Annotated in this window: 194 protein-coding genes, 1 tRNA gene and 2 pseudogenes (2 of these 197 only partly in view); 78 read left to right on the top strand and 119 right to left on the bottom strand. The window is 64.9% G+C overall.

Annotation, left to right across the window (positions count from 1 at the left end; translation table 11 throughout):
* Nucleotides 1-700, bottom strand: the 5' portion of a protein-coding gene (gluQRS, locus tag EJB06_RS11975; RefSeq protein WP_126074245.1) for a tRNA glutamyl-Q(34) synthetase GluQRS. It extends 305 nt beyond the left edge of the window; 700 of the gene's 1,005 nt are visible here — the first part of the coding sequence; its start codon is at nt 698-700; the stop codon falls past the left edge of the window.
* 23 nt (nt 701-723) lie between these two features.
* The gene (locus EJB06_RS11970) at nt 724-1,221 is read right to left on the bottom strand and encodes a nuclear transport factor 2 family protein (RefSeq protein WP_126074244.1); all 498 of its coding nucleotides are present in this window, start codon (nt 1,219-1,221) and stop codon (nt 724-726) included.
* A 468-nt stretch (nt 1,222-1,689) separates the two neighbouring features.
* Here EJB06_RS11970 and EJB06_RS11965 point away from each other — a divergent pair, with 468 nt between their 5' ends.
* Nucleotides 1,690-3,090, top strand: coding sequence for an Atrophin-1 multi-domain protein (locus EJB06_RS11965; protein ID WP_126074243.1), 1,401 nt, complete (start codon nt 1,690-1,692; stop codon nt 3,088-3,090).
* A 424-nt stretch (nt 3,091-3,514) separates the two neighbouring features.
* Here EJB06_RS11965 and gltA read toward each other — a convergent pair whose 3' ends face one another.
* From gltA to EJB06_RS11930, 7 genes are all read right to left on the bottom strand, one after another.
* On the bottom strand, nt 3,515-4,816 hold the full coding sequence (gene gltA, locus EJB06_RS11960; RefSeq protein WP_126074242.1) for a citrate synthase: 1,302 nt from the start codon (nt 4,814-4,816) through the stop codon (nt 3,515-3,517).
* A gap of 96 nt (nt 4,817-4,912) precedes the next feature.
* Nucleotides 4,913-5,179 (bottom strand): FAD assembly factor SdhE, encoded by a 267-nt coding sequence (locus EJB06_RS11955; RefSeq protein ID WP_126074241.1) that lies wholly within the window; start codon nt 5,177-5,179, stop codon nt 4,913-4,915.
* A 194-nt stretch (nt 5,180-5,373) separates the two neighbouring features.
* Nucleotides 5,374-6,084 carry a succinate dehydrogenase iron-sulfur subunit gene (locus tag EJB06_RS11950; RefSeq protein WP_126074240.1) on the bottom strand — a complete coding sequence of 237 codons (711 nt, stop codon included), beginning with the start codon at nt 6,082-6,084 and terminating at the stop codon, nt 5,374-5,376.
* Between the two features lie 9 nt (nt 6,085-6,093).
* Nucleotides 6,094-7,872 (bottom strand): succinate dehydrogenase flavoprotein subunit, encoded by a 1,779-nt coding sequence (gene sdhA / locus EJB06_RS11945; protein WP_126074239.1) that lies wholly within the window; start codon nt 7,870-7,872, stop codon nt 6,094-6,096.
* 2 nt (nt 7,873-7,874) lie between these two features.
* On the bottom strand, nt 7,875-8,240 hold the full coding sequence (gene sdhD / locus EJB06_RS11940) for a succinate dehydrogenase, hydrophobic membrane anchor protein (RefSeq protein WP_126074238.1): 366 nt from the start codon (nt 8,238-8,240) through the stop codon (nt 7,875-7,877).
* Entirely contained in the window at nt 8,240-8,662 is a 423-nt protein-coding gene (gene sdhC / locus EJB06_RS11935; protein WP_126074237.1) for a succinate dehydrogenase, cytochrome b556 subunit, read from the bottom strand. Before sdhC ends, sdhD begins: the two co-directional genes overlap by 1 nt.
* 261 nt (nt 8,663-8,923) lie before the next feature.
* Entirely contained in the window at nt 8,924-9,721 is a 798-nt protein-coding gene (locus EJB06_RS11930) for a GntR family transcriptional regulator (protein WP_126074236.1), read from the bottom strand.
* A 308-nt stretch (nt 9,722-10,029) separates the two neighbouring features.
* Between EJB06_RS11930 and EJB06_RS11925 the strand changes: the two genes are divergently transcribed.
* The 10 genes from EJB06_RS11925 (at nt 10,030) to EJB06_RS11880 (ending at nt 24,888) form a co-directional block, all read left to right on the top strand.
* Nucleotides 10,030-11,019, top strand: coding sequence for a malate dehydrogenase (locus EJB06_RS11925; RefSeq protein ID WP_126074235.1), 990 nt, complete (start codon nt 10,030-10,032; stop codon nt 11,017-11,019).
* 104 nt (nt 11,020-11,123) lie between these two features.
* Nucleotides 11,124-12,119, top strand: a complete 996-nt coding sequence (locus EJB06_RS11920) for an HpcH/HpaI aldolase/citrate lyase family protein (protein WP_126074234.1) — start codon at nt 11,124-11,126, stop codon at nt 12,117-12,119.
* Nucleotides 12,120-12,131: 12 nt separating this feature from the next.
* Nucleotides 12,132-12,725 carry a hypothetical protein gene (locus EJB06_RS11915; RefSeq protein WP_229427036.1) on the top strand — a complete coding sequence of 198 codons (594 nt, stop codon included), beginning with the start codon at nt 12,132-12,134 and terminating at the stop codon, nt 12,723-12,725.
* Nucleotides 12,726-12,813: 88 nt separating this feature from the next.
* Nucleotides 12,814-15,522, top strand: a complete 2,709-nt coding sequence (gene acnA / locus EJB06_RS11910) for an aconitate hydratase AcnA (protein WP_126074233.1) — start codon at nt 12,814-12,816, stop codon at nt 15,520-15,522.
* A 241-nt stretch (nt 15,523-15,763) separates the two neighbouring features.
* On the top strand, nt 15,764-17,029 hold the full coding sequence (locus tag EJB06_RS11905; RefSeq protein ID WP_126074232.1) for a DUF2863 family protein: 1,266 nt from the start codon (nt 15,764-15,766) through the stop codon (nt 17,027-17,029).
* 984 nt (nt 17,030-18,013) lie between these two features.
* The gene (locus EJB06_RS11900; RefSeq protein WP_126074231.1) at nt 18,014-20,257 is read left to right on the top strand and encodes a type VI secretion system Vgr family protein; all 2,244 of its coding nucleotides are present in this window, start codon (nt 18,014-18,016) and stop codon (nt 20,255-20,257) included.
* 11 nt (nt 20,258-20,268) lie between these two features.
* Nucleotides 20,269-21,753 (top strand): DUF2169 family type VI secretion system accessory protein, encoded by a 1,485-nt coding sequence (locus EJB06_RS11895; RefSeq protein ID WP_126074230.1) that lies wholly within the window; start codon nt 20,269-20,271, stop codon nt 21,751-21,753.
* Nucleotides 21,746-23,371, top strand: coding sequence for a DUF4150 domain-containing protein (locus EJB06_RS11890; protein ID WP_126074229.1), 1,626 nt, complete (start codon nt 21,746-21,748; stop codon nt 23,369-23,371). Before EJB06_RS11895 ends, EJB06_RS11890 begins: the two co-directional genes overlap by 8 nt.
* Before the next feature lie 13 nt (nt 23,372-23,384).
* The gene (locus EJB06_RS11885; RefSeq protein ID WP_126074228.1) at nt 23,385-24,347 is read left to right on the top strand and encodes a beta propeller repeat protein; all 963 of its coding nucleotides are present in this window, start codon (nt 23,385-23,387) and stop codon (nt 24,345-24,347) included.
* Between the two features lie 7 nt (nt 24,348-24,354).
* The gene (locus tag EJB06_RS11880) at nt 24,355-24,888 is read left to right on the top strand and encodes a hypothetical protein (RefSeq protein WP_126074227.1); all 534 of its coding nucleotides are present in this window, start codon (nt 24,355-24,357) and stop codon (nt 24,886-24,888) included.
* 160 nt (nt 24,889-25,048) lie between these two features.
* Here EJB06_RS11880 and EJB06_RS11875 read toward each other — a convergent pair.
* Nucleotides 25,049-25,856: pseudogene (locus tag EJB06_RS11875) on the bottom strand (IS5 family transposase); the annotation flags it as partial.
* On the opposite strand from EJB06_RS11875, the gene EJB06_RS32500 reads away from it, so the two are divergent.
* The 4 genes from EJB06_RS32500 to EJB06_RS11855 all read left to right on the top strand — a co-directional run bounded on the left by EJB06_RS32500 (nt 25,817) and on the right by EJB06_RS11855 (nt 29,238).
* A complete protein-coding gene (locus EJB06_RS32500) occupies nt 25,817-26,785 on the top strand; it encodes a hypothetical protein (protein ID WP_126074226.1) in 969 nt (322 codons plus the stop codon). The pseudogene EJB06_RS11875 and the gene EJB06_RS32500 sit on opposite strands and share 40 nt — an antisense overlap.
* Before the next feature lie 67 nt (nt 26,786-26,852).
* Nucleotides 26,853-28,277, top strand: coding sequence for a hypothetical protein (locus EJB06_RS11865; RefSeq protein WP_126074225.1), 1,425 nt, complete (start codon nt 26,853-26,855; stop codon nt 28,275-28,277).
* A complete protein-coding gene (locus tag EJB06_RS11860) occupies nt 28,274-28,678 on the top strand; it encodes a thioredoxin family protein (protein ID WP_126074224.1) in 405 nt (134 codons plus the stop codon). Before EJB06_RS11865 ends, EJB06_RS11860 begins: the two co-directional genes overlap by 4 nt.
* Nucleotides 28,679-28,758: 80 nt before the next feature.
* Nucleotides 28,759-29,238 carry a DUF2177 family protein gene (locus EJB06_RS11855; RefSeq protein WP_126074223.1) on the top strand — a complete coding sequence of 160 codons (480 nt, stop codon included), beginning with the start codon at nt 28,759-28,761 and terminating at the stop codon, nt 29,236-29,238.
* Here EJB06_RS11855 and EJB06_RS11850 read toward each other — a convergent pair.
* The 4 genes from EJB06_RS11850 to EJB06_RS11835 form a co-directional block, all read right to left on the bottom strand.
* Nucleotides 29,198-29,662: a CYTH domain-containing protein gene (locus EJB06_RS11850; protein ID WP_126074222.1), complete on the bottom strand. Its 465-nt coding sequence runs from the start codon at nt 29,660-29,662 to the stop codon at nt 29,198-29,200. The genes EJB06_RS11855 and EJB06_RS11850 overlap by 41 nt on opposite strands.
* Before the next feature lie 2 nt (nt 29,663-29,664).
* Entirely contained in the window at nt 29,665-30,786 is a 1,122-nt protein-coding gene (locus EJB06_RS11845; RefSeq protein ID WP_126074221.1) for a M14 family metallopeptidase, read from the bottom strand.
* Between the two features lie 82 nt (nt 30,787-30,868).
* Nucleotides 30,869-31,270: a hypothetical protein gene (locus EJB06_RS11840; protein WP_229427035.1), complete on the bottom strand. Its 402-nt coding sequence runs from the start codon at nt 31,268-31,270 to the stop codon at nt 30,869-30,871.
* 116 nt (nt 31,271-31,386) lie between these two features.
* The gene (locus EJB06_RS11835) at nt 31,387-31,704 is read right to left on the bottom strand and encodes a KGG domain-containing protein (protein WP_126074220.1); all 318 of its coding nucleotides are present in this window, start codon (nt 31,702-31,704) and stop codon (nt 31,387-31,389) included.
* Nucleotides 31,705-32,057: 353 nt separating this feature from the next.
* Between EJB06_RS11835 and EJB06_RS31845 the strand changes: the two genes are divergently transcribed.
* The gene (locus tag EJB06_RS31845) at nt 32,058-32,555 is read left to right on the top strand and encodes a hypothetical protein (RefSeq protein ID WP_164557900.1); all 498 of its coding nucleotides are present in this window, start codon (nt 32,058-32,060) and stop codon (nt 32,553-32,555) included.
* On the opposite strand, the gene EJB06_RS11820 is transcribed toward EJB06_RS31845, so the two are convergent.
* The 4 genes from EJB06_RS11820 to EJB06_RS11805 are packed head-to-tail and all read right to left on the bottom strand — an operon-like array spanning nt 32,552 to nt 36,145.
* Complete coding sequence (locus EJB06_RS11820; protein WP_126074217.1) at nt 32,552-33,859, bottom strand: NAD(P)/FAD-dependent oxidoreductase; 1,308 nt, start codon at nt 33,857-33,859, stop codon at nt 32,552-32,554. The two genes, EJB06_RS31845 and EJB06_RS11820, sit on opposite strands and share 4 nt — an antisense overlap.
* The gene (locus EJB06_RS11815; protein ID WP_126074216.1) at nt 33,856-34,119 is read right to left on the bottom strand and encodes a 2Fe-2S iron-sulfur cluster-binding protein; all 264 of its coding nucleotides are present in this window, start codon (nt 34,117-34,119) and stop codon (nt 33,856-33,858) included. The genes EJB06_RS11820 and EJB06_RS11815 overlap by 4 nt, the downstream gene beginning before the upstream one ends.
* The gene (locus EJB06_RS11810) at nt 34,109-35,245 is read right to left on the bottom strand and encodes an NAD(P)/FAD-dependent oxidoreductase (RefSeq protein ID WP_126074215.1); all 1,137 of its coding nucleotides are present in this window, start codon (nt 35,243-35,245) and stop codon (nt 34,109-34,111) included. Before EJB06_RS11810 ends, EJB06_RS11815 begins: the two co-directional genes overlap by 11 nt.
* 3 nt (nt 35,246-35,248) lie before the next feature.
* Nucleotides 35,249-36,145 carry a dihydrodipicolinate synthase family protein gene (locus EJB06_RS11805; RefSeq protein WP_126074214.1) on the bottom strand — a complete coding sequence of 299 codons (897 nt, stop codon included), beginning with the start codon at nt 36,143-36,145 and terminating at the stop codon, nt 35,249-35,251.
* Nucleotides 36,146-36,326: 181 nt separating this feature from the next.
* Here EJB06_RS11805 and EJB06_RS11800 point away from each other — a divergent pair, with 181 nt between their 5' ends.
* The 7 genes from EJB06_RS11800 to EJB06_RS11770 all read left to right on the top strand — a co-directional run bounded on the left by EJB06_RS11800 (nt 36,327) and on the right by EJB06_RS11770 (nt 43,056).
* Nucleotides 36,327-37,073, top strand: coding sequence for an AraC family transcriptional regulator (locus EJB06_RS11800; RefSeq protein WP_229427034.1), 747 nt, complete (start codon nt 36,327-36,329; stop codon nt 37,071-37,073).
* Between the two features lie 94 nt (nt 37,074-37,167).
* Nucleotides 37,168-38,061, top strand: coding sequence for an alpha/beta hydrolase (locus EJB06_RS11795; RefSeq protein ID WP_126074212.1), 894 nt, complete (start codon nt 37,168-37,170; stop codon nt 38,059-38,061).
* 208 nt (nt 38,062-38,269) lie between these two features.
* Nucleotides 38,270-39,238, top strand: coding sequence for a glycosyltransferase (locus tag EJB06_RS11790; RefSeq protein WP_126074211.1), 969 nt, complete (start codon nt 38,270-38,272; stop codon nt 39,236-39,238).
* Between the two features lie 54 nt (nt 39,239-39,292).
* Complete coding sequence (locus EJB06_RS11785) at nt 39,293-40,627, top strand: glycosyltransferase (RefSeq protein ID WP_126074210.1); 1,335 nt, start codon at nt 39,293-39,295, stop codon at nt 40,625-40,627.
* 12 nt (nt 40,628-40,639) lie between these two features.
* Entirely contained in the window at nt 40,640-41,389 is a 750-nt protein-coding gene (locus EJB06_RS11780) for an SDR family oxidoreductase (protein WP_126074209.1), read from the top strand.
* 3 nt (nt 41,390-41,392) lie between these two features.
* Nucleotides 41,393-41,959: a D-glycero-alpha-D-manno-heptose-1,7-bisphosphate 7-phosphatase gene (locus tag EJB06_RS11775; RefSeq protein WP_126074208.1), complete on the top strand. Its 567-nt coding sequence runs from the start codon at nt 41,393-41,395 to the stop codon at nt 41,957-41,959.
* Nucleotides 41,956-43,056 carry a glycosyltransferase family 9 protein gene (locus EJB06_RS11770; RefSeq protein ID WP_126074207.1) on the top strand — a complete coding sequence of 367 codons (1,101 nt, stop codon included), beginning with the start codon at nt 41,956-41,958 and terminating at the stop codon, nt 43,054-43,056. The genes EJB06_RS11775 and EJB06_RS11770 overlap by 4 nt, the downstream gene beginning before the upstream one ends.
* Nucleotides 43,057-43,088: 32 nt before the next feature.
* Here EJB06_RS11770 and EJB06_RS11765 read toward each other — a convergent pair whose 3' ends face one another.
* Nucleotides 43,089-43,307 carry a hypothetical protein gene (locus EJB06_RS11765; protein WP_126074206.1) on the bottom strand — a complete coding sequence of 73 codons (219 nt, stop codon included), beginning with the start codon at nt 43,305-43,307 and terminating at the stop codon, nt 43,089-43,091.
* A gap of 138 nt (nt 43,308-43,445) precedes the next feature.
* Between EJB06_RS11765 and EJB06_RS11760 the strand changes: the two genes are divergently transcribed.
* Nucleotides 43,446-43,895: a group I truncated hemoglobin gene (locus EJB06_RS11760; protein ID WP_126074205.1), complete on the top strand. Its 450-nt coding sequence runs from the start codon at nt 43,446-43,448 to the stop codon at nt 43,893-43,895.
* A gap of 63 nt (nt 43,896-43,958) precedes the next feature.
* Here EJB06_RS11760 and EJB06_RS11755 read toward each other — a convergent pair whose 3' ends face one another.
* The gene (locus EJB06_RS11755) at nt 43,959-44,165 is read right to left on the bottom strand and encodes a hypothetical protein (protein ID WP_126074204.1); all 207 of its coding nucleotides are present in this window, start codon (nt 44,163-44,165) and stop codon (nt 43,959-43,961) included.
* Nucleotides 44,166-44,229: 64 nt separating this feature from the next.
* The gene (locus tag EJB06_RS11750; protein ID WP_126074203.1) at nt 44,230-44,415 is read right to left on the bottom strand and encodes a YegP family protein; all 186 of its coding nucleotides are present in this window, start codon (nt 44,413-44,415) and stop codon (nt 44,230-44,232) included.
* A 188-nt stretch (nt 44,416-44,603) separates the two neighbouring features.
* Here EJB06_RS11750 and EJB06_RS11745 point away from each other — a divergent pair, with 188 nt between their 5' ends.
* Nucleotides 44,604-45,437: an SIR2 family NAD-dependent protein deacylase gene (locus EJB06_RS11745; protein WP_126074202.1), complete on the top strand. Its 834-nt coding sequence runs from the start codon at nt 44,604-44,606 to the stop codon at nt 45,435-45,437.
* A 218-nt stretch (nt 45,438-45,655) separates the two neighbouring features.
* Nucleotides 45,656-48,274: a hypothetical protein gene (locus tag EJB06_RS11740; RefSeq protein WP_126074201.1), complete on the top strand. Its 2,619-nt coding sequence runs from the start codon at nt 45,656-45,658 to the stop codon at nt 48,272-48,274.
* Between the two features lie 91 nt (nt 48,275-48,365).
* Here EJB06_RS11740 and EJB06_RS11735 read toward each other — a convergent pair whose 3' ends face one another.
* Nucleotides 48,366-49,142, bottom strand: a complete 777-nt coding sequence (locus EJB06_RS11735; protein WP_126074200.1) for an ADP-ribosylglycohydrolase family protein — start codon at nt 49,140-49,142, stop codon at nt 48,366-48,368.
* A gap of 146 nt (nt 49,143-49,288) precedes the next feature.
* Between EJB06_RS11735 and EJB06_RS11730 the strand changes: the two genes are divergently transcribed.
* Nucleotides 49,289-49,636: a cupin domain-containing protein gene (locus tag EJB06_RS11730; protein ID WP_198420815.1), complete on the top strand. Its 348-nt coding sequence runs from the start codon at nt 49,289-49,291 to the stop codon at nt 49,634-49,636.
* 60 nt (nt 49,637-49,696) lie between these two features.
* Here the strand turns inward: EJB06_RS11730 and EJB06_RS11725 are convergent, their stop codons facing one another.
* The gene (locus EJB06_RS11725; RefSeq protein WP_126074198.1) at nt 49,697-50,482 is read right to left on the bottom strand and encodes a hypothetical protein; all 786 of its coding nucleotides are present in this window, start codon (nt 50,480-50,482) and stop codon (nt 49,697-49,699) included.
* A 329-nt stretch (nt 50,483-50,811) separates the two neighbouring features.
* On the opposite strand from EJB06_RS11725, the gene EJB06_RS11720 reads away from it, so the two are divergent.
* A complete protein-coding gene (locus EJB06_RS11720) occupies nt 50,812-51,453 on the top strand; it encodes an ATP phosphoribosyltransferase regulatory subunit (RefSeq protein WP_126074197.1) in 642 nt (213 codons plus the stop codon).
* 123 nt (nt 51,454-51,576) lie between these two features.
* On the top strand, nt 51,577-51,957 hold the full coding sequence (locus EJB06_RS11715) for a hypothetical protein (RefSeq protein ID WP_126074196.1): 381 nt from the start codon (nt 51,577-51,579) through the stop codon (nt 51,955-51,957).
* Nucleotides 51,958-52,032: 75 nt separating this feature from the next.
* On the opposite strand, the gene EJB06_RS11710 is transcribed toward EJB06_RS11715, so the two are convergent.
* Together EJB06_RS11710 and EJB06_RS11705 are read right to left on the bottom strand one after the other, a co-directional pair.
* On the bottom strand, nt 52,033-52,503 hold the full coding sequence (locus EJB06_RS11710) for a hypothetical protein (protein ID WP_126074195.1): 471 nt from the start codon (nt 52,501-52,503) through the stop codon (nt 52,033-52,035).
* 137 nt (nt 52,504-52,640) lie between these two features.
* A tRNA-Pro gene (locus EJB06_RS11705) sits at nt 52,641-52,717 on the bottom strand.
* A gap of 241 nt (nt 52,718-52,958) precedes the next feature.
* On the opposite strand from EJB06_RS11705, the gene EJB06_RS11700 reads away from it, so the two are divergent.
* The gene (locus tag EJB06_RS11700; RefSeq protein ID WP_164557899.1) at nt 52,959-54,461 is read left to right on the top strand and encodes an ATPase domain-containing protein; all 1,503 of its coding nucleotides are present in this window, start codon (nt 52,959-52,961) and stop codon (nt 54,459-54,461) included.
* 10 nt (nt 54,462-54,471) lie between these two features.
* Entirely contained in the window at nt 54,472-56,004 is a 1,533-nt protein-coding gene (locus tag EJB06_RS11695) for a hybrid sensor histidine kinase/response regulator (RefSeq protein ID WP_126074193.1), read from the top strand.
* On the opposite strand, the gene EJB06_RS11690 is transcribed toward EJB06_RS11695, so the two are convergent.
* The 3 genes from EJB06_RS11690 to EJB06_RS11680 all read right to left on the bottom strand — a co-directional run bounded on the left by EJB06_RS11690 (nt 56,001) and on the right by EJB06_RS11680 (nt 61,055).
* A complete protein-coding gene (locus EJB06_RS11690) occupies nt 56,001-58,232 on the bottom strand; it encodes a hybrid sensor histidine kinase/response regulator (protein WP_229427033.1) in 2,232 nt (743 codons plus the stop codon). The genes EJB06_RS11695 and EJB06_RS11690 overlap by 4 nt on opposite strands.
* A gap of 126 nt (nt 58,233-58,358) precedes the next feature.
* The gene (locus EJB06_RS11685; RefSeq protein WP_126074192.1) at nt 58,359-60,245 is read right to left on the bottom strand and encodes an MFS transporter; all 1,887 of its coding nucleotides are present in this window, start codon (nt 60,243-60,245) and stop codon (nt 58,359-58,361) included.
* Nucleotides 60,246-60,320: 75 nt separating this feature from the next.
* Nucleotides 60,321-61,055 (bottom strand): helix-turn-helix domain-containing protein, encoded by a 735-nt coding sequence (locus EJB06_RS11680; RefSeq protein ID WP_229427032.1) that lies wholly within the window; start codon nt 61,053-61,055, stop codon nt 60,321-60,323.
* Between the two features lie 141 nt (nt 61,056-61,196).
* Here EJB06_RS11680 and EJB06_RS11675 point away from each other — a divergent pair, with 141 nt between their 5' ends.
* Both EJB06_RS11675 and EJB06_RS11670 read left to right on the top strand, forming a co-directional pair.
* Entirely contained in the window at nt 61,197-61,610 is a 414-nt protein-coding gene (locus EJB06_RS11675; RefSeq protein WP_126074191.1) for a hypothetical protein, read from the top strand.
* 2 nt (nt 61,611-61,612) lie between these two features.
* Entirely contained in the window at nt 61,613-62,401 is a 789-nt protein-coding gene (locus EJB06_RS11670) for a DUF2145 domain-containing protein (protein WP_126074190.1), read from the top strand.
* Nucleotides 62,402-62,409: 8 nt separating this feature from the next.
* On the opposite strand, the gene EJB06_RS11665 is transcribed toward EJB06_RS11670, so the two are convergent.
* The 5 genes from EJB06_RS11665 to EJB06_RS11645 form a co-directional block, all read right to left on the bottom strand.
* The gene (locus EJB06_RS11665; protein WP_126074189.1) at nt 62,410-63,474 is read right to left on the bottom strand and encodes an ABC transporter ATP-binding protein; all 1,065 of its coding nucleotides are present in this window, start codon (nt 63,472-63,474) and stop codon (nt 62,410-62,412) included.
* Between the two features lie 26 nt (nt 63,475-63,500).
* Complete coding sequence (locus EJB06_RS11660; RefSeq protein WP_126074188.1) at nt 63,501-65,267, bottom strand: ABC transporter permease; 1,767 nt, start codon at nt 65,265-65,267, stop codon at nt 63,501-63,503.
* 57 nt (nt 65,268-65,324) lie between these two features.
* Nucleotides 65,325-66,416, bottom strand: a complete 1,092-nt coding sequence (locus tag EJB06_RS11655; RefSeq protein ID WP_126074187.1) for an ABC transporter substrate-binding protein — start codon at nt 66,414-66,416, stop codon at nt 65,325-65,327.
* A gap of 25 nt (nt 66,417-66,441) precedes the next feature.
* Nucleotides 66,442-67,386: a tripartite tricarboxylate transporter substrate binding protein gene (locus tag EJB06_RS11650; protein ID WP_126074186.1), complete on the bottom strand. Its 945-nt coding sequence runs from the start codon at nt 67,384-67,386 to the stop codon at nt 66,442-66,444.
* A gap of 79 nt (nt 67,387-67,465) precedes the next feature.
* Nucleotides 67,466-68,542 carry a porin gene (locus tag EJB06_RS11645; protein ID WP_126074185.1) on the bottom strand — a complete coding sequence of 359 codons (1,077 nt, stop codon included), beginning with the start codon at nt 68,540-68,542 and terminating at the stop codon, nt 67,466-67,468.
* A gap of 178 nt (nt 68,543-68,720) precedes the next feature.
* Here EJB06_RS11645 and EJB06_RS11640 point away from each other — a divergent pair, with 178 nt between their 5' ends.
* On the top strand, nt 68,721-69,416 hold the full coding sequence (locus EJB06_RS11640; protein WP_126074184.1) for a response regulator: 696 nt from the start codon (nt 68,721-68,723) through the stop codon (nt 69,414-69,416).
* A 14-nt stretch (nt 69,417-69,430) separates the two neighbouring features.
* Nucleotides 69,431-70,873: a sensor histidine kinase gene (locus EJB06_RS11635; protein ID WP_126074183.1), complete on the top strand. Its 1,443-nt coding sequence runs from the start codon at nt 69,431-69,433 to the stop codon at nt 70,871-70,873.
* A 239-nt stretch (nt 70,874-71,112) separates the two neighbouring features.
* Here the strand turns inward: EJB06_RS11635 and EJB06_RS11630 are convergent, their stop codons facing one another.
* Both EJB06_RS11630 and EJB06_RS11625 read right to left on the bottom strand, forming a co-directional pair.
* Nucleotides 71,113-72,435 (bottom strand): homoserine dehydrogenase, encoded by a 1,323-nt coding sequence (locus tag EJB06_RS11630; protein WP_126074182.1) that lies wholly within the window; start codon nt 72,433-72,435, stop codon nt 71,113-71,115.
* Nucleotides 72,436-72,457: 22 nt separating this feature from the next.
* Nucleotides 72,458-73,687 (bottom strand): pyridoxal phosphate-dependent aminotransferase, encoded by a 1,230-nt coding sequence (locus tag EJB06_RS11625; protein WP_126074181.1) that lies wholly within the window; start codon nt 73,685-73,687, stop codon nt 72,458-72,460.
* Nucleotides 73,688-73,915: 228 nt separating this feature from the next.
* Here EJB06_RS11625 and EJB06_RS11620 point away from each other — a divergent pair, with 228 nt between their 5' ends.
* The 4 genes from EJB06_RS11620 (at nt 73,916) to EJB06_RS11605 (ending at nt 80,341) form a co-directional block, all read left to right on the top strand.
* Complete coding sequence (locus EJB06_RS11620) at nt 73,916-74,296, top strand: Mth938-like domain-containing protein (RefSeq protein ID WP_126074180.1); 381 nt, start codon at nt 73,916-73,918, stop codon at nt 74,294-74,296.
* Between the two features lie 148 nt (nt 74,297-74,444).
* Complete coding sequence (locus tag EJB06_RS11615) at nt 74,445-74,915, top strand: peroxiredoxin (protein ID WP_126074179.1); 471 nt, start codon at nt 74,445-74,447, stop codon at nt 74,913-74,915.
* Between the two features lie 237 nt (nt 74,916-75,152).
* Nucleotides 75,153-76,967, top strand: a complete 1,815-nt coding sequence (locus tag EJB06_RS11610) for a PhoH family protein (RefSeq protein ID WP_126074178.1) — start codon at nt 75,153-75,155, stop codon at nt 76,965-76,967.
* Nucleotides 76,968-77,062: 95 nt separating this feature from the next.
* A complete protein-coding gene (locus EJB06_RS11605; RefSeq protein WP_126074177.1) occupies nt 77,063-80,341 on the top strand; it encodes an ATP-binding protein in 3,279 nt (1,092 codons plus the stop codon).
* On the opposite strand, the gene EJB06_RS11600 is transcribed toward EJB06_RS11605, so the two are convergent.
* The gene (locus tag EJB06_RS11600) at nt 80,280-81,266 is read right to left on the bottom strand and encodes an AraC family transcriptional regulator (RefSeq protein ID WP_164557898.1); all 987 of its coding nucleotides are present in this window, start codon (nt 81,264-81,266) and stop codon (nt 80,280-80,282) included. The two genes, EJB06_RS11605 and EJB06_RS11600, sit on opposite strands and share 62 nt — an antisense overlap.
* Between EJB06_RS11600 and EJB06_RS31840 the strand changes: the two genes are divergently transcribed.
* The 4 genes from EJB06_RS31840 to EJB06_RS31830 are packed head-to-tail and all read left to right on the top strand — an operon-like array spanning nt 81,256 to nt 83,985.
* On the top strand, nt 81,256-81,570 hold the full coding sequence (locus EJB06_RS31840) for a hypothetical protein (RefSeq protein WP_164557897.1): 315 nt from the start codon (nt 81,256-81,258) through the stop codon (nt 81,568-81,570). The genes EJB06_RS11600 and EJB06_RS31840 overlap by 11 nt on opposite strands.
* Before the next feature lie 22 nt (nt 81,571-81,592).
* Nucleotides 81,593-82,240, top strand: a complete 648-nt coding sequence (locus EJB06_RS11595; RefSeq protein ID WP_126074175.1) for an esterase/lipase family protein — start codon at nt 81,593-81,595, stop codon at nt 82,238-82,240.
* A gap of 27 nt (nt 82,241-82,267) precedes the next feature.
* A complete protein-coding gene (locus tag EJB06_RS31835) occupies nt 82,268-83,101 on the top strand; it encodes a peptidylprolyl isomerase (protein WP_164557896.1) in 834 nt (277 codons plus the stop codon).
* A complete protein-coding gene (locus EJB06_RS31830) occupies nt 83,098-83,985 on the top strand; it encodes a lipase secretion chaperone (RefSeq protein ID WP_164557895.1) in 888 nt (295 codons plus the stop codon). The genes EJB06_RS31835 and EJB06_RS31830 overlap by 4 nt, the downstream gene beginning before the upstream one ends.
* Here EJB06_RS31830 and EJB06_RS11585 read toward each other — a convergent pair.
* Genes EJB06_RS11585 through EJB06_RS11575 form a run of 3 tightly spaced genes read right to left on the bottom strand, consistent with a single transcriptional unit; the run spans nt 83,982 to nt 90,308 of the window.
* Nucleotides 83,982-84,719, bottom strand: a complete 738-nt coding sequence (locus EJB06_RS11585; RefSeq protein WP_307720448.1) for a FecR family protein — start codon at nt 84,717-84,719, stop codon at nt 83,982-83,984. The genes EJB06_RS31830 and EJB06_RS11585 overlap by 4 nt on opposite strands.
* Nucleotides 84,688-88,824 carry a two-partner secretion domain-containing protein gene (locus EJB06_RS32210; protein ID WP_198420814.1) on the bottom strand — a complete coding sequence of 1,379 codons (4,137 nt, stop codon included), beginning with the start codon at nt 88,822-88,824 and terminating at the stop codon, nt 84,688-84,690. The genes EJB06_RS11585 and EJB06_RS32210 overlap by 32 nt, the downstream gene beginning before the upstream one ends.
* Nucleotides 88,825-88,835: 11 nt before the next feature.
* Entirely contained in the window at nt 88,836-90,308 is a 1,473-nt protein-coding gene (locus EJB06_RS11575) for a ShlB/FhaC/HecB family hemolysin secretion/activation protein (RefSeq protein ID WP_307720447.1), read from the bottom strand.
* Between EJB06_RS11575 and EJB06_RS32495 the strand changes: the two genes are divergently transcribed.
* Nucleotides 90,308-90,505 carry a hypothetical protein gene (locus EJB06_RS32495; RefSeq protein WP_229427048.1) on the top strand — a complete coding sequence of 66 codons (198 nt, stop codon included), beginning with the start codon at nt 90,308-90,310 and terminating at the stop codon, nt 90,503-90,505. The two genes, EJB06_RS11575 and EJB06_RS32495, sit on opposite strands and share 1 nt — an antisense overlap.
* 127 nt (nt 90,506-90,632) lie before the next feature.
* Here EJB06_RS32495 and EJB06_RS11570 read toward each other — a convergent pair whose 3' ends face one another.
* Nucleotides 90,633-92,894 carry a CHASE2 domain-containing protein gene (locus EJB06_RS11570; protein WP_126074174.1) on the bottom strand — a complete coding sequence of 754 codons (2,262 nt, stop codon included), beginning with the start codon at nt 92,892-92,894 and terminating at the stop codon, nt 90,633-90,635.
* Complete coding sequence (locus EJB06_RS11565) at nt 92,891-94,507, bottom strand: HD family phosphohydrolase (protein ID WP_126074173.1); 1,617 nt, start codon at nt 94,505-94,507, stop codon at nt 92,891-92,893. The genes EJB06_RS11570 and EJB06_RS11565 overlap by 4 nt, the downstream gene beginning before the upstream one ends.
* Nucleotides 94,508-94,749: 242 nt before the next feature.
* Here EJB06_RS11565 and EJB06_RS11560 point away from each other — a divergent pair, with 242 nt between their 5' ends.
* The 4 genes from EJB06_RS11560 to EJB06_RS11545 all read left to right on the top strand — a co-directional run bounded on the left by EJB06_RS11560 (nt 94,750) and on the right by EJB06_RS11545 (nt 98,528).
* Complete coding sequence (locus tag EJB06_RS11560; RefSeq protein WP_126074172.1) at nt 94,750-95,652, top strand: MBL fold metallo-hydrolase; 903 nt, start codon at nt 94,750-94,752, stop codon at nt 95,650-95,652.
* 149 nt (nt 95,653-95,801) lie between these two features.
* On the top strand, nt 95,802-96,146 hold the full coding sequence (locus EJB06_RS11555) for an antibiotic biosynthesis monooxygenase family protein (protein ID WP_126074171.1): 345 nt from the start codon (nt 95,802-95,804) through the stop codon (nt 96,144-96,146).
* Nucleotides 96,147-96,245: 99 nt separating this feature from the next.
* Nucleotides 96,246-96,653 (top strand): hypothetical protein, encoded by a 408-nt coding sequence (locus tag EJB06_RS11550; protein WP_126074170.1) that lies wholly within the window; start codon nt 96,246-96,248, stop codon nt 96,651-96,653.
* A gap of 108 nt (nt 96,654-96,761) precedes the next feature.
* Nucleotides 96,762-98,528 carry a GspE/PulE family protein gene (locus EJB06_RS11545; RefSeq protein WP_126074169.1) on the top strand — a complete coding sequence of 589 codons (1,767 nt, stop codon included), beginning with the start codon at nt 96,762-96,764 and terminating at the stop codon, nt 98,526-98,528.
* Nucleotides 98,529-98,583: 55 nt separating this feature from the next.
* Here the strand turns inward: EJB06_RS11545 and EJB06_RS11540 are convergent, their stop codons facing one another.
* The 10 genes and pseudogenes from EJB06_RS11540 to EJB06_RS11495 form a co-directional block, all read right to left on the bottom strand.
* Nucleotides 98,584-99,594, bottom strand: coding sequence for an inorganic phosphate transporter (locus EJB06_RS11540; protein WP_126074168.1), 1,011 nt, complete (start codon nt 99,592-99,594; stop codon nt 98,584-98,586).
* Between the two features lie 11 nt (nt 99,595-99,605).
* The gene (locus tag EJB06_RS11535; protein ID WP_126074167.1) at nt 99,606-100,232 is read right to left on the bottom strand and encodes a DUF47 domain-containing protein; all 627 of its coding nucleotides are present in this window, start codon (nt 100,230-100,232) and stop codon (nt 99,606-99,608) included.
* 86 nt (nt 100,233-100,318) lie between these two features.
* Nucleotides 100,319-101,704, bottom strand: a complete 1,386-nt coding sequence (locus EJB06_RS11530; RefSeq protein ID WP_126074166.1) for a replicative DNA helicase — start codon at nt 101,702-101,704, stop codon at nt 100,319-100,321.
* Between the two features lie 143 nt (nt 101,705-101,847).
* A complete protein-coding gene (gene rplI, locus EJB06_RS11525; RefSeq protein WP_126074165.1) occupies nt 101,848-102,300 on the bottom strand; it encodes a 50S ribosomal protein L9 in 453 nt (150 codons plus the stop codon).
* 26 nt (nt 102,301-102,326) lie between these two features.
* Nucleotides 102,327-102,617 (bottom strand): 30S ribosomal protein S18, encoded by a 291-nt coding sequence (gene rpsR, locus EJB06_RS11520; protein WP_008450941.1) that lies wholly within the window; start codon nt 102,615-102,617, stop codon nt 102,327-102,329.
* A gap of 34 nt (nt 102,618-102,651) precedes the next feature.
* The gene (gene priB / locus EJB06_RS11515) at nt 102,652-102,945 is read right to left on the bottom strand and encodes a primosomal replication protein N (protein ID WP_126074164.1); all 294 of its coding nucleotides are present in this window, start codon (nt 102,943-102,945) and stop codon (nt 102,652-102,654) included.
* A gap of 40 nt (nt 102,946-102,985) precedes the next feature.
* The gene (gene rpsF, locus EJB06_RS11510; RefSeq protein WP_126074163.1) at nt 102,986-103,381 is read right to left on the bottom strand and encodes a 30S ribosomal protein S6; all 396 of its coding nucleotides are present in this window, start codon (nt 103,379-103,381) and stop codon (nt 102,986-102,988) included.
* Nucleotides 103,382-103,518: 137 nt separating this feature from the next.
* A pseudogene (locus tag EJB06_RS32490) lies at nt 103,519-103,949 on the bottom strand (DUF29 domain-containing protein).
* A complete protein-coding gene (locus EJB06_RS11500) occupies nt 103,936-104,409 on the bottom strand; it encodes a DUF29 domain-containing protein (RefSeq protein WP_126074161.1) in 474 nt (157 codons plus the stop codon). The pseudogene EJB06_RS32490 and the gene EJB06_RS11500 overlap by 14 nt, the downstream one beginning before the upstream one ends.
* A gap of 25 nt (nt 104,410-104,434) precedes the next feature.
* Nucleotides 104,435-104,881 (bottom strand): DUF29 domain-containing protein, encoded by a 447-nt coding sequence (locus EJB06_RS11495; RefSeq protein WP_126074160.1) that lies wholly within the window; start codon nt 104,879-104,881, stop codon nt 104,435-104,437.
* A 132-nt stretch (nt 104,882-105,013) separates the two neighbouring features.
* On the opposite strand from EJB06_RS11495, the gene lexA reads away from it, so the two are divergent.
* A complete protein-coding gene (lexA, locus tag EJB06_RS11490; protein ID WP_126074159.1) occupies nt 105,014-105,649 on the top strand; it encodes a transcriptional repressor LexA in 636 nt (211 codons plus the stop codon).
* A 33-nt stretch (nt 105,650-105,682) separates the two neighbouring features.
* Here the strand turns inward: lexA and EJB06_RS11485 are convergent, their stop codons facing one another.
* Entirely contained in the window at nt 105,683-106,408 is a 726-nt protein-coding gene (locus tag EJB06_RS11485; RefSeq protein WP_126074158.1) for a tetratricopeptide repeat protein, read from the bottom strand.
* 111 nt (nt 106,409-106,519) lie between these two features.
* On the opposite strand from EJB06_RS11485, the gene EJB06_RS11480 reads away from it, so the two are divergent.
* The 7 genes from EJB06_RS11480 to EJB06_RS11455 are packed head-to-tail and all read left to right on the top strand — an operon-like array spanning nt 106,520 to nt 121,145.
* Nucleotides 106,520-107,143 (top strand): hypothetical protein, encoded by a 624-nt coding sequence (locus EJB06_RS11480; protein ID WP_126074157.1) that lies wholly within the window; start codon nt 106,520-106,522, stop codon nt 107,141-107,143.
* A complete protein-coding gene (locus EJB06_RS11475; RefSeq protein WP_126074156.1) occupies nt 107,130-110,798 on the top strand; it encodes a DUF4132 domain-containing protein in 3,669 nt (1,222 codons plus the stop codon). The genes EJB06_RS11480 and EJB06_RS11475 overlap by 14 nt, the downstream gene beginning before the upstream one ends.
* 35 nt (nt 110,799-110,833) lie before the next feature.
* Nucleotides 110,834-114,562 (top strand): DUF4132 domain-containing protein, encoded by a 3,729-nt coding sequence (locus EJB06_RS11470; protein ID WP_126074155.1) that lies wholly within the window; start codon nt 110,834-110,836, stop codon nt 114,560-114,562.
* Between the two features lie 52 nt (nt 114,563-114,614).
* Nucleotides 114,615-115,712 carry an ATP-binding protein gene (locus tag EJB06_RS11465; protein ID WP_126074154.1) on the top strand — a complete coding sequence of 366 codons (1,098 nt, stop codon included), beginning with the start codon at nt 114,615-114,617 and terminating at the stop codon, nt 115,710-115,712.
* An 8-nt stretch (nt 115,713-115,720) separates the two neighbouring features.
* Nucleotides 115,721-118,042: a DUF5682 family protein gene (locus tag EJB06_RS32205; RefSeq protein WP_198420813.1), complete on the top strand. Its 2,322-nt coding sequence runs from the start codon at nt 115,721-115,723 to the stop codon at nt 118,040-118,042.
* Entirely contained in the window at nt 118,039-119,190 is a 1,152-nt protein-coding gene (locus EJB06_RS32200) for a vWA domain-containing protein (RefSeq protein ID WP_198420812.1), read from the top strand. The genes EJB06_RS32205 and EJB06_RS32200 overlap by 4 nt, the downstream gene beginning before the upstream one ends.
* Entirely contained in the window at nt 119,187-121,145 is a 1,959-nt protein-coding gene (locus tag EJB06_RS11455; RefSeq protein WP_126074153.1) for a YehQ family protein, read from the top strand. The genes EJB06_RS32200 and EJB06_RS11455 overlap by 4 nt, the downstream gene beginning before the upstream one ends.
* Here the strand turns inward: EJB06_RS11455 and EJB06_RS11450 are convergent.
* The 6 genes from EJB06_RS11450 to accD form a co-directional block, all read right to left on the bottom strand.
* The gene (locus tag EJB06_RS11450) at nt 121,142-122,392 is read right to left on the bottom strand and encodes a cystathionine gamma-synthase family protein (protein WP_126074152.1); all 1,251 of its coding nucleotides are present in this window, start codon (nt 122,390-122,392) and stop codon (nt 121,142-121,144) included. The two genes, EJB06_RS11455 and EJB06_RS11450, sit on opposite strands and share 4 nt — an antisense overlap.
* A gap of 3 nt (nt 122,393-122,395) precedes the next feature.
* Nucleotides 122,396-123,916 (bottom strand): amidophosphoribosyltransferase, encoded by a 1,521-nt coding sequence (gene purF, locus EJB06_RS11445; RefSeq protein ID WP_126074151.1) that lies wholly within the window; start codon nt 123,914-123,916, stop codon nt 122,396-122,398.
* A gap of 41 nt (nt 123,917-123,957) precedes the next feature.
* On the bottom strand, nt 123,958-124,443 hold the full coding sequence (locus EJB06_RS11440; protein WP_126074150.1) for a CvpA family protein: 486 nt from the start codon (nt 124,441-124,443) through the stop codon (nt 123,958-123,960).
* A gap of 25 nt (nt 124,444-124,468) precedes the next feature.
* Nucleotides 124,469-125,491 carry an SPOR domain-containing protein gene (locus EJB06_RS11435; protein ID WP_126074149.1) on the bottom strand — a complete coding sequence of 341 codons (1,023 nt, stop codon included), beginning with the start codon at nt 125,489-125,491 and terminating at the stop codon, nt 124,469-124,471.
* A gap of 10 nt (nt 125,492-125,501) precedes the next feature.
* The gene (gene folC, locus EJB06_RS11430; protein WP_126074148.1) at nt 125,502-126,800 is read right to left on the bottom strand and encodes a bifunctional tetrahydrofolate synthase/dihydrofolate synthase; all 1,299 of its coding nucleotides are present in this window, start codon (nt 126,798-126,800) and stop codon (nt 125,502-125,504) included.
* Nucleotides 126,801-126,917: 117 nt separating this feature from the next.
* Nucleotides 126,918-127,790: an acetyl-CoA carboxylase, carboxyltransferase subunit beta gene (accD, locus tag EJB06_RS11425; RefSeq protein WP_126074147.1), complete on the bottom strand. Its 873-nt coding sequence runs from the start codon at nt 127,788-127,790 to the stop codon at nt 126,918-126,920.
* Nucleotides 127,791-127,900: 110 nt separating this feature from the next.
* Between accD and EJB06_RS11420 the strand changes: the two genes are divergently transcribed.
* Nucleotides 127,901-128,197: a TIGR02450 family Trp-rich protein gene (locus tag EJB06_RS11420; protein WP_307720446.1), complete on the top strand. Its 297-nt coding sequence runs from the start codon at nt 127,901-127,903 to the stop codon at nt 128,195-128,197.
* A gap of 95 nt (nt 128,198-128,292) precedes the next feature.
* Here EJB06_RS11420 and EJB06_RS11415 read toward each other — a convergent pair whose 3' ends face one another.
* Nucleotides 128,293-130,827 carry a cellulose binding domain-containing protein gene (locus EJB06_RS11415; RefSeq protein ID WP_164557893.1) on the bottom strand — a complete coding sequence of 845 codons (2,535 nt, stop codon included), beginning with the start codon at nt 130,825-130,827 and terminating at the stop codon, nt 128,293-128,295.
* Nucleotides 130,828-131,001: 174 nt separating this feature from the next.
* On the opposite strand from EJB06_RS11415, the gene EJB06_RS31825 reads away from it, so the two are divergent.
* Nucleotides 131,002-131,166, top strand: coding sequence for a hypothetical protein (locus EJB06_RS31825; protein WP_164557892.1), 165 nt, complete (start codon nt 131,002-131,004; stop codon nt 131,164-131,166).
* Nucleotides 131,167-131,293: 127 nt separating this feature from the next.
* Here the strand turns inward: EJB06_RS31825 and trpA are convergent, their stop codons facing one another.
* From trpA to EJB06_RS11340, 16 genes are all read right to left on the bottom strand, one after another.
* On the bottom strand, nt 131,294-132,100 hold the full coding sequence (trpA, locus tag EJB06_RS11410) for a tryptophan synthase subunit alpha (protein WP_126074146.1): 807 nt from the start codon (nt 132,098-132,100) through the stop codon (nt 131,294-131,296).
* Between the two features lie 84 nt (nt 132,101-132,184).
* Nucleotides 132,185-133,432 (bottom strand): tryptophan synthase subunit beta, encoded by a 1,248-nt coding sequence (trpB, locus tag EJB06_RS11405; protein WP_126074145.1) that lies wholly within the window; start codon nt 133,430-133,432, stop codon nt 132,185-132,187.
* A gap of 341 nt (nt 133,433-133,773) precedes the next feature.
* Nucleotides 133,774-134,688 carry a hypothetical protein gene (locus tag EJB06_RS11400; protein WP_126074144.1) on the bottom strand — a complete coding sequence of 305 codons (915 nt, stop codon included), beginning with the start codon at nt 134,686-134,688 and terminating at the stop codon, nt 133,774-133,776.
* Nucleotides 134,685-135,353, bottom strand: a complete 669-nt coding sequence (locus EJB06_RS11395; RefSeq protein ID WP_126074314.1) for a phosphoribosylanthranilate isomerase — start codon at nt 135,351-135,353, stop codon at nt 134,685-134,687. Before EJB06_RS11395 ends, EJB06_RS11400 begins: the two co-directional genes overlap by 4 nt.
* Before the next feature lie 17 nt (nt 135,354-135,370).
* A complete protein-coding gene (truA, locus tag EJB06_RS11390; protein WP_126074143.1) occupies nt 135,371-136,168 on the bottom strand; it encodes a tRNA pseudouridine(38-40) synthase TruA in 798 nt (265 codons plus the stop codon).
* Nucleotides 136,169-136,199: 31 nt separating this feature from the next.
* Nucleotides 136,200-139,025 (bottom strand): motility hub landmark protein FimV, encoded by a 2,826-nt coding sequence (locus EJB06_RS11385; RefSeq protein ID WP_307720445.1) that lies wholly within the window; start codon nt 139,023-139,025, stop codon nt 136,200-136,202.
* Nucleotides 139,026-139,401: 376 nt separating this feature from the next.
* The gene (gene asd, locus EJB06_RS11380) at nt 139,402-140,529 is read right to left on the bottom strand and encodes an aspartate-semialdehyde dehydrogenase (protein WP_126074141.1); all 1,128 of its coding nucleotides are present in this window, start codon (nt 140,527-140,529) and stop codon (nt 139,402-139,404) included.
* 43 nt (nt 140,530-140,572) lie between these two features.
* Nucleotides 140,573-141,643 (bottom strand): 3-isopropylmalate dehydrogenase, encoded by a 1,071-nt coding sequence (gene leuB, locus EJB06_RS11375; protein WP_126074140.1) that lies wholly within the window; start codon nt 141,641-141,643, stop codon nt 140,573-140,575.
* Between the two features lie 20 nt (nt 141,644-141,663).
* A complete protein-coding gene (leuD, locus tag EJB06_RS11370; protein WP_126074139.1) occupies nt 141,664-142,311 on the bottom strand; it encodes a 3-isopropylmalate dehydratase small subunit in 648 nt (215 codons plus the stop codon).
* 67 nt (nt 142,312-142,378) lie between these two features.
* The gene (locus tag EJB06_RS11365; protein ID WP_126074138.1) at nt 142,379-142,501 is read right to left on the bottom strand and encodes an entericidin A/B family lipoprotein; all 123 of its coding nucleotides are present in this window, start codon (nt 142,499-142,501) and stop codon (nt 142,379-142,381) included.
* A gap of 23 nt (nt 142,502-142,524) precedes the next feature.
* Nucleotides 142,525-143,928, bottom strand: coding sequence for a 3-isopropylmalate dehydratase large subunit (leuC, locus tag EJB06_RS11360; RefSeq protein WP_126074137.1), 1,404 nt, complete (start codon nt 143,926-143,928; stop codon nt 142,525-142,527).
* 175 nt (nt 143,929-144,103) lie between these two features.
* Nucleotides 144,104-145,300: an SseB family protein gene (locus tag EJB06_RS32195; RefSeq protein WP_198420811.1), complete on the bottom strand. Its 1,197-nt coding sequence runs from the start codon at nt 145,298-145,300 to the stop codon at nt 144,104-144,106.
* A 27-nt stretch (nt 145,301-145,327) separates the two neighbouring features.
* A complete protein-coding gene (locus EJB06_RS32880) occupies nt 145,328-145,453 on the bottom strand; it encodes a hypothetical protein (protein WP_267876899.1) in 126 nt (41 codons plus the stop codon).
* A 36-nt stretch (nt 145,454-145,489) separates the two neighbouring features.
* A complete protein-coding gene (locus EJB06_RS11350) occupies nt 145,490-147,163 on the bottom strand; it encodes a DUF805 domain-containing protein (RefSeq protein ID WP_126074136.1) in 1,674 nt (557 codons plus the stop codon).
* A gap of 159 nt (nt 147,164-147,322) precedes the next feature.
* Nucleotides 147,323-149,242, bottom strand: a complete 1,920-nt coding sequence (locus EJB06_RS11345) for a chemotaxis protein CheA (RefSeq protein WP_126074135.1) — start codon at nt 149,240-149,242, stop codon at nt 147,323-147,325.
* Nucleotides 149,242-150,090, bottom strand: a complete 849-nt coding sequence (locus tag EJB06_RS11340) for a protein phosphatase CheZ (RefSeq protein WP_126074134.1) — start codon at nt 150,088-150,090, stop codon at nt 149,242-149,244. The genes EJB06_RS11345 and EJB06_RS11340 overlap by 1 nt, the downstream gene beginning before the upstream one ends.
* Nucleotides 150,091-150,489: 399 nt before the next feature.
* On the opposite strand from EJB06_RS11340, the gene EJB06_RS11335 reads away from it, so the two are divergent.
* The 3 genes from EJB06_RS11335 (at nt 150,490) to EJB06_RS11325 (ending at nt 153,046) form a co-directional block, all read left to right on the top strand.
* Nucleotides 150,490-150,954, top strand: coding sequence for a universal stress protein (locus EJB06_RS11335; protein ID WP_126074133.1), 465 nt, complete (start codon nt 150,490-150,492; stop codon nt 150,952-150,954).
* Between the two features lie 154 nt (nt 150,955-151,108).
* Nucleotides 151,109-151,753, top strand: coding sequence for a response regulator (locus tag EJB06_RS11330; RefSeq protein ID WP_054263975.1), 645 nt, complete (start codon nt 151,109-151,111; stop codon nt 151,751-151,753).
* A gap of 477 nt (nt 151,754-152,230) precedes the next feature.
* A complete protein-coding gene (locus tag EJB06_RS11325; protein WP_126074313.1) occupies nt 152,231-153,046 on the top strand; it encodes a Crp/Fnr family transcriptional regulator in 816 nt (271 codons plus the stop codon).
* Between the two features lie 80 nt (nt 153,047-153,126).
* On the opposite strand, the gene EJB06_RS11320 is transcribed toward EJB06_RS11325, so the two are convergent.
* From EJB06_RS11320 to EJB06_RS11175, 30 genes are all read right to left on the bottom strand, one after another.
* Nucleotides 153,127-154,179 carry an outer membrane lipoprotein gene (locus EJB06_RS11320; protein ID WP_126074132.1) on the bottom strand — a complete coding sequence of 351 codons (1,053 nt, stop codon included), beginning with the start codon at nt 154,177-154,179 and terminating at the stop codon, nt 153,127-153,129.
* Between the two features lie 128 nt (nt 154,180-154,307).
* Nucleotides 154,308-154,973, bottom strand: a complete 666-nt coding sequence (gene pdeM, locus EJB06_RS11315; protein ID WP_229427028.1) for a ligase-associated DNA damage response endonuclease PdeM — start codon at nt 154,971-154,973, stop codon at nt 154,308-154,310.
* Entirely contained in the window at nt 154,970-157,444 is a 2,475-nt protein-coding gene (locus EJB06_RS11310; protein WP_126074131.1) for a ligase-associated DNA damage response DEXH box helicase, read from the bottom strand. The genes pdeM and EJB06_RS11310 overlap by 4 nt, the downstream gene beginning before the upstream one ends.
* A gap of 38 nt (nt 157,445-157,482) precedes the next feature.
* Nucleotides 157,483-159,114 carry an ATP-dependent DNA ligase gene (locus EJB06_RS11305; protein ID WP_126074130.1) on the bottom strand — a complete coding sequence of 544 codons (1,632 nt, stop codon included), beginning with the start codon at nt 159,112-159,114 and terminating at the stop codon, nt 157,483-157,485.
* Nucleotides 159,107-160,156: a ligase-associated DNA damage response exonuclease gene (locus EJB06_RS11300; protein ID WP_126074129.1), complete on the bottom strand. Its 1,050-nt coding sequence runs from the start codon at nt 160,154-160,156 to the stop codon at nt 159,107-159,109. Before EJB06_RS11300 ends, EJB06_RS11305 begins: the two co-directional genes overlap by 8 nt.
* 10 nt (nt 160,157-160,166) lie before the next feature.
* Nucleotides 160,167-161,867: a RecQ family ATP-dependent DNA helicase gene (locus EJB06_RS11295; protein ID WP_126074128.1), complete on the bottom strand. Its 1,701-nt coding sequence runs from the start codon at nt 161,865-161,867 to the stop codon at nt 160,167-160,169.
* A 483-nt stretch (nt 161,868-162,350) separates the two neighbouring features.
* Nucleotides 162,351-164,900: an excinuclease ABC subunit UvrA gene (locus EJB06_RS11290; RefSeq protein ID WP_126074127.1), complete on the bottom strand. Its 2,550-nt coding sequence runs from the start codon at nt 164,898-164,900 to the stop codon at nt 162,351-162,353.
* A gap of 1,177 nt (nt 164,901-166,077) precedes the next feature.
* Nucleotides 166,078-167,220, bottom strand: a complete 1,143-nt coding sequence (locus tag EJB06_RS11285) for an OmpA family protein (protein WP_126074126.1) — start codon at nt 167,218-167,220, stop codon at nt 166,078-166,080.
* A 22-nt stretch (nt 167,221-167,242) separates the two neighbouring features.
* A complete protein-coding gene (locus tag EJB06_RS11280; protein ID WP_126074125.1) occupies nt 167,243-168,646 on the bottom strand; it encodes an ice-binding family protein in 1,404 nt (467 codons plus the stop codon).
* Nucleotides 168,647-168,901: 255 nt separating this feature from the next.
* On the bottom strand, nt 168,902-169,993 hold the full coding sequence (locus tag EJB06_RS33090) for an OmpA family protein (protein ID WP_370660124.1): 1,092 nt from the start codon (nt 169,991-169,993) through the stop codon (nt 168,902-168,904).
* A gap of 247 nt (nt 169,994-170,240) precedes the next feature.
* The gene (locus EJB06_RS11270) at nt 170,241-170,744 is read right to left on the bottom strand and encodes an acyl-CoA thioesterase (RefSeq protein ID WP_126074123.1); all 504 of its coding nucleotides are present in this window, start codon (nt 170,742-170,744) and stop codon (nt 170,241-170,243) included.
* Nucleotides 170,745-170,772: 28 nt separating this feature from the next.
* The gene (locus EJB06_RS11265; protein WP_126074311.1) at nt 170,773-171,714 is read right to left on the bottom strand and encodes a LysR family transcriptional regulator; all 942 of its coding nucleotides are present in this window, start codon (nt 171,712-171,714) and stop codon (nt 170,773-170,775) included.
* Between the two features lie 58 nt (nt 171,715-171,772).
* Nucleotides 171,773-172,726 carry a glycoside hydrolase family 43 protein gene (locus EJB06_RS11260; RefSeq protein WP_229427027.1) on the bottom strand — a complete coding sequence of 318 codons (954 nt, stop codon included), beginning with the start codon at nt 172,724-172,726 and terminating at the stop codon, nt 171,773-171,775.
* 33 nt (nt 172,727-172,759) lie between these two features.
* Nucleotides 172,760-173,719 (bottom strand): galactofuranose ABC transporter, permease protein YjfF, encoded by a 960-nt coding sequence (gene yjfF, locus EJB06_RS11255; protein WP_126074122.1) that lies wholly within the window; start codon nt 173,717-173,719, stop codon nt 172,760-172,762.
* Nucleotides 173,716-174,759, bottom strand: coding sequence for an ABC transporter permease (locus tag EJB06_RS11250; protein ID WP_126074121.1), 1,044 nt, complete (start codon nt 174,757-174,759; stop codon nt 173,716-173,718). The genes yjfF and EJB06_RS11250 overlap by 4 nt, the downstream gene beginning before the upstream one ends.
* Nucleotides 174,756-176,282, bottom strand: a complete 1,527-nt coding sequence (locus EJB06_RS11245) for a sugar ABC transporter ATP-binding protein (RefSeq protein ID WP_126074120.1) — start codon at nt 176,280-176,282, stop codon at nt 174,756-174,758. Before EJB06_RS11245 ends, EJB06_RS11250 begins: the two co-directional genes overlap by 4 nt.
* 8 nt (nt 176,283-176,290) lie before the next feature.
* A complete protein-coding gene (locus tag EJB06_RS11240; RefSeq protein WP_126074119.1) occupies nt 176,291-177,250 on the bottom strand; it encodes an ABC transporter substrate-binding protein in 960 nt (319 codons plus the stop codon).
* A 339-nt stretch (nt 177,251-177,589) separates the two neighbouring features.
* The gene (locus tag EJB06_RS11235) at nt 177,590-178,603 is read right to left on the bottom strand and encodes an arabinan endo-1,5-alpha-L-arabinosidase (RefSeq protein ID WP_126074118.1); all 1,014 of its coding nucleotides are present in this window, start codon (nt 178,601-178,603) and stop codon (nt 177,590-177,592) included.
* Between the two features lie 83 nt (nt 178,604-178,686).
* On the bottom strand, nt 178,687-180,237 hold the full coding sequence (locus EJB06_RS11230) for an alpha-N-arabinofuranosidase (RefSeq protein WP_126074117.1): 1,551 nt from the start codon (nt 180,235-180,237) through the stop codon (nt 178,687-178,689).
* Between the two features lie 47 nt (nt 180,238-180,284).
* Complete coding sequence (locus EJB06_RS11225) at nt 180,285-181,052, bottom strand: SDR family NAD(P)-dependent oxidoreductase (protein WP_126074116.1); 768 nt, start codon at nt 181,050-181,052, stop codon at nt 180,285-180,287.
* A 100-nt stretch (nt 181,053-181,152) separates the two neighbouring features.
* Nucleotides 181,153-182,724, bottom strand: a complete 1,572-nt coding sequence (locus EJB06_RS11220; RefSeq protein ID WP_126074115.1) for an aldehyde dehydrogenase (NADP(+)) — start codon at nt 182,722-182,724, stop codon at nt 181,153-181,155.
* Nucleotides 182,721-183,713: an AraD1 family protein gene (gene araD1, locus EJB06_RS11215; protein WP_126074114.1), complete on the bottom strand. Its 993-nt coding sequence runs from the start codon at nt 183,711-183,713 to the stop codon at nt 182,721-182,723. Before araD1 ends, EJB06_RS11220 begins: the two co-directional genes overlap by 4 nt.
* Before the next feature lie 29 nt (nt 183,714-183,742).
* The gene (locus EJB06_RS11210) at nt 183,743-185,482 is read right to left on the bottom strand and encodes an IlvD/Edd family dehydratase (protein WP_126074113.1); all 1,740 of its coding nucleotides are present in this window, start codon (nt 185,480-185,482) and stop codon (nt 183,743-183,745) included.
* A 51-nt stretch (nt 185,483-185,533) separates the two neighbouring features.
* Nucleotides 185,534-185,872, bottom strand: coding sequence for a hypothetical protein (locus EJB06_RS11205; protein WP_126074112.1), 339 nt, complete (start codon nt 185,870-185,872; stop codon nt 185,534-185,536).
* On the bottom strand, nt 185,866-186,726 hold the full coding sequence (locus EJB06_RS11200) for an SMP-30/gluconolactonase/LRE family protein (protein WP_370660123.1): 861 nt from the start codon (nt 186,724-186,726) through the stop codon (nt 185,866-185,868). Before EJB06_RS11200 ends, EJB06_RS11205 begins: the two co-directional genes overlap by 7 nt.
* Nucleotides 186,726-187,787 carry an aldose epimerase family protein gene (locus tag EJB06_RS11195; protein WP_126074110.1) on the bottom strand — a complete coding sequence of 354 codons (1,062 nt, stop codon included), beginning with the start codon at nt 187,785-187,787 and terminating at the stop codon, nt 186,726-186,728. The genes EJB06_RS11200 and EJB06_RS11195 overlap by 1 nt, the downstream gene beginning before the upstream one ends.
* Before the next feature lie 30 nt (nt 187,788-187,817).
* A complete protein-coding gene (locus EJB06_RS11190; protein ID WP_126074109.1) occupies nt 187,818-188,762 on the bottom strand; it encodes a glycoside hydrolase family 43 protein in 945 nt (314 codons plus the stop codon).
* 18 nt (nt 188,763-188,780) lie between these two features.
* Nucleotides 188,781-190,148: an MFS transporter gene (locus EJB06_RS11185; protein ID WP_126074108.1), complete on the bottom strand. Its 1,368-nt coding sequence runs from the start codon at nt 190,146-190,148 to the stop codon at nt 188,781-188,783.
* Between the two features lie 87 nt (nt 190,149-190,235).
* A complete protein-coding gene (locus EJB06_RS11180) occupies nt 190,236-192,848 on the bottom strand; it encodes a TonB-dependent receptor (RefSeq protein ID WP_126074107.1) in 2,613 nt (870 codons plus the stop codon).
* Between the two features lie 89 nt (nt 192,849-192,937).
* Entirely contained in the window at nt 192,938-194,218 is a 1,281-nt protein-coding gene (locus EJB06_RS11175; protein ID WP_126074106.1) for a glycosyltransferase, read from the bottom strand.
* A 141-nt stretch (nt 194,219-194,359) separates the two neighbouring features.
* Between EJB06_RS11175 and EJB06_RS11170 the strand changes: the two genes are divergently transcribed.
* Complete coding sequence (locus tag EJB06_RS11170) at nt 194,360-196,186, top strand: DUF885 domain-containing protein (protein WP_126074105.1); 1,827 nt, start codon at nt 194,360-194,362, stop codon at nt 196,184-196,186.
* A gap of 128 nt (nt 196,187-196,314) precedes the next feature.
* On the opposite strand, the gene EJB06_RS11165 is transcribed toward EJB06_RS11170, so the two are convergent.
* The 4 genes from EJB06_RS11165 to EJB06_RS11150 form a co-directional block, all read right to left on the bottom strand.
* Nucleotides 196,315-198,507, bottom strand: coding sequence for a patatin-like phospholipase family protein (locus EJB06_RS11165; protein ID WP_164557891.1), 2,193 nt, complete (start codon nt 198,505-198,507; stop codon nt 196,315-196,317).
* Nucleotides 198,508-198,580: 73 nt separating this feature from the next.
* Nucleotides 198,581-198,883: a YciI-like protein gene (locus tag EJB06_RS11160; protein ID WP_126074103.1), complete on the bottom strand. Its 303-nt coding sequence runs from the start codon at nt 198,881-198,883 to the stop codon at nt 198,581-198,583.
* Between the two features lie 21 nt (nt 198,884-198,904).
* Nucleotides 198,905-199,387 (bottom strand): cyanophycin metabolism-associated DUF1854 family protein, encoded by a 483-nt coding sequence (locus EJB06_RS11155; RefSeq protein ID WP_126074102.1) that lies wholly within the window; start codon nt 199,385-199,387, stop codon nt 198,905-198,907.
* On the bottom strand, nt 199,387-201,636 hold the full coding sequence (locus EJB06_RS11150) for a cyanophycin metabolism-associated ABC transporter (protein WP_126074101.1): 2,250 nt from the start codon (nt 201,634-201,636) through the stop codon (nt 199,387-199,389). Before EJB06_RS11150 ends, EJB06_RS11155 begins: the two co-directional genes overlap by 1 nt.
* A gap of 290 nt (nt 201,637-201,926) precedes the next feature.
* Between EJB06_RS11150 and EJB06_RS11145 the strand changes: the two genes are divergently transcribed.
* The 8 genes from EJB06_RS11145 (at nt 201,927) to EJB06_RS11110 (ending at nt 214,627) form a co-directional block, all read left to right on the top strand.
* Nucleotides 201,927-204,113 carry a cyanophycin synthetase gene (locus tag EJB06_RS11145; protein ID WP_126074100.1) on the top strand — a complete coding sequence of 729 codons (2,187 nt, stop codon included), beginning with the start codon at nt 201,927-201,929 and terminating at the stop codon, nt 204,111-204,113.
* A gap of 95 nt (nt 204,114-204,208) precedes the next feature.
* Nucleotides 204,209-206,779, top strand: coding sequence for a cyanophycin synthetase (gene cphA, locus EJB06_RS11140; RefSeq protein WP_126074099.1), 2,571 nt, complete (start codon nt 204,209-204,211; stop codon nt 206,777-206,779).
* A 461-nt stretch (nt 206,780-207,240) separates the two neighbouring features.
* Nucleotides 207,241-207,852 (top strand): lysophospholipid acyltransferase family protein, encoded by a 612-nt coding sequence (locus EJB06_RS11135; protein ID WP_126074098.1) that lies wholly within the window; start codon nt 207,241-207,243, stop codon nt 207,850-207,852.
* A 10-nt stretch (nt 207,853-207,862) separates the two neighbouring features.
* Nucleotides 207,863-208,795, top strand: a complete 933-nt coding sequence (locus EJB06_RS11130) for a phosphatidate cytidylyltransferase (RefSeq protein WP_126074097.1) — start codon at nt 207,863-207,865, stop codon at nt 208,793-208,795.
* Between the two features lie 321 nt (nt 208,796-209,116).
* Nucleotides 209,117-212,197: a pullulanase-type alpha-1,6-glucosidase gene (gene pulA / locus EJB06_RS11125; RefSeq protein WP_229427026.1), complete on the top strand. Its 3,081-nt coding sequence runs from the start codon at nt 209,117-209,119 to the stop codon at nt 212,195-212,197.
* A gap of 239 nt (nt 212,198-212,436) precedes the next feature.
* Entirely contained in the window at nt 212,437-212,775 is a 339-nt protein-coding gene (locus EJB06_RS11120) for a hypothetical protein (RefSeq protein ID WP_126074095.1), read from the top strand.
* A gap of 74 nt (nt 212,776-212,849) precedes the next feature.
* Entirely contained in the window at nt 212,850-213,137 is a 288-nt protein-coding gene (locus tag EJB06_RS11115; protein ID WP_126074094.1) for a hypothetical protein, read from the top strand.
* A 59-nt stretch (nt 213,138-213,196) separates the two neighbouring features.
* The gene (locus EJB06_RS11110; RefSeq protein WP_126074093.1) at nt 213,197-214,627 is read left to right on the top strand and encodes an aldehyde dehydrogenase family protein; all 1,431 of its coding nucleotides are present in this window, start codon (nt 213,197-213,199) and stop codon (nt 214,625-214,627) included.
* Between the two features lie 62 nt (nt 214,628-214,689).
* Here the strand turns inward: EJB06_RS11110 and ahpF are convergent, their stop codons facing one another.
* The 5 genes from ahpF to EJB06_RS11085 form a co-directional block, all read right to left on the bottom strand.
* Nucleotides 214,690-216,291, bottom strand: a complete 1,602-nt coding sequence (gene ahpF / locus EJB06_RS11105; RefSeq protein ID WP_126074092.1) for an alkyl hydroperoxide reductase subunit F — start codon at nt 216,289-216,291, stop codon at nt 214,690-214,692.
* A 118-nt stretch (nt 216,292-216,409) separates the two neighbouring features.
* Nucleotides 216,410-216,973: an alkyl hydroperoxide reductase subunit C gene (gene ahpC / locus EJB06_RS11100; RefSeq protein ID WP_126074091.1), complete on the bottom strand. Its 564-nt coding sequence runs from the start codon at nt 216,971-216,973 to the stop codon at nt 216,410-216,412.
* A gap of 285 nt (nt 216,974-217,258) precedes the next feature.
* Nucleotides 217,259-217,900: a hypothetical protein gene (locus EJB06_RS11095; RefSeq protein ID WP_126074090.1), complete on the bottom strand. Its 642-nt coding sequence runs from the start codon at nt 217,898-217,900 to the stop codon at nt 217,259-217,261.
* 7 nt (nt 217,901-217,907) lie between these two features.
* Complete coding sequence (locus tag EJB06_RS11090) at nt 217,908-218,573, bottom strand: cupin domain-containing protein (RefSeq protein ID WP_126074089.1); 666 nt, start codon at nt 218,571-218,573, stop codon at nt 217,908-217,910.
* A gap of 198 nt (nt 218,574-218,771) precedes the next feature.
* A complete protein-coding gene (locus tag EJB06_RS11085; protein ID WP_126074088.1) occupies nt 218,772-219,356 on the bottom strand; it encodes a ferritin-like domain-containing protein in 585 nt (194 codons plus the stop codon).
* Nucleotides 219,357-219,463: 107 nt separating this feature from the next.
* Here EJB06_RS11085 and EJB06_RS11080 point away from each other — a divergent pair, with 107 nt between their 5' ends.
* Complete coding sequence (locus EJB06_RS11080) at nt 219,464-219,874, top strand: hypothetical protein (RefSeq protein ID WP_126074087.1); 411 nt, start codon at nt 219,464-219,466, stop codon at nt 219,872-219,874.
* Between the two features lie 166 nt (nt 219,875-220,040).
* Here the strand turns inward: EJB06_RS11080 and EJB06_RS11075 are convergent, their stop codons facing one another.
* The gene (locus EJB06_RS11075) at nt 220,041-221,687 is read right to left on the bottom strand and encodes a glutaminyl-peptide cyclotransferase (protein ID WP_126074086.1); all 1,647 of its coding nucleotides are present in this window, start codon (nt 221,685-221,687) and stop codon (nt 220,041-220,043) included.
* A gap of 318 nt (nt 221,688-222,005) precedes the next feature.
* Between EJB06_RS11075 and EJB06_RS11070 the strand changes: the two genes are divergently transcribed.
* From EJB06_RS11070 to EJB06_RS11045, 6 genes are all read left to right on the top strand, one after another.
* The gene (locus tag EJB06_RS11070) at nt 222,006-222,266 is read left to right on the top strand and encodes a hypothetical protein (RefSeq protein ID WP_126074085.1); all 261 of its coding nucleotides are present in this window, start codon (nt 222,006-222,008) and stop codon (nt 222,264-222,266) included.
* A gap of 529 nt (nt 222,267-222,795) precedes the next feature.
* Entirely contained in the window at nt 222,796-223,086 is a 291-nt protein-coding gene (locus EJB06_RS11065; protein ID WP_126074084.1) for a hypothetical protein, read from the top strand.
* A gap of 128 nt (nt 223,087-223,214) precedes the next feature.
* Complete coding sequence (locus EJB06_RS11060; protein ID WP_126074083.1) at nt 223,215-223,760, top strand: 2'-5' RNA ligase family protein; 546 nt, start codon at nt 223,215-223,217, stop codon at nt 223,758-223,760.
* Between the two features lie 89 nt (nt 223,761-223,849).
* Nucleotides 223,850-225,193, top strand: coding sequence for a sulfatase-like hydrolase/transferase (locus tag EJB06_RS11055; protein WP_164557890.1), 1,344 nt, complete (start codon nt 223,850-223,852; stop codon nt 225,191-225,193).
* 7 nt (nt 225,194-225,200) lie between these two features.
* The gene (locus EJB06_RS11050; protein ID WP_126074081.1) at nt 225,201-225,920 is read left to right on the top strand and encodes a hypothetical protein; all 720 of its coding nucleotides are present in this window, start codon (nt 225,201-225,203) and stop codon (nt 225,918-225,920) included.
* A 13-nt stretch (nt 225,921-225,933) separates the two neighbouring features.
* Nucleotides 225,934-226,479 carry a class I SAM-dependent methyltransferase gene (locus EJB06_RS11045; RefSeq protein ID WP_126074080.1) on the top strand — a complete coding sequence of 182 codons (546 nt, stop codon included), beginning with the start codon at nt 225,934-225,936 and terminating at the stop codon, nt 226,477-226,479.
* Here EJB06_RS11045 and EJB06_RS11040 read toward each other — a convergent pair.
* Genes EJB06_RS11040 through EJB06_RS11025 form a run of 4 tightly spaced genes read right to left on the bottom strand, consistent with a single transcriptional unit; the run spans nt 226,469 to nt 230,325 of the window.
* Complete coding sequence (locus EJB06_RS11040) at nt 226,469-227,233, bottom strand: ABC transporter ATP-binding protein (protein ID WP_126074079.1); 765 nt, start codon at nt 227,231-227,233, stop codon at nt 226,469-226,471. The two genes, EJB06_RS11045 and EJB06_RS11040, sit on opposite strands and share 11 nt — an antisense overlap.
* Nucleotides 227,230-228,033, bottom strand: coding sequence for an ABC transporter permease (locus EJB06_RS11035; protein WP_164557889.1), 804 nt, complete (start codon nt 228,031-228,033; stop codon nt 227,230-227,232). The genes EJB06_RS11040 and EJB06_RS11035 overlap by 4 nt, the downstream gene beginning before the upstream one ends.
* 11 nt (nt 228,034-228,044) lie before the next feature.
* Nucleotides 228,045-228,995, bottom strand: a complete 951-nt coding sequence (locus tag EJB06_RS11030) for an ABC transporter substrate-binding protein (protein WP_126074077.1) — start codon at nt 228,993-228,995, stop codon at nt 228,045-228,047.
* 16 nt (nt 228,996-229,011) lie between these two features.
* Nucleotides 229,012-230,325 (bottom strand): phenylacetate--CoA ligase family protein, encoded by a 1,314-nt coding sequence (locus EJB06_RS11025; protein WP_126074076.1) that lies wholly within the window; start codon nt 230,323-230,325, stop codon nt 229,012-229,014.
* Between the two features lie 312 nt (nt 230,326-230,637).
* On the opposite strand from EJB06_RS11025, the gene EJB06_RS11020 reads away from it, so the two are divergent.
* Nucleotides 230,638-230,686: the 5' end (the start) of a hypothetical protein gene (locus EJB06_RS11020; protein ID WP_126074075.1), read on the top strand. It continues 683 nt past the right edge of the window; the window shows 49 of its 732 coding nt (coding positions 1-49); it begins with the start codon at nt 230,638-230,640; its stop codon lies off the right edge, out of view.

Below are 230,686 nucleotides of genomic sequence, written 5' to 3'. Positions count from 1 at the left end.
CGCGCACGACGTCGCTCACGCCCTGCTGCGCGTCATCGACCACCACCGCAAGCTGGTAGGCCCAGAAGCCATCGGCGCGCTTGAGCACGAAGTCGCCCGACTCGGTCGCCAGATGTTGCGCCACATGGCCGGCGAAACGGTCGGTGAAGGCGATCAGGTCGGTGTTGCCAGCATCGTCGGTCTGGCCGGCGTTGTCGGCGTTGTCGGCCTTGCCCGCGTTACCGGCATTCCCGGCGTCGCCCGGCTCCTCGGCCGGGTGCGCAGGATCGGGCACGCGCACGCGCAGGCTGCGCATGGTCTTGCCGGGCCCCAGGCCGTGGCGGCAGGTGCCGGGGTAGATGGCGGACCCGTCGGGTGCGGTGCCGAGGCGGGAATCGGCTATTTCGCGGCGGTTGCAGCCGCAGGGGTAGAGGTGCGCGCCGAGCTTGTCGGCGGCAGCCTGGTACAGCGCCTTGCGGCGGCTCTGCCAGACCACCTCGCCATCCCAATCCATGCCGAGGGTGCGCAGCAGCGCCAGGATGTTGTCCGCCGCGCCAGGCACGCTGCGGCCTTCGTCGACATCCTCAATGCGCACCAGCCAGCTCCCCTGGTGCGCCCTGGCGTCCAGGAAACTCGCCATGGCCGCCACCAGCGATCCCTGGTGCAGCGGGCCGGTCGGCGACGGCGCGAAGCGGCCGGTGTAATTGCTGCGATGATGCACGGGCAGGTGTCCCTTCGGTCCGTCTATTTTGCAGCCGGAGCGGCTTCAAACTCCTTGATCGTTCTGGTGACCTTGTCGGCCACCGGATTCGGTACGGCGATCGACAGCTGATAATGCGCGATCTCGAATCCCTTTGCCGTCCTGCGCATCACCCCGCTGGCCTGGCACACGCCCATCCGGGTATCGAGCAGTTCATCGAACCAGATAAATTTCTTGTCGGCGGACATATACACATTGCGCCTGATGGCCTTGAACGACCAGGCGGCGCCCTTCGCGAAATACGGCTTGGCCCACTCCTTGAACGCATCGCGGTTCCACAACTCGGTCTTGTCGGTGCCGATGTAGACACCGTTTTTCGCCATCTTGTCGAAATAGGCCGGACGCGCGTGGGCGGCGTCGTCGTGCCATTCGTCGACAAACGCATTGATCAGTCTGACGTCGGGGGAAGCGGGGTCGGACGGCTGTGCCAACGCGCCCAGGCTGAATATGAACAGGATGCAAGCCAGCAGTGTCTTTTTCATTGGACTTCCTTGAACGCGGTGGACAGGAGGAGTCGGGATTGTACACGCCCCGCCCCGCCCTGCACCGGCAGCGGCAGCGGCAACACGGGACCCGGCTTGGGCGGCGCCGCTTCCAGGCATAGCAAGATCCAATGCCTTAACATTAAATACTATTAATAATATGCATCGACCGTTAGCATTTTCTAAGTGAATGAGATTTTCTAATGTAATAAGCGGAAAGCGCCAATCATTTTGAATCGGCGGCGGTCATCTATTTACCCGGCTCGAGGATAAAAAACAATCCCGGCACTTTATTTTGCAAACGATTGCAAGAACCGCCCAATCATGCCAGATCCTGTGCTAATGTCGGCACTGGCTAATCGCCCCCTATTAGCCGCAATCGACGACTTTCCCCGACTTTCACGATCGCGCGCCGCTGCGTCAAGGCGCGTCTTCTTGCCGGTTATTACTCATATCGAGGACTTGTAAATGAAACGATGCATCGCAGTTGGAACGCTGGCGCTGACGGTGGCGACACTGGCGCAGGCACAAACCGGTTCCACGCCGGCTTTCGGCACGTATCAAAAACCATTCGCGGCCGATTCGCTGTGGAATTCCTATCCGGTCAATCCGGTCCTGGGAACCTATCAAATACCGCCTACCAGCACCAACTGGGATCCGGTGATCGATGCCGGCATCTATTCGTCAGGGGTATTCGAGGCCAAGGAAAGCGACGCCCCGATGCTGATCTATCCTCATCCGAACCGGGCCGGCGTGATGGATACCGATGCCGAGGTGGAGCTGGCGACCTATACGATTCCCCACTGGCCGGCGTCCACCGTTCCCGCCTCCGGCGGTGACGGCCATGCCGACATTGTCGACGCCAAGCTCAACCGGCTGTACTCGTTCTCCAACCTGGTCAAGAACAGCGAAGGCAAGTGGATCGCCACCCGTGTTTCCTGGACGCCGCTGACCGGTACCGGCTGGGGCACGCCGTCCCACCATTACCAGGGTGGACGCGCGGCCGGTCCGGCGCCAGCCGGGGGACTGATCCGCAAAGGCGAGGTCGATGACGGCAAGCCCCTCTACGAGCATGCCCTGTCCATGTCGCTCGACTTCAGCGGCTTGAGCGCGGCGCCGAACCATTATGTGTACCCGGCAACGGCGGCCGACTCCACCATCGCGACCAGGCCGAACACCGGCCAGATTCCGGAAGGCGCGCTGATGATGCTGCCGCCAAACTTTGACCTGAGCAAGATCACCGATCCGAAGCTCTTGAAGGTTGCCCGCACGCTCATGAAATACGGCGCTTACGTCGTCGACCGTAACGACAACACCCCGTTCGCGATCTACGTCGAAATCGGCGCGCCATGGAGCGCCATGCCGCGGCCGCAGCTCAGGCTCATCCATCAAGCGCTGCGCCGGGTTGTCTCGCACAGCGGCCATATCGCTGGCAACGGCGTGGCACGGGTACCGGAAACCAACGTCAACATCCTTTCCCTGCGCGGCGACTGGCTGCGCATCCAGGGCGTCGGCCCGTCCGGCGTGTTCGACACCTTTACCCAGTCGCTGCGCTGGACTGCGCCGACGACGTCCTACACCATGATTCAGCGGAACTACTCGAATCGGGGACTGGGACGCACCACGTGGGCGGCGCCCAAGGCAGGCCAGCGTTACAAGTTTTCGGTCGAAGCCACCGGTGGCGTCAAGATGAACATGTCGATCCAGGTCGGCTCGACGGTCCAGAAGGCGACGAAATTCCTCGGCAATGGCGAGAGCGAAATCATTGTCTGGCCGGACAAGGCAACCGCCTTCTACGAAGCCCAGAAACCGCCTGGTGGCGTGGCCAGCGTCAAGGCCAGCCTGGTCGAGCTGCCGCCGGGGCAATAAGCCCGCGCGCGGCGATCGACAAGCGCGCCTGGCGCGCTTGTCCGAGGTTCACGCTGTGTCAGGCCGGCCGGCCAAGGTGACGGCCCCGTGTCCGAACAGGCGGCCCGACACGCGCAGCATCATTTCAGGGCGAGCGGCTCATACAGCCTATTCGCCATCGAGGCCAATTCCATCTCACGCTGTTTGCGCACTTATTCTATTAAGTAGCGGCGTAATCTGGCGCCCGCAATATATGCGGCGAGAATAAGGCATGCACATAAGCGGCATATATCATGAGCAGCCGGAGATATTGGCATGCTTCGGGTTATCTCCCGCGCTCCCCCTCTGCGCGAATTTAAAAAGAATATCCGCAAGGCGGACCGGATCGTCCAGGCGTAAAAAAAGCGAGCCCAGGGCTCGCTCTTTTATTGGCAAAGCGCTGCGATCAGCGCTTGTCCATTGCCGGTACGTCGCGCGTCTGCGAGCCGACGAACAGCTGGCGTGGACGGCCGATCTTCTGTTCTGGATCGGAAATCATTTCGTTCCACTGGGCGATCCAGCCGATGGTGCGCGCCATCGCGAAAATACCGGTGAACAGCGACACTGGAATGCCCAGCGCCGATTGCACGATGCCCGAGTAGAAGTCGACGTTCGGGTACAGCTTGCGCGATACGAAGTATTCGTCTTCCAGCGCGATCTTTTCCAGGGCCATCGCCAGCTTGAACAGCGGGTCGTCCTGCAGGCCGAGTTCCTGCAGCACTTCGTGGCAGGTTTCGCGCATCAGCTTGGCGCGCGGGTCGAAGTTCTTGTACACGCGGTGACCGAAGCCCATCAGCTTGACGCCGGAATTCTTGTCTTTCACTTTTTCGATGAAAGCAGGAATGTTCTCGACCGTGCCGATTTCTTTCAGCATGTTCAGGGCGGCTTCGTTCGCACCGCCGTGCGCGGGCCCCCACAGGCAGGCGATGCCGGCGGCGATACAGGCGAACGGGTTGGCGCCCGAGGAACCGGCCAGGCGAACGGTCGAGGTCGACGCGTTCTGCTCATGGTCGGCGTGCAGGATCAGGATGCGGTCGAGTGCGCGCACCAGCACTTCGTTGACCTTGTATTCTTCGCACGGATTGCCGAACATCATGCGCATGAAGTTGGCGCTGTACGACAGGTCGTTGCGTGGGTACACGAAGGGCTGGCCGATCGAGTATTTGTACGACATCGCGACCAGGGTCGGCATCTTGGCGATCAGGCGGATGGCCGAGACTTCGCGGTGATGCGGATCGTTGATGTCGAGCGAGTCGTGGTAGAACGAGGCCAGCGCGCCGACCGTGCCGACCAGCACCGACATCGGGTGCGCGTCACGGCGGAAGCCGCGGAAGAAGAATTGCATCTGCTCGTGCACCATCGTGTGCTTGGTGACGGTGTCGCTGAATTTCTGGTTTTCTTCTTTGGTCGGCAGTTCGCCGTTCAGCAGCAGGTAGCAGGTTTCCAGGAAGTCGCAATTGACGGCCAGTTGCTCGATCGGGTAACCGCGGTACAGCAGTTCGCCCTTGTCGCCATCGATGTAGGTGATGGTCGAGTTGCAGGCGGCGGTCGACATGAAGCCCGGGTCGTACGTGAATTTGCCGGTCTGGGCGTACAGCTTGCGGATGTCGATGACGTCCGGGCCGACAGTGCCCTTGTAGATCGGCATGTCGATGGGAGTACTGCCATCGGAAAACGACAGGGTGGCTTTGGTATCAGAGATATTCATGGCACTTCCTTCTTGGGAGGTGAGGTCTACAAAACAAAAAATTAATCTTCGGGAAACCCCGAACGCGGCAAGGCCCCCTTCGGCCTGGCCCCACGTTCAGGCTTGCCTCAGGCGCACCAGCAAGGCGCGTACATGCGGCAAGTCGACTTCACCTTCGGGCTCTTTGCGCGCCAGGATCAGGTCCATCAGCGGATTGTCCGCCAGATCGAGCAACCGCGACAGCGCGTCGACTTCGTCATCGGTCAACCCGTCTTCATGCGCATCGAGGAAGCGCGTAAGGATCAGGTCGTTTTCGAGCAAACCCCGGCGGCTGCGCCAGCGCAGTCGCGAGCGGTTGGCCGGGTCGGATTGGTGCGTATTCACTCTAGAGTCCGTCGTTGGGTCAACACTATACTCCGCCTGCCGGATTTCGGCAGTACGGTACTTTTACTGTATTGCTAACACGCAGTCACCATACCGGAAGGCATGCAAAAGCCTGCCGAATGGCAAGCGGGCGCGACGCCGGAAAACATGCCCGCGCCGCGCCCGCCCTGCTGTCCCGCCGTGCCGCCTTACACTTACACTGCGCGGCGAACCATCAATTCCTTGATCTTGCCGATCGCCTTGTTCGGGTTCAAGCCTTTCGGGCAGACGTCGACGCAGTTCATGATCGAATGGCAGCGGAACAGGCGGTACGGGTCTTCCAGGTTGTCCAGGCGCGCGCCGGTGGCTTCGTCGCGGCTGTCGGCGATGAAGCGGTAGGCTTGCAGCAGGCCGGCGGGACCGACGAACTTGTCCGGATTCCACCAGAACGACGGGCACGAGGTCGAGCAGCAGGCGCACAGGATGCACTCGTACAGGCCGTCGAGCTCTTCGCGCTCGGTCGGGGTCTGCAGGCGCTCTTTTTCAGGCGGGATCGAGTCGTTGACCAGGTAAGGCTTGATCGAATCGTACTGCTTGAAAAATTGCGTCATGTCGACGATCAGGTCGCGGATCACGGGCAGGCCGGCCAGCGGACGCAGCACGATCGGCTGGGTCAGCTCGTTCAGGTTGGTGGTGCAGGCCAGGCCGTTCTTGCCGTTGATGTTCATCGCGTCCGAACCGCACACGCCTTCGCGGCAGGAGCGGCGCAGCGCCAGCGAATCGTCGACGTCGGACTTGATGCGCTGCAGGGCGTCGAGCAGCATCTTGTCGGTGTCCTGCAGCTCGACTGTCACGTCTTGCATGTACGGCTTGGCATCCTGGTCGGGATCGTAGCGGTAGATTTTCAGTTTTACGGTGCGTGTCATGTTCTGACCTTAGAAAGTACGTGGTTTCGGCTTGAAGGTATCGACCGTCAGCGGCTTGGTGATCACAGGCTTGTATTCGAGGCGGTTTCCTTCCGAATAGAACAAGGTGTGCTTCATCCAGTTCTCGTCGTCGCGGTTCGGGAAGTCGCTGTGCGCGTGCGCGCCGCGCGATTCCTTGCGTGCCACTGCCGATGTGATGGTGGCCTTGGCCGTTTCAATCAGGTTGTCCAGTTCCAGCGCTTCGACGCGCGCGGTGTTGAACACCATCGACTTGTCCTTGAACGAGACATGCTTGCGGCGCTCGTCGAGGACCATGATTTCCTTGTAGCCCTGGTTGAGCAGCTCGTCGGTGCGGAACACGCCGCAGTATTTCTGCATGGTGGCGCGGATATCGTTGGCCACGCCCTGCACTTTTTCGCTGCCGGTCGAGGTTTCCAGGCGGTTCATGCGGTCCAGCGCGAAGTCGGCGGCATCCTTCGGCAAAGGCTTGTTTTCCTTTTGCTTCAGGTTGGAGGCGACCACGTGGTTGCCGGCCGCGCGCCCGAACACGATCAGGTCGAGCAGCGAGTTGGTGCCGAGGCGGTTGGCGCCGTGCACCGAGACGCAGGCGCATTCGCCGATCGCGTACAGGCCGCCCACCACCGCGACCGGGTTGCCGTCTTTCGGCGCGACCACCTGGCCGTGGATGTTGGTCGGAATGCCGCCCATCTGGTAGTGAATCGTCGGCACGACCGGGATCGGTTCCTTGGTGGCGTCGACGTTGGCGAACTTGTGGCCGATTTCGAGAATCGACGGCAGGCGCTTGGCGATGGTGTCGGCGCCGATGTGGCGCAGGTCGAGCAGCACGTGGTCCTTGTTCGGACCGCAGCCGCGGCCTTCCTTGATTTCCTGGTCCATCGAACGCGACACGAAGTCGCGCGGCGCCAGGTCTTTCAGGGTCGGCGCATAGCGCTCCATGAAGCGTTCGCCATTGCTGTTGATCAGGATGCCGCCTTCGCCGCGCACGCCTTCGGTGATCAGCACGCCCGCGCCGGACACGCCGGTCGGGTGGAACTGCCAGAATTCCATGTCCTGCAGCGGCAGGCCGGCGCGTGCCGCCATGCCCATGCCGTCGCCGGTGTTGATGAAGGCGTTGGTCGAGGCGGCGAAGATGCGCCCTGCCCCGCCGGTGGCGAAGATGGTGGTCTTCGCTTCCAGGATCATGCATTCGCCCGTTTCCATTTCGAGCGCGACGACGCCGACGCAATCGCCGTCGGCATCACGGATGATGTCGATCGCCATCCATTCGACGAAGAAGTGGGTGCGCGCGCGCACATTGCGCTGGTACAGGGTGTGCAGCAGGGCGTGGCCGGTACGGTCGGCCGCCGCGCAGGCGCGCTGGACCGGCTTTTCGCCGAAGTTGGCGGTGTGGCCGCCGAACGGACGCTGGTAAATCGTGCCGTCCGGATTGCGGTCGAAGGGCATGCCGAAGTGTTCCAGTTCGTACACGACCTTCGGTGCTTCGCGGCACATGAATTCGATCGCATCCTGGTCGCCCAGGTAGTCGCCACCCTTGACGGTGTCGAACATATGCCAGTACCAGTCGTCTTCCGACATATTGCCGAGCGAGGCGCCGATGCCGCCCTGGGCCGCCACCGTGTGCGAGCGGGTCGGGAAGACTTTCGACAGGACAGCCACGTTCAGGCCGGCTTCAGCCAGTTGCAGGGAAGCGCGCATGCCGGAACCGCCGGCGCCAACGATGACCGCGTCGAAACGACGGGTGGGAAGTGCTTTTTTGATTGCTGCCACGATTAAACGCTCCAGAGAATTTGTACGGTCCAGGCTGCGCAGCCGATCAGCCACAGGATGGTGAGCGCTTGCAGGGTCAGGCGCACGCCGACCGGCTTGATGTAGTCCATCCAGATGTCGCGCATGCCGACCCAGGCGTGGTAGTACAGGCCGGCGAAGGTCACCAGGGAAAACAGCTTGAACCACTGTTGCGAGAACAGGTGGGACCAGCCTTCGTAGCTGAAGTTATTGCCGGTCAGGAAGGAGATCAGCAGGGTGAAGGTGTACACCGCCATCACGACGGCGGTGAGGCGCTGGGCCATCCAGTCCTTCAGGCCGTAGTGGGCGCCGACGACGAGGCGGTTACGTCCGACATTATTCTTTGCCATCAAAACACTCCAAACAGTTTAAGACCAGCCAGTGCGGTCAGGATCAGGCTGACAACGAGCACGCTGACAGCGCTCTGGCGCGAGGAACCCTTCTCGATACCCATGTGCAGATCCATGAACAGGTGACGGAAGCCCGCGCAAAAGTGGTGCATATACGCCCAGATCAGGCCCAGCAGGACCAGCTTGGCCAGGGGATGCGCGAGGATGCCCTTGAAGTAGTCGAACGACATTTCCGACTGCACGCTGTGCTGGAACAGGTAAAGCAGGAACGGCAGCATCAGGAAGATCGCGGCGCCGCTGACGCGGTGCAGGATCGACACGTACGCGCCGGGCGTCATGTTGTAATTCATCAAATCGGTAACATGGATGTTACGGATCTCGGGCCGTTCTTTTTTTGGAACTTCCTTCACGGCTTCGGACATGGCAGTACCTCCCCTTTGACTAACTAAATTGTAATTAACCCGCAATTTTCGCCCATTTTGCCCAAATGCACCAATTTTCCTCTTGGGTTTAGCACGTTCAGCAACAATATGGGACGACGCCTGCTACTTTCTTATGATCAATGCATTTTAAACGGAACGGGCATTTTGTGCACCGCACCGTCGCAGTGCACGCCGGTAAACCGAGGGTCAATCGCGGTTCGGCAACACTCGTCTTGAAACTACGACAAGTCATTCCGGCGACTATGACAAATCGTTCTGGTAATGGTGATGCGCGGTCAGGTACAGCCCGCGGCGCAGCTCGACCGCCTTGTCGCCGTAGGTAAACGAGACCCGCTCGGCGCACAGCAGCGGCGTGCCCTCTTCCACCCCGAGGAAGCTGGCGGCGCCGGCGTCGGCCCCGAGCGCGCGGATCTTTTCGCTGGCGCGGATCATGCGGGTGCCGAACTCCGATTCGAACAGGCCATACATTGGACCCTTGTACTCGACCAGGCGTTCCGCGGTCAGTCCCTTGAACAGGAGGCCGGGAAGCCACATTTCTTCAAGAATTGTGGGCGTGCCGTCGAACGACATCACGCGCTTGATATACACTACGGAGTCGCCCGATTTCAGATCCAGCAGGCGCGCCACTTCGGCCGGCGCGCGCATGCGCTTGACTTCGATGATCTTGTTGTCGGGATGATGCGGCACGCCTTCGTCGGGCATCAGCCGCAAGAAGCGGAAGTGGGCGCGCGCTTCGTGGTGGGTGGCGACAAAGGTGCCCTTGCCCTGGCGCCGCAGGACCAGGTTTTCGGCGGCCAGCTCATCGATCGCCTTGCGCACCGTGCCCTGGCTGACCTTGAAGCGGCCGGCCAGCTCGACTTCGCTGGGGATCATTTCGCCGGGCTTCCACTCGCCGGCCTGCAAGCCCTGGGTGATCAGGGCCTTGATCTGCTGGTAGAGGGGGCTGAAGGTCGGCGAACTGCCCGCGGTGCTGGCGGGAGCGCCGGTCCCGCTGGCCGTTGTACCATGCAAGATCGGAGGGGTCGGGAGGGGATTCATAGACCGGGATTTCACCACAAACGGGCTTGCCAGTCCAGTCCAATCGCCGCTGGCAGCTGTTTTATATAAGGTGTCTTATATAAGATATATGATACGAATTGACAGATTGCCGACGCACGCCTACACTCGCGTTCGATCCGGCATACGCGCGTATCGCCCCGGGTTTTTTTCGACGGGGGCGGGAGGTTCCGGTTGTGGTGTCCGAGGTCGGTATCCGATTTTGGTATCATGACGGTTTTCCCGGACAAGCGTAGACCCAGCTTCGACCGTTGCTTCGACCGTTTTCTTTCCCACTTTGGAGATTCATCATGGCTAAAACCCCACTGCGCGTTGCTGTCACCGGCGCTGCCGGCCAGATCGGCTATTCCCTGCTGTTCCGCATCGCGAACGGTGACATGCTCGGCAAAGACCAGCCCGTCATCCTGCAATTGCTGGAAATCGCCGACGAAAAAGCCCAGAAAGCGCTCAAGGGCGTCATGATGGAAATCGACGATTGCGCCTTCCCGCTGCTGGCCGGCATGACCGCCCACGCCGACCCGATGACCGCATTCAAGGATGCCGATTTCGCCCTGCTGGTCGGCGCCCGTCCGCGCGGCCCTGGCATGGAGCGTAAAGACCTGCTCGAAGCCAACGCCCAGATCTTCACGGTGCAGGGCAAGGCGCTCGACGCCGTCGCCTCGCGCAACGTCAAGGTGCTGGTGGTCGGCAATCCAGCCAACACCAACGCCTACATCGCCATGAAATCGGCGCCGTCGCTGCCGGCCAAGAACTTCACCGCCATGCTGCGCCTGGACCACAACCGCGCCCTGTCGCAGATCGCCTCCAAGACCGGCAAACCGGTCGCCTCGATCGAAAAACTGTGCGTGTGGGGCAACCACTCGCCGACCATGTACGCCGACTACCGTTTCGCCCAGATCGACGGCGCGTCGGTCAAGGACGCCATCAACGACGACGCCTGGAACCGCGACACCTTCCTGCCGACCGTCGGCAAGCGCGGCGCGGCGATCATCGAAGCGCGCGGCCTGTCTTCGGCTGCCTCGGCCGCCAACGCCGCCATCGACCACATGCACGACTGGTACCTCGGCACCAACGGCAAGTGGACCACGATGGGCATTCCGTCGGACGGTTCGTACGGCATCCCTGAAGGCACCATGTTCGGCTTCCCGGTCACGACCGAGAATGGCGAATACACGATCGTGCAAGGTTTGCCGATCGACGAGTTCTCGCAGGAACGCATCAACCTCACGCTCAAGGAACTGACCGAAGAGCGTGAAGGCGTTGCCCACCTGCTGGCCTGAGTTTCAACGCGGCCGGATTCGTGGATTCCGTAAAGCCACCGATTCGCCGCACGCGCCGTGCCGCCCCGAGCGGCACGAGCGCTGCTGTACCTGAGAAAATGAACATGCATCCCTCCGAGGTTTTATTCCAGGGCAAACGCCAGCCTTTGCTGCTCCCCGCCTGCGACCACTATGCAGGCTCCGAAAAGCTGATGCTCAAGTCGATGGCCCTGCAACAAGAGCTTGGCCCCCTGTTCGACATCACGTTCGACTGCGAGGACGGCGCCACCGCCGGCGCCGAGCCCGAGCACGCCCAGATGATCGTGCGCCTGCTGGGTGGCGACGGCAACCGCCACAACCGCATCGGCGTGCGCGTGCACGACGTCGACAGCCCCTTCTTCGACGGCGACCTGGCCGTCATCGTGGGCGGCGCGGCCCAGCGCCTGGCCTACGTGGTGCTGCCCAAGGCCAACGGCGCGGCCGACGTGGCGCGCGCCATCGAGGCCATCAACCTGCACGCCGCCAGGGCCGGACGCGTCACGCCGATGCCGGTGCACGTGCTGGTCGAGACCCACGGCGCCCTGCGCGAAGCCGACGCCATCGCCGCCCAGCCGCAGGTCGAGTGCCTGTCGTTCGGCATCATGGATTTTGTGTCCTCGCACTACGGCGCCATTCCCGGCGCGGCCATGCGCACGCCGGGCCAGTTCACGCACCCGCTGGTGGTGCGCGCCAAGCTGGAGATGGCGGCCGCCTGCCACGCGCACGGCAAGGTGCCCTCGCACAACGTCACCACCGACATCAAGGACAGCGCCGTGGTCGCCAACGATGCCCAGCGCGCCGCCGCCGAATTCGGCTTTACGCGCATGTGGAGCATCCACCCCGACCAGATCAAGCCGATCCTCAAGGCCTTCACCCCGCGCCTGTCGGAAGTGAACGAAGCGACCAACATCCTCACCGAAGGCAAGAACGCCAGCTGGGGCCCGATTTCGCAGAACGGGCGCTTGCACGACCGCGCCAGCTATCGCTATTATTGGACCGTGCTGCAGCGCGCGAAACTGGCCGGCCTGGCCCTGCCGGACGCCGCCGCCGCCCTCGTCAACGACCCTCAACCAGCCACCTGAACGGAAGTCCCGATGCCCACCCTGATCAAGAACACCCTGCTCGCCTGCTCCCTGGCGATGGCGGCGGCCGCCCTGTGCGCCGCCCCGGCGGCCAACGCGGCCGAACCGAAACCGGCAGCCAAGGCGGCCAAGGCCAAGCCGGCCGCCAAATCCAAGGCGCGCGCGCACCCGAAAGCGGTCGACGTGGCGGCCAACGAGCCGGAACCGGACATCAGCGACACCACCACCACCGACTTCGACTGCGAGCTGGGCAACAAGGTCACGACCTACCACAACGACAAGGACGACGGCCACATCGCGCTGCGCTGGAAGAAGCGCCTGCACCGCCTGACCCGCGTGGGCACGACCACGGGCGCCAAGCGCTTCGAAAACCCGACCTTCGGCCTGGTCTGGATCGGTATTCCGGCCAAGGGCATGCTGCTCGATTCGCGCCTGAACCGCCAGCTGGCCAACGAATGCAAGAACGCCGAGCAGATGAAGCCGGTCGTCGAGAAGCCGATCGCCCCGCCGATGCCGGCAGCGGCCCCGGCCTCGGGCGAACTTGCAGTACCAGCGGTGCCGCCAGTGGCGGCGCCGGCGGCGCTTGACGCCCCTGCAGCAAAATAAATTAATCCAAAAAAGCATAGGGGGTATCGAGCAGCCGCGAAGTAGGCTGATCGATACCCCTTGCCACTACCCCACTGAAGGAGAGGTCATGTCCCGCAACACTCTGAACACGCTCAAGGATTTCAAACTGTCGGCCGGCCAGAAAGGCAAGTTCTACTCGCTGCCGGCGCTGGAGAAAAGCCTTGGTGTGAACGTCTCGCGCCTGCCGGTGTCGATCCGCCTGGTCCTCGAATCCGTGCTGCGTAACTGCGACGGCAAGAAGGTCACGGAAGAACACGTCAAGCAGCTGGCGAACTGGGCGCCGAACGGCGACCGTACCGACGAGATTCCCTTCGTCGTCGCCCGCGTCGTGCTGCAAGACTTCACCGGCGTGCCTCTGCTGGCCGACCTGGCCGCGATGCGCAACGTCGCCAACAAGATGGGCATGAACCCGAAAAACATCGAGCCGCTGGTACCGGTCGACCTGGTGGTCGATCACTCGGTCACCATCGACCACTACCGCGAAAAAGGCGCGCTCGACCTGAACATGAAGCTGGAATTCTCGCGCAACAACGAGCGCTACCAGTTCATGAAGTGGGGCATGCAAGCCTTCGACACCTTCGGCGTGGTGCCGCCGGGCTTCGGCATCGTCCACCAGGTCAACCTGGAATACCTGGCGCGCGGCGTGCACAAGGCAGGCGACGTGTTCTACCCTGACACCCTGGTCGGCACCGACTCGCACACCACCATGATCAACGGCATCGGCGTGGTCGGCTGGGGCGTGGGCGGCATCGAAGCCGAAGCGGGCATGCTGGGCCAGCCGGTCTACTTCCTGACCCCGGACGTGATCGGCGTGAACCTGACCGGCGCGCTGCGCGAAGGCTGCACCGCGACCGACCTGGTGCTGACCATCACCGAAATGCTGCGCAAGGAAAAAGTCGTCGGCAAGTTCGTCGAATTCTTCGGCGCCGGCACCGAAACGCTGTCGCTGACCGACCGCGCCACCATCGCCAACATGGCGCCCGAATACGGCGCGACGATGGGCTTCTTCCCGGTCGACGACGCCACCATCGAATACTTCGAAGGCACCGGCCGCACCAGCGAAGAAATCACCGCCTTCAAGAACTACTTCAAGGCCCAGAACCTGTACGGCGTGCCGCAGGAAGGCGAGATCGACTACACCCGCGTGGTGTCGCTCGACCTGGCCACCGTGACCCCGTCGCTGGCCGGTCCGAAGCGTCCGCAGGACCGTATCGAAATCGGCAACGTCAAGAACAACTTCATCGAACTGTTCTCGAAGCCGACCACCGAAAACGGCTTCAACAAAAAAGCCTCGGACCTGACCAATCACTACGAAACCAGCAACGGCGTGCACGTCAAGAACGGCGACGTGCTGATCGCGGCGATCACCTCCTGCACCAACACCTCGAACCCGAGCGTGCTGCTGGCCGCCGGCCTGCTGGCCAAGAAGGCCGTGGAAGCCGGCTTGAGCGTCGCGCCGCACATCAAGACCTCGCTGGCTCCCGGCTCGCGCGTCGTCACCGAGTACCTGACCGCCGCCGGCCTGCTGCCCTACCTGGAGCAGCTCGGCTTCGGCGTGACCGCCTACGGCTGCACCACCTGCATCGGCAATGCCGGCGACCTGACCCCGGAACTGAACGCGGCCATCGCCGAAAACGACATCGTGGCCTCGGCCGTGTTGTCGGGCAACCGTAACTTCGAAGCGCGGATCCACCCGAACATCCGTTCCAACTTCCTGGCTTCGCCGCCGCTGGTCGTGGCCTATGCCATCGCCGGCAACATGACGCGCGACCTGATGACCGAACCGGTCGGCAAGGGCACCAACGGCAAGGACGTCTACCTGGGCGACATCTGGCCGACCTCGAAGGAAATCGGCAAGCTGATGAAGTTCGCGATGAACTCCAAGGTCTTCAAGGCCAACTACGCCGACGTCAAGGGCGCACCGGGCAAGCTGTGGGAAGACGTGACCACCACCACCGGCCAGGTCTACGACTGGCCGAAGTCGACCTACATCGCCGAGCCGCCGTTCTTCGACGGCTTCGAGATGACCCCGAAAGCGGCTGCGACCGGCATCACCGGCGCGCGCGCCCTGGGCGTGTTCGGCGACTCGATCACCACCGACCACATTTCCCCGGCCGGTTCGATCCAGGAAAGCGGCCCTGCCGGCAAATGGCTGCTGGCCAACGGCGTGATGAAGGCCGACTTCAACTCCTACGGCTCGCGCCGCGGCAATCACGAGATCATGATGCGCGGCACCTTCGCCAACGTGCGCATCAAAAACCGCATGATCCCGGCCAAGGCCGACGGTTCCGCGGTCGAAGGCGGCATCACGATCCACCAGCCGAGCGGCGAACAGATGTCGATCTACGACGCCGCCATGAAGTATGTGGCCGACGGCGTGCCGACCATGGTGTTCGGCGGCGAAGAGTACGGTACCGGCTCGTCGCGCGACTGGGCCGCCAAGGGCACCCAGCTGCTGGGCGTGAAAGCGGTCATCACCCGTTCCTTCGAACGCATCCACCGCTCGAACCTGGTGGGCATGGGCGTGCTGCCGCTGCAATTCATCGGCGACGACAGCGTGCAGACCCTCAACATCACCGGCAACGAAACCTTCGACCTGAAGGGCCTGGAAGGCGAGATCAAGCCGCAGCAACTGGCGACCCTGGTCATCACGCGCGCCAACGGCGACGTGCAGGAAGTCAAAGTGCTGCTGCGTATCGACACCCCGATCGAAGTCGACTACTACAAGCATGGCGGGATCCTGCCGTTCGTGCTGCGCCAGCTGCTGGCCGAGTAAGCGCGCGACGATGCCCTGCGCCAGCGCAGGGTTCGCAGAAAACGCCGGCCTGCCCGGCGTTTTTTCGTCCGCGCCACAGCGGGCAGGCCTGCGCCAGCCCCGCTCTTTCTCACGTTTTCTTCACTCTTCTTGCGCCGGGTTCATGGTGGGCGGACGAATGGACTACAATACGGCTGATAAGGGTTTATCATTGTTCCGACATTATTGATCCGTTCATTCACTTACAAAGACTCTTATCCCCATGCGTCGTCCAACCAAAGATTCCTCCCATAAGTTGTCGGCCGAGAGCCAGCGCCTGGTCAGCATCAGCCAGGCCATCGTCCAGGCGGCCAGCCGCATCGAAGAACGGGCCTGGGAACGCCAGCTCGACACCCACCTCCAGCGCCTGCTCAAGAGCGGCCACCAGGATACCGTCGACACCACCCTCAACGTGCTGTTCAAGGAAGACCTGAACGCCTACGATACCCTGATGGAGGGCGTGGAAGCGGTCAGCGAATCGTCGACCATGGTCGAGCAGCACGATGGCGTCGACAAGTCCTACCAGGCCTTGCTGGTGGCGGCCCCGATTCTTGCATGGACGCGTTTTTCGATCGCGTCCGGCACCATTCCGGCCGACCTGCTGCAGACCCTGTCCGCCCATTTTTCGGCGCACCTGCTGGCCGATGGCGTGCAGATGGCCATGGCGCCGACCCTGTTCTCGATCGACCAGCTGCCGCGCACCCATGCCGAGACCTATGCGGCCACGCACAAGCTGGCCCAGGCCGCGCACAAGGGCACGGCCGTCAAGCCGCTGGCCAAGCCGGCCGAGACCGCGCCCTTCCTGGCCGACACGCGCTACCTGATGGTGGCCATCGTGGCGCCGCTGGGCGCGCCGCTGTTCCGCTGGCAGGAAACGCAGTTCCAGTCCACCTTCATGGTCGAGCGCGCGAACGCGCTGGAACAGTGGCGCGCCCAGGCCGGTCCGACCATCGCGCGCCTGCTGCCGGGCTGCGGCACCGAACTGCTGCTGCCGGAAGCGTACTACGTGGCTTGCCGCGAGGCGGACAAGCTGATCCGGCCGGTGTCGGTGCGCGCCGCCGTGCACTACCTGACCCATACCCTGGGCGTGGAAGCGTCGGACCTGCGCGCGGTCATTGCCGGCTTCGGCGACGAATCGGCCGAGGGCCAGATCGACGAATACCGCGTGGGCTTCACCATGCGCCAGACCGCCGACGTGATTTACGGCATCGTGTGGCCGCTGTACGGACAGGAAGATGAAGACGGCACGCCGGTCGAAGGCCTGTCGGCGGCCGGGCTGAGCGGCGCCATCGAACCGAAAGCGCCGCTCGACGAGATCGTCGGTCACCTGAACGAAGCGGGCGTCACGCACGTGAAGCGTCACAACGAGCGCTTTGTGACCGAGTATTGCGACGACTGCGACGCGCCGCTGTTCGCCGATCCGACGGGTGAACTGGTGCACGCCGAGATGCCGGAAGACGCGCCTGCGGGCAACGAGCACTTCCACTGACCTGCACGCGCTGCGCGGACGACCCGGGCTTGCCCGGGTTTTTTTACGCCCACCGCGTTATTGGGCGCGCACAAGATGTCGAAATACCAACTCACTACACTCGCTTGGTGGCCCGCCCGGGCCGCGCCAACGTACTGTGGAGAACAAGCATGGACGATATGATGATCCAGGTGGTGCCGGTCCTGAGCGGATTTATCGATACTTTCATCACCTGGTGGCTGGCCCTGGCCAGGGTATTCAAGTGGTAGGCATGCAGGTCGCGTGATCCGTAGGACGGCGTGGGCGCCCTGCCCACGCTGGCATCAACTCCCCCTTCAAGGCCGTCCGACGATGGCATCGGCTACCGGCCATGCAACCAAGCGCGCGCTGCCACGGCGGCTATCTGACTCGGCAACGCGATCGAAGTGCGTTGACGAGCTTGCCTACCTGAACCCCAAGGCCTTGAACAGTTCCAGCTCGACATGATCGTGAAAGCCACGTCCGACGCAGTTTCGGCCCTGCCCAAGAATTCCGAACATGTAAGGTCAAAATGACAAAATTTTGCTAAAATAACAGCAATTGCTTTTTAAAAGCATTGTTTCTAGCCGGTCAGTGCGGCGCCGCGCCGCTGAGTCAGGAAGGCGTCTCGTGCATGGGGAGCCTGTTTCTTGTTCCCACCACCCTGGCTGACAGGATCAACATCCTCACTTCCCCATGTGGGCGTCCCCTATTTCGGACAAGGTCACCCCCGATCTGTCTATTTCGCATGTTGTTGGCGCACTACCTAAAGTAACAAAAATTGCGACCATGCATGACAAATGGTGGTAAAATATTGTTAATTTGTACAGAAGGCGTGAGCGCAATCAAAGACCGGAAGTTCCCTCTCTAGCGCTCTCGTTCCACCCCAGCTTCAAGGCTCCAGCCCCTCGTTTCGGCAGTCGAGTTACCGAACCAGCCGCTTCAATTCTCCCGAATTGACTGACATTGATTGAACAGGAAAATCGCATGAGCGAATCGTCATTCAGCCTGCAGGACCTCATCAGCGATCGCCAGCACGATCGCATTCTGCGCTTGTTCTTCCCGAACAGCGACGGTCCCTCGTCGCAACTGCTGGTGAACCGGCTGGACGCGTATGAAGCGCTGTCCCGTCCGTTCGAATTCACGGTCGAATTGTTGTCCAACGATCCCAATGTGGCGCTCAAAGAGTTGCAAGGCAAGATGATGTGCGTCCAGCTCGTGCGCGGCGACGGCACGATGCGCTACTTCACCGGACACGTGTTCAGCTTCGGGCTGAAAACGGTGGACGGCGGCGTGTCGTACTACGAGGCAAAACTGGGACCGTGGTACAAGTACCTGAGCATGCGCAAGGATAACTACCTGTTCCACAACACGACCTTGTACCAGCAGACGTCGAGCATTTTCGGCGACTACGGTAGCCTGTCCGCATGGGACTGGCGGGTGCAGGGCGCCAGCGGCGTGATGACCGATGCCTGCCAGTTCGACGAGAGCGACAGCAACTACCTGGAACGGCGCTGGTCGAAGGCCGGCATCTTCTATTGGTTCGAGCATACCGAAGCCGGCCACAAACTAATGCTGTCGGACGACTCCAGCGCGGCCGAGCCGATTGACGGCCGTCCTGACATGCCGTTCCAGCGCCACGGCGGCGCCAATGAAGAAGACGGCATCGGCGAATGGTCGCCAGGACGCCAAATCACGCAAGGAACGGTGTCGCTAGCGTCATACGACTTTAAGACCGGGAGACCGGCGCAAACATCCCTGCCGACGGTGCAGCAGCAAGGCGCCGTTCTCAATATCGAGTCGTACGAATATTCGGGCGCCTTCGGCTTCAAGGATAGCGGCGACGCGCGCGAGGTGGCGCAACGCCTGATGGAATCGGTCGAAGCGGGCGGCAAGCAGTTTGACGGTGCGGGGAATAACCGCTTCGTGATGCCCGGTCGCTGGTTCCGCCTGACCGGTCACTTCGATGCCGATCCACGCGGCGACGATGCGCAAGCTCGCGAGTTTTTGATTGTCGAAGTCACCCACCACGCGACCAATAACTATCACGTCAAGGTGACCGAACCGTCGCGCTACGAAAACACACTGACGGCGATCCGCAAGATTATCCCGTGGCGTGCACCGCGCGCACTGAACAGCGTCGAGACCAAGATTCACGGCATCCAGACGGCAACAGTGGTCGGGCCGGCGGGCGAGGAAATTCATACAGACAAATACGGTCGGGTGCGCGTGCAGTTCCACTGGGACCGCGTCGGCACCAGCGACGAGAAAAGTTCGGCGTGGATTCGTGTGGCAACCCCATGGGCAGGTGCGAATTTCGGTATGACGTCGATTCCGCGGATCGGCACGGAAGTGATCGTTCAGTTCCTGGATGGTAATCCGGACCGGCCGATCATTACCGGCATGGTACCAAATACCGACACCATGCCGCCGTGGACGCTGCCGGATAACAAGACGCAAAGCGGCATCCTGTCGCGCTCGACGCCTGGCGGCAGCTACGACAATGCGAATGCCATCCGCTTCGAGGACAAAAAAGGCCAGGAACAGCTGTGGTTGCACGCGGAGAAGGACCAGCTGACCGAAGTCGAGCACGATGAGGACAAATGGGTCGGCAACGATCGCCGCAAGACGATCGACCGCGACGAAACCAACCACGTCAAGCGCGACCGCACCGAGACGGTGGATCGCGACGAGACGATTACGGTGCATCACGACCGGACCGAAACCGTTGATAACAACGAGACGATCACAATTCATAACAATCGCACCGAGCGCGTAGATCACGATGAGAAGATCAGCATCGGGGATAACCGTACGGAGGATGTGGGGAAGAACGAAACCATCGATATTGGCGGAAATCGTAAAAAGAAGGTGGTTAAGCACGAGAAGGATACGATCGGAAAGAACTGGTCGATCAATGTCGCCAAGATGAAGACAGAGACTATCGGCATGGCATACATGCAGAACGTTGGCCTGGGACGAATGGAGAACGTTGGGTTGGGATACAGCCTCAACGTAGGGATGGTGATGGCCACTGTTGTCGGCATCAATCAAAATACAGATGTGGGAAAGAAAATATCGATCACCGCTGGCGAGGAACTGCAAATTTCGGTTGGGCAAGCAAGCCTCCAGATGAAGGCGGATGGCACGGTAATCATCAATGGAACGAAATTCAATTTCGAATCAAGCGGACCGGTACAGATATCCGGCAAGGATGTCGATATTAACTAACCGGACGATGCATGGAATTCATCAATCACACCCCTTTTCCCGCGCAAAAGTTCGCCGGAGTGGATCAACACAACCAGGAATTTCACGTTGTCGCCTTACGGCAAACCCTTAGCTGGGATAACGACGGCGCGCTGGTTTACGCCGATGAGCAACTGCCCCTTTGTGAAGAAGACCAAGTCGCGTCTGGCGAAGATGGTGGCTTCGTATTGCAGGAGTCGGATTATTGCCAGTTCAAGCCGCGATGCGACATCATCGTCAATGCAACCGCATACGCCCCACAAGGGAAAGCGACGCGTTGGTTCAAGGTGCGGCTGGTGGTAAAGGAGCCTGACATACCTGCTCCGTTACCACCTCGTCCTGATGGAATAAATCAATTCGTCGGGCCTTCTCAAGCCTTGCTGGACGACTGGCACTCGGAAATTGCGGCGCGACGCGACACCCCTGGAAAACTACTTGTAGACAAGCACCTTGCGATAAGTGGTCCGCGATCGTTCCGCAAACATGTGTGGCCTCTGCGGATAGTGGCCACCGCTGTCAAGGTACTTTCGTTTGGTTTATTGCGAATACCTACATGGCGCCTGACTTTACCAGCACCGGTACTCTCAGTTCCCATCAATAAAACATACGCGTTTGGCGGTGAATGTCGCATCAATGCGGACCAGAAGGCCGCAGCACGGGTAGCTAGGAGAAACAGGCTTCCGCCCCAGCAAGTTTCCGCTCAGCGTGCGGCGGAGGAAAACCAATCGGTGGCAATTGCGATTGACGCCTACGAGCCTAATACTGCCGGGCGCGGGTTCGCGACGCAATGGTACGTGAACGCGATGCGGCTCTCGTCAATTCCTGCGCCTCAGATAGCGCTAAGCAGATCCACTTTGAGGGCGTCCCACTTTGCTCGTGCACTCGACGGCAGACTTAATAGCAAGACGTCGAGTGCACTTGTGGCCGGCTTCGGTGTTCGCGCGAAAGCACACCCGGCACGAAGAATTCTGGCAGGGACGATTGACGATGACTTCGCGCGAGGTGACGCATGGCTACCTGACGACTTCGACTTTTCCGTGTGGAATGCGGCGGAACCAGATCAGCAGATTGACTTCCTCAAGGGGGATGAAATCGTCGAGCTAACGAACATGTGCGGAATTGATACCCCTGCGGCGCGGGTCGATGAGCAGGGAAATACGAGGTTATCGTTGAGCCTACCGAGACATGAGTGTCATCTTCTTTTACGACTGGAGGGTGGTGAAATGTTCCGCGAGCCTATGGTAATCGATACACTTATCGTTGATCCCGACCATCAACGAATTTCTATAATATGGCGACTTGTAGTGGCAAAATTGGATGACGAACCGTTACGAGCGGTTGAAACGAGAATGTATACCTTTGATGAGCGCGATCACATCCGGAAGCAGATCGGAAACGTACAAATGCATTTGCAAAACATAGATACATCAACTACTGCGATGGGGCGTAAAACGGAGAACAGGCTCTGGCATGGCTAATCCAATTGCCGCCCGCAAAAATAGTAAATTTAGGGCAATATCTACAGCGCCCTCGTTAAATAAAACTCCTGTGGGAGCTTCCTTGCCACCGTTGCCATATCCCACATTCCAGGATTTAAGTAACAGTGTGGGCGTTGTTCCAACCGTATATTTCAACGGCGATCCTGCGTACGTTCTCGATAAGTCAACTCAGCCTAGCGGAAAAGGTGACTCTCCTGGGGTGGGAAAAGGGGTTAAATCAAACACAGTAGCAGGCGAAGTTAAGCCGACAAGAGCATCCAATACCGTTAGCGCCGGAAAGCGATCGGTCGTCCGCGACGGCGATCCGTGCACAATGAACGGCGGGAACAATCCAGGCATTTATTGCACGACGTCGGCGCCAAGTGAAGTGCCACCGAAATCGGCGAAAGGGGCGAGCGCGCCGCCTTCCAAGCCAGAGACAGTGGCCGAGAAAAGCCTGTGGGATAAGGCAGCGGACGCAGTAAAGGAAGCAAGCCACGAGTACAAGGAAAATGTTTCGGGACCGCTTCACAAAACGGCAGCTGAACTCGGCGACGCTGGGGACAAACTGCTTGTGACAGGAGCTGTGACGGCAGGAACGGGTGGGCTTGCTGTCTTAACTGGTGTCGGCGCGGTTCCTGGGGCAGCGGCTGTGACTGTTGGTGGAGGCATGGCACGGGTTGGAGGAAGCCTGAATAGCGCATCCGGCGCACTTGAGATGTTCGCTACGGCGCTTGATATTGGCGCTGAATTCGCCACAGGCGGCCCGTTGCCCGATATTGAAATAATTGCCGAAGGTTATGTACGAAGGACTGCAGGTAGAAAAATCGACCGATTGTTAAAATTTTTGCCAGGTAAAACAACGACCGGACCGGTACGACGGATGCCGGATGTATCACCGCCCAGAATAGACGCTAGGCCCGCAGGACCCGTTGCCAAAGTTGATACTGGAAAAAATAAAGTAAACCTAGAGAAAGCACCCAGGGATACGCTGCCAGCGTCACCATCGCCCACTGCGCTAGCGCCTGCGCCACCGCGTGGAGGCGTGAGGGTAAGGAGAAGAAGGCGCGGTGACGAAAATTGTCGGCTGCGGAAATTTAGCGAGCACTGTCCGCCTGGGCAAACACCCCACCATGTTGTTCCCGACCATTGCTTTAAACATCCGACTAAAGAGGGTCAACTTTACCCAGGTGGGATATCTCATGCGGACGGACTATGTCTCTGCGTAACCGGAAGTGGAAAATATAATGATGCTGCTGGCAACTACATTACAAAAGGGAGTATGTCAGACGCAGAGCACTACAATATTCTGGCCGAGCATGGACGTATGCACATACTGACTGACAGTGCAGAAAAATTACTGGGCCTTGCGGGTAATCCTAAATACACAACGACACTGGGGCAATTAGAAGATGCGGGAGCAACAGCAGCTGCAATAGTAAAGGGCTGCGATCCTGACGACATTAAGGATCAGCTCCGTACATACCATAAACAGAATGGCTTGAAAGCGGATACGAAGTGGCGTGCCGAACCGTCTGGAAGAGTAGCGGCAGCGAAGAACCTAGATGCAACCAAGATGGGTACGTCTACACCTAGAGGTGGCGCAGGTGTTGAATAATACAGGAGAAAGAATGAACAGGAATTATCCAAACTCGGTTACCTTCGTTGCTGGTTGCGCAGTCGAAGCCGATTACATCTATGTTGCCTCGTACGGTGATAAATTCGATCCGCAGGAGTATGCCTTCAGCCGCATGTTTGCTTATGTGGGCAGGCTCGACGGAAACAAATGGTATCACCACGATATTGAAAGCAACATTGTTTCCGTCTGCGTGAAAAAGCCTGCCGGAACAGTTGGTCGTCGTCTTTGTGCTCTATCTAAAGAAGGTGAATTTGAGATTTTTTCGAACGGAGATGGTTCGATCATTTCAGAAAAAATACCAGAGGCCGGTCTTCGGTTGGGCTCGCGCGGTTACCTTTGCGCCATACGCGAAATTGGCAATGCAATTTTTGCGTGCGGCGCGAACGATCAAGTGTATCGCCGTGACGATGGCGTCTGGACATTGCTGACTTCGTCCCCGCTACAGATACGGACCACGTTCGGACTCGACTTCGGTATTTTAAGCAGCATTGATGGCAGCAGTGAGACTGATGTGTACACTTGCGGTTTGAGCGGTAAACTTTACCACTTCGATGGACATGCCTGGAAACAGTTGCCCTTGCCAACTGATGAACATCTGAATTGCGTACGCGTCATCAGCAAGGACGAGGTATGGATTTGTGGAAACAACGGAACTCTACTGAAAGGAAGCGCGCGTACGGGCTTCCAAAACATGAGCTCAATCGACGATAACTTTATTTTTTGGTCGCTAGCAAAATTTGGTGACTCGGTATATCTTGCCACATCCAATCAGGGCCTTTTTTACTTCGATGGAGCACGTATTCAGAGAGTGGTCACCGGCTTCAAGTCGGAGTTATGGACGTATCAAGTCGACGCAGTACATAACATGTTGTGGTCCTTCGGCCCGAAAGAGATTGCATGCTTTGACGGCATAACCTGGAAGCTAATCGATCATCCTGACAACCCCCCCACCTAAGAAAAAAATGACAAGAAAAAATACACTGGCGGATGATATTTGCGTGCACGTAGGCCGTTTTAATATTTTTGACTGGCTACAGAATGTAGGGGAGTACTTTGCCTTGCCACCAGACGAGTTAACCCCGACGCCTCCCCCCTTGACCGATCACTGTATCGAGATCCCAAAGGCAGGGCTCAGTTTAACGTTAAAACATCCCCATGCAGCTCATGTTACCGTCGCCGACCCGGACCGCTGGATACTCACTAGTGCCGAGTTTACTCCACCTTGGGCTGACGACAGCATCGGGCGAGGCGCACTGCCGTTTGGTTTATACCCCGTACAGGAAAGACCCGCTTCGATTGGTGGAAAATTAGGTAATCATCGAACAACAGAACTCGATGATCGCGACAATGCGAAAGGAGACCGGCGTCAATCCTATTTCCTTTCCAACGAGCTTGTCGTAGGAATTACGTGGGGCGAGGGTTTGGTCGGAGTCGAGCGAATGATCGTGACACGGCTCGGGCTTGCGCTGGACTTTAGGGAAACGCTGATCAATTGAGGATGTTTCAGCGCGAGCGGATCTTTCGACGGCACAGCTTCCCCGGCAATCGAAGGTAGGATTTTTGAGTACCTCGACAGCCGGTTTTCAGCGAATGATCCGATTTCTCTGGGCCATTCGGCGATAAGGACGCACATCGGGATTCAGTGATCGTAAATCGCCGGCATGCCAGCACCAAGTTGGCGAAGCCGAACAGCGTGAACAGCTGAGCAGTGTTCTTGCCCAAGCCGCGATAGCGCGTCTTCCGATGACGGAACAGGTTCTTAATGACATGGAACGGATGCTCAACTTTCGCGCGCACACTGGCTTTGAGATGTTCCAGTTTCTCTAGCATGCGACCAAGCTTGTTCTTTGGCAGCGCCTTGCGTTTGGAGCGCTTCATCGCGACATGCCAGGTCACCGATTTACCGTGATTTTCCGGACGCTTCTCGACGCCCTGTTAGCCCGCATCGCCCAGCGCTGCGGACTCGTCATCGTGCAACAGCGCGCCGGCTTGCGTGACGTCAGAGACGTTGCCGGCGGTGCCGATGAGCGTGTGAACGAGGCCCGACGCGGCATCAACGCCCGCGTGTGCTTTCATCCCGAAGTGCCAATTGTTACCCTTCTTCGACTGGTGCATTTCCGGATCGCGCCCGTCATCTTTGTTCTTCGTCGATGGTGGCGCCGCGTTCAGTGTGGCATCGACGATGGTCCCCTCGCGCATCATCAAATCTTTCTCGGCGAGATGACCATTGATGGTGTCGAAGATCTTCCTGGTCAATCCATTCGCCTCGAATGGCCTGGCTATCGTAAATCGCGTCTTCAATGCCTTCATCCGACAGTCCAAAGCATTGGTGTACTACGTACATGCGCAGCATGCGCGCAAGATAAATGGGCGGACGACCAGGGCCCTTGACCTTCGGATAGTACTTCCCTAAGGAATGCAAGCATGATGACCTATCAGGAATATGTGAAATTTTTTGCTGGATTTCTTATTGATGATTGCGCTGTTCGATCAAGAACGGCATTTTCGTTTGTCGCTGTGGAGCACATTTCCGATAGCGACTTGGGCAACAAGAGGCTAATCAATTACTTTATCGATAAGCCAGCCGGGAAAAACCTCGGGGCTTCAAAATATACCGGTTTCGCCGGAGTCAGACTTGCCGTGTCCAGCAAGCCCAAAGGGCAAGCAATCATCGTATCGCGAAATTGCGCCGTTGGCGTGCTCGGCGCAGGGGAAGACGCCAGGGAAGAACCCATACCATATGGCAGGCCTGATTCTCCGCTCTACACGACCATGCATGCGCTGGCGACCATCGACGGTCTCGTTTATGCGGTCGGAGGGTGGCGGGCAGTCTGTCGACGAGTGGGCAAAGACCAATGGGAAAGTATCGTCGACCGAACTTCTCTCCCTGTGCCGGAAAGAAATGAGTTTGGCAGCAATGACGATGGCTTTCATGCAATTGATGGGTTTGCCGCAAACGATATCTACTGTGGTGGCGGTCATAGCGATCTTTGGCGTTATGACGGGAAGCGATGGCATCGTTGCAACCTTCCAACGAATATGGTGTTGCACAATATATGCTGCGGTGGCGATGGCTATGTTTATCTTGGCATGCAAAATGGTTCGGTATTACGCGGGAGGGAAAATAGCTGGAGCCAGATTCACAAGGGCGAACTCTCCATTCCTTTCAAAGACATGGTCTGGTACGACAATAAAATCTGGTGCACTTCTGATTACGGGACATGGCTTATCGACAATGGCAAATTCTTACAAGACGATTTGCCCCCGGAGATAAAGTCGTGCTCGGGGAATCTGGCGGTGGGCGATGGGGTTCTGCTGCTAGCCGGAAGATATGGCGCAACAATGTATGATGGGCAATCGTGGACCTCGCTGATTCCGTCCCCCGACGAATGAAATTGACATCCGCAATAGCCTCGCTTTTTTCGCCTTGAGTAAAATGAATATGGTTCCGATTTGATTTATGAGCTCCACTTTTGAATTTCCAATTATCACTCCGCTGATTGTGCGGCACGCCTCCGATTCATCATTTTATTGGACTCAACTCGAAAAATCCTTAGCTTCGGTCACTTTTGACTTCAACCGGGTATCGCATTTTAATCGCCTGCTGGATGCCCATCTGGATGGACTTTTTTTAGCAAAAAAAGCCAGTTGGCCAATTGCTTTCAAAGCGCTCGAGCGTTGGAAAAAAGGTGGCGAGGCGTTTTCGGCAGCATACTGCGCCATTCAGAATGAAGCCCCGGATGAACTTGATCAGGTTCTCCGGATCATTACCCAGCGTCCTGAAGATCTGATTCGCGGCGTGGTCTCCGCATTTACGCGCGCGCCACAAGAATCCGTACTTCCGATAATCAAGCTTTGGTCGGGCATGCGCATGGGAGCAGTTGCACAAGTAGTCGCATTACGCGCAGCTAATCTTATTGGGAACCGTGGAATTTCAGCACTGGACAGTCCACTCGAAAACTACTTTGCTTCTGCATCGCCGTATGTTCGAGCGGCGGCATGCCGCCTCGCTGCGAATTTTTGCGATGGCAAAACGCATGTCAATAACCCATCTCAAGCAGCACGAAAGACAGGCGAAGCTAGCGGCATGCATCTGAGGGAAAGTCATGACGGCCTGTCGACGCTATTGCAGCAAGCAATAATGGATTCTGATCTGTGCGTGCGCGCCGAGGCTTCAATTGCATTGTCCAAGCATGGCGACAGGCAAAGATCTTTACCAATATTGCGAGAATGCATTGTTGCGCTTGACCTTACCTACTCGGAAGCAAGTGGCTGGAACCGAATGCAAATGGCTCGACGCCTAAAGCGATGGACCAGAGAGCTGGCGTGGCTAAGCCCCACTGGCGCTCTAGCGTCGGGCAAGCTGCTTTCAGTGTTATCGCCGCGAACGGCTCTAACGTTTGCGCTCTGTCAAGGCGACCTTGGGAATACGGCGTTTGTGGTGGCGCAAATGACTAACCCCACGGTCGATCGTTACGCAGGTTGGGTGTGGCAAGCTCTTACCGGTATCGACTTGGCTGCATCTGGATGGGTGTTGGAGGACAGCAGTTCATCTGCAGCTGAGGTTGGCGCACGCGTGACCGAGGGAACCCATGATGCTGAAAATGGATTACCTAAACCAGATCACGCTGCAGTTTCTGCCTATGAGATAGCGAAAGCACGTTATGCCGGCCAGGGAAAACGCGTATTACTCGGAAGCGAACTCAGCTTTGAGCGAGCTGTCGCTCTGCTTGAAACCGGGCCGCAAGCTGTTCGAATACTAGCAGCTCAGGTGGTGAATGAAACCCAGTCGGTCGTGCGATTTTCGGTCCGCGCTACCGCTCGGGAACAGCGGATCAGTATGGAGAGGATTCGCAGTTTCATTGCCGAAAAGGTATCCGCATGAACAATATTTTACTCGACCCATGGAGAGACGCAGCTGCTATCGCAACGAGCCTGAACGCTCCATCCGCGCATCTGACATTGGTCATCGGGGCGACCGGCTGGTGCGAAACCTGCCGCGCGCTTAAGCCGGTCTTCGACACTCTGGTTGCGGAACACGTCGGAAGCAACCATACGTGGCTCTGGCTCGACCTCGAAGACCACGCCGAGTTCCTGGGCGACTTCATTCCCGACAGCCTTCCCCTGCTGGTCTGTTACAAAGGCAGTCGCCTGACCCACGCCCTCGTTCCCAGCCATCTTACTCCGGCCGCCCTGGCTGACTTGCTCGCGCAGTCACCGCGCATCGAGCAAGATGGCCTGCCGGACATCCGCGCCCGCTTGATGGCGGCGGACTGGGCGACATAAGGACCGCGCGCCGTCCTGGCGCGCGGCGCCGGACACCGGAAACGCGTATGCTCGGCAGTCATCGATCCGACCGAGACACCATGCGCAAACTGCTGCTTCCCTACCTCATCCTGATCGCCGGCATGGTCCTGCTCGACGTGCTGTGGCTCGGTTTCATCGCCAGGGACCTCTACGACGACGGCATCGGCCACCTGATGGCCGCCGAGCCCCGCTTCGGGCCGGCAATCGCCTTTTATCTGCTCTACGCGGTCGGGCTGATGGTGTTCGCCCTGGCGCCGCACGGTGCGCGCCGCAGCCTGCGCGCCACGCTCGCGGCGGCCGGCCTGTTCGGCACGCTCGCCTACGCCACCTACGACCTGACCAACCTCGCCACCTTGCGCGACTGGCCGCTGAGCGTTGCCCTGATGGACATCGCCTGGGGCTGCATCGCCAGCACGCTCTCCGCGCTGGCCGCCAAACTGTGCATGGACCGGCTCGACCCGGCCCGGGGCGACCGTCCGCATCAGGACCAGACCGCCGTTACCACTGCGAATACGGCAGCCGGATCAGGCTCGAATTGAAATAGCGCCTGTCATGCGTGACCTCCTCGCCAATCCAGTCCGGCTTGTCGAACGCCTGGTCTTCCGACGCCAACTCGATCTCGGCAAACATCAGGCCCGCATTCGCACCGAGAAATTCATCGACTTCCCACACATTGCCCGCGAACGTAATGCGGCGCCGGTACTTCTCGATCAGCGGCTGCTGGCACAGGCGGTCGAGCAACTCGTTCGCATCGAGCAAGGGGAGCGGATATTCCCACTCCCCCCGCGTGGCGCCCTCGCTGCGGCCCTTGATGGTCAAGGTGCCCTGCCCGCCCTCGATCCGCACCCGCACCGTGCGCTCCGGATCGGTCGACAGATAGCCCTGGCGCAGCAGCACCGGCTCGCCCAGCGTGCGCCAGGCGTCGCCGGCGAGCAGGAACTTGCGCTCGATCTCGACGCCCACGGTCAGCCCAATGCGTTGAGGATCGGCTGCAGGATCGCCTTGCCCAGCTCGCTGCTGCGCGCGCCGTTCCAGCCCGTGTACGAATCGGGCAGGTCGGCATTGTCCTTGAACGGCATTTCCAGGGTCAGGGACAGGCATTTGAAGGTATGCCCGATGTACTTGGACGCCAGGGTCAGCATGTCTTCCTTGTACTTGCTGGCCGCATAGCCATGCACGTTCTGGAAGTCCGGGCTGGCCGCCATGTAGTTCTCGATGAAGGTCTTTTGCAACTCGGCGCGTTCCGGGGTGAAATCGTTCAGCATTTCGTTGCCGGCCACAAAGTTATACGGCAGCGCTTCGTCGCCATGGATGTCGAAGAACATATCGCAGCCGACCTCGTGGATCTTTTGCTTTACGCACAGCACTTCCGGGCTGCGCTCGAGCGAGGGCGTCATCCACTCGCGGTTCAGGTTGGCGCCCGAGGCGTTGGTGCGCAGGTTGCCGCGCACCGAGCCGTCCGGATTCATGTTCGGAACGATGTAGAAAACGGCGCTTTGCAGGAGCTTGCGCGAAATCGGATTGGCGTTGTCGAGCAGCGCGTCCATCATGCCTTCGACAAACCATTCCGCCATGGTCTCGCCCGGATGCTGGCGTGCGATGACCCAGATTTTCTTGGCGGCGGCGGGATTGCCGATCACCACCATGTTCATGTCGCGGCCGTCGACCGTGGTGCCGATATCGTGCACGCGCGCGATCGGGTTTTCGGCCACTTCGCCCAGCAGGCGCAGGTGGCGTTCCCACGAGTACGGCTCGAAGTAGGCGTAGTACACGCTGTCGAGTTCGGGCGTGTGGGTCACGGTCATGACCTGGCCGTCGAAGGTGGTCGGCACCCGGAACCAGTTTTCGGTATCGTAGCTGGCAGCGACCTGGTAGCCCTGGAAGCCGGCGGCATAGGTCGCCTGGCCGGCGTTCAGGAAGCGGATCGTGCAGGCCTGCCCGCGCGCGCCCTGCAGGCGGAAGTGGAACCACTGGTGGATGTCGGCGTGCGAGTCGGCGCGCAGGTTCAGGTCGATCTGGCTGGCTTGCTCGGCTTGCACGACGTCGATGGCGCCGGAATCGAAATGCTGGCTGATTTTGATGGGCATGGCAGTTCCTTGTCGTTCTCAAAGAAGAGCATCATACCGAAATGCCGCCCGCTTTGGGAGGCGGGCCGGAGCAAGGAGGCTCTTAGAAGCCGAGGTCCATCAGGTCGCCGCGATAGCCTTCCATCATCTGGCGCATCAATTCCACGTTGGCGCGGTCCAGGATCACCGTCAGCTTGGGGGCGCGGTCGAGTTCCATCGTCATGCGGATGGCGTCGTCGAACTGCTTGCATTGCACGCTCAGCACGCGCGGATTGACCACGTCATCCCAGTCTTCCTGGTAGATGCGCGGCAGGTTGGGCGGTGGCAGCAGGTCCGGATCCTGGTTCACCGGCAAATGCTGGAGCAGCCAGAACACGACCGACGCGGGAATGAAGACGCAGGCATCCTTGCCGCCTTCGAAGGAAAATTTCGCCAATAAAAGATTGCCGATAGGATCGCATGACAGGTACATGCTCTTGACTTGGCGGATGACTGCTTGTTTCACGACACTTCCTCGGGGTTGTTAAATTGGCGCAACAATTCTACCCCATCCGACAGGTTGCTTGTACGAATTGTCTTACAAGAACGGGGAGGCGCCGCTCCCCGTCCGGCATGCCCGGATCAGCGCGATTTATCGCCGCCCGCCTTGCTGCCGCTGCCCGCACTCTGCTTGTTGCCGCCCTCGTCCTTGCCGGCATCGCCCAGTGCGCCGCTGCGCGCCCCGCCCTGCGCCGCCTGGCGGTTGCCGTGGCTCATGCTGCCGGCGCGGCGGGCCTCTTCCGAGGTGAACTCGTGCGCCGTGCCTTTCTGGTGGGCCGCCTTGCCCCCCTCGCTGGCGATTTCGCGCTGGCGCTCGGGATCCATCGATGCGAATCCGCGATTGCTGGTGCCTTTGCCCGGACTGCCGCTTTGCTTGTTGCCCTGGTTGTTTGAAGCCATGGTCATCTCCCTTTAGCGAATGCCTCTGTCTGACCCCACCGGCTGCGCGCCGATGAGCGATCAAGCAAATCCATCTTAGCAGCGCGCAAGCTTGCGGCTATAGGACTGCATGCATGGACTTTGTAGGACAACAGGCTAGTTCCTACCGGTACTCCGACACCGGACCACTATTGGTCGTATTTACACAGGATTTGTCCTACACCGACTCGGACCGTGTTCCGATACAGCGGCTCGGAGCCGGCGCGCATGATCCCAATCCTGGCAACGCCGCTTACGGACTGGACGCTAACCCCGGCCCTCCGCAAGCGACGGGTGCCACCCTATGTTTGTCTCTACTCGGAAAGGAATCCATCATGAACTCGAACCAACGCAGCGAGGGGAACAATCAGTCCAGCAACGGCGCCAACGAGAAAACGGCATCGTCGTCGCGTGGCGGCACAGTCGAGAAAGACAATCTGAATCAATCGCAGCAATCGGGCACCCTGGGCGGGTCGCAGCAGTCCGACCGCCTGCCCGGCTCGCCGCAACCGGGCGGCCTGGGTGGATCGCAGCAGTCGGGCAACCTGAGCGACTCGCAGCAAGGTTCGCGCATCGGCCAGCAAAGCACGGACCGCAGCGGCTCGCAGACCGGCAACCAGCAGCAAGGCATGCCGGGGCAGCACCAGTCCAACGATGTCGCCGGCGGCTTGCCGAAAAGCCCGGGCGGCAAACGCCTCTCGGCCGACCAGGACATGGATGAGGACACCGGCCTGTCGAACCGCCAGAACCGCCAGTCGGCCGACCTGGACGAAGGCAGCCGCCAGTCGCAGCAAAGCAACGTGGGACGCCGCAGCGACGGCACGCCCGACTAACTAGTCCGCTGTTGCCTTGACTCGGGGTGGGCACGGGCGACCGTGTCCACCCTTTCCGTTCGGGCCAGCGCCAGGGTCGCTGCGCAAGCCGGGAACACCGGCTGGCGCAGGCCCGGCGCCTCCCATCCGTACAGGAAGGCGCAGGCCGATCCGCACACCCTGCCCTGGCACGGCCCCATGCCGGCCCGTGTTTGCAGCTTGGCGCTGCGCCAGCCGGCGTGCGGCGCCAGGTCGGCCGCCACCACATCCTCGCAGCGGCACACGATGGTCGACGCAGTGCACAGCCGGCGCAGCGACGGCAGGGGCGCAAACGCCTGCGCCAGCAGCGCGCCGAAGGCCTGCGCCTTGCCGCGCGAGCGCAGGTCGCGCGCGTGCGGCGCCAGGCCAACCGCATCGAGTCCCGCGATGCGTCCTTCCGCCAGCGCCTTGTCCACCCCGCCGATGCCTGTCGATTCGCCCGCCGCCCACACGCCGGGCGCGCTGCTGCGCTGCGCGGCGTCGACCGCGACCCTGCCCTGCTCCACCACGCAGCCGAACAGCGCCGCCAGTTCCAGCGAGGGCACCAGGCCGAAGCCGCAGGCCAGGAAGTCGCAGTCGACGGCCTGCTCGCGTCCACGGTGGCGCAGCAGCACGCGCTCCAGGCGTCCGCGTCCCTCGGCCGCCAGCAGCGCCGCGCCACGCAGGTAAGGCACGCCGCGCAGGCGCGCCGCCATCTGTACGGACTGCAGCAGCTTACCGCGATGCGACAGCGCCAGCCGCGCGCCGAAGCGCGCCAGGTCGGCGCTGGCGCGATGCTCGGCCACGGCCACCACCTCGCCGCCATGCTCGCACACCGTGGCCGCCACCGCCAGCAGCAGCGGCCCGGTACCGGCCACCAGCACGCGCTTGCCGGCCAGCGGCATGCCGCCCTTGACCAGGGCCTGCAAGCCGCCGGCGCCGGTCACCCCGGGCAAGGTCCAGCCGGGGAAGGGCAGCAGCAGTTCGCGCGCGCCGCTGCACACGATCACCTTGTTCCAGGGCTGGGCCAGTGCGCCGTCCGCCGTTTCCAGCAGCAGCGCCTGCGGCCCGGCCGGCGCCACCACGCGCGCGCCGGCCATGAAGCTCACATGCGGACGCGCGCGCAGCGCATCCCACAGGGCCGCGGCGCGGGCGTCGCGCCAGCGCTGCGGACCGCCGCGCCAGATCTGTCCACCCGGGGCCCCGTTCTCGTCGACCAGCAGCACCGCCTGGCCCGAGGCGGACGCCGCCTCCGCAGCGGCCAGCCCCGCCGGACCGGCGCCGAGCACGATCAGCGGCGCGTTCATGCCGCGTCTCCCGCGCCGGTGGCGATCCGCATGCCGTCGCGGCACGCCGTGCGGCACGCCAGCTGGTGCGGCCGGCCGTCGATGACGACCCGGCATTCCTGGCAGTAGCCCATGCCGCACAAGGCAAAGCGCGCCTCCCCGCGCACCGAGCGGCGCGTGCACAGCGTCCCGGCCAGCGCCAGCGCCGCGATCACGCTCGCGCCCGCAGGCACCGCCAGCGCACGGCCGTCGACCTGCACTACAATCTCGTCAAGCGCCATCGCGCACCTCCGCCAGCGCCGCAAAGCGCGCCGGCGCGTACGGCGTCGCGTCGATCTCGCTGGCGCGCCCGACGATCTGGTCCGCCAGCAGGCGCGCGCTGGCAAACGCCGTCGTCACGCCCAATCCTTCATGGCCGCAGGCCAGCCAGGCGCCCGCGCGTCCGGGATGGGCGCCGATCAGCGGCCGTCCGTCGGGCGAAGCCGGGCGCATGCCGGTCCAGGCGCGCACGATCCGCATCCCGGCCAGGCAAGGCAGCAAGCCGATGGCGCTGCGCAGCACCGCGCCCAGCACCGCCGGCTCGATGGCGCTGTCGCTGCGGCCATCCTGGCGGCACGAACCCACCAGCCACTGGCCGGTGGGGCGCGGCTGCACATTGGCCGCCACCGCCAGGGCGTCCTCGCCGGCGGCGCTCTGGCCGTAATTCATGCTCACGATCTGGTGCGACAAGGTCCCCGGATAGCGGTCGGTAATCGCCAGGTGGCCCTTGCGCGCAAAGACAGGCAGCTCCGGCATCAGCTGCGCGCACTGTACTCCGGCCGCCACCACCAGCGCCGGCGCCTCCAGGCGCGCGCCATCGTCGAGCATCAGCGCGCCGTTCAGGACAGCGGCCGCGCGCCGGCCCAGGTGCAGGCTGCCGCCGCTGCGCCCGAACTGCTCGCACAAGGACTGCGCCACCGCCGGCGGATACACCACGCTGTCGCCGCGCACGCGCACGCCGCCGCACAGGCCGCGCCGCAGCGCCGGTTCGAGCCGCGCCACCTGCCCGCCATCGAGGGCCTCGGCGTGCCACCCGTGCGCCGACAGGCGTTCGGCGCGCTGGCGCGCTTCGGCCAGCTGATGCTCGTCCTCCGCCACCCACAGGGTGCCGCAGCGCGAGGGTTCGCCCACGCCCGGATGGTCCTGCATGAAGGCGTCCCACAGCTTCAGCGACAGCAGGCACAGCGCCAGTTCGTCGGCGCTCTCGTCGAGCGCCACCAGGTGGCCCATGCCGGCCGCAGTGACGCCCGCGCCCGGGGTGGCGGCGTCGACCAGCGCCACCGTCATGCCCTCGTCGCGCAGCGCCAGCGCGCAGGCCGCGCCGACGATGCCGGCGCCGACCACGATCGCATCGTATGCGCGCGCCACGCGTCAGCCGAAGCGCGGCAGTTGCGGACGCGTTTCCATCGCCGCGCGGATGATGCGCTCGGCACGCGCGCGCTGTTCGCCTTCGAGCGGCAGGCGCGGCGCGCGTACGCGCTCGGTCGAACCGATCGCCAGCGCCTCGGCCAGTTTGATGTTCTGCACCAGATAGGTCGACACGTCCAGGTCGAGCAGGGGACGGAACCAGCGGTAGATCGCCAGCGCCTCGGCCTGGCGCCCTTCCTGCATCAGGCGGAAGATGGCCACAGTCTCCTTGGGGAAGGCCAGCACCAGCCCCGCCACCCAGCCCACCGCACCCACGGCCAGCGCTTCGAAGGCCAGGTTGTCGACGCCGGTGAACAGGTCGTAGCGCTGGCCCAGGCGGTTGATGATTTCGGTCGTGCGGCGGATATCGTCGGACGACTCCTTGACCGCCACGAAGCGCGCATCGTCGGCCAGTTCTTCCAGCATGTCGGTGGTCACGTCGACCCGGTAGGCGAGCCGGTTCGAGTAGATCATGATCGGCAGGTCGCCCGCCGCCGCGACGGCGCGCAGGGTGACGATGGTTTCGCGGTGGTTGCTGTGATAGATCGTGCTCGGCACCACCATCAGGCCGTCGGCGCCGGCCTTGGCGGCCTTTTCGGCCAGCGCGCAGGCTTCGCGGGTGCCGGCTTCGGCCACCGTCAGCAGGGCCGGTTTGCCGCCCGTGACCTGCTTGGCCAGGCGCAGCACGGCGATGCGCTCGTCGTGCGTGAGCATCGGGCCTTCGCCCAGCGAGCCGCAGGCGATCAGGCCGTCGCAGCCGGCCTCCATCTGCAGCGCAAAACAGCGCTCCATTTCGCCCATGTCGAGCGAACCGTCTTCATTGAACTTGGTCGATACAGCGGGAATCACACCTTGCCACATAAGGGTACCTTGCTTTCTCCGGCGCGCCGGTCGGTTTTGGAAGCCGTCAGATTAGTCCTGTCAAGGGTCGCGGTCTTGATCGATGGTCGAGCGTGAAAAGGCTCAAATCGGCACAATGTTTTCGGGCCCGCCGATTTATACTACCGCATTGCGACCGATCTGGAGATTACCCCGAATGGACATGAGTGCGCTGTTTTGCGCGGCCCCGCCGATCCGCGCGGTGCAACTGGCCTCGCTCGAGGCATTGTTCGACGCCCTCACCGACCTGGTGTTTTTCGTGAAGGACCGCGAGGGGCGCTACCTGACCGTCAACAACGCGCTGGTGCGGCGCTGCGGCCTGCGCAGCAAGGACCAGCTGATCGGGCGCACCGCGCTCGAAGTCTATCCGCCGCTGCTGGCCCAGACCTACCTGGCGCAGGACCGCCACGTGATCGACAGCGGCACGGCCCTGAAAAAACACCTGGAACTGCACCTGTATCCGAGCCGCGCGCGCGGCTGGTGCCTGACCCACAAGACGCCCCTGCGCGATGAAAACGGCGTCATCGTCGGCCTGGCCGGCACCTCGCAGGACCTGGGCCTGGCCGACGAACTGCATCCGGTCTACCGCAAGATCGCCGACATCGCCGCCCACATCCGCGCCAACTACCACGCCAATGTCAGCATGGAAGAACTGGCCAGCAATGCCGGCCTGTCGCTCTCGCGCGTCGAGCGCCTGTTCCAGCGCGTGTTCCACTACTCGCCGCGCCAGCTGCTGCTGCAGTCGCGCCTGGGCGCGGCCATGTCGCTGATCGAATCCGGCAGCAAGAACAGCATCGCCCAGATCGCGTATGCCTGCGGCTACACCGACCACAGCGCGTTCAGCCGCCAGTTCAAGGCCCACACAGGGATGAGCCCGGTCCAGTACCGCGCGCATTGCCGCGGGGAATAGTTGCGGATTCGGTCCGCAGAGGCGAGCTCAAGCGTACACGGCGGTTTTTTCCGCGTCGATATAATGGGTCGACACCATCCCATCCGAGACCACCATGAAGAAACTGCACGCGGCCCTGCTCGGCGCCATTTTGCTGGGCGGCCTGGCCGCCTGCTCGCCCCTGACCACCCTCAACGCCCTCTCGCCCGGCAGCGGCCTGCGCAGCGGCAGCGGCCTCGCCTACGGCGAGAACGTCCGCCACAAGCTCGACGTGTACTCGCCGGAAGACAGCGCAGGGGCGCCTGTCGTCGTGTTTTTCCTCGGTGGCAACTGGACCAAGGGCGAGCGCGACGATTACGCCTTCGTCGGACGGGCCCTGGCCTCGCGCGGCATGGTGGCGGTGATTCCCGATTTCCGCCTGCATCCGGAAGTGAGCTATCCCGACTTCCTCGACGATTCGGCGCGCGCCATCGCCTGGACCGTGCGCGAGATCGCGCGCTACGGCGGCGACCCGCAGCGCCTGTTCGTGATGGGGCACAGTTCGGGCGCCTACAACGCCGCGATGATGGCGCTCGATGCGCAATGGCTGGCCAGGCAGGGCATGCAGCCGGCGGCGCTGCGCGGCTGGATCGGGCTGGCCGGGCCCTACGATTTCTTGCCGATAGAAAATCCTGTGACCAAGCCGGTGTTTCACTTCCCCAACACCCCACCGGAATCGCAGCCGATCAATCACGCCAGGGCCGGCACCCCGCCGGTGTTGCTGATTGCCGCCAATAACGACAAGCTGGTCGATCCGGTGCGCAATACGCGCGCCATGGCGGCCAGGCTGCGCGCCAAGGAAGTGGCGGTGCAGGAGCTGTATTTCGACAAGGTGAGTCATGCGACGCTGGTGGCGTCGATCGCCGCGCCGCTGCGCTTCCTGGCGCCGACCCTGGACAGCGTGGAACAGTTCGTCAAGAGCGATGGCGGGCGGATTGCCCCGGCAACACAGGGCGAGCCGACCCGCTAAGGCGCGCTTCACAAGCCCCCGCACGACCCACCTTTCCCCTCCCCCATCATGCGCGCAGGCGATCCGGATTTGATCTGGATTGACTCCACGCGATAAGGCAGGAACTCTGCCGCCCCCCTGCGAATCGAACCACTCTCATCGCTCACCGTTCGCAGGGAGGCACCATGACATCCGCAACACCCGATCCGCACGTGCACGCGAGGCCGCCATGCGCCGCCTGAAAGTGCTGACCTGGCACACCCACGGCAGCTACCTGTACTACCTGAGCCAGGCGCCGCACGAGTTCTACGTGCTGTCCAAGCCGGGCCGCCCGCCCGGCTACGGCGGGCGCACCCGCAACATGCCCTGGGGCGACAACGTGCACGACATGCCGGCATCCGAAGCGCGCCACCACCAGTTCGACTGCATCGTGTTCCAGGACGACGCCCAGTACGAGAAAGACCAGTACGAATTCCTCAGCGCCAGCCAGCGCGCGCTGCCGCGCATCTATCTGGAACACGATCCGCCGCGCGCGCACCCGACCGACACGCGCCACCCGGTCGACACGGCCGGTGTGCTGCTGGTGCACGTGACCCATTTCAACGCCCTCATGTGGGACAGCGGCGCCACGCCCACCTGCGTGATCGAGCACGGGGTCAAGCTGCCCGACGGCATCGACTACAGCGGGCAGCTGGACTGCGGCCTGGTCGTCGTCAACCACCTGGCGCGGCGCGGGCGGCGCCTGGGCGCCGACATCTTCGAAGCGGTCCGGGCCGAGGTGCCGCTCGAACTGGTCGGCATGGCGGCCCAGGAACTCGGCGGCCTGGGCGAGATCGAACACGCCAGGCTGCCCGCCTTCGCCGCGCGCTACCGCTACCTGTTCAATCCGATCCGCTACACCAGCCTCGGCCTGGCCGTGATCGAAGCGATGATGGTCGGCATGCCGGTCGTGGCCCTGGCCACCACCGAAATGGCGAGCGTCATCGACAACGGCGAGTCCGGCTTCATCGATACCCGCCTGGCCACCCTGGTCGAGCACATGCGCGAACTGGGACGCACGCCGGCGCTGGCGCGGGCCCTGGGCGCGCGGGCCCGCAAGCGCGCGCGCGAACGCTTTGCCATCGGCCGCTTCTGCGACGACTGGGACCGCGCGCTGCGCCATGTGACCGGGCTGTCGGGCGCGTCCCTGCGCAGTTAGCCGAAGCGGCTGTTCACTCACAAAAATCAAGGCACACGATCACAAGGAGCTGGCATGTTACTCGGTGAATTACCTCCCGACCCGCGCCCCGCAAGCGCCGGCGCCGTCAAGCGCATCGCCATCGTCAGCGAGCACGCCTCGCCGCTGGCCGCGCCCGGCAGCGTCGACAGCGGCGGCCAGAACGTCTACGTGGCCCAGCTCGCGCGCGAACTGGCGCTGGCCGGCTACCAGGTCGACATCTTTACGCGCCGCGACGCCATCGGCCAGAAGCAGCTGGTGCACTGGCGCCGCCATATCCGCGTGATCCACGTGCCGGCCGGTCCGGCCCACTATATTCCCAAAGAAAAGATGCTGCCCTATATAGACAGCTTCGCGCGCTTCGTGGCCCGCTTCGCGCGCCGCCAGGACGCCTTGTACGACGTGACGCACGCCAATTTTTTCATGTCGGGCATGGTGGCGCGCCACCTCAAGCAGGTGCTCGGGATTCCCTTCGTCATCACCTTCCATGCGCTGGGACAAGTCCGGCTGCGCGCCCAGGGCGCGGCCGATACCTTTCCGCCGGCGCGCCTGCAGATCGAAAACAGCCTGATGCGCCAGGCCGACCGCATCATCGCCGAATGCCCGCAAGACCGGCTGGACATGGAGCAACTCTACGACGCCCCCGGCAAGCGCATCGACATCGCGCCCTGCGGCTTCGACCCGCAGGAACTGTGGCCGCTGCCGATGCGCCTGGCGCGCCACAAGCTGGGACTGGCGCAGGGCAAGTTCCTCATCCTGCAACTGGGCCGCATCGTGCCGCGCAAGGGCATCGACACCGTCATCCACAGCCTGGCGCTGCTGCGGCGCCAGCACGGCATCGACGCCGCTCTGCTGGTGGTGGGGGGCGACGCCGCCGCCAGCGCCTGCCGCGACACGCCGGAACTGGCGCGCCTGCGCGCGCTGGCGGCGCACCTGGGCATCGGCGCGCACGTGCACTTTACAGGCCGCAAGGAACGCGCCGAACTGCGCTACTGGTACAGCGCCGCCAATGTCTTCGTCACCACGCCCTGGTACGAACCCTTCGGCATCACCCCGGTCGAGGCGATGGCCTGCGCGCGGCCCGTCATCGGCGCGGCCGTGGGCGGCATCCAGCATACCGTGCTGGACGGCGGCACCGGCTTCCTGGTGCCGCCGCGCGACCCGCAGGCCGTGGCCGACAGGCTGGCCCAGCTGCAGCGCGACCCGCAGCTGGCCGCCGCCCTGGGCGACGAGGGCATGCGCCGCGCCTTCCGCCATTACACCTGGCGCCACGTGGCGCGCAAGGCCGCCGCCATCTACGCCGACGTGGTCGGCCGGCAGCGGCCCGACGCCCGCCCCGCCTGCAGCGTTTCCCGTCTACCCACACTCTAGGAGGCATGCTCCATGTCCGATCAACCTGCTCACGAAGCGCCCAGCCTGCGCGGCAAGGCCGTGTTCGTCACCGGCGGCGCCAGCGGCCTCGGCGCTGCGCTGTGCCAGCTGCTGGCGCGCTCCGGCGCCGACCTCATCGTCGCCGACATCAAGCGCGACATGGCCACCGTCAGCGCCAACATCCTGCGCGAACACGGCGTGCGCGTGCATGCGCTCGGTTTCGACGTGGGCGATCCTGCCAGCGCCGAACACGCCATCGACACCGCCCTGGCGCGCTTCGGCCGCCTCGATGTGCTGATCAACAACGCCGGCACCGACGTCACCCTGCCGATGGCCGACCTGACGCCGCAGCAATGGATGCGCGTCATCAACACCAACCTGAACGGGCCCTTCCTGCTGGCCAAGTACGCGGCGCGCCACATGCGCGATGCCGGCGGCGGCCATATTGTCAACGTGGCGTCGACCGCCGCCAAGCGCGCCTGGCCCAATGCCAGCGCCTACCACGCCAGCAAATGGGGGCTGCTGGGCCTGTCGCACGCGATGCATGCCGAACTGCGGCCGCACAACATCAAGGTCACGGCGGTGATCGCGGGCGGCATGCGCACGCCTTTCCTGCTGGAGCGCTTTCCCGATATCGACGCGGCCACCCTGCAAGCGCCGATGAACGTGGCCCAGGCCATCCGCGCGGTCCTGCTGCTGCCGCCCGACAGCGTGGTGGCCGAAATCACCGTGCTGCCCATGCAAGAAACGTCCTGGCCCTAGACCATGAGAGCGATATTCCTGGACAAGGACGGCACCCTGGTCGACGACGTGCCCTACAACGCCGAGCCGCGCCGCATCACCCTGTGCAGCGGCGCCGGCGCGGCCCTGCGCCTGCTGGCGCGGCGCGATTACCGCTTCTTCATCGTCAGCAACCAGGATGGCATTGCGCACGGCCTTATTGGGGAGGACGCCATGGGCCGCGTCGAGCGGCGCCTGGCCGACCTGCTGTTCCGCGAGCAGCTGAGCCTGGACGGTTTCTACTATTGTCCGCACCATCCGGACGGCAAGGTGGCGCCCTACGCGCTGAGCTGCACCTGCCGCAAGCCCCTGCCCGGCATGCTGCAGCGCGCCGCGCGCGAGCACGGCATCGACCTGGCCGCTTCCTGGATGGTGGGCGATATCCTGCACGACGTCGAAGCCGGCAACCGCGCCGGTTGCCGCACCCTGCTGATCGACAAGGGCAACGAAACCGAATGGCAGCTGGGACCGCACCGCGTCCCGACCCGCATCGCCGGCGACCTGTACGCGGCGGCGGTGGCCATCGTGCGCCACGACGAGGAGCGGCGATGAGCGCGCCGCACTGGAACGACGCGCGCACGATCCTGTGCGTGCGCCTCGACTCGATGGGCGATGTGCTCATGTGCACGCCGGCGATGCGCGCGCTCAGGCAGGCGCGGCCCGGCCGCACGCTTACCCTGCTCAGTTCGGCGAGCGGCACGGCGCTCGCGCCCTGCCTCGAGGATGTCGATAGCGCGATCGCCTATGCGGCGCCATGGATCAAGGCCGGCGCACCTCATCCGCCCTCGGCCGACAGCGACTTCATCGGCCAGCTGGCCGAGCGCCGCTTCGACGCCGCCGTCGTGTTCACCTCGTTCAGCCAGAGCGCCCTGCCGGCCGCCCTGATGTGCTACATGGCCGGCATTCCCCTGCGCCTCGGGCATTGCCGCGAAAATCCCTACCGCATGCTCTCGCACTGGGTGGCCGACGGCGAGCCCGGCACGCGCATCCGGCACGAGGTCCAGCGCCAGCTCGACCTGGTGGCCAGCATCGGCTGCCGCACCGACGAGACGCGCATGCGCTTCGCCGTGCGCGCCGACGACCTGGCGGCGGTACGGGGCATGCTGGAGGCGCGCGGCATCGGGCGCGGGCGGCCGTGGATCCTCATGCATCCGGGCGCCAGCGCGGCCTCGCGCCGCTATCCGCCCGAACGCTGGGCCGACGTGATCGGCGCGCTGGCCCGGCGCACCGGCTGCCCGATCGTGCTGACCGGAGAGACGCACGAAGCGGCGCTGATCGACGGCATCCGCGCCGGCTGCGGCGTGGCCACCTGCTCGCTGGCGGGCCAGCTCGGCCTGGGCCAGCTGGGCGCGGCGATCCGCCTGGCTACGGTGGTGGTGTCGAACAATACCGGTCCGGCGCATATTGCCGCCGCGCTCGGCACGCCGCTGGCCACCTTGTACGCGCTGACCAATCCGCAGCACACGCCGTGGCAAGTCGAAAGCCGGCTGCTGTATCACGACGTGCCCTGCCGCTTCTGCTACAAGAGCGTGTGTCCCGAAGGGCATCACGACTGCCTGGGCAAGGTCGCGCCGGCGACGGTGGTCGATGCCGTGTGCAGCCTGATGGACGCCAGGCCGCGCGCGCGCGCGTCGCCGCGCCGGCCATGAGCGAGGTTCGGGGCGGCCTCGGCCGCGCCGCCTTACTGGCTCGACAGCGCGAAGTTGGGATTGGAAACAATGCCGGCGGTCAACCTGGCTGCCACGAGGCTCACTTCGCCGTCGGGAATGATCCCGCGCAAGCCTTCGCACAGCTGCATGTATTGCGCGATGGTCACGGCAGCCCGGTGCGCGTTCAGCACCGTCGCCGCGGCGCCGCCGTTAATTTCGCTCAGCATCACTTTTACCTCGGAATCGCTCATCGCCGTCTCTCTGTCAGGGGAAAAAGGCGAGTATAGGCCCACGTGCCGGATTGTCCGCGTTCGTGAAGCGCAATCGAAGCGGAACCGCCGTGTCCGGCGGAAGTGCTACCATCGACCTGACAATCAGGAACCCATTCGATGACGCTTCGCACTGGTATCACGGCGGCCATGTTCACCTTCTACGCCCTGTCCGGCGTCACGGCCTGCGCGCCCACAGTTCCGCTCGCGCCCGCGCCATCGCTGTTCGAGCGCCTCGGCGGCATGGCGAACGTGCGCGCCGTGGTCGACGATTTTGTGTCCCAGGTGTCGGCCGACCCACGCTCGAAGCGCACCTTCGACGGCGTCAACCTGAGCCGGCTCAAGGCCAGCGTCACCACGCACCTGTGTTCGCTCAGCGGCGGCCCCTGCAAGTACGAAGGCGATTCGATGGCGCTGGCGCATCGCGGCATGGCGCTCACGCCGGAAGAATTGAACGTCATGGGGGACTACGTCGATCGGGCACTGATACGCCGGGGCGTGGCCAGGACCGAGCGCGACGAGCTGAAAGCGATCCTCGACCGGCTGGCCGGCGAGGTCTTGAACAAATAGTCGAACCAGGGGCGGGAGAACGGGGCGCCGGGCGACGCCCCAGCCTTGCGGGGTGGCATGCGCTCAGTCGCAGGTTTCGACCACGACGTTGCGGACCAGGTTTTGCTGATTCAGGTAGATGGTGACCCGGCCGGCGATGAACTCCTGGGTGATCAGGGCGCCGAAGGGCACCACGCGGATGCGGCGGCCGGTGAGCTCGCGCAGGGTCAGCGGAACCGACCGTGGGATTTCCCTGGTCACGTCCAACTGGCGGCAGTTATTTTCTTGCATGATAAGCTCCTTGCAATCAGGTGGGACAAGCCGCCGGGGCGGCTTGTCGGCAAGCCAGGGCGGATCAACCCTCGACAATCTTGGTACGCACGGTGACCGACTTGATCAGCTCGATCGCCGCCAGCACTTTCGCGCGCGAGCTGTAAGCTTCGCCGCTGGCAATGATTTCGTGATTCTTGGCCTTCAGGCGCCAGCGCCACTCTTTGCGGCTCTTTTCCGAAGCTTGAGTTTGGTAGATTTCGAAATACATGATGAACCTCCCATGACGTGAGATGTCAGTGTTACCGACGAGGTATCCCTGCCATGCTGGATAGTTCAATAAACGACTAGCGCTGGATCAAACAAGCTGGCTGTTTCTTCATGATAATTTTGCGCGCCAGCATTGCAATTGCCGCGAGGCCGTAGAATGCTGCCTCCGCCCATTTTAAGAACTACCGTATGACGAACTCCTCCCTCGACCAGGCATGCGCGGACGCGGCCGCCCTCCTCGACCAGTGCGACGGCCTGTTGATCACCGCCGGCGCCGGCATGGGCATCGATTCCGGCTTGCCGGACTTCCGTGGCGACAAAGGTTTTTGGAACGCTTACCCGGCGCTGGGCAAGCACGGCCTGCGCTTTACCGAGATCGCCAACCCGCGCGCCTTCCGCGAGCGGCCCGAACTGGCCTGGGGCTTTTACGGGCACCGCCTGCAGCTATACCGGCGCACGGTGCCGCACGCCGGCTTCGGCATCCTCAAGCGCATCGCGGCGCGCCTGCCGCATGGCGCCTTCGTGTTTACCAGCAATGTCGATGGTCAATTCCAGCGCAGCGGCATGCCCGGGGAACGCGTGGTGGAGTGTCACGGCAGCATCGAGAAGCTGCAATGCCTGGGCGACTGCGGCCATCCGGCCTGGTCCGCGCAGGAATTCGTGCCGGCGGTCGACGAAGAACGCTGCCTGCTGAGCTGCGCGCTGCCACGATGCCCGCATTGCGGCGACATCGCGCGGCCCAACATCCTGATGTTCGGCGACCGGCTGTGGGATTCAAGCGAAGCCGACCGGCAGGAACAGCGCCTCGGCGCCTGGCTGGCGCGCCAGCAGCGCGCCGTCGTCATCGAACTGGGCGCCGGCACCTGGATTCCCTCGGTGCGGGTATTCGGCGAGAGCCAGGACCGGCCGCTGATCCGTGTCAATCCGGGCGAGCCGGCGGTGGGCCTGGCGCGCGATATCGGGATCGCGCTCGGTGCGCTGGAAGGCCTGTCGCGCATTGCCGCGGCGTTCGACGCACGCTGACGGGCCGCTCGCCGCCATGCCGGCCGCGGTCGCGGACTTGCTCAAAAATGAATGAACTAGCGCGCTTGTCAAGGGTTTATATAAAGGCATAGTTGCTTTTACGTCAGTTTTTCGGGAAGTAAGGCGAGCTGAGCAGTAAATTCTGTCAAACTTGCAATCTCAGCCACAGCGCACGTCGCCCACGCGACCTGCCGCACCTTACTTGTCAAAAAGGCCCTATGAAGCGTCGTCCGATTTCATCCCGTTTACCCAAGCTTCGCGCCGCCGCGTTCGCTCCTCTCACCCTGCTTCTCAGCATGCCGCTCGCATATGCTGCGCAAAACCTCGGCTTGACCAACGGCACCTTCGATGTCGAAATTCATCCGTGGGAAAAAATCGGCAACGTGCTGGTTGTGCCGGAACAAGGCAACTGTGGCGCAACCAAGTGCCTGCACCTCAACATCGAGAAACTGCCGCTGCACACGGCCACCAGCGAACCGAAGCTGGTCGCACCAGGCCAGTTCATTGCCGCATCGGCGCTGATGAAGCGCGATGCGGTCGTCGGGCAAGAAGATGTGTCGCTGGGGATCGTGTTTTACGATAGCAACGACGCGCCGATTGCTGCGGCAACGCGGTGGTCGCACCTGACCGGGCCTGTCAACACATGGCTGAGCGTCAAGGTATCGGGCGTGGCGCCGGAAGGGACCAAGAGCGCCAGGGTGGTGGTGCGCGGTCAATCGGCCGGCGTGGTGAACGCCTACGTCGATAACGTGGTCATGAGCAAAATCATTCTCGAAGACCGAGGCCATCAGGTCTTCGTCGGCCGCGTCTCGGCAGCGGCGATCGATAATGAGAGCGATACGCTGTATGTCGCCGCCAATGGCAATCCGGCAAAATTCTTCACCTACAAGGTCTCGGATGGCTCGGTACAAAAACGCCATACCCTGCCGAATGACGAAATCTGGAGCGTTGTCGTCGGCGGCGACCGTGCCGCCTACTTCGGTACGGCATCCGGCCGGCTCTACCGCTTCGACAACAGCAAGAATGACGCGCCCGAACTGATCAGGGATTTCGGAAAGACGAGCGAGACTTCCCGCACCAACCGCACCATCTGGTCGCTCACAGCGGGTCCCGGCAATTGCATCTATGGCGGCCTGGCGCCGGCAGGCGACGAGAGTAACGGATTCAAGTATTGCGCCGCTGCGCAAGAGCTGACCTTGCTGACCTTGCCGACCAAGAAGGACGGTAAGGCGGCCGGCTTTCACGTACGCTCGCTGGCCGTCGATCCTGGCGACAATCACAACGCCAGCGCCGTGTATTGGGGCATGGGAAACCCTGCCAGATTGTACAAAAGCGCCCTGGACGCAAACGGCCTGACGGACTTTCTGACCATCAATGCGGCCCACGACTATGCCTACTATACGGACTTCGTCAAGGACCGCGTGTTTGCGCGCCTGACCGGCACCACCCCCACCCGGACCGTGGTGCTGAACCGTGCGGGCACCAGCGTGAGCGATCCGGTGGCCGACATCAATTCGGTCGGCATCAGCGCCCTTTCCCCTTCTTGTTCGGCGGCCGTGTTTCCTTCGCCGTGCCAGAACACCGTGTTTTACACCAAGGATCTCGGCGCCGGCAAGGGAACCCACCTGTCCTCCTACCGCCTCGACGCCAACGGCGAGACCGCGCTGGCAATCCAGATGAGCCCACCTGCCACCTTCGGCTATGCGCCGCCATCGGCGCCGACCAAGCTGGTCTCGGTCCTGCGCGATCCCGTGGACGGCTTCGGCAAGATCGTTCGCTTCAATCTGTCGGATCTGTACGCCGCCAACAACAAGGCTGTGCGCGAGACGACCAATTTCGCGCCACCGGAAACGGCGTCCGGGATCCGCACGCTCGAGGTGTATAAAGGCAAAACGTATTCGTCGGGCTTTGTCAACGGCGCCATCGGCATCGGCGACACGGAGGGGACGAATCCGCCAGTGCTGGTCAAGGAATACCTCCAGGCCGAAGGCATGGCGGTCCTCGGGGAACGCCTGTATATCGGCGGATATCCCGGCGCGGTCATCAAGTCCTTTAAATTGACGGACACAGGACTGTTGGAACCGGCTTCCCCGGCTGACACAACGCTGGGAAGCGTCCACGGCCAGAACCGTCCGTTTGCCATGCTGGCCGTACCTAAACGAAACAATAACGAAGCCGACCGGCTGGTGATCGCCACCGTTCCGAAAAAAGACGAACAGGGCGCGCTCGCCGTGTATTCGGTCGGCGAGCTCTCCCCGTGGAATGTGCTCAAGGGCCGCTTCCCGGGGCAATCGATCCTGGCGCTGACCAGGATCGACGATGTCGTCTATGGCGGAACGTCCGTCTGGCGCGACATCGACAATCCGAAGAGCGATGGCGCTGCCCAGCTGTTCAGGTTCAGCCCGTTCGGTGAGATCGCTCCGGTTGACGTGCCGATCACCGGGGCTGTTTTTAACGGGGCTGCGTGGACCAAAAAGGCGATTACCGCGCTGCTGACGGTGAACCGGCAGATCTGGATCCTGGCCGAAGACATGGTGCTCATTTACGACCACGACAAGAAACAATTCGTGAACACGCTGCGCACCCCGGAACAGTTCTCCTACGCAGAGTGGAAAGTGTCATGGAATGCGGGCAGCATGGTCCAATCGAACGGGTATGTGTACTTTTCCGCGAGCGATACCAAACTGACCAACGTTTATCGCGTCAACATCAGCAAGCCTGACAGCATCGAACTGGTGCGCAAAGGCGGATCGGGGATGATGAAAGTCGATGCCAAGGGCAATATCTACTTCGTCAATGAGGAAAAGGTCATGAAGTACAATATGGCGCTTCCATAAAGCAAGCTGCCGCGCGCGGTTTGCCGCGCGGGGCAATCGCACGCCTGGCTTCACGCCTGGCGTGCGCGCCGCGAACGGCAATGGCCGCGTCTTACGCGCGCGCCAGCTTGCCGATGGCGTCGTTCAACTGCGCTAGCGCCGCCGCTACCCGCTCGTCGAGGAAGGGGGCGATCGCCGCCGCCCGCAGCGGCGGCACGCCCCACAGCGCCTCACCGAGCACGCAGGCGGTCGCGGCGATGGTGTCGCTGTCGCCGCCGTGATACAGGCAGGCGGCCAGCAGCGAATCGATGTCGTCGCTTTCCGCCAGGCAGCTCATCACGTCCACGAGGGTGTCGTCGGCGCGCACGCGCATCGGCGAACCTGCCTGGTGGTGCGCCTCGACCGCGTGCAGCGTGCCGCCGCCGGCTTGCCACGAGGCCAGCAAGTCGTCCTTGCTGGCGCCGTGCAAGGCGGCCCAGTGCAATTGCACATAGGTATCCGCCGCCTGCATCGCGCTCGGATGGCCGTGCGTCGAGCGCGTGATGGCGGCCGCTACGCGGCGCGCCTGCGCCAGATCGGGCGCCAGCGCCGCAACCGGGCCGAGGCGCATCAGCGCGCCATTGCCCCAGCTCACCAGTTCCTCGGAAGACGCCCCCATCGCCCACGCGGCAAACAAGCTGCCGTAGCCTGCGTTCGGGTAGTCGGCCACCCAGCGCCGAAACGCTTCCTTGAGCGGCGTGCCGCTCAGCAGATGCTCGGCCACCGCCAGCGTGATGACCGTGTCGTCGGTAAAGGAATGCGCCGCTGTCAGCGCCGGCAGCGTGCGCGTCGCCGTGCACGATTTTTCGTAGAGGGAACCGTAAATGTCCCCGACAATGGTTCCTAACATGGTGTTCTCCGGAAGCAAACGAATGGTAAGGCGATCGGCCGTGCTTTAATGCGGCAGGCGGGCATGGAATGCCGCGCTGCCCCTCATGAGACAAGGAGCATCATCGGATGATACTGGCAATGTTGGCAATGGCTGCGGGACCCGCCATGGTGGTCGTTCGGGAAGACGACGTCAAGCGCGAGGAAGCGCCGCCGCATGGGGCGATCGGCATGTCCACGGCGTACCGGATCAGCGATGCGGTGCCGGGGCCGAGGGCCATGGAATTTCGCAAGCGCGTGCTGCATGCGGGCGCCGCCATCGGACTGCACAAGATCGACCATGACGAGGTGTACTACGTCCTCGCCGGCGAGGGCGAAGTCACGTCCGACGGGTCCACCGCGCGCCTGGCGCCGGGCATGGCCGCTTATCTGCATCAGGGAGCCACGGTCGGCATCAGGCAGCTCGGCACGGAACCGCTGTCGATCATCGTCAGTTATCCGGTCACGCCGCGCTGAGCGCTTGCGGCGGCGACGTTCTGCTGGTGTCGATGCGGCATTCCATGCCGCAAACGGGCTTTATTTGGCCAGGTTTTTCTCGATAAAGGGCCGGAACTTGCTGTAAATGCGGGTCTGGTTGGTGCGGCACAGTTTGTCGAATCCTTCGGTCTCACTTTTACAGTTCAGGGTCAGCGTGATCTTCTCGTTCGATCCGCTGCCCGGCATCTTGATGATCGATGCCGAGATATTGCCGTTCTCGGTAGCATTGTAGGTCTGGATGACGGTATCCGTCGCAACCTGGATCTTTTGATCGGCATTCTGGGTAATAAAAATCTGCGCCAGCGAAAACATTTTCGTGCAGGTCGCCTTGTCGCGGCAGAGGATGTATGCCTGTTCCTGGGCCGCCAACAGCACCGCGATCTCTTCCTTGGCTTGCGCATGCGCGCGCTCGCGCCGTACTGCCGCGGCCTTGTCGGAAGCGGCCTTTTTTGCCGCCTCTTCCGCGGCCTCGGCTTCGCTCGCTGCAAACCGGGCGGCTTTTTCTTCAGCCTGATTCTCGAGGTACGCCTGGCGTGCCAGCGGACCGAATACGCCGCCCTCTGGAATCCCGACGATGAGGCCATTTTCCACGTTGTACTCGACCGACCCGTTTGGCGTCGCGTCATATCGCTGGGCATTCCCACGGCGCCACTTGAACTTATTGACGCCCTTATCGGTCGCCGGCATGCCGAGGATGGCTTCCGCCTGCTGCAAGGTCATGCCATTCTTGACCTGGTTCGCGTTCTCGCGCGCGGTCTTGAAACTGGACGCGGCGCAGCCGGCAAAGATTGCCGCCATCATCAGGATTGCCACTGCTTTTTTCATAGTGCCTCTTTCATTATCGGTTCGCGTTCGGGATGGATGGGATTATAGGCCCGTAGCTTATTTCCGTAAGGGAAAATTACATCCGCAAGAAATGGGAGACGGTGTTGACATGCAACAAACGCCACTCTATGATCGATCCATGAACCCATACATCCAGCATGCCGCTCACCACCACGCCTCGTCGCATCCGCGGCTGGGAGAGCTATTGCTACGTGATTGAAAGCCCTATCACTGAGAAAGCCCTCCCAGCGCCGCTGCGAGGGCTTTTTTGTTTTGCGGCGCTGTATTGCGACGAGCGCGATGCACTGCCGACGGCATAGGGAATCACCATGGAATTGGATATTGAAGCGCAAGCCCGGGGCGTACGCATTATCGCCGGCCAGGAAGCCAGGAACCGCCGCGTCCTGCTCAATCAACTGATCGCCATCGCCGAAGCGGCGCGGTTCGAAGAAATCGTGCTGCCATCGATCGAACCATCGAGCGTGTATGTGGACAAGGCAGGACCCGAGATTCTGTCGCAGATGTACGTTTTCCCGGACAAGAAAAACCGCTCGCTGTGCCTGCGTCCGGAGGGCACGGCGACTGTCCAGCTGATCGCCGACAAACACTACGCGCGCCGGAAGAATGTCAGGCTGTGGTACTTCGAACGCTGCTGGCGCTATGAGCGGCCGCAGGAAGGACGTTACCGCGAGTTCTTTCAATTCGGACTGGAGGTGCTCAATCCCGATTCCGACACGATCCGCGACGAACTGATCTCGCTGGCCGAGAAAATGGTCGGACTGAAGACGCAGGACTACGTGCTAGCGCGCGCCGTACAACGCGGTTTGGATTACTACACGACCGATGGATTCGAGCTCGCCGTGCCGGCGCTGGGCGCGCAACAGCAGGTGGTTGGCGGTGGAACCTATCGGCAGGGAATCGGTTTCGGTATCGGATTCGATCGGCTGATGCTGTGTAAATCATCTCGCTAATCCGGGACCCGCGCGCAGCGGCATCGGCCGGCGCCGAAAAACGCCGCGGATGCCTGGTGGGCGGGTTTCGTTCACGTGACCCGCACGGTTGACGGTGACTGCATTTTGCGCGACGATATTTGAATGACCGACCTCACCCGCCAAGAAGTTGACGCAAAGCTCGCCGCCAATGAGGCAAAGGTCGATGCGCGCCTGGCCGACTTCAACACCAGTGTGAAGACTGGCTTCGCTGGATTGCACACGGGCTTTGCCGAGCTGCGCGCCGACATGGCTAAACAGACTGGCGAGATGCGTGCAGAGATGGAAAAAATGCGCACCGATATGCACAAAGGTATGATGGACATCGTCAAGTGGGTGATCGGCTTCGGACTGGCCAGCATCGGAGCGATACTCGCCGTATCAAAAATGACGGAAAAGCCTGCATCGCAACCTGCCGCTCAGCCCGCCCCGATCATCATCACGGTTCCCCAGCCGGCGACGACGGCCACGGCGCCGCCGAAGTAAATCCGGCCCGAACGATTCCGGCACGCCTGCCCAGCACACCGCGATGTGCAAGAACAATGCGTCTTGCCGTTGTCATCATTTGAGTGGGGACACGTATCCTGACAGCTTAGCGATCATCCCGGCGAACACCGGATCGAAGTCGCCTGGATTGCTTACTGCTGGAATCACCTCGCTGAAGAAGTTGCGCAATCCACCGATGCCAATCTGGACCTCGGCGCTGACCGCATCTGTGCCGTGCGAGTTGGCACGCAGTTTGATCGTGCAGGCGTTCATCCCTGCATTTCCATACGGAACAGTGACATCGAAGGTCAGCACCACCATCTCGCCTTGCGTCGTCGATGACTGCACGCCCACCGACCCCGAGGCGGCCGCCAGCTCGACCCTGAGCTGATCGATCGCCGCGTCCGCCACGGGAAGAACCGCGTTAATCATGGCCAACGCATCAGCGACATAACGCTGGCCGCCCGCCGCGGCGCGCTGCGATGCTGCTTGCGCGCGCGCCGCCTGGGCCGCCAATTGCGCCAATACCTTATCGACTTCGCTCATATTCCCCCCTCAATCAAACGCATTGCACATATCAAGGAAGCACGCCCGAGCCCAGACAAGCGGGTCGGCCACGCCACGAAAAGACTGCGGACAAGAAAAAGGCCAGCACGCTGGCTGGCCTAAGTCTTTGATTCTATTGGTCGGGACGGAGTGATTCGAACACTCGACCCCTTGCACCCCATGCAAGTACGCTACCAGGCTGCGCTACGCCCCGACGAGCTGCGAATTATATCAGAGCATCTTACGTTTTTGGCACACAAAATCGCATGGCGCGCACGCCACCTCTCACCGTTTGCGCTGCATCAAACCGCTCCCCTGGCCAGTGTTACTTCTTCGCAACTCCAACACCAGCGTGCTTCCGTACAGAACTACGACCCACAGCGCATTCAGGTACTATTTCTCACATAGTGTTGCAATTAACGAAATTTACGATGAGAAAAACGGAGACTCTCTCCATGGAAATGCAGAACAGCGACACCAGCCGCTTTCTTTCAACCGGCGTCCCCGGACTGGACACCATCCTCGGCGGCGGCCTCACCAGCGACCGCCTGTTCCTGATCGAAGGCGAGCCCGGCACCGGCAAGACCACGCTCGCCCTCCAGTTCCTGTACGAAGGCGTGCGCCGCGGCGAATCGGTCATCTACATCACCCTGGCCGAAACCCGCGTCGAACTGAAGGCGGTGGCGCAGTCGCACGGCTGGTCGATGGACGGCATCCACGTCGAGGACATCATCCCCAACGAGAACATCCTCCATCCCGACCACCAGTTCACCATTTTCCACCCGTCCGAAATCGAGATGGGCATGACCACCCAGCGCATCCTCGACACGATCGAAAAGTACAAGCCGACCCGCGTCGTCCTCGACTCGCTGTCCGAGCTGCAGCTGCTGGCCGAAAGCCCGCTGCGCTACCGCCGCCAGGTGCTCGCGCTCAAGCAGTACCTGTCCGGCAAAGGCTGCACCACCCTGTTCCTCGACGACCGCACCGCCCTCTCCGGCGACCTGCAGGTGCGCAGCGTGGCGCACGGCGTCATCACGCTCGAACTGATCAACCAGGATTACGGCTCCGAACGGCGCCGCGTGCGCATCGTCAAATATCGCGGCATCGCCTTTCGCGGCGGCTCGCACGACTACAAGATCGTCACCGGCGGCCTGGTGGTGTTCCCGCGCCTGATCGCCGCCCACACGCGCGTCGCGAGCGAGCGCAAACAGCTATCGAGCGGCATCGCGCAACTCGACGCCCTGACCGGCGGCGGCCTCGATGAAGGCACCAGCACCCTGCTCTCCGGCCCGCCGGGCACCGGCAAGTCCTCGCTGTGCGCCCAGTACGTGTACGCGGCCACCCGGCGCGGCCAGAAGGCGGCCATGTTCCTGTTCGAGGAAGCGGCCAACAACCTGCTGCTGCGCTCCACCGGCCTGGGAATCGACCTCAAAGGCGCGGTCGACAACGGCCTGCTGATCATCAAGCAGATCGACCCGGCCGAAATGGCGCCCGGCGAATTCATGCAGTCGGTGACCGACGCCGAAGCCGGCGGGGCGCGCGTGATCGTCATCGACAGCCTGAACGGCTACCTGAAGGCCATGCCCGACGAGCGCTTCCTGTCCACCCACATGCACGAACTGCTCACCTACCTGGGCCAGCGCGGCGTGGTCACCATCCTGGTCGGCGTGCAGCCCGGCGTGATCGGCTCGAACATGAGCACCACGGTCGACGCCAGCTACATCGCCGACAGCGTCATCATGCTGCGCTACTTCGAAGCGCGCGGCAAGGTGCGCCAGGCGATTTCGGTTTTCAAGAAACGCGTCGGCCTGCACGAGCGCACCATCCGCCTGTTCTCGATGGACAGCAGGGGCATCCACGTGGGCGACGTGCTGACCAACTTCCACGGCATCCTGACCGGCGTTCCCACCTTCGACGACAGCGAGCCGCACGTGCTGTTCGACGGCGACAACGGATAAGCGGCTGCCTATGGAAAAGCGTGTCCTGATCTACGCCCCGACCGGCCAAGACGCGGTGCTGGCGTCGAAAATGCTCTCCCTCGCCCAGGTCGACAACCTGGTCGCCGAAAACGCCCAGAGGCTCTCCGAAGAGATGCTGATCGGCGTCGGCGCCGTGCTCACGGTCGAAGAGGCGCTGTCGAACGGCGGCCTGAAGGCGCTCGGCGAATTCGTCCAGCGCCAGCCCAACTGGTCGGACCTGCCGATCGTGCTGCTCACCCACCGCGGCCCCGACTCGCTCAGCGTGCGCCAGGCCATCGCCGCCCTCGGCAACGTCACCCTGCTCGAACGCCCGGTGCGCACCCTGACCCTGATCACGTCGCTGCAATCGGTGCTGCGCGCCCGCGAAAAGCAGTACCAGGTGCGCGAGACCGACCGCCGCAAGGATGAATTCCTGGCCAGCCTCGGTCACGAACTGCGCAACCCGCTGGCGCCCATCCGCACCTCGATGAGCGTGCTCAATCACCTGTATCCCGACCAGGCGCCCGTCAGGAAGGTCAGCGACGTGATCGAGCGCCAGGTCACCCATCTCACCCGCCTGGTGGACGACCTGCTCGACGTGGCCCGCATTAACAGCGGCAAGATCGAACTGCAGCGCGACTACACCACCTTCGCCAAGGTGATGGAACACGTGATCGAACTGTGCTCCGCGGCGGCGGCGGCCAAGCGCATCAAGATCGACGTGGCCATGCCGCCCGGCGACGTGGCGCTGTACGCCGACTACGCGCGCGTGGTGCAGATCGTGGCCAACATCGTCTCGAACGCGGTCAAGTTCACGCCGGCCGACGGTTACATCGGCGTGCGCGCGCAGGTCGAATTCGGCGCCCTGCACATCTACATCAAGGATACCGGGATCGGCCTGGAGCCGGCCGCCCTCGGGCGCATCTTCGCCATGTTCGAGCAAAGCCGCCCGCCCTCGGGCCAGATCGCCAGCGGCCTGGGGATCGGCCTGAGCCTGTCACGCCAGTTCGCCGAAATGCATGGCGGCAGCGTGCGCGCCACCAGCGAAGGCCTCGGCAAGGGCAGCGAATTTATCGTCACCCTGCCGGTGGTGAGCGAAGCGCGTCCGCTCCAGGCCACGCCCGCGGTGGACGTCATCGGCGCATCCGACCAGCGCCCCAAAGTGCTGGTGGTGGACGACAACCGCGATGCGGCGGATTCGCTGCAGGCGCTGTTCGAAATGGAAAACTGCAAGGTCGCCACCGCCTACGACGGCTACGAGGCGGTACAGGCGGTGGAACAGGACATGCCCGACATGATCGTGATGGACCTCGGCATGCCGAGCATGGACGGCTACGAGGCGGCGCGCCGCATCCGCCTGCAGCCAGGTTCGCAGTCGGTGCTGATGATCGCCCTCACCGGCTGGGGCCAGAGCGACGCGCGCCAGCGCACGCTGGACGCCGGCTTCGACCATCACCTCATCAAACCGGTCAACTTCGACGACATCAAGCGCCTGGCCGACGGCCGCCTGGGCGCGGCGCAGGGCTTGCGCGCAAGCGGCTAGCTTGCCGTTTTCGCCAGTTGCGGCGCGGCCGGCGCCGCGCTCTCCAGGGCCGCCACCAGGCGCGCCATGTCCACCGGCTTGACCAGGTGGGCGTCGAAGCCGGCAGCGAGCGCGCGTTCGCGGTCGCTGTCCTGTCCATAGCCGGTCAGCGCCACCAGCCGCACCTTGCTCGTTGCCGGGTCGGCGCGCATGCGGCGCGCCACTTCGTAACCGTCGATGCCGGGCAGGCCGATATCGACCAGCGCAATGTCCGGGCACGCCGCCGCTGCCTGGCGCAAGCCGTCGACGCCGTCGACGGCGGTGTCGACCCGGTACTGCTGCGCTTCGAGCATGATCGCCATCATCTCGCGCCCGTCCTCGTTATCTTCGATCAGCAGCACGCGCTGGCGCGACGACGGCGCCGGCGCCGGCACGCCCGGCTCCGAGCGCGGCGGCGCCACGCGCGGCAGGCGCAGCTCGAAACTGCTGCCCAGGCCCGGGCCGGCGCTGCGCACATCGACCCGCCCGCCGTGCATCAGCGCCAGCTGGCGCACCAGCGCCAGTCCCACGCCGAGGCCGCCCTGGGCCCGGTCCAGCGGACGCGCGCCCTGCACGAACAGGTCGAACACATACGGCATCAGCTCCGGCGCGATGCCGATTCCGGAATCGGACACGCACAGCAGCGCCTCCTCGCCGTCGCCCTTGACACTGACCGAAATCGTGCCGCCGGCCGGCGTATATTTGAGCGCGTTGTCGAGCAGGTTCGAGACGATCTGCTCGAGCCGGGTGGGGTCGCCATCGACCCACACCGGTGCGGTTTCGACCCGCAATTCATGGCGCGCCGCGCGCTGCGACGCGCGCAGGGTGCCCACGTAATGCTCGATCACCTGGTCCAGCCGCAGCGCGCGCCGCTCCAGCAGGATCTTGCCGGAGTGGACCCGCCCCATGTCGAGCAGGTCGTCGACGATGCGGGTCAGGTGCCCGCTCTGGCGCGTGATGATCTCGCGCGCGCGTTCGCTGGCCGCGGCCGGCATGCCCGGATGCGCCATCACGCTGGTGGCGTTGACGATCGCCGCCAGCGGGTTGCGCAGCTCATGTCCCAGCATCGCCAGGAATTCATCCTTGGCGCGGTTCTGCTGTTCGGCCGTGGTACGCGCCGCGTGTTCGCGCTCGAACAGGATTTCGCGCTCGGTTTCGGCGGCCAGGCGCGACTGCTTTTCCTGGTTCACCAGGGCGGCCGCCGCCGCAATCGCCGCCTGCACCTCGTCCACCTCGGCCACGCCCGACACGTCGCCGTGGTCCGGGCCCGCGCTACCGCCCAGCGCATGCGCCGAGCGCGCCACCTGGCGGATGGAGCGCGACAGCCGGCGCGCAAAAAACACGGCGGCCAGCGTGGCGCAGCACACCGCCGCCGCCAGCCCGAAGATCGACACCATCAGCGCATGGCGCGCGGCCGATTCGATTTCCGCTTCCGGCACGCCGACGGCCACCGTCCATCCGGACAGCGCCGAGCGCTCCAGCACGGTGTACAGTTTGAGCTTGTCGTCGCTGGCGTTGCGGATCACGCCGATGGTCTTGCTGCGGATCGCTTCGCGCAGGTCGGGGCGGGTCTCGCCACGGCCGCTGGCGTCGCCGCCGTCGGTCTGGGCGATCGTCATGCCGTTGCGGTCGTACACGCCGGCCAGCCAGGTCGGCGGCGCGTTCACCTGGTCCAGCACATCGTTGAAGTGGTCGATCCTGAAGCCCTGGGCGATCACGTAGCGCATCCCGTCCGGCGTGGTCACCGGCACGTCCACCACCACCAGCAAGGCTTGCGTGACGACGCCGCGAATCAGGTTGGAGATTTGCGGCCGGCCGGCGCCCAGCACCTGGGCCACGCGCTGGGCCGCGTCCGGCCCCGGCAAGGGCGCGCCGAAAGGCACCGCCGTGTTGATCAGTTGCTGCCCGCGCTCGTCGAGCAGCGCGGTCCAGGTGGCGCCCACCTTGTCGGCGAAGCGCGCCTGTTCGTAGAAGCCGGCCAGGTCGCCGCGCGCCAGGTGCGGCGAGGTGGCCAGCATGCGCACCGCGCTCTGGGTGTTGGTCAGCTCGCGGTCGATGCTCACCAGCGAGATGCGCGCCGTTTCGCGCACGCCTTTCAGGGCCGCTTCGCGCTCGGCCTTGAGCAGCATGTTGAGCGAAATCGTCGAGAACAGGATCACCGGAATCAGGATCGCCGCGACCATCAGCGCGAGATAAGCGCGGATTTTCATGGCATCGGCGGCGAAAAACGGTTCATGGGATGCTACGGCCTTTGAAAAACGGAGAAGCGGCACACTGCCGTACGGTTGCAATTATAACCACTTTCTCACAGATTCTCCCCTCCGCTAGAACCGGATTTACTTCCAGTCGCCGCGCAAGGCCAGCACCTGCTTGTGCAGGTAGTCGGGGGTGGCGTCTTCCGGCGCCACCGGCGTGCCGACCGCCAGCGCCAGGCGCGAGCGCGGTCCGCGCGCGAAGGTGCGCTCGAACAGGTTACCCGGATCGCGCGTGAGCAGGCTGCCCCACAGACCGCGCAGCGCCATCGGAATCACCGGCACCTTGCTGCGTTCGACGATCTTGGCGATCCCGCCCCGGAACTCGCCCATCTCGCCGGTCGAGGTCAGGCGTCCTTCCGGGAAGATGCAGACCAGGTCTCCTTCGTGCAGCGCCTGGGCGATGTCGATATACGCCTTCTCCATCAGGAACTGGTCTTCCTTGGCCGGCGCGATCGGAATCGCGCGCGCGGTGCGGAACAGCCAGCCCATGATCGGCATCTTGAAGATCTTGTGGTCCATCACGAAGCGGATCGGACGCGGGCTGGCCGCGCCGATCACCAGCGCATCGACGTAGCTGACGTGATTGCACACCAGGACCGCCGGCCCTTCCTCGGGAATGCGGTCGGTGTCCACGGTCTTGACGCGGTGGATCGTGTGGATCAGCATCCAGGCCACGAAGCGCACCAGGAATTCCGGCACCAGCGAGAAGATATACAGCGCCACCACGGCGTTGAGGATGGCGGTGGCCAGGAACATCTGGGGAATCGTGAAACCGAGCTTGATCATCAGGATCGCCATGCCGGCCGCGCCGATCATGAACAGCGCGTTCAGGATATTCATGCCGCCGATGGTGCGCGACAGGTGGGCCGGCTCGCAGCGCGTCTGGATCAGGGCGAACAGCGGCACGATGAACAGGCCGCCGAACACGCCCACCATCGCAATATCGAACAGCACGCGCGCCACGCCGGCCTGCGCCAGCATGCCCATCATGTCCACCTCCAGCGCCGGGCGCACATAGCCCATGCTGGCGAAGTACAGGTCGATCCCGAACAGCGACAGGCCGATCGAGCCGAACGGCACCAGGCCGATTTCGACCTTGTGGCCCGAGAGCTTTTCGCACAGCAGCGAGCCGACGCCGACGCCGACCGAGAACACGGTGAGCAGCATCACGAACACGCTGTAGTCGCCGTGCAGGAACTCCTTGGCGTACAGCGGGAACTGCGACAGGATCATGGCGCCGTAGAACCAGAACCACGAATTACCCAGCATCGACAGGAACACGGTGCGGTTCTTGCGCGCGTGGCCGATGTTGCGGATCGATTCGGCGATCGGATTCGGATTGATTTTCAGGTCCGGCATCGGCGCCGGCGAATGCGGAATGCGGTAGCTGGCCACCAGCCCGAGCACGGCGAAGAACATGGTGGCGCCGGCCACCAGCATCAAGCCGTTCGGCTTCAATACCAGCGCCGCGCCCAGGATCTGCCCGAGCAGGATGCCGACGAAGGTCCCCATCTCGACCACGCCGTTCCCGCCCACCAGCTCTTCGGGTTTCAGGTGCTGCGGCATGTAGGCATACTTCACGGGGCCGAACAGGGTCGAATGCACGCCCATGCCGACCACGGAGGCGATCAGCAGCCACAGGGTATGCGTCATCCAGCCGATGCCGGCCACCAGCATGATGGCGATCTCGAACAGCTTCACGAAGCGCGCCAGGCGCCCTTTCTCGACCTTTTCGGCGATCTGCCCGGCGGTCGCCGAGAACACCACGTAGGGCAGGATGAACAGGCCGGGAATCAGGCTGTTCAACACGGCCGGATCGACCGTGGTCCAGCTGGCGGCTTCGTACGTCAATATCACCAGCAAGGCGGTCTTGAAGACGTTGTCGTTGAAGGCGCCGAGGAACTGGGTCCAGAAGAACGGCGCGAAGCGGCGCTGCGTCAGGAGGGAAAACTGGCTGGATTGACTCATGCTGATCGTTCTCTCAGGGTCTCGAAGTGACAAAAAAGGTGGCAAAAAAAGTGGCTGCGCAGCGTCAGGGTACCATCACGGCCGGCGCAGCAGGGCCTTGAAAGCCTGCGGCACCCAGGGCCGCGCGGCCACGATGAAGCTGATCGCGTGGCGCTGGTCGAACGGCAGGCGCGTCTCGTGCTGGTGCTGCTGCGAGAACTCGGCCGCCACCTGCTTCAGGCGTTCGAGCAGCGCCGCGCCGGACTGCTTGGTCAGCATCACGTTCACCAGCCGCATGACTTCATCCTCGCCATCGAAGCGCGAGTTCAGGTAGTCGGCCGCCGCCTCGTGCCGGAAGTAGCCCTGGATCGGCCCGTTCGCAATCCAGCCGAAGGTGCGCGCGATGAGCAGCTTGACCCGGTTATTCGGCAGCAGCTCGAGGAAGCCGATGCGGTCCAGGCGCAGCAGGTATTTGGTCACTTCCGCCTCGGTCATGTCGTAAGAGCGCACAATATCGTCGAAGCCGATGTGGTTCATGGCCGACACGGCCACCACCAGCAGGCGCGGGTCGCCGATGATTTCGCGCTCCTGCGCCAGGGTCAGGTGCGAAATCAGGGCCGGCGCCGACTGCGCCGCACTGAGCTCGTCGAACTCGATCCCGGTCGCCGTGAGGATCTCGTCGAGCCGCTGCAAAGTGAAATTCTTCTGTGAAAACATACGCTTAACGCTGGCCTCCGACATGCCGATCCGCCCGGCCAGGTCGCCGTAGGTGATGCCGCGCCCCTTCAACAGGCGCTTCAAGGTGTCGACAAGTGTAATTGCATGCGGCATTTCCGTATCCCTCTGAATTCTGGTAGCAAATACTAATACTTATTCAGAATAAAAGCGATACGGCCTATCATTTCATTTAGCCAGGGCCAATCTTGCGTAAGATGTGTTTGCCAACCCGGCCTGTCAATCCAAGGAAACCGCATGAAAACCAAGCTGATGATCGCCGCCCTCGCCTGCGCGCTGTTCGGCGCCAATCCGGCCGCGCTGGCGCAGGGCTCGCACCTGTCGTCGACCCCGAGCAATGTGTCGGGCGCGGTGGTATTGGGAAGCTTGCTGGTGGTGGCCGTGGGCGGCAGCGTGGTGGCGCAAAGCGTCGACACCGTCGCCGACGGCACCGTGGTGGTGCTCAGGAACGTGGCCGACGGTTCCACCGCCACCGTCAAATTGAGCGGCGACGGCGCCAGGGGCTTTTCCAAGCTGGTCGGCCAGACCGTCACCGTCACCGCCACCGCCAGCGGCCATGTGCTGATCGCCGCCGGCAAGGTGATCGCCTTCATCCCGACCGAAATCGGCAAAGGCCTGCTGCATCACTCGCAGAACGGCGCGAAGGGCTGAACATGAACCGCATCGGCCGACGCGCTCTTTTGCTGCTGGTGCTGGCCCTGCCGCTGCGCCTCGCGCATGCCGGCACCGCCTGCGAGGAAGTCGCGCAGGACGCCGCCAACTTCGTCAAGGCGGTCAGGCTGGCCGAAAACACCAGCGCCGCCCTCGATGCGTCGGGGGCGGAGGTGGCGCTGATCGCGCGCATCGGCCAGGATCTGTCCAGATACGATCTGCGCTACTCGCACATGGCCTACACCTGGCGCGACCATCCCAAGGGCCGCTGGACCGTGGTGCACCTGCTGAACCAGTGCGGCAGCGCCACCTCCAAGGTGTTCGACCAGGGCCTGGCCAACTTCTTCCTCGACGATCTGTTCGCCTACGAGAGCCAGGTCGTGATCCCCGGCGCGCAAAGCCAGAAGCGCATCGTCGCCATGCTGGCCTCGCAGGCGCCGGCGCGCCTGCACGGCGCCGACTACAATATGCTGGCCTTTCCGTATTCAACCAAATACCAGAACTCCAACCAGTGGGTACTGGAGACCTACGCCGCCAGCGAGGCGGCGGTCGAGGACCGCGGCGCTGCCCAGTCCTGGCTCAGGCAGGCCGGCTATGCGCCGGACACGATCTGGGTGCCCTCGGTCAAGCGCCTCGGCGCGCGCGTGTTCCGCGCCAACGTGGCCTTCGACGACCATCCGCTGGGCCGCCGCATCGCCGGCCAGATCGACATCGTCAGCGTCGAATCGGTGCTGCGCTTTGTCAAGAAGCGCGACCCCGCCGCCAGCGCGAGCGTGGTCGGCATCGAGTAAGCGCCCGCTCAGAACACCCACAGCTTCTCGGGCGGCATGTGCAGCCAGTAGCTGCCCGCTTCCAGCCGGTGCTTGGAGTAAGCGCGCAGGCTGAAGCCCTCGCGCATGAACAGGCACTCCCAGCGGTCGCCCAGGTACATGCAGGTCAGCAGCGGCAGCTGCAGCGCATTGTCGACCTGCTGCGCGCTGATCTTCACATCCTCGACCCGGATCAGCGGCGTGGCCTCGCCGCCGCTACGCGCGCCGCGCGCGCTGCCGCGCATGCGCACGCCATCGACCTGCAGCGCCACCGTGCCGTCGTTTGTGCCCACCACCTGGCCTTGCAGGCGGTTGTTACTGCCCATGAATTCGGCGGTGAACAGGGTGTCCGGCGTTTCGTACATGCTTTGCGGCGAGCCTTGCTGTTCGATCTTGCCGTTATTGAGCAGCAGGATGCGGTCCGAAATCGCCATCGCCTCGCCCTGGTCGTGCGTGACCATCAGCGCCGACAGGCCGAGCCGCACGATCAGTTCGCGCAGGAAGGCGCGCGCCTCCTCGCGCAGCTTGGCGTCCAGGTTCGAGAGCGGCTCGTCGAGCAGGATCACCGGCGGGTTGTACACCAGCGCGCGCGCAATCGCCACCCGCTGCTGCTGGCCGCCCGAGAGTTGATGTGGATAGCGCTCGCCCAGGTGGCCCAGTCCCAGCTGCGCCAGTACTTCCCTGACCTTGGCCTCGATCTCGCTCTTGCCCATCTTGCGCAGGGTCAGGCCGTAGGCCACGTTGTCGAACACGCTCTTGTGCGGCCACAGCGCGTACGACTGGAACACCAGCCCCAGGCTGCGGTGCTCGGCCGCCATGTCGAAGTTGCGCGAGCCGTCGAACACGCGCCGCTCGCCGATGTCGATGGTGCCGCTCTTCGGGCTTTCCAGCCCGGCCACGGCGCGCAGCAAGGTGGTCTTGCCGCTGCCCGAGGGGCCCAGCAAGGCCACCACTTCGCCGCGCTGCAGGTGCATCGATACACCCTTGAGTATCGGGTTGGCGTGCGCACCGGTGCCGTAGTCGAGGTGCAGGTCGTTGACAGTCAATTCATTCATGGAGATTTCCCGATGTAGGTAGGTGTTTATTGGTGCAGCTTGACGCCGAAGCGCAGCGCAATGCCCAGGCCGATGGCCACCAGCGTGATATTGATGAACGAGAGCGCCGCCACCAGGTCGGTCGAGCCGCCCGCCCACAGCGATACCAGCATCGCCCCGATCACTTCGGTGCCCGGCGTGAGCAGGTAGACCCCGGTCGAATATTCGCGCTCGAAGATCAGGAACACCATCAGCCAGGCGCCCAGCATCCCGTATTTGATCAGCGGCAGCGTCACGTCGCGCGTGACCTGGCCGCGGGTTGCGCCGACCGCGCGCGCCGCCTCTTCCAGTTCCGGTCCCACCTGCAGCAGCGCCGCCGAGATCAGGCGCATGCCGTAGGCCAGCCACACCACCGAATACGCCAGCCACAGGGCGAAGATGGTCGAGCGCACTTCGCGCAGCAGCGGAATCGCATGCTCGCCGAGCCACAGCAGCGGACCGAACTCGCTCGCCTTGAACATGCCGTCGAGCCAGCTGGGGACGAACAGGAACACCCACAGGAAGGACAGGCCGGCCAGCAGGCCCGGTACCGCGCGCGGCACCAGCACGCTGTAATCGAGCAGGCGGGTGATGCCGTCGGGCTTCCTGTGCATGGCCAGCGCGATCGCCGTGTAGCACACCACCGCCATCGCTCCGCCGATCACGCCGATCAGCACCGTGTTTACGATCCCGCGCACCAGCGAGTGCTGCTCGAGGATGTCGCGGAAGTGCTGCAAGGTCAGCACGTCCCACAGCACCACGCCCTCGCCCCAGTTCTGGACAAAAGAGCGCAGCACGATGCCCGACAGCGGCAGGACGATCGTCACCAGCAGCCAGCCGGCCAGCATGGCGAAGGCCAGCCACTTCCAGCGGCCCAGCGGCATCGCCTTCTGGCGCGCGCCCTTGCCCTTGATCGACACATACTTGTTGGCCGACTTGAGCAGCCAGCGCTGGATCATCACCAGCGGCATGGTCACCATCACCAGGCACACCGCCACCGCCGCCATCAGGTGGTACGAGGGCGTACCCATCTTGTTGGTCAGCTTGTACAGGTAGGTGGCCAGCACCAGGTGGCCTTCCGGATCGCCCAGCACCAGCACCAGGCCGAAGACTTCGAAGCCGAGGAAGAACACCAGCACGCCGGCATACGCCAGGGCCGGCATGATCATCGGCAGCGACACGTTCATCATCACCCGCAGCGGTGAGGCGCCGGCCACGCGGGCCGCCTCTTCCACGTCCGAGCCCAGGCTTTTCAGCGCCGAGGAAGCGTACAGGTACACGTGCGGCACGTGGGTCAGGCCGGCGATGACGACGATGCTGGTGAACGAATAGATATTCCACGGGATGAAGCCGAGCAGCTGCTTGGCCCACACCGAGTAAAAGCCCACGGGCCCCATCGACACCACGTAGCCGAAGCCCATCACCATGGGCGAGACGAAAATCGGCACCAGCAGCAGCGGCGCGATCCAGCTGCGCCCCGGCAGGTCGGTGCGCACCATCAGGAAGGCCAGCATGCCGCCCAGCGGCACCGCGATGGCGGCCAGCCCGGTGGCAAGGATCGCCCCATTCTTGAAGGCCTGGGTAAAGTCGGGGTCCTCGAAGATGAAAGCGTAGGCGTCGAAGCCCAGGCTTTTTTCCGGCATGAAGAAGGGCGCCGACAAAAAGCTCTGGTAAAAAATCAAGAACAGCGGCAGGAAGATGGCGACGCAGGCGAGCGTCACCACCAGGCCGCGCGGCCAGTTAAGCCGCGTGGCCCGCAATGATAAGGTGGTCATGTCAGGTCCGATCCAGGGATGAGGGGGGCGGTGGGCGCCAGCCCACCGTGCTGGCGTTTACTTCTTGCCGGCGGTGTCTTTCCACTGCTTGAGGAAAGCCATGCGCTTGGCCGGCGCCAGGTATTCCAGCAACGACGGATGCACCGGAATCGGCTTGATGTTCTTTTCGCCGACGATCTTGATCAGTTCCGCCGAGGTGGTTTCGCCGGCGACGTCGGCGCGGATCGCAAACAGCTTCGACTCGTTGGCGATGACGGTCTGGCCGCGCACCGACAGCAGGTAATCCATCCACAGTTTGGCCGCGTTCGGGTTCTTGGCGGCCTTGTTGATGAACTGGACGCGCGACATGATCAGGGTGTAATCGGCCGGCAGCACCACGCCCAGCGAGGGGTCGGTCTTGGCGCGCACCAGCGCGTAGGAGCCGAGCACGTTGTAGCCGATCAGGTTTTCGCCCGACGAGATCCGTTCCAGCATGGTGCCGGTGGACGACTGCACCCGCACCTTGGCCGCCCCGAAGCCGTTCTGCAGGTCCGCGAACTGCGGATTTTCGCGCGCATCGGCGGTCATGAACATGAAGCCCACGCCGGATTTTTCGATGTCGTAGGTGGTGACCTTGTCGCGGAATTTGTCGGTCTTGACGATTGCCGCAAAAGCGGCATGCGTCTTCGGAATGTCGTTGCCGGTCACCATGCGCTTGTTGTAGACGATGGCCGCCGGCTCGAAGGTGGTGCCGTAGGCGCTGTCGTTCCACACCGCCCATGCCGGCAGCTTGCCCGCTTCCTGCGAGCGGTACTTGAGGGCGTTGCCTTCGGAGGCAAGGCGCATCTGCAGGTCCATCGCCGACGACCACACCACGTCGGCGGTAGTGCCGCCGGCCGCCGCCTCGGAAATGAAGCGGTTGTACACTTCGGTCGAATTCATGTCGCTGTATTCGATCTTCACGCCCGGATACAGGGCGTTGAAATCCTTGATCAGCGGCTGCGCGGCCTTGCTGTCGGTGGCCGAGTAGATCACCAGTCTGGCTTCCTTCCTGGCGCCGTCGATGATCTTCTGGTAGTCGGCCGGATAGCCGGCCGGGACTTGCGCGAAGGCGCTCCCGGCAAGAATGAACGCAATGCTTGCGCCGATCAGGGTTCGTTTCATATTCATGGTGTCTCCAGATTGTTGTTGTGTTTTAGCGAATCAGTTTGAATTGCCTGGCCTGCCGGTTGTAGTCGGCGACGGCCTTGTCGATGTAATCGGTGAGCGCCTGCCCGGTCAGCGTGAACGGATACAGCCCGTGCGCCGCCCGCAGCCTGGCAAAATCCGGGCTGGCCGTCATGCGCTCGAAATTGCCCACCCAGCGCCGGTATTCGGCATCGGCCACCTTGGGTCCCATCCACACGCCGCGGATGATCGGCCACACCACGTCCACGCCCTGCTCGCGCGCGGTCGGCGCCTGCGCCAGCACGCCCGCCAGGCGCTGCTCCGACAGCACCGCCAGCACCCGCACCTTGCCGGCGCCCGCGTACAGGGTCGCTTCCGAGGCGTCGCCGGAGACCACCTGCACATGATTGGCGTGCATCGCGGTGAAGGCTTCGCCGCCGCCTTCCAGCGCCACGAACCGCAGCACCTTCGGATCGATCCCGGCGCGTCTGGCCAGCAGCGCCATCTTCATCCAGTCCTGGCTGCCGATCGTGCCGGACACGCCGATCAGCACTTTCTCAGGCTGGCGCTTCAGGGCTTCCAGCAGATCGGCCAGGTTGCGGAAGGCCGAATCGGCGCGCACCGCGATCATCCCGTAGTCGGCGCCCAGGGCCGCCACCCAGCGCACGTCGTCGGCGCTGGCCTTGCCGAACTTGCCCTGCGCCAGATTGAGCAGCGAACCGCCCGAAAACGCGACCAGCGTGTCCTTTTCGCTGCCGCGCTGGGCCGCCATCGAATGCCAGGCCACCGCGCCGATACCGCCCGGCAGATAGGACAGGCGCAGCTCCGGTGCGCTGGCGTCGCCCTTCAGGCCTTCGCGTACCAGCTTGCAGGTCAGGTCCATCGCGCCGCCCGGTTTGGACGGCACGATGCATTCGGCGGCGCCGGCATGCAGGGCGGCGCAGGCGATCAGGGTGGAGAGCAGGAGTTTCATGGCGGTGGCCTCTGTAGTCGGGCGTGGCGGTCGAATAACCATGATAGCCCCGCCCGTCATGCCGGTTCACGAACATGCATCAGAAGCGATGCTGGATCCCGGCCGTGAGGCCCTTCTGGGTCGTGCCGAAGCCCGCGTCGTCGCGCGACAGGCCCACCAGCTTGCCGTTGTCGGCCTTGGCGTAGGCGGCCGCCACATACAGGTCGGTGCGCTTCGACAGCGCGTACAGGCCGCGCGCCACGTACATGACCGGATCGGCGTCGGTGTTCGCCGCCACGTTCTTGACGTTGACGTAATACACCGCGCCGGTCAGGGTGAGCGCCGGCGTGGCGTACCAGCTGGCGCCGCCCCACCAGGTGGTGGCGCGCACGTCCGGCGTGCCTGCCTTGGCCGCCTCCAGCGTGTAGTCGCGCACCCCGCCGGTCAGGCGCATCGCCGCATTCCTGTAGTCGACGGCCGCGTGAAAGGCCGTGGTTTCGTCGCGCCGCCCGGTGCCGGCCAGCGTATTGGCGTTGATCTGTTCGTAGGCCGCCATCGCTGCGAAGCCGCCGCGCGTCCACGAGCCCGCGACCGCGTACTTGCGGCTGTCGGCGCTGCTGCCGGCCTGCTCGCCCAGGCCGATGCTGGCGCCGTATTTGAAGTCGCCGCTCTTGCCCGCGTACTTGACCAGGTTGTCGAAGGCGGTCGTCATGCCGTATCTGGACGTGCCGGTGGCGTTGGACGAGGTGGCCCAGGAGTAGTTCGGCGCGTAGCCGAGCGGGTCGAACAGGATCACGAAATCGTAGGTGGTGGTGAACGAGCGGCCGATCACCACGCGGCCGTAACTGCCGTCCAGGCCCACGTAGGCCTGGCGCTTGAACAGCGCGCCATCGGCCGCGCCGGTATCCATCAGGACGCCGCCTTCCAGTCCGAACACGGCTTTCAGGCCGCCGCCCAGGTCTTCGGTGCCGCGCAAGCCCCAGCGCGAGGTGTTCTTGCCGCCCGAGATGACGCGGGTGGCGCTGTCGCCGGCGGCGTTGGCATTGGTGGTGTAATCGACGCCGGCGTCGATCAGTCCATACACCTGCACGCTGGACTGGGCCTGGGCGGCGCCCGATGCTGCCAGAGCGGCCGGCAGGGCGGCCGCCAGCGCGAGCGTAAGCACGGATGGTTTCATTCTTGTCTCCTGAGTTTTTTATGTTTTATGTTTTATGTTTTATGTGTTACGGGTGCTGCGGGGTGCTGCGGGACTCACTATATGTTCGCCATCCTTTCAATTGGCTTTCAGTCCCCGCATGTACCGGCCGGGCCACACAGGCCGAGCTTTTTTGCGCGCTTGGGGCTACACTGCCCGGATGCGCATACTCCTCGTCGAAGACCACATCGAACTGTCGCACTGGCTTTCCAAAGCCCTGCGCGACGCCCACCTGACCGTCGAATGCGCCGCCAACGGCGCCGACGCCGACGCCCTGCTGCACACGCAGGACTACGCGCTCGTCATCCTCGACCTGACCCTGCCCAAGATGGACGGCCTCGACGTGCTGCGCCGCCTGCGCGCGCGCGGCGGGGCGCGCGCCAAGACCCCGGTCATGATCCTCACCGCGCGCGGCGGCCTGGAAGAACGGGTGCAGGGCCTGAACCTGGGCGCCGACGACTACCTGGCCAAACCGTTCGAACTGGCCGAACTCGAAGCGCGCGTCAAGGCGCTGCTGCGCCGCAGCCAGGGCCTGGACGCGCTGGTGTACCAGTGCGGCGCGCTCAGTTTCGACACCAATACCCGCATGTTCGCCTACGGCGGCGCGGCGCTGGCGCTGACCCCGCGCGAACACGCGGTGCTGGAAGCGCTGATCACCCGTCCGGGCCGCGCGGTATCGAAAGAAAAGCTGTTCGACGAAGTCTTCGCCCTCGAAGACGACGCCAACCTCGACGCCATCGAGCTGTATATCCACCGCGTGCGCAAGAAGCTCGAACGCGCGCAGGAAGGCGCGGCCGCGATCACCACCCTGCGCGGCATCGGCTACCTGCTGCAGCCGCGCGACAGTCCAGGCTGAAAGCGCGCCCTGACATGACGCCCTTGTACGCCTCCCTGCGCCGCAGAATCCGGGCCGCGCCCCTGGGCAGCCTGCGCAGCCAGCTGCTGCGCTGGCTCCTGATCCCGCTGGCGCTGCTAGTGGCGCTGAACGCGGTGTCGGTGTACGACAACGCGCTCGATGCGGCCGACATGGCCTACGACCGCTCGCTGCTGGCATCGACCCGCGCGCTGGCCGAACGGGTCGCGATCAAGGATGGCAAGGTGGTGGCCGACGTGCCCTACGTGGCGCTCGACTCGTTCGAGACCGACACACTGGGACGCATCTACTACAAGGTCAGCGGCATCGATGGCGAAACCGTGTCCGGCTTCGACGACCTGCCGCCGGTGCCGGCCAACGTGCCGCGTTCGGAAGCCTATCCGGCGCTGGTGCGCTTCTACCACGCCGAGTACAACGGCGAGCAGGTACGCATCGCCGCCCTGCTGCAGCCGGTGTACGACGATTCGATGCGCGGCATCGCCCTGATCCAGGTCGGCGAAACGCTCGACGCCCGGCGCGGCCTGTCGCGCAAGATCCTGATCGACACGCTCCTGCGCCAGGCCGTGATGGTGCTGGCGGTCGCCTCGCTGGTGTGGTTCGCGGTGCGCCTGGTGCTGCGTCCCCTGATGCGCCTGAAGCTGGAAGTCGAAAACCGCGCCGTAAGCGACCTGTCGGACGTCGACCAGGCGCTGGTGCACAAGGAAGTGCGCCCGCTGGTGGCAGCCATGAACGGCACCATGTCGCGCATGCACAACCTGATCGCCAGCCAGCGCCGCTTCATCGCCGACGCCTCGCACCAGCTGCGCACCCCGCTCACGGTGCTCAAGACCCAGGCCGAACTGGCGCTGCGCGAAAACGATGCCGCCGCGATGCGCGAGATCGTCAGGTCGATCGCCGCCACCACCGACGCCACCGTGCACCTGGCCAACCGCCTGCTGACGCTGGCGCGGGTCGAGCATGGCAGCGAGGCGGCCGGCATGGCGCCGGTCTCGCTGACCGCCATCGTGCGCCAGGTCGGGCTGGAGATGGCGCTGCCGGCCGTGCAGAAGCAGATCGACCTCTCGCTCGACGCGGCCGATGAAGCGCTGGTCGACGGCCAGGAACTGATGCTGCACGAAATGGTGACCAACCTGGTCGACAACGCGATTCGCTACACCCCGGCCGGCGGCAAGGTGGCATTGCGGGTAAGGGTCGATGGCGCCAGGGTGCGGCTCGACGTCGAGGACAGCGGCTGCGGCATCGCCGACGACGAGCGCGAAAAAGTGTTTACGCCGTTTTACCGTTCGTCCGGTGCGCTCGAGACCAACCCTGGCGGCACCGGCCTTGGCCTGTCCATCGTGCGCGAGGTGGCGGCCCAGCACCGCGCCGCCGTCACCCTGTCCAGCGGCGCCAACGGCGCGGGACTGACGGTCGGGATCTGTTTCGAATCGGCCGCCTGAGACAAGCGATCCGATACACACACAACACTGCGCGTCAGCCCCTGCATCCGGCGCTCATGCTGTCGATGCTGCATGCACGGCGCCCTTCAACCGCAGCGCAGGCATGCATGCATGCAGTCTATTCAATGAGACTGGCCCATTGCGAAGCATGCCACGCGAGCCTGTCGCCCTACCCGCTGCGCGCGAGCAAGCGGCCGGCAAGCGCCAGGGACGGCCCTGGCGTCGGAGACGCGCTGGCCTCAGCTCAGGTTTTCGAGCCGGATCTTGACCACCTTGCCCACCACCGTACCGAGTCCCTCGATCTTCGCGATGGCGGCATCGATGTTCTTTTCCTGGGTCTGGTGGGTCAGCATGATGATGTCGGTGCGCGTCTCGCCTTCGCCCGGTTCCTTCTGCAGCACCGCGTCGATCGAAATCCTGGCGTCGGCCAGGATGCGCGTCAGGTCCGCCATCACGCCCAGCTGGTCCTTCACGTAGACGCGCAGGTAGTAGCTGGTGGTGATCTCCGACATCGGCAGGATCGCCACGTTGGTCATCTGGTTCGGCTGGAACGCCAGGTGCGGCACGCGGTATTCCGGATCGGCGGTGGCCAGGCGGGTGATGTCGACCAGGTCGGCGATCACCGACGAGGCGGTCGGCTCGGCGCCCGCGCCCTTGCCGTAGTACAGCGAGGCGCCGACCGCGTCGGCCTGCACCAGCACCGCGTTCATCGCCCCTTCCACGTTGGCGATCAGGCGCTTGGCCGGAATCAGGGTCGGATGCACGCGCAGCTCGATGCCTTCCACGCCGTCGACCATGGCGCGCTTGGTGATGCCCAGCAGCTTGATGCGGTAGCCCAGCTGCTCGGCGTAGCGGATGTCGATCGCCTGCAGGCTGCTGATCCCTTCCACGTGGGCCTTGTCGAACTGCACCGGGATGCCGAAGGCGATCGAGGCGATGATGGTCGCCTTGTGCGCGGCGTCCACGCCTTCGATGTCGAAGGTCGGATCGGCTTCGGCGTAGCCCAGTTCCTGCGCCTGCTTCAGCGCGGTGGCGAAGTCGAGGCCCTTGTCGCGCATTTCGGACAGGATGAAATTGGTGGTGCCGTTGATGATGCCGGCCACCGATTCGATGCGGTTCGCGGTCAGGCCTTCGCGCAGCGCCTTGATGATCGGGATGCCGCCGGCCACCGCCGCCTCGAACGCGACCATCACGCCCTTGGCCTGGGCCGCCGCGAAGATCTCGTTGCCGTGCAGCGCCAGCAGGGCCTTGTTGGCGGTGACCACGTGCTTGCCGTTGTCGATCGCCTTGAGCACCAGCGTCTTGGCCGTGTCGTAGCCGCCGATCAGTTCGACGACGATGTCGATGTCGGGATGGTTGACCACCAGTTCCGGGTCGGTCACCAGTTCGCAGTCGGTGCCGACGATGGGGCGCGCGCGTTCCAGGTTGCGCACCGCGACCATCGCGATCTCGATGCCGCGCCCGGCGCGGCGCCGGATTTCTTCCTGGTTGCGTTTGAGGACGTTAAAGGTGCCGGCACCAACTACGCCGAGGCCGATCAGGCCGATTTTGATGGGTTTCATAGTTCTTTATCTGGAAGAGGTATCAGCCGCGCCCGTGGCGGCGTCGGTAGCCGTCGAGGAAGCGCGCAATGCGGCCGCAAGCATCGGTCAGGTCGTCGGAATTGGGCAGGAACACGAGGCGGAAGTGATCCGGCGCGATCCAGTTGAAGCCCGTTCCCTGCACCACCAGGACTTTTTCTTCGGCCAGCAGGTCGTAGGCAAACTGCTGATCGTCCGCGATCGGGTACATCGCGGGGTCGAGGCGCGGGAACATGTACAGCGCGGCTTTTGGCTTCACGCAGGTCACGCCCGGAATGTCGGTTAAGAGTTTGTGCGCCATGTCGCGCTGGCGCAGCAGGCGCCCGCCCGGGCCCACCAGGTCGTTGATGCTCTGGTAGCCGCCCAGCGCGGTCTGGATCGCGAACTGGCCCGGCGCATTGGCGCACAGGCGCATCGAGGCCAGCATGTTCAGGCCATCGATGTAGTCCCTGGCATGGCGTTTTTCGCCCGACACCACCATCCAGCCGGCGCGGTAGCCGCACGAACGGTAGTTCTTCGACAGGCCGTTCAGGGTGATGAACAGCACGTCGTCGGCCAGCGAGGCGATCGAGTCGTGCTGCTCGCCGTCGTACAGGACCTTGTCGTAGATTTCGTCGGCCAGGATGATCAGCTGGTGCTGGCGCGCCAGCTCGATGATCTCCAGCAGGATTTCGCGCGGATACAGCGCCCCGGTCGGGTTGTTCGGGTTGATCACCACGATCGCCTTGGTGTTGCTGGTGATCTTGCGGCGCATGTCGTCGATGTCGGGATACCAGCCGGCCTGCTCGTCGCAGATGTAATGCACCGGGTTCCCGCCCGACAGGCTCACGGCCGCGGTCCACAGCGGGTAGTCCGGGGCCGGCACCAGCACTTCGTCGCCGGTATTGAGCAAGCCGTTCATGGCCATGACGATCAGTTCCGAGGCGCCGTTGCCGAGGTAAATGTCGTCGATGGTCACGCCACCGATGCGCTTGCCCTGGGTGTAGTGCATGACGGCCTTGCGCGGCGCGAACATGCCTTTCGAATCGGTGTAGCCGGCGGCGCCGTGCATATTGAGGATCATGTCCTGCACGATCTCGTCCGGCGGGTCGAAACCGAACACGGCCAGGTTGCCGATATTGAGCTTGATGATCTTGTGGCCTTCTTCCTCCATCTGCCGGGATTTCTCCAGCGCGGGGCCGCGGATTTCGTAGCAGACGTCGTCGAGCTTGTTCGATTTCAGAATCGGTCGCAAAATATTTCCCTGTTCAGTGGCGCTTTGTTGCAGTGCGAAAAATACCCATTCTGCCGAAAGGAGTTAATTTAATCAACCTGCGCTTGAGCCCAACATGGGCAAAAAACGGCGAAATGGTGTGGGTTTGGCGTCTGTTTCGCGAAAATTCGCGGTTTACTGGACTTTGTGGCATGCTAACGCCACGCGCAGCGCCCGAGAGCCCTGCATCACCTTTTCAGTACCCATGCCATGAAGCTCCATTCCAGCCCTACCCAACAATACCAGACCGTGACCGGTTACGACGAAACCGGGGTCGAAATCAACGCCCAGCGCTTCGACTACAGCCTGATCGTGATGCCCGAAACGCCGCCGCGCGCCTGGGATGTGCCCACGTTCGAATCCCTCACGGCCGACCATTTCGAGAAGATCGGACAGGACCAGCCGGACGTCGTCATCCTCGGCACCGGCGACCGGCAGCGCTTCGTCCATGCCAAACTGATCGGCGCGCTGCTGGAGCGGCGCATCGGCTGCGAATGCATGGATAACAAGGCGGCCTGCCGCACCTACAATATCCTGATGGGCGAAGGCCGCAAGGTGACCCTGGCGCTCATCCTCGGCAACGCGCCCTGATCGGTCGCCCGCTCGACGGCGCAGCGCGACGCCTGGCTTGCAATCGAGCATCCCGCCCCCATATCTGGTTCGCCCAAACACGTTTCCCCCTCCCCTGTTGCGCTGCGGGGTATAAAATCAGCGCTGACTCACCTTCAGGAGAGAACCTGTGGCTGATAGCCAAACTGCAGCACCTTTTGCCGACTTTTCCGCCGTCATGACCGGCGACAAGCCGTTCCAGCTGTCCGGCCGCCCCGCCCGCTACACCGTGCTGTACTTTTACCCAAAAGACAACACCCCCGGCTGCACCACCGAAAGCATCGCCTTCCGCGACCTGCACGCGCAATTCCAGCAAGCCGGTACCGAGATCTACGGCATCAGCCGCGATTCCCTGCGCTCGCACGAAGGCTTCAAATCCAAGCTCGGCCTGCCGTTCGAACTCATCTCCGACCCGGAAGAAGCCATGTGCCTCCAGTTCGGTGTGATGAAAATGAAGAATATGTACGGTAAGCAAGTGCGCGGCGTCGAACGCAGCACGTTTGTCATTGACGCTGACGGTAAATTGGTGAAAGAATGGAGAGGCGTGAAAGTCCCTCATCACGCCGAAGACGTGCTGGAATTTATCAGGAGCCAGCCTTGATCAGGACGGCTCGACTGTCGACTAACCCGCAGCAGAACCCGATTGCACCAGCCATTTTGAGTCACACCTGCCGTTTTCCGCATCATCCCAATCTGGCGGCCTGCCGGCCCGGCCACTATGCCGGGCCCGACCACCACCCCCTTAGTTCGCACAGCCGCATCGAGCCCGCCGCCACCAGCGCCGCCTGCGCCGACGCCTGCGGGCTATCCTTCCGCACCTTTTTAGATTGAGACCCTGATGCCACTGCCAAAAATCCCCACCAAGCCAGCCACCCTGCTGCTGGCCGAAGATTATCCGAAAGCCGAGCGCGCCAATAAACCCGCGCCGGCCGCCAAAGCGACACTGAGCGCGGTCGCCGACCATGTCGTCGCCAAAGACCTCGCCGAACCTGTCGCCAAGGCGCCGGCCAGGACCACCCGCGCCAAGGCGCCGGCCAAGGCGCCGGCCAAGAAAGCCGCGCTGGTCGCCGCGCCGCCGGCCGCGCTGGTCACCTCGCCCGCCGTGATGGAAACGCCGATCGCCAAGCCTGCCTCGCGCGGCAAGGAAAAGCAGCCGCTCGACCTGGAAGCGCCGCACCCGGCCAAGCACAAGGCGGTCGAGATGGTGGTCAAGTCCTCCACCAGCCGCAATGCCGACCAGACCGGCAAGACCAAGATGTTCGTGCTCGACACCAACGTGCTGATGCACGACCCGTCGTCGCTGTTCCGCTTCGAAGAGCACGACGTCTACCTGCCGATGATGACGCTCGAAGAGCTGGACGACCATAAGAAAGGCATGTCGGAAGTGGCGCGCAATGCACGCCAGGTCTCGCGCACGCTCGACGCCCTGGTCGGCAGCATCGACGACGGCGCCATCGAAAGCGGCATCCCGCTGTCCAAGCTGGGCAACAAGGATGCCAAGGGCCGCCTGTTCTTCCAGACGCGCCTGCAAAACGGCCCGACCCTGCCGGAAGGCCTGCCGGTCGGCAAAGCCGACAACCAGATCCTCGGCGTGGTGCGCAACCTCGAAGCCGAGCAACCGGGCCGCGCCATCGTGCTGGTGTCGAAAGACATCAACATGCGCATCAAGGCGCGCGCGCTGGGCTTGCCCGCCGAAGACTACTTCAACGACCACGTGCTGGAAGACAGCGACCTGCTGTACTCGGGCATCGTGCAATTGCCGGACGACTTCTGGAACAAGAACGGCAAGGACATGGAGTCCTGGCAGGAAAACAAGAACGGCGTCTCGTCGACCTTCTACCGCGTCACCGGTCCGACCGTGCCGACCCTGCTGGTGAACCAGTTCGTCTACCTGGAACCGAAAAACGGCGAAGCGCCGTTCTACGGCCAGGTCAAGCAGCTCAACGGCAAGACCGCCGTGATCCAGACCCTGCGCGACTTCAGCCACAACAAGAACAATGTGTGGGGCGTCACCGCGCGCAACCGCGAGCAGAACTTTGCGCTGAACCTGCTGATGAATCCGGAATGCGACTTCGTCACCCTGCTCGGCCAGGCCGGTACCGGCAAGACCCTGCTGGCCCTGGCGGCCGGCCTGGCGCAGGTGCTCGAGACCAAGCTGTATAACGAAATCATCGTCACCCGCGTCACGGTGCCGGTGGGCGAAGACATCGGCTTCCTGCCGGGTACCGAGGAAGAGAAGATGGGGCCGTGGATGGGCGCCTTCGACGACAACCTCGAAGTGCTCAACAAGTCCGATTCGGATGGCGGCGAGTGGGGTCGCGCGGCGACGCAGGACCTGATCCGCTCGCGCATCAAGATCAAGTCGCTCAACTTCATGCGCGGCCGCACCTTCGTGAACAAGTTCCTGATCATCGACGAAGCGCAGAACCTGACGCCGAAACAGATCAAGACCCTGGTCACGCGCGCCGGTCCCGGCACCAAGATCCTGTGCCTCGGTAACATCGCGCAGATCGACACGCCTTACCTGACCGAAGGCTCGAGCGGCCTGACCTACGTGGTCGACCGCTTCAAGGGCTGGTCGCACAGCGGCCACGTGACCCTGGCGCGCGGCGAACGTTCGCGCCTGGCCGACCACGCGAGCGAAGTGCTGTAAGCCGCCGCTTCAAGCCTGCTAGGCACAGACTGGTACAGTCGAAACGGTCTCTCTCCAGTCATCTGGACAGAGGCCGTTTTCTTTTGGAGGATGCCATGGACAGCGAGCCACAGCGCCTGATCGGCCGCGCGGCCGACCTGGAGGCCCTGCGCGCAGCGTTCGCCGCCGCCTGCCGGCGCAAGGAGGGCGCCTTGCTGCTCAAGGGCGCCGCCGGCGCCGGCAAGTCGGCCCTGCTGGCGCAACTGGCGCCGATCGCGGCAAGCCATGGCGGCTGGTACGTGAGCGGCAAATGCGACCAGTACCGGCACGATGCGCCCTCGGCCATCGTACAGGCCATGCGCGCGCTCGGCCGCCTGCTGCTCAAGGAGCCGGCGGCGCCACTGGCGCAGCAGCGCGAGCGCATCCTGGCGGCGCTCGATACCAACGCCGGCCTGGTCGCCGCCGCCCTGCCCGAATTCGCCCTGCTGCTCGGTCGCATCGACGCCGCCGACAGCGACCCGGCGCGCCATCAGGCGCGCATGCGCAACGCCTTCCTGGACCTGCTGCGCGCCGTGGTCTCGCCTGCGCGCCCGCTGGTCATCGCCATCGACGACCTGCAATGGGCCGGCCCCGCCGCACTGGCCGCCTTCGACGCCCTGCTGCGCGACGCCACCCTGCACGGCCTGTTCCTGGCCGGTGCCTTCCGCGACGACATCGACAGCGCGCACCCGCTGCATGCCATGCTGCCGCGCTGGCGCGCCTGCCCGACGCTGGAAATAAACAACCTGGCGCAGGACGCCATGCCCGCCTTGATCGGCCAGCGCCTGGGCCTCGCGCCGGAGCGCTGCACCGCCCTTGCCGCCATCATCGGCGCGCGCACCCACGGCAATCCCTTCGACACCATCGAACTGCTCGACGCCCTGCGCCAGCAAGGACTGTGCGACGCCCCCGACCCGGCGCGCATCGACGCCTTCATCGCGCAGCGCGACGTCAGCAGCCTGCTGGCGCTGCGCATCGCCCGCCTGCCGCCCGCCCCGCGCCTGATGCTGCAGGTGCTGGCCTGCCTTGGCGGCGCGGTCGATGCGCAGGTGCTGGCGCTGGCCGCCGGGATCGATACCGCCGCACTGGAACCGGCCCTTGCCGACGCCCTGGTGCTGGAAGCGCAACGCGGCCTGCGCTTTTGCCACGACCGGGTGCAGCAGGCGGTCTACGAAGGCATGCCGGCGCACGAACGCCAGGCGCTGCACCTGGCGATCGGGCGCCGCCTGCTGGCGCACGCGGGGCAGGAGGCCGGCGCATCCGAACAGTACCTCGCGTTCGGCGGCAGCGCGCTGGCCCTTGACGAGCGCCTGCAAGTGGCCGCCCTGTTCGGCCAGGCCGCGGCCCAGGCCAGAAACCAGGCCGACTACGCGCTCGAAGAGCGCTTCCTCGCCGCCGCCGTCCGCCTGCATGGCGCCGCGCCCGGCCCGATGCGCGCCTGGCACGCCTGCCTGTACAGCCTTGGCCGGCATGCCGACGCCGACGCCGTGTACGCGCGCATAGCGGACGGCGCCACCACGCTCACCGAGCTGATCGAAGCGACCTCGGTGCAGATCGACAGCCTGACCAGCCGCCGCCTGCTGCCCGAGGCGATCGATCTCGGCACCGCCCTGCTGGCGCGCGCCGGGATCGTGCTGCGCGAGGCCGAAGCGGACGGCGAGCTCGATGCCATCACCGCCTGGGCCCACAGCGGCGCGCTGGACGCCGACCTGCTGCGCCCCGCGCCGACCGACCCGCACGTGCTGGCGCTCGGCACCCTGCTGCACCTGACCACCCTGGCCAGCTACTACGCCGACGACAGGCGCCTGCTGCGGCTACTGGTGCGCTACCAGCGGATGTGGATCGAGCACGGTCCCTGCGCGGCCCTGCTCAAGACCTTCGGCACGCTGCCGATCCTGTTCAAGCGGCGCGGCGATTACCGCACCGGCCACGCGCTGCTGATCAAGGCGCAGGCCATCGGCAAGGCGCGCGGCTACGACTACGAGGCGGCCTGGCTGCAGCACGTGTTCGCGCTGGCGTCGCTGCACTGGGTCGAGCCGCTGGAAAACGCCATCGCCCACGCGCGCCAGGCGCGCCAGGTGCTGCTGCAAAACGGCGACGTCCAGTACGCGACCCACAGCTATCACACCGAGATCGTGGCGCAGCTCGACTGCGCGCCGACCCTGGACATGCTGGCGGCGATCCTGTCCGAGGCCGAGGCGAGCACGGGGCGCGGCGGCAACGTCACCGCCAGCCGCGTGCACCGCAGCTACCGCTATCTGCTCGATGTGCTGCGCGGCGCGATCGACCTGCGTTTTCCGGCGCCTCCGGGCGACCTGGACACGCTCACCGCCTGCCTGGTGCGCGCCCACATGGCGCTGCTGTTCGGCGACGACGAGGCGCTGGCGCGCCATTCGGCGGCCGCCATGCCGCTGCTGGCTTCCTTCGCCGGCATCTATCCGGCGGCGCTGGGCTATCTGTTCCGCGCCCTGGCGCTGGCGCGGCAGCCGCACCCCGGCGGCGGCGCGCTGCGCGAGCTGCATGCCTGCCGCCAGTGGATGGCGCTGCGCGCCGCCGACGCGCCGCGCAATTTCGCCCACATGGTCACCTGGATCGACGCCGAATGCGCCTGGGCCTCGGGCGACGCCGCGACCGCGGCCCGGCTGTTCGACCACGCGCTGCTGGCCATGCGCACGCACCGGCGGCCGTGGCAGCGCGCCGCCATCACCGAGCGCGCCGGCCTGTGCTACCTGGCGCAGGGCTTGCAGTATGTCGGCACGGCCCTGCTGGCCGAAGCGCTGCGCCACTACGACGCCTGGGGCGCCACCGCGAAAGCGCACGCCATGCGCCAAGCGCACGCCTTCCTGCGCCGCGCGACCGACGCCGCCGGCGCGCCGGCGGACAAGGTCGACCTGCTGGCCGTGCTGCGCGCCTCGCAAGCCCTGAGCGCCGAAACGACCCTGGCGCGGCTGGAGGAGCGCGTGTGCGAACAGCTTCGCGCGCTGGCCGGCGCCACGGCGGTGAAGCTGATCGGTCCAGGCGCCGGCTCCCCCGCCCTGCCGCTGTCGCTGCTGCGCCACGTCGAACGCGCACGCGCCGTGCTGCTGCTCGACGACGCCTTGCAGGACGACCGCTTTGCGCGCGATCCGTATTTTGCGGGGTACGGCCAGTGTGCCGTGCTGGCCGTGCCGATCTTCGCCCAGCATGCGCTGCACGCCGTGCTGCTGCTGGAGAACAGCGCCATGCGCGGGGCCTTCGGCGCCGCCCGCCTCGACACGGCGATGCTGATCGCCGGCCAGCTGACCATCTCGCTGGTCAATCTCGGCCATCGAGCGCCACCCGATGGCGCTCCCGATAGCGCCCCGGCGACGCATTGAACCAGCGCTTGCACGCCCTGAACAAGGTGCCCTGGTTGGCGAAGCCGAGCCGGTAGCTGATCTCGGTAAAACACAGGCTGGTCTGGTCCAGGTAGTGCGCCGCCTGCTCGCGCCGCACCGCGTCGACCAGCTGCACGTACGAGGTCCCCTCGTCCTGCAGGCGCCGGTGCAAGGTCCGCTCGCTCATGCACAGCGCCCTGGCCACGTCGCCGCGCCCCGGCTCGCCGTCGGCCAGGCACGCCAGCACCAGCTCCCTGACCCGCCGCGTGGTGCGCGCGTCGCCCAGGCGCGCCAGGCGCTCGTTGGCGAAGCGTTCGTGCAGCTCGGTCAGCAGCGGATTGCCGGTCATGAGCGCCAGCCCCAGGTCGGCCGCCGAAAAACACAGGCGGTAGCGCCGCGCCCCGAAATGGCAGGGGCAGCCGAACGCCGCCAGGTACGGCAGCAGGTTGGGCGGCCGCGCGTGCGCCAGTTCCAGCGACTGCGGGCGCAGCGCGCGCCCCGTCATCCAGCGGCACAGATTGGCGATCATCAGCAGCGCGAAGTCGTAGCGTTCGGGCGGCGCGCCATCGCCCAGCGCCAGCGTCAGGCCGCAACCCTGGCTGTCGTGCGCCAGGGCGACCGTGGCCGCGCTGCTGACGATCGGCATGTAGCGCACCATGCGCCGCAAGGCCGCATCGAGGTCCGGGCAGGACATCATCACATGCAGCACCACGCCGAAGCAGGCCGGCCTGGCGGCGCCGTCCAGCGCCAGCCCAAGGTGCGGATGGCCCGACTGCTGCGCCGCCAGCGTCCACAAGGCCGAGACGGCGTCGCTGTCGAAGCGGCCGTCGGCATCGTCGAGTTCGTCCAGCGGCAGGCCGGCGTCCTCCAGCAGCGCCAGCGGCTCGAGTCCGAGCGCGCCGAGCAGCTCGACGATGCCTTTCACCCATGCTGCGGACACGCTCGGCCTGATGATCGCCACGACGCTGGACCTCGCCTTTCTGGCCTGCGGAAACTGCCGGGGCCGGCTGCCGATCATACACCCGGACAATTATCACGAGAACAACTTTCTGTCGTGTGGCCATCCGCGCCACAGCTGTGCCGGCATGGCCGCCAAAGCAAGCACATTGGCCCGCCGCGCGACTGCCTGTGCCGCCCTGCCCGCTTATAGTTGGTCGCAACGTTGTCGCAAGAACAGCGAAAAGCCATCCCCGGACGCAGCGCCTTGCGCGGCCAAGCCGGTCAACTGAACACCAACAAACGGAGATATTCATGCGACATTCATACCGCCAGGCCGCCAGGTCGGCGCTCGCACTTGGTTTATTCGCAGCAGGACTCGGACTGTCCGGGGCCGCCATGGCCCAGGAACCGGTGATTTTCGTGCACGGCTACAGCGGCTCGGCCTCGAACTTCGATGGCATGATCGCGCGCTTTACCGCCAGCGGCTATCCGCGCGCCAAACTGTACGGCTTCAACTACAGCTCCCTGACCAGCAGCGACAAGACCAGTGCCGCTTCGCTCAACAGCTTCATCAACACCGTGCGCGCCAACAACGGCAACCAGACCGTGGCCGTGATCGCGCATTCGAACGGCGGCCTGGTGGTGCGCTGGCAGCGCGCCAAACTGGGCGGCGCGGCCGGCATGCGCCGCTTCATCTCGCTCGGCACGCCGCACAAGGGCACCACCAGCGCCTACGCCTGCTTCTCGCCGGCCTGCTACGACATGCGCCCCGGCTCGTCCTTCCTCACCCAGCTCGCCGGCGCCGGATGCGACCGCTCGCTCTGGTCCGCCAACGATGGCGTGATCCTCCCCGCCAGCAATGCGCAGTGCGGCACGAACGTGCAGACGGCCAGCGTCGGCCACCTTGCGATGCTCTCCGACACCAGCGTCTACAACCAGGTACGCGCACAACTGCCGTAACATCAGCAACCAGCACAAGGACCGGACATGACTATCCACCTCCAATCGGCCTGCCTGGTCCTGCTGCTGGCGTTGCCGCGAGCGCATGCCGGGTCCCCGGCGGCGCTGCCGGAAACGGTCGCCCAGGTCGGCGACCAGCCGCTCCGGCGCGCCCTGCTCGACGCCCTGATCGACGCCAACGCCGGGCGTGCCAATCCCTTCGACGAAGAAAGCGCACAGGAACGCCAGGAGCGCGCCGGCGCCCGCGCCGCGCTCGACCGCCAGGCGCTGCTGGGCGAACTGGTGACCATGGAACTGATGGCCCAGGAAGCCGTCAGACTCAGGCTGCACGAGTCGCCCGATCTGGTGGCCGAGGCCGAGCTGGCCTACAAAACCCTGCTGCAGCGCGACCTGGTGCGCCACATGCTGTCGGCCATCCCGGTGACCGAAGACGAGATCGTCCAGCGCTACCAGGGCGTGCCGGCCGAGCGCCAGTTCCACGTCGCCAGTATCGACGTGGCGAGTCCGGCGGCGGCGCGCGCCGCGCTGGCCGCGCTGGGCCAGGGCAAGCGCTTTGCGGCTGTCGCCAAACGCTACGCCAGCACACCGAATCGGCCCGCGCCCGGCTGGCTGCTGGCCGCGCAGATGGAGTCCGGCCTCGCCCGCCAGGTGGCCGCCATGCGCGCCGGACAAGCCGTCGAACGCGCCCTGCCGCAAGGCGGCTGGCAGGTCGTGCAACTGCTCGGCACCAGGGAAGTGCCCAAGCCGGCCCTGGCCGAACTGCGGCCCGGCTTGCGCACCGAGATCATGCAGGAACGGCTGGCCCGGCGCATCGAGGCGCTCAGGACGCGCGCCAGCATCCGACTCATGGCCGGCCAATGAACGTCAGGATGGCACTGGCCTGCGTCGCCGCCTCGCTGGCCGCGGGCGTCATGCTGTACCGCACCCCCGCGCCTGAAGCGCCTGCAAGGTCCGCGCAGCGCACCGAACAGGCGGTCGAGCGCAGCTTCACGCTGCTGGCCGGCACCAGCCCGGCGTTCGGCGCGATGCCGGTGCAGGAGGCGCCAGCGTTCCGGCTTGGCGCCGACGGCAGCCTGGCCATCGACGAGCGCACCCCGGTGTTGCTCGATGTACGGCTGGCCGGCCTGCCGCGCCAGCCGGGCCGCGCGGAGATGGCACAGCTGGAGACAGCGCTGGCGGCCGGACTGCCGCCCGACGCCGCCCGCCAGCTGGCGCAACTGCTGCGCAGCTACGTGGCCTACCGCGAACAGGAAGCGGCGCTGGGCGAGCGCCAGGGCGCCGACGCCGCGCTCGCCCCGGCGCAGGCGCTGGACCAGTTGCATGCCCTGCGCGTCGCGCACTTCGGCGAGCGGCTGGCCGCGTCGATGTATGGAAAAGAGGAACAGCGGATGCGCGCCGACCTGGCGCCGACGCAGGCGGGCGCGCCCCGACAGGACAGCGGCGACCCTGCCGTCGACCGCCTGCGCGACGAGGTGGCCGCGCTGCGCGGCGCCGGCGCCCCCGAAGCGCAGGTCGCCGCCGTGCGCCGGCAAGCGCTGGGCGACGAGCGCGCGCAGCACTTGCAGGATACGGAACAGGTGCGCGCGGACTGGGAACAGCGCAGCGATGCCTTCCTCGCCGCCGTGCGCCCGGGCGCCGACCTGGAAGCCCTGCTGCGCGGCCTGTACTCGCAACAGGAAATGGCGGCCGCGCGCGCCTACAACCTGGAGCGCCTGCGCAGCCGGCAGTCAGGCAATGCGCCTTAGCGCACTTCGCAGTCGACCGCTTGCGCCTTGGGCGCGCTGCTGGCCGTGGGCGACTGCGGCGCCATGGTAAATACCGGGGGCGGACTGAACTTGAGGGCCGGATTGGACGGCACCATCAGCGGCGGCTGTTGAAGGCTCGAGGTAAAACCGAACTGCCCGGCAGAAAAATTCATGCTGCCGCCGGGATTGCTCAGCACGATCATGCCGTCGAGCACGGACACATGCAAACCGGGCTGGAGCGATGCCGGCGCCGGCAGGCCGGACAATCCCCCCGGCACATACTGCGCGACAAAGGTCGTGCCGCGAATGCCGATGGTGGCGGTCGGGGTCTTGAGCTGGAATTTCTCCTTGTTGCGCTTGCCCAGCAGGCCCGTCAGCGAGCGCAGTCCGCCCTGGATCAGGCTGAAACTGGCGCTGTCGGCGTCCGGCTTGCCGCTCTCGTACGCGAAGGCCTCGATCTTGAACGTCGTTCCCGGGCGCAAGGTGATTTCGCTGTTGTCGATAAACACGATGCGGGCGTAGGTGTTCTTTTCGGACACCAGCGTATCGCCCTGCTCCACCTCCGACTTCAGGCCCAGCACCTTCACGCTGCCGTCGGCCTTCTTGACCATCAGCGGCCCGCTCAGGTTGACGATGGTGCCGGCCACCTGCGCCGCCCATGCCAGCGCGCAGGATCCGGCCAGCAGGACACCCGCGAGCGCCTTAATTGCAATACGTCTTTTTGCGCAGTTCACTCGCGTCTCCTTTAACGTTACTCGTCGCGACGGTTTTCACGCCGTCATCCTTTTTCTCTATTTTCTCGCCAGCCGGCGTCACGCTGTCGACCGCATTGACCGTGTTGACGACCACTTCCTTGAGCGTGCTGCCGGACAGCTGCTGCGGCGGAGCCACCACCGTGCAGCCGGGCGCCGCGGGATTGGCCACGCAGGCGTTCACCGGCGGCAGCACCACGCTGCAACCCTGCAGGGTCGGGCTGCCGACGCACTGGTCCAGGCTCGGCAGTACCACGCCGCAGCCGGCGGCCGCCGGCGTGTCGACGCACTGGCTCAGGCGCGGCAGGACCACCGCGCAACCGGGGGCCGATGGCGTGGCGACGCACTGCGCCAGCGGCGGCAGGACCGCGCCGCAACCGGCCAGGCCGGGGGCGGCCGAGCACTGCGCCACGCTCGGCAAGACCACATTGCACGCCGCCAGCGACGGCGTTGCGCTGCACTGGGCCAGGGTCGGCAGCACCACCGAGCAAGCGAGCGCGCCGGGATTGGCCACGCAGCTTTGCAGGCTCGGCAAGACCGCGCCGCAACCGGGCAGACCGGCATTGCCGATGCACTGGTTCAGCGTCGGCAAGACCACGTTGCAACCCGGGACCGCCGCATTCGCCGCGCACTGGGCCAGGGTCGGCAGCACCACCGCGCAAGCGCTGGCGCCCGGATTGGCCACGCACTGGCCGAGCGACGGCAGCACCACGGCGCAACCGGGCGTGGCCGGATTGGCCACGCAGCGCGACAAGGATGGCAAGACCACGCCGCAGCCGGGCAGGCTGGTCGAGGCAATACACTGGCTCAGGGTCGGCAGCACGGCTGCGCAGCCGGCCTGGGTCGGCGCCGCCGTGCACTGGGCGACGCTCGGCAATACCACCGTACATCCGGGCAGACCGGGGCTGGCGCTGCACGCCGCCAGCGATGGCAGCACCACGTTGCAGCCGGCCTGGGTCGGGCTGGCGACGCAGGCAGGCAGGGTCGGCAGGACCGCCGAGCAACCGGCGCGCGATGGGGTCGCCACGCACGCGCCCAGGGTGGGCAGCACCGCCGCGCACCCGTTGGTCGACGGCGCGGCAACGCAGGTGTTCAGGCTCGGCAGCACTTGGGCGCAACCGGCTTGGGCAGGATTGACGGTGCACTGGGACAGCGACGGCAGCACCGCGCTGCAACCGGCCGTGGCCGGCGCGGCAGTGCAAGCGGCCAGGGTGGGCAGGACCGCGCCGCAACCGGCCGTCGTCGGTGCGGCGGTGCAGGCGGCCAGCGATGGCAGCACGGCGGAGCAGCCGGGCGCGGCGGGATTGGCGGAGCACGTCGCCACCGATGGCAGTATCGCGCCGCAGCCGGCCGTGGACGGGGCGGCCACGCAGGTGCCCAGCGATGGCAGCACCACGCCGCAGCCGAGCAAGGCCGGGTTGGCGCTGCAGTTCTCCAGCGACGGCAGCAGCGAGGCGCAGTAAAGCCCGCTCGGGTCGGCGGCGCAGGCCGCCAGGGCGTTGGCCAGCACCTGCGCGCAACCGTTCCTGGCCGGCGCGTTGACGCAGGCCGGCAAGGTGGTCGACATGTCCGGCAAGCCGCGCACCGTGCCGCTGGCGCTGCCGATGGTGCCGTTGCCGGTCAGCGAAGGCGTGCTCAGCGAAATATTGCCCGAGGTCGCACTGACGCTGCCCTTGTTCACGATCGAACCGGCCACCAGCGCAATATTGCCGGCACCGGAAGACACCGAGCCCTGCGGGCCGATACCCAGCTCGCCGCCATTGCCGGCCTGCAGGGCGATCGCGCCGCCTTTCGAGTCGATGCTGCCGTTGATGTCCAGCGGGCTTTGCGTCGACAGATTGACCGCGCCGCCCAGGGTGATGACGGAGGAATCCTTCGACAGCGTCATGCCGCCCTGGTTGGCAATCACGATGGCGCCGCTGTTGTTGCCGCCGTTCTGGCTCAGGTTGCCGAGCGTGAGGGTGCCGGTGTTGCTGACATGGATGGGCGCGTTGCCCGTCTCGACAGTGTTATTGCCTTCCAGCGAAGCCGTCTGCGTGTAAAGCGGGCTGGCGGCAGTGCCGACGCCCTGCTTGGTAATGAAGGACAGCGAGCCGGCCGTGACCGGCGATGCGCTGGTGTTAACGATGCCGGCGGCGTCCACCTGCATGCCGCCCGCGATGGTGACCGGTGCGTTCAGGGTGACATTGCCCACGCCGCTCAAGAGCAGGTACTTGGCCTTGAGCGCGCCGCCGCTGCCGCCGAGGGCCGAGTTGACCACGATCTTGCCGCCAAACTGATTGCCGCCGATGATCAGCGCCTGCGCCTCGATGGCGGCCAGCTGCGCCGGCGCCAGGCGCAAGGCGCCCGCCACGGCTTCGCCGGCGGCGATCTCGATATCGCGGTCGACGCTCGCCGGACGCAGGGTCACCGACGGATTCTGCTGCGGCTGCGCCGGCCCGACCGATCCCAGGATGCCCATCTGGTTGGCCACGATCGTCACCATGCCGCCGCTCTTGAGCGCGGCGCCGGACGACAGCTGGAACACGTTGGTGGCGTTGAAGTTCATGTCGCCGACGCCGCTGTTGGCCTGTACGCCGGGAGCGAAGGCGATATTCGCGCCGCTCAGGGTCATGTTGCCGCCGCCGCTAGACAGGTCGGCGTTGACGTTGATATTGTTGCCCGCCTCGATAGACAGGCTGCCGGTGCTGCCGGCCGCGCGCGCGATGGCTGCGCTGACCAGCACATCGTTCTTGGCCTGGATCACGATGCTGTCGGACGGCGCGGCGGCATTGAGCGCCGCCACATTGAGGTACGACGGCCCGGTCAGCGGTGCATCGTCGAAGTGGTCGAAGTCGGCCAGCACGTCGCTGCCGGTGGCGCCGATGGTGATGTCGTAGGGGTCGAGCAGCCAGGTCCCGCGCGCGCCGGTGTCGACCTTGACGCCTTCCACGTTCAGGTAGTGGCCGGAGGTCTCCACCCGGCCGCCCTTGCCGCCGCGGCCCTGGGCCGAGATGCTGCCGCCAGCGCGCGTGGCGCCGTCCGACCACAGCACCACGGTGCCGCCGTCGCCGCTGCCGGTGGCGTCGGCGCGGATCGAGGCCGCCTTGCCCATCACGGTCTGCTGCGCATTGCGCACCAGCGCATGCCTGCCCTGCCAGCCGCCGCCGACCAGCACCGTGCCGCCACCGGCCGCGCCGCTGGCGTCGATGCGGGCGTCACCGCTCAGGGCGACACGCTCGCCCTGCACGCTGATCTCGCCGCCCTTGCCGGCGCCGCCGGCACGAGTCACGCTGCCCGCTTCGAGCAGGGCGTCGCCGCTGGCCTTGAACACGATCTTGCCGTTGTCGCCGATGCGCGCGCTGTCGGCGCTGACCAACCCGCGCTGTTTTACCAGCGCGCCGTAGATGCCGATCTTGCCGCCCTGCGCGATCAACTGCCCCAGGTTCAGCGCGGCATCGGCCGGTGCGGACACCACCACATGCAGGTCGGGATTGCCGGAATCGGCCAGCTGCACGCTATGCCCGGCCGCCAGCACCACCTCGCCCTGCGGCGAGGTGACGATGCCGCTGTTCTCGACGTTCGGCGCGATCAGGAACACCTTGCCGCCGGCCGGGGTCGCGATCGCCCCCTGGTGGACCACGCTGCCGGCGCTGGCGCGGCCGTTGAAGTTGCGTTTCCCGGCCAGGAAGTCGGCATTGCCCATGTCGAGCGTGGACGCGGTCAGGCCGTTGACGTCGATGCGCGCATCGCGCCCGAACAGGATGCCGTTCGGATTAATCAGGAACACCTGCCCGTTCGACTGCAAGGCGCCCAGGATGCGGCTCGGGTCCTGCCCGACGATACGGTTCAGCACCGCGCTGTTGGCATCCTGCTGGATGAAGCGCGCGATGTCGCCCGCGCCCACCGAAAAACTCTGCCAGTTGATGATGGTGTTGGGCGTGTTCGTAATCGAAAACACATTGCCCTGCTGCGAAAACGTGGCCTGGCCGGCGACGACCTGGGGCGAGGCCGGCGCGGCGTGGACGGCGTGGATGCCGGCAAACGCCAGCAGCAGCGGCAGGCAAAGGCGCTGCAGCAAGCGCGTGGAGTGGTTCTGGATAGTCATCTGTTTCACCTTTAGTAGGCCAGGCCTACGCGGACATGCACCTTGTTCTTGTCGTTCACAGCGGCGTCGCGGCGCAGCACATGGCCGTAGTCGAGCTGCATGTTGAGCGAGCTGCCCATCGAAAAACGCCATCCCAGTCCGAGCGACGACACGGTGGCGCGCGCGGCTTCGCCGGGCAGCGCCTCATGGCGGCGGCCGTGGGCGCCGTCGTAAAAGGCCAGCACGCGGCACTGCCAGCGTTCGCGCACGGCGCAAAAATTCGGGCTGTAGACTTCGAGGTTGGCGAGCAGGCCGGAATCGAGCGACACGGCGCGTTCTTCCAGTCCGCGCACCGAGGAGGCGCCGCCGGCACCGAACTGCTCGCCCGGCACCAGCGCGTCGCCGGTCAGCTGGCCGTTGAGCAGCGCGCGCACCTGCCAGTCGGCCCCGAAGGCGCGGGTGAACGCCGCGCCGATGCGGGCGATCGTGTAGCCGGCCTTGGCGCCGGCGCGGTTGCGCGCAAAATCGGCGCTGCTTCCACGGCTGCCGCCGGGAATATTGCGCACCAGCCCGAGCGACAGATTGGCTTCGCCGCCGCCCAGGGGCGTACTGGCCAGCCAGGTCAGACTGAGCGGATGGACCGTGATGTCGTTGCCGAAGTTCTCGCCCGAGAACAGCACGCTGTTCTTGAAGGCCTTGTGATCGATCCCGTACACCAGGCGCGGCTCCAGGCTGCCGCGCCGCGCCAGGCCCTGGTTGTAGCGCGCGCCGACCACCGTGCCCTTGCCGCTCACCGCCAGGTTGAAAATGCCGGCCGTGACCGAGCCCGAATCGATGTCCGAATAGCTGGCGTACAGGTCGACCGAGTCGCCCAGTTCGTACAACGGAATGTGGTAGCCGGCGCCATACACGCTCACCTTGCTCGGTTCCTCGACGCTGGTGGTGTACTGCACGCTGCCGACATGGTCGCGCCCCCACAGGTTGGCGTGCTGCAGCACCACGCCGGCGTGGGTCTTGCCGGTCTGCGCGGTGCCGGTGTTGTCCAGGTTGACCATGGCGGTCCACGGCTTGTCGTCGGCCACGTCGAGCCGGGCGTCGAGCTCGTCGTCGGCGGCGCCGTTCTGCAGGTTCAGCTTGATCTTGCGCGCGGGATTCTCGTTGGCCATGCGCAGGTTGGCCGAGACCCGGTCCAGATCAGGCGTCTGCCCCGCCCGCAGGGCCGGCAGGCTGCGCCGCACATTGGCTTCGTCGACATGCCTGTTGCCGCTGACGATAAGGCGGCCGATTCTGGTCTGCACCACGTTCAGCCGCACCACGCCGCGATGGAGTTCCTGCTCGGGCAGCTGGACCGTGACGACCTGGTAGCCGCGCTGCCGGTACAGTGCTTCCAGCGCTTCGAGCGCGCGCTGGACGTCGCCGAAATCCGCCGCCGGTGAACGGGGCCAGCGCCGCCTCGACCTGCGCGGCGGGCAGCAAGGTGTTGCCGGCGACCTCGAAGCGCGCAATGTCGAAGCGGATCGTGTCGGCCGCGCCGGGCTCGGCGGCCCAGGCCGCATTGACCGCGCCGGCCAGCAGCGCGCCAGCCAGCAGGCGCGAAAAGGGAAGATTCATGGATGAACTCTACGGTGTGTGTGTCGTGTTGGCATGCGTTCAAGCTTGGGAAAAAGCCAAGCCGAAGGGGGCGGCGATGCAGTCAGTTTAACTGCATCATCTCTTGCAACACAGAAATTCTGTTGCAATCTGACGTATTTTCACCAAGCGTTGTTTGGTGGAGTCAGCCGAGCGGACAAGGGCGCAAAAGTCGAGCAAAAACGCAAAGATTGCAGCGTTTACTTTGTGTCAAAACTGGTAACGCCATCCCAATCCGGGCCGGGAGGATGGGCCCGGTACAGCGCGATCCGGTCCAGATAGAGCCGGTACAGGACGCAGTCCTCGCCGTCCAGCAGGCCGGCCAGGATGGTGTGCGCGCCGTTCCACTGCTGCGCCCGCACCAGCGCCAGCGCCGCGTGCCAGGCATCGAGCCGCGCCACCGCCTCGTCGTCGAGCGCGAACGCATGGCCGAGCGGCTCGAAGATCGCCACCGGTTCCAGCTTGCCCTTGACCCGCACCAGGTCCAGTTCGCGCCAGGCGAATTCGGGCGCGGCCAGGCGGGTCGCCGCGCCGGCCACGATGCCGGCGCCGTACACCTTGCTCAGTCCTTCCAGGCGCGCGCCCAAGTTGACCGCGTCGCCCATGACCGTGTAGGCGCGGCGGATGGCCGAGCCCATGTCGCCCACGTGCATCTGGCCGCTGTTGATGCCGATGCCGATCGCCAGCGCCGGCCAGCCGCGCGCGCGGAACTCGCCGTCCAGGCGCGCCGCGCTGGCCTGCATCAGCAGGGCGCTGGCGACGGCGCGGCTGGCATGGTCGGCAAAGGCCACCGGGGCGCCCCAGAAAGCCATGACGGCGTCGCCGATGTATTTGTCGAGGGTGCCGCGATGGCTGTCGCGGATGTCGAGCGACATCGCGGTCAGGTACAGATTGATGTATTCGCGCAGCGCGGTCGGCGTGAGCTGCTCGGCGATGCCGGTGAACCCGCGCACGTCGGCGAACAGCACGGTCAGCTCGCGCGTGGCGCCGTCCATGGTGTACTGGCCGGGATTGTCGGCCATGTCGGCCACCAGTTCGGGCGCCACGTATTCGCCGAACAGCGACACCAGGGCCTGGCTCTTGCGCACTTCGAACACATAGCCGACCGCGAGGTTCACCACGAACAGCGCCACGATCAGCAGCAGCAGCACGGCGCCGCCCAGCACCATCCCGGCTTCGCGGTACAGGAGCAGGTTGATGCCGGCGGCGGCGCCCAGCGCCAGCGCGGCCAGCGCCACCGCCTTGAGCGGCGGCAGGCGCGCCAGGCCGACCGTCAGCACCAGCCCGAACGCCAGCACCAGCAGGCATTCGAGCAGCCAGGCTTCGGCGGGACGGGCCTTGAAGTCGTTGTCGAGGATCGATTTGAGCAGGTTGGCGTGCACCTCGACTCCGGGGTACTCCGGGTTGACCGGCGTCACGCGCAGGTCGTTGATGCCGGGCGCGGTGGAGCCGACCAGCACCAGCGCGCCGCGCAATTGGGCCAGCGGCGCCGCGCCGCTCAGCACGTCGGCCGCCGATACGTAGCGAAAGGCGCCGCCGGACGGGCCGCCGCGCCCGCGAAACTGGACGTAGGTGGTCAGGCCCTCGCCCACCGGGATGCGCAGCTGGCGCTGCGGCAGGAACAGCGAAATCCAGGCCACGCCGCCGCTGTCCCGTTGCGCGCGCGATAGCTGGTCGACGGTGGTGTCGAAATACGGCGCGATGGCGCGCGCCTTGAGGTACACCGCCGCCGTGGCCAGCGACAGCGAGGGATAGTAGGCGTCGCCGATGCGCTGTAACAGGATGGCGGAGCGGATCACGCCGTCGGCGTCGGTGGCGGCGGTAAAGATGCCGGCGCCGGCGGCGGCCTCCTGCAGGCGCGCGATGTTGGCCTCGTAGCCGCTGGCGCTGTAGGCCAGCAGCTCGCGCCCATTGAGGCTGGCGAGCGTGAAGGCGGGCGCCGGCAGCACGCCCTTGCGCAGTTTTTCCGACACGTTGTAGCCCAGCACCACCGGCTGCCCGCGCAGGGCGTCGGCCAGCAGGCCGTCGTAGTCCATGCCGGCCTTCAGGCCCGCCAGTTGCTCCTTCAGGCCCGCCACCCGGTCCAGTTCCCTGTGCGCGAGGCGCTCCAGCACCGCGTAGCCGGACGAGGTATCCGGCTCGGGAAAGGAGATGTCGAAGCCGACCGCGCCCACCTCGTAGCGGCGCGTGAGCTGGGTGACCAGCCTGGCCTGGATGTCGCGGCTCCACGGAAAACGCCCGAGCGCCGCCAGGCTCTTTTCGTCGATATCGACGATCACGATGCGCGGATCGAGGCGCGGCGTGTCGACGCGCATGCGCAGGCCGGCCAAAAAGCCGTCCATGCGCGCGATCGCGTCGCTGTGCAGGTAACCGAGCGTGTACAGGGCCGCGCCAAGGGTCAATCCGAGTCCGAGCAGCCAGCGCCCCCAATACCTGCGCAGCAGGCGGGCGGCCGGCTTCATCCGCGATAGCCGGGGATGGTGGCTTCGTCGACGCTGTCGATCTGGCGCTTGTCCATGTTCTCGTGGGCGAAGCGCAGGTAGATCTTGCTGCGCACGAAAATATCGAACAGGTCCGGGTCGACATGCCCGTTGCAGGCCATCTTGCCGAGGATGTGCAGCGACTCCGAGAGCAGCTTGCCCTTCTTGTACGGCCGGTCGCGCGCGGTCAGCGCCTCGAAGATGTCGGCGATCGCCATCACCCGCGCCGGCACCGACATCTGGGCCCCGGTCAGGCCGCGCGGATAGCCCTTGCCGTCCATGCGCTCGTGGTGGCCGCCGGCGTATTCGGGCACGTTGCGCAGGTGCGCCGGCCAGGGCAGCGATTCGAGCATGCGCACGCTGACGTCGATGTGGTTGTTGATGGTCTTGCGCTCGGCCGCCGTGAGGGTGCCGAAGCGGATGGTCAGGTTCAGCACTTCGTCGTCGTCGAGGAAGTCGCACTCCACGCCGTCCGGCCCGCGCCAGCGCCGCCGGCCGATCCGGCGCACCCGCTCCTGGTCGGCCTCGGGCATGTTTTCGACGCCCACGTTGGCGCGCCGCAGGAAGGCGCGGTCGTCCAGCAGCGCGGCGCGGGTGCGCGCATGCGCCGCCTCGATGGCGGAGTGGTCGGCGCCGGGATTGCCACGCGCGCGCAGGGCCTCGATCTCGGCGTCGCGCAGCAGCACTTCGAAGCGCGTGTCGATCAGGCCGATGCGGTCGACGATGGTCTCCAGCTTGGTGGCCTTGTCGACCACGTGCACCGGCGTGGTGATCTTGCCGCAGTCGTGCAGCAGGCTGGCCAGCCACAGCTCCTTGCGGTCGGCGTCGTCCATGCGAAATCCCGCCATCGGGCCGTCGGCCGTCTCGTGCACGGCTTCGGCCAGCATCATCGTCAGTTTCGGCACCAGCTGGCAATGGCGGCCCGTGTGCGGCGACTTTTCGTCGATGCCGATGTTGATCAGGTCGATCAGGCCTTCGAGCAGTTCTTCGAGCTGGCGCACCAGCTGCTGCTTGGTGATGGCGACCGAGGCCTGCGACGCGAGCGCTTCGATGAAGCGCTGGTCGGTGGCGGAAAAGGCGCCGATCGTGCCGCGCCCGCCCGGGCGCGCATTGATCAGCTGCAGGACGCCGACCAGGGTGCCGTGATGATCCTTCATCGGCACCGTCAGGAACGATTGCGAGTGGTAGCCGTAGGCGGCGTCGAAGCTGCGCATGCCGGAAAAATTGAACACGCCGTCCTGGTAGACATCGGCGATATTCACCGAGCGGCCGGAGTGGGCCGCGTAGGCGGCCACCGCGCTCATGTTCGGGGCGCCATCGGCGTCGAACAAGGGCACCGCCTCCATGCCGATCTCGCGTCCGCTGGCGCCGCCCTGGTACAGGCCGAGCGTTTCGTTGATCGAAATGTGGAATTGCAGGCTGCTGCGGTCGGCCGTCGGCAGGTACAGGGTGCCGCCGTCGGCGCCGGTCATATTGCGCGCCACGTGCAGGATGCGGTCGAGCACATAGCCGGTGTCCGGATTGCCCAGCGCTACGCCAACCTCGGTGAGCAACTCAAGGCGTTGGGCAATTTGAACAGGATTTAATACGCGCATGATGGTTCACCGGCCCTACGGGACGCCCTTGCGGCACACCGACATGCCTTTCTTCAGAGTAACTTCCCATAGTGTAACGCCACTCGTGCGCCCTGTACATCGCCGCACGATAGGCGTGGGCAAAAGGAAACGAAAGCGTACCCGGCCGGGGCCGAAGGCAAATTTTGCAGCCGCTGCGGGGCAAAACCGCTATGATCGACCGTAATTGCAACGTTGACGATTCCGGCCATGAGAGTAAGGACATGAAATTGCGTTTCTGGGGAGTGCGCGGCTCGATTCCCTCGCCGGGGCCGCGCACGGCGCGCTATGGCGGCAACACCACCTGCATCGAAGTGCGCAGCGACGACGGCACCCTGATCGTCCTCGACGGCGGCACCGGCATTTTCGCGCTGGCCCAGCACCTGCTCACGCGCCTGCCGGTGCACGCCAACATCTTCATCACGCACAGCCACTGGGACCATATCCACGGCCTGCCGTTCTTTACGCCGCTGTTCATTCCGACCAGCCGGGTGCGCCTGCACGGCGCGCGCGACGAAGCGACCGGCCAGGGCATCGAGCATGTGATGGGGGTGCAGCTGCAGAACAGCTATTTTCCGGTCGGCGAAGCGCAGATGGCGGCCACCATCGAATACCGCACCCTCGACGTGGGGGTGCCGGTGGCCGTGGGCGACGCGGTGGTCGACAATGTGGTCATGAACCACCCGGTGACCAATCTGGGCTACCGCATCAGCTGCAACGGCAAGTCGGTGTTTTTCACCGGCGACCATGAACCCTTTTACAATCTGTATCCGGAAGACGACGAGGGCCACGCGCCCTACCAGGCCTATATCGAACAGCGCCAGGACGCCATCGACCGCGCCATGCAGGGGGTGGACGCGCTGATCGTCGATTGCTCGTACACGGGCGACGAGTATCCGGCCAAGCGCGGCTGGGGGCACGGCACCTTCGACGCGGCGCTGGCGACGGCGGTGCGGGTCGGCGCCGGCACCCTGTACTGCACCCACCATGAACCGACCCGGGGCGACGACGAACTCGAAGCGGTGTTCGCCGAGGCGCTCAGGCGCCACGGCCCGCTGCCGGCCGGGCTGCGCGTGGTGCTCGCCTACGAGGGGCTGGAGGTCGACCTGGACACCCTTGCGGGCTAGTTCCGCGGAACGCCGGCAAGCGGATCGGCCTTGCCTCACGCAATCTTGTCTCAGGCAATCATGCCTCGCGCAATCATGCCTCATCGGCAAGACTGTCGGCGCCATGGCACAATCGCCTTTTTTCACCCTCTTACCTCCACCATCGGGCCATGTACTCTTCCACCTTCATCTTCGGCACCAAAGACCTCGACGAGCAGTTCCATCGGCTCGACAAAACCATTGCCGAGGCCGCCAAGGCCCTGCCCGGCTACCTCGGTGAAGAGGCGTGGGAAAACCGCGCCACGGGATTGTTTTCGAACGTGTACTACTGGGAAAGCCTGGAAGCGCTGCAAGCCTTGATGCAGCACCCGGCCCATCTGCAGGCCAAGGCGGCGCAGGCGCGCTGGCTGGACGGCTATCACGTCGTCATTTCGGAAGTTATCCGCACCTACGGCAATCCGGACCTCGGGCATCGGATGAACGTCCCGGCCGGCGACCTTCAGCATAGTCGATGAGGCGCTGTGCGCACGGCGCAGGCGGCGTTTGACACCAGGGCCGCGACGGCGCTACTCTATCCATCCGGCCCGTTCCTGTCGCCGCGGCGACCTGACACCATGCTCCAGGCACCGCCTTTTCCTGTCCGCACCGAATGTCCGCCCGGCGCCTGCGTGTGCCGGCGCGACGCCTTGCTGGCCGACCCGGGCGGCGATACGCGCATCCTGCGCCTGACCCGCGAGGAAGAAAAGAAGCTGCTCGCGCATATCGACGGCATCGCCAGTTATGCCGAACTGAACAAGCTGACCGAACGCCTGCACAGCCAGCTAGGCGTGGTCTTGCGCATCACCCCCAGCAACAACGAAGTACGCAGCGCGCGCGGGCTGACGATCGCGCTGGCCGAGCTGCCCGGCCTGTGCCGCAAGACCCGTCAAACCGTCCCGAGCGCAATCCGGCGCTCGCTCGATCGGCATCCGGAAATCATCTACGCCATCCTCGACGCCCACGACTTGCTCGGTTCTAACTGACCCGCCAGAGCGCTTCCGGTTCCGTTCGCACGCCTGAGCGGGGTCAAGCGCGGCGTGCCCGAGCTTCCCCATCATGGTGGCTCGCTCAACCGCCATCATGGACACCCCATGCAAGCACCCACCAAGTACGGCGCGCTGGTCCGCGACGCGCTCGTATCCGCCGCCGAGCTCGAACAGGCGCAGCGCAGCGCGCATGCCGCGCTGCGCGACATCGAGGACGTGCTGGTGCAGGACTTGCATCTGCCGCTGGCGGCCATCGGCAATGCGCTGGCGTCCCACTTCGGGGTGCCGTATGCGCCCTACCTGCCCGGCCGCGTGAAGCCGGCTTTACTGCTCAAGCATCTCAAGCCGCAATACGTCGACGACCACCACTGGCTGCCGCTCGACGAAGACCAGGACGGCTTGCTGGTGCTGGCGCTCGACCCGGAGCGGGTGCGCGCCGGCCGCATCGTCAACCAGGTCTTCCCCAAGTCGCGCGTGCGCTGGTGCGTCACCACGCGCGCCGAATTCCGGCGCACCATGGACCAGTTCTTCGGCACCGCCGCGCGCAGCGACGGCAGCTCGCTGCGCGAAGTGCTCTCCGGCATGACGCACGACGAGGGCGGCGGCGACGAGCCGCAGCCGGTCTCGCAGGCGGTCGAAAACGAACTGGTCAAGCTGGTCAACAAGATGATCATGGATGCCTGGCGCCAGGGCGCCTCCGACATCCACATCGAACCGCTGCCGGGCAACGGGCGCACCGCGATCCGCTTCCGCAAGGATGGCGCGCTGGCGCCCTACACCGACATCCCGGCCGGCTACCGCAACGCGCTGGCCGCGCGCGTGAAGATCATGTGCGACCTCGATACGGCGGAGCGGCGCCGGCCGCAGGATGGCAAGATCCGCTTCCTCAAGTACGGCCCGCTCGATATCGAACTGCGCGTGGCGACCATTCCCTCGGCCGGCGGGGTGGAAGACATCGTCATGCGCATCCTGCCGGCCGGCGACGCCATGCCGCTCGAGCAGCTCGGCGTGCTGCCGCATAACCTGGCGCGCCTGCGCGCGGCGATCGCCAGGCCGCATGGGCTGTTCTTCGTGTGCGGGCCGACCGGCTCGGGCAAGACCACCACCCTGCACTCGCTGCTGGCGCACCTGAACACGCCCGACACCAAGATCTGGACCGCCGAGGACCCGGTCGAGATCACCCAGAAGGGACTGCGCCAGGTGCAGGTCAACCGCAAGGCGGGCCTCGATTTCGCGACGGTGATGCGGGCGTTCCTGCGGGCCGACCCGGACGTGATCATGGTCGGCGAAATGCGCGACCGCGAGACCGTCGGGATCGGCATCGAGGCCTCGCTGACCGGGCACCTGGTGCTGGCCACGCTGCACACCAACAGCGCGCCGGAATCGATCGTGCGCCTGCTCGACATGGGCATGGACCCGTTCAACTTCGCCGACGCCCTGCTCGGGGTGCTGGCGCAGCGCCTGGCGCGGCGCCTGTGCGGCGCGTGCAGGCAGCCGTACCGCGCGAACGAGGCCGAGATCGCGCAGCTGCTGGCCGAGTACTGCGCCGAACTGCCCGAGCCCGGCGTCGCGCGGGATGCGGTGCTGGCCGGCTGGCGCGCGCGCCATGCCGATGCCGGCGGCGGCTTCACCCTGTACCGCGCGCGCGGCTGCGCCGCATGCAGCCACGGCTACCGGGGCCGGGTCGGCCTGCACGAACTGATGATCGGCAGCGACGCCATCAAGCGCCTGCTGCAGCAGCGCGCCACGGTCGCCACCGTGCTCGCCGCCGCCCTCGGCGAAGGCATGCTGACGCTGAAGATGGATGGCATCGAAAAGGTCTTGCTGGGACTGACCGACCTGCGCACGGTGCGCCAGGTGTGCGTGCGCTAGGACGAAAAAAAAACCGCCGGTCGGAACCGGCGGTTTTTTGTCGATGGCAGCGCGCTTACATGATGTGGGTGCCGATCCACCAGGCCACCGCCGCCATGAAGGCCGACGCCGGGATCGTGAAAATCCAGGCCCACACGATATTGCCGGCCACGCCCCAGCGCACCGCCGACATCTTCTGCGACGCGCCCACGCCGACGATGGCGCCGGTGATGGTGTGGGTGGTCGAGACGGGAATCCCGAAGTAGCTCGACAGGATCAGGGTGATCGCGCCGCCGGTTTCGGCGCAGAAGCCGCCCACCGGCTTGAGCTTGGTGATCTTCTGGCCCATGGTCTTGACGATGCGCCAGCCGCCGAACAGGGTACCGAAACTGATCGCCGCGTAGCACGAGATGATGACCCAGCTCGGTGGCGCGGCATCGGCCGCGTCGGTGTAGCCGCTGGCGATGAGCAGCATCCAGATGATGCCCATGGTCTTTTGCGCATCGTTGCCGCCGTGGCCGAGGCTATATGCCGCGGCCGAGGCCAGCTGCAGGCGGCGGAACCAGGTGTCGACCTTGCGCGGGGTCGACTTGACGAACACCCACGCCACAATGAGCATGATGATCGAGCCGAGGGCGAAACCGAGCAGCGGCGCCACCACGATGAAGATGACGGTCTTGAGCAGGCCGGCGCCGATCAGCGCGCCGGTGCCGGACTTGGCCACCGCGGCGCCGACCAGGCCGCCGATCAGGGCGTGCGAGGACGACGATGGAATGCCGTAGTACCAGGTGATCAGGTTCCAGATGATGGCCCCGACCAGGGCCCCGAAAATGACGTAATGGTCCACCACCTTGGGATCGATGGTGCCCTTGCTCAGGGTGGTGGCCACGTGCAGGCCGACCACGCCGATGGCGATGAAGTTGAAGACGGCGGCCATGGCCACCGCGGTCTGCGGCTTGAGCACGCCCGTCGAGACGACGGTGGCGATCGCGTTGGCCGCGTCGTGGAAGCCGTTCATGAAGTCGAACAGCAGCGCCAGCGCGATCAACATGCCGAGCACGTAAATGCTGATTTGAATTTGTTCCATGCTGGTGCCGCTTACGCGTTTTCGACGATGATGCCTTCGATGATGTTGGCAACATCTTCGCAGCGGTCGGTGACGGTTTCGAGGATCTCGTAGATCGCCTTGAGCTTGATCAGGTTGCGCACGTCCGGTTCGTCGCGGAACAGCTTCGACATGGCGGCGCGCATGACGTGGTCGGCGTCGGACTCGAGGCGGTCGATCTCTTCGCACACGGCGACGATCTTCTGCGAGTTGTCCATATTGTGCAAGAGGCCGACGGCCTGTTCGACTTTCTGGCAGCAGGCCAGGCACAGTTCGGCCAGGCGCTTCGCTTCCGGGGTCACCGCTTTCAGGTCGTACAGCGAGACCGTCTGCGCCGCGTCTTCCATCAGGTCGAGGATGTCGTCCATGCGCGTGATCAGCTTGTGGATGTCGTCGCGGTCGATCGGGGTGATGAAGGTCTTGTGCAGCATGTCGACCGTGGCGTAGGTGATCTTGTCGGCTTGCTTCTCGATGCTCTCGATCGCGTGGACGCGGTTTTCGAGATCGTCGAAGTTGGTCATCAGGCCGACCATTTCATGCGCGCCCTTCACGCACAGCGCAGCGTGCTGGTTGAAGAAGTCGAAAAATTTGCCCTCGGTGGGCATCAGGCGTCCAAACATGGTCTCTCCGTTAAAGCGCGTTAAAGCGTGATTGATGCTGCGTGATACTGCTGAAGGACGCCGCCCCGTGGCGGCGCCGTTGCTGGTTAGTCGCCCTGGTAGATCGCCAGGTTACCGCTGTAGTTGCCGAACTTGGTGTACTGGCCGATCCAGGTAAGGCGTATCGAGCCGATCGGCCCGTTACGCTGCTTGCCGATGATGATCTCCGCGGTGCCCTTGTCGGGCGAATCCGGGTTGTAGACCTCATCGCGATACAGGAAGATGATGACGTCGGCATCCTGCTCGATCGCGCCCGATTCGCGCAAGTCGGACATGATGGGGCGTTTGTTGGGGCGTTGTTCCAGCGAGCGGTTCAGCTGGGACAGGGCGATCACGGGACAGTGCAGTTCCTTGGCCAGGCCCTTCAGGCTTCGCGAAATCTCCGAGATCTCGGAGGCGCGGTTGTCGCCCGGCTGGCTGCCCGTCATGAGCTGGATGTAGTCGATGATGATCAGGCCGAGCTTGCCGCACTGGCGCGACAGGCGGCGCGAACGGGCGCGCAGCTCGATCGGATTGAGCGCCGGGGTCTCGTCGATGTACAGCTGGGCGTCGTTCATTTTCTGGATCGCGTGCGTCAGGCGCGGCCAGTCTTCGTCGTTGAGGCGCCCGGTGCGCAGGCGGTGCTGGTCGAGCTGGCCGACCGAACCGAGCATACGCATGGCCAGCTGGGCGCCGCCCATCTCCATCGAGAAGATCGCGACGGGCAGGCCGGCGTCGATGGCGACGTTTTCGCCGATGTTGACCGAGAATGCGGTCTTGCCCATCGACGGACGGCCGGCCACGATCACCAGGTCGCCCGGCTGCAGGCCGGAGGTCATGCGGTCGAGGTCGATAAAGCCGGTCGGCACGCCGGTGATTTCGCTCTGGTTGTCGCGGCTGTACAGCTCGTCGATGCGCTCGACCACCTGGGTCAGCAGCGGCTGCACCGCCAGCCAGCCTTGCGAGCCGCGCGCGCCCTGTTCGGCGATGGCAAAGATCTTGGACTCGGCTTCGTCGAGCATCTGCTTGACTTCCTTGCCCTGCGGGTTGAACGCGTTGCCCGAGATTTCGTCGGCCACGGTGATCAGCTTGCGCAGCACGCCGCGGTCGCGCACGATTTCGGCGTAGCGCCGGATGTTGGCCGCCGACGGCGTGTTCTGCGCCATCGCGTTCAGGTACTGCAAGCCGCCCACATCCTCGGCCTTGGCGATGTTGGTGAGCGCCTCGAACACGGTGATCACGTCGGCCGGTTTCGACTGGTTGATCAGCTTGACGATCTGCTCGAAGATGATGCGGTGATCGTAGCGGTAAAAGTCGTCGGCATGCATCATGTCCGCAATACGGTCGAACGCGGCGTTATCGCGCAGCAAACCACCGATCACAGATTGTTCTGCTTCGATGGAATGGGGCGGGATACGGAGTGCGTCGAGCTGCGGATCGGATGGTGCGTTCATGGCGCGAATTATACCTGCTTCGGGTCAACTGGCTGACATAATTGGGCGCTTTTGGGCGTAAAAAAAGCCGGGAAGACCCGGCTTTTTTCGTAGTTGCATTGCAAGCATGATGCCCGCAATGCAACAGTGTGACGCGATGTAACTTAAGCAGCTTCGCCCACGACAGCGATCGTGATCTCGACCACGACGTCGGTGTGCAGAGCAACTGCAACAGCGTGTTCGCCGGTCGTTTTCAGCGGGCCGGTCGGCATGCGTACTTGTGCTTTTTCTACAGCGAAGCCAGCTTTCGTCAGCGCTTCAGCGATGTCGAAGTTGGTCACGGAACCGAACAGACGGCCATCGACGCCCGCTTTTTGCGCGATCGAGATGGTCATGCCGCCCAGCTTCTCGCCTTGAGCCTGGGAAGCGGCCAGCTTGGCAGCTGCTGCTTTTTCCAGTTCGGCGCGCTTGACTTCGAATTCGGCGACAGCCGACGCGGTAGCACGGCGAGCCATGCGTTGCGGGATCAGGAAGTTACGTGCGTAACCGTCTTTGACTTTAACAACATCGCCCAGGTTGCCGACGTTAACAACTTTTTCCAACAGAATGATTTGCATAGAGTTCTCCAGTTTATCCGCAGCGATTAAGCGTGGTGCAGATCGGTGTATGGCAGCAGCGCGAGGTAGCGGGCGCGCTTGATTGCGGTGTCAACCTGGCGCTGGTAGTGCGCTTTGGTACCGGTCAGGCGTGCTGGCATGATCTTGCCGTTTTCCTGGACGAAGTCTTTCAGAGTGTCTACGTCTTTGTAGTCGACCTGTTCAACGTTTGCTGCGGTGAAGCGGCAGAATTTCTTACGCTTGAACAGTGGGTTCTGTTGTTTGCGCTTTTCTTTAAGCTTGAGCTTGTTCTTGTCGAATTTTTTACCGAATGCCATGTGAGGCTCCTGTATCTAAAAATGTGCTGTCGCGTCAGGCGGCGGCACAGAAATCAATGATGTGAAACACCAGGCTTTTACTGCTGCGGTTCTTCTTGGCCAAAAATCCCGTGAACTGATGGACGGCGCCCAATTCGGCCTGGCTGAATCGTCCCGAAATCTCGCCCGCGGCAAGCGCGGTGATCTCGAATTCGACCAACCTGGCAACCCCTGCTTCCATCTGCTGCGAACTGTGCAGCAAAGTGGCGGTCACGATGGGCACGCCGGCCGGGGTGTAGCGCAACACGTCGCGCTCGCAAATCTGGGCTACGAACTGGAGTTGATTCACCGAGGTGAGCTCATCCGCGTTCAGGGAAACTTGTCAACAATTACGCTGCGGCTGGTGCTGGAGCTGCTGCCGGAGCTGGAGCTTCGGTGCGGTGGCTCTTGGCTGCGTCTTCACGTTGTACCGATTTCATCATCGGCGACGGCGCGGTTTCAGCCTTCTTCATCTTAACGGTGAGGTGACGCAGCACGGCATCATTGAATTTGAACGCGGTTTCGAGTTCCACCAGGGTCTCGTTGTCGCATTCGATATTCATGCAGATGTAGTGCGCTTTTGGCAGCTTCTGGATCGAGTAAGCCATCTGGCGACGGCCCCAGTCTTCAACACGGTGAACCGAACCGCCGCGCGTGGTCACGCTGGCTTTGTAGCGTTCGATCATCGCCGGGACTTGCTCGCTTTGGTCCGGGTGGACGATAAAAACGATTTCATAATGACGCATGCATAACTCCTTAGGGACGTTTAAACAAATGCCCACCTCGGCGTCAAGACGAGTGTGGGAAGGGAAAGCCGGCGATTATAACGTGAAACGGAGCAACAATCAAGGACGCCATGAGGCGGCCGTGCGCCTGGCGTGGTTTATGGCACGAAACTCTCGTCGAGAAGTTGTTCCGCAGTGTTAGGCAGCTCCTGCGGAAACGTACTCTGCGGCAGACAGGCCTCGCGCGCTGTACTACGGATGCCCCTGGGGCGCTGCTGGCGCGCCAGCAGCGCTGGCGTGTTTTCATAGCCGGGGCTGCGCTTGAGCCTGCGCTTGACGGCGGCGCGCTGCTCGTCCAGCATTGCCGTCCAGCTTGTCGACTTGCGCTTCGCCTGATACTGGCCTTGAGCACATGGTTGATCAGCTGATGCAGCCGGCTGCACGACGCCCGCTCCTTGCGGCTGAGCATATCGTCAAACTTCTCAATAAGATCTTGGACATCGAGACGCTCGCAGTCCCTGCCCCGCAACAGCCTCGCCTGGTGCGCGGTCCAAGGGACCAGGTCATCGTCGTAGTCAACCAGTGACACCCCGGGTCGGTCCACGGCCCACCTCCTTTATTGCTGTCAGTTCAGCGGCGCTCATCGGCTGGGCACGACGGATCGAACTCGTCATCGAGCAGTTCTCCCGAGCGGCACGGCGACGCGATGCGTCGTAGTACCGCGAAGCCATTCCTGCAATGTCCGCCGCGAGACTCGGACTATCGTCAATCAGCAATTCCATGCCGAAACGGGCCTCAGCCAGCTTGGCGCGCCAGTGGCGTGGCTTGTGCCGCGGGCGAGATTGCAGACTCAAAAGGCAAGAAACGATGTGCTTCAAGTAGCCCGCCAACTCCCTGCGGCCGGCATGCGCCGCCCCCTTGAGCTCATCGACAATATTGCCGATATCGAGGTGGTCGAACTGGCGCGCGCGCAGCAGCGCCGCCTGCTGTTCCAGCCACAGTACCAAGTCGCCTTCATCATTCGCCGGTGAAAACTCAAGCTGGTCCATGAGTCACCTTGTCAATCCGATCGGTTCACGGCACGAAGCCGTTGTCGAGCAATTGCTGCGCCGTGTACGGCAACACATCCGGAAAGGTCGACAGCGGCAAGGCGGTCTGCGCATGCGCAGCGTGCACTGCTGCGGGGTAGGCTTGTTGCGCAAATGGCAGCACCTTGCTGCGCAGACTGGGGCTGTCGCGAATCAGGCGCTGGATGCGCACGCGCTGCGTGCCAAGCGTGCCGATCCAACTGCGCGATTTGCGCTGCGGCTGGAACTGGCACTTGAGCAGATGCGTCATCAGCACCTCCAACCGGTTTTCCAGTTCCCTCCGCTCGCTACGCATTGTTCCCTCAAGCTCTTCTGTGATGTTGTCGATATCGATATGCTCCAAGCGGCCAGCGCGCAGCAAACTCACTTGCTGCTCCAGCCACAGCAGAAAATCGTCTTCATAAGCCACCCGCGCAACTTCAAGCTGATCCATGAGCCACCTCCTTTGCTGTGTGTTCGACAGCCCCTTTCGCAAATAATTCCCCTGTTCCGCTAATTAACCCTTGCATTGCGCGAAATACTGTACAAAAATACAGTCTGTCCATATACACAGTCCCGCACATCGATGATCAAGCTCACACCACGGCAAGAACAAATCCTCAACCTGATCAAGGATGCGATCGAGAACACGGGCTTTCCTCCGACCCGTGCCGAAATCGCCAATGAACTGGGCTTCAAGTCGGCCAATGCGGCCGAAGAGCACCTGCAGGCGCTCGCGCGCAAGGGCGCCATCGAAATTTCGCCGGGCACCTCGCGCGGCATCCGCCTGATCGGCGCCAGTGTCGACGCCATGCCCATGCCTCCGCCGAGCCTGCTCATGGCGCTGCCGCTGGTCGGGCGCGTCGCCGCCGGCTCGCCCATCCTCGCGCAGGAGCATGTGGAAGCGACCTACAGCGTGGACCCGGCGATGTTTTCGTCGCGGCCCGATTTCCTGCTCAAGGTGCGTGGCTGGTCGATGCGCGATGCCGGGATCATGGATGGCGACCTGCTGGCCGTCAAAAAGGTCGACAGCGCCAAGAACGGACAGATCGTGGTGGCGCGGATCGGCGACGACGTCACCGTCAAGCGCTACAAGAAGACCGGCTCGCTGATCGAACTGCTGCCGGAGAACCCGGACTTCAAGGTGATCCAGGTCGATCCGGCGACCGACGAGTTTGCGCTCGAAGGCCTGGCGGTGGGATTGATGCGCAGCTGGAACTAAGCGAAGCGCGCGGGCGCGGCTGCGCCTGACCTGCTAGTCGCCCTTGCGCGGGGCGGTCGCTGCCGCATCGGTGACGATGCGGTTGTGTTCCTTGATATAGGCGTCGGTGGCGCTGCGCCAGGCGCCGAAGTCGGCCAGCACCAGCTTGGCCGAGACCTTGGCGTTTTCGGCGATGCCGGCATACACGTCTTCCATGTGCAGGCGCGCCTGCTCGGTTTCCTCCTTGGTCAGGAGATCGGCAATCTCCTTCGGAATGCGCTTGGTCAGCGGGCTCGATTCGTTCAGGTTGCGCACGAAGCCGTTGTAGCAATCCTGCCAGGCGCCGACCTTGGCCGTCACGCTCTCGATCTCGTCGTTCTGCTTCGACAGCGCGGGAATGCGTGGCGGCGGACAGCGGAACTGGCCGGCGCTCAGTTCGGCGCCATCGTATTTACCGATCCAGTAATCGAGCTCGGCGCGCCGCGTTTCGCGCTTCTTCATCATCTCCAGCGATGCGGCGGCGGTCTTGTTGCCCTTGGCCGCCGACTTGCTGAACCAGGCTTGCGCCTTGGCCAGGTCGACCGTGCCCGCCTCGCCGTAAAAATACATTTCGCCCATGTGCAGCTGGGCTTCGGCATTGCCGGCATTGGCCAGCCTGGTGTACAGCTGCAGCGCTTGCGGATAGGATTTTTTCGCGAACAGGGCATTGGCGTCGGCCAGCTCGTCCGCGTGCGCCACGCCGCTCAGCATCAATACCAGGCACAACAGGGTTCTCTTCATAGCGTGTCTCACGATGGGTGTCCGAAGTCGCATCATAACCGGATTGGCGCGGCTCGACAGGCCCAGCGCTTTGCCGTAAAGTATCCTTTTTTGCAATATTTATCATGAACCATGAGTGAGCAACATCAGCGCGCGGCAGGCGCCAGCGCGGTCGCGGAGTACCTGGACCGGCTCGGGATGTTCATCGACTCCTGCTACAACGAGGCGGGCGATAAATACCACGTGCGCCCCGAAGCGAATGACGAAGGCTACGAATCGACGCAAGCCTATCGCGCAAACGACATGCTGCCACGCGAACACCTGGCCCACGCCAGCGATGCCGACTGGCGCGCGTGCGTGCGACTGATACGCGCCGCTGTTCGCACGATACCTGCGTGGCGCCGCCCCCTGCTGGCGACCCGGCTGCCCGACGAACCCGGCCTGGCCAAGGAACAGGCAGCGGCCGCCCGGACGCAGGAGAGCAGGCGGCTGGCCCCGTGGTACCGCCACGACGCGTGGTTGAAAGCGTACGCCACGCCGGACAGCGCGCTCAAGGCGCTTCGCCGCCGGAAGCATGCGGCGAACTGCGGCGCGGAAGAATTCTTCGACATGCGCGGGGCCATGGCCACCCTGCTCCAGGACCGTGGCCCCGGCGCGGCTACCGTCCTCGCCCCGCTGGCCTGGATCGTAGCGCGCGAGACGACACACAACGACAAGGATAAGGACAAGGACAAGGACAAGCATGCGGCGGTTTGAATTTAGCGATGGAACTTCCGATAAATTCTGGCAGATCGGCCAGGACGGTAACACCGTCGACGTCTGCTACGGCAGGATCGGCAGCGCCGGGGTCAGTCAGTCCAAACAGCATGCCGATGCCGCCAAGGCGACTGCGGCGATGGACAAACTCATTCGCGAAAAAATCGCCAAGGGTTACGCCGAAACCACCGTTGGCGCTAGCGCGGTTGCGGTGCCGAAATCGGCCGCACCGGCCGCGCCGCTGCCGGCGGGCGACGTGGCGCCATGGCTCGCCGTCGCCCCCTTGATCGACCTGCCGCCCGCGCTCGCGACCAAAGCCATGGCCTCGCGCCGCTATCCCGGTCCGCCGCCGAGTACCGACGCGGCAGCCTGCTGGAACCTGTTCATCGCGCGCGTGCAGCGCTACGCCGACGTCGCCCCCGACAACTCTCCACCGCACTTCCAGGATGCCGTGCGCGAAGCCGGCGCCCGCATCGGCGGCAAGGTGCGCAGCGGCTCCGCCATGTCCGACCTGGTGCTGCTGGCCGTGTCGACCCTGGTCGAAGACAGGCTGGCGGCCTCGGACGGCGCGCCCTTCCTCGACTTCCTGGTGGCGGACAAAGGCTTGCCATACGCCCTGCGGATGTTGATCGACATGGAACGCGTCAGCATCGCCGAGGACAATACCCGGTTCGGCATGTGCTGGTACATGCGCGACGACGGCATCGGTTCGTACTCGCCGGCGCACGACGATTTCGGCACGACCGAGCTGGCCATGCGCGCGCATCTGGCGCACGCGCCGCAGGCGACATGGGAGCAGTGCGTCGCCATGATCCGCGCCGCGCTGCCCTCATTGCCGGTGCGCCGCCAGCCGCTGTTCGGCGTGCTGCTGCCCGACCTTCCCGAGCTGTCGGACGCGCTGGCCCTCGCGCTCGCGCCGCAGGAAATCGATACGGCCGCGTGGCTGCGCCTGTCCGCCAGCGACCCGGCGGCCTTGCACGCGCTCGAACCGCTCAAGCCGAGCACCGGCTATTACGCCTGTTACATGTTCTATCACCTGCCCGCCGCCGTGGCCACCCTGGTGCAGGAACGCGGGATCGGCGCGGTCGATCTGTTGAAGGACGGCGCCGGCATCGATGCGACAGGCGAGGCGCTGGCCCATATCGGCACACCCGATGCGCTGCGCGCCCTGGCGCTGGCCTGCGAAGCCGGCAAGAAGTCGCTCAAGCGCCTGGCGACGGCGGCCCGACGCTGGCCGCATGCGGCGCTGGCCGGCCTGTCGGAACTGGCCGCCGCGAAGCAGGCCCCGGCTGCCGCGAGCGCAGTGCTGGCCGACCTGGTGCTGGACCACGCCGACGCGGCGGCGGCGGTCAAACCCTGGATCCCAGCGCCGGCGGCCGCGCTGCTCGACGCCATCGGCGCGCGTAGCGCCGCCCCGGCCGACCTGGCAGGCATGGACGACCTGCCGGCAGTGCTGGCAAATCCTCCGTGGCTGGCGCCGCCCAAGCCGGGCGCCAACGTACTGTCCCTTGCACCGCTCGACCTGGCGCCGGTCGTCCGCTGGACCGAAGACGAGCGCCAGGCGCTGCTCAAGGAGAAGCGCTACAACGCCTGGCCGTACAGCTGGAAACGCTTTCCCGGACCCGCCGATGCGGCGGCCGCCATCGCGGCGGGCGATGTCGGCAAGGCTGTCGCCCTGTGGGAGGCGTATGCGGCGGGAGGCTACGAAATCGGCGGCTGCGTGCACGCGATTGCCGACCTGCCGGCGCCGTTCAACGCGGCGGTGTGGAGCGCCATGGCCAAATACGACATCAACTCGCCCGGCTATGCCATCGCCACCCTGGGCCTGGCCGGCGTACCCGCACTGGCGGGCATGTGCGAGCGGCGACCGGCCGACGAACTGCCGTACGCCCGCCACTTCGGCGCGGTAGAACTGGCGGCGGGTGTGGCGCGCGCCTACGCAACACTCAAAAGTAAAACGGCGCGCGAGCTGGCGCGCGCATGGCTGCTGGCCAATCCGGAACACGCCGCCTGCGGCCTGATTGCGCCGGCCCTGGGCAAGGCAGGCAACGCACGCGAGGCCGCCGCCCGCGCCCTGCGCCTGCTGGCCGAAGCCGGCCACGAAGCGCTGCTGGTCGAGGTGGCCGGCCGCTACCGGCGTGAAGACGCCGACGCCGCCCTGCGCGCCCTGCTCGACGAAGATCCGCTCGACCGGCTGCCGCCCAAAATCGGACCGCTGCCGGCGTTCTGGATGCCGCGTAACTGGACCCGGCCACGCCTGGCCGGCAGCGGCAAGGCCCTGCCCGACGCGGCGCTCGATCCGATCGGCGTGATGCTGCGCTTCCCGCAGGCCGACGGCGTCTACCCTGGCCTCACGCACCTGCAGCAAGCTTGCACGCCGGCCTCGCTGGCCGGTTTTGCGTGGGACTTGTTCACCGCCTGGACCGACGCGGGCGCCGACGTCAAGGAAAACTGGGCGTTCGGCGCCCTGCGCCTGTTCGGCAACGACGACATCGCCCGCAAGCTCACGCCGCTGATTCGCGCGTGGCCCGGCGAGAGCCAGCACCAGCGCGCCATTCTCGGCCTCGATATCCTGTGCGCGATCGGCACCGACACCGCGCTGATGCTGCTCAACGGGATCGCCCAGAAGGTCAGGTTCAAGGCCCTGCAGGACAGCGCGCGCGAAAAGATCGGCCAGATCGCCGAGGCGCGCAACTTGAGTACGGACGAACTGGAAGACCGCCTCGCGCCCGACCTGGGCCTGGACGAAGACGGCGCCTTGCTGCTCGACTTCGGCCCGCGCCAGTTCCGCGTCGGCTTCGACGAAACGCTCAAGCCTTACGTGCGCGATGCAAGCGGCGCGCGCCTGGCCGACCTGCCCAAGCCGAAGAGGACCGACGACGATGCCTTGTCCGGCGCAGCGCTGGAACGCTTCAAGCTGCTCAAGAAGGATGCGCGCACCATCGCCGCGCAGCAGGTCGTGCGGCTGGAACAGGCGATGTGCACGCAGCGGCGCTGGCAGCCGCAGGTTTTCTTCAGCTTCCTCGCCGGCCATCCGCTGGTGCGCCACCTGGTGCAGCGGCTGGTGTGGGGCGCCTATGGGGCTGGCCCTGGGGCGCCCTTGCTCGGGTGCTTCCGCGTGGGGCCCGACGGCGCGCTGAGCGGCGCCGGCGACGACCCGTTCGACCTGCCGCCCGAGGCGCACATCGGCATTCCGCATGCGCTGGAGCTGCCGGCCGGCGAAGCGGCCGCGTTCGGCCAGCTGTTTGCCGACTACGAACTGCTGCAGCCATTTGCCCAGATCGGGCGCGACACCTACGCGCTCACAGCGCTCGAGGCGGGGGCGCTCGCATTAACGCGCTGGGACGGCGCAAAGGCGCCGACGGGGCGGGTGCTCGGCCTGGCCAGCAAGGGCTGGCGACGGGGGGAACCACAGGATGGGGGCTGGATCGGGGTGTTTTACAAGCCGCTGGCCGATGGCCGCCTGCTGGAACTGCACCTCGATCCGGGCATCGTTGCCGGCATGCCCGAGCACGACCCCGAGCAGCACTTGAAGGAAGTGCGTGTGGTGGACGGCCAGGCATCGCGCCGAAAAGCGGCGTGCTACCCGCTGACGACGCTCGGCCCCATCGTCGCCAGTGAACTGATACGCGACCTGCAGGACTTGTGCGCCTGAACGGCGCGACCACACTTTGACAATCAGGATGAACGATGCGGCGATTTGAATTGAGCGATGGCGTTTCCAGCAAATTCTGGGAGGTGAGCCAGGACGGCAGCGACGTGACGGTCTGCTTCGGCAGGATCGGCACGGCGGGCAAGGCCCAGACCAAGAACCATCAAGACGCCGCCACGGCCGCTGCGGCGATGGCGAAACTGATACGCGAAAAGACCGGCAAGGGCTATGCGGAGACCGGCGCCGCCGCGCCAGCAGCCGCAGCGCCTGCGCCTGCGCCTGCGCCTGCGCCGGTGGCGGCCATGCCTGCGCCAGCCGTGCCGGTGCCCGCGCCCGCACCCGCACCCGCACAGGACGTTGCGCCGTGGCTGGCCGTCTTCCCGCTGATCGACATGCCCGACAAGCTCATGACGCTGGCCTTGCCGTCGCGCCGCTTTCCGGGGACGCCGCCGGCTATCGACGCCGACGCCAGCTGGGCGCTGTTCCTGGCCCACGCCCGGAACAGCGCGCCGCTCAGTCCCGAATTGTCCGCCGAAGGCTGGCGCCCGGCGATGAACGAGGCGGCGCAGCGCATCGCGCACGGTCAGCGCGACGGCTCCGCCGTGTCGGACGTCGTCCTGCTGGCCCTGTCGACCACCTTCGACGACCTGCTGGCGGCAGGCGATGGCGTACCGTTCATCGACTTCCTGGTCGCCAGCGAAGGCGTCCTGTACGCCCTCGACGCCTTGCTGCGGATGGAAGGCATCAGCGTACGCCAGCAGGGCCTGCGCAATCCCGGCATCTGCATCGACGACAATGCCGAACAGTGGTTCGCGCCGACCGAATACGTCTTCGGCAAAACCGAACTGGCCATGCGCGCCCACCTGGCGCACGCGCCGCAGGATGTGTGGGATGCGTGCGTGCAGCTTGTGCGCGACGTCCTGCCTTCACTGGCGCCGCACCGGCGTCCGCTGTTCGGCGTGCTGCTGCCCGACGTCCCGGCGCTGTCGGACGCCATCGTCGCCGCGGCCGCGCCCGTCTACCCGGTGTCGATGGCCTGGCTGCGCCTGACGATGCGCGACCCGGCCAGCATGCGCGCGCTCGATCCGATCGCGGCGTGCGACAACTTTTATCTGTTCTGCTGGTACGACAAGCCGGAATGGATCGCGACCGCGCTGCGCGACCGTGGCACCGATGCCGTGGCGGCGCTGCGCGACGGCGCCAACGCCGGCGTCGAGCTGGCTGCCGACGCGATCGCCGGCATCGGCACGCCGGAGGCGATCCGCGCGCTGGCGTCGATCCCCGCAAAGAAGGCGATCAAGCGCCTGACGGCGGCGGCGGCGCGCTGGCCGCTGGCCGCCATCGCCGGCCTGGCCGAAATGATCGCCACCGACAAACGGGCTCCCGGCGCGGCGCGCTCGGTGCTGGTCGCGCTGGTGCCGCATCACCTCGCCGCCCTGCCGGCGTTGACGCCATGGCTGTCCGCTGCGGCGGTGAGGCTCCTCGACGGCCTGACCGGCCGCCTGGAAGCGCCGGCCGATACGGCCGACGCAGCCGAACTGCCCACGGTGCTGGCCAATCCGCCGTGGCTGGCGCCGGCAAAAAGCGCCAGTAAGCCGCTGGCGCTCGCGCCCCTGACGCTCGCTCCCGTCGAACGCTGGAGCGCCGCCGAACGCCAGCGCGTGCTGCGCGAACGGCGCCTGATCGTCTACACAAGCGGAGGCACGGGGTTCAAGGCGCCGAACGACGCCGGCCTGATCGCCGCCGGCGACGTGGCGGGCGTGGTCGCGCGCTGGGAAGCGCACCGCAAGGCAGGCTACGACATCTGCAACAGCGTGCATCACATGGCAAAGCTGCCGCCGCCGTTCAATGCCGCCGTGTGGAGCGCCATGGCGAAGTACGACATCAATTCGCCCGGCCACGCGATCGGCAGCATGGGCATCGACGCCATTGCCGGCGTGGCCGTCATGTGCGAGCGCCGCCCTGCCGAGGAATTGAAGTATGCGATGTACTTCGGCGCCGTGGAACTGGCGGCGCCGGTGGCGCGCGCCCTCGCGGTGCTCAAGGCCAGAGGCGCGCGCGACATGGCGCGCAACTGGCTGCTGGCCAATCCGGAGCATGCCGCCTGCGGCCTGATCGCGCCGGCGCTCGGCAAGACCGGTGCGGCGCGCGACGCCGCCGCCGGCGCCTTGCGCCTGCTGGCCGCGAACGGCCACGAAGCGATGCTGGTCGAGGTGGCCGCGCGCTACGGCCAGGACGCAGTGAACGCCGCCCTGCGCGCGATGCTGGACGAGGACCCGCTCGACCGCTTCCCCTCAAAAATCGCCGCGCTGCCCGCTTTCTGGATGCCGCGCAGCTGGGCGCGGCCCCAGCTGGCCGCCAACGGCAAGCCGCTGCCGGACCAGGTGCTGGACCTGATCGGCGTGATGCTGCGCTTTCCACGCGCCGACGGGGTCTACGCCGGCATCGAACAGGTGCGGCAGGCGTGCACGCCGGAGTCCCTGAGCCAGTTTGCCTGGGACCTGTTCAGCGCCTGGGCCGACGCCGGCGGCGACAGCAAGGACAATTGGGCCTTCACCGCCATGGGCCTGTTCGGCGGCGACGATTGCGCGCGCAAGCTCACGCCGCTGATCCGCGCCTGGCCGGGCGAAAGCCAGAATGCACGCGCCATCGCCGGCCTCGATATCCTGGCGGCGATCGGCACCGACCTGGCCTTGATGCTGCTGAACGGGATTGCGCAGAAAGTCAAATTCAAGGCGCTGCAGGAGAATGCGCGCGAGAAGATCGGCCAGATCGCGCAAGCGCGCGGCCTGTCGACCGACGAACTGGAAGACCGCCTCGCGCCCGACCTCGGCCTCGACGACGACGGCACACTGCTGCTCGATTTCGGCGCGCGCCAGTTCCGCGTCGGCTTCGACGAAGCGCTCAAGCCCTGCGTGCGCGACGCGCATGGTGCGCGCATGGCCGACCTGCCCAAGCCGAACAAGAGCGACGACGCCGCCCTGTCGGCGGCGGCGACGGAGCGTTTCAAGGCGCTCAAGAAGGATGCGCGCAGCATCGCCGACCAGCAGTTGATCCGGCTGGAAGTGGCGATGTGCACACAGCGGCGCTGGGAACCCGAGACGTTCCGGCGCTTCCTGGCCGGCCACCCGCTGGTGCGCCATCTGGTGCAGCGGCTGGTGTGGGGCGCTTACGCGATGGAAGCGGACGCCAGCCATGGCGGGCGCCTGCTGGGATGCTTCCGCGTCGGCGCCGATGGCGAATGGACCGACGCCGGCGACGACGCCTGGCAGCTGCCGCAGGGTGAGAATATCCGCATCGGCATTCCGCATGCGCTCGACATTCCGGCGCCCGACGCCGCCGGCTTCGGCCAGCTGCTGGCCGACTACGAGCTGGTACAGCCGTTCGCGCAGATCGGGCGCGACACCTACACGCTCGGCGCCGACGAATCGGCCGCGCATGCGCTCAAGCGCTGGGAGGGCACTGGCGTGCCTGTGGAGCGTCTTCTCGGACTGGCGCACAAAGGCTGGCGCCGTGGCGAGCCGCACGACGCCGGCTTCGTGTTCGATTTCAACCGGCCGCTGGGCGATGGACGCGTCGTCGAACTGCGTTTCGGTCCCGGCCTGATGCTCGGCTCGATCATGGACTCGGACGACCAGGTACTGGAACTGGTCGTCGTCGGCAGCGCCGGCGCCTGGGGCGGCATCGACAAGCCGCAGCCCCTGTCGACGCTGAGCGCGATCGCGGCCAGTGAGCTGATTCGCGACATGGAAGCGCTATGCGCATGAAAAAAGACGTTATCATCTCGGCGACACCACATCCATGAGTCGGACCACAGCAATGAGCAAAACGAAAAGCGCAGCGATGCAGCGCCCACCGGCCGAAATCCAGTATGCGGGCGAGCTGGCCAGGCTGGCCAAGTCCGACAAGGCGCCGCGCCCTCCCGGCTGGGCCCTGAGCCTGAACGCGGCGCGCGCCTTCATCGGCGGCGACGAGGCCCTCGGGATCGAGCGCAAGGTGGTGGCGCCGGCCGCCGCCATCGAACGCATGCTGGTCACGCTGGCCACGGGGCGCGGGCTGATGCTGGTCGGCGAGCCGGGCACCGCCAAGTCGATGCTGTCGGAGCTGCTGGCCGCCGCCGTGTGCGGCCAGTCCACCCTCACCATCCAGGGCGGCGCCTCGATCACCGAAGACCAGATCAAGTATTCGTGGAACTACGCGCTCCTGATCAACGACGGCCCGAGCCCGCGCGCGCTGGTGCCGGCGCCGCTGTACCACGGCATGCGCGACGGCCTGATCGTGCGCTTCGAAGAAATCACGCGCGCGCCGCTGGAAGTGCAGGATTGCCTGCTCGGGATGCTGTCGGACCGCGTCATGGCGGTGCCGGAACTGGAAAACGAGCACGCCATGCTGTATGCGCGCGAGGGCTTCAACATCATCGCCACCGCCAATACGCGCGACCGCGGCGTCAACGAAATGAGCGCGGCGCTCAAGCGCCGCTTCGACTTCGAAACCGTGTTCCCGATTCTCGACTTCGGGCACGAACTGGCGCTGGTGGAGCAGGCCTCGGCGCGCCTGCTGGAGCGCAGCGGCATTCCGCACCGCCTGCCGGGCCCCATCCTCGACCTGCTGGTATCGACCTTCCGCGACCTGCGGTCCGGCGGCGGCAAGGGTGCGCCAGACGGCATGGACAAGCTGGCGGCGGTGATGTCGACCGCCGAAGCGGTCAACGTGGCGCACGCGGTCGGCGTGCGCGCCTGGTTCCTGGAGCAGCGCGCCGGCAACGCGGCCGATCTGGTCGACTGCATCGCCGGCACCGTGGTCAAGGATAACCAGGACGACCGCGCCAAGCTGCGCCGCTATTTCGAACAGCGCGTGGCGCGCCGCGAGGGCGAGCACTGGCGCGAATACTTCAACGCGCGCCACCGCCTGCCGTGACGCTGCCGATGCAAAGCGCACCGCTGATCGTCGGCGTGCGCCACTTCAGCCCCGCCTGCGCGCGGCTGGTGGTGCAGCGCATCGCCGAACTGCGTCCACGGCACGTGCTGATCGAAGGGCCGGCCGACTTCAACGCCCGCCTGGATGAACTGGCGCTGCCGCACCGGCTGCCGGTGGCGATCTACAGCTATTGTTCGGCGGATGACGATGCGCTCGAGCGGCGCGCCTCATGGTCGCCGTTCGCGCTCCATTCGCCCGAATGGCAAGCCATGCAGGCCGCACGCGCCTGCGGCGCCCGGCTGCGCTTCATCGACCTGCCGGCCTGGCACGACGCTTTTGCGCACATCATGAACCGCTACGACGACGATGCTCCCGACACCGCGCAGGCCTACGAGGACGCACTGTGCCGCGCCATGGCGATCGACGGCCGCGACGCCCTGTGGGACCACCTGTTCGAAGGCGACCTGGCGGCCGACGAACTGTCGGCCCGGCTCGATGCGCACTTTGCCAACCTGCGCGCCGGCGATCCCGGTTCGCCGGGCAACCAGGCGCGCGAAGCGATGATGGCGCGCCACGTCGCCTGGGCCATGCACCAGGACGACGGCCCGGTGCTGGTGGTCTGCGGCGGCTACCACGCGCCGGCGCTGGCGGCGCTGTGGCGCACCGTCCCGGCGGCCGATTGCGGCAGCGAGCCGTCGACGCCGGCGCCGCCGGACGCCCCCGGCCTGCGCTACGGTTCCTACCTGGTGCCCTACCACTTCAAGCGCCTCGACGCCTACGACGGCTACGCCTCCGGCATGTCCTCGCCCGCCTGGTACGAATGGGCGTGGACGCTCGGCCTGGCCGGCGCCGGCAAGGAGCTGCTGCGCACCGTGCTGGCGCGCCTGCGCGAGAAAAAACTGCCCGCCTCCACCGCCGACGTGATTGCGATCCACAGCCGCGCGATGGGACTGGCGCGCATGCGCGCGCACCCGGCGCCGCTGCGCAGCGACTGGCTCGATGCACTGGCCGGAAGCCTGGTCAGCCAGGCGCTGGACGTGCCCCTGCCATGGACATACCGTGGCCGCGTGCGCGCCGGCACCGATGCCGCGCTGGTCGAAGTGATGGCGGTGCTGGCCGGCGACGCTGTCGGCGAACTGGCGCGCGGCACGCCGCAACCGCCGCTGGTGGCCGCCGTCGACGCCGAACTGGCGGCGCTCGGCATCGTGTTGCCAAGCCGGCCGGCCATCGACCTGCTCGACCCGGCCCAGCGCCCGCGCAGCCGCGCCCTGCACCGCCTGGCCCTGCTCGACATTCCCGGCATCGTGCGCAGCGACGGCCCGGACCTGGCGCTCGGACGCGGCCAGCACGAAAACTGGGATCTCCGCGCGCCGCTGGAACAGCGCGCCGCGCTGATCGAGGCGGCTACCTACGGCGCCACCCTGCACGACGCGGCGCGCGCCCGTCTCGAAGAGATCCTGCGCCAGAGGCCGGCCGGCGCCAGCCGCATCGGCGCCATCAGCGGCGCCCTGAACCGCGCCGCCTTTGCCGGCCTGCCCGACGTGAGCGGGCGCCTGCTGGACGAACTGCACGACGCCATCGGCCAGGAACCGCACTTCGGCGAACTCGGTATGCCGATGCAGGTGCTGTTCGCGCTGTACCGCCACGGCGACGCGCTCGGCGTGAGCGGCAGCGCGGTGCTGCAAACGGCCATCGCTGCCGCATTCGACCGCGCCCTGTGGCTGGCGGAAGCCTCTGGTGGCGTTGCGGCGCTGGAGCAGGATGCCCACATCGGCACTTACAGCGCCATCGCCATGCTGCTGCGCGAGGCGCGCGCCGCCGCGCTGCCCGGCATCGAGCCGCTGCGCGCCCTCGCCGTGTGCCGGCGCGTGGCCGCCAGCGCCGACGCGGCGCCGGTCAGCCGTGGCGCGGCGCTCGGGCTGCTGCTGGCCAGCGACGACGATCCCGATGGCGGGACGCTGGCCAGCACCCTGCTCGCCTCCCTGCCCCCGGCCCTGGTGGGCGACGCGCTGGCCGGCCTGCTGGCCCTGGCCCGCCAGCACCTGTGCGACGACGCGCGCTTCATCAGGGCGCTCGACGCGCTGGTGCGCACGCTGGACGACGCCGACTTCGTGCTGGCGCTGCCGGCGATGCGCGCCGCGTTCACCTGGCTGCCGACCCAGGAGCGCGGCGCGCTGGCCGGCGACGTGCTCAAGCTGCACGATGCCGGCCACCGCTCGCAGCGGTCGCTGACCGGGCGCCTGGCCGTGGCGCCCGAGCTGCTGGCGCGCCACGAGGCGCTCGAACGCGCCGCCATCGACCGCCTCGCCACCTGGGGAGTGGCCCTGTGAGCAAAGCCCTGACGCTGCCCGATCCGCTGGTGCGCTGGCGCCTGCTGCTGGGCGAAGCGGCCGAAAGCTGCATCGCCTGCCCGGACGGCGCCGCCGGCGCCGCCGATGCCGCCCTCGAATGGCTGTACGGGCGCGACCCGGAGCGCCTGGCGCGCGGCGAACGGCGCCAGTCGCAGGACCGCACCGGCTCGCCCGACGGTGCGTCGGTGCTGACCACGCCCGACTGGATCAACACCATCCACGAACTGTTCCCGCAAGAGGTGATCGAACGGCTCGAACGCGACGCCGTCGAACGCTTCGGCATCGACGAGGTGGTGACCAACCTGGAGGTGCTGGAGCGGATCGAACCGTCCGAGACGCTGCTGCGCGCGGTCCTGCACACCAAGCACCTGATGAACCCGGACGTGCTGTCGGCGGCGCGCCGCCTGGTGGCCGAGGTGGTGCGCCGCATCATGGAAAAACTGGCGACCGAGGTGCGCCAGGCCTTCGGCGGCAGCCGCGACCGGCGCCGCCCGTCGCGCATCGCGGCGGCGGCCAATTTCGATTTCAGGCGCACCGTCGCCGCCAACATGAAACACTGGGACCCGCAGCGGCGCAAACTGTACATCAGGCGGCCGGCCTTTATCAGCCGCGTCAAGCGCCATGCCGAACGCTGGGACATCATCCTGCTGATCGACCAGAGCGGCTCGATGGTCGATTCGGTGATTCACTCGGCGGTGATGGCGGCCTGCCTGTGGCAGTTGCCCGGCATGCGCACCTCGCTGGTCGCCTTCGATACCGACGTGGTGGACCTGACGGCGGACGTGTCCGATCCGGTCGAACTGCTGATGAAAGTGCAGCTCGGCGGCGGCACCAATATCGCCGGCGCGGTGGCGTATGCGCAGTCGCTGGTGACCGATCCGCAGCGCACGGTGGTAGTGCTGGTCAGCGATTTTTACGAAGGCGGAAGCGACATGGAACTGGTGCGGCGCGTACAGGCGCTGGTGGCGGCCGGCGCCACCGTGCTTGGCCTGGCGGCGCTCGATTCGGCCGCCAATCCGAGTTACGACCACGAGACGGCGGCGCGCCTGGTGCGCGTCGGCGCGCACGTGGGCGCCATGACGCCGGGCCAGCTGGCCGCCTGGCTGGCGGAGAAGATCGCGCAATGAGCACCCGTACCGATTTGCTGGAACTGAGCGTGGACGCGCTGACCGCGCTGTCGAACGCGGGCTTCGTCAAGCGCGCGCAGAAAGACGTCGTCGAAGGCAAGCTGCCCGAGATCGAACAGCAGGACGACGGCACCGTGCTGGCGCGTTATGCCGATGGCGTGACGACCACCCTGCCCCCCGGCCTGCCGCTGCGCGAGGCCCGCTGCAGCTGCCCGGCCACGGGCCTGTGCCGGCACCGGGTGACGCTGGTGCTGGCGTACCAGTCCCGATTCGCCGGCCAAGCCGGTGACAAGCGCGATAGCGCGCCGTGGTGTCCATCGACGCTGGCCGGCGCGGTCGAGCTGCTGCCGCGCGCGACGCTCGACCAGGCGCGCCGCATGGCGGCCGCGCGTCCGGCGATCCGCCTCAGCGCCGGGTCCACGCCGACTGCGCGCCTGCCGATGTGCGACGTGCGCTTCCTGTCGCGTACCAGCCTGGCGCTGGCGCGCTGCGACTGCAGGCAGGCCGAGAATTGCGCCCACATCGCGCTGGCCGTATGGGCCTTTGCGCAGGGCGAGCGCCAGCAGCCCGGCTTTGCCGGCATGACTGTGGAGCTGGACCTGGGCGCCGGCGCGGCACCGGCGCAGTTGCAGGACGACAGCGGCGCTTACGAGGCGATCGTGGCGCTGGCCTCCCAGCTCTGGCTCGACGGCACCAGCCAGAACCCGATGCTGGTCGACACGCGCTTCGAAAAGGCGCTCCAGGAAGCCGGCAAGCCGGGATGGCGCTGGGTGCTCGAAGCGCTGGCCCAGCTGCGTGGCGCGCTCGCCGGCCAGCACGCGCGCGCCAGCAATGCCGATCCGGCCACCCTGCTGCACCTGGTGTCGATGCTGATGGCGCGCCTGGGGGCGGCGCGCGCGCAGACGCCCTTACCGGCCAGCCAGATCCTCGGCGTGGGCGTGTCCGGCGAAGTGGCGCTCGATCATCTGCGCCTGGTGCCGATGGGCAGCCAGTGCTGGTCCGGCGAGGCGGCCGAGGGCGTGCGCCTGATCTGGGCCGATCCCGACACGCTGGCCGTCACCGTCATGGAAAAAACCTGGCCGCGCGCCGATACCGGCACCGGCGCCGTGGCCCTGCGCGACCGGCGCCTGGTGGGCATGCCGCTGCACCGGCTGGCGGCCAGCCAGATCGTCACGCGGGCGGCCAGGCGGCGCGCCAACGGCTTGCTCACGGTCGGCACCGCCGCCACCCAGACCTCGGCGCTGCCGCTGTCGGGCAGCGCCTGGGATACGCTGGCCAGCCCGCTGCGCCAGCCGGACGTGGCCAGCCTGCGCGCGCACCTGCGCTCCCTGCCGCCCGATTTTGTGCGGCCGCTGCATGCGATCGAGCATGTGCATGTGGTGCCGGTGGCGGCGCTGGTCGACTGCCTGTGGGATGCGGCCAGCCAGAGCCTGTGCGCGCGCGTGCAGGTGGCCGCCGGGGAAGACGATCTGCTGACCCTGCGCCTGCGCCACGATCCGGCCACGCCGGGCGCCATCGATGCACTGGCGCGCGCGCTGGAGGACGAGCCGCTGGCGGTGGCCGGCAGCGTGTCGAGCGAGGCGGGGCAACTGGGCATGACGCCATTGGCGCTGCTGACTGCGCACGGCTTGCAGGTGCCGCAACTGGCGGCGCAGGGAACACCGGCCAAGCTGGCGAGCGGCCGCCACGACGACAAGAGCGCACTGCACGCACTGCTGGAAGGGACGATCGATCTGCTGGCGCACAGCCTGCGCCAGGGGTTGCGGCATCAGGGCGATGCCGCCCTGGGACGGGCCGCGCAGCAGGCGGCGGCCCTGCGCGCGGCGGGCCTGGGGCGTTGCGCCGAGGCCCTTGCCACGGCAATGGACAGCGTGAAAAACAGCGACGCCAGGGTGCTGCCGGAACGGCTGGCAGCGCTCTACGCGCTGCTGCACACCCTGGCCAGCGACAGCTAAGTCGCCGCGCCGGCCAGCGCCGACTGAAAATCGTCGAGCAGGTCGGCGCTGTCTTCGATGCCGACCGACACGCGGATCAGCGATTCGGCGATGCCCATGCTGGCGCGCCGCTCGGCGCCCATTTCGTAAAAAATGGTGTGCGACACCGGAATCACCAGGGTGCGCGTATCGCCCAGGTTACTGGCGGAGATACCGAGCTTGAGACGATTGAGATAATCGAAGCAATCGATGCCGTCTTTCAGTTCGAAGCTCAAGAGCGAACCGTAAGCCTTGAACAGATCGGTCGCCAGCGCGTGCTGCGGGTGCGAGGCCAGGCCCGGGTAGTGCACCGCCGCCACGCGCGCGTCGGCTTCGAGCATGCGTGCGACCGCCAGCGCATTGGCCGATGCGCGCTCCATGCGCAGCGCCAGCGTTTCCGCCCCCACCGCGATATGGTGCGCCGCTTCCGGCGCCAGCGAGGCGCCGAAGTCGCGCAGGGCCTTGGCGCGCAACTGCGCCATGCCCCACTGCGCCGGCGGATTGCGCTTGTAGTTGGCCGCGATGTTCGGGAACGCGCTCCAGTCGTACACGCCGGTGTCGGTCAGGCTGCCGCCGAGCGCATTGCCGTGGCCTCCGATCGACTTGGTCAGCGCGTTCACCACCAGTCCCGCACCGACCGTCCTGGGCCGGAACAGGTAGGGCGAGGTCATGGTGTTATCGACCACGAACAGAATGCCGCGCTCCTTGCACAGCCGGCCGATGCGCGCCAGGTCCGCCACCTGCGTGCGCGGGTTGGCGATGGTTTCGACGAACACCAGGCGCGTGGCCGGCGTGAGCGCGGCCTCCACGTTGGCGACGTCGGTCGCATCGGCAAACGCCACTTCCACGCCCTGCCCCGCGGCGGTTTGCCACAGGCTGTTGGTGTTCCCGAACAGGAAAGACGACGACACGATCTGGTCGCCGGCCCGCAGCAGCGCCTGGAACACGGCGCCGATGGCGCCCATCCCGGTCGCGAAGCACAGGGTGGAGACGCCGTCTTCCATCTTCGTGATCTTGTCTTCGAGCGCGGAGATGGTTGGATTGCCCTGGCGGCCGTAGCGGAAGCCCGCTTCCCTCCCCTGGAACACCGACGCCAGCTGCCGCGCGTCGTTGTAGCCGAAGGTGACCGAGGTGTGGATCGGCTTGTGCAGCGACCCATGCTCGATCGGCTTTTGCCGGTCGTTGTGCAGGATGGTCGTGGTGAAGCCGTAGCTTTTCTTCTCGCTCATCGATTACTCGGCGTTGGCCAGGTTCAGGTTCAGCTGGGTACGCGCCGCGTCTTCGGCCGGTGCGGCTTTCGGATTGTGGCGCGCGAATTCCAGCCGGTCCAGGTAGGCGGGCGTAACGTCGCCGGTCACGTAGACGCCATCGAAGCAGGATGCCTCGAAGCTCTTCAAGGCCGGATTGACGTCCGAGATCGCGCGCTTGAGCGCATCGACATCCTGGTACACCAGGGCGTCGGCCGTGATCTCGCGGCACACTTCCTCGGTGCTGCGGCCGTAGGCGATCAGTTCATCGCGTGTCGGCATGTCGATCCCGTACACGTTCGGGAACAGGACCGGCGGCGCGGCCGATGCGAAGAACACATTGCGCGCGCCCGCTTCGCGCGCCATCTGCACGATTTCCTGGCTGGTGGTGCCGCGCACGATCGAGTCGTCGACCAGCAGCACGTTCTTGCCCTTGAATTCGGAACCGATGGCGTTGAGCTTCTGGCGCACCGACTTGCGGCGGATCGCCTGGCCCGGCATCAGGAAGGTGCGGCCGATGTAGCGGTTCTTGATGAAGCCTTCGCGGTACTCCACGCCCAGCTTGAGCGCGAGCTGGATCGCGGCAGGACGCGAGGAATCGGGAATCGGCATGACCACGTCGATCTCGCCCGACTTGAATTGCTGGCGCACCTTGTCGGCCAGGTACTCGCCCATTTTCAGGCGCGTGGCGTAGACCGAGGCGCCGTCGAGGATCGAGTCCGGGCGGGCCAGGTACACGTATTCGAAGGCGCACGGGTTGAGCGAGGGATTGTCGGCGCACTGGCGTTCGTGCAGCTTGCTGTCCATGTCGATGAAGACCGCTTCGCCCGGCGCGATATCGCGCAGGAAGCGAAAGCCCATCCCTTCCAGCGCCACCGATTCGCTGGCGACCAGGTATTCGATGCCGTTGTCGGTCTCGTTGGTGCCGATGCACAGCGGACGGATGCCGAACGGATCGCGGAAGGCCAGCAGGCCGTGGCCGGCGATCTGGGCGACGACGGCGTAGGCGCCGCGCACGCGCCGGTGCACCGCCTGCACCGCCTTGAACACGGCGTCCGGATCGAGCGTGAAGCCGGTGGTCGATTCCTGGATTTCATGCGCCAGCACGTTGAGCAGCACTTCCGAGTCGGAATCGGTGTTGATGTGGCGGCGGTCGTTGCGGAACATCTCGGACTTGAGCTGTTCCTGGTTGGTCAGGTTGCCGTTGTGCGCGAGCGTGATGCCGAACGGCGCATTCACGTAGAACGGCTGCGCTTCTTCTTCGCTGGACGAACCGGCGGTCGGATAGCGGCAATGGCCGATCCCCGAATTGCCCTGCAGCGAACGCATGTTACGCGTGCGGAAAACGTCACGCACGAGGCCATTGGCCTTGTGCATGGAAAACATATTGGAATGACTGGTTGCGATACCCGCCGCATCCTGACCGCGGTGCTGCAAGAGCAGCAAAGCGTCATACAGCAACTGGTTGACCGGGTTATTCGAGACGACGCCGACGATGCCACACATGAAGCGCTCCTAGAGACTGGACCTACTGATTTTAAAAAATGTCAAAACTTTACGTGCCGCGCCAGGTCGGGCGGCAAACATGTCTTCACCATGCGCGCGCCCTGTTCGGCCATGGGACTCGTTACCGCGCCGGTCCAGAACGCCTGCTTCGGCAGGTCGGTCATGCCGCACAAGATGACGGCGGCCAGCACGATCACCAGCCCGCGCGCGAGCCCGAACAGGGCGCCCAGCATGCGGTTCGCGGGACTCAGTCCGGTGGCCTTGACCATCAGGTCGACCGCCATCATGACCAGTCCCATCAGGATGCGGGTGCCGAGGAACAGCGCCACGAAGGCGACCATCAGGCGCACCGTCTCCCCCGGTATCGCCGACAGCAAGGGGGCCAGTTCGGCGCCGTAGGCATTGGCGACGACGAAGGCCACCACCCAGCTGATCAGCGACAGGATTTCCTTGACCAGGCCGCGCAGCATGCCGATGATGGCCGACGACACCAGGATCGCCAGCACCACGTAATCGAACTCGGTCACCTTGCGTTCGCCCCGGCCTTCACCATCAACCCGGGACCATGATGCCCGACAGTCCCATCTTGCTTAACTTGGCGCGCACTTTTTCGGCTTCATCCTTGCTGAACGGGCCTACCTGCACGCGAATCCGGTCGCCCGACTGGGTCGAGGTCTTGTGCGTGAACGAGCGGATGCCGGCCCCGGCCAGCTTGGCCTGCAATTCGTTGACTTTTTCCTGGGTGGCCAGCGCCGCGACCTGCACCACGAAGCGCTGGTTGTCGTCGGCGCTCTTGCCTTCGAGGATGGACATGGCGCGCTGGGCGTCCGGCACCGGCGGCTTGACGGCCGGCTTGTCCTTCTCATCGACCTTGGGCGGGGCCTTGGCCAGCGGCTTTTCGACCGGCTTTTCAACCGGCTTTTCGACCGGCTTTTCAACCGGCTTTTCGACGCGCTTGACCTCGGCGAGCTTGGGTTCGGGCTTCGGCTCCGGTTTAGGCTCGACCTTCGGTTCGACCTTGTGCTCCGGCTTTGGCTTGTCGACCTTGGCGACGAGCTTCGGCTCGGGCCTGGCGACCGGCTTCGGTTCCGGCTTCGGTTCCGGCTTGGCCACGGGCTTGACCTCGTCCTTCGGCAGCGGGCGCTCCTTGGGCAGCGTCACCATGGCCGGCGGCGGCACGTCGACGATTTCTTCGCGCTTGTCGAGCGCGTCGGCGGCGGCCACGGCGCGCGGCTGGGCCTGCGGTGCGACCTTGTCCTTGGAGGGAATGCGGATATCGATGTCGCCGACCGGCGGCTTGGGCTCGGAGTCGAGCACCATCGGCAAGCCGACCGCCACGCCGAGCGCCAGTGCAATGGCGCCGACCAGGCGGCGGCGCGCGCGTTTTTTCTCGGGCAGGACCGGATCGGCGGCGGCGCGCGCTTCCTTGCTGCGGCGGGCGGCGGGTTCGTTGGCGCTGGATGCGCGTTTGGAACGGGCACGGGCGGCGACGCTGTCGTCGTCCGACTTGGAATAATAGCCACTGTCTTCCGTGGCTTCTTGCTTGTTTTTATTGAGGAACGAGAACAAGCCCATGCGTTTTTCTTCAGTGATGTGAGGATTTTCGGGCAGCCATCACACCGGCGACGGTGTAGAAGGAGCCAAAGACCACAATTCTATCATTCTCCCCGGCCCGGCTCATCGCATTTGCAAAAGCCGCGGCCGGGTCGGCGAAGGTAGTCACGCTGCGTTCGCCCGGTTTGGCGTCGCCCGACGGCAGCGCCGCCAGGGTATCGGCCAGCGTTTCCGGATCGGCCGCGCGCGGCGATGGCAGGTTGGCAACGCACCAGTGGTCGACATAGTCGGCCATGGGGGCGATCACGGCGTCGATATCCTTGTCCTGCATGATCCCGAACACGGCGTAGGTGTAGGGATGGAAGCCCATGTTGCCGAGGTTCTGGGCCAGGGCGGAGGCTGCGTGCGGGTTGTGGGCGACGTCGAGGATGACGGTCGGGCGCCCCGGCAGCACCTGGAAGCGTCCCGGCAGCTCGACCACCACCAGCCCGGTGCGCACTTCCTGCGCGCCGACCGGCAGTTGCAGGCGCAGCACTTCGAGCGCGGCCAGCGCGGCCGAGGCGTTGAGCAGCTGGTTGGCGCCGCGCAGGCTCGGATAGGCCAGCGAATTGCGGCGCTGTTCGCGTCCGCCGTAGTTCCATTGCTGTTTGTCGCCGGAATAATTGAAGTCGCGGCCCAGCAGCCACAGGTCGGCGCCGATGGCCTCGGCATGCTCGATCAAGGATTGCGGCGGCACAGGGTCGCTGCAGATGGCCGCTTTGCCGGGGCGGAAAATGCCGGCTTTCTCGACACCGATTTCCTCGCGCGTGGTGCCGAGGAAGTCGGTGTGGTCGATATCGATCGAGGTGACGATGGCGACGTCGGCGTCGATCACGTTGACCGCGTCCAGGCGCCCGCCCAGGCCCACTTCCAGGATCGCCACGTCCAGCTGCGCGCCGGCCAGCAGGTGCATGATGGCCAGGGTGGTGAATTCGAAGTACGTCAGGTCGGTATCGCCGCGCTGCGCTTCGACCGCGTTGAAGCTGGCGATGAGGGCGTCGTCGGACGCCATGTCGCCATTGATGCGGGCGCGCTCGTTAAAGTCGAGGAAGTGCGGCTTGATGTACAGGCCCACCTTGTAGCCGGCGCGCAGCAGGATCGCTTCGAGCATCGAGCAGGTCGAGCCCTTGCCGTTGGTGCCGGCCACCATGATGACCGGGCAGCCGAACGCCAGGCCCAGGCGCTCCTTGACCTGGCGCACGCGGTCCAGACCCATGTTGATGTGGATTTCGGCATGGCGCGATTCGAGCAGGGCCAGCCAGTCGGGCAAGGTGGTGGGGAGTGTGGACATGGAGTGAACCTGTAAAAACAACGGCGGCTCATGGAAGCCGGGCATGCCCGTCCGCCATGAACCGCGATGAAACAACTGGCCTGAACCAGTCAGAATAGTCCCGGCCGCGAAAAGCGATCAGGCCAGGACTTCAACCGCCTGGTCTTGCAGCAGCGCCAGCAGGCGCGCGATTTCTTCGCGCATCTTGCGGCGGTCGACGATCATGTCGACAGCGCCCTTGGTGACCAGGAATTCGGCGCGCTGGAAGCCTTCCGGCAGCTTTTCGCGCACGGTGTTCTCGATCACGCGCGGGCCGGCAAAGCCGATCAGCGCTTTCGGCTCGGCGATGACGACGTCGCCCATGAAGGCGAACGAGGCCGACACGCCGCCCATGGTCGGGTCGGTCAGCACGCTGATGAAAGGCAGCTTCTTTTCGGACAGCTTGGTCAGCATGGCCGTGGTTTTGGCCATCTGCATCAGCGACAGCAAGCCTTCCTGCATGCGGGCGCCGCCGGTGGCGGTGATGCAGACGAACGGCACTTTTTGCTCGAGCGCGATCTGGGCGCCGCGCACGAAGCGCTCGCCGACCACGGAGCCCATGGAGCCGCCCATGAATTCGAATTCGAAGCAGGCCACGACCACCGGCAGGCTCATGATGGCGCCGCCCATGACGATCAGCGCGTCGGTCTCGCCGGTCGCTTCCATCGCCGCTTTCAGGCGGTCCGGGTACTTTTTGCTGTCTTTGAACTTGAGGGTATCGACCGGCAGGGTTTCCTGGCCGATTTCATAACGGCCGCCTTCGTCGAGCAGGCCGTCGAGGCGCTCGCGGGCGCGGATGCGCATGTGGTGGCTGCATTTGGGGCAGACATGCAGATTCGATTCGAGGTCGGTACGGTACAAAACGGCTTCGCAGGAGGGGCACTTGACCCACAGGCCTTCGGGCATGGTCTTGCGCGCGGCAGCGTCGGAACGCTGGATTCGTGGGGGCAGTAGTTTCTCTAACCAACTCATACATTCTCCTTCTGCGGCATCTTAGTGGTCGGTAGTTTAGCCGTTAAGACACTGCTTGTCGAACACAACGGAATGAAAATTGCATATTTAACATTGTTCTCAGTGCCGGTATGGCTGTTCGATACGCAAGGTGCCGACTAGTTCCCCGTGCGGCGCGAACCGTTGTGATGCGTTATGCTCCAGGCATGAATCCCTTGCATCCTAAAAAATTACTGCTTTCGAAATGGACGGCGCTGGCGCCTGTGAACAAGGAAAAGCACTTCATCGTGACCAGGGTGATCGAGCCCGAGGAGCCGGGCGGCGCCGTGGAATGGGTCGATATCGATGCCGTGCACAGCCGGCAAACGCGGCGCATCGCATGGCAAACCCTGCGCGACGAGACGCAGTGGCGCCAGGGCTGGCTATAGAAGCGCGCAGCCGGATCGTGGACCCGGCTGCGCGCTAGCTGCTGTGCGGCGCCAGTGAGTGCTCACCGTACGCCTCCATGGAGCGGAGTGAGCGCTTACTTTGCCCTGGCGCAGGTGGCGCCGCCCAGGACCGGCACCTGGCTGCCGGCGCTGCCGCTGCTGCCCTGGAAGCCGAACTCGACAGTCTGCCCCGGCTGGATCACTGCGTTCCAGCCGACATTGGTGGCCGTGTACGGATTGCTGCCGCTCAAGGCCGCATTCCACATGCTGGCCACCTTCGAGCCATCCGAATAGGTCCAGCTCACGCTCCAGCCATTTATGGCCGTGCTGCCACGGTTGGTGATCTGCACCGCCCCGTTGAATCCACCCGGCCACTGGCTGCGCACCTGGTAGACGCACTGGCCGGCCGGCGTCGGCGTTGGCGGCGGTTCGACCGGCGGCGGCGGATCGATCGGCGGCGTGGTGCTTGCGCCAGGCACGCCCATCGCGATCCCGCGTCCGGCGGTACTCATGTACACCACGCCAAAGCGGTTCATGTCGCCGATGACGAACTGGCCGTTGGCCGGACCGCCGTACTGGTGCGCATCGTCGTTGACGCGCACCCAGGTGGCGCCGGCGTCGACCGAGCGGTGCACGCCCTTCACGCCGCCGACCGTACCCCAGATATAGACCGTCGGGGCGGTGGCGCCCGGCGCCGCGGCGCCGAAGCCGACCGCGCCGGCATGGCTCACGCTGCCGATGCTCGCAAAACTGGCGCCCGAATCGGTCGAGCGCGCCAGGCCCGCGCCGTTCAGCGCCACCCACAGCTCCCCTTCCCGGTTCGGCACGGCGCGGATGACTTTCGAGCCGCCCGGCTGCAAGTTCGCCTTAGGCGCGAAGGAGACGCCGCCGTCGGTACTGACGAACATGCGGCCGTTATCGTAGGCATAGAACTTGCGCGGATTAACGGCGTCCGCCACCGGACGGGCGCTGCTCACGTTCAGCCCATTGACGGTAGTCCAGCTGGCGCCGAAGTCGGTCGACCGGTAGCTGGTGGCCGAATTGTCGGGGCTGTGCAGCAGCACGGCGCCGTCCGCCGACAGCGCGACCTGGCCGTTCTTGCCGTTCATCACCGGACTCTTTTTCCAGCTGGCGCCGGTGTCGGTCGAGTAATACATGGCGGGCGTATCGTTGCCCCCGGCACGCACCAGGACCGAGGTCTTGCGCGCGGCAAAGTCGAGGCCGGTGGTGGTGCCGATCGGCGGCGTGTGGATCGGCGCGTAGCGGGTGGTGTCGGTGTGGCGGAAACCATCGTAATCGCCGATGGCCGACACCAGCGGACCGCCGGGAATGCTGACCAGGTTGAGGGGCACGGTTTCTTCCAGCCCGGCCACGTTGAAGGTCCAGGTGGCCGGCGTGGCGTCGATATTGGCGGTCTTGAAGATGCCGTTACCGGACGACACCCAGGCCGCCCTGGTATCGAAAGGGTCGATCTCGACCGTGCCAGCCCAGTGGATCGCCTTGTCGCCGACCCAGGATACGCCCGCGCTGTCCTTGGCGAAGCCGCGCGCGATCACGTCGGTCCAGCTGGCCCCGCCGTTGGTCGAGGTATAGATGCGGTCGCCCCAGGCATTGCCCTGGGCTTGGTAGGTGTTGACGGTCGAGGCCACCAGCTTGTTCGGATTGTCGGGCGCGACGCTGATGCCGCTGAAGGCCGAGCCGACCCCGGCCGGCGTGACATTGGTCCAGGCGCCGCTGCCGATGTTGTACTTCCAGATCTGGCCGCGGTCCATCGGTTCCGGCTGCGCCCAGTGGCCGTGCGGACCGGCGCCGTTGGCGTAGGTGACATACAGGTTGCCGTCGCCGGCGCGGGCGGCGCGCTGCGGCATCAGGTCGGTCGGGGCGCCTGCGACCGGGGCGAAGGTCTGGCCGCCATCGTTGCTGCGGTACAGGTTCGGTCCGACGTAGCCGAAGCGCGACACGCCGACCACGATGCGCTGGGCCGCGCCGCCCGCCACGCTGGACGGGTCGAGCGCGACGAAGTTGATGCCGTTTTCGTTGGGCGTGGTGGTCACGTTCAGGCCGGCAAGGCGGGCCCAGGTGGCGCCGCTGTCGGTACTCCTGAACAGGCCGTTGGCGCGCGTGCCCGCGTACAGGATGTTGCTGGAACCGGGATCGAGCTGCAGGCGTTCGCCGCTCTGGCGGCCCATGCCGTTGCCGTGCGCCTTGAACAGGGCCGAGACATCGGTCTTGATGAAGGTTTTACCGTAATCCGAGGAGCGCAGGATCATGGTCTTGCCGTTGTTGAAGTAGCTGATGCCGGCCAGCAGGTAGACCTTGGCCGGGTTTTTCGGGTCGAGTGCGATCGATTCGACGCCCAGCAGGCCGGTTTCGTCTTCCGACGCCCAGTCGAGCAGCGCGACCCAGCGCGCGGCCGTGCTGTCCCAGCGGTAGGCGCCGCCGACGTCGGTGCGGGCGTAGGCCAGGCCCTTCTGGGTCTTGCTCGGGATCACCGCCGAGACGAAACCGCCGCCGCCCATGGCGACACTGGTCCATTGGTAGGTTTCGGTTGCGGCGCAAGCCGGTGCGGCAGCGGCGGCGCACAGGGCGCAGGCCGCAGCAATCGTCGAGAGTCGATGCATGCGTGTCATGGGATTCGCTTTTCTTGGTGGCGTAGGAAATGAAAACGTTTTCAGGCGTGAGCGGAAGCTATCCTATGCCCCGTATGTACGGGTGTCCAATCTTTATTTTGCGAGGAAACCGGCCGAAACGGGACCAATTAGCATGGTTTACAGGCAAAATTTGCAAGCCGTAAGCAAGAGCTGATGGCGGCAGGTGAAGAAGGGTTCTTGGCTGGAATGAAAGACGGGATCGGCGCATGCGTGCCCGAGGCGGCGCATCTGGCGTTCATGTTGACGGCATCAAGGGCCGGCAACCGTTGCGCGGAATCGGATACTCCGCAGGCGCGAAGCGCGGAAATGAACGAATGAATTCCATGTCGAACTCATCATCGCCCGGACTGGGCGTGCTGCATGTCGGCATTCTTTTGAGAAGGGTCGAGGAGCAGATCCCAGACCCATTCTTCCGGCGGCAAGACCCTGCGCGAGTCGATCTACATCAAGCCTCTCGGCGATCGAGCGCGCTACGGATTCCCGCGACGAAACGCTGGACTGCCTCGACCGCCTGGTCCTTCGGCGTGGCCTCGATCTCCTGGATGATCCGGCTGCCGATCACCACCGCATCGGCCACCTGCGCCACCGCCCTGGCGGTCTCGCCATCGCGAATCCCGAAGCCCACGCCGATCGGCAGCTTGACGTGCTCGCGAATCGGCGCCAGGCGGCGCGCCACATCGTCCACGTCGATATTGCCGGCGCCGGTCACGCCCTTGAGCGAGACGTAATAACTGAAGCCGCTGCCGTACCTGGCCACCTGCGCGATGCGCTCAGGCGTCGAGGTCGGCGCCAGCAGGAAGATCAGATCGAGCTCGCCGGCGCGCATGGCGTTGGCGAATTCTTCGCATTCTTCGGGCGGATAATCGACCACGATGGCGCCGTCCGCCCCCACCTCTTTGGCCTTGGCGATAAAGGCGCTCGAGCCGATGCGCTCGATCGGATTGGCATAGCCCATCAGCACTACCGGCGTGCTCTTGTTGGTCTTGCGGAATTCACGCACATAGCCGAACACGTCGCCGATGCCGACGTTGAACTTGAGCGCGCGCTCGCAGGCGCGCTGGATGACCGGGCCTTCGGCCATCGGATCGGAAAACGGCACACCGAGTTCGAGGATGTCGGCGCCGCCGGCAACCAGGGCGTGCATCAGCGGCACGGTCATCTCGGGACCCGGGTCGCCGGCCGTGATAAAGGTGACGAGCGCGGTTTTTTTACTGGCCGCCAAAGCGGCAAAGGTTGGAGCGATTCTGGACATGGCGATGCTTTCTGGTAGTGGGATCGAAAAGGGACAAGGTCAGCAAACGAGTCGTTAACAAGCCGATAACAAGCCGATAACAAGCTAGCTGAAATCGAGCCCCATCCGCTCCGCCACCGTGTGCATGTCCTTGTCGCCGCGGCCCGACAGGTTGACCAGTACCAGCTGCTCCTTGGGCAGGGTCGCCGCCAGCTTGGCCGCATACGCCAGCGCGTGCGACGATTCCAGCGCGGGGATGATGCCTTCGATATGGCAGCAGTCGTGGAAAGCCGCCAGCGCTTCCTCGTCGGTCACCGACACATACTGCGCGCGCCCCAGGTCCTTCAGCCACGCGTGCTCCGGACCCACGCCCGGATAATCGAGGCCGGCCGAGACCGAATGCGTCTCGATGATCTGCCCGTTCTCGTCCTGCAGCAGGTAGGTGCGGTTGCCGTGCAGGACGCCCGGAATGCCGGCCGTCAGCGAGGCCGAATGCTTGCCCGAGTCGAGCCCTTCGCCCGCCGCTTCGACCCCGATCAGCTTGACGTTCTTCTCGTCGATGTAGGGATAAAAGATCCCCATGGCGTTGGAGCCGCCGCCGATACAGGCCAGCACGTAGTCGGGCTGGCGTCCGGCCAATTCCGGCATCTGCACCAGGCATTCCTCGCCGATCACCGACTGGAAGTCGCGCACCATCATCGGATACGGGTGCGGGCCTGCCACCGTGCCGATGATGTAGAAGGTGTTTTCGATGTTCGTGACCCAGTCGCGCATCGCTTCGTTGAGCGCGTCCTTGAGCGTCTTCGAGCCCGATTCCACCGGCACCACGGTCGCGCCGAGCAGCTTCATGCGGTACACGTTCTGGGCCTGGCGCTTGACGTCTTCGCTGCCCATGTAGACCACGCATTCGAGGCCGAAGCGGGCGCAGATGGTGGCCGTGGCCACGCCGTGCTGGCCGGCGCCGGTTTCGGCGATGATGCGCGGCTTGCCCATGCGCTTGGCCAGCAAGGCCTGGCCGATCACGTTGTTGATCTTGTGCGCGCCGGTGTGGTTCAGGTCTTCGCGCTTGAAGAAAATCTGCGCCCCGCCCTGCTGCTCGGACCAGCGCTTGGCGTGGTAGATCGGCGAAGGACGGCCGACGAAGTGCTTGAGCTCATAGCGGAATTCGTCGAGGAATGCGGGGTCGTGGCTGTACTTGGCGTACGCCTCCTTGAGCTCGGCCAGGGCGTGGCTCAGGGTTTCGGCGACAAACGAACCGCCGTAGGGGCCGAAATGGCCGCGCGCATCGGGCAGCTGGTAATCGGAAGTCTGGAAAATCGGTGCGGCCGGAGCGCGCGCAGGTGCGTTCTTCATGGGTGTACTCGCTTTCGAAGTGATATCGGCTGACAGACCGCAGCGGCGAATGGCGGCGAATGGCGGCAAAGCGCGGCGGTCATGGCTGGTCAAACAGGGGGCGTGAACAGCCCCGCGTCAATCGCGTTTGGTACGCCCGAGCCACCACACAAAACGACCCGAGGCGCGCGTTCTTTTGGTATGAGAAACCATCGCAGCCTTTCCGGCACCACCGTGGAGGTTGCGCGCTCCGGGACAAACGCCGGATGCGGGCAAGGGTGGTGCGATTTAGTTGAATGTATTCTAGCAAATCGGCGCCGTTTGTGGTGAAAGTCACGCTCTCGCCACACGCGGCGCTGTTCCTATTCGGCCGCCGGGTCGTGTTCCGTCCAGCGCGCGCCGTCGAAGCTCAGCACGCGGGCATCGGTCACGAACACCAGCAGGCCGTCCGCATACGACAGCGCGCCCCCGCCGCCGCCCGGCGCCAGGCCGGTATCGACACGGGTCAGGGTATCGGCCTCGAATCTGAACAGGCTGCCCCGATCGGTGCACAGGTAGGCAGCGCCGAATCCGAAGGCGCAGTCGACAAAGGTCTCGCCGCTCAGGCCATGCTCGATCGTGCGCAGCGAGGCGCCGTCGATCGACAGCAGCAAGCCGCCCGCGCCGCCAGCGAGAAAGCGCTCCCCGCCCAGGGCCAGCACGCACTCCAGCGCGGCGCCGGCCGGGCTCTCCAGCGCTTGCCATACGCCGTCGGCGCAGCGCCACACCGCGCCGCCCATGCCGACCGCGACGAGCAGCCGTTCGTCGCGCCCGTCGATGGCGTGGAAGCTGCCGATGTCGGCACTGCCGCGCGCGATCGCGCAGCCTCGATCGACGGCTTCCCAGCCCGCTGTGTCGAGCCGGCGCCGGTACACCTGGCGCTGGGCCCCGGCCGCGTAAGCATGGTCCCCGACGATGCGCACGCAGCGCAGCGGCCGAAGCGCATTCGGGCCGCTGGACGCGTCGCCGATCCGCTCTTCGTCGGCGCCTTCGCTGTCGGCGACTTCCACCTCGCCGGTTTCGCCGACGCACAGGAGTTTGTCGACGCCGCCGTCGCGAAAGGCGCAGATGCCCGCAAGGCGCTGCTCCATCGACCAGCGCGACCAGGCTCCGTTGTCAAGTTCGAACAGGATCGCGTGCGGGTGGCCGGCGTCTTCCAGCTCCAGCGCGACGCCGCCGATGTAGACGCGCGCGCGCGCGAGGACCGAGCAGAAGATGTAGCCGAATTCCGGATTCATGCCCGGGCAGTGGGATCGGCCGAACGCACGGCCGCGACGAAGGCGTCGATTTTGGCGGCATCCTTGACGCCCTTGGCCTGTTCGACGCCGCTGCTGATGTCGACCGCGTACGGCCGCACCTGGCGCACCGCGCCGGCCACCGTGTCGACCGTCAGGCCGCCGCTCAGGACCACGCGCGGCGCCAGTTCGGCCGGAATGACGGCCCAGTCGAACACCTTGCCGGCGCCGCCGTAGGCATCGACGAAGGTATCGAGCAGCAGGCCGGAAAACAGCGGGCTGGCGGCGCGGCAGCGCGCCTCCTCGGCCAGCAGGTCGGCGCCGGCGGTCTCCGGCCGCACGCGCAACACGCGCATGAACGGCCTTCCCACGGCGGCCGCAATCGCCGCGCACTGCTCCACCGTTTCGTCGCCATGGAACTGCAGCTGCGAAAACGGCGCCACGGCGGCCACCGCCCTCACCTCCTCGACGCTGGCATTGACGAACAGCGCCACGGTGGAGACGAACGGCGGCATGCCGGACATCAGCGCCCCCGCCTGCGCGGCGCTCACATAGCGCGGGCTTGCGGGATAGAACACGAAACCGAGTGCGTCCGCGCCGGCAGCGACCGCCGACTGGACATCTTCCGGGCGCGTGAGCCCGCAAATCTTGATGCGTGTGCGTTGCAATGCTTGCATGAGCCGCCTCAGAACCAGGGAAGTGGACGGGCCGCCTCGTGCGGGAGGCCCCATTTGGGATCGTAATCGATTTTGGCCAGGTACAGGCCATCGGGCATGAAGGTGGGCGCGGCGTCGTTGCGGTCGCGCCCTTCGAGCACGTCCTTCATCCACTCGGGCGCATGGCGGCCCTGGCCGACGTAGATCAGGGAGCCGATCAGGTTGCGCACCATGTGGTGCAGGAATGCGCTGGCGCGCAGGGTGAACACGATGACTTCGCCGTGACGTTCGATCTGCACCGCGTGCATCTGCTTGACCGGCGACTTGGCCTGGCATTGCGACGAACGGAAAGCGGAAAAATCGTGCGTGCCGACCAGGCATTGGGCGGCGGCGCGCATCAGGTCCACGTCGAGCGGGCGAAACACCCAGCCGGCGCGGCCCGCCAGCAGCGGCGAGCGGATCGGATTGTTGTATAGGACGTAGTGATAGGTGCGCGCAAAGGCGGCGAAGCGGGCGTGGAATTCCTGCCCCGGAAGCGCGGGCACTTCGGTGGCCCAGCGCACGGCGATCGCGTCGGGCAAAAAGGCGTTCACGCCGCGCACCCAGGATTGCATGCTGCGCGCGAGGTCGGTGTCGAAGTGGACCACCTGTTCCAGCGCGTGGACGCCGGTATCGGTACGGCCGGCGCAGGTGGTGCCCAGCTCGACGCGCGCGAATTGCTCGAGCGCGATTTCGAGCCGGTCCTGCACCGTGTTACGGTCTGGCTGCTTCTGGTACCCGTTGAAGGCGGTACCGTCGTACTGGACTCCCAGTGCTATGCGTTTCAAGAATCTGAATCCAGTAACAGCCGTCCGTTCATCACGCCAGTTTGATGCGCATGTCGTTCGCTTTTGCCACCTGGGCAGCGCTGCCGCCCTTGATGACTTCGTCGAGCAGTTCGCGCGCACCTTCCTTGTCGCCGATTTCCTGATAGGCGATGGCCAGATCGAGCTTGGTTTCCATTTCCATCTGGACCGGAGTCAGTTCGCCGGCAGGGGCATCGCTGCCGATGTCGCCGAAGTCGGGCAATGCAGTCGCTTCGGTGCTGGCGCTGGCCGGCAGGTCGAGGTCGAGCGCGTGCATGTCGAAGTCCGGCGTCGCCTCGGCCTTGGCGGTCTTGTCGGCCGCGAAAGGATCGTCGTTGGCCAGGCTTGGCGTCGCACTCGTCGATTGCGGCAGGTCGAAGTTCATGCCATCGAGGTTGAAGTCGTCGGACGCCGGTTTGTCCAGGCTCACGCTGGCCGCTGCCGGTGCGGCGGTCGACGGGGCGTTGAAGTCCATGTCGAAATCCATGTCCGGCGTTTCATCCTTGACCAGGTCGACGCGGGCCGGGGTGACCGCCGGCGTGTCGAACGACAGGTGATGCTCGTCCATGGCTTGCGCTGCCGGCGCTGGCGCTGGCTCGTTGTTCGTGACAGGGTCGAAGCTCAGGCCGCCCAGGTCGAAGTCCAGGGTGTGCTCTTCTTCCTTGGCCGGCGCTGCCGGCGCTGCCGCTACTACCGGCGCCGCCGGGGTAGCCGTGGCGCTGTTGCCCAGGTCGAGGTCCAGGTCCATCAGCGCGCTGTGCGGACCGTTGTCGATCGCCGAGGCGTCGAACTGGTCGGCCAGGGCTACCGGCTGGTCGGCCGCCGCCGTTGCAGGCGAGCTGCCGGCGCTGGCGTACAGCGGATTCATCGCATCGATCGACAGGCCCAGTGCGGCAGCTTGTGCCCACTCGTCGCCCTGGCCCTTGGTCAAGCCATACAGTTCGCTGGCCTGGCTTTCGAACGCGCGCTGGTCCTTGCGGGCAGCGTAGATTTCGAGCAGTTTCAGGCGCACCGGGTAGCGGTCCGGATGGGTGCGCAGCGCTTCTTTCAGGATCTCTTCAGCCTGGGCATCGCGGCCGTAGGCGATGTAGACGTCGGCTTCGGCGACCGGATCGACTTCATTGGTGTCGAGCTGGCTGGCCGATGGGGCGAAGCTGGAGTTGAACACGCTGTTGTTGGTGTCCACGCTCTGGCCGCCCGTTTCGGCGAACAGGGAGTGGGCCTGGTCGGTCGGTGCGCCGAGGATCGACGGCTCCGACGGATTGCTTGCGACCTGCTTGCGCTCGCGCCATTTCGACAGGCCGAACAGGCCGGCCAGCAAGGCGACGATGGCGGCGCCCACGAGGACGATGTTCTCCATCAGCATGTCGAAGAAGCTCGGCTCCGGCGGTGGCGCGGCCACGACCGGCTTGGCGGCCGGCTTGGCGACCGGTGGCACCGGTGCCGCTTCCGGCGCCGGCGGCGCGGTCTCGATCACAGGCACCGGGGCTGGCGCCGTGGCGGCGGTGGTCGCGGCTGGCGGCGTGGCCGGGGTGGCGGCCGGTGGCGGCGTGACCGCTGCCGGCGGCGTTACCGGCGGCTTGGCGCTGACCACTTCGGTGATCGGCGTCTTGGCGGCAGGGGTAGCTGGCGTCGTTGCAGGAGCGGTCGCGGCAGCGCCGGTCTTGCTCTTGACCGTGACGATCTTTTCCAGGTCGCCGACGTTCTTTTCGAGTTCCTTGACGCGCTTGGTCGCTTCGGCCATGGCGCGTTCTTTGGCGATCTTGTCTTCCGGCGACAGCACGCCGGTCTTGCCGGCCGCGGCGGCGTCGGCCGGGCTGGTCGCTTTCGACAGCTTGAGCTGGTCTTTCGATTCGTTGACGGCGGTCGGACGCTCGGCCACCTTGGCGGTGATCTTGCCGGCGGCGCTCTGGGTCTTTTCAGGCTCCTTGTCCGGTGCCGCGCCGGCAACCTGGCCGGCCAGCTTGCTGCGGTAGGCGTTGAAGTCGGCGGCATGGGCCACCACGACACCGCGCGCTTCGCCGTCCGACCCCTTGATCGCGCCCGAATCGGGCACCGACAGGATCTGGCCCGACTTCAGGCGGTTCATGTTGTTGCCTGCAAACGCGTCCGGATTGGCGCGGTACAGTGCGACCAGCATCATGTCGAGCGAAATGTCGGCCGGCTTGACCTGGGCCGCGATCTTGCCCAGCGTATCGCCACGCTTGACCTGGTATTCGCTGTCGCCCGCATTCTTGCCGGCGGCGCCGCCCGCGCGTTGCGGCTCCTGCGATGCCGGCTCGGCGGCGGTCTCGGTCTTTTGCGCGGCCTTTTCGGCCTTGGCGGCGGCGGCAGCGGCGCGCGCGGCGGCACGCTCGGCCCTGGCGTTCGGCTTGGCGGCGGCGCCGTTGCGGGCGCCCTGCGAGAGCACGTCGACCGGCGCGGACACTTGCGCAGCCTGGGTCGAACGCATTTCGACAGGGTCCAGCAGGAAGGTGTATTCGCGCACCAGACGGCCCGAGGAACCCCAGTTCAATTCAAGCAACATATCGACGAAGGGTTCGTTGACAGGTTGCGAAGAAGTGACCTTGATGATCTGGCGTCCGCCGCGCTGTTCGACGTTAAAACGCAGCGACAGCAGGGCGGGATTGAAATCGATATTGGCTTGACGGAAGGCTTCCACCGGGGCCAGCTTGGCGACCAGACCGCTCGCTTCATCATTGGCAACCGAGGTCAGTTCGATCTCTGCGTTCAGGGGCTGGCCGAGTGCGGACAGAACGGTCAGTTTACCGAGACCCGCCGCGTATGCTGAGGTGGAGAGCAACACAGCACTGGCGACCGCGCCTGTGAGGGTTTTCAACGCGAACGAAGTGAGCTTGGAGCGAGTGTTTAAATGCATAGTTGGCGGCATCATGAGTTGACGGGGGAGAAGGCTGGTTTCCCGGAGGTCTCAACATATCATCATGCTCTGGAGCATGCAAGTTTTTGGAGCAACTATGTCGGGGAGCTGCTCACTAAATACGCAATTTCGCGCTTTCTGTAACAGCTCGCTCGGAACCCCATTCATGCCTGTATGTCAAGTACCTTGCAAGATTTAACAACTGAATTATCAAGAAGGATACGGAAAACCGTGGTTTTGGTGGCTAAAAACGCAAGTCGGGCGCCGGCCACCGCCGCCGTGTTGTGCACCGATTGGATGCACAACACGCAATTCTACACGTCTTTACTGCGCCGAATTACTTATCGAGGATAATCCGCAGCATGCGGCGCAACGGTTCGGCCGCGCCCCACAGCAGCTGGTCGCCCACGGTGAAGGCGGACAGGTACTCGCCGCCCATCGACATCTTGCGCAGGCGGCCGACCGGGATGGTCAGGCTGCCCGTGACCGCCGCCGGCGACAGGTCGCGCATCGACGCTTCGCGCGTGTTCGGCACCACTTTCACCCACTGGTTGTTGGCGGCGATGATGTCGTTGATTTCGTCGAGCGGCACGTCCTTTTTCAGCTTGATGGTCAGTGCCTGCGAGTGGCAGCGCATCGCGCCCACGCGCACGCACAGGCCGTCGACCGGGATTTCCTTGCTGCCGAAGGCCGCGCCCAGGCCGAGGATCTTGTTGGTCTCGGCGCCGGCCTTCCACTCTTCCTTCGACTGGCCGTTGCCCAGGTCCTTGTCGATCCACGGAATCAGGTTGCCGGCCAGCGGCACGCCGAACTGTCTGGTCTCGTCCGCCGACATGCCATGCTGGGTGGCCAGCACGGTGCGGTCGATGTCGAGGATGGCGGCGGCCGGGTTGTCCAGCAGCGCCTTGACCGACTGGTTGATGGTGCCGAACTGGGTCAGCAGCTCGCGCATGTGCTGGGCGCCGCCGCCGGACGCCGCCTGGTAGGTCATGGAGCTCATCCAGTCGACCAGCTTGTGCTGGAACAGGCCGCCCAGGCCCATCAGCATGCACGAGACGGTGCAATTGCCGCCGATGTAGTTCTTCACGCCCTTGCTCATCGCGTTCTTGATGACGTCGAGGTTAACCGGGTCGAGCACGATGACGGCGTCGTCGTTCATGCGCAGGGTCGAGGCGGCGTCGATCCAGTAGCCGCTCCAGCCGGCCGCGCGCAGCTTCGGGAACACCTCGCTGGTGTAGTCGCCGCCCTGGCAGGATATGATGATCTCGCATTTCGACAGCTCGGTAATGTCGGTTGCGTCTTTCAGGGTAGTCTCGTTCTTCGCCATCGCCGGGGCTTTGCCGCCCGCGTTCGAGGTCGTGAAAAACACCGGTTCGATGTGGGCGAAATCGCCCTCGTCCTGCATGCGCTGCATCAGGACCGAACCAACCATACCGCGCCAACCTACCAAGCCAACTAATTTCATCTTCTTTCCTCGTTATTGTTAAAGACCGCTTGTTGAAGCCGATTCATCCAAGCGCCTTGACCACTGCATTGCCCATTTCCTCGGTACCGACCCTGGTGGTACCGGCTTCAAAAATATCGGCGGTGCGCAAGCCCTGCGCCAGCACCGTTTTCACCGCGTTCTCGATGCGCTCGGCCTGCTCGGTCTTGCCGAGCGAGAAGCGCAGCATCATCGCGGCCGACAGGATCGTCGCCAGCGGATTGGCGACGCCCTTGCCGGCGATGTCCGGCGCCGAACCGTGCGACGGCTCGTACAGGCCCTTGTTGCTGGCGTCGAGCGAGGCCGATGGCAGCATGCCGATCGAACCGGTAAGCATGGCCGCGCAGTCGGACAGGATATCGCCGAACATATTCCCGGTCACCATGACGTCGAATTTTTTCGGCGCGCGCACCAGCTGCATGGCGGCGTTATCGACATACATGTGATCGAGTTCGACGTCCGGGTATTGCTTGTGCACGTCGGTGACGATGTCGCGCCAGAACTGGAAGGTCTCCAGTACGTTGGCCTTGTCCACGCTGGTGACGCGCTTGCTGCGCTTTTGCGCGGCCTGGAAGGCCACGTGGGCGATACGGCGGATTTCGGTTTCGGCGTAGCGCATCGTGTCGAAGCCTTCGCGCTCGCCCTTGAACGGGCCGTCCGGGCATTCGCGCACGCCGCGCGGCTTGCCGAAGTAGATGTCGCCGGTCAGTTCGCGGATGATCAGGATGTCCAGGCCCGAGACCACCTCGGGCTTCAGCGTGGAGGCGCCGGCCAGTTCCGGGTACAGGATCGCCGGGCGCAGGTTGGCGAACAGCGCCAGTTCCTTGCGCAGGCCGAGGATCGCCTGTTCCGGACGCAGCGCGCGCGCCAGCGTATCGTACTTGTAGTCGCCGACGGCACCGAACAGCACCGCGTCGGCGCTCTTGGCCAGCGCCAGCGTGGCCGGCGGCAGCGGGTGGCCGTGGGCGGCGTAGCCGGCGCCGCCGACGTCGGCGCTCTCCATCTCGAACCGTTCGCCAAGGACGTTCAGTACCTTGACCGCTTGCGCCATGATTTCAGGGCCGATGCCGTCGCCGGGCAGGATTGCAATCTTCATGTGATCTCTTTTTCTTTTGTTCAGATGACGTTGGCCAGCCAGGGCTGGGCCGCCAGGTGGCGCTCTTCGAAGGCGCGGATCTCGTCCGCGTGGCGCAGGGTCAGGCCGATGTCGTCCAGGCCGTTCAACAGGCAGTATTTGCGGAACGGGTCGATCTGGAAGTCGTAGTTCACCGCGCCGTTGGCGGTCGAGATGCGCTGCTGCTCCAGGTCCACCACCAGGCGGAAGCCCGGGAAGGCCTTGACTTCGTTGAACAGGTGCTCGACCTGCGACTCGCTGAGAACGATCGGCAGCAGGCCGCTCTTGTAGCAGTTGTTGAAGAAGATGTCGGCGAAACTCGGCGCGATGATGGCGCGAAAGCCGTACTGGTCGAGCGCCCACGGCGCGTGTTCGCGCGAGGAGCCGCAGCCGAAGTTCTTGCGCGTCAGCAGGATCGATGCGCCCTGGTAGCGCGGCTGGTTGAGCACGAAGTCGGGATTGAGCGGACGGCCGCTGTTATCCTGGCCCGGTTCGCCGTGATCGAGATAGCGCCACTCGTCGAACAGATTGGGGCCGAAGCCGGTGCGATGGATCGACTTGAGGAACTGCTTGGGAATGATGGCGTCGGTGTCGACGTTGGCGCGGTCGAGCGGGGCCACCAGGCCTTCGTATATCGTAAATTTATCCATGGTCTCTTGCAGTGTGGGCGCGGCCCCGCATGAGCGGGAGCCGCGCGGCGGAGGTGCGATCCGCCTGTTATTTTTTGCCGGCGCCGTCTATCTTCTGGCCGACTTTTTGAATGTCCTTGCCAAAGCCCGAGACGGTATTGCAACCGGTGAGGAGCGCAGCGATGGCGAACAGGGCAAACAGCTTTTTCATGACAAACTCACAGACGATGGATGTTAGCGCAGTGCGCGCACGTCGACGAAATGGCCGGTGATGCCGGCCGCCGCCGCCATCGCGGGCGATACCAGGTGAGTACGCCCGCCCTGCCCCTGGCGACCTTCGAAATTGCGGTTCGAGGTCGAGGCGCAGCGCTCGCCCGGCTCGAGCCGGTCGGCATTCATGGCAAGGCACATCGAGCATCCCGGCTCGCGCCATTCGAAGCCCGCGTCCTTGAAAATCTTGTCCAGCCCTTCGCGCTCGGCCTGGTCCTTGACCAGTCCGGAACCCGGCACCACCAGCGCCAGGCGCACGTTCGACGCGCGGTGCTTGCCGCGTACCACGGCGGCGGCGGCGCGCAGGTCTTCGATGCGCGAATTGGTGCACGAACCGATGAACACCTTGTCGATGCGGATGTCGGCGATCGGGGTGTTGGGCTGCAGGTTCATGTAGACCAGCGCCTTTTCCATGGCGTCGCGCCGCACGGCGTCCTTTTCCAGGTCCGGATCGGGCACGCGGCCGTCGATCGAGGTGACCATTTCGGGCGAGGTGCCCCAGGTGACCTGCGGCGTAATGGTGGCGGCGTCGAGCAGCACCACCATGTCGAACTGGGCGCCCTGGTCGGTGTGCAGGGTGCGCCAGTAGTCGACCGCGCGGTCCCAGTGCGGGCCGGCGGGCGCGTACGGGCGGCCCTTGACGTAGTTGATGGTGGTGTCGTCCACGCCGATCATGCCGGCGCGCGCGCCCGCTTCGATCGCCATGTTACAGACCGTCATGCGCCCTTCCATCGACAGCGCGCGGATCGCCGAGCCGCCGAATTCGATGGCGTAGCCGGTGCCGCCGGCGGTGCCGATCTTGCCGATCACGGCCAGCACGATGTCCTTGGCGGTCACGCCCGCCGGCAGCGCGCCGTCGACCTGCACCAGCATGGACTTGGATTTTTTGGCCAGCAGGGTCTGGGTCGCCAGCACGTGTTCGACTTCGGAGGTGCCGATGCCGTGCGCCAGGCAGCCGAAGGCGCCGTGGGTGGAGGTGTGCGAATCGCCGCAGACCACCGTCATGCCGGGCAGGGTCGCGCCCTGCTCGGGACCGATCACGTGCACGATGCCCTGGCGCTTGTCGTTCATGTTGAAGTAGGTCAGGCCATAACTCTTCGAGTTGGCGTCCAGCGTTTCGACCTGCAGGCGCGAGGTCGGGTCGGCGATGCCGTCCTTGCGGTCGGTGGTCGGCACGTTGTGGTCGGCCACCGCCAGGTTGGCCGAATTGCGCCATAGCTGGCGCTTGGCCGCGCGCAGGCCGTCGAAGGCTTGCGGGCTGGTCACTTCATGCAGCAGGTGGCGGTCGATGTAGAGCACCGTCGTACCGTCGTCGTCGGAGCGCACGATGTGCGATTCCCAGAGTTTGTCGTAGAGCGTTTTTATCATGATGGTGGGGTGTGGGCGACTGCATGAATCAAGTACCGCATTTGATTATGCCATATTTGTGCAGCGCGGTAGCCCTTGCACCATTTTGATACTTTTGTGGCTTTCGATACGCCTTTGCTGAAGTTTATTCACTTAATGTATCGTATCGGCGAACGAAGCATTTGTTCCTCGCTCCTTACTGGTTCAGCGCCAGCGATCCGACGAATTCGCCGGCGCGCCGCATCGATGCCGGGGCGGGGTCGGCCTCGGCCGACGCGATGTACACCGTGGCGCCCACCACCGCCATCCGGATCAGGCGCCGACCGGCCTTGATGTCGCGTCCCGGATAGCCCTTGAAGACCAGCTCCATCGGCGGCGCCGTCATGACGGCGTCGCGGCCGAGCATGGTCGCCTGCAATGCGAGCATGGTGGCCTCGGGATCGGCCGGCGGCGTGCCGAGGTCGAGCACCTGGACCTTGTAGTTCTCGCTGTGGGCAAAGACGCCGAACTGGCGCATGCGCACCGCGCCCATGCGTTCGAGCGTATTGGCGCGCACGCTCTCTTCCTCCGGCCTGGCGGGAAAGTCGATCGTCAGGGCGCCGTCGGGCGAGGTCCAGGCCTGGCTGGCGAGCGGCGCGCCGGACTTGCGTGCGGCCCCGGCCGGTCCGGCCTGCGGCGTCGCCTCATCGCCGCCGCGCCCTGCCGCCTGTCCCGGCTGCGGACGCTCGGCGGCGCCGCGCAGCAGCGCCTGGCCCGCCAGGCCAAGGGCGGCGAGCAGCGGCAGGCTGCAGGCCAGTGCGCGCTTGCGGCCGATGCGGTCCAGCAGCGATGGGGCGCGCGCCGGCGGGTCTTCTTCCACGAAGACCAGGTCTTCGTAACTGCCTGCGGGCACGGGTTCGAGCACGGGCAATCGCGCTGCGGCGGGAGCGGCCTTTGCCGGCGCGGCAGGTTCGGGAGCGGGAGCGGGAGCGGAAGCGGGAGCGGAAGCGGGAGCGGAAGCGGGCATGGCGGCCGCGCGCGCCAGGGCGGCCTTGGCCAGCGTGGCTTCGATACTTTTCCTGATCCACGCCACCCGGCTGGCGGCAATGTCGAAGGTCTGCGCGCTCAGGGCGACTGCGATGCCGACCCCGTCCGGCGCCATGCGCACCACGTCGGCGCCCGGGAGCGCGACCAGCACGCCGCCATCGCCGGCAGCGAGCCGCCCGCTCTCTTCGGACATCGCCACCGCCCGTGCGCCGTCGGGCAACTGCAAGGTGTAGCCGGCGTCGCCGTCGGCCGGCGCCAGCACGGCGACAAAGAACCTGGTGTTGACTAACTTCTTCCACGCTGGATGCAGCGATTCGCCCGCCTGCGCGGCGGCCAGCACCTGCTCAAAATTTTCCGACGCTATCATCTGCAACCTTTAACGCGATTTTGCTTGTCAGCGCGTCATCTTACCCGGAATCCCGACCCGCGGGTCGCGGTCGCGATGGCTGCCGACAAACATGGCCGTCCTGCCCGGCATCGCCCGGCCATGGGCGCGCATCGACGCCTGCGGATTGTCCATGACCGGCTCCCGGCCAGGGCCCGCCACCCGCGTCATCTACGCCGTTGCGCCGGCGTTGCCGGCGAACTGGCGCATGCCCGCCGGGCCGTGCGGCATGGCGGACGCCTTCGCCCCTCCGATCGACTGGCCGGGGAAGCGGATGGCCATGCCGCCCGCGGGCGCGGTCCAGGCGGATTGCTTGGCGCGCGTGGCGTTGTAGCCGCCCTTGCCGCTCATCTTCGCCTGCGCCCCCATCGAGACGATCTGCATGATGATGACCAGGGTCGCGCCGACCTTGACCAGGGTGGTGTTCGGACCGGGCGCTTCGCCGTAGTCGTTGTCGCCATCGGTGCCCGGAACGAGGCAGTAAATGACCATCGATCCGATCCAGAATATCAGCGATGCGACCAGCACGAAGTTGTGGTTGCCCAGCGCCCCTCCGAGGCCGATTGCCAGGATAAACCCGAGCAGCCACTTGCCGCTCAGGTTCACGTCGTGCAGGCGCAGCACCATCAGCCGCACCCACGAATACAGCGAATACACGGCACCGGCGATCAGCAGCACCACGCCCAAAATCGTTGCCTTGGGAATGAGGACGGCGGCCACGATGCCCAGTACCCCCATCGCCAGCATCAGCGGCAGCGAATAGGCCAGCGCGCGCAGGCGGCCGATGCGCCCTTCCATCGACATGCCGAACACGCCCGGGTCGGCCCCCGCCTCGTGCGCCTGCTCGTAGCTGCCGGCGGCGGCCGATACCCGGTAAGGCTCGGGCGCCGACATGCGCCTGATGTCGACGCGGCTGAGGAACCATTTGAACAGCGAGCGCTGCTGCTCGAAAACGTCGGCCGGCGCCCGAATCGCGATCGCGACCACGACGTCGTCGGTACGCACGCAGGCCAGCAGGTAGCGGCTCTCGCACTCGTCGCCCGGAAAGGTGCCGGTCAATTCGATCGCCTTGCCCTTGACCCGGTCGCGCCAGTCGTCGCCATGGATCTCGGTCGCTTCGCCGGCCTGCGTCAGGTAGGGCATGTCGTGCCGGACCAGGGCCAGGCGCGTGTCGATCCACTTGCCAAGCGAGACGTCGGGACGCAGGTAGCCGCTCACCTCCAGCCTGGTGCCGCTGCTGTCGTCGTGGAAGCGCAAGCCGTTCGACATGGCCGACTGGCGCCATTCGGCCGGGACGAAGAATTCGAGGCCGACCTTGTCGATGACGACGTTGCGCGGCTTGAGCGCGGCGACATCGAGCGGGGCGTTGGAGGGACGCCGTGGCGGCGCCGGCTTGTCGAGCGCCACCGGCGCCGGCGAAGGGACTGGAGCGGCGGCAGGCACGGGCGCCGGCGCGGCTTCGCGCGCCTGTGCGGCCTTGGCCAGCGATGCTTCGATGCTCTTCCTGAGCCACGCGACCCGGTCGTGGGCGATGTCGAAAGTGCGGTCGCTCAAGGCCACCAGGATCGCGGCGTCGGCCTGCAGCAGGCGCACCACGTCGGCGCCCGAGAGCGCGACCAGCAAGCTGCCCTGCCCGTCCTCGGCCCGCTCGCGCACTTCCGAAATGACGATGGCGCGGCTGCCGTCACCCTTGCTGTCGCGCGCAAGCAGCTTGACGCCGCCGCCGTCCGGCTTGGCGACGGGGACGAAGAACGTCGTCTTGACGAACTTTTTCCACGCTGTGTTGATCGATCCAGCCGCCTGCGCAGCGGTGAGCACCTGCTCGAACGTTTCCGACGCCATCATTAACAACTCTCAATAGAAGTTTACCTGTCGCAAGAACAGGGACGTCATCGTGCCATGTATTGACTGGCAACACAAGTTGTCTGTTATGAATGTGGAGAAAATACAAAACGACGCGCGCCGCCCCCGCACAGGGTGCGGGAGGCGGCGCGCATCGGCCGATCAGGCGGCGACCTTGAGCGAGCCCCGGCAGCCGTCCATGAGGAAGGACAGGCCGACCACGAGGACCAGTTCGCCCTCTGCCGAGCGGGCGGTGCCGGTGATGCCGTCGACGCTGATGGCGGTCATCGGCTTGATGACCAGGTCGGCGGTGCCGTCGACCGCTTCCACCGCGAGGATGTAGGGCTGGGGCGCGGCGACCACGATGCCGACTTTTTCGGAACAGGCTTCGTAGCCGAGCGCGCTGGCCAGCGAGCGCACCGGCAGCGGGCGTCCCTGGTCCTTGAGCACCGGCGCGCCGCCGACGTTCATGAAGTTGTCGGGCAGCTCGACCACGCGCTGGACCACCGCCATCGGCAGCGCCAGGGCGGCGCCGGAGGTCGACACCAGCATGGTCGGCACGATCGACAGTTCGATCGGCAGGCGGATCGCGAACTTGGTGCCGTGGCCGAGCGAGGAATCGATGTGGATCGCGCCACGGTTCTTTTCCACCGCGGTCTTGACCACGTCCATGCCGACCCCGCGGCCGGACACCGAGGACGCCACTTCCTTGGTCGAGAAGCCCGGCAGGAACACCAGCTGGTAGGCTTCTTCGTCGGTCGGGGCGCCGCTTTCGCTGATCAGGCCCTTCTGCACGGCCTTGCGGCGCAGCGCGTGCGGGTCCATGCCCTTGCCGTCGTCCTGCAGCACGATCATGACGCTGTTCGCTTCCTGCCAGGCCTTGAGCGAGATGAAGGCCTTGGACGGCTTGCCGGCGGCGAGCCGGTCTTCGGGCGACTCCACGCCGTGATCGAGCGCGTTGCGCAGCATGTGCACCAGCGGGTCGTACAGGCTGTCGACCACCACGCGGTCGACTTCCGTCTCGGCGCCTTCGATGGTCAGTTCGACGTCCTTGCCCAGGTCCTTGGCCAGCTCGCGCACCAGGCGCGGGAACTTCTGGAACAGGCGCCCGACCGGCTGCATGCGCGTGGCCAGCGTGGCGCGCTGCAGTTCGGCCGAATAGCGCGAGGCGCGTTCCAGCGTTTCGGTCAGGGTCGCCATGAGGGTGGCGGCGGGACCTTCGAATTTGAATTGCAGCAGGCGTTCGAGCAGCACGGCAGCCTGGTTGGCGGCCTGCACCGATTCGCCGGCCACTTCGAGCAGGGCGTCGAGCTTGACGGCGTCGACCCGGATGCTGTCTTCCTTGGCGGGCGCGGAGGCGGCGCGGAATTCCTGCACCTTTTCCTCGCGCCGGTCGGCGCCGGCGTCGGCCGCCGGTCTGGCGGCTGCCGCAACAGGTGGTGCGGCCACAGGCGCGGGCGCGTGTTCGGCGAGCGCTGCGGCGACGGCGGCGGCGGGCTTGTCGGCCGGCGTGTAGGTGCCGGCCGGGATGACCGAGACGTACATCGCTTCCCAGTCGAGTCCATCGGCGCCGGGGGCGCTGGTGGAGACGGCGGCGGGAGCGGCAGGCGCGGCGGGAGTGACAGCGGCAGCCGGGGCGGCGGCCACCGCTGCCGCTGCGGGCGCAGCGGCCGGCGCCGGCCCGGCCGGGACGTCGCCCTTGCCTTCGATGGCGTTGACCAGGATGCGTTCGAGCGAATCGGGCATCGACGCCAGCTGTTCCGGCGCGGCGCCGTTCGACAGGTCGGTCAGCTGGTCGGCCACGAAGCCGGAGGCCTGCAGCGCCGCTTCGATCGCGATCGGCGTGACCGGGGCGGCGCCGGTGCGCAGCGCATCGAACAGGTTTTCGGTCAGGTGGCAGGCGGCGACCAGCGCCGGCAAGCCCATGAAACCGGCCCCGCCCTTGATCGTGTGGAACGAGCGAAACACCGCGTTGAGCGTTTCCTTATTGTTCGGATCGCGCTCGAGGGCGAGCAGGTGTTCTTCTACGTTGACTGCAAGATCCATCGCCTCGACGACGAAATCCTTGAGCATATCGTCCATTAGAATCCCAGATCGGCAAGTAGGTCGTCAACATTGTCTTGATCGAGTGCGACGGACGGAACCGACGGACCCGACATCAGCGCTGGCTTGTGCAGCAGTTTTTCGCGGACGGCCGGTGGCGCGTTGTCGCGCAGCAGTTCGGCCAGTTCGTGCTCCACCGTCTTGGTGATGATCACGACTTTCTTGATCAGCTGGCCGGTGATGTCCTGGAAATCCTGGGCCATCATGATGTCGAGCAGGCGCGCTTTTTCGGCTTCGGTGGCGTCGGTGACGGCCTGGGCGAAGGCGCGCGAGTCGCCGGCCAGGGTCTTGAATTCGTCGATGCTGAGCTTGCCCGCGAACAGGTCGGCCCAGCGCGTGTCCATCGCCTTGGCCTTCTTGGACAGCACGTCCTGCGCCGGCATGCCTTCGTCGAGCGTGTTGAGGACCTTGTTGGCGGCCTGCTCGGTCAGGCTGGCGACGTATTCCAGGCGGTCCTGGGCGTCCACGATCTGGGTCGACGCTTCGGTCAGGGCCTTGTCGTAGCCCAGTTCGCGCAGCGAGTCGTGCAGCAGGCGCACGATGCCGCCGAGGCGTTCGAACATGGGTTTGCCGTGCTCGTCGGTTTCGAGCGCGGCGCCCTCGCCGGCCGCGTTATCGGCTGCGGCGGCGGCCACGGCCGCGACCACGGGAGCCGCCGCCGGCGCCGGCTCGGGCGGACGGGTCGAAGCGACCTGGTCGAACAGTGCTTCCATGTCGTCTTCGGCAGCGGCGGCGGGTGCCGGCGCGGGTGCCGGCGCCGGTTCGCTGCTGCGCTGCGCGGACACTTCCTCGAATAATGCGTCGAAATCATCAGCGGCGTCGGTCATAGTCCCTGCTTCTCCATGTTTGTAAGGTGTTCGCAATCAAGTTGCTGGTGTCTGGTCCTGCCATGCAAGCGTGGGGGCAGAGCATGATGTGCGGCAACATCGCCGGGTTTACGCGAGTTTAGCAGTGTGAAGTGCCCTTGGTAAATCACTGTGCATGGGTCGCGGCAAAATGGCACGCGAAACTTGTGCCATCGATAATTAAAACGTGACTTTGATGTGCAATTGATACTGCGGAGTGTTGTATTTCGTAAGCAAAGCGCCCCAAAAGGTAAAAAAAACGGGGCGTATCCGGGGGCGCCGCCACCGTCGATTTGATCGAGATCAAAGGTTTGCGTTCTATCAATCGTGAGATCCCGCACTACAATACAGAATACGACCTGCTGCGTGGGAGAACTCATCATGTATCGGAAAATTCTGATTACGACGGATGGCTCGGCGGTATCGAAGCACACAGCCTGTGCCGGCGTGAAGTTTGCCAGACAGATGGGGGCCGATGTCCTGGCCCTGTATGTATCGCCGGAGTATCAATACCCGGTGTACGTGGAAATCATCCCCCCCTCCTACCCCAGCGAGGAAGAGTACGCGGCGCAGATGAAGCGCATCGGCCACGAGCACCTCGACGCCATCCTGCAGGCGGCGCAGGCGGCGGGGGTGCGCTGCGAGTGCCTGACCGAGTTCGCCGACGCCGCCGCGCTGAAAATCGTCGAGGTGGCCGAGCAGCGCCAGTGCGACCTGATCTTCATGGGCTCGCACGGACGCAGCGGCTGGGGCCAGTTGCTGCTGGGCAGCGTGACGAACAAGGTGCTCTCGCACACCAGCAAGCCGGTCCTGGTGCACCGGCTGATCAAGGAACCGGGAACCTAGCTGCTAGCTAGCAGTTTTGACGATGGCGCAACTGACAATTTTGCCGTACCCTTCGATGGACTGCGGGGCGTTCGCGCTGCCCGGCGCGGCGTGCTGCCCGCGCGCGCCGTGCATGCGTCCCCGGCGTTTTCGCTTACTTATTTGATTGCAATTTATGATACGCATTGTTGTAGCCGACGACCACACGATCATGCGCGAGGGCCTCAAGCGCATCCTCGACGGCGCCCTCGACATCGATATCGTCGGGGAAGCCATCAACGGCTTCGAAGTGCTGTCGCATGTGCGCCAGGGCGGCTTCGACCTGTTGCTGCTGGACTTGTCGATGCCGGGCCGCAGCGGGGTCGACCTGATCCGCCAGATCCGCAGCGAAGCGCCCAAGCTGGCCATCCTGATCCTCACCATGCACGAGGAAGAGCAGTACGCGGTGCGCGCCATCCGGGCCGGGGCCCAGGGCTACCTGACCAAGGAGAGCGCCGGCACCCAGCTGGTGGGGGCGATCCGCAAGGTGGCGTCCGGGCGGCCGTACATCAGCACCGAAGTGGCCGAGCAGCTGGCCCTGAACATCATGACGCCCAACGAGCAGTTGCTGCACAAGCAGTTGTCGGACCGCGAATTCGAAGTGTTTTCCCTGCTGGTGGGCGGCAAGTCGATTACCGAGATCGCCAACAGCCTGCACCTGAGCGTGAAGACGGTCAGCACCCACAAGACGCGCATCATGCAAAAGATGGGCATGACCTCGCTGTCGGAGATGGTGCAGTACGCGGTGGCGCATCGGCTGCTGTCGCCGTTCAAGACCTGAGGAGGCGCCGAGATAGCGAAAGGGAGCGAAAAGTTTTAGACAGCGGCGCGCCGCTTTCGTGCCGAGAAACCTCAAGTAGATCCATTCTGTACCCAGCGGTAGCATGCGCAAAGCCAGCATGCCGCTGCCCTGCTCTCCCTCTGTAGGACGATCCCTCGACTAGGAATAGTCCTACAAGAGCGCGCTCAATCCTACTCCCAGATTCAGCGTTCGCTGATATCAATGCCGGACTCGTGTTGGCATACTTAAATCCAGCGATTCGGCTTTCCTGCGGTTCATAAATTGTTCTTACGCAAGCTAGCCAGCCGTGCTGTACATCACTTTTGAAGCTCCGGTCGCAGGTCATTCAGATCGTTGTTCAAGCCTGATACCCGCAGCCTGAAACTTCGAATTTTCCTACCCCTGGAGATGAGCATGCTGACCACGCCACCGCAAGACACCCGCACCACCCCCACGTCGACCATGCATTCCTCGCCCATGGAAGCAGGCCGGCAGCGTCAGGGCCGCCTCTGGTCCAATCTCAAGGAAGTCTGCGACCTGCTGCACATCAGCGCGGCGGTATCGATCAACAGCGAAGAACTGCTGTTCCAGCATGTGCAATTCAAGACCGGCCAGCGCGTGCACACCATCGGCCAGGCCTTCGACACCCTCTACATCGTCAACTCGGGCTTCCTCAAGACCGTGCTGATCGACGAATTCGGCAACGAGCAGGTACTCAGCTTCCCCATGAAGGGCGACATGCTCGGCGTCGACGGCATCCACACCCGTCACTACGCGTCCGAAGCGGTGGCCCTGTCCGACTGCGACCTGATCCTGCTGCCGTTCAAAAAACTGACCGCGCTCGGCCGCGTGCACCTGGAACTCGAAAACGTCATGTACGGCGTGATGAGCCGCGAACTGGTGCGCGAACAAGCCATGATCGGCATGCTCGGCGCGCTCAGCGCCGAAGCCCGCGTGGCGCGCTTCCTGGTGTCGCTGGCCGACCGCTTTGCCGCCATGGGTTATTCGAGCAAGCTGTTCAACCTGCGCATGACGCGCCACGAAATCGGCAGCTACCTGGGCCTGACCCTGGAGACCGTCAGCCGCACCCTGTCGGCATTCAACGAAATCGGCCTGATCACGGTCGACCAGCGCACCATCGGCATCAAGGACGCCGACGCCCTCAAGACGCTGCGCCGCCTGCCGCCCTCGCGTTCGCGCGCCAAGCAGAACAGCGCCGCCGCCAAGGCCAAGGCCGAAGCGGAAGCCGGGCAAGCGGGCGACGCCAAGACCCTGGCCACGACCACCGCCTAACTGTTCCCCAACGCAAAAACGGCGCCCCGCGTAAGCCGGGCGCCGTTTTTCGTTCGTCAGGCCGGACTATCCGGGCCGGATTACTGGTCGCGCGAGAGCACGCCATCGTTGATCCTGACCTTTTCGCCCACGCGCAGGCCCGGATCGTTTTCGTACGTCACGGTCTGGGTGCCGCCATTGTTGGCAAACCGGATCACCACTTCGTAATGCTGGGTTTTCTTGGCATTGCGCTCGATGTTGCGGCCCACATAAGCGCCGCCCAGCGCACCGGCGATCTGCGCCGCCGTGCGGCCGCTGCCCTTGCCGACCTGGCTGCCCAGCACGGCGCCAACCACGCCGCCGCCGATGGTGCCGAGATAGTTGCCCTCGCCATTGACTTCCACCACATTGATCGCCTCCACCGTGGCGCAGTTGGTGCAATAACGGACTTCGCGCGCCGGCGCGTTGCCCGATGCGATGCGCAGCGGCTTGTTCAGGGTCGCCGTCGCAACGCGGTTGCCCACGCGCATATTGGCCGTTACCACGCTGTTCGGCGTAATCCGGTCGGCGCGCCGGATCGTGTAGCCGCCGCTGTACTCGCCGGGATTGACTTCCGGCAGGAAGAACACGCCGCGCGTGCCGGCAATGGCCATGTCGACCTTGGCGCCCGGCGTGCCGTACACCGAAAACACCAGTTCGTTACCCGGGGTCAGGTCGTCGTTGGCCTGGACGTCGAAGCGCGCGATGCGCGGCAAGTCGGCGGCCCGCTCGCGGCCCTGGTCGCGCGGGTGGCGGCCGACGTCGCGCAGCAGGGATTCGCTGAGCACGCCGCTGGTGACCTGGTTGCCGACGCGCAGATTGGCCGTCACGGCGCTGTTGCCCGTGATGTTGTCGCGGCTGCCGAGGGTGTAGGTGCCTTCGTACTGGCCCGGTTCGGTTTCGGTCATGTTCAGGTTGCGGTTGGCGCCGGCAATGCTGAGGGTGGCGCGCCCGCCCGGGGTGCCGTACAGCTTGAAGTTCAGTTCCACGCCCGGTTTCAGGCGGCGCACTTCTTCCACATCGAAACCGCGGATCACCGGCGTGTAGGAGGCGGCGCTGTTGTTGTACTGCTGGGCCTGCGCCGGCAGGGCCAGGATCAGGGAAAAGAACGGCATGGTGGCCACGAGCGCAGCGCCGATGATGGTCTTGGTTTTGATATTGTTCTCCTCGGGGTTGGACAGCGAAGCCGGATATTTCCGGCAGTCACGCCAAGTTACGCTTGTCGCATGGGCCCGTCGGTGCGTTAGCGTACGCAATGCACGGCCTCTCCCGAGCTCACGCACACGTGCTCCCCCGCTCCCGGGGCCACCACGAAACCGCCGGTGAAGGCGCCGAACGAGGGCAGGATCATGCGCGAGGGGCCGATCAGGAAGCACGGCAGGCGCAGCGAATCGAGGCGGGTCGAGAGCCGGTACACCGGATGCACGTGCCCCGCCAGCACATAGCCTGGCGCGGCGATGTCGGGATGGTGGCAGAACGAGAACGGCCCCACCGTGTGCGGCTCGTCGACCATGTCGATCGCCAGCGAGTGGGCCGGGTCGCCGGCGTGCTTGTCGTGATTGCCGCGCACCAGGGTCAGGATCAAGGCCGGATGGCGCGCGCGCCAGGCCAGCATGGCGCGCAGGGTGGCCGAGGCGTGGGCGGCGCGCGCGTGCAGGAAGTCGCCCAGGAAAACGATCTCGCCCGTCGGGTGGGCGTGCATCAGCGCGTCGAGCGCGTCGAGGTTTTCCGTGGTGGTCCCGCGCGGCACCGGCACGCCCTGCGCGCGGAAGGAAGCGGCTTTGCCGAAGTGGATATCGGCGATGACCAGCATCCGGCGCGCCGGCCAGTACAGCGCCTTTTCGGGCAGCAGCAGGACCGTCTCATCGGCCAGCTGCATTTCTCGAAACGTCATGGCTGGTAACGTCATGGACAAGCTGCTTTCTCCAGTTCGCGCAGCATGCGCGCCACCCGGTCGGACAGTTTTTCGGTACTGAGTTTTTCGCGGAAGCGCTCGACCATCAGCGCAAAGCCGAACGGCGTGGCGCGTTTGACTTCATGATAGACGACGGCGCGCGCATGCAGCTCGACCAGGGTATCGCGCAGGCGCGTCAGTTCGAGTTCCTGCTCCATCACCTCGCGCTGCGCCTGCGTGAGCAGCAGGTTGCCGGCGTCGTGCTTGCGGAACACCTCGAAAAACAGCGACGACGAGGCCTGGATCTGGCGCGTGCTTTTCGGCTGGCCCGGATAGCCCTGGAATACCAGCCCGGCGATGCGCGCGACTTCGCGGAAGCGCTGCTGCGACAACTGGGTCGCGTTCAGGCTCGCCAGCACGTCTTCCAGCAGCAGCTCGGTGGAGAACAGCGGCACGTCGATGCCCGTCGCCTTTTCGTGCGATGCCAGGAAGGCGCGCGCCCAGTCCACCGGCTCGGCCGCCAGCAGTTCGAAGCCGTAATCGTTGACCGCGATCGAAAACGTCATCGGCTGCACGCGCGCGATGCGGTAGGCGAACAGCGAGGCCAGTCCCGTATGCACCGAGCGGCCCGCGAAAGGATACACGAACAGATGATGGCCTTCGCGGCTGCTCATGGCCTCCACCACCAGGGTGTCGCTGGTCGGCAGCGCGGACCAGCGCTGCTGGATCTCCAGCAGCGGGCGGATCGCCGCCATCTCGGGGCCGAGGAATTCGCCCAGCGCGGCGTGGCGCAATTGTTCCAGCGCGGCGTGCGCCAGTTCCGACGACATCGGCATCTTGGCGCCCTGCCAGCGCGTGACCGCCCCGCGCGCGCCGGTCGCGCGTTTCACGAAGGCGGTCATCTCGTGCACGCGCACGAATTCCAGGATGCGCCCGCCGAACAGGAAATGGTCGCCCGCCTTCAGGCGCGAGATGAACGATTCCTCGACGCTGCCGATGCGCCCTCCGCTCATGTACTTCACCTGCATGGTCGAATCGGAAACGATGGTGCCGATGCCCATGCGGTGGCGCCGCCCCAGCGCCACGCTCGGCACGCGGTACACGCCTTCCTCGTCGGCGACGACGCGCTGGTACTCCGGATACGCGATCAGGCTTTGCCCGCCGCGTGCGACAAAATCGAGCGCCCACTGCCACTCTTCCGGCGTGAGCGCGCGATACGACCAGGCGCTGCGCACTTCGTCGTACAGTTCCCCGGAGCGGAATCCCCCGCCCAGCGCCACCGTCACCAGATGCTGCACCAGCACGTCGAACGGTTTGTTGGGCACCAGGCGCCCTTCGATGCGGCGCGCGGCGACGGCCTGCCGGGCTCCGGCCGCCTCCAGCAATTCCATGCTGTTGGTCGGCACCAGGGTCACGCGCGAGACGCGTCCCGGCGCGTGGCCGCTGCGCCCCGCGCGCTGGAGCAGGCGCGCGATGCCCTTGGCGCTGCCGATCTGCAGCACCCGTTCGACCGGCAGGAAGTCCACGCCCAGGTCGAGGCTGGCCGTGCAGATCACCGCTTTCAGCTCGCCCTTTTTCAGGCCGTTCTCGACCCACTCGCGCACTTCGCGCGCCAGCGAGCCGTGATGCAGCGCGATCACGCCGGCCCAGTCGGGGCGCGCCTCCAGGATGTTCTGGTACCACAGCTCCGATTGCGAACGGGTGTTGGTAAACACCAGCGTCGCGTTGTATGCCTCGATTTCCGCGATGACCGGCTGCAGCATGGCGATGCCGAGGTGCCCGCCCCACGGAAAGCGCGACACATTGGCCGGTATCAGCGTATCGACCCGGATCTCCTTTTTCAGGTCGCCCTCGACCAGCGTGCCCTTGCCCTCGCCCAGCAGCACGTCCTGCGCCTGCGCCAGGTTGCCCATGGTGGCAGACAGGCCCCAGACCACCAGTTGCGGATTCCAGTGGCGCAGGCGCGCCAGCGCCAGTTGCACCTGCACTCCGCGCTTGCTGCCCATCAGCTCATGCCACTCGTCGATGATAATCATGTCCAGGCTGGCGAACTGGCTCTGCGCCGCCGCATGGCTAAGCAGCAGCGACAGGCTCTCGGGCGTGGTGATCAGCGCCGACGGCATGGCGCGCGACTGGCGCGCGCGTTCGGCGGAACCGGTGTCGCCGGTGCGCGCGCCGACCGTCCAGCCGGGCGCCAGCACCGCGCTCGACTCCACCAGCGCGCGCTGGGTGTCGGCGGCCAGCGCGCGCATCGGCGTAATCCACAGCACGCGCAGGCCGCTGGCCTTGCGTTTGCCGGCCAGCGCGCCGCGCAGCAGCGCCGCCAGCCACACCGCGTAGGTCTTGCCGGCACCGGTGTTCGCGTGCAGCAGGCCCGATTCGCCGGCCAGCGCGGCGCGCCACACCGCGCGCTGGAACGGGAACACCTTCCAATTGCGCTGGGCGAACCAGTCGTCGATGGCCTGCGCCATCTGGCTCTTGCTCATCGGTTCATGCTCATCGGTTCATGCTCATCGGTTCACGCTCATGTGCCGGCGACGGCCAGCAGGCCCTTGAGGGTATCGAGCGTATCGGCGTCGCCGATGGCCTTGTCGTCGCGCTTGCGCAGGATGCGCGGAAAGCGCACCGCGATGCCGGCCTTGTGGCGGGTCGACAGCGCAATGCCTTCGAAGCCGATCTCGAACACCATGGTCGGCCGCACCGAACGCACCGGGCCGAATTTTTCGATGGTGGTCTTGCGGATGGCGTTGTCGACCACCGTGATTTCGGCATCGGTCAGGCCGGAATAGGCTTTGGCGAAGGGCACCAGCTTGCGCTCCTCGCCCTCGCCGTCCCACACCGCGAAGGTGTAGTCGGTGTAAAGCGAGGCGCGCCGGCCGTGGCCCGCCTGGGCATAGATCAGCACCGCGTCGATGGTGTACGGGTCGACCTTCCACTTCCACCAGGTGCCCACGTTCTTGGTGCGGCCCACGCCGTACTGGGCGTCGCGCGCCTTGACCATCATGCCCTCGACGCCGCGCGCACGCGATTCGGTGCGCATGGCGGCCAGTTCGTGCCAGCTGGCGGCCTCGATCAGCGGCGACAACCTGAGTTGGGGTTTGTCCGTCTGGCGCACCAGCGCCTCCAGCAGGGCGCGCCGTTCGTGCTGCGGCAGCGCGCGCAGGTCCACGCCATTCTCTTCCAGCAGGTCGTAGGCCACCAGCACCGCCGGCAGTTCGGCCAGCAGCTTGCTCGACAAGGTCTTGCGGCCGATGCGTTTTTGCAGGTCCGCAAAGGCGGCCGGCGTATCTTCCTCGGTCCAGATCAGCACTTCGCCATCGACCACCGTGCCCTCCGGCAGCTGCAGCGCCGCCAGTTCGGGAAAGCGCTCGGTGATCAGGTCTTCGCCGCGCGACCACAGGTAGTTCTGCGCGCCGCGCCGCACCAGCTGCGCGCGGATGCCGTCGTATTTCCACTCGACCTGCCAGTCGCCCACTTCGCCCAGCCCTTCCGGCTCGCCCTGCAACTGGTGCGCCAGGAAGAAGGGATAGGGATGGCCGCCGCGCAGCTTGTGTTCCTCGTCCGACTGCGCGGCGATCAGTTGCAGGAAGCCGGCGGCGGTGGGCCGCACGCTGCCGTCGGTCCAGCCCATCAGGCGCTGCGCAATCAGCTTGCTGTCGACCGCCGACAGCGACGACAGCGCGCGCGTGACCAGCAGTTTCGACACGCCGACCCGGAAACCGCCACCGATCAATTTGGTCAGCAAGAAGCGTTCGCGCCAATCGAGTTCGTTCCAGAACCCGAACAGGGCGCTGCGGATGGCGGCCGGATCGGCGCCGCGCAAGGGACCGATGCGCTCCTGCATCCACTCGGCCAGGCCGACGTCGCTTTGCCGTTCCGGCGGCGGCAGGATGTGGGCGATGGTTTCGGCCAGGTCGCCGACCGCGTTGTACGACTCGTCGAACAGCCATTCGTCGAGCTGCGCGTACTCGATGGCGTACTGGCGCAGCAGCTTGGTCGGCACCGCCTGGCGCGGTTTGCCGCCGGCCAGGAAGTAGACTGCCCAGGCGGCATTGTCCGGCGCGGCGCTGCCGAAGTAGGCTTGCAGCGCTTCGAGTTTGCGGTTGGTGGCGGTGGTTTCGTCGAGCTCCGTGTACAGGCGGGCAAACTCACGCATTCGCCACCTCGGGCCTGTCCTCGGGCGCCGGCTCGGCCGCCGGCGGCGCGCTGTCGGCTTCGTCCTCGTCGCCGTATTCGGTATCGAAGCCGGAAGCGTCCAGCCCCACCTGGCGCAGCCAGCGCACCATGATCGGAATCGAGCCGTGGGTGACGATCACGCGCGGCGCTTCGGTGGCGCGGATGGCCGTCATCAGGCCCGGCCAGTCGGCATGGTCGGACAGGACGAAGCCGCGGTCCACGCCGCGCCGGCGCCGTGCGCCGCGCAGCTGCATCCAGCCGCTGGCGAAGGAATCGCTGTAGTCGCCGAAGCGCTTCATCCAGGTCGAATTGCCCGCCGACGGCGGCGCGATCACGATCGAACGCCGGATGGCGGCCTTCTCGACCTGCGTCACCAGCACGGTGGGCGGCAGCGCCACGCCGCCTTCGCGGTAGACGCGGTTGATCGGTTCGGCCGCGCCATGGCAGATGATGGTGCCGATCGACGGATCGAGGCCCGACAGGATGCGCTGGGCCTTGCCGAAGGAGTAGGCGAACACCACGCTGGCACGGCCCTCGTCGGCGTTCTTGCGCCACCAGGCGTTGATGTCGTCGAAGATGTCCTGCTCCGGTTGCCAGCGGTAGATCGGCAGGCCGAAGGTCGATTCGGTGATGAAGGTGTCGCAGCGCACCGGCTCGAACGGCGCGCAGGTGCGGTCCGGTTCGACCTTGTAGTCGCCCGAGGCCACCCACACCTCGCCGCGGTGCTCCATGCGCACCTGGGCCGAGCCCAATACGTGGCCGGCAGGATGCAGCGACACCGTCACGCCGTTGTGCACGATGCGTTCGCCGTATTCGAGGCCGTCGATGTGAATGTCGCCCAGGCGCGAGCGCAGCACGTTCACGCCGCTGGCGGCCGACAGGTAGTGGCCGTGGCCGACCCGCGCGTGGTCGCCGTGCGCGTGGGTGATCACGGCGCGGTCCACCGGCCGCCACGGGTCGATGTAGAACTGCCCGGGAACGCAGAACAGTCCCTCCTTGCGCACCACTACCATATCCGACATGCGTACTCTCCTAGACTGCGTCGACGTAATCGGCGAGGAAGGTCTTTTCGCCGTGTTCCGGGAAAGCGATGGTGACCTGGTCGCCCGCCATCGACACCACGGTGCCGAGGTCGAACTTCGGCACGCGCACCTGGGCGCCCGCTTCGAAGCGCGGCGCGGCCGCCGCCGGCTCGAGGTCGCGTTCGAATTCGTCGTCGCGGATTTCGATTTCGGCCACGGCCGGGGGATTGAGGCAGTTATCGCAGCGGCAGCACTTGTCGAAGCCCTCGACTTCATCCTTGAAGTAATCGAGCAGCACCTTCCAGCGGCAAAAGCCGCTCACCGCGTACGATACCATCTGCTCCAGCGATTCGCGGTCGCGTTCCTGCTTGCGCGCGTAGATGGCGGAAAGCTCTTCGAACAGGCCGGCGCCGGGCTCCCTGGAAGTGACCACGTATTCGAGCTTGCGGTTCTGGCGCAGCAGCTTGCCGTCCTTGAGCAGCTTGAGGCAGATTTTCAGCTTGCCCGAGGCCAGCTCCTGCAATTGCTCGTCGATGCGGTCGAACACGACCTTCTCTTCATCGGCCATGGCGCATACCGCGTCGTAGACCGCTTTCAGGTCGTTCGCGCTCGGGTAGTGCTTCACGAGGAAGAACTGCTGCAGGCGTTTGTCGTCCTGGAAGTACAGCAACGTGCATTCGGCGTCCAGCCCATCGCGCCCGGCGCGGCCGGACTCCTGGTAGTAGGCTTCGAGGTTGGCGGGCAGTTGCAGGTGCAGGACGAAACGGGTGTCCGGCTTGTCGATGCCCATGCCGAAGGCATTGGTGGCGACCATCACGCGCTTCTCGCCGGACATGAAGTCGTCCTGGTTGCGCTTGCGTTCGGCGGCGGGCAGCTTGCCGTGATAGAGCGTGGCGCTTTGGCCCGCGTTCACCAGGATCTCCAGCATCTCTTCGGCCGCCTTGACGGTGGCGGCGTAGACGATGCCCACGCCCTCGGACGCCTGCACGTATTCCAGCGCGCGCGCGTAGCGTTCGTTGTTGTTGGTGACCTGGGCCACGCGGTAGTGCAGGTTGGGGCGATAGATGCCGGTATTGACGACGTTCATGCGCGCGCGGCCGAGCTGGCGGGCGATGTCGGCCATCACATCGTCGGTGGCGGTGGCGGTCAGGGCCAGCACCGGCGGGCGCTTCAGGGCGTCGATGGCGGCGGCCATCTCCAGGTAGGCCGGGCGGAAATCGTGACCCCACTGCGAGATGCAATGGGCTTCGTCGATCACCACCAGAGCGATCCTGATCTCCTTGAGCGTGTCGAGGAAGGTGGGCGTCGACAAGCGCTCGGGCGTGCAGAAGACGATTTCGTGAAAGCCGCTGCGGATACCTTCCATGGCCGCGTCCTCCTCCTCGCGCGTCAGGCTGCTGTTGACCTGCACGGCGCGCACGCCGAGGGCGTCGAGCTTTTCGAGCTGGTCTTTCATCAGCGAGATCAGCGGCGACACCACGATGGTGGTGCCTTCCAGGATGCGCGCAGGAATCTGGTAGCACAGCGATTTGCCGCTGCCGGTAGGCATGATCGCCAGCGTGTCCTTGCCGTCGAGGACGCTGTCAATCACCTGTTGCTGGCCATCGCGCAAGCTCTCCACGCCGAAAATCGAGCGCAGCAGCTTCTTGATGGTGTGGCGGCGGGCGGCGCGGGCGCCGTTGTGGAGGAGTTGTCGGTTGTGAGTAGTCATGTCACAACTTTAAGACGCACACAAACGGTGCACCATAGGACGCCGCCTACATTTTTCGTAGGAGGAAGACAACAGCCGGGGTCGCGAGCCAACGTCCTACATTTTGTCGGACGTTTTGCCGATAGTTACTATCGAGAACTCTGACTAAGATGATCACATACCAGCAGCAATCTCACCAGCAGCAATCTCATTAACGTACGACCGGAGGACATCATGATGCGCTTTTTTCCACTGACCTGGGCTGCCCTGCACGTAGGCCTCGTTAGCGCGGCCACGTATCTGCTGTGCTCCACGGACGTCCTGAACGACTACGCCACGGCGCTGTTCTTCCATTAAGAAGCGAGCGCATGCTCGTTTTTTTGCGCGCCAGGCCTGGCCGGTTCCGGCGGCACATCGCCATCATGGCGACGCGCCGCAAGCCGGGCGTTTGCCGCGCCGTCGTTGCAGTCGCGCCGAGCGCGCGGCCGTCCTGCGCCTCACGCCTCACGCCTTCATGAAGTTGGCCAGATAGGCTGCGGTGCGGCTGCGTCTTTCGCCCGCCACCACGGCCGGCGGTCCTGACGCCACCACCTTGCCCCCCGCGTCCCCCGCACCCGGTCCGATATCGATTACCCAGTCGCTCGCCGCGACCACCCGCATATTGTGTTCGACCGCGATCACGCTGTTGCCGGCGTCGACCAGGCGTTCGAGCTGCACCAGCAGCTTGTCCACGTCGGACGGATGCAGGCCGGTCGTGGGTTCATCGAGGATGTACAGCATATTGCCCCGCGTGGCGCGTTGCAGCTCGGTGGCCAGCTTGATGCGCTGCGCCTCCCCGCCCGACAGCTCGGTGGCCGGCTGGCCGAGGCGCAGGTAACCCAGGCCGACGTCGCGCAGCACTTCCAGCGACCGGGCGACCGGCGCTTCCTGCGCGAAGAACGCGGCAGCCGCATCGACCGTCATCCCCAGCACCTCGGCGATGTTTTTGTCGTTCCAGGTCACTTCCAGCGTCTTGGCGTTGTAGCGGGCGCCGTTGCAGGTCGGGCATGGCGCGTACACGCTGGGCAGGAACAGCAACTCGACCATCACCTGGCCCTCGCCCTCGCAATGCGCGCAGCGGCCCTTGGCCACGTTGAACGAAAAGCGCCCCGCGTCGTAGCGCCGCGCGCGTGCCGTTCTGGTGGCCGCGAACAGCTTGCGCACATGGTCGAACAGGCCGGTATAGGTGGCCAGGTTCGACCGCGGCGTGCGCCCGATCGGCTTCTGGTCGACCCGCACCAGGCGCTTGATATGCTCCATGCCGGAGGCGATCCGTCCTTCGGTCGGAATCACGTCTTCGTGTTCCGGCTCCTCGCCCTCTTCCGCCTGCGCCGCCAGCGGCTGGCCTAGCGCCGTTCCCACCAGCTCCACCAGCACCTGGCTGACCAGGCTCGATTTTCCCGAGCCGGATACGCCGGTCACGCTGGCCAGCACACCGAGCGGGAGGTCGATGTCGAGGTTCTCGAGATTATTCCGGGTCACGCCTTCGAGGCGCAGCCAGGCCGACGGCGCGCGCGGGGTGCGCGGCACCGGCGGCTCGGTCGCGAACAGATAGCGGCGCGTATGGGACGCGTCGACCTGGCGCAAGCCGTCGGGCGGGCCGCTGTACAGAAGCTGGCCGCCCTGCTCGCCCGCTTCCGGGCCGACATCGACGATCCAGTCGGCGTGGCGGATCACGTCGAGCGCATGTTCGACCACGAACAGCGAGTTGCCGGCCGCCTTGAGCTGCGCCAGCGCCGCCAGCAAGGCTTCGGTATCGGCCGGATGCAGGCCGGCGGACGGCTCATCGAGCACATACACCACGCCGAACAGGTTGGAGCGCACCTGGGTCGCCAGGCGCAGGCGCTGCAATTCGCCCGGCGACAGGGTGGGCGTGCTGCGCTCGAGCGACAGATAGCCCAGGCCCAGCGCCAGCAGCACGTCGAGGCGCGCCACCAGGTCTTCGGCGATGCGGCGCGTGACGATGGTTTTTTCGGGATGCGCGGACGCCGCCCTGGCATTGCGCGGCGCGCTGCCGTCGGCGAAGGGCCGCAGCAGCGCCGACAGGCGTTCGAGCGGCAGGCGCGAGATGTCGGCGATGTCCATGCCGCCGAAGGTCACCGACAGCGACTCCTGGCGCAGGCGCTTGCCCCGGCACAGCGGACATTCGGCGCTGATCATGTAGCGCGCCACGCGCTTTTTCATCGACGCGCTTTCGGTGCTGGCGAAGGTTTGCAGCACATAGCGGCGCGCGCCGGTGAAGGTGCCCTGGTAGCTTGGCGTTTCCTTGCGCTTGAGCGCAGCGCGCACTTCGTCCGGCGTCAATCCCGCGTAGACCGGGACCGTGGGCGTCTCGTCGGTGAACAGGATCCAGTTGCGCACCTTTTTCGGCAGGTCGCGCCAGGGGGTGTCGACGTCGTGGCCGAGCGTGACGAGGATATCGCGCAGGTTCTGGCCGTGCCAGGCGGTGGGCCAGGCGGCGACGGCGCGTTCGCGGATGGTCAGGCTATCGTCCGGCACCATCGACTGCTCGGTGACCTGGTACACGCGGCCCAGGCCATGGCACTCGGTGCAGGCGCCTTCCGGCGTATTCGGCGAAAACGCCTCGGCGTACAGGAGCGGCTGGCGCGCCGGATAATCGCCGGCGCGCGAATACAGCATGCGCAGCGAATTGGACAAGGTGCTGACGCTGCCGACCGACGACCGGGTGGTGGGCGAACCGCGCTGCTGCTGCAGGGCGACGGCGGGCGGCAGGCCATCGATATCGTCGACCTCGGGCACCGGCATCTGGTGAAACAGGCGGCGCGCGTAGGGCGAGACCGATTCGAGATAGCGGCGCTGGGCCTCGGCGTACAGGGTGCCGAAAGCGAGCGAAGACTTGCCGGAGCCGGAAACGCCGGTAAACACCACCAGCGCATCGCGCGGGATGTCGACATCGACGTTCTTCAGGTTATGCTCGCGCGCGCCGCGCACCTGGACGAAGCCGGGCCGGGCCAGCGGGGCGATGGCGGGAACGTCGTGGTTCTTCTTACGCATGGAAAAGCTGCCCATCATTGATCAGCCGCCATTACACTCCTGCCCGCCGAACGGCACCGTACGCTGCCACACGAAAATAGATTTATAAAAATGTCCACTGCGGTGCCAGGTCTGACATTCGGACACGGCCCCATCAATTGTCCACTTNTATGCTCGCGCGCGCCGCGCACCTGGACGAAGCCGGGCCGGGCCAGCGGGGCGATGGCGGGAACGTCGTGGTTCTTCTTACGCATGGAAAAGCTGCCCATCATTGATCAGCCGCCATTACACTCCTGCCCGCCGAACGGCACCGTACGCTGCCACACGAAAATAGATTTATAAAAATGTCCACTGCGGTGCCAGGTCTGACATTCGGACACGGCCCCATCAATTGTCCACTTTGTCCACTGCGGTGCCAGGTCTGACTTTCGGACACGACCCCAACAATAGGACTGCAGTTATGGCTGAGCACGTGTCCGAATGTCAGACCTGGCACCAGGGTGGACATGGCACCAGGGTGGACAGTTATGGCTGAGCACGTGTCTGAATGTCAGACCTGACACCAGGGTGGACAGGTCTGACTTTCGGACACGACCCCAACAATAGGACTGCAGTTATGGCTGAGCACGTGTCCGAATGTCAGACCTGGCACCAGGGTGGACATGGCACCAGGGTGGACAGTTATGGCTGAGCACGTGTCTGAATGTCAGACCTGACACCAGGGTGGACAGGTCTGACTTTCGGACACGACCCCAACAATAGGACGACAAATAGGGCTGAGCACGTGGCCGAATGTCAGACCTGGCACCGGAGTGGACACGTGTCCGAATGTCAGACCTGGCACCAGGGTGGACATGGCACCAGGGTGGACAGTTATGGCTGAGCACGTGGCGGAATGTCAGACCTGACACCAGGGTAGACAGGTCTGACTTTCGGACACGACCACAACAATAGGACGACACATAGGGCTGAGCACGTGTCCGAATGTCAGACCTGGCACCAGGGTGGACACGACCACAACAATAGGACGACAAATAGGGCTGAGCACGTGTCCGAATGTCAGACCTGGCACCGGAGTGGACACGTGTCCGAATGTCAGACCTGGCACCGGAGTGGGCACCGGAGTGGACACGCCAGAAGGTAAAAAAACCGCCGGGCGCGCGGCCGGGCGGTTTTTTGTACTGCGAGCCGGTTCCGCTTAGCGGCGCATGCCGACCACTTCCACCGTCACGCGGCGGTTCTTGGCGCGGCCTTCGGCCGTTTTGTTGTCGGCGACCGGCTGGGTTTCACCCTTGCCTTCGGTGTACACACGCGAGGCGTCGATGCCTTTCGACACCAGGTAGGCCTTGACCGAGGCCGCGCGGCGCAGCGACAGCTTCTCGTTGTACGCGGCGCTGCCGATCGAGTCGGTATGGCCGACCGTGATCATGACGTCGGTATCCATGCCTTGCACCTTGCTCAGCAGGTCGTCGAGCGAGGCCTTGCCGGCCGGACGCAGCACCGAGCTATCGAAAGCGAACACGGCTTCGGCCGAGAAGGTGGTTTTTTCCGCAGTCGGAACCGGCTTGGCCGGCTCGACAGGCGGCTGGGCCGCAGCCGGGGCCACGCTCGGCACGACAGGCGCCGGTGCCGGCTCGACCGGTGCAGCCACCGGTTTGGCGGCGGCCGGACGGCCGATCTTGTAGACCAGGCCGACCGAGAACAGGTCGACATCGCCACGGTTGCCGACGGCGTCGTTCACGCGGTAACGCTCGACTTCGCCGCGCAGGGCCAGCGCTTCGCTGAACTTGTATTCCAGTCCGAAGCCAGCCTTGGCATTGAGCTTGCGCTCGCTCGGGCTCGGATTGGTCACCGCGAACAGGCGGTTGCCGTTGAAGCGGGTAGTCGCCTTGGCGTAGTTCATGCCGGCGCGCCCGAATACCGAGAAGCGCTGCGAGACCGGCAGCTGCGCCACCAGGTCCAGGTTGGCGCCACGGAAACCGGCTTCGCCGTTGAGCGTGCCGTTCTGGGTGGTGCTCGACTTGAAGCCGAACTTGCCCAGGTCGAAGAAGCCGGCTTCCACAGCGAAGTACTGGTTCAGCTGCTTGCCGACGTACAGCTTATAGCCCACGTCTTTTTCATCGGCCGTGAAATTGGTCAAGGTGGCGCCGTTGGCGGTCAGGCTGCGGATCAGGCGCACATCGTCGATGTTGCCGCGCGACTGGCCGACATTGCCGCCCACGTACCAGGCGCTGTTGGCCCATTCCGGATTGATGAAAACGTCGTCCGCCGCCGTCGCCTGCCCGGCCATCAGCGCGCAGCCGATGGCGCCCATGAGGCCCGCTTTTTTAGTGAAAGTCATTGTGTTCTCTCGAAAGTTTTTATTATCGGGTGATCTTGTTGTTGAGCAGGACGACAGCCTTGCCGCTCAGCAAACGACCGTTCAGCACCGTGGCGCCATCGCCGACCTTGATGTCTTCGCCGCGGCTCAGGACGGTGCCCTGGAATGCGCTGTTGGCGCCCAGGTTGGTCTCGCCGACCGGTACCCAGAACAGGTTGTCGTGGCGCGCACCGCCGGTCAGCTCGATGGTCGAGTTGGCCGCCGTGTTCAGGCTCGACGTCGAGCGGAAGATGAACGGGCCGTTGCCGCTCAGGGTCAGCTTGCCGGTCAGGTTGATGGCGCCCGAGTAGCAGTACACGCCGGGACGCAGCACCAGGCCGCCGAGGTCGATGCCGGCGTCCGACAGGACGTTGCAAGGACGGTTGTTGGCATTGATGACGGCCACTTGCAGGTCTTCGAACGGACGGCTCAGGTCGAAACCGGATTTGACGTTGATGAAGCCCGTACCTTGCTGCGGCTGGACGTTTTGCACCGGTGCGCCAACGTTACCGTTCACAAAGGTCGTGCCGCCGGCGTTGTTGGTAATGGTGGTCACTGCCAGCACCGCGAAATCGCTCATGCTGCCCAGGCCGATGCCGCCGTCCGCAGGGAAGTCAATCACCGGCGGGGTGGTGGGCGGCGGGTTGACCACTGGCGGCACCACTGGCGGCACAACCGGCGGTACCACCGGCGGCACCACCGGCGGAACGACCGGCGGCGGATCGATGATGACCGCTGGCGTCACAGCCAGGGTGGCGCTGGCGCTCTTGTCGAAGGAGGTGGCCGTGATCACGGTATTGCCGACGGCGACACCGGTGGCGCTGCCCGACTGGGCGATGGTGGCGATGGCGCTGCTGCCCGACGCCCACTTCACGTTATTCGTGACGACGGCGGTCGAGCTGTCGGAATAGCTGGCGATCGCGATGTACTGCTGGCTGGCGCCGACCTGCACGCTGGCGCTGGCCGGGGTCACCGACAGGCCGGTCAGCTCGACCACGACCGGCGGCGTGACCGGCGGGACCGGTGCGCTGACCACCAGGGTGGCGGCGCCGGTCTTGGCGCCGAAGGCGGCGGTGATGGCCGCGCTGCCGGCGGTCAGGCCGGTGGCCAGGCCAGCGGCCGGGGTGACGCGGGCGATGGCCGGCGAGGCCGAGGCCCAGGTCGACAGGTCGGTCACATTGCGCGAGGTGCCGTCGGCGTAGCTGGCGGTCGCGATGAATTGCTGGCTGCCACCGACCAGCACGGTGGCCGTGGCCGGGGTGACGCTGACGCTGACCAGTTGCGCGGCCGGCAGGCCCAGGATCGGATCGCGGCCGCGGTCGCTGCCGCCTCCGCAGGCGCTGAGCACGGCAGCAGCCAGCAGGCCGGCAGCGCACACCAGGGTGTTCTTATATTTTTGAATGTTCATTAATGCGTCCTTGGGGAGTGTAAATTGATCGCCGTTGGCAGATGATTATCAGAGTATCCGCCACGCAACAGAAGTTCTGTACGCCAGCGAACATAACGGTCGAAATTTGGCAACATTGTACTAAAACACAACGGAAATGTCTTTCCACTGGGTTTGGCCGCCCTTCCCGGGCAATGGGCCAAACGCAGTGCCCGTCGTGCGATGAAAAAAAGCCGCCGGGCCCAGCGGACGCGGCGGCTTTTTCAGTGCGGAAGATTACTTGGTGGTACGGGTACCGACCACTTCAACCGTTACGCGACGGTTCTTGGCGCGGCCTTCTGCCGAGGTGTTGTCGGCAACTGGCTGGGTCTCGCCCTTGCCTTCGGTGTAAACACGCGAGGTTTCGACACCTTTCGACACGATGTACGCCTTGACAGCTTCAGCGCGGCGCAGCGACAGTTTCTGGTTGTAAGCGTCCGAACCGACCGAGTCGGTGTGGCCGACGGTAACCATGACTTCGGTGTTCATGCCTTGCAGCTTGTTCAGCAGGTCGTCCAGGGCGGCTTTGCCTTCTGGCTTGACGACCGATTTGTCGAAGTCGAACAGGGCTTCAGCGGCGAACGAGACTTTTTCCGACACTGGCACCGGGGCCGGCGCTGGTGCTGGCATTGGCGCCGGCGCTGGTGCTGGTGCCACTTCCGGTGCTGGCGCTGGCGCTGGTGCCGGCATTGGTGCCGATGCTGCCGGACGGCCCAGTTTGTAGACCAGGTTCATCGAGTACAGCTTGGTGTTGCCGTTGCTGCGCAGTGCGTCGTCGATGCGATAGTTTTCAGCTTCGGCGCGCAGGGCCAGCGCTTCGGTGAATTTGTATTCCAGGCCAACGCCGAATTTCGGGTTCAGCTTCTTCTCGCTCTGTTCGCCAGCGAACAGGCCGACAGCGCGGTTACCCGAGAACTGGGTCTTGGCTTTGGTGTAGTGCATACCGGCACGGCCGTAGACCGAGAAACGCTCGCTCATCGGCAGTTGCGCGATCAGGTCCAGGTTCACGCCCTTGTACTTCTGCTCGGCGTTGACGACGCCACCCAGGTTGTTGGTGGTTTTGAGGTTGAAGTTACCCAGATCAAAGAAACCAGCTTCCACTGCGAAGTAGCGGCTCAGTTGCTTACCAACAAACAGTTTGTAACCCATGTCTTTTTCGTCGCTGTTCCACGAATTGACGAAGCCGCCCTGACCGTTCAGGTTCTTGATCACTGGAGCCGCCTTGGTGTAGCTGCGCGACTGGCCGATACCGGCGCCGATGTAGGTAGCGCTGTTTGCCCACTCCGGGTTCACGAACTGGTCCTGCGCCGATGCTTGTGCTGCCAGCATGGCCAGACCGATTGCGCTCAGAGTACCGATTTTCTTAGTCAGGGTCATATTAATTTCTCTCGTTTGTATGTTCAGGCAGACTGGCTGCCTTGATGGTTTTCGCCGATGTGGTGTATCGCTAATGCATTTGTGCTTAGCTCGGGTTCCACTATTCCTTATTCACAACACTCGTTCGGTTCGGTAGCGAACATAACTGTTTGGAAACTGAATAATTTTCACCTTAACACCACAAAGTGTGGCGTTATTGTCACACAGCTGGCGAAGTTTCGGTGGCGAGCAGCTCGTCTTCCTGTTCTTTGCGCAAGGCGGCCATGTGAATCGCGTACTGTTCGAAGCGCTTGTCGTCCTCGCTGACCGGGGTCCAGGACGGCACTTTGACGGTGTCGCCGGCGTTGTCGACCGCCACGAACACGATCAGGCAGCGCGTGGTGCGCTTGCGCGCGCCGGTCTTCGGCTCGGTGGCCGAGACATCGATGGCAATGTGCATGCTGGAGTTGCCTGTATGGACAAGCATCGCCTTCACTTCGACGATCTGGCCGATGAAGACCGGTTTATAGAAGCGGATGCCGCCGATGTACACGGTGACGCAGTAATAGCCGCTCCAGCCGACCGCGCAGGCGTAGCCGGCCTGGTCGATCCATTTCATCACGGCGCCGCCGTGGACCTTGCCGCCGAAGTTGACGTCGGTGGGCTCGGCCAGGAAGCGCAGGGTAATCTCGCGCGGTCGCGCGGGTGTCGTCTCGTTGCTCATCGATGTACTCGCAAAAGTGGGGGAAAGCTCAAGCCATCTCCCGCGCCGTGTCGCGCACCGCCTGCAACAGCAGTTCCGCGCCCGGCGAGAGCAGATGGTCCTTCTGCCGAATGATACCGAAGGCATCCATCTTGCAGGGCAGCTCGATCGGCAGGATGCTCAGCACATTGAGCGAGGCGTAGTAGCGCGCCACGTCGACCGGCATGACGTGCAGGGAATCGGTCTGCTGCAGCAGCGCCGTGATCAAGAGAATCGCCGTGGTGTCGACCACGTCGACCGGAATGTCGAGCCCGGCGCGGCGGAACATCATGTCGAAGCGATGGCGCAGGATGCTGCCGTGCGGCGGCAGGATCCAGGGCTGGCCGGCGATGTGCTTCAGTTCGAGCCGCTCGACCTCCAGCAGCGGATGGCCGGTGCGCACGACGGCGCAAGCCGGTTCCTCGTTGAGTTCTTCGTAAATGAGGCCGGCGGAATTCTCCTTTTCGAGGATCCGTCCGATCATGAAGTCGAGCATGCCGTGCTGCAGCTTGTCGAGCAGAATATTGCTGGCCTCTACATGGGCGCCGATCCGCAGCATCGGCGCCTGCCGCTTGATGCGCGCAATCGCGCGCGGCAGCAGCGCCATGGCCGGCGTCATGATCACGCCCACCTCGACCTGCCCCGCCAGCCCGGCCTTCAGCGCCACGATGTCGTCGTGCGCCAGCGCCAGGCTGGTCAGGGCCATGCGGGCGTGGCGCACCATGGTTTCGCCGAACATGGTCGGTTCCATGCCGCGCGGCAGGCGCTCGAACAGCTTGACGTCGAGCATCTCTTCCAGATCCTTGATCTGTTTCGACGCAGCCGGCTGGGTCATGTGCAGCGCCTCGGCGGCGCGGTGGATGTTGCGGTGATCGTCGAGCGCGATCAGCAGCAGCAACTGGCGCGTTTTCAGGCGCGCCTTCAAAAACCAGTTGGGGTTGAGTGTCTCCATCATGGAATCATACCCCTAAATAAATATCGGTACGCGGTGCAACATACCGATCTGGATATCATTGGCAGCCCGGCGCGGGATTGGCTGCCGGCCCGCTGGCCGTCTGCGGCACCAAGCCGATGCTGCCATCCGGCTGGTAATGCAGTTCCTCGACCGCCACCGAGCGCCGGAATTCTCCGCCACCGGGCAAGGCGGCGTTGTGATAGAAGACGTAGGACTTGCCGTTGAAGTCGATAATGGCCTGGTGGATGGTCTTGACCTTCTCGTTCTTGTCCATGATCACCCCCTTGAAGGTCCACGGCCCGGCCGGGCTGCTGCCGGTGGCGTACACCATCTCTTCCGGAAAAAAACGCGAGTAGGACAGGTAGTAGGTGGCGCCGCGCTTGTGCACGTACGGCGCTTCGGTGAAGGAATCGATCGCGTGCGTCATGATCGGGCCGTCGAGCTCGGTCATATTGGCCTTCAGCCTGGCGTACTTGAGCACCGTGTTGCCCCAGTACAGCCAGGCCTGGCCGTCGGTATCGATGAAGACGCCCGGGTCGATGTCGTCCCACGGGATATCGGTGTGCCTGGTCATGTCGTTGCTGACCAGGGCGCTGCCGCGCGCGTCCACGAAGGGGCCGGTCGGACTGTCGGACACCGCCACGCCGATGGCCTTGCCGGGAATGGTCTTGTGGTCGACCGTGGCGTAAAAATAGTATTTGCCGCCGCGCTTGGCGATGTCGGCCGCCCAGGCGTCGCGCCCGGCCCACTTGAAGGTGGAAAACCGCACCGGCGAGCCGTGGTCTTTCCACGTCTTCATGTCGCACGAGGAAACGACGCGCCATTCGTTCATCACGTAATCCTTGCCGTCCGGCTTGGCTTCATCGTGGCCGACGTACAGGTACACCCTGCCCTGGTCGACCAGCGCCGCCGGGTCCGCCGTAAAGATATTGCTCATGATGGGGTTGGCGGCCGAGGCGACGCCCGAGGCGATGCCGAGCGCCAGTGCGCCCAATCCGGATTTGATCAAGGTTCTCTCCTGTTGACTGTCGTTGGAAGGGGTTCACGCGGCGCGCCGCGCCGCGCCGATGGCCATCAGGCGCTGCACCACGCAGAAGATGAACAGCAAGGCGCCGATGACGATCCTGGTCCACCACGAGCTGAGCGTGCCGTCGAAGGCGATCAGGGTCTGGATCGTGCCCAGCACCAGCACGCCGGACAGCGCGCCCGCCACATAGCCGTAACCGCCGCTGAGCAGGGTGCCGCCGATGACGACCGCCGCAATGGCATCGAGCTCGGTACCCTGGGCATGCAGGCCGTAGCCCGACAGCATGTAGAACGAGAACAGCACGCCCGCCAGCGCCGCGCAAAAGCCGCTGAAGGCGTACACCAGCACCTTGGTGCGTGCCACGGGCAAGCCCATCATCAGGGCCGATTGCTCGTTGCCGCCGATGGCGTACACGCCGCGTCCGAAGGCCGTAAAGTGCGCCAGGAAGACCGCCAGCGCCAGCATGCCCAGCGCGATCAGCGCGCTCGGCGACACGAAGCCGCCCAGCAAGCCCAGCTGGGTTTGCGACATGGCCAGGTACAGCGGATCGTCGATGGTGATCGAGTTGATGCTGATCAGGTAGCACAGGCCGCGCGCCAGGAACATGCCGGCCAGGGTCACGATAAACGGTTGCAGCTTGAAGTAATGAATCATCGCGCCCATGCCGCCGCCGAACAGCGCCCCCAGCAGCAGCACCAGGCCGATCGCCGCCAGCGGCGGCCAGTGCGCCACCTGCAGCAGCCAGGCCGACACCATGGTGGCCAGGGCCAGCACCGAGCCGACCGACAGGTCGATGCCGCCGGACAGGATCACGAAACTCATGCCGATGGCCAGCACCAGCAGGAACGCGTTATCGATCAGCAGATTCAGGATGACCTGCACCGACAGCAGGCCCGGATACACGGCGCCGCCGATGCCGAGCATGGCCAGCAGCAAGGCGAGCGTGACCAGCGGGGTAAAGTAAGGCGATTTCATGCACTCCTCGCACGCGAAAACAGGTGTTTGAACTGCGCCGATTGCGACAGGCAGACGAGGAACACGACCACCGACTTGACCACCATATTCACTTCCGGCGGCACGCCGAGCGCGTAGATGGTGTAGGTCAGGGTCTGGATGATGAGCGCGCCGATCACGCTGCCGACCAGGCTGAACTTGCCGCCGGCGAGCGAGGTGCCGCCCAGGGTCACGGCCAGGATGGCGTCGAGTTCGAGCAGCAGCCCGGCATTGTTGGCGTCCGCGCTCTTGATGTTAGAGCTGATCATCAGTCCGGCCAGGCCGGCGCAGGCGGCGCAGAACACGTACACGAACACGATCAGCGAAGCGGTCTTCAAACCCGCCAGGCGCGCCGCCACCGGGTTGATGCCGACCGCCTGGATGAACAGGCCGAGCGCGGTCTTGCGCATCATCAAGGCGATGACGGCGAACACCACGGCCACCACCGTCAGCGAAAACGGCAGGCCGGCAACATGGCCGCCGCCGAGGAAGAAAAACGGTTCGTGGTAGACGGTGACGATCTGTCCGTCGGTGAGCAGCTGCGCCAGGCCCCGGCCCGCCACCATCAGGATCAGGGTGGCGACGATCGGCTGCAAGCCGAGGCTCGCTACCAGCACCCCGTTCCACAATCCGCACAACAGGGCCGCGCCCATGGCGGCCGCCATGGCCCACCCCAGCGGGGTTTGCGCCTGCGCAGCGCCGCCGATCAGCATCGCCGCCACCGTGCCCGACAGCGCCACCACCGCGCCGACCGAAATATCGATGCCGCGCGTGGCGATCACCAGGGTCATGCCGAGCGCGGCCAGCATCAGCGGGGCGGCGCGGTTGACGATGTCGACCAGGCTGCCGTACAGGTGGCCGTCCTTGATGGACAGGTGAAAGAAGCCGGGAATGGCGAGCAGGTCGATCAGCAGCAGCACCGCCAGCGCCGCCAGCGGACGCAACAGCGGATGGCGCAGCAGCCACGCCGGCGCCGGCGCGGGCTTGTCCTTCGATGCGGCCTGCGCCGGCGCGGCCGTCATGCCGCTTCCCCGGCGATGACTTGCAGCACGGACGTGTCGTCCAGTTCGCCGCGCTGGTACTCGCCGCATGCCTTGCGGTCGCGCAGCACGACCAGGCGGTCGCTGCAGCGCAGAACTTCCGGCAGTTCGGAGGAGATGAACAGGATTGCCATCCCTTTGCGACAAAGTCCGCTAACGTAATCCATGATGTCCTGTTTGGCGCGCACGTCGATGCCGCGCGTGGGTTCGTCGAGGATCAGCATCGCCGGCCTGGTCACCAGCCAGCGCGCCAGCAGCACTTTCTGCTGGTTGCCGCCCGACAGGGATCCGATCGGTGCCTCGATATCGGCCGTCTTGATGCCCAGCCACTTCACATAGTCCCGCGCCAGCGCCTGCTGCTCGCGCAAGGGGATCGCGCGCAGCAGGCCGGCGCGTGCCTGCATCGCCAGGATCATGTTCTCGCGCACCGACAGTTCCAGGATCGCGCCTTCATGCTTGCGGTCCTCGGAGCAGAAGCCGATGCCCGCCGCGATGGCCTCGCGCGGCGACGCGAACGGATGGCTGCGCCCGCCGATACGCAGGGTGCCGCTGTCGGCCTTGTCGGCCCCGAACAGCAGGCGCGCGGCCTCGGTGCGGCCCGAGCCGAGCAGTCCGCACAGGCCCAGCATTTCGCCGGCGCGGATATCGAGGTCGAGCGGCGCCAGCGCCCCCTTGCGCCCCAGTCCGCGGGCGCGCAGCAGGGTGGCGGGCTGTTCGTGCGCGGCGGCCGGATGCGGCAGTGCGGGCGCATGCTCGCTGGCATCGGGCGCGCCCACCATCTTGTTCACCAGCGCCAGGCGCGACAGCGCCGCGCAGGCATACTCGCCCTCGCGCTCGCCGTTGCGCATGACGGTGATGCGGTCCGACATCGCGTAGGTCTGGTCCAGGAAGTGGGTCACGAACAGGATCGCCATGCCCTGGTCGCGCAGCTGGCGCAGCACGCGAAACAGCAGCTGCACTTCGGCTTCGTCCAGGCTGGAAGTCGGCTCGTCGAGAATCAGCACCCGGGCGGACATATTCAGCGCGCGCGAAATCGCCACCATCTGCTGGATCGCCAGCGGAAAGCTGGACAGCTGCGCGCGCACGTCGATCCGCACTTCCAGCTGTTCCAGCAAGCTGCTCGCCCGGGCGCGCATGCCGGCCCAGTCCAGCATGCCGAACTTGCGCGGATAGCGGCCGATGAACATGTTCTCGGCCACCGACAGATTCGGACACAGGTTCACTTCCTGGTACACCGTGCTGATGCCCAGGCGCTGCGCATCCTGGGTCGAGCCGGGGCGGATCTCGCGCCCCTCCATGACGATGGTGCCGCCGTCCGGGGCGTAGACGCCGGTCAGCACCTTGATCAGGGTCGACTTGCCGGCGCCGTTCTGGCCCATCAGGGTGTGAACTTCCCCGGCGTACAGCTTGAGCGTCACATTGCTGAGCGCATTGACGCCGGGGAATTGCTTGCTGATGCCGTGCAGCTCCAGCACCGGAGCGACGGCCTGCGCTGCCTCGATCATGGCACGGCCTAGTATTTGCGGTTCGGCAGTTCCTTGGCAGCCACTTCAGCCGGGAACACGCCCTCGACCGTCGTGATGCGCTTCGGCACCGGCTTGCCTGCCACAACATCGCGTGCGATCGCCATCAACTGCGGGCCCAGCAGCGGGCTGCACTCGACCGTGACGTTCATCTTGCCGGCGATCATGGCCTGGAAGGCGCCCTTGACGCCGTCGATCGAGATCACCAGGATGTCGACGCCCGGTTTCAGGCCCGCTTCTTCGATGGCCTGGATGGCGCCGATGGCCATGTCGTCGTTATGCGCGTACAGCACGTTGATGCTCTTGCCCTGCGCCTTGAGGAAGGCTTCCATCACTTCCTTGCCCTTGGCGCGGGTAAAGTCGCCGGTCTGGGAGCGCGTGATGTTCAGCTTCGGATTGGCGGCGATGACTTCGGCAAAGCCGTTCTTGCGGTCGATGGCCGGTGCGGAACCGACGGTTCCCTGCAGTTCGACGATGTTGAAGGTGCGATCCGGCGTCCTGGCGGCGCGTTCCAGCAGCCAGCGGCCGGCGCGGCGGCCCTCTTCCACGAAGTCGGAACCGATGAAGGCCACGTACAGCGAGGGATCGGTGACGTTGACGGCGCGATCGGTGAGGATGACGGGGATGTTGGCGGCTTTGGCTTCGCGCAGCACGGTTTCCCAGCCCGATTCGACGACCGGCGAAAAGGCGATCACGTCGACGCGCTGGGCGATGAAGGAGCGGATCGCCTTGACCTGGTTTTCCTGGCGCTGCTGGGCGTCGGCGAATTTGAGGTGGATGCCCTCCTTCTTGGCGGCATCCTTGATCGACAGCGTGTTGGCGGTGCGCCATTCGCTTTCGGCGCCGACCTGGGAAAAGCCGATGGTCAGCGCTTTGGCGGCGAAGGCGGGAAAGCCGGTCATAGTGCCAAGCAATGCGGTAGCCAGAACGGCCCTGCGGGTGGTGTTCATCTGTCGTCTCCTGTTTATTAGGGGTGGAATCCGGGACTCCTTTTTATGAGCCTATGTTAGGAGAAAGCCACATAGTCATCCAATCAATTTTTTAATGGTTGCGATGTCGAAATCGGTATCAGCGTGGCGCTTCCCGCAACAGCCTGACGCCATGCATGCCGCGGACACACCGGGTCGGACCCGAGATGCCCGATGCGCGAGGCAACGGCGGCCCTTCCTGATCGTCGTGGAAATGCTCCTTGGGGCCGTTGGCGCCGATGGCCGCCGTGCGCCGTTGTCCAGACATCGCGCGCGGCGCGCGCCGCCGGCACGGCCCCAAGGATCTGTCTCATGAACGCCTTACTGTTGCTTGCTCTGGTAGCGGTCCAGGTCTTGCGGATCGACCGTCGGCCAGCCATCCTTGTCCCATTTCATGTCGAGGATTTTCAGCTTTTGCAGGTAGTTGTCGGCCGTTTCGTAGGCGTGCATGACCAGCAGGTCCTTGCCGTCGATGGTATAGGCGCTGTTGTGGCCGACGCCCTTCCACTGCGCATTGCCGCCGATGAGCAGCGAGCCGCCGCCCTGGGCCATGTCCTTGCCGCTGCGGTCGAGGTAGGGGCCGGTGACCTCTGCCGAGCGGCCCATGACGACGTGGTAGGTGCTCGCCTCTTTCTTGCAGCACAGGCCCCAGGAGACGAACAGATAGTAGTAGCCGTTCTTTTTGAGGATGTGCGGGGCCTCGATTTCGGCCGGGCCGGCTGCGTCGTCGGGCACGCTGGCCGGGCGGGTGCGCTGGGCGATGGTGTGCCAGGCTTGCGGTTCGGCCAGGCGCGTGCGCGAGGCGTCCAGCTTGACGAGCTTGATGCCGCTCCAGAACGAGCCGAACGACATCCACGGCGTGCCGCTGGCATCGTCGACGATATGGGGGTCGATCGCGTTCCAGTTGTCGCGCCCCGGCACCGATTGCAGGACCATGCCCTGGTCTTGCCACTTGTAATTGGCGGCGCGCGGGTTCAGGGTGGCGTTGGTGGTGACGCCGATGCCGGAGGTGTTCTTGCCGAAGCCGGAGACCGAGTAGTAGAGGTAGTATTTTCCGTCGTGGAAGTAAATATCCGGCGCCCAGATGTGGTCGTTGAAGCTGGGTGCGGCTTTTTTGGCCCAGGCCGGCTCGCCGGGGAAGACGCGGCCTTCTTCCTTCCAGTTGCGCATGTCGGGCGAACTGTAGAAGGTGATGCCGGGGCCGGTGCTGAACAGGTAGAAGGTCTTGCCTTCCTTGGCCAAGACGGGGTCGTGGACGCTGACTTGTTTGGCGTGGGCAGCAGTGGTGAGGATCAGGCCGGCAAGGCAGGCGATGAATGGGATCGGTGACTGCATAGGAATCTCCATATGAATACACGCCCGTCGTTCCCGCCTGCGCGGGAACGACGGAATTGCGCTTGGGCGGGAAAGGAGACTGGTCAGCTTTCGAGAGCCACCACCACAAGCGCTTTCGCCGGCACCGTGACCGTCAGCTTACCGCCACTCGCCTTGGCGCTGAACGGCGCCGGCTTGATCGCCTGCGGATTCTGGAAGGTGTTGTGCGCATCCATCGCGGTTGCCGTCAGCACGCGGCCCGTCGCCGCAGCCAACTGCTTACCGGCCACATTGACCACCACGTCCGCCGGCTGGCCCGGGTTGGTATTGACCAGCGACAGGTACAGCTTGCCATCCCTGGCGCGCGCCGCCGACGCGCTGATGCCCGGAATCGTGGTCCCGCCAAGGGTGTAGGCCTGGTCGCCGGCCACCGTCACCGGTAGCGAGGTCGCATCCTGGAACGGCACATACATGTGGAAGGCGTGATACGTCGGCGTCAGCAGCATCTTGTCCTTTTCCGTCAGGATCATGGCCTGCAGCACATTGACCATCTGCGCAATATTGGTCATGCGAACGCGGTCGGCGTGCCGGTGGAAGATATTGAAGTTGAGCGCAGCCACCACCGCATCGCGCAAGGTGTTTTGCTGGAACAGGAAGCCGGGCGTGGTGCCGGTTTCCACGTCGTACCAGGTGCCCCACTCATCCACGTACAGGCCGATTTTCTTTTCCGGATCGTTCTTGTCCAGCACGGCGATATTGTTCTTGATCATCGAATCGATTTTCAAGGTATTCGCCAGGGTCGAGATCCAGTGCGGCTCGGCAAAGCCGGTGGCGGCGCCCTTCCCTTCCCACTTGCCGGTCGGGATGGTGTAGTAATGGAAGCTGATGGCCGAGGTCTGGGCCTTGGCGTTGTTGCTGATCACGTCGGTCCACCTGGTGTCGTCGTCGTTGCCGCCGCTGGCGATCATCAGGGGCCGGCCTTCCTTCGGCGCCTTGAGCATGGTTTCGTAGTTCTTGTACAGATTGGTGTAATGCTCGGGCGTCATATTGCCGCCGCAACCCCAGGCTTCGTTGCCGATGGCGAAGTAAGCGACCTTGAAGGGCTTGTCGCGGCCATTCTTGCGGCGCAGCTTGGCCAGGCTCGATTTACTGTCGGAGGTCATGTACTCGACCCAGTCCGCCATTTCCTGCACGGTGCCGGAACCGAGGTTGCCGTTGACGTAGGCGTCCGCGCCCAGCAGCTCGACCAGGTCGAAGAATTCGTGGGTGCCGACGGCGTTGCTTTCCTCCACCCCGCCCCAGTTGGTGTTGACCTTGACCGGACGCCGGGCGCGCGGGCCGATCCCGTCTTTCCAGTGGTATTCATCGGCGAAGCAGCCGCCCGGCCAGCGCACCAGCGGCACCTGCAATTGCTTGAGCGCGCCGACGACATCGTTGCGCCAGCCTTTGGTGTTCGGGATTGTCGAGCCCGGGCCGACGTACATGCCTTCGTAGATGCCGGTGCCGAGGTGTTCGGCAAACTGGCCGTACACATTCTTGTCGATCACCGGACCCGGTTTGCCGGCATCGATGGTCACGTCGACCGCGGCGAACGCCGGCCAGGCGCCGGCCGTGACCAGGCTGATGGCGGCGATGCTCTGTTTGATGATGTTCATGCTTGTCTCCTGAATCGTTTTTATTGTGGGGGTGACGCGAGGACTTGTTAAATCCATCCGGCATCGACCACGAAATCCTGGCCGGTGCACATCGCGCTATCGTCGGAAGCGAGGAACAGGATCATGGCCGAGATGTCGTCCGGCATCAGCGGACCGGGCAGGCACTGGTGGCGTTTGATGTCGGCCTTGCCGGCCTCGTCCACCCACAAGTCGAGCTGGCGCCGGGTCATGACCCAGCCGGGCGTGACCGTGTTGACGCGGATGCCGTGGGCGCCGAAGTCGCGCGCCAGGCCGCGGGTCAGGCCGACCGTGGCGGCCTTGGTGGCGGCGTAGACCGGGTAGCCGCCGTTCTTGGCGTGCCAGGAGATCGAGCCGACGTTGACGATCGAGCCGGCGCCCTTCTTCTTCATGCCGGCCAGGACCGACTGGCAGGTGAAGAACATGGGGCGCTGGTTGATGGCGATGCGCTGGTCGTAGAACGCGACGCTGACCTCTTCGGTCTGGTGGCGCTGGTCGTTGGCGGCGTTGTTGACCAGGATGTCGAAGTCGCCCAGCTGCGCGGCCAGGTCGGCCATGGTCGCTTGCAGGGCGGCAATGTCGGTGATGTCGCAATAGCGGAACAGCGGCGCCGGGGCGCCGGATGCGGCGACGCGCAGGCACAGGGCTTCGCTGGCGTCGCGCACGATGTCGACAAAGGCGACCTGCGCGCCCTGGGCCGCGAAGGAGGCGACCAGCGATTCGCCGATGCCGGTGCCGCCGCCGGTGATGAAGACCCGTTTGCCTGACAGGCTGGGGTAAGTGGCTGATTTTTTCATTTCATTCTCCAACTGGTTTCAACCGCCGGTACCGCGCTTTGCGCACCTCGTTCCCGCGCCAGGGCGGCGCGCGAACGACGGCGTCCGGGCGTTGACGCCATCACGCCTTCGTCAACGCCCCATCGCGGCGGCGCCAGACGCCGTCATTATCGTCGCGCAATACTTCCGGCAGCAAACCCTGCGCCAGGTTCTGGTAGCACACCGGCCGCAGGAAGCGCTGGATCGCCGCAGTGCCGACCGAGCTGCTGCGCCCGTCCGAGGTGGCCGGGAACGGCCCGCCGTGCACCATCGCGGTCGATACCTCCACGCCGGTCGGCATGCCGTTCGCCAGGATCCGGCCGACCTTGCGTTCCAGCACAGGCAGCAAACCTCGCACCAGTTCGGTATCGCCCTCGTCCATCTGCACGGTCGCCGTCAACTGCCCTTCCAGGCCTTCGGTAATGGCGCGCATTTCCTCGACGCTGTCGCAGGCGACCAGCAGCGATGCCGGTCCGAAAATCTCGGCATGCAGGGCCTGCTCGCTGAGGAACGCCTTGCCGCTGGTGCGAAACAGCGCCGGCGCGCCCTTGCCTTCCGCGTGCGCCGCTTCCTTCAATGCCTCGACCGCCTCGTGCCGGGCCAGCTTGTGCACGCCGCTCTGGTAGGCCGACGCGATGCCCGCCGTCAGCATGGTCCCCGCGTCGATGCCGGACAAGGCCTGCGCCGCCTGCTCGGCAAAGCGCTCGAAATCCGGCCCTTTCAAGCCGAGCACGAGGCCGGGATTGGTGCAGAACTGGCCCACGCCCATGGTCATCGACGCGGCAAAGGCCGTGGCGATCTGCGCGCCGCGCGCGGCCAGCGCCTCCGGCATCAGGTAGAAGGGATTGATGCTGCTCATTTCCGCATACACGGGAATCGGCTGCGGACGCGCGGCGGCCACGGCCATCAGCGCCTGTCCGCCGGAACGCGAACCGGTAAAGCCCACCGCCTTGATCGAGGGATGCGCCACCAGGGCCTGGCCGATGCCGTTGCCGGTGCCGGTCAGCAGCGCGAACACGCCCACCGGCAACCTGCACAGCTCGATCGCCTCGACCACCGCGCGCGCCACCAGTTCGGAGGTGCCCGGATGGGCGGAATGGGCTTTCAGGACGACCGGGCAGCCGGCCGCCAGCGCGGCGGCGGTATCGCCACCGGCGACCGAAAACGCCAGCGGGAAATTACTAGCCGCAAACACGGCAACCGGCCCCAGGCCGATCATGCGCAGGCGCAGGTCGGGGCGCGGCAGCGGCTGCCGGTCCGGCAAGGCGCTGTCGATGCGCGCATCGGCCCACGAGCCTTCGCGCAGCAGTTCCGCGAACAGCTTGAGCTGGCCCATGGTGCGGCCGCGTTCGCCTTCGAGGCGGGCGCGCGGCAGGCCCGATTCGGTCATCGCGCGCACGATCAAGTCGTCGCCGAGCGCCAGGATCCGGGCCGCGATCGTTTCCAGGAACGTCGCGCGGGCATCGTTGCCTGTCGCGCGGAAGGGATCGAAAGCCGCTTGCGCCAGGCGGCAGGCGGTGTCGATCTGGGCGGCATCGACCATGCGGAAGGCCGGTTCGATCGGCGCGCGCGTGGACGGATCGACCGCCTGGAACGCGCCGCCGTTGCCGCGCACTGCGCGTCCGCCGATCAGTGCTTCACCGGTAATCCTCATAAGGCGTTGACTTTCGTAAAGGTGGATTGCTCACGGTCGAGGCGGTTGCGCAGGGCCGGACCGAAGACGGGCGAGGCGATTTCGAAGGTTTCGCCGGCCAGGACCGTGATGTTATCGGCCACGCTCAGGGTGGCGGTGCCGAAGAAATGGATGTGGACGTCGCCGGCGCGGTTGAACAGGCCGTACTTGAAGTGGTGGTACTCCAGGTTGGCGATGGCGTGCGACATATTCTGTTCGCCGCTCACAAAGTCCTTTTCCCAGCGCACCGAGCCGTCGGCCGCGATGATGCGCGAGGTGCCGGCCACGTGCGCGGGCAGCTGGCCGACCAGCAGCGCGGGGCCGAGGCCGCAATTGCGCAGCTTGGAGTGGGCCAGGTACAGATAATTCTGGCGCTCGGTCACATGGTCGGAGAATTCATTGCCGATGGCATAGCCGAGGCGGTGCGGCTGGCCATCGTCGCCGATCAGGTAGAGGCCGGCGATTTCGGGTTCTTCGCCGCCATCGAGGGCGAAGTCGGGCATCCGCAAAGGCTGGCCGCTGGCGCGCACCACCGAACCGTCGCCCTTGTAGAACCATTCCGGCTGCACGCCGCGCGCGCCCTCGGCCGGCTTGCCGCCTTCCACGCCCATGCGGAACATTTTCATGCTGTCGCTCAGGGTCTCGACATCGCCGCCGATTTTCTTGTGCATGGCATCGCGCGTGTCGGCGCTGCCGAGGTGGGTCAGGCCGGTGCCGGTGACGTAGCAGTGGGCGGGATCGTCATGGTCGAGCGGGGCCAGCAGGCGCCCGGCGCGCGCGACCGCGTCGAAGGAATGGGTTTCGCTGCCGATGGCGGCGGCGGCCAGTGCGGCCAGTCCGGTCCTGGCGGCGATAGCCTGTTGAGCCAGGGCATAGCTGCTGGCATAGCCGTCGATCACGCGCAGCTGGTCCTGCTCCAGCACGGCAACGCGGCGCGCGCCGGCTTCATTGATAAATTGAACGAGTAACATGGTGGGCTCCGTGTCCACTGCGGTGGACGTTAATGGGAATGGCGTGGCACGGCCGAGCCGCGGCTGCCGAGCAGGAAGTCGAAGTCGCAGCCTTCATCGGCCTGCAGCACGTGGTCGATGTACAGCTTCTGGTAGCCGCTGGTCGCCAACGGCGCTTGCGAACCGGCACGGGCGGCCAGGCGGCTGGCCATTTCTTCGTCCGAAATATCCAGGTTCAGGCTGCCGGTGTAGCAGTCGAGCGCGATGAGGTCGCCATCGCGCACGATGCCCAGCGGTCCGCCGGCCATCGCTTCCGGCGCCACGTGCAGCACCACCGTGCCGTAGGCGGTGCCGCTCATGCGCGCGTCCGAAATGCGCACCATGTCGGTCACGCCCTGGGCCAGCAGCTTGGGCGGCAAGCCCATGTTGCCGACCTCGGCCATGCCGGGATAGCCCTTCGGCCCGCAGTTCTTCATCACCAGGATCGAATCGGCATCGACGTCGAGGTCGGGATCGAGGATGCGGCTCTTGTAGTGCTCGAAATCTTCGAACACGACGGCCTTGCCGCGATGCCGCATCAGGTGCGGCGAGGCGGCCGAGGGCTTGAGCACGGCGCCGCGCGGCGCCAGGTTGCCGCGCAGGATGCAGATGCCGCCGTCTTCGATCAGCGGACTGGCCAGCGGACGGATCACCTCGTCGTCGTAGATCGGCGCTTCTTCGCAGTTCTGCCACAGGCTCTTGCCGTTGACGGTCAGCGCGCCCTTGTGCGGCAGCAAGTTGCCTTCGCCCAGGCGGCGGATCGCGCCCGGCAAGCCGCCGGCGTAGTAAAACTCTTCCATCAGGTAGCGCCCGGACGGCAGCAGGTCGACGATGGTCGGGGTGCCCTTGCCGACGGCGGTCCAGTCTTCCAGCTCCAGCGGCACGCCGATGCGCCCGGCAATCGCTTTCAGGTGGATCACGGCGTTGGTCGAGCCACCGATGGCGGCGTTGACCTTGATCGCGTTTTCGAACGCTGCGCGGGTGAGGATCTTGGACAGGCGCAAGTCTTCCTGCACCATCTCGACGATGCGGATGCCCGACATATGCGCCAGCACGTAGCGGCGCGAATCGACGGCGGGAATGGCGGCGTTGTGCGGCAGCGAGGTGCCCAGCGCTTCGGCCATGCAGGCCATGGTCGAGGCCGTGCCCATGGTGTTGCAGGTGCCGGCCGAACGCGACATGCCGGACTCGGCGGACATGAACTGGTGCAGGGTAATGGTGCCGGCCTTCATCTGTTCGTGCAACTGCCAGACGGCGGTGCCGGAACCGATGTTCTTGCCGTTCAGCTTACCGTTGAGCATGGGACCGCCGCTGACGACGATGGTCGGCAGGTCGACGCTGGCGGCGCCCATCAGGAGGGCCGGCGTGGTCTTGTCGCAGCCGACCAGCAGCACCACGGCGTCCATCGGATTGCCGCGAATCGATTCTTCCACATCCATGCTGGCCAGGTTACGGGTGAGCATGGCGGTCGGGCGCAGGTTCGATTCGCCGTTGGAAAACACCGGGAATTCGACCGGGAAACCGCCGGCCTCGAGGATGCCCTTCTTGACATGCTCGGCCAGCTGGCGGAAGTGGGCGTTGCAAGGAGTCAGTTCGGACCAGGTATTGCAGATGCCGATGATCGGCTTGCCCTGGAACTCGTGGTCGGGGATGCCCTGGTTCTTCATCCAGCTGCGGTACATGAAACCGTTCTTATCCTGGGTGCCGAACCATTCCGCGGAGCGCAGTTTCGGCTTTTTCGTCTCAGACATGTATTCCTCCTGGTTGTTCTGATGCCATCTCGAACGCATGTCGTCGTTCGCTCAGCGATAGAGGAATACTAAAGATTCTTGGGATGCCTTTCCAATCACTTTTTTGGCGATAGCGATATCGATAGTGATATCGAACAAAGCTAGGAAGACAATGGTCCCACGATCAGGGCCAGCCTCATTCCCGCGATGGCGAGCCGTTTTGGTCGCACTGCGCAAAGCCTGGTCGATCGCCTGAAGCGCCGCCACGTGCATGACCCGCGACTTAACGATGCCGATGAAGCGCACCTTGCAAGAGGACATAGAAGAAAAGCCGCAGTCCGCTCTCCTCAGGCGAGCGCCCCGCGCCAGGCAACTACCCCGCTCGAACAGCAGCGGGCCAGGCGTCAGCAAACAAACCGGCTCTCCGGCAAGCCGCGCACGCCCGGCACCGTCCCCGTGAACAGCCCCCCATCCGCCGCCACCGGTGCCGCCAGGCCCACCCGCGCGCTGGTCGCGTACAGCTGGTCGAGCAGCACGCCGCCGAAGCCCACGCAACTCGGCTGGCTGGCGGGCACCGGCACGATGCGGTCGATACTGCCGTCCGGCGCGTAACGCACCAGCTTGCTTCCGCCCCATTGCGCATTCCACACATAGCCGCGCGCGTCCACGCAGGAGCCGTCCGGCTCGCCCTCGCCTTGCACCTGCGCAAATACGCGTTCATGCGACAGCGCGCCGCTGACGAGGTCGTAATCGCAGCAGCGGATGACCCGCTCCGGCGAATCGCAGTAATACATGGTCGCGCCATCGGGACTGAAACAGATGCTGTTGGCAATCGCCACGTGCGGCAGCGGCAGGCGCTCCAGGCGCAGATCGCGGTTGAGCCGGTAAAAGCTGCCGATCGGCAAGCGCGGCTCGACTTCATTGAAGGTGCCGAACACGAAGCGCCCCTGGCGGTCGCAGCGCCCATCGTTCAGGCGCGTGGTCAATCCGGCCTCGACCTCGCAGATCGGCGTCAGCGCTCCGCTCTCGAGCTCGAAGAACGCCAGTTGCGTCGCCAGCCCCACCAGCAGGCGCTGGTCGTGATCGGTCAGGGCGAACGAGGCCAGCCGCTCCGGCATGGTCCAGCTGCGCGTGGCGCCCGTGGCCGGATGAAGCGCCCACAGGGTGGAACCGACGATATCGGTCCAGAACACCCGCCCGCTGCGCTCGCACCACAGCACGCATTCGCCCAGCGCATTTTTTGCGTCGACCATTAGTTCAAGCATCACTTCTCCACCGAAAATGTGTACCTGGACACGGTCGCATATTCTTCACCGGGGCGCAAGATCGTATTCGGAAATGCGCTCTGGTTGGGCGAATCGGGAAAGTGCTGCGGCTCCAGGCAAAAGCCGCTGCGCAGGCCGTAGCTCCGGCCCTTGCCCGTCAGGCTTCCGTCGAGGAAATTTCCGCTGTAGAACTGCACGCCCGGTTCCTCGGTGAACAGTTCCAGCACGCGGCCCGATACCGGCTCATGCACGCGCGCGGCCAGGCGCATGGCCCTGGGCGCGGGCTTGTCGAGCACGAAGTTGTGGTCGTAGCCGCTGCCGTGGCGCAGTTGTTCTTCGTCATTGCCGATGCGCTCGCCGATCGCGTGCGGCTTGCGGAAGTCGAAGGCGGTGCCGGCCACCGGCGCCAGTTCCCCGGTCGGAATCAGGGTGCTGTCGATCGGCGTGAAGGCGTCGGCATCGATCTGCAGCAGGTGGCCGAGGATGTCGCCCTGGCCCGCCAGGTTGAAGTAGGCGTGCTGGGTCAGGTTGACCGGCGTGGGCTTGTCGGTCACCGCGTCGAAGGTCACGATCAAGTCGTTGCCGGCGCTCAGTTCGTACACGACTGTCACGTCCAGGGTGCCGGGATAGCCCTGCTCGCCGTCGGGACTGCGGTATATCAGCGTCAGGCCGACCGAATCGCCTTGGTGGAAGGGAATCGCGCGCCACAGCACGCGGTGGTAGCCCAGTTCGCCGCCATGCAGGTGATGCGCGCCGTCGTTGGTGGGCAGTTGCACCAGCTGGCCGTCGAGCGTGAAGCGGCCGCCGCGCAGGCGGTTGCCGTAGCGTCCGATCAGGGCGCCGAAGTACGGCGACTCCTTGACGTAAGGCGCAAGGTTGTCGAAGCCGAGCGTGATGTCGGCCATGGCGCCATGCCGGTCGGGTGCGTGGATTTCGGTGATGATGCCGCCGAAATCGCTGATCTTCACGACCAGTCCGTTCGGATTGGTCAGGGTGAACAGCGTGGCCGCCCTGCCGTCGGGCAGGTGGCCGAATGCGGATTGGGTGATACTGGCTTGCACGGTGCTCCTCCTTGGCTTCCTTCAGGCGATTCAGGCGATGGAGGGGCGTCCGAACACGGGCATGCCCTGCTCGTCCCATCGCAGCGGCTTGACGAAAGTATGGCGGTCGGGGTTCCACAAGGGGTCGCCCACGATCCCGGTGTAGGTACGGGCATGGTACACCAGCATCACCGTGTCGCCATCCTCGCCATAGGTAAAACTGTTGTGGCCCGGGCCGTAGACGCCGTGTTCATAGCAGGTCTGCAGCACCGGCTCGGGCAGCTTGGTCCAGGATGCCGGGTCGAGCAGGTCGGCCTTGTCGTCGGCCCACAGCAAGCCCATCGCGTAATTCTCGTCGGTGGCGCTGGCCGAGTAGCTGATGAAAATCCTGCCGTTGCGCTTGAGGACGGACGGCCCTTCGTTGACCCGGAAGCCGCGGATTTCCCAGCCGAATTCTGGTTTGCTCAGCATGACGGGCGCACCGCCAAGCTGCCACGGCGTGGCCATCGGCGCGATGTACAGGTTGGAGTTGCCCTCGATCGCCTCATCCTTTTGCGCCCACAGGTAGTACAGCACGCCGTCGTGGGTGAAGGTGCTGGCGTCGAGGCAAAAGGTGTCGATGCCGGTGTCGATCCGGCCCATGAATTCCCACGCGCCGTCGAGCGGGTTGGCGTTTGTGTTGCGGACGGCGTACATGCGGTGCTGGAACAGTTTGTGTTTGATCTCGCGGCTCGGGGCGGCGGCGAAGTAGACATACCACGCGCCCTGGTTGAAATGGATCTCCGGCGCCCACAGCAGTTCGCTGTACGGTCCGGCATCCGGCTTGCGCCAGGCATCGACCGGCGGCGCGTTCGCCAGTTCCGCAATCGTGCGCGCGCGGCGCAGTTCGATGCGGTCGTATTCCGGCACCGAGGCCGTGAAATAGTAATAGCCGTCGCTGTGCTTGTAGATGAAAGGATCGGCGCGTTGCGCGATCAGGGGTGTCAGGATCTGCATGGTCGTAAGTCCGGTCGATTAAGTGGTGACGAAGCCGGCGCTGCGCAGGTCGGTCTTGACCTCGTCGTAGTAGCTGTCGGTGATGCGGTACTTGAACATCAGCACGCCCATCAGGAAGTGGAAGAAGCCGGGGATGACGGTCAGCATCAGCGCGATGCCGCTCAGCGCCAGCGGGCTCTGCGCCTGGTTCGGCAGGTACTGGAAGTAGGTCAGCAGCAGCCCGACCATGCCCCCGGCGACCGCCATGCCGGCCTTCTGGCACACCGAAATGCCACCGAAGGCAAAGCCGGACACGCGCTTGCCGGTCTTGACCTGGCCGTAGTCGATGGTTTCGGCAATCGCCGACCAGAACACCGGTGCGTGCAGGTCGACCACGAAGGAGAGCAGGAAGTACAGGATGAAGGCGGGCAGCACGTCGCCCGGCTCGATGGCGACGTACATCAGCACGCTGATCAGGGCTACGCCGAGTTGGGTGTAGCGGAACAGCTTGACCTTGCACCAGGACTTGGTGATCCAGGTCGAGGCCACCATCGACAGGATCGCCGCCGCCACGCCGGTCGACAGGAAGGCCGCCACGGTATCGGTATCGCCGCCCAGGTAATACATGGCGTAATAGATGGCGACGGAGCCGCGCACCACGTAGCCGACGGTGCCGGTCAGGCACACGCCGCACAGGATCAGCCACTGGTCGTTGCGCATCAGCAGCTTGAACTGTTCCATCAAGGGCTGGCGCTCGACCACGTGGATCACCCGCTCCCTGGTCGTGAACACGCAGAACAGGAACAGGCCGACGCCCATCACCGCCATCAGCGCCATCGCCGCCTGGTAGCCGTGCGCGCGGTCGCCGGCGCCCCACAGGTCCGCCAGCTTGGGCACGATGATGGTGACCATGAAGGCGCCGACCTTGGCGAAGAACAGGCGGTAGCCGTTGGCCGAGAGCCGTTCCTGCGGATCGCTGGTCAGTCCGCTGATCAAAGAAATATACGGAATACCGACCCCGGCCGTCATCAGGGTCATCAGGATGTAGGTCGAATACGCCCACACCAGCTTGGCGTCATATCCCCAGCCCGGGGTGGTGAACACGAAAAACACGCTGACGCCGTAGGGAAGGCACAGCCACAGCAGCCACGGCCGGTAGCGCCCGAAGCGCGAGCTGAAGCGGTCGGTCACCTGCCCCATGGCCAGGTCGGCCACCGCGCCGACCACCTTGACCACCACGAACAGCAGCGCCAGGTGTTCGGTGCGCAAGCCGTAGATATCGGTGTAGAAGAAGGTAATGAGCAGCATCATCGACGAGATCACGACATTGAGCGCCATGTCGCCGGTGCCGAAGCCGACCTTTTCGAGGGTGGATAATTTCTGTGCGTTCTTATCGAGCGTATTCATGCAAACCTTCTCAGCCATACAAGGACAGAAAGCGCTGCGTTCCATGTCCACGCAACGCTTCCGGGACGATCAAGCAGCAGCCGGGCCCTACATCTTGTAGCGCAGCGACAGGCCCACCACGCGGTCGTAGCGGCGGATATCGCGCGGGTTGCTGGCAACGCCATGGTAATCGTGGTACTTGCGATCAAGCAAATTCTCCACATCCACGGTGACGCTCATGGCGTCGCTGACCTTGTAGGAGAGCGAGGCATCCATGGTCTTGATCGGGTCGACGATCAGGTCGAAACCCAGGCCCCGGTAGTTGAAGGTGTCCACATACTTGTCGCGCCAGTTGTAGGCCAGGCGGCCCGACCAGCCGCCGCGCTCGTACAGGCCGACGATGTTGTACGACAGCCTGGACATGCCCACGAACGGCTTGAGCACGCCGCCGGTGTCGGTCAGGTCGCCCTTCATGTAGGTGACGTTCGCTTGCAGGCCGAAGCCGCCCAGCCAGCCCGGCAGCTTGTCGTAGAACTGCTGGTACGACAGTTCCGCGCCCTGCAGCTTGCCCTTGGACATATTGCGCGGACGGTTCACGTCGTACACGATGCCGTTGTAGCTTTCCTTGGTCGAACTGGTGAGGATGTAGTTCTTGAAATCGTGGCGGAACACGGTCGCCGTGAGCGAACCGGTCGGGGCGAAGTACCATTCCGCCGCCGCATCGAAGTTATTGCCTTCGATCGGTTTCAGGTCCGGATTGCCGCCCGTGCCCACCGCTTGCACGGTGGTGCTCGGCACATTGTAGGACACGCCCGGATTGAACTGGTCAAAGTTGGCGCGCTGCATGGTCTTGCCGGCGGTCAGGCGCGCCTGCACCTCCGGCAGGACCATGGCCTTGAGCGTGGCATTCGGCAGCACGTCGGTCGACGACGGCGTGCTGGAGACCGGCAGGATCACGTTATTGGATTGCGAATAACCGCTGAGCACGCCCTTGGTCTGCACCACGCGCAGCCCGACCGTGCCCTCGACCGGGATCGTGCCGGCCGTGAAGCCGTACCTGGCCTTGGTGTAGATGGCGTAGGTGGTTTCCTGGTTGTTGAACTGGGACAGCTTGTCCTCGGGCGACTTGCTGCCGTCGCCGAACAGCTTGCGCAGGTCGCCGATATGGTCGTGCATGTAGCCAGCGCAGGGCGTGACCCACGAGGCCATGCCGTAGTCGCCCGCCATCGGCATCGAGTTGCAGGCCAGGCCGGGCAGCGAGCTCAGTGGAATAGTGCCTGGCGCGGGACGGAAGCCGTCCAGCTCGTGCACATACGCCGCATTGCGTTTGGCGACCCGCACGCCGGTCGACACTTCCTTGATGAAGCCCTCTTCTTCCGGGTTCCAGGTGGCGTCCGCGCGCCAGTCGGTGGCGCGGCTTTCGGCATGGCTGTGGTTGTCGAAGAAAGTGGCGACCCGGTAATTGTTCGGGTTCGTCATGTCGTAAGCGGGGTAGGAAAACTGCGCGCCGCCGTTCACGTAGGTGTTGCCGGTGATGGTAGGCGGCGCCGCCACCAGGTCGACGATGGGAAACTCCTGGCGCACCTTGCTGAGGGTACGCGCCAGTTCGGTCGTCACGCGCCAGCCGGGCGACACAGTCCAGCGCGCACCGATGGCGCCCTGGCTGCCCAGCGAGTAATCGTGCGGGGCCTGGGTCGAGCCGAGCGCGAACGGATTGCTGTTGGCCGAGGTCACCGTCTGCACTTGCTTGGTGCCGGGGATCAAGGTATAGCTGGAATTCTTGTTCAGGCCGAGCGCGCCGACGTAGAACTGGCGCTCGGCATCGTGATGGATTTCTGTCGAGATGCCTTCGGCAAAGAACTCGAGGGCCGCATTCGGACGCCACTGCAGCGCGACGTTGCCGGCCACGCGCTTGCGCTGGCCCTGGTACAGCACATGGCCCAGTTCGTCCGGAGCGGAGATGCCGGCGCCGAGATCGTCGGCCCGGTCCTTCGGCGGCGAATTCCAGGTGACTTCATCGTGGTAATTGCCATCCTGGTAGGACACGCCGGCCAGCGCGCCGATCTCGCCGTACGCGGTTTTCCAGCGGTTCGAGATCATGCCGGACAGGTTGGGATCGTTGGTTTTCGACTTGTCGCGGTTTTCCACGCGCGCCGTCAGACTCGATGCGAAGCCCTTGGCGTCGAACGGGCGCGCGGTGCGCACATCGATCACGCCGGCGGTGCCGCCCTCGACCATCTCGGCGCCCTGGGTCTTGTAGACGTCCACCCGTTGCAGCATGGCGGCGGGAATGTCGGCCAGGTACAGGCTGCGGCCCTCCTTGCCGGCGGTAAACATTTCGCGGCCATTGAGCAGGGTCACCAGGCCCGGCAAGCCACGGATCACGACCTCGCGCGCTTCGCCGTTTTCGCGGCGGATCTGCACGCCGGTGATACGGCCCAGCATTTCGGCGACGTTCTTGTCGGGGAACTTGCCGGCTTCCTCGGCGACGATGGAATCGAGCACTTCATCGGCGTTGCGCTTGATGGCCTGGGCGCTCTGGGCGGCCTTGCGCACGCCGGAGACGGTGACCACGCTGGTGGTATCGGCCGCGATCGCCTCCTGCGCCCATACCGAGGCGCCGCTCAGCATGCCGGTCCCGGCCAGGGCGGCCACGATCAGCTTCAAGGTCAAGGGGGTGCGGGGTCTGGCCGTGACGCGGCCTTGTGCATGCGATGTCATACGTCTCCTTGGCATTCTCTAGTTATATGATTCCTGGGTATTTTTAGCCCTTGAACCGGATAGTAAGGAAAGCCAAAGAATCAATCCAATCATATTTTTCCGGTTTTCGATACCGTTTTCGATATGACATCGATCACGTCATCGAGCCCGTTCCCGGCTGCCATCCGCTGCCTGACTGCCGCGCAGCCGACATGGATGTCGGGCGATTGCAGCAGCCGCCGCAGGGTATCGGCCAGGGTGCGCGCGCTGGCGCGACCGGCTTTCAGGGTCAGGCCGGCGTGCAGCGCCGCCACGCGGGCGCCGTTGTCGAACTGGTCGTAGGCCATCGGCACGATCAGCTGGGGCGTCCCGGCACGCAGGGCGACCGCCGTGGTGCCGATGCCGCCGTGGTGCACCAGCGCCGCCGCGCCCGGCAGCAAGGCGCCCAGCGGGCAATAATCCTGCCAGAACGCCGTGGGCGGCAAACTCGCCGGCACCTGTGCCCGGTGCGCGCTGAGGAAGACGATGCGCCGCCCGAGCCGCTGCGCCGCCGCCAGTGCGCTGGCGAAGAAGGCGGCCGCGTGCAGGTTGGCGGTGCCGTGGGTGACGACGATCGGGGCGCTGCCGGCGCCCATGAAGGCCAGCAGCGCCGGCGCGATGGCGTCATGCGGATGCGGATCGTAGAGCGGGAAGTCGCCGCACAGCAGCCGCGCCGGCCAGTCCGGCTGGCGCCCGCCGAACCACGCCGGAAACAAGGTGAGCGACAGGTCGGGCGCCCCGGCCATCTCCTCCAGATAGCTGGACACGGGCGCACGGCCCTGCGCGCGCCGCCATGCGTTCAGCTCGGGCACGACGACCGGATTGATGGCCGTGGTCTCGACCATGTTCCACAGCCAGCGCCGCAGCGTCAGCGGCAGCCAGCGCGGTATCGGGAACGGCCCCAGCACCGGCAGGTCGTGCACCGTGCGCAGGTTCGACGGCGCCAGGAAAGCGGCCACGATCCGGATGCCGGGCCGATCCGCGCGGCACAGGTCGGCATGCGCCACCGCCAGCGGGTGCACCAGCAGCACGCATGGCTGCTCGCGCGGCAAGCTCGCCACGAAAGCGCGCATGCCCTCCATGCCTTGCCGCATGGCGCGCCAGACGACGCCGAAGCCGCGGCGCGGATGCCACAGGTCGGGATCCTCCAGCACGGCGGGATCGGCCGGCAGGGGGTGGAACGCCACGCCGGCCTGGCGCACCAGCGCCTCGTGCATGAGGGGCGCGAGCAGCGTGACGGCGTGGCCGCGCTGGCGCAAGCCCAGCGCGAGCCGCAGGAAGGGAAACAGGTCGCCGGCCGAGCCGGAGGTGACCACGACAATGTGCGGCAATACAGTCGAATAATCGGACATGGCGCTTCCATAAAAGGATGATCCGCGCGACGCGCCATGGAACGCGTCGCGCGGCATATCATACCGCCGCCGGCACTGCCCGGTCGCGGCCGTTTGCGCTATCCTGTTTCAATTACTTCAATCAAAGACCAAGGAACCTGCATGCGTTTCAGCCTTTCCCGTCCGCTGCTCTGCAGCACGGCATTGTTGGCCGTACTGATGTCGCCTGTATCGCGCTGCGCCGCCGCGCCGGCCGCTCACAATCCGGCCGGCGCGCCGTCGTCCGCGGCGCGCCAGCTGCACCAGCTGGCCGACGCGTTCTACCGGGCGCGCGCGCATTTCGACCCCTTGCTCATTACCGCCAACGGCGACAGCCGCTTCAATGGCGAACTGGGACTGAGCATCTCCCCGGCAAACCGCAGCCGCCAGTTCGCCCTGTACCGGCGCATGCAAACCCGATTGAAGGCCATTGCGCGCACCCGCCTGGGCGAAGCGGACCAGCTCAATTACGCGCTGCTGGCGTTCGAGCTCGATAGCGGCCTGAGTCTGGAGGCATTCCCCGAACACCTGCTCCCGCTGAACCACTTCGACAACGTGCCCGGCACCCTGGCCAATTACGCCAGCGGCACCGGTTCGCAACCCTTGCATACCGTGGCCCAGTACCAGGATTACCTGAACCGCCTGAACCAGCTGCCAGCCTGGATCGACCAGGCGATCGCCAATATGCGCCAAGGCGTCAAGCGCGGCATCGTCCAGCCGAAGGCGATTACGGTGGCGATGCTGCCCCAGTTCCAGCAACTGCGCAGCGCCACGCCGGAAGCGAATATCTTCTACACGCCGATCAGGAACCTGCCGGCGGCGTTTTCGCAGGCCGATAAGGAGCGCCTGACAGCGGCCTATCGCAAGACGATCGCCACGCGGCTTGCCCCCGCCCTCGAGCGGCTGGCGGTGTATCTGGAAAAGGACTACCTGCCGGCCAGCCGCGCGAGCGACGGCTGGCATGCGCTGCCCAATGGCGCCGCCTGGTACCAGGCGCAGATCAAGGACCGCACCACGGTATCGATGAATCCCGAACAGATTCACCAATTGGGCTTGAAGGAAGTGGCGCGCATCCAGGAGCAATGGGCGCTGCTCGGTCCCAGGCTCGGTTACAGCGGCGCGCCGGCGGCGCTGCCGCAATGGGTCGAGGCGCAGGACAAATTCAAGACCTTCAAGACCGAGGCCGAGGTGCTCGACGCCTATCGCCGGATCGACGACAAGCTCAAGACCCGGCTGCCGGCCCTGTTTTCGCTGCTGCCCAAGGCGCCGCTGCAATTGCAGCTGGAGCCCGAACTGACCCGTGCCACGGCGTCGGACCACTACACGCCGGCGGCGGCGGACGGCTCGCATCCGGGCGTGTTCTGGGCGGTCGTCAACGACCCCAGACAATACAGCCGCACCGGCATGGTGACCCTGTACCTGCACGAAGGCCAGCCCGGCCACCATTTCCATGCGGGGCTGCTGAAGGAACTCGATGTGCCGGATTTCCGCAAATTCAATACCGAAAATCCGAATATCGGGGCATTCACCGAAGGCTGGGCCCTGTATGCCGAAACCCTGGGGCACGAATTCGGCCTGTACGACGATCCGGAAGCCTACTTCGGCCACCTGAACGATGAATTGCTGCGCGCCGTCAGGCTGGTGGTCGATACCGGCATGCACGCCAAAGGCTGGACCCGCGAACAGGCGATTGCCTATGCGCGCGACACGCTCGGCTACAGCGAAGCGCGCGCCAAAAACCAGATCGAGCGTTACATGGTGTGGCCGGCGCAAGCCTTGAGCTACAAGATCGGCGCGCTCAAAATACTTGAATTGCGCGAGCGGGCGCGTACGGCGATGGGCGACAAATTCAGCCTGCCCCAGTTTCACGAGGTGGTGATCGGCGCCGGCACCCTGCCGCTGCCGCTGCTGGAAGCGCGCGTGGATCGCTGGATCGCATCGGCCAAATAAAGAAAGCGCCTGGCGAGTGCGGTGTCGCGGCCCGCATTCCCGGCCTGCTTGCCGAAGCGTCATGACGACGGGCGGAAACAGCGGCGTCAGGACTGCGCAATATCGCGCGCCCGCGCCGCCGGGCCGCTTCACGGCTTGCCGAAGAACAGATAAAAGGTCTGGTTGCCGTTTTCGCCCACCCCCAGGGCCACCGTGAACGGCCCCAGCGCGGTATTGACCGCGCCGAACACGGAATTGGCAAACTGGACCCGCGCCATTTGTTCGCCGTTGACCCGCCGCGCCATCTTGCCGATTTCGACCGAGCCGCCCAGATACACATTGCGCGTGCCCAGCAAGGTCATTTTGCGGGTGTACACCGCGCGTCCGAACAGGTAATCGCCGCCGAGGAACTGGCGCGCCTGGTAACCGGACAGATTGAGGAATCCGCCCAGCGAAAACAGTTCCATCAGCGGCAGGTCGTCGCCCCACAATTTGCCCGCGCGCCCGGCCACGCTCAGGCGGTGCTGGCCCCGGTTCCACGCCATTTCGTGCCCCATGTCGAGCCGTTTGTAGGGCGCGGTGGCGCCCACCGAGGTCGGGGCGATGCGCGCATTCACGAAGCTGTAATTGCCGGTAGACGGGAATACCCAGTCGTCGAGCCGGTCCTGCACGTAGTCGAACTTGACCACGCCGATCTGGTTTTTCTCGTTGGTCAGTTCCGAAAAGCCGATGCTGGGGTCGGACCGTTCGGTGCCGCGTTCCAGGCCGACCTTGAAGGTACTGTCGTCATCGACGTGATTGACCAGGTCGAGGCCGACCGAGGCGTGCTTGGCGCTGTAGGTCGCCACCGCCTTGTCGTTGATGATCAGGTTATCCTTGTTCTGCGAAAAGCGCACTGTCGGCGCCAGGAACCAGCGGCTTGCCCCGCCCAGCGGCTGGTACAGCTGCGAGGTAAAGGAATTGAACTGGCCGAGCGAGACGGTATTGCGCCATTCCAGTCCGGAGCGGGTCAGCCATTTGCCGCGATGCGCCAGCAAGATCGTAAAGTCGCTTTCGCCGGCCAGGTCGGTCGACAGGCGCACGCCCGCCTGCAGGTAATTCGGGCCCCATTCCTTTTCGACCGGTTCCACCACCAGGGTCCGCCCTTGCGGCCCATATTCGAAGCGGTGCGTCACATTTTCGAAGTCGCCCGTCGAATACAGGCTGTTCATGTTCGCGTGCAGTTCCGCCGTGCTGAATGCCTGCCCCGGCTTGATCGAGAATTTGCGGTTGATGAAACTCTCGCTGACATTTTTCAGCTGTTTGGTATCGACCCGCACCGAATTGACCTTGACCGCCGGCGGATGGCGCGCCGCGCGCGCGGCCAGATGCGCCGCGAAGTCGGCCTCGGACAAGGCCAGCGGCGCCAGCCGGTCGGCCGCCACATGCGCGGCGGCCTCGCCCAGCGCGATGGTCTTGGCGGAGTTTTCGAAGTCGGCCGCGCTGAAGTCGCCCAGCTGCGGCAGGATCAGCACGTCTTTCGCCGTCAGTTCGCGCAGCGAGGCTTCGACGTTCTGCTCGGTGAGGATATTGAGCATCTGCTGGCCGACGCCGAAGGCCGAGACGATCTTGTCGCGTTTGAGCAAGGGCGTGCCGAGGTTGACGGCGATGATGATGTCGGCCCCCATCGAGCGCGCCACGTCGACCGGCAGGTTGCGCACCAGGCCGCCGTCGAGCAGGGCGCGGTCGTCGATCTCGACCGGGGCGAACACGCCCGGCACCGACATGCTGGCCCGCATCGCGCGCGCGATGCCGCCACGGTCCAGTACGACCATCTTACCGTTTTCGATGTCGGTGGCAATCGCGCGGAAGGGAATGTCGAGCTCGTCGAAGTGGGTGACGTCGCCGGTCCGGGCGGCCAGGGTGTTGAAGAAGAATTCGATCTGCTGGCCGTAGTTCAGGCCGCGCGGCAGGCGCATTTCGAGGTCGGAAAAGCCGATCTCGCCGCTGACGATGTTCTTGCGCTCGGTCGCCTTGGCGTAGGTCGAGCGTTCCAGGCGCGGCGGGCTGTCGGTGAGGACCTTGTTCCATTCCACGGCGGCGATGCGTTTTTCCAGTTCCTGCGGCCGGTTGCCGACCGCGTAGGCGCCGGCCACGATCGAGCCCATGCTGGTGCCGACCACGTAGTCGACCGGGATGCGCATCTCTTCGAGGACTTTGAGGACGCCGATATGGGCCACGCCACGGGCGCCGCCGCCCGATAACACCAGGCCGATCCTGGGCCGCTGGGGCGGATCGGCGGCGAGGACGGTGGCATGGAAAAAAGCGAGGAACAGCAGGACGGAGGCGGGGAAGGCGCGCATGGGTTTTCGGATGAAGTCAGGCGTGCTACGGACCCCCGCCAGCGCGGGGGCGACGGTTTGGTGGGGTGGGCGCTTACTCGGGCCGGATCGGTGTGAAGGCATCCTTGCCGACCACCGTATTCCACTGCCGGACTTTATAGCCGGTCACCACGCCGTGCAGCAGATAGGGATCGGCTTTGGCGAACGCTTCGACCACCGCCGGCGACTCGCTCTGGAAGAACAGCACCGACATATCGGCCGGATCGGAAAACGCGCCGCCCATGATCAGTTCACCGCGTTCCTGCGCTTCCCACGCCAGTTTCAGGTGCTCGTTGCGGTATTTGCCGCGCGTTTCAAGATAATCCGCGGCCAGGTCATAACATAACAAATAGTGCATGCAATCTCCGTCAAAACGCCATCATAAAAACCGGTCGAGAATCTTCCGGCTGTGCTTGTCGATGGTGAACATATCGCGGATCAGGAACTGGATGCCGTGGTTATCGGCCACCAGCAGCGAGGCATCGCCGATCCGGCGGATATCTTCTTCGCCCTTGAGCGTAAACGCGGTATCGCCCCGGTCGGTATTGACTTCCCATGTGCATGGCGTGGCAAAGCTGCTGACACGGACGATATGGTGAATCACCGGCATGAATTCGCGCCCATCGAGTTCATCTTGCACCAATTCCCGAATCGGCGCTGGCAGCGCCCCCAGATTGTCGATCCAGCCGACTTCCTTGCCGTTCGAAAGCACCATCGAAATACCCTGTTGCGGCGCCTGGATCGGGAATGCCCGCACCGGCGACACGCCGACATGGACCTCGCCGTCTTCCGCCGTCAGCGTCAGCTTGCCGAAACTGTCGCGGCTTAATGTGAATACCGAACTTGCAGCGCTTGCCATCATTACTCCCTGTCGTCCATGTCCGTATCGACGTTGCGCGCCTGCGCCTCGTACAAGCGGAAATACGCGCCTTCGCGCGCCATCAATTCATCGTGGCTGCCCTCTTCCATCACCACGCCGCGGTCCAGCACCACCAGGCGGTCGGCCCGATGCAGGGTCGACAGGCGGTGCGCGATGGCGATCGTGGTACGGCCCTGCACCAGGTTATCGAGCGCCTTCTGGATTTCTTTTTCGGTTTCCGAGTCGACCGAGGACGTCGCTTCATCCATGATCAGGATGCGCGGATCGATCAGCAAGGCGCGCGCAATCGAAATGCGCTGGCGTTCGCCGCCCGACAAGCCCTGGCCGCGCTCGCCCACCATCGAATCGTAGCCCTGCGGCAGGCGCAGGATGAACTCGTGCGCATGCGCCGCGCGCGCCGAGGCGATGATTTCCTCGCGCGTCGCATGCGGCTTGCCGTAGGCGATATTTTCGGCGATGGTGCCGAAGAACAAAAACGGCTCCTGCAGCACCAGCCCGATATTCTTGCGGTAATCGGACACCGCGAACGAGCGGATATCGACGCCGTCCAGCAGAATCGCGCCTTCCGACACATCGTAGAAACGGCAGGTCAGATTGACCAGGGTGCTCTTGCCCGATCCGCTATGCCCCACCAGGCCGACGAATTCGCCCGCCTTGATATTGAGCGAAATGCCGCGATTGACCGCGCGGTTGCCGTAGCGGAAACCGACTTCGCGCAGATCGATACGCCCTTCGATTTTATCCAGCCTGACCGGATTGGCCGGCTCCGGAACGCTCGACACATGATCGAGAATATCGAAGATGCGCTTGGCGGCGGAGGCCGACTTCTGGGTCACCGACACGATGCGGCTCATCGAATCGAGACGGCCGTAAAACCGGCTGCTGTAGGTAATGAACAAGGTCAGCACGCCGACCGTGATGTTCTTGTTCGATACCAGCCAGATGCCGAATACCCACACCACCAGCAAACCGAGTTCGGTCAGGAACGAGACCGTCGGCGAAAACAGCGACCAGACCCGGTTCAATTTATCGTTGACGGCCAGGTTATGTTTGTTGGCATCGCGAAAGCGGGTCGCTTCGCGCTTTTCCTGGGCAAAGGCCTTCACCACGCGCACGCCGGGAATGGTATCGGCCAGGACGTTGGTCACTTCGCCCCAGACCCGGTCGATCTTCTCGAAACCGGTGCGCAGGCGGTCGCGCACGATATGGATCATCCAGGCGATGAACGGCAGCGGCACCAGGGTAATCACGGCCAGCATCGGATTGATCGAACACAGGATCACGCCGGTCATGATAATCATCAGCACGTCCGACGCGAAGTCGAGCAGGTGCAAGGATAAAAACACGCAAATCCGGTCGCTGCCGCTGCCGATGCGCGACATCAGGTCGCCCGTGCGCTTGCCGCCGAAATACTCGAGCGACAGCTTCATCAAGTGCTCGTAGGTGGCCGAGCGCAAGTCCGCCCCCATCCGTTCCGACACCAGGGCCAGCACATAGGTCTTGCCCCAGCCCAGCAGCCAGGCCAGCACGGCCGAGCCGAACAGGCCGGCCATGTACAGCCACACCAGTTCCTTGTTGACCGGTTGCCCGTTCTGGAACGGGATCAGCACGTTATCCATCAGCGGCATGGTCAGATACGGCGGTATCATATGCGCCGCGGTACTGGCCAGCATCAGGAAGAAGCCGAGCGCGAGCTGCCCGCTGTAGGGCCTGGCAAAGCGCCACAGGCGGAACAGGGTCCAGGTCGACGGCGGCGTGTACAGCACCTTGGTGCAGATCGGACACTCATCCTGCCCCGGTTCCAGGGGCGCCTTGCAGCTCGGGCACACGTTCTGCTCGGCCGACTGCACCGGCAAGCCGCTCAGGACGCTGTCGCGCTGCTCGCGGAAGTGGTCGAGCACGCGGATCGCGTGCAGGTTCTGCCCCAGCGTGAAGCGCCAGGCGTCCAGCAAACCTTGTTCGTCGAGCAACTGCAGATGGCCGACACCGGCGTGGTCGTGGTGCGTGAGCGACAGTCCCGGGCGGAAAGTCCACTCGCGCCAATCGTTCTCGCCGGGCGCGCGCGCCAGCAAACGGCGGCTGGTGACGACCACCAGGCCTTTTTTGAAGCGCAATTTGGCATCGAGGTCAACCTCGACGCCACTTAAAACGTTTTCCCCAGGTGCAAGTTTTTTAGCGACATCAGCCTGCCAGTGTGGAGGCAGGGAAAGCGGGCCGCTGCCCGTCGTCATAGGAGAAACAGATGGATCAATAGTCATCGTAGTGCGGTTCCGGCTCTGGGCCACGAATTTACGGGCGGAAATTGTTCAACATGGGCGCCGGCAGCAGGGCACCCGGAGAAGGCCGTACCGGCGTGCCGCGAAGCAGGCCCGCGCGACGCGTTCGGGAATCCAGACTGGCAGAAATCGGTTCAGCACGGTAAGCTTCGTCTCTAGCAAGTATACAACATGATGCGCTTCGAAAAGCCTCACGAGGTCTTAGGGCGTTAACAACGCCAAGCCTGTTATCAAGAAATAACGACATGACAAAGAAGAAAGAAATCAGCGTTCTGCGGGTCAGCCACCTGCGCGGACCGAACATCTGGACCTATCGCCCGGTGATCGAGGCGTGGCTGGATATTGGCGCGCTGGAAGAGTTTCCGTCGAACCTGCTGCCCGGCCTGTACGAGCGCCTGACGGCCTGGCTGCCCGGCCTGATCGAGCACCGCTGCGGCGTGGGCGAGCGCGGCGGCTTCCTGGAGCGCCTGCGCGAAGGCACCTGGTCCGGCCACATCCTCGAACATGTCGTTCTCGAACTGCAAAACCTGGCAGGCATGCGCACCGGCTTCGGCAAGACCCGCTCCACCGGCGAGGCGGGCGTCTACAAGATGGCCTTCCGCACGCGCCAGGAACAGGTCGGCCTGGCCGCGCTGGACGCCGGCCGCGCCCTGCTGATGGCCGCCATCGACGACACGCCGTACGACCTTGACGGCGCGCTCGCCAGGCTGAAGGACATCGTCGACCGCCACTGCCTGGGACCGAGCACGGCGCACATCGTCGAAGCGGCCACCGAACGCCGGATCCCCTTCATCCGCCTCACCGACGGCAACCTGGTGCAGCTCGGCCACGGCGCCGCCCAGCGCCGCATCTGGACCGCCGAAACCGACCGCACCAGCGCGATTGCCGAGAGCATCGCCAGCGACAAGGACCTGACCAAGACCCTGCTGCAATCGTGCGGCGTGCCGGTGCCCGAGGGCAGCCTGGTCCGCAGCGCCGGGCAAGCCTGGGAAGAAGCGCAGGACATCGGCCTGCCGGTGGTCGTCAAGCCCTACGACGGCAACCACGGGCGCGGCGTCTCGCTCAACCTGATGACCCAGGCCGACGTCGAAAAAGCCTACGAGCTGGCGGCGCGCAAGGGCGACAGCGCCAGCGTCATCGTCGAGCGCTTCATCCCCGGCGACGAACACCGCCTGCTGGTGGTCGGCACGCGCATGGTCGCTGCCGCCAAGGGCGAATCGCTGTGGGTCACCGGCGACGGCGTGGGCGACATCGTCGCCCTGGTCAACAGCCAGATCAACATCGACCCGCGCCGCGGCGAAGGCGAAGACGCGCCGCTCAGCCCCGTCAAGCCGGACGTCTCCGGCGAAATCATCCTCGAACTCGAACGCCAGGGCATGAGCGCGCAGTCGGTGCCGCAAGCCGGCCAGAAAGTGCTGATCCAGCCGAACGGCAACGTCGCCATCGACGTCACCGACCAGGTGCACCCCTCGATCGCCCACGCCGCCGCCCTGGCAGCGCGCATCGTCGGGCTGGACATCGCCGGCATCGACCTGGTGGCCGAAGACATCACCCGCCCGCTCGACGAGCAGCGCGGCGCCATCATCGAAGTCAACGCCAGCCCGGGCCTGCTGGCCCACCTGAAACCCGGCGAGGGCGCGGCGCGCCCGGTCGGCACGGCCATCATCGCGCACCTGTTCGCGGACGGCGAAAGCGGCCGCATTCCCATCATCGGCGTGACCGGATCCAAGGGCACCAGCCTGATCGCGCGCCTGATCGGCTGCCTGCTGCACCTGACCGGCAAGCACACGGGCGTGGTCAGCGGCCAGGGCCTGTACCTCGACCAGCGCCAGGTCTCCGGCGAGAACGCCATGACCTTCGAGGCCGGCCAGCGCCTGCTGATCAACCGCACCGTCGAAGCGGCCGTTTTCGAAAGCAATGCGCGCATGATCCTGGCCGAAGGCCTGGCCTACGACAAGTGCGCGGTCGGCGTGGTGACCGACATGGACGGCCAGGAAGCGCTGGCGGACTTCCACATCCATGACGCCGACGGCATGGCCAACGTGATCCGCAGCCAGGTCGACGTGATCCTGCCCGACGGCGCGGCGGTCCTCAACGCGGCCGACGCGCGCGTGGCCGACCTGGCCGGTCTGTGCGACGGGCGCGTGATCTTCTACGCGCTCGACCCGGCGCTGCCCGTCATCGAAGCGCACCGCGCCGCCGGCGAACGCGCGGTGTTCATGCGCGGCCAGGACGTGGTGCTCGGCGACGGCGCACAGGAAACGGTGCTGTTCCAGATGTCCACGCTCAAGCCGGGCACCGCCAGGCATCCCGACACGGTGCTGGCGGCGGTGGCGGCGGCATGGGCGCTGGACGTGCCGGCCGCGCTGATCGGCGCCGGCCTGCGGACCTTCGACACGGCGGCGGACAAAGCGGCCAAAGGCAAACTTTAACAACACAGCACCCGGCCCGATGGCCGGGCTGCCGGCAGTGTCAACGCCCGAGGGCGCAGCGACGCACCAGCGCAACACTTAGGATGAAACCGTTTATGGAAGTATCTCGCGTACGGGCCCTGCGTGGTCCCAACCTGTGGAGCCACCACACCTCGATCGAAGCGATCGTCGCCTGCACCAGTGCGGAACAGGATGTCGGCGCCCTGCCCGGCTTCGAAGATCGCCTGCGCGCGCTGTTCCCCGACATGAGCGCCTTGCAGACGCTCGGCCACTACGACCCCATCACCATGGCCCAGGTGCTGGAACTGGCGGCGCTGTCGCTGCAGGCGCAAGCCGGCTGCCCGGTCACCTTCAGCCGCACCACCGCCACGCCCGAAGCGGGCACCTACCAGGTCGTAGTCGAGTATTCCGAAGAAGCGGTGGGCCGCCTGGCCATGGACCTGGCCGCGCAACTGTGCGCCGCCGCCGCCGCCGATACCGCCTTCGACCTCGGCGCCGCCCTGACGCAATTGCGCGACCTCGACGAAGACGTGCGCCTCGGCCCCAGCACCGGCGCCATCGTGCAGGCCGCCGTGGCCCGCAACATCCCGTTCCGGCGCCTGACCGACGGCAGCCTGGTCATGTTCGGCTGGGGCAGCCGCCAGCGCAAGATCCAGGCCGCCGAAATCGACAGCACCGGCGCGATTGCCGAATCGATCGCGCAGGACAAGGAACTGACCAAGAAACTGCTGCACGCCGCCGGCGTGCCGGTGCCCTTGGGGCGCGTCGCCGCCGACCCGGACGACGCCTGGGCCGCCGCGCTGGAAATCGGCCTGCCGGTCGTGATCAAGCCGAAGGACGGCAACCAGGGCAAGGGCGTCACCGTCAACGTCACCACCCGCGAACAGCTGGTGGCGGGCTACCACGCCGCCGCCGAATTCCGCGACGATATCCTGGTCGAACGCTACCTGCCCGGCCACGACTTCCGCCTGCTCGTGATCGGCAACAAACTGATTGCCGCCGCACGGCGCGACCCGCCGATGGTGGTCGGCGACGGCAAGCACAGCGTGCGCGAACTGGTCGACCAGGTCAACCTCGACCCGCGGCGCGGCAATGGCCATGCCACCTCGCTGACCAAGATCCGCTTCGACGACATCGCCCTGGCCAGCCTGGCCAAGCAAGGGCTGGTGGCCGAATCGGTCGCCGCCAAGGGCCAGCGCGTGGTCCTGCGCAATAACGCCAACCTCTCCACGGGCGGTGCCGCCAGCGACGTCACCGACGACGTGCATCCCGAAGTGGCGGCGCGCGCGATTGCCGCCGCCCACATGGTGGGGCTCGACATCTGCGGCGTCGACCTGGTGTGCGACAGCGTGCTCAAACCGATCGAAGAACAGAACGGCGGCATCGTCGAAGTCAACGCCGCGCCGGGCCTGCGCATGCACCTCTCGCCCTCGTTCGGCAAAGGCCGTCCGGTCGGCGAAGCGATCATGTCCTCGATGTTCGCCGACGGCGACGACGGCCGCATTCCCGTGGTTGCCGTCACCGGCACCAACGGCAAGACCACCACGGTGCGCCTGATCGCCCACCTGCTCACCGCCGGCGGCCTGCGCACCGGCATGACCAACACCGACGGCGTCTACATCGAAGGGCGCCGCATCGACAGCGGCGACTGCAGCGGCCCGCGCAGCGCGCGCAACGTGCTGCTCCATCCCGACGTCGACGCCGCCGTGTTCGAAACCGCGCGCGGCGGCCTGCTGCGCGAAGGCCTGGCCTTCGACCGCTGCCAGGTGGCCGTGGTCACCAACATCGGCGCCGGCGACCACCTGGGGCTGAACTACATCACCACGGTCGAAGACCTGGCGGTGCTCAAGCGCGTGATCGTGCAGAACGTCGCCGACAGCGGCGTCGCGGTCCTCAACGCCAACGACCCGGCGGTGGTCAACATGGCCAACAACTGCCGTGGCAGCGTCACCTTCTTCACGGCGGACGCCGGGCACCCGGTCATGTCGACCCACCGCGCCCAGGGTCAGCGCGTGGTGTACGTGGACGGCGCCATGCTGGTCGCGGCGCAAGGCAAGACCGAGCATCGCATCGCGCTGGCCGACGTGCCGATCACGCGCGGCGGCAGCATCGGCTTCCAGGTCGACAACGTGATGGCCTCGGTGGCTGCCGCGTGGGCGGTCGGCACCAGTTGGGACGACATCCGCGCCGGCCTCAAGTCCTTCGCCAACGAAAGCGACAATGCGCCGGGGCGCTTCAACGTCTTCAGCTATCGCGGCGCGACCGTGATTGCCGACTACGGCCACAATCCCGACGCCATCCTGGCGCTGGTCGGCGCGGTCGAGAGCATGCCGGCCAAGCGGCGCTCGGTGGTCATCAGCGGCGCCGGCGACCGGCGCGACGAAGACATCCGCCAGCAGACCGAGATCCTCGGCGCCGCCTTCGATGACGTGCTGCTGTACCAGGACCAGTGCCAGCGCGGGCGCGCCGACGGCGAAGTCGTCGCCCTGCTGCGCCAGGGCCTGGCGGGGGCGGTCCGCACCACCCACGTGGACGAAATCAACGGCGAATTCGTCGCCATCGACAAAGCGCTGGCGCGCCTCGGCGAAGGCGACCTGTGCCTGATCCTGATCGACCAGGTCGACGAAGCCCTCGCCCACATCGCCAGCCGCATCGCCCAAGGCTAAGCCTCCACCGGGGTCTGACCTCTGATTCGACACATTGCCCGACAGAGGTCAGACACCCCCCGACATCAAGCTCCAACCTCCTACAACCGGGGTCAGAGCTTTTATTCGAAACTATTTCCACTCTGATAGCCGCCGCACATCCCCACGTGCTCACGCGACGGACGTGTGCCTCTGGATCTGCTCAGGAGGGCCATGATAGGGTCGGCACAGCCCGATCCACGGAGCATTATCTCTATATCGCGGTGCAATTAATTGCTCATTAAAGCTCTGACCCCGGTGTGGCGCGGTGCAATTAATTGCTCATTAAAGCTCTGACCCCGGTGTGGCGCGGTGCAATTAATTGCTCATTAAAGCTCTGACCCCGGTTAGGGAATAGTTGTGCAGGTAAAAATAATAATGTTGATAGACAGTTAAATAACATTTACACTTGGGCCGTTTTGCACCGAATCGAAAGCGACACAGTGAATCCCTTTTTCCGCCTGCAGCGCGATGCCTTGCTCGGCCTGCAGCGCCTGGTCGTCGGCGGCGCCGCTTTTTACGATGTGCGGCCCACCCATCCCTGCGTGTTTTTCGCCAATCACACCAGCCATCTCGATACCACCGGCCTGCTGGCCGCCATTCCACCAACCATGCGCGACCGCACCCGTCCCGTCGCCGGCGCCGACTACTGGGACAAGACCGCCCTGCGCCGCTATATCGCGCACACCCTGCTCAACGTGGTGCTGGTCGACCGCGAAAAAGGCGGCGCCGATGCGCTGCTGCCGCTCAAAGCTGCCCTCGACCAGAACGATTCGCTGATCGTGTTCCCTGAAGGCACGCGCCGGGATACCACCCTGCCCGGCGAGTTCAAGTCGGGCCTGTACCACTTGAGCAAGGACCGCCCGACCCTGGCGCTGGTCCCGGTCTACCAGCAAAACCTGCACCGCGCGCTGCCCAAGGGCGCGCCGTTTCCGCTGCCGCTGCTGTGCCGCTCGCACTTCGGCGCGCCGCTGTACAACGACCGCGGCGAAGACAAGGACACATTCATCGCCCGCATGCACCAGGCGGTATGCGACCTGGCCGATACGTTCTGAGACGCCCCCGATGACGCCCCAATTCCTGCTTACCGGCCAGATCCTGCTGACGATCCTGGTCATCGCCTCCGCCATCGGCTTCGTGCTGCGCCTGCGTAATCCCGGCAACGCCACCATCGTCAACCTGAACGCGCGCATCAACGCGTGGTGGATCATGGCGGGCGTGCTGTTTTCGGCGCTGGTGCTGGGCCGCTACATGACGATCGTGGTGTTCGGCTTCGCCTCGCTGATGGCGCTGCGCGAGTTCCTCACCCTTACGCCGACCCGCAAGAGCGACTACTGGCCGCTGTTCATCGCCTTTTTCATCGCCCTGCCGGCCCAGTACTGGCTGCTGTGGATCGAGTGGTACGGCCTGTTCGCGATCATGATCCCGGTGTATGTCTTCTTCCTCATCTCGGCCGCCAGCGCGATCAGCCAGGATACCGACGACTTCCTGTCCCGTAATTCACGCATCCTGTTCGCGGTGATGTTCTGCGTGTACGGCGTCAGCCACGCGCCGGCGCTGCTGATGCTCGATATCCCGACCTTCCAGGGCCATAACGCGCAATTGCTGTTCTTCTTCGTCTTCATCGTGCAGATCAGCGATGTGCTGCAATACGTGTTCGGTAAACTCTTCGGCAAGCACAAGATGGTCCCCAAACTCAGTCCGAACAAGACCTGGGAAGGCTTGATCGGCGGCGGCCTGGCCACCATGGGGATCGGCGCGCTGCTGGCCTTCGTCACGCCATTCACGCCCTTGCAAGCGGCCGGCATGGCCGCGCTGATCGTCATCGGCGGCGTCATGGGCGGGCTGGTGATGTCGGGCGTGAAGCGTTCGCTCGGCGCCAAGGACTGGGGCACCGGCATCGCCGGCCACGGCGGCTACATGGACCGCCTCGATTCGCTCGGCTTCGCAGCGCCGGTCTTCTTCCACATCGTGCGCTGGCTCTGGGCCCTGCCCTGAGCTGCGCGTAGCCCGGCTACGCCGGCCGCTTCCCTACTGCCCCCTGCCGCAAGCTCGCCCCAAGCCGGCGCTGGACGGCGCTCGCCTTGATTTTCGTACAATTCCCCAAACGATGTGTAGTAATATTACATCGGCTTTTCGCCATTTAACAGCGGCGTCACAAAAACGACGTACTCAGGACAAGGGCGCCGCTGCACATCCCCTCTTCAGGAGTTGCACATGCATTCTCTAGGTAGTATTACTTCAAAATTCATTACTTCAAGATTCATTACTTCACAATTCATTACTTCACGATTCCCATCGACCTTACTCGGCGCATCCTTGTGCGCAGGCCTGCTCGCCGCGTGCGGCGGCTCGGATGGGACCAGCGGCGCCGACGCGCCAGGCACGGTGACGGAATCGGTCCAGCGCGCGTCCGTCTCGGTGGCGAGCATCGCGCCCAACACCATCCGCCTGCACTACCGGCGCGCCCAGCGCGACGAAGCGCAATGGGGCGTGTATTCCTGGTCCGGCCCCGCCAAGCCGAGCGTGGAATGGATCAAGGACCGCTTCATGCTGACGTCCACCGACAGCTTCGGCGGCTATGTCGACATTCCGCTCGACCCCACCAAGACCAGAATCGATTTCCTGCTCACCGACGGCAGCGGCAACAAGAACTGCGCCAGCGACCAGGCCAGCGATTTTGCGCCGGACATCGCCACCCGCGGCCAGGAAGCCTGGCTGCTCGAAGGCGACTGCAAGGTCTACACCAGCGCCCCGGCGATCAGCTTCGGCAACCTGGCCAACGCCGCCGCGCACTGGCTCGCGCCCGATACCCTGGTATGGCCGGGCACACCGGCCGCCGCCAGCTACAAGCTGTTCTACGCGGCCGACGGTGGGCTCGGTTCGGCGCCGGGCGGCGTCACCGGCGCCGACGGCAGCATCGACCTGCGCGTGAGCGGCGCCCTGGCGCCGGCACTGCAGGAAAAATATCCGCACCTGGCCGGGTCGACCGCTTTGACGCTCTCCAGCGCCGACGTGGCCGGCCTGCCGGCCAAGGTGAGCGGCCAGTTCGCCATCGCGCAGTTCGACGCGGCCGGCAAGCTGGTTCAGGTCACGTCGCTGCAGACGAGCGGCCTGCTCGACGCGCTGTTCGCGCCGGCCGCCGCCAACAGCGCGCTCGGCGCGACCTTCAGCCGGGCCGGCGTGCCGACCTTCCGCGTGTGGGCGCCGACCGCCAGATCGGTGTCGCTCAATGTCTACCCGGATGCCACGAGCGCCAACGCCCGCAGCGTGCCGATGACGCGCGACGCGGCCAGCGGCGTGTGGCACTACACCGCTTCCGATGCCGCCTGGACCAACCGCGCCTACTATACCTACACCGTGAACGTGCTGTCGCGCTGGGCCGATAACAGGGTGGTCGCCAACGTGGTCACCGATCCGTATTCGCTGAGCCTGAACGCCAACGGCGGGCGCAGCTTCGTCGCGAACCTGGATAGCCCCACATTGAAACCGCCCGGCTGGGACTTGCACCCGATTCCGCGCCTCGATCATCCGACCGACATTGCGCTGTACGAACTGCAGGTGCGCGATTTCAGCGCCAGCGACATGACGGTGCCGCCGGCCCATCGCGGCAAATTCCTGGCCTTTACCGATGTGCAGTCGAACGGCATGCGCCACCTGCGCGCGCTGCAGCGCGCCGGCATGAGCCACATCCACCTGCTGCCCAGCTTCGACATCGCCAGCGTGAATGAAACCGGCTGCACCACCCCAAGCATTCCGAACGCCGCCGCCAACGCGGAGGCGCAGCAGGCGGCGGTGGCCGCCAGCGGCGACAGCGACTGCTTCAACTGGGGCTACGATCCGGTCCATTACAGCGCGCCCGACGGCAGCTTCGCGACCGACGCCAACGACGGCGCGGTGCGCGTGCGCGAGTTCCGCGCCATGGTCAAGGCGCTCCACGAACAAGGCTTGCGGGTGACGATGGACGTGGTCTACAACCACACCAGCGGCTCGCAGCAAGGCCCGCTGTCGGTGCTCGACAAGATCGTGCCGGCCTATTACTACCGCCTCAATGCGAGCGGCGCCATCATCAACGACAGCTGCTGCGCCGACACCGCCGCCGAGAACGCGATGATGGCCAAGCTGATGACCGATTCCGTCGTCACCTGGGCCACCGACTACAAGGTCGACAGCTTCCGCTTCGACATCATGGGCATGGCGCCGCTGTCGGTGATCACGCAACTCAAAGAGAAGGTGGACCGCGCCGCGCAGCGCGACATTTACCTGTACGGCGAAGCCTGGAACTTCGGTACGGTCGGCAACGACGCGCGCTTCGTGCAGGCGCGCCAGGCAAACATGTTCGGCACCGGCGTCGGCTCCTTCAACGACCGCTTGCGCGACGCGGTGCGTGGCGGCGGCTGCTGCGATGGCGGGCCTGAGCTGATCGGGCAGCAGGGCTTCATCAACGGCGCTTTTGTCGATCCGAATGCGACCAGCACGCAAACGAAGGACGACCTGCTGCGCCTGGGCGATCTGGTCAAGGTGGGTTTGTCGGGCACCCTGCGCGATTACAGCTTTACCGACCGCACCGGCGCCGTGCGCAAGAATGCGCAGATCGACTACTTCGGGCAACAGGCGGGGTTCGCGGCCAGTCCGGCGGAGACCATCAACTACGTCGAAGCGCACGACAACCAGACCCTGTTCGACCTGAATGCGTTCAAGCTGCCGCAGTCGACCAGCCTGGCCGACCGCGTGCGCGTGCAGAACCTGGGCGCGGCGATCAACATGCTGTCGCAGGGCGTGCCCTTCTTCCACGCGGGGCAGGAAATCCTGCGTTCGAAGTCGCTCGACCGCGACAGCTACAACGCGGGCGACTGGTTCAACCGCCTCGACTTCACCTACCAGTCGAACAACTTCGGCGTCGGCTTGCCGATGGCGGGCGTGAACAAGGCCAATTGGGAATTCATGGCGCCGATCCTGGCCAATGCGCGGATCATGCCGGATGCGGCGGCGATCGTGTCGGCGCGCGACTACTTCCTCGACCTGCTGGAAATCCGCAAGGACAGCACCCTGTTCCGCCTGCGCAGCGCCAGGGACGTGAGCGAGCGGCTCAGGTTCCACAACACGGGACCGCAGCAGGTCGCCGGCCTGATCGCGATGAGCATCGACGGCCGGCGTTATCCGGGCGCGAAGTACGGCAGCGTAGCCACCTTCTTCAACGTCGACAAGGTCGCCAAGACCATCACGATCGATGAACTCAAGGGACGCAAGCTGGGACTGCACAAGGTGCAGCGCAAGTCGGACAGCGACACGCTGGCGAAGACGGCGACCTACGAGCGCGCCAGCGGCACCTTCAGCATCCCGCCGCGCACGACGGCGGTGTTCGTCGAGAATGGGCCGTTCTGGCAGAACGAGGAGTAGTCGGACTGTCGCGAAAGCCCATCGATACGCTTGCCCCTGCGGCGTCCTTCCCGCCTGACGGAGGCGCTGCCGATACCCGGATCGGTATCGGCAGCCGCCAAAACGCGATTGGCGCCATTGCGGCGGGTCCCCTACGATTCGGGCAAACAAGAGCATCGCGCTCGATAACGACCATCAACGGGCGCGAGTTCTTTTCCGACACGGGCCGCAGCCTGTACCTGGCCGACGTGCCGGCTTCGATGCTGCAGCGGATCGCCGTCCACAAGACCCAGGGCCGCGACCTGCCCGAGGGCGGCACCGCCGGCGTGATCGACGTGCGCACCAAGCGCCCGTTCGACTTCAAGGGCCGGCAGGTCACGCTGAACGCGCAAATAGAACACCGCGACAAGGCCAGGACCACGAATCCGGACGTCAGCGCAGCACCGGCGCCGAGTGTGGACGTGTTCGCGGAAGGCTTCCGCACGAATATCGACCAGCGCTACCAGGACAATGTCATGATCGGGTTCCGCCGCACTTCGGCGGCGCGACCATCACGACCACGCCGGGCACCAACAATCTCGATACCATCACGCGCCTGAGCAAGGACGCGCCGGGATGCACGTCGACCCCGGCGTACCAGCGTACGCTCACGGGCAGTTCGTCGATCGTGGGCGTGCTCTCGCCGGTGTCGGTCGATACCAGCCGCACCGATGTGCTGCCGAGTTTTGCGCTGCGCGCCGAGCTGGCGCCGACCGTGGTGGCGCGCGCGATCGCCGGCCGCGCGGTCGAACGGCCGGCGTTTGCCGGCTACATCCCGGCGCTGGGCCTGACCGAAGGCGTGGCAGCGACTCCCAACTCGTCAGGCAGCGCCGGTCGCCGGCGTGCGCAAAACGCGCCGCAATCGGCACAACAGCGCCTCATCGGCCGGCTTCTGCCAGCAGCATTGCGGCCGCGATGGTAAGCTTTTGTTTTTTGATAAACATGCATCGCGGTCCCCTGCGAGCCACGTAGAAAGCTCCCATGAAACAGAACTATATCAACGGCGCCTGGGTCGACGGCGCTTCGTCGTCCGCCAACATCAATCCCTCGAACACGAACGACATCATCGGCCACTACGCCCAGGCCGACGCGCAGCAGGCCGAGCTGGCAATCGCCGCCGCCGCTGCCGCCGCACCGGGCTGGGCCCTGTCCAACATCCAGGTGCGCGCCGATGCGCTCGACAAGATCGGCAGCGAAATCCTGGCCCGTAAAGAAGAGCTCGGCACCCTGCTGTCGCGCGAGGAAGGCAAGACCCGTCCCGAAGGCATCGGCGAAGTCGCGCGCGCCGGCGCCATCTTCAAATTCTTCGCCCAGGAATGCCTGCGCCTGCGCGGCGACAAGCTGCCGTCCGTACGCCCCAACCTCGACGTGGAAGTCACGCGCGAGCCGGTCGGCGTGGTCGGCATCATCGCCCCGTGGAATTTCCCGATCGCCATCCCGTCGTGGAAAATCGCGCCCGCACTGGCCTACGGCAACTGCGTGCTGATCAAGCCGGCCGAGCTGGTGCCCGCCAGCGTCTGGGCCCTGACCGAGATCATCAGCCGCGCCGGCCTGCCGCCGGGCGTGTTCAACCTGGTGATGGGGCGCGGCAGCGTGGTCGGCCAGGCCTTCCTGAGCGACCGCCGCGTCAATGCGATCAGCTTTACCGGCTCGGCCGCGACCGGCGCCAAGGTAGCGGCCGCCGCCATCGGACGCATGGCCAAGGTGCAGATCGAGATGGGCGGCAAGAATCCGCTGATCGTCCTCAACGACGCCGACCTCGCCACCGCCGTCAACTGCGCGGTGCAGGGCTCGTTCTTCTCGACCGGCCAGCGCTGCACGGCGTCGAGCCGCCTGATCGTCGAAAAAGGCGTCTACCCGGCTTTTGTGGCCGCCATGAAAGAGAAACTGGCCGCGCTCACCGTCGGCGACGCGCTCGGCGCCGGTGTCGACATCGGGCCCGTGGTCGACCAGAGCCAGCTCGACCAGGACATGGAATACATCGGCATCGGCCGCGAAGAAGGCGCCACCCTGGCCTTCGGCGGCGAGCGCGTCGCGTGCGCCACGCCGGGCTTCTTCCTGCGCCCTACCCTGTTTACCGACTGCAGCAACGAGATGCGCATCAGCCGCGAAGAAATCTTCGGTCCGGTCGGCATGGTGATTCCCGCCGACAGCTACGAGCACGCGCTGGCGATGGCCAACGATACCGAGTTCGGCCTGGCCAGCGGCATCGTCACCACCTCGCTCAAGCACGCGACCCACTTCAAGCGCCACGCCGAAGCGGGCATGGTGATGGTCAACGTGCCGACCGCGGGCGTCGATTACCACGTGCCGTTCGGCGGACGCAAGGGGTCGAGCTACGGCGCGCGCGAACAGGGCACCTACGCGGCCGAGTTCTTTACCACCGTCAAGACCGCTTACTGCGGCGTCTGAGCGCCATCAAAAACGCCCGGTCGATGCCGGGCGTTTGTCCATGAAGCGAAGCGGGATCGCGGTCAGGCCGCTTCCGCCACTTCCTCCTGCTTCGCCACATCGGCCAGCACCGGCTGGCGGATCAGGTAATCGAAGGCGCTCAATGCCGCTTTCGATCCTTCGCCGGCAGCAACGACGATCTGCTTGTACGGCACCGTGGTCACGTCGCCGGCGGCGAACACGCCCGGCAGGCTGGTGTGGCATTTGGCGTCGACGACGATCTCGCCATACTTGCTCAGCTCCAGCGTCCCTTTCAGGAATTCGGTATTCGGCACCAGGCCGATCTGCACGAACACGCCTTCCAGCGCGACGTGGTGCTCGGCGCCGGTGGCGCGGTCCTTGTAGCCGAGGCCATTGACTTTCTGGCCGTCGCCGGTGATCTCGGTGGTCTGGGCATTGACGTGAATGGTCACGTTGGCCAGGCTCTTCAACTTGTTGACCAGCACCGCGTCGGCCTTCAGCGCATCGGCAAACTCGACCAGGGTGACGTGCTGGACGATGCCGGCCAGGTCGATCGCCGCTTCCACGCCGGAGTTGCCGCCGCCGATCACGGCCACGCGCTTACCTTTGAACAACGGGCCATCGCAATGCGGGCAGTAGGCCACGCCCTTGTTCTTGTACTCGGCTTCGCCGGGCACGTTTACGTTGCGCCAGCGCGCGCCGGTCGAGACGATCACGCTGCGCGCCTTGAGCACGCCGCCGTTCTGCATGTGCACCTCGACCAGTCCGCCCGGGGTGGCGGCCGGCACGATGCGTTCGGCGCGCTGCAGGTTCATGATGTCGACTTCGTAGTGGCGCACCTGGGCTTCCAGGGCGGCGGCGAATGTCGGGCCGTCGGTTTCCAGCACCGAGATATAGTTCTCGATGGCCATGGTGTCGTTGACCTGGCCGCCGAAGCGCTCCGCCGCCACGCCGACACGGATGCCTTTGCGCGCCGCATACACGGCCGCCGCCGCGCCGGCCGGGCCGCCGCCGACGATCAGCATGTCGTAGGCGGACTTTTGATTGAGTTTCTTCGCTTCGCGGCCGGCCGAATTCACGTCGAGCTTGGCGACGAGTTCTTCCACGGTCATATGACCGGAGGTGAACATGCTGTCGTTCCTGAAGACCATCGGCACCGCCATCACCTGGCGCGCCTCGACTTCGGACGGGTACATGCCGCCGTCGATGATCACGGTGCGGATCTTCGGGTTAAACACGGCCATCAGGGTCGCCGCCTGCACCACGTCGGGGCAATTGTGGCAGGACAGGGACATGTAGACGTCGAAATCCATCGATTCGTCGAGCGCCTTGATGGCGTCGATGACGTCGGGTGCCACTTTGGGCGGATGGCCGCCGGTCCACAGCAGGGCCAGCACCAGCGAGGTGAATTCATGGCCGAGCGGAATCGCGGCGAAGCGCACGCCGTGGGTTTCGCCTTCGCGGGCGATCACGAACGAGGGGGTGCGGCTATCGGTGCCGGACTCGTCGACACTGACTTTATCGGACAGGCTGCTGATCTCGGCCAGCAGTTCACGCAGTTCGGCACTTTTCTCGCTGCCATCGAGCGTGGCGATCAGACGAATCGGCGCGCGCAGGTTGTGCAAATAGCCTTGCAACTGGGTTTTTAAGGTGGCGTCAAGCATGTTCGTATCCGTAAGAAAGTGCCTTGAATGAAATCCGGGAACCGTCGGGCTGCTTCCCGGTGCAGGGAGGGCAGCGCAAGGCGCCGCGCCCTCCCTGGTACTGCTACGGTGCTGCTATTTAGATCTTGCCGACCAGGTCCAGCGATGGGGTCAGGGTTTTTGCGCCTTCGTTCCACTTGGCTGGGCACACCTGGCCTGGGTTGGCGGCGACGAACTGGGCGGCTTTCAGCTTGCGCAGGGTTTCCTTGACATCGCGGGCGATGGCGTTGTCATGGATTTCCAGGGTCTTGATGACGCCTTCCGGATTGATGATGAAGGTGCCGCGCAGCGCCAGGCCTTCTTCGTCGATGTGCACGCCGAAGGCGCGGGTCAGCTTGTGGGTTGGATCGCCCACCAGCGGGAACTGGGCCTGGCCGACGGCCGGCGAGGTCTCGTGCCAGACTTTGTGCGAGAAGTGGGTGTCGGTGGTGACGATGTACACTTCGGCGTTGGCTTTCTGGAATTCTGCGTAGTTCTGGGCCGCATCTTCGACTTCGGTCGGGCAGTTGAAGGTGAACGCGGCTGGCATGAAAATCACGACCGACCACTTGCCCTTCATCGACTCGTTCGAGACTTCAACAAATTTGCCGTTGTGGAAGGCTTGGGTTTTGAATTCTGGAACTTGCGTATTGATCAGCGACATAGATATCCTCGTGCGTGGTTCTGTGGGTTAAGAAAAACTATCGAATGAGAAGCTCTCATTGGTTTCTATGATACGACAAGATGGCCCGGGCACCTCATTGTTTGTATTAATGAGGGTCATTGGGAATTTTGTTGGGAGGGCCGCGCTGCGCGGCCATGCCTGCTCAGGACGGCTGCCGGGGACAAGGGGGAGGCCGGTGCGCGGCAAGGGCGGTCACCGCCCGCGGCGCTGGGTGCTTCACGACCGACCGGGGCGCCGGCCGGCGCTGCGCGGGAATCGGAGCGCCTAGTTCTCTGTTGCCCGCTCGCTGAACGGGCGCCGCCCTGCCTGGATCGTCGCATCGAGCCAGTGGTCCTTGACCTCGCTGACATATTTGTGATTCGCATCTTGCTCGATGAAACGCATCACGTCCGGACTGTCCCACGCGATGGGAAATTGCAAGACCGAGTCCAACCAGCGCAGATAGTGCGCCTTGTGAAGAAAAAACGCTTCGTGGTCGAGAAAATGCACCGCATGCGGGCTCGGGATGAGGTGCTCGTAATAATAGTTCAGCGCCAGGGGAAGCGTGACCTGGCCACCGACGCGTTGTTGCTGAACTGCATTGATATTCTGATCCCGGACCACAATGGCGATACTCACTTGCACACCCAGTGCGACGGCGCGATCCGCGACTTCACGGATTTTCGGCATGTAGCGCCGGCCGTCGTAAAAAAACGGGCAACTGACGTTGGCTAAGAAATAGTCGGCATCGGCAAACGCCCCGGCGTCCAGGCGCTCCGGATACACCCAGAATTCGGCGAACGGCTCTTCATCGCTGGGAACCCAGAATTTTTCCTTGAGCGCCTCCCAGCCCTTGACCCGCGGATGCATGCTGAGAACCCGGCTGAACAGATGGTTGCCCGAGCCCTGCGGCCCGGTGACGATCAAGAGCCGCTTAGCGCACATGACGTTGCTGGCCGATGTAGGTCCGGATCTTCAGCGGATTGACTTCATCGGTCGGTCCGGTTCCCGAATCGGGTGCGAATACGAACAGGACCACCGCTTGGTCGGTCGTAATAAAATTGTGCAGTTCATTTCTGCGCATGAAAAAGGCGCTGCCCTCTTCGACATTAAAAAATTCCTGGTTATCGAGTTCGATCCGCCCATTTCCACTCAGGATCAGCCCGATACGATGGCTTGGATGCGTATGCAAGGTCTGGTACATATGCGCGGGGAAATGCACATAATTCACCACCGGGTCGCCCAGCCTGCCCGGATTGACCGCCGTGGTATTGGTACCGCCATCCATATAGCTCAGATTACCCATGTCCAGTTTATTCTGGATGTAATAACGCTGCTCCGACAAGCGCAATCCCTTGTAGCGGATGACAAACGCACTGGCCCCGCCCGGACAGGTAATGGCATAATCGGTTTCGGCGCTGATGGCGAAGGCGCCATTCACTCCCCGAAAATGCGCCTCGCTGCTTTGAAAATCGGCATTCCTCAGCAATATATAATCCGTCCCTTCCGCCTTGAACTGCCGTTGCTGTCCGGGCGCAACGGGAAATACACTCAACGGCCAGCGATCGTTGATATCGAGATCTGTGCTGATATTAATCATGACTTCCTGCCTCCCTATTGACAGTACAAAGAATGCATTGCACGCACACCTGGCGCCTGTACCGGCGGCTTGCACGGCACGGGACAAGGGGACAATGCTGGAGCGGTCAAGCCCGCGCCGCCGGCCTCGATGCCGGAGCGCTTGCCGGCGGCGACGGGCTTGCTACGGTCTGGACGGCAAGCCGCTCAGACCGGGGATTCAGTGCCAGCCGTAAGCGTCGGCGACCAGCGCTTTGGCAGCGGGAGCGGCCAGGGTATTCATGCAGCTGATTTCAAACAGGTCGCGGCGCATCTGCTTGACCAGGTTTTCGGCGTGGGCCTGGTCGGCTTCGGTTTTGATCAGGCGCTCGAGTTTCATCCCACCGATATTGGCGTGGAAGCCTTCGTCGCGCGCGATTTTTGCGTAGGTGCGGCTGATGAAGTCGTCTTCGATACAGTTCGCCATCTGGTCCCAGACGGCCTCGGCCCGGCCTTCCGCCACCAGCTGATAGGCTGCCAGCGCGATCGGATCGGTGTCGGCTTCGTATTTCTTCAGCAGTTCGGCGCCCTTGGCAGTCGGTTTGGCCGCCTCGGCCCGGATCGCCGCTTCGACGTCGAGCGTTTCTCCGGTGATGTGTTCGATAACGTCGCGCACCATGCGGAAGTGATTGGCTTCGTCATGCGCCTGCTTGGTCAGTAACTGCAGTTCTTCGACCGAGGTATCGACCGGCATGCTGGCGATGCTTTGCGCGATTTCGACCATGTTCAGACGCTCATTGACCATGCGGCCGATGAAGTGGTCCACCAGCTTCTCTTGCGATGGCTTCGAATCAAAATACGCCTTGACGTTGATTTGACTGGCTTTGAAGAGCGATTGGTTGGATTCTTTTAAACCGGCAACAAATTCTTTAGATGATAACATTTAAATCTCCCAAGAAAAATTTCAAAGAAAAATACTCATTCCAAAAGACAACTTGGCGGCTATTTCAATACCATGCAGAGATAAACTTTATTAACACGAACAACGATGCGCGCATTTTATCCGGTGCGGCGTCCTATTTAGATCCGCCGCAGTTAGTAAAATGCCACATCAGAAGCGAACTTACCATTCCACGGCGTATCGGTCAACTGCTTTATAAACGCTTTAAAACCATCGGCCATACGCCCCCGGCCTGCCATAAAACGGGCGTGCGCAGACCGCGCCGATTAACCCAGCGCCATGATTTTCCGAGCATTTTCATTCCGTTTCCGGCACCGCCGCGCCGGCCCGCGAATACGGGCGCCCGGCCGCCGCCTAATATCGCCGATATGCAGTTCCGATAATAATCCTCCGCCGCTTTCAATCATATTGCCGATGCGCGTGACAATGTCACCGGCATGGATAGCGGCGCATGGACGATCAAGCCGCCGCTTGCAAGACAATCTCTTTTAAACGAATATCGATTCAATTGAACCCAACTGCATGGGCGGCAATGATGTGCGGCGGATCTTATTGCGCCAGATCGATCGCATAGGCGCCCGGCCCGGCCTGGTCCTGCGCGGGCGCTTCCTGAACATTGCTCAAGCCGCTATCCCGCGCCAGCGCCAGCAGCCCTGGAGGCGCATGAAAGATCACCGGGCCGGCGGCTTCCATTTTGGCAAAACGCCAACTCTTCAGGGTCCCGTGCCGGGCGCGCGTCAGGACTTGCTGAGTCTCGATGTAAGCGGCCAGCACGTCTTGCTGGCTGACCTGGGGCGCAAACACCACCTTCTCGCGAGCAATCGCGCGGAAATTGCCGCCGCCGACCACGCGAAAATTATTTGTTACCACCAGCACCTCGTCGCCATCGCTCAAGGCCCGTTGACGATACAGAAGGCGCTCGATCCGCTGTCCCGGCGGCCGGGCAAGATTGATTTCGTAATGCAGTTCTTCGGCTGCCGCGGTATCGAAACTGGTCCCATCGACGGCGCTGTCGACCAGTTCCTGCGGCGTGGCGCGCGCCGGGTCGATGGTCCGGAAGCGCTCCGCCCCCTTTTCCAGCCACGCGCGCAACTCGGCGCCGGTGATTCTGACCACATTCAAGGTGTTGGGAAACTTGTACAGGTCGACGACCGCTGCCCGGCGCAGCGCGCCAGGCTGCACATCGGTGAACCCGGCGCCGCCGTTCTTGCCGGGCGCTATCATCGATATCAGGGGCAAGCCGTCATTGCCGGGCTGGCCCACCTGGAAATGGCGCCGCACGTAGTCCAGTTGTGCGAGATGGAGGATGGACAGCGCGCTGACATCTCCCACATCGCTGAAATAGCTCGACATCCGGAATGCCGTCGTGCCCAGCACTCTGGGATCGGGCGTGGCGTCGCCAGCCTGGTTCAAGGCATCGAAGGCGGGCCCTCGGCGCCCATCCGTGCGCTTGCGCAAGGCGATCTGGAACAGCTGCGGCCAGTTCTTTCCGGTCACAAACAAGCGCTGGCTTCGCCGGTCATAAGCGATGCCGTTCAACACATCCGCCTGCCGGCGCAGGGCCGGCTTGAGCAATCCTGTCAAGTCGATCCAGCCGACCACCTTGCCCGTGCGGACATCGATCCTGGCGATCAGATCGGTCTTCCAGATATTGGCGAACAGCTCGGTGCCGACCATTTCCAGCTCGTTGAGGCGAGCGAGCGGGGTCGTGCCCATCGTCACCTCGATGTCGCGCACCGGCTTCAGGGTTTTGCCATCGAGGACACGGATGCGGGAGCTGCCGTTGCTGACATACACGTGGCGGGCATCGCTGGCCGCCCCCCATCCCTCGCCGGCATAGGCGAAATTGCGCTTCCATGCGAGACGCCGCAGATCGAACACCAGGCCGGTCTGCGAGGTCCAGGTCAGGCAGACCAGCTCGCCCCCGAAGGCGGCGATGCCCTCGCCGAAATACGCCTCCGGCAAGCGCTGCTCGGCCAGCACCCGGCCGCTCGCCAGCGCCGTTTTTCGGAGATAGGAAGTGCCGTTGCCGCCGCTGCTTTCATACACGGTATCGCCCTCGATAATCAATCCCTCGGTAAAAGATTTAATATCGTGTGGAAATACTTTTTTGACGATGTAATCGTAGACGGGAATATCGGCGGCGCGCCCGGAGCACGCCCACAGCAATAAGAAACAGAATGTGAATATTTTCATGGGAGAGTACACAATTCGCTCCGGCGCGGTTGATTAAATCGCTGGCAATTAATTGAACATGTTATCCGCATGGCGTGGCGGCCAGGTCCCGGACAGGCAGTTTTTATCCCTGTTGCATTAGTCCGGTTCATTAGCGGACGAAACAGGCCGGCACTCCCGGAACCGCGTCCATTTTACAACCATGGATTTTTTAAGGCAAAACAAATCGTTGCCTGTTTTTTAATGTTGCGATACCATGAACTTTCACATTCTAAGATGGATGTGCTTCATAACTTTAGAAAGGTTATTATGATTCTCAGTACTCTCATAGCAGTATCCGTGCAATCCATGACCGTTGGCGATACTCAGCAGTCCGTGCATGATTTGCTCACCAAGGCCGATTCGGAACTGGTGCAGATGTACGGCACGCCGGCGTCGATGAAAATGCTGGTCAATGGCGATGTGGAACGGACCTGGAGCATCGGTTCGGGCACCCTGCATGTCACCCACACGGAGACCGGCAAGGTCGCCGATGTCAAGTTTTTCATGAACATCACGGCAGGTGAGCTGGAAACGATGACCAAGCTGACGCAAGCTTGATGCCCGGTCATTTTTCTTGTAGCCGGCCGGCTTTCCCATAGGGCGGCGCAGACGGCACGGCGCATTGCCGGGCTTGCGCCGCGCCGGCCGCCCGGGGAGCGTATCCGGGTCAACGGAGGCGCCCTTGGCGTCTCCGTTGCGCTGCCGACGATCGGCCCGCTTGACGGGCGCGGCGCGATGGCGGCCCGGAGGAAAACGCATTGGGCGCGATCCGATTGCGGCGGAGTTTATTAATATCCATATTTCCCGTAAGAATATTAACAGGCCAGCGGCGACAAGCGGCCGGTGATATCAGGATGGTTTTTTCGAATAGGATATATAGGTAATGCCGATAGCTTGACAGTGCATCATGCGCTGGGCATGGAAAGCCGTCCGATTACCGTGGCGGCGGGCGCCGCGCGGCAATAAAGCGACTATGGTGCGGACGCGATCGATCACGAATAATATATTGCCACTTGCGCAAGCTTGCGATAGGATCGTTTTACACATTCTAGGATGGATGTGCGTCATAACTTTAGAAAGGGTTATTATGATACTCAATCCGAACGTTCCGGTATCGGTGCAGTCCGCCAACATCGGCGATACGCAGCAGCCGGTGAGCGATTTGCTGAACAAGGGCGATAAAGAACTGTACCAGACGTATGGCGAGCCGGCCTCCATGAAAATGCTGGTAAATGGCGACGTGGAACGCATGTGGAATATCGGCGCCGGCACCTTGCATGTCACCCACGATAAAAACGGCAAGGCGAGCGACGTGAAATACTTTACCAGGGTGACAAGCGACGAGCTGGAGTCGATGAGCCAGAAAGCCCAGGCTTGAGGCGCGGCGGTTTTCGCCGCGCCTGATGTCCCGCCCGCACACGGCGCTGGCGCGCCAGCGCCGTGTGTTCACCAACTGCCGTCGTGCGCCTCAGGGCCCTGGCGGCGAACTGACAGGAGCTTCCATTAGTGAATTGGATTAGTCTGCGCAACCGTCTGAGAACCGATGAGCTCACCGAGGTCCACGAATGCGCACTGGTCCTCAGCGTCGACCAGACGCTGGTGGACCATGTCACGGCGCAACGCCACCGCTTCGGCACCGACGACGTGATCGCACGCCAGCTCGATCCCCACATTACCCTGCTGTACGGCGGCTTCCAGCCCCCCGAGGTCTTGCGGCAACTGGAAACGCTGGCCACGGAACTTGCGCCGGCCCAGGCGGAGTTTCAGGTAAGCAGTGTCGGCACTTTTACGAATCGCAATGGTTTCGTGACCAACGTCCATTTTCGCGTCGAATCCGGGCAGCTCCATGACTTGCACATGCGCGCCCTGCACCGCTACGCGGAACTGGGCTTGCGCCTGCAAACCTCGTACGTCGGCGCGCAGTATGTCCCCCACCTGTCGATTTTCGACCGGATCCTGTTGCCGAAAAATATGGGAACGATGATGTCCACGCCGCCCGGCGGGCAGCGCTTCAGGGCCGGCGCATGCCATCTGGTGGGAGAACTGAAATAAGCATGTCCCGCTTCGCTGCATGACAGGCGCGCGGGCGCATGGCCGCCCGCGCGCCTGTCGTGTCCGACTACATTAACCGGAGTAGCACGGTGTACGATCACATTGTTCTCTTATCCATTGATACCCTCCGCAGCGATTGCATCGGCCGCAATCCCCTCAAACTCTGGCCGTCGAAATACCCGAATCTGCGCGCGCCCGACACCTCGGTACTCGATGAGCTGGTCGACCAGGGCGCGTTTTTCGCCAACTGCGTCTCGGCCGCGCCCTACACCTCGGCATCGCACGCCTCGATCCTGAACGGCAAGTGGCCATTGCGGCACGGGGTGTTCGAGTTTTTCAACCGCAAGCTGACCGGCGACACCTTGTTTACGCGGGCCCAGCGGGCCGGCTACCGCACCATCCTGAAGAGCGATTTCCCCCTCATTCTCGGCCCGACCCTGGGATTCGACCGCGGCATCGACGAGTTCATCGTCGAAAGCGACAGCGCTTACCTGGACGCGCTGGGCCAGAGCGAACGGTCGGTCAGCCTGGCGCACTTCGGCGGGGTGCACGTGCCCTACGGTTTCCATAATCTCCATTACGGCGGCGACGCCTATCGCAACAAGCTGGCCGAACTGGAACAGCAGATCGGCGCCGCCGGCAGCCTGCCCAAGGACCAGCTGTTCGAAACCTTGCGCGACGAAGAGGACATGCAGTACCTGATGCGCTACAAGCGCATCATCCAGGAGCTCTGGAAGGCCGGGCGCGCCGAGGACATCTTCGGCCTGTATTTGGGCGGCATCGAGCATTTCCTGCGCCACCGCTTTACCGCCTTCATCGATCAGCTCAAGCGCCGCCTGGAAGGCAAGCGCTGGCTGATTGTGCTGTTCGGCGATCACGGCGAAGAATACGACGAGCACAGCTTCGGCCACTTCAATTCGGTCGCCGAAGGGGTGCTGCGGGTGCCGCTGCTGTTCATCGGCGCCGATGTCGCGCCTGCGATTCATACGGAACGGGTGCGCACGGTGGACATCTTGCCCACCATACTCGATCTCAACGGCGACAAGCACATCAGGCGTCTGGCGGTCGACGGGATCTCGCTGGCATCGACGGTGCGCGAGCGCACCGCCTACGCCAGCCGCTGCGGCTATGCCCAGGCGTATGTGGCGGACACCGCCCGTTTTGTGAAATTCCAGCAGCGAATGATGGCGAACGGTAAAAAACAAGGGCACCTGCCCCATCTGCTGTTCAAGGAGGCGGTGTGGGAAGGCGAACACAAGCTCAGCCGGACCGTGGCGGACTTCGAACAGTACCTGGGCGGGATGGCCCCGATCGAGCCGGTCAACCGGCTCGAACGCTTCAACGCGGCGCAGATGCCGCTGGCGGTCAGCGAAGGACAGATCCAGCAGCGCCTGGCCGACATGCTGGTCCAGTACAACACCATTCGTCAATAAACCACACGTGAGCGTGACCACCATGTTCAACAGCGACGGCGCGGATATTATTTTTGTGGTGGGCACACCAGGCTCGAAATGGAGCGCGATTGCCCATGCACTCATGTATGCGGACGGGATCAACCGCTCGGATATGTCCCTCGAACGATCCTACGCTGGCGACAGCCGGACGCTCCATTTCGGGAATTACTTCGGTCCCGGCATGGAGTACGGACGCCAGTTCGACGACATCGGCAGCATGGGCAAGCCAGCCTTGCTGGCGGAATTCGCGGCGCCTTACCGCGAGTCCGGCGGCATCAAACTGCTCAAGAGCCATGTCTTTTCGCGCCACCTGCCGTATCTGGCCGAGCTGTTCCCGGCCGCGCGCTTCCTGCTGGTCCAGCGGCCGGACCAGGACTGCCTGGCCTGGTGGGAGGCGGCGGGCGGCTTCAGCATCACGTACCCCGACTACAGCTGGTACAAAAGCTCGTCCAACATGGCGGCCCATATCGCAGCCGACAATGCCTGCATCTCGGCCTTCGTCGAGCAGCGCCGGCGGCGTCTGGTGCGGCGCCGCAGCATGGCGCCGATCCTGGCCGAACTGGGCCTGAGCTACAGCATGGAAGGGGTCAAGGCCGTCTCGGAACTGGAATTCGAGCGCCGCTGGGGCCTGGGCGACCAGCCCCCCGCCGATGTGCTGAACGCCTGCCACGCCATGGCCAGGTCGGCGGCGGCCTGCGTCATCTGAGAGGAAGCAAGCCATGCAAGATAACAAGGAACTGCTGCGCTTTTTCAACGCGCGCACCTGGCAAGCGTCGATCGAACGGTTTCCCCTGAGCGGCTATGCCCTGGTCGATCGCGTCAACGCCCTGCGGCCGCGCTTCGTGGTCGATGTCGGCTGCGGCTTCAATCCGTTCAAGGGAAAGATACCGAACCTGATCGGCATCGATATCGCCAACGACGGCGCCGACCTGCAATGCGACCTGCACGACGCCCCCTTCGCCGACGCGGCCATCGATGTCTGCCTGGCGCTGGGCAGCATCAATTTCGGCGACAGGGCGGCGATCCTGGCGGCGCTGAGGAAGGTGCATGCCTGGCTCAAGCCGGGCGGCTCGCTGTTCATGCGCGCCAATCCGGGCGAGCCGATCGGAGCCGCCATCACGGTCTTTCCATGGGACGAGGAGAGCGTCGCGCAGTTCGCGTCCGAGCTCGGTTTTGCGGTGAACGGCCCGGTTCAGGAAGAACGCCTGGTGCTCAGCAACGGGGTGCCGGCGCGCCGGCTGGTGTGGGTGTATGTCAAGCAGTAAGGCTGGCGCCGGGCGCGCACGCCGGCCCGGCGCCCTCCCGGCCGGCATGCTGTGCCATCAGTTTCTGCAACAGCATCACCTGGGCGGCGCTGTTTCCTGACTCCAGGTACAGGTCGGCCACGACCGTCGCGCTGCTTCCGCCCAGCACCAGTACCCGGTCCGCCAGGCGTACCGCCTCGTGCAGGTCATGCGTGACCAGCACCACCGCGCAGCCGAGCTGGGCGAACAGGCCGCTCAGATGATCCTGCAGCTGGCGGCGCGTGGCCTGGTCCAGCGCCGCCAGGGGTTCGTCCAGCAGCATCACGGCGGGCCGCGTCACGATCGCCCGCGCCAGTGCCACCCGTTGCCGCATGCCTCCCGACAGTTGCGCGGGATAGAGATCGGCGCTGGCGGCCAGGCCGACCTGCGCCAGCGCCGCGCGCGCCAGCTCCCGGCGCGCGGCGCGGCCGATGCCGCCGATCTGCAAGGGATATTCGACATTGCGCTGGGCATTGCGCCAGGGGAACAAGGCATAGTCCTGGAATACCATCGCAATGCCCTGGCCGCCGTGTCCGGACAGGGTCACCGTGCCGCCGTCCGGGCGTATCAGTCCGGCCAGGATGCGCAGCAGCGTGGTCTTGCCGACCCCGCTGGGACCGACGAGCGCGACCACCTCGGCGTCGCGCAGCTCGAACGAACAGGGCCCCAGGATGCGGCGTGCGCCGAATCCATGCGACAGCGCCGCCGCCCGCAGCACGCAGCGCCCGCCGCTCATGGCGCCTGTCCGCGCGTGCTCATGGCGCTGGCCCAGGCCAGCACCCCGTTCAGGCCGAGCGAGATGACACCGATGACGACGATGGCGCCATACATGGCGGTGATGTGGAAGGTTTGCGACCACTCCAGGATCCGGAATCCGATCCCCGCGTTGGCACCAAGCATTTCGGCGGCGACCACGGCAAGCCAGGCGCTGCCCAGCGCCAGCCGCAGCCCGGCCAGGAAATGTCCGGCGACCGAAGGCATGTATACCGTCAGCAACAGCCAGCCGGTGGTCGCGCCCATGCTGCGCGCCGCCTCGATCAGCCTGCGGTCGGTGGCGTCCAGGCCGGCCAGGACATTGATGAACAGCGGCGGCCATGCCACCCACACGATGATGGCGACGGTACTGCGGGTGCCCAGGCCGAACACCAGCAAAAAGGCCGGCAGCAGGGCGAGCGGCGCGATCCCGCGGACCAGTTCGACGATGGGCGCGCTCAGCCAGCGCAGGGGCGCGCAGAGATGGGCCGCCACCGTGGCCGGCAAGGCGATCAGGCAGGCGATCAGGGTGCCGCTCAGTACCGCGCTCAGGCTGGCCCGCACGTCCGCCATCAGCGGGCCGTCCAGAAACAAGCCGGGCAGCACTGCCGCGACCGCGCTGGGCGGCGGCAGATAGGTCGGATCGACCCCGCCCAGGCCGACCAGCAGCTCCCATGCGCACAGGACCGCGACGATGCCGCAGGCGCCGGTCAGGCGCGCCGCGTGTCCCCTTGTCCAGGCCAGCCAGCCCGGGCGGGCCGGTGCCGGGAGCGGCGCCATCATGAGCGGCCGCATCAGGGATTGAAGCGGTCGGTCGCGACGTCGCCGACCCGCAGGCCGGGCGCCCGCCCCAGTTCGCCGCCCGCCCTCATGGTGTCGAGCCAGAACTGCGCATCGCGCACCAGCACGCGGGCATGCGCCGTGTAGCGGTGCGGAACGATGAGCTTGTTCTGCACGCCGAGCGCCTGCGCCATCACCGCATTCGCGCCGGCGGGATCGTCGCGCAGGAAGGCGATGGCTTGCCGGTAGCCGGTCAGGAAGCGGGTGATGGTCGGCGCCTGTTCCTCCACCAGCTTCTTGCGGAAGAAGACGAGCGAGAATTGCCGCTCGCCCAGCACATCGGCCCCGGTGAACAGCCTGCGCACCCGGGCATTGGCGGCCGCGGCGACGCTGTACGGATCGATCAGGGACGCCACGTCGATCGATCCGGCCAGCAAGGCCTGCTCCTGGCGTTCGTGCGGCAGCGTGACGAAGTGCACCTCGTGCTTGCCGATCCCATGCCCTTGCAAGGCGATCAAGGTGGTGTAATAAAACGATCCCGACAGGGAGTTGACGGCGATGCGCTTGCCGCGCAAATCGGCCACGGTCCTGATGGGCGCGTGCGCGCCGACGAACCATTGCTGCAGCGGCGCATCGGCGAATTCGGTCTGCGAATCGGCAACCCCGATCACGCCCACGCCCTGCGCGGCGGCATTGGCCAGGCCGGTGATGGCCGAATGGCCGGCGTCGATGTGGCCGATACCGGCCGCCTGAATCAGGGCAGGACCACTGCTGAAGTTGCCGGAAAGCACAACATTCACGCCAGCGCGCTGAAACAGGCCTTGTGCGATCCCGACGTAGACCGGCTGGTAGTTGCGAAACAGGCCCCAGCGCACGGTGGGCAAGCCGGCGGCCGTCGCCGCGCCGGCCGTCCACCCGGCACAGGCAAGCAGGAAGCGGCGGCGGGCGCATGACAGTGCTGGCATCGGATGCGCTCCGCGGCTAGGATTTCATCACGTCGCGGTCGCTCAGCGAGCCTGGCGGCAGACCGGCGATATGCAGATGAAATCCCGCATGATCGATGGCGCGCCGGTAATCGGGGTTGTTGGCATCGAGTCTGGCGCGCAGGTCGGCTTCGAACTGCGCCCATTCGTCGGTAAACAGGCGCGGATCGAACAGCATCTCGATTTCCAGGCGCGCCTGGTTGGCCGCGTCGGGACAGGGCAGCAGCCGCCATTTGGGGAAGGTATCGCCTTCGGTCAGGGTGACCAGGGAGTGCCGGATATTATCGATGCGGGCCACCACGGCGCTGCTATCGATGGCATCCTGGATATCGCCGTAGCGCACCGGATACAAATCGCCGGCGGCGCCGCCGTCGATGCCGATGCTGTGGTCGATTTTGCCCCACGGTTTGAATCCGGTTTCGCCGGTAAATGCGCACGGCACCCCGATTTCCGCGATATCGCCGCTGTCGAAACGCAGTACCGGCATGGCGCAATCGTTCTCTTCCAGCAAGCGCGTTACCAGCAAGCGGCCATTCGCATGCGGGGCGCTCAGGAGATTACCGCGCAGATCGACCACTTCGGGATAAATGGAATCGGGAAAATGATAATATCCGCAGGAAGGACATTCATGCGCGCGCGCCGTCTGTATTTCGGTGAATCCGTAATGATCTATTAATTTCGCCTGCAATACCGTTTCAATCCTGCGGCGCCAGGCGCGCGATACGAAAGATGAATTGGTATGCACTTCGCGTAAGCCGAAGTTATTTACGCCGATATTGTTCAGCAATATATAGTGGACCAGTTTCTTGGCCGCCGGCAGCGGTATGGACAGACGCGAAAACTGCTCTTCGTAGCCAGCGAAGCGATAGCGGGTCTGCAGGATCTCGGTCATGATGCGATACCCCTCGATGTCGCGCAAGGGCGCGATCAGCGAGCCGACGTCCTTGGGGAAGTGCGGCACCGTTCCCTGGCGGCCGTCGCCGGCCTTCAGGTACAGCGGACGCGGCTCCTCGCCGGACGGCGCCGGCGGCGGCGCGTACGGCGGCATATAGCCCCACTGCAGCGTGGGAGCGCCGGTGGTGCCGCCGGTCCTGATCATGAAGTGCGGCAGCGCCGCATTCGTTTCCAGCCACTCCTGGGCGCGCTCCCGGTATTCGAGCTTGCCGGTCACGGGAAGCTGGCGCAGCGCCTCCAGATGAATATCCTGCTCGGCCAGTTCCGGCATCAGGCGCTGCAGGGACGGCAGGCGCTGGCGGCTTAAACGCCAGGTCCGGATCAGATTGAAGTTACGAGACAGTTCCAAGGGCGACATACTGTTTTCCTGGTAAGTTACACATCGCTTCGGCGCCTGGACTAGCCGGCGCCGGGAAAGGAAACGCTATCGGTATTTGCGGTTTACTATAGCGCATCTTTTAAGTTTATAATAACTTTTTTCGATCGCGCGGAATGCTCTCGCGATTTTATCGACCAGGACAGGGGGGTTATGCAAATGAGCACATCCGCGCGTCAGTTAAATATTGAATCGATGCAATTCCTTGAATCCAGTCGGATTATGCAATCCGGGCGATTCGAATTGATCGAGGCGCTTGCGCAAGCGGTATTGGCGTGCGGCGAGGCCGATCTTATGCTAACCGGGTCATTATCGGCGGGGAGCGGCGATATCTATTCCGACA

This window comes from Massilia atriviolacea (assembly GCF_003953935.1).
Lineage (GTDB): Bacteria > Pseudomonadota > Gammaproteobacteria > Burkholderiales > Burkholderiaceae_D > Telluria_A > Telluria_A atriviolacea.
Note: the sequence above shows the minus strand (reverse complement) of the source record. Positions and strands in the feature narration are given on the sequence as shown.

Excerpts from the sequence above, each read along its gene's own strand:
- EJB06_RS11415 (WP_164557893.1), bottom strand. The coding sequence starts at position 130,827 with ATGACACGCATGCATCGACTCTCGACGATTGCTGCGGCCTGCGCCCTG.
- EJB06_RS11335 (WP_126074133.1), top strand. The coding sequence starts at position 150,490 with ATGTATCGGAAAATTCTGATTACGACGGATGGCTCGGCGGTATCGAAG.
- accD (WP_126074147.1), bottom strand. The coding sequence starts at position 127,790 with ATGAGTTGGTTAGAGAAACTACTGCCCCCACGAATCCAGCGTTCCGAC.
- EJB06_RS11555 (WP_126074171.1), top strand. The coding sequence starts at position 95,802 with ATGTACTCTTCCACCTTCATCTTCGGCACCAAAGACCTCGACGAGCAG.
- EJB06_RS11470 (WP_126074155.1), top strand. The coding sequence starts at position 110,834 with ATGCGGCGATTTGAATTGAGCGATGGCGTTTCCAGCAAATTCTGGGAG.
- EJB06_RS11530 (WP_126074166.1), bottom strand. The coding sequence starts at position 101,704 with ATGAACGCACCATCCGATCCGCAGCTCGACGCACTCCGTATCCCGCCC.
- purF (WP_126074151.1), bottom strand. The coding sequence starts at position 123,916 with ATGTGTGGCATCGTCGGCGTCGTCTCGAATAACCCGGTCAACCAGTTG.
- EJB06_RS11320 (WP_126074132.1), bottom strand. The coding sequence starts at position 154,179 with ATGCCGTTCTTTTCCCTGATCCTGGCCCTGCCGGCGCAGGCCCAGCAG.
- EJB06_RS11925 (WP_126074235.1), top strand. The coding sequence starts at position 10,030 with ATGGCTAAAACCCCACTGCGCGTTGCTGTCACCGGCGCTGCCGGCCAG.
- EJB06_RS11695 (WP_126074193.1), top strand. The coding sequence starts at position 54,472 with ATGGAAAAGCGTGTCCTGATCTACGCCCCGACCGGCCAAGACGCGGTG.
- EJB06_RS31840 (WP_164557897.1), top strand. The coding sequence starts at position 81,256 with ATGCCTTTCACCCATGCTGCGGACACGCTCGGCCTGATGATCGCCACG.
- EJB06_RS11435 (WP_126074149.1), bottom strand. The coding sequence starts at position 125,491 with ATGGGCTTGTTCTCGTTCCTCAATAAAAACAAGCAAGAAGCCACGGAA.
- EJB06_RS11030 (WP_126074077.1), bottom strand. The coding sequence starts at position 228,995 with ATGCCAGCACTGTCATGCGCCCGCCGCCGCTTCCTGCTTGCCTGTGCC.
- EJB06_RS11145 (WP_126074100.1), top strand. The coding sequence starts at position 201,927 with ATGACAAAGAAGAAAGAAATCAGCGTTCTGCGGGTCAGCCACCTGCGC.
- EJB06_RS11300 (WP_126074129.1), bottom strand. The coding sequence starts at position 160,156 with ATGTCGGATATGGTAGTGGTGCGCAAGGAGGGACTGTTCTGCGTTCCC.
- EJB06_RS11045 (WP_126074080.1), top strand. The coding sequence starts at position 225,934 with ATGCAAGATAACAAGGAACTGCTGCGCTTTTTCAACGCGCGCACCTGG.
- EJB06_RS11690 (WP_229427033.1), bottom strand. The coding sequence starts at position 58,232 with ATGAAAATCCGCGCTTATCTCGCGCTGATGGTCGCGGCGATCCTGATT.
- asd (WP_126074141.1), bottom strand. The coding sequence starts at position 140,529 with ATGAAATTAGTTGGCTTGGTAGGTTGGCGCGGTATGGTTGGTTCGGTC.
- acnA (WP_126074233.1), top strand. The coding sequence starts at position 12,814 with ATGTCCCGCAACACTCTGAACACGCTCAAGGATTTCAAACTGTCGGCC.
- EJB06_RS11880 (WP_126074227.1), top strand. The coding sequence starts at position 24,355 with ATGACAAGAAAAAATACACTGGCGGATGATATTTGCGTGCACGTAGGC.
- EJB06_RS11475 (WP_126074156.1), top strand. The coding sequence starts at position 107,130 with ATGCGGCGGTTTGAATTTAGCGATGGAACTTCCGATAAATTCTGGCAG.
- EJB06_RS11700 (WP_164557899.1), top strand. The coding sequence starts at position 52,959 with ATGGAAATGCAGAACAGCGACACCAGCCGCTTTCTTTCAACCGGCGTC.
- EJB06_RS11550 (WP_126074170.1), top strand. The coding sequence starts at position 96,246 with ATGCTCCAGGCACCGCCTTTTCCTGTCCGCACCGAATGTCCGCCCGGC.
- EJB06_RS11340 (WP_126074134.1), bottom strand. The coding sequence starts at position 150,090 with ATGACCGACGCCGCTGATGATTTCGACGCATTATTCGAGGAAGTGTCC.
- EJB06_RS11465 (WP_126074154.1), top strand. The coding sequence starts at position 114,615 with ATGAGCAAAACGAAAAGCGCAGCGATGCAGCGCCCACCGGCCGAAATC.
- EJB06_RS11885 (WP_126074228.1), top strand. The coding sequence starts at position 23,385 with ATGAACAGGAATTATCCAAACTCGGTTACCTTCGTTGCTGGTTGCGCA.
- EJB06_RS11655 (WP_126074187.1), bottom strand. The coding sequence starts at position 66,416 with ATGAATATGAAACGAACCCTGATCGGCGCAAGCATTGCGTTCATTCTT.
- EJB06_RS11790 (WP_126074211.1), top strand. The coding sequence starts at position 38,270 with ATGCGCCGCCTGAAAGTGCTGACCTGGCACACCCACGGCAGCTACCTG.
- EJB06_RS11305 (WP_126074130.1), bottom strand. The coding sequence starts at position 159,114 with ATGCGTGAGTTTGCCCGCCTGTACACGGAGCTCGACGAAACCACCGCC.
- EJB06_RS11815 (WP_126074216.1), bottom strand. The coding sequence starts at position 34,119 with ATGGCGCTTGACGAGATTGTAGTGCAGGTCGACGGCCGTGCGCTGGCG.
- EJB06_RS11155 (WP_126074102.1), bottom strand. The coding sequence starts at position 199,387 with ATGATGGCAAGCGCTGCAAGTTCGGTATTCACATTAAGCCGCGACAGT.
- EJB06_RS11685 (WP_126074192.1), bottom strand. The coding sequence starts at position 60,245 with ATGAGTCAATCCAGCCAGTTTTCCCTCCTGACGCAGCGCCGCTTCGCG.
- EJB06_RS11485 (WP_126074158.1), bottom strand. The coding sequence starts at position 106,408 with ATGAAGAGAACCCTGTTGTGCCTGGTATTGATGCTGAGCGGCGTGGCG.
- EJB06_RS11200 (WP_370660123.1), bottom strand. The coding sequence starts at position 186,726 with ATGCTTGAACTAATGGTCGACGCAAAAAATGCGCTGGGCGAATGCGTG.
- EJB06_RS11895 (WP_126074230.1), top strand. The coding sequence starts at position 20,269 with ATGGAATTCATCAATCACACCCCTTTTCCCGCGCAAAAGTTCGCCGGA.
- EJB06_RS11535 (WP_126074167.1), bottom strand. The coding sequence starts at position 100,232 with ATGTTTGGACGCCTGATGCCCACCGAGGGCAAATTTTTCGACTTCTTC.
- EJB06_RS32210 (WP_198420814.1), bottom strand. The coding sequence starts at position 88,824 with ATGACTATCCAGAACCACTCCACGCGCTTGCTGCAGCGCCTTTGCCTG.
- EJB06_RS11845 (WP_126074221.1), bottom strand. The coding sequence starts at position 30,786 with ATGCCCATCAAAATCAGCCAGCATTTCGATTCCGGCGCCATCGACGTC.
- EJB06_RS32195 (WP_198420811.1), bottom strand. The coding sequence starts at position 145,300 with ATGATAGCGTCGGAAAATTTTGAGCAGGTGCTGGCCGCCGCGCAGGCG.
- EJB06_RS11725 (WP_126074198.1), bottom strand. The coding sequence starts at position 50,482 with ATGAAAAAAGCAGTGGCAATCCTGATGATGGCGGCAATCTTTGCCGGC.
- EJB06_RS11330 (WP_054263975.1), top strand. The coding sequence starts at position 151,109 with ATGATACGCATTGTTGTAGCCGACGACCACACGATCATGCGCGAGGGC.
- EJB06_RS11185 (WP_126074108.1), bottom strand. The coding sequence starts at position 190,148 with ATGAATACGCTCGATAAGAACGCACAGAAATTATCCACCCTCGAAAAG.
- EJB06_RS11170 (WP_126074105.1), top strand. The coding sequence starts at position 194,360 with ATGCGTTTCAGCCTTTCCCGTCCGCTGCTCTGCAGCACGGCATTGTTG.
- EJB06_RS11915 (WP_229427036.1), top strand. The coding sequence starts at position 12,132 with ATGCCCACCCTGATCAAGAACACCCTGCTCGCCTGCTCCCTGGCGATG.
- trpB (WP_126074145.1), bottom strand. The coding sequence starts at position 133,432 with ATGAAGAACGCACCTGCGCGCGCTCCGGCCGCACCGATTTTCCAGACT.
- EJB06_RS11565 (WP_126074173.1), bottom strand. The coding sequence starts at position 94,507 with ATGCGCGTATTAAATCCTGTTCAAATTGCCCAACGCCTTGAGTTGCTC.
- EJB06_RS11130 (WP_126074097.1), top strand. The coding sequence starts at position 207,863 with ATGACGCCCCAATTCCTGCTTACCGGCCAGATCCTGCTGACGATCCTG.
- EJB06_RS11970 (WP_126074244.1), bottom strand. The coding sequence starts at position 1,221 with ATGAAAAAGACACTGCTGGCTTGCATCCTGTTCATATTCAGCCTGGGC.
- EJB06_RS31825 (WP_164557892.1), top strand. The coding sequence starts at position 131,002 with ATGGCGGCAGGTGAAGAAGGGTTCTTGGCTGGAATGAAAGACGGGATC.
- EJB06_RS11620 (WP_126074180.1), top strand. The coding sequence starts at position 73,916 with ATGAAGCTCCATTCCAGCCCTACCCAACAATACCAGACCGTGACCGGT.
- leuB (WP_126074140.1), bottom strand. The coding sequence starts at position 141,643 with ATGAAGATTGCAATCCTGCCCGGCGACGGCATCGGCCCTGAAATCATG.
- EJB06_RS11745 (WP_126074202.1), top strand. The coding sequence starts at position 44,604 with ATGACGAACTCCTCCCTCGACCAGGCATGCGCGGACGCGGCCGCCCTC.
- trpA (WP_126074146.1), bottom strand. The coding sequence starts at position 132,100 with ATGTCCAGAATCGCTCCAACCTTTGCCGCTTTGGCGGCCAGTAAAAAA.
- EJB06_RS11865 (WP_126074225.1), top strand. The coding sequence starts at position 26,853 with ATGAGCTCCACTTTTGAATTTCCAATTATCACTCCGCTGATTGTGCGG.
- EJB06_RS32880 (WP_267876899.1), bottom strand. The coding sequence starts at position 145,453 with ATGGACAATCCGCAGGCGTCGATGCGCGCCCATGGCCGGGCGATGCCG.
- EJB06_RS11235 (WP_126074118.1), bottom strand. The coding sequence starts at position 178,603 with ATGCAGTCACCGATCCCATTCATCGCCTGCCTTGCCGGCCTGATCCTC.
- EJB06_RS31830 (WP_164557895.1), top strand. The coding sequence starts at position 83,098 with ATGAACGTCAGGATGGCACTGGCCTGCGTCGCCGCCTCGCTGGCCGCG.
- EJB06_RS11805 (WP_126074214.1), bottom strand. The coding sequence starts at position 36,145 with ATGTGGCAAGGTGTGATTCCCGCTGTATCGACCAAGTTCAATGAAGAC.
- EJB06_RS11800 (WP_229427034.1), top strand. The coding sequence starts at position 36,327 with ATGAGTGCGCTGTTTTGCGCGGCCCCGCCGATCCGCGCGGTGCAACTG.
- EJB06_RS11480 (WP_126074157.1), top strand. The coding sequence starts at position 106,520 with ATGAGTGAGCAACATCAGCGCGCGGCAGGCGCCAGCGCGGTCGCGGAG.
- leuD (WP_126074139.1), bottom strand. The coding sequence starts at position 142,311 with ATGGATAAATTTACGATATACGAAGGCCTGGTGGCCCCGCTCGACCGC.
- sdhD (WP_126074238.1), bottom strand. The coding sequence starts at position 8,240 with ATGGCAAAGAATAATGTCGGACGTAACCGCCTCGTCGTCGGCGCCCAC.
- EJB06_RS11065 (WP_126074084.1), top strand. The coding sequence starts at position 222,796 with ATGATACTCAATCCGAACGTTCCGGTATCGGTGCAGTCCGCCAACATC.
- EJB06_RS32500 (WP_126074226.1), top strand. The coding sequence starts at position 25,817 with ATGATGACCTATCAGGAATATGTGAAATTTTTTGCTGGATTTCTTATT.
- EJB06_RS11240 (WP_126074119.1), bottom strand. The coding sequence starts at position 177,250 with ATGAACACCACCCGCAGGGCCGTTCTGGCTACCGCATTGCTTGGCACT.
- EJB06_RS32495 (WP_229427048.1), top strand. The coding sequence starts at position 90,308 with ATGTCGAAGCGGATCGTGTCGGCCGCGCCGGGCTCGGCGGCCCAGGCC.
- EJB06_RS11455 (WP_126074153.1), top strand. The coding sequence starts at position 119,187 with ATGAGCACCCGTACCGATTTGCTGGAACTGAGCGTGGACGCGCTGACC.
- EJB06_RS11710 (WP_126074195.1), bottom strand. The coding sequence starts at position 52,503 with ATGAGCGAAGTCGATAAGGTATTGGCGCAATTGGCGGCCCAGGCGGCG.
- EJB06_RS11675 (WP_126074191.1), top strand. The coding sequence starts at position 61,197 with ATGAAAACCAAGCTGATGATCGCCGCCCTCGCCTGCGCGCTGTTCGGC.
- EJB06_RS11210 (WP_126074113.1), bottom strand. The coding sequence starts at position 185,482 with ATGTCTGAGACGAAAAAGCCGAAACTGCGCTCCGCGGAATGGTTCGGC.
- EJB06_RS11230 (WP_126074117.1), bottom strand. The coding sequence starts at position 180,237 with ATGAACATCATCAAACAGAGCATCGCCGCCATCAGCCTGGTCACGGCC.
- EJB06_RS11900 (WP_126074231.1), top strand. The coding sequence starts at position 18,014 with ATGAGCGAATCGTCATTCAGCCTGCAGGACCTCATCAGCGATCGCCAG.
- EJB06_RS11450 (WP_126074152.1), bottom strand. The coding sequence starts at position 122,392 with ATGAGCGAGAAGAAAAGCTACGGCTTCACCACGACCATCCTGCACAAC.
- EJB06_RS11040 (WP_126074079.1), bottom strand. The coding sequence starts at position 227,233 with ATGAGCGGCGGGCGCTGCGTGCTGCGGGCGGCGGCGCTGTCGCATGGA.
- EJB06_RS11540 (WP_126074168.1), bottom strand. The coding sequence starts at position 99,594 with ATGGAACAAATTCAAATCAGCATTTACGTGCTCGGCATGTTGATCGCG.
- lexA (WP_126074159.1), top strand. The coding sequence starts at position 105,014 with ATGATCAAGCTCACACCACGGCAAGAACAAATCCTCAACCTGATCAAG.
- EJB06_RS11150 (WP_126074101.1), bottom strand. The coding sequence starts at position 201,636 with ATGACGACGGGCAGCGGCCCGCTTTCCCTGCCTCCACACTGGCAGGCT.
- EJB06_RS11420 (WP_307720446.1), top strand. The coding sequence starts at position 127,901 with ATGGCTGTTCGATACGCAAGGTGCCGACTAGTTCCCCGTGCGGCGCGA.
- EJB06_RS11605 (WP_126074177.1), top strand. The coding sequence starts at position 77,063 with ATGGACAGCGAGCCACAGCGCCTGATCGGCCGCGCGGCCGACCTGGAG.
- folC (WP_126074148.1), bottom strand. The coding sequence starts at position 126,800 with ATGTCCACACTCCCCACCACCTTGCCCGACTGGCTGGCCCTGCTCGAA.
- EJB06_RS11720 (WP_126074197.1), top strand. The coding sequence starts at position 50,812 with ATGGAATTGGATATTGAAGCGCAAGCCCGGGGCGTACGCATTATCGCC.
- EJB06_RS11765 (WP_126074206.1), bottom strand. The coding sequence starts at position 43,307 with ATGAGCGATTCCGAGGTAAAAGTGATGCTGAGCGAAATTAACGGCGGC.
- EJB06_RS11640 (WP_126074184.1), top strand. The coding sequence starts at position 68,721 with ATGCGCATACTCCTCGTCGAAGACCACATCGAACTGTCGCACTGGCTT.
- sdhC (WP_126074237.1), bottom strand. The coding sequence starts at position 8,662 with ATGTCCGAAGCCGTGAAGGAAGTTCCAAAAAAAGAACGGCCCGAGATC.
- EJB06_RS11090 (WP_126074089.1), bottom strand. The coding sequence starts at position 218,573 with ATGATTAATATCAGCACAGATCTCGATATCAACGATCGCTGGCCGTTG.
- EJB06_RS11500 (WP_126074161.1), bottom strand. The coding sequence starts at position 104,409 with ATGGACCAGCTTGAGTTTTCACCGGCGAATGATGAAGGCGACTTGGTA.
- EJB06_RS11795 (WP_126074212.1), top strand. The coding sequence starts at position 37,168 with ATGAAGAAACTGCACGCGGCCCTGCTCGGCGCCATTTTGCTGGGCGGC.
- EJB06_RS11190 (WP_126074109.1), bottom strand. The coding sequence starts at position 188,762 with ATGCAGATCCTGACACCCCTGATCGCGCAACGCGCCGATCCTTTCATC.
- EJB06_RS11265 (WP_126074311.1), bottom strand. The coding sequence starts at position 171,714 with ATGGAGACACTCAACCCCAACTGGTTTTTGAAGGCGCGCCTGAAAACG.
- EJB06_RS11730 (WP_198420815.1), top strand. The coding sequence starts at position 49,289 with ATGGTGGTCGTTCGGGAAGACGACGTCAAGCGCGAGGAAGCGCCGCCG.
- EJB06_RS11280 (WP_126074125.1), bottom strand. The coding sequence starts at position 168,646 with ATGAACATTCAAAAATATAAGAACACCCTGGTGTGCGCTGCCGGCCTG.
- EJB06_RS11670 (WP_126074190.1), top strand. The coding sequence starts at position 61,613 with ATGAACCGCATCGGCCGACGCGCTCTTTTGCTGCTGGTGCTGGCCCTG.
- EJB06_RS11785 (WP_126074210.1), top strand. The coding sequence starts at position 39,293 with ATGTTACTCGGTGAATTACCTCCCGACCCGCGCCCCGCAAGCGCCGGC.
- EJB06_RS11365 (WP_126074138.1), bottom strand. The coding sequence starts at position 142,501 with ATGAAAAAGCTGTTTGCCCTGTTCGCCATCGCTGCGCTCCTCACCGGT.
- EJB06_RS11220 (WP_126074115.1), bottom strand. The coding sequence starts at position 182,724 with ATGAGGATTACCGGTGAAGCACTGATCGGCGGACGCGCAGTGCGCGGC.
- EJB06_RS11250 (WP_126074121.1), bottom strand. The coding sequence starts at position 174,759 with ATGACGGCCGCGCCGGCGCAGGCCGCATCGAAGGACAAGCCCGCGCCG.
- EJB06_RS11820 (WP_126074217.1), bottom strand. The coding sequence starts at position 33,859 with ATGAACGCGCCGCTGATCGTGCTCGGCGCCGGTCCGGCGGGGCTGGCC.
- EJB06_RS11290 (WP_126074127.1), bottom strand. The coding sequence starts at position 164,900 with ATGCGTAAGAAGAACCACGACGTTCCCGCCATCGCCCCGCTGGCCCGG.
- EJB06_RS11350 (WP_126074136.1), bottom strand. The coding sequence starts at position 147,163 with ATGATGGCGTCGGAAACGTTCGAGCAGGTGCTCACCGCTGCGCAGGCG.
- EJB06_RS11650 (WP_126074186.1), bottom strand. The coding sequence starts at position 67,386 with ATGAAACTCCTGCTCTCCACCCTGATCGCCTGCGCCGCCCTGCATGCC.
- EJB06_RS11175 (WP_126074106.1), bottom strand. The coding sequence starts at position 194,218 with ATGTCCGATTATTCGACTGTATTGCCGCACATTGTCGTGGTCACCTCC.
- pdeM (WP_229427028.1), bottom strand. The coding sequence starts at position 154,973 with ATGACGTTACCAGCCATGACGTTTCGAGAAATGCAGCTGGCCGATGAG.
- EJB06_RS11180 (WP_126074107.1), bottom strand. The coding sequence starts at position 192,848 with ATGACATCGCATGCACAAGGCCGCGTCACGGCCAGACCCCGCACCCCC.
- EJB06_RS11780 (WP_126074209.1), top strand. The coding sequence starts at position 40,640 with ATGTCCGATCAACCTGCTCACGAAGCGCCCAGCCTGCGCGGCAAGGCC.
- EJB06_RS11295 (WP_126074128.1), bottom strand. The coding sequence starts at position 161,867 with ATGACTACTCACAACCGACAACTCCTCCACAACGGCGCCCGCGCCGCC.
- EJB06_RS11680 (WP_229427032.1), bottom strand. The coding sequence starts at position 61,055 with ATGCCGCATGCAATTACACTTGTCGACACCTTGAAGCGCCTGTTGAAG.
- EJB06_RS11225 (WP_126074116.1), bottom strand. The coding sequence starts at position 181,052 with ATGAAAAAATCAGCCACTTACCCCAGCCTGTCAGGCAAACGGGTCTTC.
- EJB06_RS33090 (WP_370660124.1), bottom strand. The coding sequence starts at position 169,993 with ATGCTGGCAGCACAAGCATCGGCGCAGGACCAGTTCGTGAACCCGGAG.
- EJB06_RS11755 (WP_126074204.1), bottom strand. The coding sequence starts at position 44,165 with ATGCAAGAAAATAACTGCCGCCAGTTGGACGTGACCAGGGAAATCCCA.
- rpsF (WP_126074163.1), bottom strand. The coding sequence starts at position 103,381 with ATGCGTCATTATGAAATCGTTTTTATCGTCCACCCGGACCAAAGCGAG.
- EJB06_RS11740 (WP_126074201.1), top strand. The coding sequence starts at position 45,656 with ATGAAGCGTCGTCCGATTTCATCCCGTTTACCCAAGCTTCGCGCCGCC.
- EJB06_RS11965 (WP_126074243.1), top strand. The coding sequence starts at position 1,690 with ATGAAACGATGCATCGCAGTTGGAACGCTGGCGCTGACGGTGGCGACA.
- EJB06_RS11025 (WP_126074076.1), bottom strand. The coding sequence starts at position 230,325 with ATGTCGCCCTTGGAACTGTCTCGTAACTTCAATCTGATCCGGACCTGG.
- EJB06_RS11570 (WP_126074174.1), bottom strand. The coding sequence starts at position 92,894 with ATGAAGCCGGCCGCCCGCCTGCTGCGCAGGTATTGGGGGCGCTGGCTG.
- EJB06_RS11665 (WP_126074189.1), bottom strand. The coding sequence starts at position 63,474 with ATGAATGAATTGACTGTCAACGACCTGCACCTCGACTACGGCACCGGT.
- EJB06_RS32205 (WP_198420813.1), top strand. The coding sequence starts at position 115,721 with ATGCAAAGCGCACCGCTGATCGTCGGCGTGCGCCACTTCAGCCCCGCC.
- cphA (WP_126074099.1), top strand. The coding sequence starts at position 204,209 with ATGGAAGTATCTCGCGTACGGGCCCTGCGTGGTCCCAACCTGTGGAGC.
- EJB06_RS31845 (WP_164557900.1), top strand. The coding sequence starts at position 32,058 with ATGAACTCGAACCAACGCAGCGAGGGGAACAATCAGTCCAGCAACGGC.
- EJB06_RS11110 (WP_126074093.1), top strand. The coding sequence starts at position 213,197 with ATGAAACAGAACTATATCAACGGCGCCTGGGTCGACGGCGCTTCGTCG.
- EJB06_RS11950 (WP_126074240.1), bottom strand. The coding sequence starts at position 6,084 with ATGACACGCACCGTAAAACTGAAAATCTACCGCTACGATCCCGACCAG.
- gltA (WP_126074242.1), bottom strand. The coding sequence starts at position 4,816 with ATGAATATCTCTGATACCAAAGCCACCCTGTCGTTTTCCGATGGCAGT.
- EJB06_RS11645 (WP_126074185.1), bottom strand. The coding sequence starts at position 68,542 with ATGAAACCATCCGTGCTTACGCTCGCGCTGGCGGCCGCCCTGCCGGCC.
- yjfF (WP_126074122.1), bottom strand. The coding sequence starts at position 173,719 with ATGAAATCGCCTTACTTTACCCCGCTGGTCACGCTCGCCTTGCTGCTG.
- EJB06_RS31835 (WP_164557896.1), top strand. The coding sequence starts at position 82,268 with ATGACTATCCACCTCCAATCGGCCTGCCTGGTCCTGCTGCTGGCGTTG.
- EJB06_RS11285 (WP_126074126.1), bottom strand. The coding sequence starts at position 167,220 with ATGACTTTCACTAAAAAAGCGGGCCTCATGGGCGCCATCGGCTGCGCG.
- EJB06_RS11345 (WP_126074135.1), bottom strand. The coding sequence starts at position 149,242 with ATGGACGATATGCTCAAGGATTTCGTCGTCGAGGCGATGGATCTTGCA.
- EJB06_RS11660 (WP_126074188.1), bottom strand. The coding sequence starts at position 65,267 with ATGACCACCTTATCATTGCGGGCCACGCGGCTTAACTGGCCGCGCGGC.
- EJB06_RS11860 (WP_126074224.1), top strand. The coding sequence starts at position 28,274 with ATGAACAATATTTTACTCGACCCATGGAGAGACGCAGCTGCTATCGCA.
- EJB06_RS11760 (WP_126074205.1), top strand. The coding sequence starts at position 43,446 with ATGACGCTTCGCACTGGTATCACGGCGGCCATGTTCACCTTCTACGCC.
- EJB06_RS11120 (WP_126074095.1), top strand. The coding sequence starts at position 212,437 with ATGCTGCAGCGGATCGCCGTCCACAAGACCCAGGGCCGCGACCTGCCC.
- EJB06_RS11245 (WP_126074120.1), bottom strand. The coding sequence starts at position 176,282 with ATGATCGAGGCAGCGCAGGCCGTCGCTCCGGTGCTGGAGCTGCACGGC.
- EJB06_RS11750 (WP_126074203.1), bottom strand. The coding sequence starts at position 44,415 with ATGTATTTCGAAATCTACCAAACTCAAGCTTCGGAAAAGAGCCGCAAA.
- rplI (WP_126074165.1), bottom strand. The coding sequence starts at position 102,300 with ATGCAAATCATTCTGTTGGAAAAAGTTGTTAACGTCGGCAACCTGGGC.
- EJB06_RS11325 (WP_126074313.1), top strand. The coding sequence starts at position 152,231 with ATGGAAGCAGGCCGGCAGCGTCAGGGCCGCCTCTGGTCCAATCTCAAG.
- EJB06_RS11035 (WP_164557889.1), bottom strand. The coding sequence starts at position 228,033 with ATGATGGCGCCGCTCCCGGCACCGGCCCGCCCGGGCTGGCTGGCCTGG.
- EJB06_RS11075 (WP_126074086.1), bottom strand. The coding sequence starts at position 221,687 with ATGAAAATATTCACATTCTGTTTCTTATTGCTGTGGGCGTGCTCCGGG.
- EJB06_RS11715 (WP_126074196.1), top strand. The coding sequence starts at position 51,577 with ATGACCGACCTCACCCGCCAAGAAGTTGACGCAAAGCTCGCCGCCAAT.
- EJB06_RS11835 (WP_126074220.1), bottom strand. The coding sequence starts at position 31,704 with ATGGCTTCAAACAACCAGGGCAACAAGCAAAGCGGCAGTCCGGGCAAA.
- araD1 (WP_126074114.1), bottom strand. The coding sequence starts at position 183,713 with ATGTTACTCGTTCAATTTATCAATGAAGCCGGCGCGCGCCGCGTTGCC.
- EJB06_RS11920 (WP_126074234.1), top strand. The coding sequence starts at position 11,124 with ATGCATCCCTCCGAGGTTTTATTCCAGGGCAAACGCCAGCCTTTGCTG.
- EJB06_RS11545 (WP_126074169.1), top strand. The coding sequence starts at position 96,762 with ATGCAAGCACCCACCAAGTACGGCGCGCTGGTCCGCGACGCGCTCGTA.
- EJB06_RS11930 (WP_126074236.1), bottom strand. The coding sequence starts at position 9,721 with ATGAATCCCCTCCCGACCCCTCCGATCTTGCATGGTACAACGGCCAGC.
- EJB06_RS11270 (WP_126074123.1), bottom strand. The coding sequence starts at position 170,744 with ATGAGCAACGAGACGACACCCGCGCGACCGCGCGAGATTACCCTGCGC.
- EJB06_RS11080 (WP_126074087.1), top strand. The coding sequence starts at position 219,464 with ATGATAACATTTAAATCTCCCAAGAAAAATTTCAAAGAAAAATACTCA.
- EJB06_RS11635 (WP_126074183.1), top strand. The coding sequence starts at position 69,431 with ATGACGCCCTTGTACGCCTCCCTGCGCCGCAGAATCCGGGCCGCGCCC.
- EJB06_RS11735 (WP_126074200.1), bottom strand. The coding sequence starts at position 49,142 with ATGTTAGGAACCATTGTCGGGGACATTTACGGTTCCCTCTACGAAAAA.
- EJB06_RS11775 (WP_126074208.1), top strand. The coding sequence starts at position 41,393 with ATGAGAGCGATATTCCTGGACAAGGACGGCACCCTGGTCGACGACGTG.
- EJB06_RS11595 (WP_126074175.1), top strand. The coding sequence starts at position 81,593 with ATGCGACATTCATACCGCCAGGCCGCCAGGTCGGCGCTCGCACTTGGT.
- ahpC (WP_126074091.1), bottom strand. The coding sequence starts at position 216,973 with ATGTCGCTGATCAATACGCAAGTTCCAGAATTCAAAACCCAAGCCTTC.
- rpsR (WP_008450941.1), bottom strand. The coding sequence starts at position 102,617 with ATGGCATTCGGTAAAAAATTCGACAAGAACAAGCTCAAGCTTAAAGAA.
- EJB06_RS11165 (WP_164557891.1), bottom strand. The coding sequence starts at position 198,507 with ATGCGCGCCTTCCCCGCCTCCGTCCTGCTGTTCCTCGCTTTTTTCCAT.
- ahpF (WP_126074092.1), bottom strand. The coding sequence starts at position 216,291 with ATGCTTGACGCCACCTTAAAAACCCAGTTGCAAGGCTATTTGCACAAC.
- EJB06_RS11160 (WP_126074103.1), bottom strand. The coding sequence starts at position 198,883 with ATGCACTATTTGTTATGTTATGACCTGGCCGCGGATTATCTTGAAACG.
- EJB06_RS11770 (WP_126074207.1), top strand. The coding sequence starts at position 41,956 with ATGAGCGCGCCGCACTGGAACGACGCGCGCACGATCCTGTGCGTGCGC.
- EJB06_RS11610 (WP_126074178.1), top strand. The coding sequence starts at position 75,153 with ATGCCACTGCCAAAAATCCCCACCAAGCCAGCCACCCTGCTGCTGGCC.
- EJB06_RS11495 (WP_126074160.1), bottom strand. The coding sequence starts at position 104,881 with ATGGATCAGCTTGAAGTTGCGCGGGTGGCTTATGAAGACGATTTTCTG.
- EJB06_RS11400 (WP_126074144.1), bottom strand. The coding sequence starts at position 134,688 with ATGAATCCGGAATTCGGCTACATCTTCTGCTCGGTCCTCGCGCGCGCG.
- EJB06_RS11630 (WP_126074182.1), bottom strand. The coding sequence starts at position 72,435 with ATGAAACCCATCAAAATCGGCCTGATCGGCCTCGGCGTAGTTGGTGCC.
- EJB06_RS11560 (WP_126074172.1), top strand. The coding sequence starts at position 94,750 with ATGAAATTGCGTTTCTGGGGAGTGCGCGGCTCGATTCCCTCGCCGGGG.
- EJB06_RS11890 (WP_126074229.1), top strand. The coding sequence starts at position 21,746 with ATGGCTAATCCAATTGCCGCCCGCAAAAATAGTAAATTTAGGGCAATA.
- EJB06_RS11855 (WP_126074223.1), top strand. The coding sequence starts at position 28,759 with ATGCGCAAACTGCTGCTTCCCTACCTCATCCTGATCGCCGGCATGGTC.
- leuC (WP_126074137.1), bottom strand. The coding sequence starts at position 143,928 with ATGATAAAAACGCTCTACGACAAACTCTGGGAATCGCACATCGTGCGC.
- EJB06_RS11905 (WP_126074232.1), top strand. The coding sequence starts at position 15,764 with ATGCGTCGTCCAACCAAAGATTCCTCCCATAAGTTGTCGGCCGAGAGC.
- EJB06_RS11310 (WP_126074131.1), bottom strand. The coding sequence starts at position 157,444 with ATGAGCAAGAGCCAGATGGCGCAGGCCATCGACGACTGGTTCGCCCAG.